This window comes from Phytobacter sp. SCO41, assembly GCF_003073275.1.
GTDB classification, from domain to species: domain Bacteria; phylum Pseudomonadota; class Gammaproteobacteria; order Enterobacterales; family Enterobacteriaceae; genus Phytobacter; species Phytobacter diazotrophicus.
This window is the reverse complement of record NZ_CP027225.1, coordinates 3504837-3735522: the sequence shown is the minus strand read 5'-3', so window position 1 is coordinate 3735522 and position 230686 is coordinate 3504837. Positions and strand designations below refer to the sequence as shown.

Below are 230686 nucleotides of genomic sequence, written 5' to 3'. Positions count from 1 at the left end.
GTACTGGTGGTATTTGTTACTCTGGCCGTACTGTACCGCTTAGTAATGTGGTTCATGACGCACAGCGAGAAACTCGAGGATCTGCTGGAAGGTAAGCCTGCCATCATTATCCACGAAGGGGAATTTGTCTGGGAGAAATTAGATAAGCAGAACATGACGGAATTTGAATTCTTTATGGAACTACGCATCCGTGGCGTCGATCATCTTGGGCAAGTGAGGCTGGCTATCCTGGAGACCAATGGTCAACTGAGTGTCTTTTACTATACGGATGAGGATGTAAAACCGGGTCTGTGCATTTTGCCTAAGGCATTTTCTGAACGTTTCACTACCATACCGGAAGCGGGAGACTACGCCTGCGTTCAATGCAGTAAAATCATTGCCATGCCTGCGGGCTGCCATCAATTATGCCCGCGTTGTGCAAATCCAGAATGGTCGAAGGCAAGCCGGGGAATTCGGGTAACCTGATAGCCATTATGTCGGTTTTATGACGATTCAGCGGAAGAATGTTTTGTGTGACAGCGACCGCATATTTGGGGTCATAAGTTTTAGACATTGCGGCGCGTGTCACTGAATGATAAAACCGATATCCACTGTTATAACTTATTGCTTTTAGCGTGGTGAGGGGAAATGGCTCAGGTCTTTAATTTCAGTTCAGGTCCGGCAATGTTACCGGCGGATGTGCTTAAACAGGCTCAACAGGAGCTTTGTGACTGGCATGGTCTTGGTACATCGGTGATGGAAATCAGCCACCGTGGTAAAGAATTTATTCAGGTGGCTGAGGAAGCAGAAAAGGATTTTCGCGATCTGCTGAATATTCCCTCGAACTACAAAGTTTTGTTCTGCCATGGCGGCGGCCGTGGTCAGTTTGCCGGTATTCCGTTGAACATCCTCGGTGATAAAACCACTGCAGATTATGTTGACGCAGGTTACTGGGCGGCGAGTGCAATCAAAGAAGCAAAAAAATACTGCTCCCCGAATGTTATCGACGCAAAAATCTCTGTTGAGGGTCAGCGTGGTGTGAAGCCAATGAGCGAGTGGCAACTGAGCGATAACAGCGCCTATTTGCACTTCTGCCCGAACGAAACCATTGACGGTATTGCCATCAATGAAACGCCGAACTTTGCGTCCGATGTGGTTGTCACGGCGGATCTCTCTTCCACTATTCTGTCAACTCCGCTGGATGTCTCCCGCTACGGTGTGATTTATGCCGGTGCGCAGAAAAATATCGGCCCGGCAGGCTTAACGCTGGTGATCGTTCGTGAGGATTTGCTGGGTAAAGCGCATCAATCTTGCCCTTCAATTCTGGATTACACCATCCTGGCGGAAAACGACTCCATGTTTAACACGCCGCCGACGTTTGCCTGGTATCTTGCTGGCCTCGTCTTCAAATGGCTGAAAAACAACGGCGGCGTTGCAGCCATGGACCGTATTAATCAGCAAAAAGCTGATCTGCTCTATGGTGTCATTGATAAAAGCGATTTCTACCGTAACGATGTTGCCAAAGCGAACCGTTCTCGCATGAACGTTCCGTTCCAGTTGGCTGACAACGCGCTCGACAAAGTTTTTCTGGAAGAGTCGCTGGCGGCAGGGCTACATGCACTGAAAGGCCACCGTGTGGTTGGGGGTATGCGTGCCTCTATCTATAATGCGATGCCGCTGGAAGGCGTAAAAGCGCTGACCGACTTTATGGCTGACTTCGAACGTCGCCACGGCTAAATTTGGCTTGCCCCGTACCCCCGTAGCCTGGCTGCGGGGGTTTTTATTCTGTTTGTTGAGAGTTGAGTTTCATGGAATCCCTGACGTTACAACCCATCGCGCGGGTAGATGGCACCATTAATCTGCCTGGTTCAAAAAGTGTTTCCAACCGCGCCTTGTTGCTGGCCGCCTTCGCACAGGGCACCACCGTTCTGACCAATCTTCTGGACAGCGACGATGTGCGCCATATGCTCAATGCGCTCAGTGCGTTGGGAGTTTCCTTCACGCTGTCTGCGGATCGTACCCGCTGTGAAGTAACCGGCGTCGGTGGACCGTTAACGGCAGAAAAACCGCTGGAATTATTCCTGGGTAATGCAGGTACGGCAATGCGACCATTGGCAGCAGCGCTGTGCCTTGGCAGCAATGACATTGTCCTGACCGGCGAACCGCGTATGAAAGAACGTCCGATTGGCCATCTGGTGGATGCGCTACGGCAGGGCGGCGCGCAGATTGATTATCTGGAACAGGAAAATTATCCGCCTCTGCGTCTGCGCGGCGGGTTCAGCGGCGGCGGCGTCGAGGTTGACGGCAGTGTATCGAGCCAGTTTTTGACTGCATTGCTGATGACCGCTCCGCTTGCAACGCAGGATACCGTTATCTCCATTAAAGGAGACCTGGTTTCCAAGCCCTATATCGACATTACGTTGCATCTGATGAACACTTTCGGTGTCGAGGTTGAAAATCAGCAGTATCAGCGCTTTGTCGTGCGTGGTAAGCAGCAGTACATCTCTCCGGGGCACTATCTGGTAGAAGGTGATGCTTCCTCTGCCTCCTATTTCCTGGCGGCCGGCGCAATTAAAGGCGGCACGGTGAAAGTCACCGGTATTGGGCGCAACAGCGTGCAGGGCGATATTCGTTTTGCCGACGTACTGGAAAAAATGGGTGCGCAGGTTGTCTGGGGTGATGATTTTATTTCTTGTACGCACGGTGAACTGAACGCCATTGATATGGATATGAATCATATTCCTGATGCGGCGATGACCATTGCGACGGCGGCGTTATTTGCCCGCGGTACTACCACGATGCGTAACATCTATAACTGGCGCGTTAAAGAAACCGACCGTCTTTTTGCCATGGCGACAGAACTGCGTAAAGTCGGCGCCGAGGTGGAGGAGGGTGAAGATTATATTCGCGTAACCCCACCTGCCCACATTCAGTATGCGGAAATAGGCACCTATAATGACCACCGTATGGCAATGTGCTTCTCGCTGGTGGCGTTGTCGGATACACCTGTCACGATCCTCGATCCGAAATGTACCGCCAAAACATTCCCTGACTATTTCGAGCAACTGGCGCGGATCAGTACGCTTGCCTGATTCTGTTCCTGTTGCTTTGCTTCTGACGCCGACTTCTGTCGGCGTTGTTGTTTTCTCCGCCTTGCTGCCTTCCCCATTGAATGCTATTTTTGCGCATCATCTTAATATAAGGTGATGATTTATATATATTTTATATGTTTAATCAACGGATGATTCACATGACAAATACAAAGAAACTTCTGGCATTAGCCGTGGCAGCGGTAGTGCTGGTAGGTTGCAAAAATATGAATGCTAATATGCTTGCCAGCTCGGGTGTCTCTGCCTTCAAAGCGGCAACATTATCGGATGCTGATGTCAAAGCGCTGTCGAACGATGCCTGTAAGCAGATGGATGCCACCAACAAAGTGGCGGGCGCATCAAGTAAATATACAAAACGCCTGAATACAATAGCGAAAGCATTGGGCAACAATGCCGACGGTACGCCTGTTAATTATAAAGTCTATTTAACGTCGGATGTGAATGCCTGGGCAATGGCGAACGGCTGCGTTCGTGTTTACAGTGGCCTGATGGACATGATGACAGATAACGAAGTCGAGGCGGTTCTGGGTCATGAGCTTGGGCATGTGGCGCTGGGCCATTCGAAGAAAGCCATGCAGGCTGAATACGCGACGATTGCCGCCCGTGATGCGATTTCTGCGACCAGCGGCGTTGCGGCGCAGCTGTCCCGCTCACAGCTGGGGGATTTGGCAAATGGCGTTATCAATTCCGCATTTTCTCGCAGTCAGGAGTCGGATTCGGATGATTTTTCCTATGATTTGCTGAAAAAACGCGGCATTAAAACACAAGGGCTGGTGACCAGTTTTGAAAAACTGGCGAAAATGGACTCCGGCCACGCGAAGTCACTGTTCGATTCTCACCCGCCATCAGCGGAGCGCGCGCAGCACATTCGTGATCGTATCGCCGCAGATAAAAAGTAAATAATTGTCACTTTCGGGCTGGTAATCCTCCAGCCCCTCTATAATTGCGCAAACCTTCTTCACTCAGCACGATTCATCCCGTTATTTATACCTGGTAGTAACGGTCATTGACGTTGCAGCGTATAATGCGCGGCGTTTACGTTAACGGTATGCCTTTATGAAGGAGAAAAAGATGGCGGCAATTGCCCCGGTAATCACCATTGATGGGCCTAGCGGTGCGGGGAAAGGCACTCTGTGCAAGGCAATGGCGGAAGCGTTGCAATGGCATCTACTGGATTCAGGCGCAATCTATCGTGTGCTGGCGCTGGCGGCGCTGCACCACCATGTTGATGTCACCTCAGAAGACGTACTGGTTCCGCTGGCAGCGCATCTCGACGTACGTTTTGTCTCGACTGACGGCAACCTTGAAGTGATTCTTGAAGGTGAGGACGTGAGCGGTGAGATTCGTACGCAGGAAGTCGCTAATGCAGCATCGCAGGTTGCGGCTTTTCCACGCGTGCGTGAGGCTCTGTTACGTCGTCAGCGCGCTTTTCGTGAAGCGCCGGGCCTTATCGCCGACGGGCGCGATATGGGAACCGTCGTATTCCCCGATGCGCCAGTGAAAATTTTTCTTGACGCCTCCTCCGAAGAGCGTGCGCACCGCCGCATGCTACAGTTGCAGGAAAAGGGGTTTAGTGTTAATTTTGATCGCCTTTTATCCGAGATAAAAGAGCGCGATGACCGCGATCGTAACCGCGCCGTCGCCCCACTTGTTCCTGCAGAAGATGCTTTAGTGCTGGATTCCACCAGTTTAACTATTGAGCAAGTGATTGAAAAAGCGCTACAATATGCGCGCCAAAAACTGGCGCTCGCGTAATCGCGACAGAATTAGTAGTACCCCCGCTGCAAAGGATTGACGGCGGGTATGTGAAACAACCCCATCCGGCACGGAGCCAGGTGGACGTTAATATTAACCTGAAGATTAAACATGACTGAATCTTTTGCTCAACTGTTTGAAGAATCCTTAAAAGAAATCGAAACCCGCCCGGGTTCCATCGTTCGTGGTGTTGTTGTTGCTATCGACAAAGACGTAGTACTGGTTGACGCCGGTCTGAAATCTGAGTCTGCCATTCCGGCTGAGCAGTTCAAAAACGCCCAGGGCGAACTGGAAATCCAGGTTGGCGACGAAGTTGACGTTGCTCTGGATGCAGTAGAAGACGGCTTCGGTGAAACCCTGCTGTCCCGTGAGAAAGCTAAACGTCACGAAGCTTGGATCACGCTGGAAAAAGCGTACGAAGAAGCTGAAACTGTTACCGGTGTTATCAACGGCAAAGTCAAAGGCGGCTTCACTGTTGAGCTGAACGGTATTCGCGCGTTCCTGCCAGGTTCTCTGGTAGACGTTCGTCCGGTTCGCGACACGCTGCACCTGGAAGGCAAAGAGCTTGAATTCAAAGTCATCAAGCTGGACCAGAAGCGTAACAACGTTGTTGTTTCTCGTCGTGCCGTTATCGAATCCGAGAACAGCGCTGAACGTGATCAACTGCTGGAAAACCTGCAAGAAGGCATGGAAGTTAAAGGTATCGTTAAGAACCTCACTGACTACGGTGCATTCGTTGATCTGGGTGGCGTTGACGGCCTGCTGCACATCACTGACATGGCCTGGAAACGCGTTAAGCATCCGAGCGAAATCGTCAACGTGGGCGACGAAATCACTGTTAAAGTGCTGAAGTTCGACCGCGAGCGTACCCGTGTATCTCTGGGCCTGAAACAGCTGGGCGAAGATCCGTGGGTTGCTATCGCTAAACGTTACCCGGAAGGTACTAAACTGACCGGTCGCGTAACCAACCTGACTGACTACGGCTGCTTCGTTGAAATCGAAGAAGGCGTTGAAGGCCTGGTACACGTTTCCGAAATGGACTGGACCAACAAAAACATCCACCCATCCAAAGTTGTTAACGTTGGTGACGTAGTGGAAGTTATGGTTCTGGATATCGACGAAGAACGTCGTCGTATCTCCCTGGGCCTGAAACAGTGCAAAGCTAACCCGTGGCAGCAGTTCGCGGAAACCCACAACAAGGGTGACCGTGTTGAAGGTAAAATCAAGTCTATCACTGACTTCGGTATCTTCATCGGCCTGGACGGCGGCATCGACGGTCTGGTTCACCTGTCTGACATCTCCTGGAACGTTGCAGGCGAAGAAGCAGTTCGTGAATACAAAAAAGGCGACGAAATCGCAGCTGTTGTTCTGCAGGTTGACGCAGAGCGTGAGCGTATCTCTCTGGGCGTTAAACAGCTCGCAGAAGATCCGTTCAACAACTACGTTGCTCTGAACAAGAAAGGCGCGATCGTAACCGGTAAAGTAACTGCAGTTGACGCGAAAGGCGCAACCGTAGAACTGGCGGACGGTGTTGAAGGTTACCTGCGTGCTTCTGAAGCATCCCGTGACCGCGTTGAAGACGCAACTCTGGTTCTGAACGTAGGCGACGACGTTGAAGCTAAATTCACCGGCGTTGATCGTAAAAACCGTGTAGTTAGCCTGTCTGTTCGTGCTAAAGACGAAGCTGACGAGAAAGATGCTATCGCAACTGTTAACAACAAACAGGAAGACGGCAACTTCTCCAACGCTATGGCAGAAGCCTTCAAAGCAGCTAAAGGCGAGTAATATTTCGCCATACTTTGGACTGCCAGACGGCTGTTAGTACATCGCCTCGGTAAATGACCGGGGCGATATTGCGAAGCAATGGTGTCTGACACGCGAAGTATGATGAGTATACTTGACAGATTACAGATTTCGTCCTGTAATCAAGCACAAAGGGCGGCTACGGCCGCCCTTGTTCAAGCTGTTAAGCTAATTTGCCCTGAAGGAAACCGGAGGAATCATGACCAAGTCAGAATTGATTGAAAGACTTGCCAGCCAGCAATCGCACATTCCCGCGAAAGCGGTGGAAGACGCGGTGAAAGAGATGCTGGAGCATATGGCCTCTACTCTTGCCCAGGGTGAGCGTATTGAGATCCGCGGTTTCGGCAGTTTTTCTCTGCACTATCGTGCACCCCGCACCGGACGTAATCCGAAAACGGGCGATAAAGTGGATCTGGAAGGGAAATACGTTCCGCACTTTAAGCCGGGTAAAGAATTACGTGACCGCGCCAATATTTATGAAGGTTAAGTTTTAATCTGTATTGAAACCTAATCATCGTGAAAAGCACCGACAGGTGCTTTTTTCATTTCTGGTCCTTGCATCCTGGAAAGCTGCTCGCAAAATGCGTGTTTTTAGATGCAAGCGCGTTTAAATCTGCCCACCCTCGCCGCAAAACAAGAAAATCATGCCAGACGGCATACGTAACGCTGGTCACACTTCCCGTAACAAGGAGGTGGGCATGCCATTACCTGCATTAGCACTTTGTGTGAACTTAGGCATATTGCCACTATTATTTCTCCCGACACTGCCTGAAATTGAACATGTCTGGATGATAGCTGTGACAGGATTACTGCTCGCCAGCAGGCATCAGCGCTACATTCGCTATGCAGGTTTTACGGTTCTGTTTTTCGCCTGGGGATTACTGGCGGCATTACAGGTCCTGTGGCCTACACAACATTTGCCGGGTGCGAATCGGCAGGTGAGGGTAGTGATTACCGGCACCGATCATGCAACAACGCACTATGCTGACATCACCCACCTGGATGGTAAACGCCTCATTCCCGCGGCAGGCATTACGCTCTACGGCGAATATTTGCCGCAATCTGTGTGCGTTGGTCAGCAGTGGGATATGACCATAAGAGCACGGCCTATACATGGGCAACTCAATGATGGGGGATTCGATACTCAGCGCCATGCGTTGTCGTCGCATTTACCGCTGACCGGTCGCTTTGTGAAGGCAAATATTGTAAATGGCCAGTGTAGTTGGCGTGGCCGATATCTGAATTCGCTGAGTACGCATCTGGAAGCGTACCCCTGGCGGCAGGTCATCATGGCGCTGGGGCTTGGTGAACGTGCGGCGCTGGATAGTGACGTAAAAGATATCATGCGTCAGACGGGCACAGCCCATCTGATGGCCATATCGGGGCTGCATATCGCACTGACAGCGATGATGGGTGTGCTACTGACCAGAGGCGTGCAGCGCTTTTTCCCCGCAAGACGAATCAACTGGCATTTACCGCTACTGATAGGTGTGGTCTGTGCTATCTGCTATGCCGGCTTAACGGGGATGCAGCCACCCGCCTTTCGAACCAGTCTCTCTATTGGCATATGGGCTGCATTACGTCTCTCCGGGCGCTTGTGGACACCATGGCAGGTCTGGGTGTGCTGCATTGCCGGTATACTGTTTATCGACCCTATTGCTGTGTTGTCGCAAAGTTTATGGCTGTCTGCTTTCGCCGTCGCGGCACTGATTTTTTGGTATCAGTGGCTCCCGTTACGGATTCATAACCTGTGCTGGTGGCGCCGGATCCTCATCGACCTGCTGTATATCCAGGCGGGAATGACATTATTACTGATGCCGCTGCAGGTTTTGTCTTTTCACGGCCTTAGCCTGAGTTCAATGGCGGCGAATTTAATCGCAGTACCGCTGGTTACTTTTGTCACGGTCCCACTTGTCCTCTTCGGTATGCTGCTGCATCTTATCGGCCCGCAAAGTATTGAATCATGTGTCTGGTATCTGGCTGATGGTTCTCTTGCGATTTTATTCTGGTTTCTGCAGAGCTTGCCGCTCGGCTGGATTGATGTCGATGCGCGCTGGCTTGGGCTAGCCTGGCTTCCCTGGTTTTTTCTTATCATGGGAAAATTACGCTGCTGGCGCACCTTTCCTGCTGCCAGTTGTACGGCAGTTCTTCTCCTGCTATTCCCTTTTTGGCAGACCCATCGCGACGGTGACTGGGCGGTACATATGCTTGATGTAGGCCAGGGGCTGGCGATGGTTATTGAACGCAACGGTAAAGCAATTTTGTACGACACCGGGCTTGCCTGGCCGGGTGGGGATAGCGCGCAGCAACTGATTACCCCGTGGTTGCGTTGGCATCATCTGCAACCGGAAGGCATTATTCTCAGCCATGAGCATCTCGATCATCGGGGAGGGCTTAATACTCTTCTCGCCGACTGGCCATCACTGTGGGTTAAAAGCCCGTTGGGCTGGGCCGGCCATCAGCCCTGTTTTCGCGGTGAACGCTGGCAATGGCAGGGGCTTACTTTCACGGCGCACTGGCCACTCAACGGCGTGCAAATGAAGGGAAACAATCGCTCGTGCGTGGTCAAAGTCGATGACGGGCAACAAAGCATACTGCTTACGGGAGATATTGAAAGCGCAGGGGAAATGGCGATGATGAGCCATTACTGGCAGCATCTCCAGGCTACACTTATCCAGGTGCCTCATCATGGCAGCAACACCTCTTCCACGCTCCCTTTTATTCAGAGGGTGAATGGAAAGGTGGCGCTGGCATCGGCATCGCGTTACAACAACTGGCGTTTGCCGTCGGCAAAAGTGCAAAAGCGCTATCGGCAACAGGCTTACCAGTGGTTTGATACGCCGCATCATGGGCAAATAACAGTCTTATTCTCGCGGCAAGGTTGGAAAATCTTAAGCTTACGCGAGCAAATTTTCCCACGTTGGTATCATCAGTGGTTTGGCGTACCTGGAGATAACGGGTAGAATATGCGGCTATTTCAACAAGTGCTGGTTTTTTGAATGCATAACGACAAAGATCTCTCTACATGGCAGACATTCCGCCGACTTTGGCCCATCATTGCGCCGTTTAAAACGGGTTTGATCGTGTCGGGAGTAGCGTTAATCCTCAACGCAGCCAGCGATACATTCATGTTATCGCTCCTCAAACCATTACTGGATGATGGTTTTGGTAAAACGGACCGCTCAGTGTTGCTGTGGATGCCACTGGTGGTTATCGGGCTGATGATTTTACGCGGCGTCACCAGCTATATATCCAGCTACTGTATTTCATGGGTTTCTGGCAAGGTGGTAATGACCATGCGCCGCCGCCTGTTTGGTCATATGATGGGGATGCCCGTATCCTTCTTCGACAAACAATCTACCGGGACGCTCCTGTCCCGCATTACCTATGACTCTGAACAGGTCGCTTCTTCCTCTTCCAGTGCGCTGATCACTGTGGTTCGTGAAGGGGCATCTATCATCGGTCTGTTTGTGATGATGTTCTATTACAGTTGGCAACTGTCGGCAATCCTCATAGTACTTGCGCCGATCGTCTCTTTTGCTATTCGCGTTGTGTCAAAGCGCTTTCGCAATATCAGCAAAAACATGCAGAACACGATGGGGCAGGTAACCACCAGCGCCGAGCAGATGCTGAAAGGGCATAAAGAAGTGCTGATGTTTGGCGGTCAGGAAGTAGAGACCAGCCGCTTTGAGAAAGTCAGTAACAAGATGCGTCTGCAGGGCATGAAAATGGTCTCTGCATCATCCATTTCTGACCCGATCATTCAGCTTATTGCCTCACTGGCGCTGGCATTTGTGCTTTATGCCGCAAGTTTCCCAAGCGTGATGGATACCCTGACGGCAGGGACCATTACCGTGGTGTTCTCGTCAATGATTGCTCTGATGCGCCCGCTTAAATCGCTGACCAACGTCAACGCACAGTTTCAGCGCGGGATGGCTGCCTGCCAGACGCTGTTCGCGATTCTGGATAGCGAGCAGGAAAAAGACGAAGGTACGCTGGTGATTGAACGTGCAAAAGGCGACGTTGAGTTCCGTGATGTGACCTTTACTTATCCGGGGCGCGAGACGCCTGCACTGCGTAATATCAACCTGAGTATTCCTGCAGGAAAAACGGTGGCGCTGGTTGGCCGCTCTGGTTCGGGTAAATCGACCATGGCGAGTCTTATCACGCGCTTCTATGACATTGATAAAGGCCAGATCCTGATGGATGGTCATGATCTGCGTGAATATAAGCTGACGTCATTGCGTAACCAGGTCGCACTGGTCTCGCAAAATGTGCACCTCTTCAACGATACCGTGGCAAATAACATTGCCTATGCCCGTACGGAAGAGTACAGCCGTGAGCAGATCGAACAGGCGGCGAAAATGGCCTATGCCATGGATTTCATCAATAAGATGGACAATGGTCTGGACACCATTATCGGTGAAAACGGTGTACTGCTTTCCGGCGGCCAACGTCAGCGTATTGCGATTGCCCGTGCGCTGTTGCGTGACAGCCCCATCCTTATCCTGGATGAGGCAACATCGGCACTGGATACGGAATCCGAGCGTGCGATTCAGGCGGCGCTTAATGAATTGCAGAAAAACCGTACCTCACTGGTGATTGCACACCGCCTTTCTACGATCGAGCAGGCAGATGAAATCGTGGTGGTAGAAGATGGGCGTATCGTTGAGCGTGGAAGCCATAGCGAGCTTCTGGCGCAACGTGGTGTCTATGCGCAGTTGCATAAAATGCAGTTTGGCGAATGATTGCGCGCATCTGGTCCGGTGAATCACCGCTGTGGCTATTGTTATTACCGCTGTCCTGGCTCTATGGCCTGGTCAGCGGCATTATTCGTTTGTGCTGGCGTCTGGGGTTGAAAAAAGCCTGGCAGGCACCCGTTCCCGTTGTCGTGGTCGGTAATCTGACTGCGGGCGGCAATGGTAAAACGCCGGTAGTTGTCTGGCTGGTTGAACAGTTACAGCAGCGCGGTATCCGGGTAGGTGTGGTTTCCAGAGGGTATGGCGGTAAAGCCGCGCACTACCCGCTGTTGCTTACCCCTGACACTACGACCACCGAGGCGGGTGATGAGCCAGTGCTTATTTTTCAGCGTACGGGCGCGCCTGTCGCTGTGTCTCCCGCCAGAGTCGATGCCGTTAAAGCACTTTTGGCGGACTCACCTGTGCAACTGATCGTCACCGACGACGGCTTGCAGCACTATCGTCTGCACCGCGATAAAGAAATTGTCGTTATTGATGGCGTGCGACGTTTTGGTAACGGCTGGTGGCTACCCGCAGGGCCGATGCGTGAGCGGGCATCGCGTCTTAAAACCGTTGACGCTGTGATCACCAACGGTGGCATTGCGCAGCCTGGCGAAATAGCCATGCGATTGCAGCCAGGGTTGGCCGTGAATTTACTTACCGGTGAGCGCCGTAATGTCAATGCGTTGCAAAATCTGGTTGCAATGGCCGGAATTGGTCATCCTCCGCGTTTTTTTGCTACGCTGCATGAAAGCGGCGCGCGTCCGGTGAAAACCGTTGCGTTGGCCGACCATCAGGCACTTTCCCGGCAGGATGTTGCGGCACTGCTTGAACCAGAGCAGACGCTTATCATGACGGAAAAAGATGCCGTCAAGTGTCGCGCCTTTGCGGAAAATAACTGGTGGTATCTGCCTGTGGATGCGCATCTTGAGGATAAGCAAGCAGAGAAGTTGTTGCAGGAACTCATAAATCTGGTGCGCTGACGCTCTTGTCGTGGCGCGCCGTGTTCTACAACCGGGAAGCCTATGTCTGTGCCACAAATCACGCTGCAAACGGCCCGTCATCTTCATCTTGCCGCTCAGGGCTTACTGAGAAAACCATCCCGTCGCGCCACCCCTGGCGACATCCTGACGACGATTCAACGTATGTCGTTGCTACAAATTGATACCATCAACATTGTGGCGCGTAGTCCCTATCTGGTACTTTTCAGCCGTCTTGGCAAATACCCTACCCAGTGGCTTGATGACGCGCTGAAAAATGGCGAACTGATGGAGTACTGGGCGCACGAAGCCTGCTTTTTACCTCGTAGCGATTTTGCCTTATTCCGCCATCGTATGCTTGCCCCGGATAAGATGGGCTGGAAGTATCGCGAGGCATGGATGCAAGAGCATGCGCAGGAAATTGAGTCGCTCATCGCACACATTCAGCAAAACGGCCCCGTTCGTTCGGCTGATTTTGAACATCCGCGTAAAGGGGCCAGCGGATGGTGGGAATGGAAGCCACATAAGCGCCATCTGGAAGGGTTGTTTACCGCAGGGAAGGTGATGGTTATCGAACGCCGCAATTTCCAGCGCGTTTATGATCTTACTCATCGGGTGATGCCACACTGGAATGACGAGCGTGACTTATTGACGCAGGCTGAGGCCGAACACCTTATGCTTGCGAAGAGTGCGCGCAGCCTGGGCCTCTTTCGTGCTGAATGGCTCGCGGATTATTACCGTCTGCGCCAGCCTGCGTTACCTCTGTTGCTTGAGCGTCTCCAGGAAGAGGGCAACATTGTCCCGGTGGATGTCGAAAAGCTTGGCCCCGCCTGGCTGCATACTGATTTATTGCCGCAGCTTGAACTCGCGGCAGCCGGAAAACTGACGGCAACCCATAGCGCTGTGCTCTCACCTTTCGACCCGGTTGTGTGGGATCGCAAACGGGCGGAACAACTGTTTGATTTTAGCTATCGGCTGGAGTGCTATACGCCTGCGCCAAAACGTCAGTACGGTTATTTTGTGCTGCCGCTACTGCATCGTGGCCGTCTGGTCGGGCGAATGGATGCCAAAATGCATCGCAAAGAAGCGGTGCTGGAGGTCATTGCGCTCTACCTGGAAAACGGGGTAAAACCGGGGCGCATGCTTGAAAATGGGCTTATAACCGCTATCGGTGATTTTGCCCGCTGGCAAGGCGCGCAGCGTGTTACCTTTGGAAAACTGCCGGAAGGGCTTTTTATTGAGCATCGTCAGGGGCTGGAAGTCGACGCAGCCTGACCAATGAATATGGTAAAATTTGCGGATCATGCGTCAGATCCGCCAGGAGGAAATATGGATCATCGGTTACTGGAAATCATCGCCTGCCCGGTTTGTAACGGCAAACTCTATTACAGCCAGGATAAACAAGAACTGATTTGCAAAGTGGATAGCCTCGCTTATCCCGTGCGCGAGGGCATTCCAGTGCTGCTGGAAAACGAAGCGCGCTCATTAACAGAAGAAGAGAGTCGGCCATGAGTTTCGTTGTCATTATTCCAGCGCGTTACGCGTCCACCCGTTTACCGGGCAAACCTTTGGTTGATATCAATGGGAAACCCATGGTGGTGCATGTGCTGGAACGTGCGCGTGAGTCAGGGGCGGCGCGCGTTATTGTTGCGACCGACCATGCTGATGTTGCGCGTGCGGTAGAAGCGGCGGGTGGAGAGGTTTGCATGACCCGCGCCGATCATCAGTCCGGAACGGAGCGTCTGGCCGAAGTTGTCGAAAAATGTGGTTTCAGTGATGACACCGTGATCGTCAATGTGCAAGGCGACGAACCGATGATCCCGCCGGCCATTATTCGTCAGGTGGCAGAAAACCTGGCCGCTCGCGACATTGGCATGGCTACGCTGGCAGTGCCGATTCATCATGCCGATGAAGCATTTAATCCGAACGCGGTGAAAGTGGTAACCGACGCGCAAGGCTATGCGCTCTATTTCTCGCGGGCGACCATTCCGTGGGATCGTGACCGTTTTGCTGTTTCTCGTGAGACAATTGGTGATACCTTCCTGCGTCATATCGGTATTTACGGTTATCGTGCCGGCTTTATCCGCCGTTATGTAAACTGGGAAGCCAGTCCGCTTGAAAATATCGAAATGCTGGAGCAGCTACGCGTACTGTGGTACGGCGAAAAAATTCACGTCGCTGTTGCGACGGAAGTTCCGGGTACAGGGGTTGATACGCAGGAAGATCTGGTGCGCGTGCGCGCTGAAATGCGTTAATTTTCCCTTCTCAATCCCCTCACTCTGAGGGGATTTGCTTTTTTCCAGCAAATTCTCGTATTGATTTGATCTCATCAGGTGACATCCCGTCATCCGGCGCTCATTATAAAAGCAGTAGTCTTCATGAGGGCAATCTGATATGGAACAACTGCGCGCTGAATTAAGCCACCTGCTGGGTGAAAAGCTGAGCCGCATGGAATGTGTCAGCGAGAGACCTGATACGACGTTATGGTCCTTGTATGACAGCCAGGGAAATCCGATGCCGTTACTGGCGAGGAGTTTTTCCACCCCTGGCCTTGCACGTCAACTGGCATGGAAAATCTCAATGCTGGCACGCAGTGGCACGGTACGTATGCCTGTCGTGTATGGCGTAATGACCCATGAAGAACATCCAGGGCCAGATGTCCTGCTTATGGAACGCCTGCGCGGCGTGCCGGTTGAAGCGCCTGCACGTACCCCCGAACGCTGGGAACATCTGAAAGATCAAATCGTGGAAGGGTTATTGTCCTGGCACAGACAGGACAGCCACGGCTGTGTGGGAATGGTGGACAATACTCAGGAGAACATCTGGCCCTCCTGGTATCGCCAGCGGGTAGAAGTACTATGGACCACGCTGAATCAGTACCACAATACGGGGCTCACGATGCAGGATAAACGTATCCTCTTCCGCACCAGGGAGTGCCTGCCGTCGCTGTTCGAAGGGTTCAACGACAATTGTGTACTGGTGCATGGCAATTTCAATTTGCGCAGTATGTTGAAAGATGCCCGGAGCGACCAGCTTCTGGCGATGGTCGGGCCGGGTATTATGCTCTGGGCGCCGCGAGAATATGAGTTGTTCCGCCTGGCGGATGGCCCGCTGGCCGAAGGGCTGTTCTGGCATTATCTCCAGCGCGCACCGGTCGCAGAATCCTTTATGTGGCGGCGCTGGCTCTATTTGCTGTGGGATGAAGTGGCGAAACTGGTGAATACCGGCCACTTCAGTCGCCCCAGTTTTGATTTGGCGTCTAAGTCACTCCTTCCCTGGCTTTCCTGAGTCACCTTTCAACCACTGCCAGATCCGCCCTAGTGTTTCATACCCGACCCGGTCGCTGTGCATAAGCCAGACCGGGGACGGGATGGCGCGTTCCCACGGATTGAGAGGGGAAACGATAGCCATCTGATTCGCGGGAGCGGGCAGGGGATGGAGCCCCGCATTACGGAAGAAAACCATTGCCCTTGGCATATGTGATGCGGACGTCACCAGTAAAAAAGGCACATCGCCAATAGCCTGTTTGACGGCGGCAGCTTCCTCTTCGGTATCTTTCGGTGAATCCAGGGTGATGATATCGCTGCGCGGTATGCCCAGGCTCTCCGCCACTCTGGCTCCGGCTTCTGCTGTGCTGACCGGGTTCGTTTTTGCCGCCGCGCCGGTAAAGATTAATTTCGCACCAGGATTCTGATGTAACAGGCGAATGCCTTCATTCAAACGTGGCAGGCTGTTATTAATGAGATTTGAGCTTGGTGCCCAGGCGTCATTCCAGGTGTAGCCGCCGCCCAGAACCACGATATATTTGACCGTCTCTGCGCCGCGCCAGGTGGGATAGCTGTCCTCGATGGGTTTGAGCATTTTGTCCGCAACGGGTTGCAGACTCAGCAGCAGAAGAATCAACCAGCTTGCGCTAATGATGCCTTTGCCCGTTTTTTGCCAGCGACTGAACCAGACAAGCAACAGCCCAAAACCAATCAATATAAGCAATGCCGGCAGGGGCAGCATCAGGCCGCCAATGTATTTCTTGAGCGTAAAAAGCACGCGTCCGTCTCCTTTTTAACCATACAGCAGGCGTTTTGCGTGGATCTTACACCAGATGGGTTCATTCTGAGCACGGCTGTGACAAAATAGCGGTTTTGTCAGGATCGCGGAGCGGCCATGCAGGATCGTAATTTCGATGACATCGCGGAAAAATTCTCCCGCAATATCTATGGCACGACCAAAGGTCAACTGCGTCAGGCGATCCTCTGGCAGGATTTGGATAGGGTTCTCGCCGAAATGGGCGATCGCACGCTTCGTGTACTGGATGCGGGCGGCGGAGAAGGCCAGACAGCGATTCGTGTGGCAGAACGGGGTCATCATGTGACGCTGTGTGATGTGTCGCAGGAGATGATTGCGCGTGCTACCGCAGCCGCAGAAGAGAAAGGTGTGAGCGGTAACATGCATTTTGTACAATGCCCCGCTCAGGACATTGCGCAACATTTGGAATCGCCCGTCGATCTGATATTGTTCCATGCTGTGCTCGAATGGGTCGCTGAACCGGTGGACGTTTTGCGAACGCTGTGGTCGGTTTTAAAGCCCGCGGGGACATTGTCGTTGATGTTTTACAATGCTAATGGCCTGTTGATGCACAATATGGTGGCAGGTAATTTCGACTATGTGCTGGCGGGTATGCCTAAAAAGAAAAAGCGCACATTGTCCCCGGATTATCCGCGACATCCGGATGAAGTCTATAGCTGGCTGAATGCGATTGGCTGGCAGATCACGGGGAAAACGGGTGTTCGGGTGTTTCACGATTACTTACGCGAAAAACACCAACAACGTGACTGTTTTGACTCCTTGCTTGAACTTGAAACGCAATATTGTCGTCAGGAGCCGTATATCAGCCTGGGGCGTTATATCCATGTGACCGCGCTCAAGCCGCAGAGAGATGAAAGGATGAACGATGAGTGAATTTTCCCAGACAGTTCCCGAACTGGTTGCCTGGGCCAGGAAAAACGATTTCTCTATCACGCTTCCGGTAGACAGACTGTCGTTTTTGCTGGCGGTTGCCACGCTGAACGGTGAACGCCTGGATGGCGAAATGAGCGAGGGAGAGCTTGTTGATGCGTTTCGCCACGTCAGCGAAGCATTTGAACAAAGCGGCGAAACCATTGCTCAGCGTGCGAACAATGCCATAAACGATATGGTGCGTCAGCGCCTGTTAAACCGTTTTACCAGCGAACTGGCTGACGGTAATGCCATCTATCGTCTGACGCCGCTCGGCATTGGCATTACCGATTACTATATCCGCCAGCGTGAGTTTTCTACGCTGCGCCTGTCCATGCAGTTATCTATCGTGGCGGGAGAACTGAAACGCGCTGCTGATGCCGCAGATGAGGGTGGGGATGAATTCCACTGGCATCGCAACGTCTATGCGCCGTTGAAATACTCGGTGGCAGAAATTTTCGACAGCATCGATCTCACCCAGCGCGTGATGGATGAGCAGCAGCAGTTAGTCAAAGATGATATCGCTCAGTTATTGAATAAAGACTGGCGTGCGGCTATTTCAAGCTGTGAGCTGTTACTCTCCGAAACCTCCGGTACGCTGCGTGAATTACAGGATACGCTGGAAGCGGCAGGGGATAAGCTGCAGGCGAACTTATTACGTATCCAGGACGCGACGCTGGCGCATAACGATCTGGAGTTTGTCGACCGGCTGGTTTTTGATTTACAGAGCAAGCTGGACCGTATCGTCAGTTGGGGACAGCAGGCTATCGATTTGTGGATTGGCTATGATCGCCACGTACACAAGTTTATTCGTACCGCTATCGATATGGATAAAAACCGCGTATTTGCCCAGCGTTTGCGCCAGTCGGTACAGGGTTACTTCGATGCTCCCTGGGCATTGACCTATGCGAACGCCGACAGGCTGCTGGATATGCGCGATGAAGAGATTGCGTTGAGCGATGCCGAGGTTACAGGTGAGCTTCCGCCTGACCTGGAATATGAAGAGTTCAACGAAATCCGCGAACAACTTGCGGCGATGATCGAAGAACAACTGGCGATATATAAAACCAGACAAGCTCCACTGGATCTTGGGCTGGTTGTACGCGAATATCTGGCGCGGTACCCGCGCGCGCGGCATTTTGATATCGCGCGGATCGTCATTGATCAGGCGGTACGCCTCGGCGTAGCGCAAGCAGATTTCACCGGCCTGCCAGCAAAATGGCAGCCGATTAATGATTACGGAGCCAAGGTACAGGCGCATGTCATTGACAAATATTGAACAAGTGATGCCGATCAAATTGGCCCAGGCGTTGGCAAACCCACTCTTTCCGGCGCTCGACAGTGCGCTGCGCTCAGGCCGCCATATCGGCCTTGATGAGCTGGATAATCACGCCTTTTTAATGGATTTCCAGGAATTTCTGGAGGAGTTTTACGGGCGTTACAACGTTGAGTTGATCCGTGCGCCAGAAGGTTTTTTCTACCTGCGCCCGCGCTCGACAACGCTGATCCCACGCTCGGTACTGTCTGAACTGGACATGATGGTCGGTAAAATTCTTTGTTACCTCTATCTCAGCCCGGAGCGTCTGGCCAATGAAGGTATCTTCACTCAGCAGGAGCTGTATGACGAGCTGATGGCGCTGGCAGACGAAGCCAAACTGTTGAAGCTGGTGAACAACCGCTCAACCGGTTCTGATTTGGATCGCCAAAAATTACAGGAAAAAGTGCGTTCCTCCCTGAACCGCCTGCGTCGTCTTGGCATGATCTGGTTTATGGGTAACGACAGCAGCAAGTTTCGTATTACCGAGTCTGTGTTCCGCTTCGGCGCGGATGTGCGCTCTGGTGACGATGCACGCGAGGCTCAGCGGCGCTTGATCCGCGACGGTGAAGCCATGCCTGTAGAAAATCACCTGCAGCTCAATGATGAGAACGAAGACAATCAGCCGGATAGTGGAGAGGAAGAATAATGATTGATCGCGGTAAATTTCGCTCACTGACGCTGATTAACTGGAACGGTTTTTTTGCCCGTACGTTTGACCTGGACGAACTGGTGACCACGTTGTCCGGGGGAAACGGTGCCGGTAAATCCACCACCATGGCGGCGTTCGTCACCGCGCTTATCCCGGACTTAACGCTGCTGCACTTCCGTAACACCACCGAGGCAGGCGCGACGTCTGGCTCTCGTGACAAAGGCCTGCACGGTAAACTGAAAGCCGGGGTCTGCTACTCTGTTCTTGATGTGATCAACTCGCGTCATCAGCGCGTGCTGGTGGGGGTTCGCCTGCAACAGGTGGCCGGTCGCGATCGTAAAGTCGATATCAAACCGTTCGCTATTCAGGGGCTGCCAACGGCGGTTCAGCCGACACAACTGCTGACAGAAACGCTTAACGAGCGTCAGGCGCGCGTGCTGCCGTTGCAGGAAGTGAAGGAAAAGCTGGATGCGATGGAAGGGGTGCAGTTTAAGCAGTTCAACTCCATCACCGATTATCATTCTCTGATGTTCGATTTGGGCATCGTCGCACGTCGCTTGCGCTCAGCATCCGATCGCAGCAAATTCTATCGCCTGATCGAAGCATCGCTGTATGGCGGTATCTCCAGTGCGATCACCCGTTCTCTGCGCGACTATCTCTTGCCGGAAAATAGCGGTGTACGTAAAGCCTTCCAGGATATGGAAGCGGCACTGCGCGAAAACCGCATGACGCTGGAAGCGATTCGCGTTACCCAGTCGGATCGCGATCTGTTCAAGCACTTGATCAGTGAAGCGACCAACTATGTGGCGGCGGATTACATGCGCCATGCCAACGAACGACGTATTCACCTCGATCAGGCGCTGACATTCCGTCGCGATCTGTTCAGTTCACGGCAAAAGCTGGCGGCTGAGCAATACAAACATGTCGATATGGCGCGCGAACTGGCAGAACACACCGGGGCAGAAGGGGATCTTGAGGCTGACTATCAGGCCGCCAGCGATCACCTGAACCTGGTGCAGACCGCGCTGCGCCAGCAGGAAAAAATTGAGCGCTACGAGTCGGATCTGGACGAACTGCAAATCCGCCTTGAAGAACAAAATGAAGTGGTGGCCGAAGCTACCGATCATCAGGAAGAGAACGAAGCGCGCGCCGAGGCCGCTGAACTGGAAGTGGATGAGTTGAAAAACCAGCTTGCCGACTACCAACAGGCTCTGGATGTGCAGCAAACCCGCGCGATTCAGTACAATCAGGCACAACAGGCCTTACAGCGTGCAAAAGAACTTTGCCAGCTACCGAACCTGACGGCAGAAACGGCAGACGAATGGCTGGAAACCTTCCAGGCGAAAGAGCAGGAAGCTACAGAGAAACTCCTGTCGCTTGACCAACGTATGAGCGTGGCGCAAACCGCGCACAGCCAGTTTGAACAAGCTTACCAGTTGGTCGTCGCTATCAATGGTCCGCTGGCCCGTGATGAAGCCTGGGATGTCGCACGTGACCTTTTACGAGAAGGGGTAAACCAGCGCCATCTGGCAGAACAGGCGCCATCGCTGCGCGCGCGTCTGAACGAACTGGAACAGCGTCTGCGTGAGCAACAGGATGCTGAACGCATGCTGGCGGAATTCTGCAAACGGCAGAATAAACAGTACGACGCTGACGAACTTGAGGCTCTGCATCATGAGCTGGAGGCGCAAATTGCCGCGCTTTCCGAGAATGTGGCCATGGCCGGTGAGCAGCGTATGGCGTTGCGCCAGGAGCTGGAACAGCTACAGTCACGCATCCAAATATTGACCCAGCGCGCACCGATTTGGCTGGCAGCGCAAAGCAGCCTGACCCAGTTGTGTGAGCAGAGCGGCGAGCAGTTTGAATCCGGCCAGCAAGTGACGGAATACCTGCAACAATTGCTGGAGCGTGAACGCGAAGCTATCGTTGAACGCGATGAAGTCGGGGCACGTAAGCGTGCGGTGGACGAAGAAATCGAACGTCTGAGTCAGCCGGGTGGCTCCGAAGACGGGCGTCTTAACACGCTGGCTGAACGCTTTGGCGGTGTACTGCTCTCTGAAATTTACGATGACGTTAGCCTTGACGATGCGCCCTATTTTTCCGCGTTGTATGGCCCATCACGTCACGCGATCGTGGTCCCGGACCTCTCCCTCATTTCGGAACAGCTTGAAGGGCTCGAGGATTGCCCGGAAGATCTCTATCTGATTGAAGGGGATCCGCAATCTTTCGATGACAGTGTGTTCAGCGTCGATGAGCTGGAAAAAGCGGTGGTGGTTAAGATAGCCGATCGTCAGTGGCGCTACTCCCGTTTCCCGTCGGTGCCGCTGTTTGGTCGTGCCGCACGTGAAAGCCGTATCGAAGGGCTCCACGCCGAGCGTGAAGAGCTTGCCGAGCGTTTTGCCACATTATCCTTCGACGTGCAGAAAACGCAGCGCCTGCATCAGGCCTTCAGCCGTTTTATCGGTAGCCATCTTGCCGTGGCGTTTGATCCAGACCCGGAAGCTGAAATTCGTACGCTCAGTGGCCGCCGTGGTGAACTGGAGCGCGCGCTGAGTAATCATGAGAATGACAACCAGCAGAACCGCATGCAGTTCGAGCAGGCGAAAGAGGGGGTTGCTCAGCTTAACCGCCTGCTGCCACGCCTGAGCTTGCTGGCAGATGAAACCCTGGCCGATCGCGTTGATGAAATTCAGGAGCGGCTGGACGAAGCTCAGGAAGCCGTGCGTTTTATTCAACAGTTTGGCAATCATCTGGCGAAACTGGAGCCCGTTGTTTCTGTGCTGCAAAATGACCCGGAACAGTATGAACAACTGAAAGAAGATTATGCGTATTCCCAGCAAGTGCAGCGTGAAGCACGCCAGCAGGCGTTTGCGCTGATCGAAGTTGTACAGCGCCGGGCGCACTTTAGCTATTCCGATTCTGCGGAAATGCTCAGTGGCAATAACGATCTCAACGAGAAGCTGCGTCAGCGGCTCGAACAGGCAGAACGTGAACGTAGCCGTACACGTGAGGCGCTGCGTAGCCACGCGGCCCAGCTCAGTCAGTACAACCAGGTATTGGCATCGCTGAAAAGCTCGTTCGATACCAAAAAAGAACTGCTCAACGATCTGCAAAAAGAGCTGCAGGAAATTGGTGTCCGTGCCGACAGTGGTGCGGAGGAGCGCGCGCGTATTCGTCGCGACGAGCTGCATGCCCAGTTGTCCGGCAACCGTGCCCGCCGCAATCAACTGGAAAAAGCGCTGACCTTCTGCGAAGCGGAAATGGATAACCTGACCCGTGCGTTGCGTCGCCTTGAACGTGATTATCATGAGATGCGCGAACAGGTCGTCACGGCGAAAGCAGGCTGGTGTGCGGTGATGCGAATGGTGAAAGATAACGGCGTTGAACGTCGCTTGCATCGTCGTGAACTGGCTTACCTTTCTGGTGACGAACTGCGTTCCATGTCGGATAAGGCATTAGGTGCGTTGCGCCTCGCCGTGGCGGACAACGAACATCTGCGTGATGTGCTGCGTATGTCGGAAGATCCGAAACGTCCGGAGCGTAAGATTCAGTTCTTTGTCGCGGTTTACCAGCATCTGCGCGAACGTATCCGCCAGGATATTATTCGTACTGACGATCCGGTTGAAGCTATCGAACAGATGGAGATTGAACTTAGCCGTCTGACGGAAGAGCTAACCTCCCGCGAGCAGAAACTGGCGATCAGCTCTCGTAGCGTAGCGAATATCATTCGCAAAACGATTCAGCGCGAACAGAACCGTATCCGTCAACTTAACCAGGGGCTGCAAAACGTCTCCTTCGGTCAGGTACACAGTGTCCGTTTGAATGTTAACGTCCGCGAGAGTCATGCAATGCTTTTGACGGTGCTTTCCGAGCAGCATGAGCAGCATCAGGACCTGTTTAACAGCAATCGCCTGACCTTCTCCGAAGCACTGGCGAAACTGTATCAACGCCTGAATCCGCAAATCGATCTTGGTCAGCGTACGCCGCAAACCATCGGCGAAGAGTTGCTTGATTACCGCAACTATCTTGAGATGGAAGTGGAGGTCAACCGTGGTTCGGATGGCTGGCTGCGTGCGGAATCCGGGGCCCTGTCGACCGGTGAGGCTATCGGTACCGGGATGTCTATCCTCGTGATGGTTGTTCAGAGCTGGGAAGACGAGGCGCGACGTCTGCGTGGTAAAGATATTTCGCCATGCCGCTTGTTGTTCCTCGACGAGGCAGCACGTCTGGATGCCCGCTCCATCGCAACCTTGTTCGAACTCTGCGAACGCCTTGAAATGCAATTGATTATTGCGGCTCCGGAGAACATCAGTCCAGAAAAAGGCACCACCTATAAACTGGTGCGTAAAGTCTTCCAGAACCACGAGCATGTTCACGTGGTGGGTCTGCGCGGCTTCGCGGCTCAGCTACCGGAGACATTACCTGGTACGGCAGACGCTTCTTAACGGTTCGCTTAAACAATGAGGGTGGCAGAGATGCCGCCCTTTTTCTTTTCTGAAACACTGCACCCGACCACGCGCTCTTCTTTAAACTTCTTTACATTTGGTAAGGCAAATGCTTTTTTGTCTTTATATACTGATAGAAAGAGCATTGTGAGTGTAATGAAGAAACAGGGGGCAAGGGATGTTGCTTAAGAAATCGTATGGTCGTCGGATGTCGACATTGAGTTTATGTCTGGCATTCGCATTTGCTCCGCTGTTTAGCGCTCAGGCCCTGGCCGATGAGCCTGAGGTGGTACCGGTTGACAGTTCCGCGACGCTTGGCGATCAACCCACGGCATTATCGCAGCCGCTGGAACAGTCGCCTGCGACGGCAATGATGGCAGGCTTGCAGCCTTATCCGGCAGCAGATGCGCCTGCTAACGCGCGTAGCGCATTGCAGGCACTCTTGCCTGCTAACTGGACACCGGTCTACATGGATTCGCTTTCCGCGTTGTATGCCGCGCGTGAAATGAAGCCGATGTGGGATAATCGTGATGCCGTTCAGGCTTTCCAGCAACAACTCGCCGAAGTCGCGATTGCCGGTTTCCAGCCGCAATTCACGACCTGGGTTGGGCTGTTGACCGATCCGAATATCTCAGGAATGGCGCGGGATTTGGTCTTATCGGACGCCATGATGGGGTATCTGCATTTCGTCGCCGGTATTCCGGTGAAAGGCAACCGCTGGCTCTACAGCAGTAAACCTTACACGCTGGAAACACCGCCGCTGTCGGTAATCAATCAGTGGCAATTAGCGTTGGATAAAGGCAACCTGCCGCAATTTATCGAAACCCTTGCACCTCATCATCCGCAGTATGCTGCGATGCATCAGTCTTTACTGACGCTGGTGGCAGACAATTCACCGTGGCCGCAGTTGACCAGTACCGTTTCACTGCGTCCCGGACAGAAGAGCAGGGATGTACCCGCGCTGCGTGAAATCCTGCAACGTAGCGGCATGATGGATGATGCACCGAAAATCGCGCTGCCCGGCGATGATGCAACGAGCAGCGTCGTCAGCCCGTCTGCCATCGCGGTTGATACGGCGGGAACAACAACGGCGCAGTTGACCAAAAAAGCGAAACCAGCAAGTACGCTCAGCAGCGACTATGACCGCCAGTTAGTTGCCGCAGTCAAACGCTTCCAGGCCGCTCAGGGGCTGCATGCCGACGGCGTGATTGGGCAGTCGACCCGCGACTGGTTGAATGTAACCCCAGCCCAGCGCGCCGGGGTTCTGGCGCTGAACATTCAGCGTCTGCGTTTGCTGCCGGGTAAACTCTCCACGGGGATTATGGTTAACATCCCGGAATATTCGCTGGTCTATTATCTGAACGGCAACCAGGTGCTGGCCTCCCGCGTGATTGTCGGGCGACCGGATCGCAAAACGCCGATGATGAGCAGTGCGCTGAATAACGTGGTGGTTAACCCGCCGTGGAACGTACCACCGACGCTGGCACGCAAAGACATTCTACCGAAAGTATGGAATGACCCGGGCTATCTGGAACGGCATGGTTATACCGTGCTGCGTGGCTGGAACAGTAAAGAGGCTATTGACCCGACGATGGTGGATTGGGCAACCATCACGCCATCTAATCTGCCTTTCCGCTTCCAGCAGGCGCCGGGCGCGCAAAACTCGCTCGGCCGCTATAAGTTCAATATGCCGAGTTCTGACGCTATCTATCTTCATGACACACCCAACCATAATCTTTTCCAGAAAGATGCGCGAGCGTTGAGCTCAGGCTGTGTGAGGGTGAATAAAGCCTCTGAGCTTGCCAATATGCTATTACAGGATGCGGGATGGAACGACACGCGGATTTCCGATGCATTAAAACAAGGAGATACCCGTTACGTTAATATCCGTCAAAATATACCGGTGAATCTTTATTATTTGACCGCATTTGTTGGCGAAGATGGTCGTACCCAATATCGTACAGATATTTACAATTATGATCTGACGGCGCGATCTGGCGCACAAATCCTGGCGAAAGCCGAACAATTAATCAGGTAAATGAAGCAGTTCGGGAAATAACATTGTCGTAATAATTAGCGAAAACGGGCCGGATCTGCTGTAAGGCCCGTCTTTGCTGGGGTTTGGCTACCTTGACGCAGACGTTTTTGCCCGGTAAGGTGCCTTTCGTGCGCAATAAAAGTGCATAAATTACGATCACTTTGTTATCTTGCAGACCTGATTATCATGGACAAATTTGACGCTAATCGCCGCAAATTGTTGGCGTTAGGTGGTATTGCCCTTGGTGCAGCCATCTTACCTCAACAAGCATTTGCAACCCTTTCCACCCCACGTCCGCGTATTTTAACGCTGAATAATCTCCATACTGGAGAAACAATTAAGGCGCAGTTTTTCGATGGCCGGGGCTATATTCAGGATGAATTAGCAAAGCTCAACCATTTTTTCCGTGATTATCGCGCGAATAAAATTAAAACCATCGATCCACGACTGTTTGATCAACTTTATCGCCTGCAAGGTTTGTTAGGAACAAGCAAACCGGTGCAACTGGTCTCGGGATACCGTTCTGTCGACACGAATAACGAACTCCGGGCTCACAGTTCTGGTGTTGCCAAAAAAAGCTATCACACCAAAGGACAGGCGATGGATTTCCATATCGAAGGGATTTCTCTGAGCAATATTCGCAAAGCTGCGTTATCTATGCGTGCAGGTGGTGTAGGATATTACCCCAGCAGCAACTTTGTGCATATTGATACCGGGCCGCTACGGCACTGGTAAAACTCAGTTAAAAGAGACAGGAGCAGTATGAACTATCGTATTATTCCGGTTACCGCCTTCTCCCAGAACTGCTCGTTAGTCTGGTGTGAGCAAACCCGGCTGGCAGCAATAGTGGATCCCGGTGGCGATGCTGAACGCATCAAACAGGAAGTTGCAGCCTCCGGCGTGACGTTAACGCAAATACTGCTTACCCATGGTCATCTTGATCATGTTGGTGCGGCTGCCGAGCTGGCGCAGCACTATGGCGTGCCAGTGATTGGTCCGGAAAAAGAAGATGAGTTCTGGCTGCAAGGGCTACCCGCCCAAAGTCGTATGTTTGGTCTGGATGACTGCCAGCCGCTGACGCCGGATCGTTGGTTAAACGAAGGCGACACGGTGAGCGTAGGCAATGTGAGACTGGATGTTTTGCATTGCCCTGGGCATACGCCAGGACACGTGGTTTTCTTTGATGCGCAATCCCGGCTGTTGGTGTCCGGCGACGTTATCTTTAAAGGCGGCGTAGGGCGCAGTGATTTCCCGAAAGGCAATCATGGGCAGTTGATTGATGCCATCAAAACCAAACTGTTGCCTCTGGGGGATGATGTGACCTTTATTCCTGGTCACGGCCCGATGTCCACGCTTGGCAACGAGCGGCTACATAACCCTTTCCTGCAGGATGAGCTGCCGGTCTGGTAAAACAAAAAAGGTCGCATTTGCGACCTTTTTTATTATCTATTGTCGTTTATAACACCGCGACGATAGCTTCACACAGCGGCGACATGTTATCCGGTGTCATGCCCGCAACGTTAATACGTCCTGATGCAACCGCGTAGACAGCGAACTCTTCACGCAGACGGAGCACCTGCTCTTTGGTCAGGCCGCTAAAAGAGAACATGCCGTTCTGACGGGTGATAAAGCTGAAATCGCGATCCGCCCCTTTTTCTTGCAGGGTATTTACAAACAGCAGACGCATACGCTGAATGCGCTGGCGCATGTCTGTCAATTCTTGTTCCCAGATGGCACGCAGCGCATCGTTGCTCAGGATCGTTGCCACAACGGAGGCACCATGAGCCGGCGGGTTAGAGTAGTTAGCGCGGATGGTTGACTTCATCTGGCTGAATGCACGGTCTGCTGTCTCCTGGTCCGCGGCCACCAGCGTACAGGCACCGACACGTTCATTGTACAGACCGAAGTTTTTCGAGAAGGAGCTGGCGATGATCAATTCTTTATGCAGCGCGGCAAAGGCGCGCAGACCTTCTGCGTCTTCTTCCAGACCGCGGGCGAAACCCTGATAGGCAAAATCGAACAGCGGCAGCCAGCCTTTTTCAATGGATAATTTGGCCAGTGTCTCCCACTGCTCAAGCGTCGGATCGATACCGGTCGGGTTATGACAGCAACCGTGGAACAGTACGATATCACCCGCTTGCGCGGCTTCGAGACTTGCAACCATGCCGTCGAAATCCAGCGCGTGGTTTTGCGCGTCATAATAGGCGTAATCACACACTTCAAGGCCGGCGGAGTTAAACACGCCTTTATGGTTCGGCCAGCTTGGATTACTTACCCAAATACGTTTTGCTGAGGTGTTTTTCGCCAGGAAATCAGCGGCAACACGCAGGCCACCCGTACCGCCCGGGGTCTGCGCGGTGCGCGCACGTTTGTCATTAATAATCGCGCTGCCTTTGCCGAATAGCAGTTCCTGCGTGCAACGACCAAACTCAGGAATACCGTCGATGCCGAGGTAATTTTTTGTGTTTTCGTTTTCCAGCAGATACTGCTCCGCTTTTTTAACGCTGGTCAGTACCGGCGTTTTCCCGGTTTCGTCTTTATAGACACCAATACCAAGGTTGATTTTGCCAGGACGTTCATCGGCGCGAAACAGATCGGCCAAACCCAGAATAGGGTCAGCAGGGGCAGCGGTAATATTCTCAAACATGACGAGGTTCCATTATGATGACAGAAGGGAGATCCGCTATCAGGTTAACGGTTGATGTGACAATTGCCAACCGTTTGCGATAAAAAGCGTGCGTCTTTTTAGAAGTTAGTCTTTTTGGCGGCGAGACAATAAAAAAACAGGGCCGAAGCCCTGTTTTTCACGCATATAATAACGAGGTGTGCTGATTAGAACTGGTAAGTTACACCAACAGTAGCCTGGTCTGCAGTGCCAACCCAGGAGTAAGTCGTGTCTTCTTTATCCAGCAGGTTGATACGGTAGTCGCCGTATACGTTGAAGTTTTTGTTGAAGTAGTAGTACGCGCCAACAGTAACGTATTTAGCCAGGTCGTTTTTCACGCCAGCGCCCAGCTCTTTGCCTTTGGACTGAACGTAAGAAACGGACGGACGCAGACCGAAGTCGAACTGGTACTGAGCGATAACTTCGAAGTTCTGAGTTTTGTTAGCAACGTTGTAACCGGTAGCGATAGTCGTTGCGTCGCCGTCCAGAATGCTCATGTTACGGGTTTCAGCGTAAACAGTTGCCAGGTAGATGTTGTTTGCATCGTATTTAGCGCCAACTGCCCATGCTTCGGCTTTGTCGCCTTTACCGTCAACTTTTTGACCAACAGTACGGTTTGCGTTGCTGTATGCAGCAGTTGCGCCGAAACCAGAACCGAAGTCGTAACCCAGGGAGTAACCAACACCGTCGCCATTAGCCTGGTTCAGGTTAGTACGATCGTTTTTACCCTGGTATTGAACAGCGAAGCTCAGGCCATCAACCAGACCGAAGAAGTTGCTGTTACGATAGGTCAGCAGGCCAGTAGAACGGCTGGTCATGTAGTTGTCGGTGTAACCACCACCCCAGGTTTCGCCAGAGAAGGACGGAGCCATATCGGTGTAGGATTCTACATCGTAAACCACGCCGTAGTTACGGCCGTAGTCCAGAGAACCAGCGTTAGCAACTTTGATACCAGCGAAAGCCAGACGAGTTACGTTAGTCTGGTTGCCTTCTGCTTCGCCCGCTTTAGCACGGTATTCCCACTGGCCGTAACCGGTAACATCGCTGTTTACCTGAGTCTCGCCTTTGAAGCCGATCTGGCCGTAGGAAGAATCTTTGTTAGAGGTGTTATCGCCAGAAGTGGTGAAGCCGTGCTCACCAACAACTTTACCGTACAGGTCCAGTTTGTTGCCGTTTTTGTTGTAAACTTCTGCAGCGTTAGCTGCACCAGCTACCAGCAGGGCAGGGATAACCACTGCCAGGATATTGCGCTTCATCATTATTTATTACCCTCATTGGTTTTTTTGTACACCTGCCACTGCCGCCAATAAATTCCGTCAATAAAAATTTACGGAACTATTGATGAGAGTTTGGTGTCTTTCTGTGTCTGAGAGGCATCTTTCCATTCATATAATCGTTTCGCTAGCCTGAAAGTGCTACAAATGTCTTAAAGAGGTTACAAAAAGCAATTATGTGTAAGAATTTATGTATTTTAAGGAACTTTGTGAACCACCTCAAAGTTCGGGAGCGATCGTTGTCAAAAACAACTGCCTCATAACTATATATATGAATTGCTTATGTTTAATTGAGATAAGGGTGAATCTTGTACAGGAACCATTGTCATTCTGCTTTTTCTCACCGACCTTTTTAGCCGTCTGGAAAGCTGCGCAATTTTTATCCAGACGTGCTATCAGATGAGATAAAACTAACCCACAATATAAGTGTGCTTTATTTTTTGTTCAGAAGTATTTCACAGATAAAACGCCGATAAAGATAGGGAAGCGTTAACCGGGCCAGGATGCCCCGGTTAGGGTGAAGGAATAATGAAGAGCAAAAAAAGCCAGCATATGCTGGCTTTTATCATTAAAACGTGGCGCTACGAGGTGTGCGGGGGAACGGGATAACATCACGTACGTTTTGCACGCCGGTGACATAAGCGATCAGACGCTCAAAGCCCAGTCCGAAACCTGAGTGAGGTACGGTGCCATAACGGCGCAGATCGCGATACCACCAGTAGTCTTCTTTATTAAGACCCATTTCAGCCATACGCGCATCCAGCACATCCAGACGCTCTTCACGCTGTGAGCCGCCGATGATTTCACCAATGCCCGGCGCCAGAACATCCATCGCTGCTACGGTTTTACCGTCATCGTTAAGGCGCATATAGAAAGCCTTAATGTCTTTCGGGTAGTTTTTCACAACGACCGGTGCTTTAAAGTGTTTCTCGGCCAGGTAGCGTTCATGCTCGGAAGAGAGGTCAACGCCCCAGTAAACCGGGTTTTCAAACTTCTCACCGCAATTTTCAAGAATGGTCACGGCGTCGGTGTAGTCCACTTGCGCGAAATCAGCCGCAACAAAACGCTCCAGACGGGCAATTGCATCTTTATCAACGCGTTCAGCGAAGAACTTCATGTCATCCATACGCTCAGTCAGAACTGCGTTGAAGGCATATTTCAGCATCGCTTCCGCCAGACGGGCGTTATCTTCCAGATCGGCAAATGCCACTTCCGGCTCCAGCATCCAGAATTCCGCCAGGTGACGGCTGGTGTTGGAGTTTTCCGCGCGGAACGTTGGCCCAAAAGTGTAGATTTTGGACAGCGCGCAGGCATAAGTTTCGCCGTTCAACTGGCCCGATACGGTCAGGAAAGACTCTTTACCAAAGAAATCTTTGTCGAAATCGACTTTACCCTGATCGTTACGCGGCAGGTTTTCCAGATCCAGCGTGGAAACGCGGAACATTTCACCCGCACCTTCGGTGTCAGATGCGGTAATCAGCGGCGTGGAAACCCAGAAGAAACCCTGCTCATCAAAGAAGCGGTGCAGCGCCTGCGCCAGCGTATGACGAACACGGGCGACAGCGCCAATCAGGTTGGTACGCGGACGCAGGTGCGCCACTTCACGCAAATACTCGATGCTGTGGCGTTTCGCCGCCATCGGGTAAGTGTCCGGGTCTTCAACCCAGCCGGTGACTTCTACCTGAGTCGCCTGCAGCTCGAAGCTCTGGCCTTCACCAGGGGACTCCACCACTTTGCCAGTGACAACAACGGAGCAGCCGGTGGTCAGATGAAGAACTTCTTCATTGTAATTGGGCAGAGAATTATTAATGACAGCCTGTACAGGATCAAAGCAGGAGCCGTCATAAACGGCGAGGAAGGAGATGCCAGCTTTTGAATCTCGGCGGGTACGTACCCATCCGCGCACGGTGACTTCTTGGTCAACGGTAACGCGGCCCTGGAGTACGTCGGCTACAGGCACAACGCTCATAATATTCTCTCTGTTAATTGTCTGGAAAAGATCATCGTTTGTCCGCCCACAAAGGGGGAATACCTATGTTACCTGGCGAGCGCCATCAGACAAGTAGAATTCGCAGCGAAAAGGGGGATTTCGGAAATTAATCTTTTGCTAACGCTGAGATACTGAGCGGAGAAGAGAAAATAGCGCGCGGTATTGCTTTTTATATTGGCCATATCGCGAATGTTCGCCACGAAAAAAAGCGTCCCGATAAGGACGCTTATTAACAGGGATTAACTGGCCTTTTTAACCTGCGGCAGGTCAAACGCTTTGCGTAACGCACGCACAAACGCTTTGTCGTGACAAATCGTTTTTCCGGGGCTATCAGACAACTTCGCCACCGGTTTGCCGTTACACTCAACCAGCTTGATGACGATATTCAACGGCTTCACATGTGGAATGTCGCAGGTCAGCCGCGTGCCAATACCGAAGCCCAGTTTGATGCGGGAGGCGAAGTGGCGGTAGAGATCCAGTGCTTTATTCAGATCAAGATTGTCTGAGAAAATCAGCGTCTTCGATAACGGGTCGATGCCGAGCTTTTCATAATGGGCGATGGCTTTTTCACCCCATTCCACCGGGTCGCCCGAGTCATGGCGCAGCCCCTGGTAACGTTGTGCAAACACCGGCCCGAAATCACGCAGGAAGGCATCCATGGTAATGCAGTCTGTCAGGGCAATACCAAGTTGCTCCGGGTACTCTTCCAGCCACGCGGCCAGCGCAGCACGCTGACTGGTCGCCAGATCCGGGCTGATTTGCTGATGCGCCTGAAACCATTCGTGCGCCTGAGTTCCCATTGGCGTAAGCGACAGACGGCGCGCCAGATCGTAATTACTGGTGCCAATAAACCACGGTTCTTGTTTGAGACGTTCCACGATAGCGTACTGTACATCGCGCGAGAAACGGCGGCGCGTGCCGAAATCCATCAGACGGAAGCCTGACATATCCAGCTCTGCGGTGCGGGTAGCAAAATCTGCCAGTTTCGTTTCAAGATGTAGCAGGGCCTGCTGAACACCCACTTGTGGAGAGCGGCAGCGATGCACTAGTTCGCTAATTACCGCCAGTAGCGGCACTTCCCACATGATGACTTCACGCCATGGCCCGGACATACGAATGTTCAACTTGCCATTATCATTAATGACAGTCACTTGCGACGGGTCATAACGGAAATTACGTAACCACTGCAGGTAATCCGCTTTGAAGAAGGGGAGGCCGGACAGCCACTGGTATTCGTCTTCCTGCAGGCGCAGATGTTGCATCGCGTCAATTTCTTCGCGAATTGCGCTGGCATAAATGCCCAGAAGGTCGTCGCCTCGGCAGCGAAACTCCGCGGTGACATGCACATCGTAATAGTGATGGAACACCGCCTGTTGCATATGCAATTTGTAGGCATCAGTATCCAGCAGCGTCTGCAGAGCAGGGGTAGCGAGTCGTGTCATGGTACGCCGTAGCATCCTCTCACAGGAGCGTTTAGTACAATAAACAAAGCAGGTGGAAACCGCTGGAGTATACCTTGTTTATTGATTTATTGAACCCCGATCACACCATAAGGCGCAAAACGGGTCGAGGGCATTTCGTGCCGCGTGTTACTAAAATGTATAACATGTCGCGCTAACTACTTGAATTTGAAATACGTTACTAACCGCATACAGCCCCTTGGGGCATGGATGGGGCAAACTCTGACAACTTCTGGTTTAGTATAGACACTTGCTCAGCACTGCTTTCTGACATCCATTTTCCGTAGACCTTAAAGACCATCTGAGCGTTAGCGTGTCCCATTTGGGTTGCTATAAAGCTTGGGTTGGCTCCGGCAGACAACGACCAGCATGCATAGGTATGTCGTGACTGGTATGCATTACGGTAACGGATCCCCGCACGTTTAATGACCGAGGCCCAGATTTTATTAATGGAGTTCACCGCATAGTGATATCCTGTATGAACACCACGCCGGGTACACTGAGGACTGAAAACAAAGGTGCAGGGGTGAATGACTGACCGGCCATATTCCCGTAACTTCACTTCAATCTCATACTGTCTGCCCAGGCGTGTTAGTTCGGCCTGACTTTTAAGGGCTTCGATTGCTGGCTTGATGAGAAAAATCACCCTGTCAGTTCCCGCCTCGGTTTTTGGCAGGGTGAACTCATCAGTTTGGGTGTGATTGCGCTTGACCGTTAACGTACCGGCTTTCAAATCAATGTCCTCCCACGCAAGCCCACACAGCTCCCCATGCCTCATGCCTGTATAAATCGCCAGCGACCATAAATTCTTCAATTGCTGGTGTCGGCATGCCTCTATAAACCTGATAAATTCATCGCGGCTGAGTGGATCTGGATCGGCTTTAGCCTTCTTTAGCCTGTTAATTCCGCTAAACGGGTTTTGCTTTAGATATCCGTTATCCTGCGCAAACTGAAAAATTCCAGACATAAGAGTCATGTAGTTGTTTACGGAAGGCGCTTTTCTTCCCTTAACCGGTGTGCGGTATCCCTTCTTCATGACCTGGTAACCAGTCAGTAGATCTTTCCGAATGAACAGCAAATCTTCGGTTGTTACCGCTGATACAAGTTTTCTTCCCCCCAGGCGGGGGAGCATATTCTTGATAATTGACTCGTAGCGACTCATGGTATTTGTGCTGATCTCCATTCTTTTCAGCTCCACCCACTTATCGGCGAGTTCTTTCACCGTGATTTCCTTTCCGGATTGCCCGAAGCGGGCAAGGTTGGGTGAATCCGGAAACTGCTTTGCATAGTCAAACTTTCCCATGCGAATAGAGAAGCAGACCGACGTTCGCAGATCTCCGGCAACCTTCCGGTTTTTAGCGGTATCAGGAACGCCGAGGTTTTCCCTGACTCGCTTACCATTATATTTGAACCATATGCGGAGCGAACCGCCATGATTCTCAACGCCCGTTGGGTATGATGCTTTACTCATATATCCCTCCCGACGTCCAGGAGCACCTTAAGCTTACCCGTTTCATGTGCTTCGATCACCAGACTGGTTGTTTTTGTGCAGCAATCCATGCATCAACCGCCTTGCGGTTATACATGCATTCGCTGGTGGGTTTCGGTTCACCATCTGGTGAAACGTGCTTGTATTCCCGTCCAAGAAGCCAGGAGTTTTTACGCGCCCGAGCGATAGTGCCTGGCTTCATCCCAGTAACCGCAATCAGCAGTTGCTCGGTAACCCATTCGTTCGGTTCCACCTGAATAATTGTCTGCATAACCACCTCATCCCCCCTTCAATACTGCGGCAACTATGTGACCCCATACCAGGCGTCGCGTTTGACGCACAGGGCAACCAGGTTCATCCCATGTAATTTGAAAAGTTCGTGATATGCTCATGCTGTTTTCTCCCGCCGTGCTGGAATAGCCTTGTATTCTTCGACAATCGCCAGCACCTCTGCCAGCGCGAGACCTTCCAGAGTGACTACACCGTTATCATCAATACCAGCCAGGCTGATCAGTTCGACGAGGCGGCGGGCGCTTTTAACGCTGACCTCCGGGGCGATGAGTTTTTTTGTGATTTTCTTTTTGCCAGCAGCGGCGGCGACAGCGCGATCCTGTTCAAGAACTTTCCCGGCGTTCTCGCCATGCTCCCTAACACGCTCAACCGCAATGCCTACGGAAACTTCGCCATTTTTAACAATCTGCTGAACATCATGGTTAGCAGTGGCGAGGGTCAGTAACTTCTCAACCGTAGGGACCGACTTGTGAACAAGCTTCGCTATTTCATGAGTGGTCAGGTTGAAAGTTGTAGCCAGTTCCTTAATTACCTGCGCCTGTTCCAGCGGGGTGAGGGGCAACTGGTTATTACTGGTCATGACACGAGCCAGGCGCTCAACATCATTGCCCACAAAAGGAACGATATGAATGCGATCAACGGGTTTGCCAGCGGCTTTACAGCGTTCATAGCAGCGACGGCGGCGGTGACCTTCAACAACCCACACACCACCTTCATCACGGGCCGTGACTTCCAGAGGTGGCACCGTGCCACCGTTCATGAGGTACTCATACAGAGCATCATCAGCCAGGCGAGTGCGTTCGTCGTCGTCGCGCTTGTTAAAACCTTCTTTGACGTGAATATCGTTCAGGCTGATAAACATCCCTGTATCAGCACGTTTTATAACGCCAGAACGGGACATGAGTTTGAATGAATTAGCCATTGCTGGTGGCCTCATTCAAGTCTGAATGACATTCGCTGTTGTAGTGCTCGCGCAACGCTCCAGAAGCAACTGAAACCAGCGAAGAAAAATCACAAACAACAGTATCGCCTTCATGCTGCTCAGAATTGGCAATCACAGTTAATGCCTTAGCAAGTTTCTTACACTGCTCCAGCGATTCGCTTAACGCCACGCTGGTGACGTCCAGACGGTTAGCCAGTTCGGTCATAATATCGGCTGACGCCGCAGGGAGATATTTTGCCGCTGTGCGAGCGGCAACCAGCAACTGCTCTTTAGTCATTCTCATCGTTAGTTCTCCATAGTATGTGCACGCTGCACCGCGCTGTTTTTTGGTTGTAAGAAACCCTCGCCAGTGGCGATTAATTAAATTAATTTCGCTTCCATAAATGCCCCCGCAGGGGCATTTGCAGCAGCGTAATTAGGCGTTAAAGACGCCGATATAAGTTTCTACTTTGCTGTCGGTGAATTTCTCAACGAGCAGATCACGGAACTCTACCGCCATTTCTTCTTCATAGGCTTCGAGCTGAGTAATACGGAGAACCAGCAGCGGCTGATTGCTGGCGAGGATGCTCATACGCACTTTAAAGCGGCGCTCGGCCAGACCTTCATACGGCACACACTTGAACTCAAAGGCCACAGGCATAATGTCTTTGGTTCTGGCTTCAACGCTTTCCATAACTGAACGACGACCGCTGAAATCCTGATCTTCGTACTCAGCGCTCTTGATTGCTTCAATGGTGATCTTGCGAATAGCCGCCGCTGCTTTTTTAGCGTCAATTACCGCGCCGTCAGTATCAAAGCCAGTCACAAAATCAGACCAGTCTTCCAGCCATTCAGCCAGGGTTTTCTGGTCGTTACGGTCACCGTTGATAGAAAGAAGCGCAGTGAATGGAGCGGTGCGTTTTAGGGTCAGAACCGCTTTATTATCCGCATGGCCGGGGTTGGTAATGGTGCCCAGGTTAAAGACCGAGGAAGCGCTCATTTTATCGGTGCTGATAAAGCAGCGAGTGCCTTCTGCTGCATAGCCGGTAGAGTAGCGAACGAAGTCATCAATGCTGGAGGTGTCCAGCTTGCCACGGAAACGGAAGCGCTCAGTATGCAGACGTTCAATGGATTCAACTGAAACGTCTTTTGGCAGGACGACTGCGGGGCAATCAGCGCCCGCTAACTTTTCTTCAATGAACTGGCTCAGCACCATATCGCGGATCTGGCTGATGGCTGTGTTGTCTACTTGCTGCGACATAAACTGGTTTCCTTTGCTAAGAGATAAAGTCGAACTTGATGGATTTATTTAGCGAGCTTCGCAGCAGGATCACCGCCCAGCGTGAACAACTGGCCCTGATCTTCCTGCAGCACAGTGAGTTTGCCGCCGCGATTGACGTACATCGGGGTTTCGGTTGTGTCTTCCTCGGAAGACTTACCGCGCGGGGTAGGCTTGGTGAAAGAAAGGCGGTGCTGGATGGTCACGCGCTTCTCTTCCAGTGAATTGCTCAGGCGAGACAGGTCAAAGGTGACCTGCACTTTGCCTTTTTGCCCGTTATTCAAAACACCCAGGGCGACTTCATTCAGTGCTGCGGCAAGTTTGTTTTCAAACACACCGCCGTCCAGTTCCCCGAAGAAATCGGGGATATTGGTCAAACGTTCATTTTCCATCGGTTAACCCTCAGAAGGGCGGCTGCAACCGCCGTTAGTTCTCCACACAACACAAAAGAGCACCTGCGGTGAGTGCCGCCCGTAGCGATTGGGTTATGAGCCGTCGCTGCGGTGATGCTCTTGTGTGTTGTGTAAAAAAAATGCGGCACCCTCACGGGAAAATAAGATCAGATGCCGCTAATGACTACACCGCTATCGCGTTCCAGCGATCTTTTGGCAATAACAAGGTATCTTCGGGCGGGGTGCTGATGACTGGTCAGCGGCCCCTACGTCATTTCTTCCTGATGCCCCGAGGGTTGGTCGGGGGACGTATTCACCAAGTGATCCTTAGTGCCTGGTAGTCAGCCAGTACTTAACCCCTCCCAAAGATACCTGTCAGCGAATCATCCGATTATTCGTACGCCATCGGCGGCTACTTCGTGGGCGTCCAGCCTGTTCGCTGTTGATGAATGAAATCTAACTTAACTTAGTTTTATGGTCAAGTGGAAAAACCAAACTTTTCTTAGTTCAGTGTTTGAATGGGAAGGGATACTTAGATTTCGTACTGAACGCCTTTGACTACACCAATGATTATGCAGTTGCCATTGATTGGAATGTTCGGATAACGCGGATTAAGGGGGACAAGAAATTTCTGATGACCATCAATTACCAGTTTTTTTACCGTGGCTTCGTTTGTACCATCAAGCCTTGCAACCACTATTTTACCATTAATAGGTTCAGCATCAGGATCGACAATTACTGTAGCCCCCTGCGGAATGGTTGGCAGGCCATTGGGATTTGTCATTGAATCTCCCTGGACATCCAGAGCAAATGCATTCTCGCTAACACGCAGCGACGTTTCTACCCAACGTTCGGCTTCGCTGATAATTTCAGATGGCTTTGTTTCTGTGAAATGCCCTGCCTGCACCCACGAGAGTACAGGAACGCGCCTCATGCTTGTTATCAACTTATCTTCGAATTCAGTACCATAAAGTATGTAGTCAATTGATGTATTGAAGAACTTTGCAAGCTTTCCCAAAGCTTCGCCGCCAGGAACGTTAATATCTTTTTCCCAATAGCCGACCGCAACATCACTTACGCCACAGAACTTACCTAGCTCTTTCTGTGATGTTTTTGTGACCTTCCTTAATCCTCTGATTCGCTGACCTACTGTTTCCATTTTTTTATCACTTCTTCGAAATAAAACTAACTAATCTTAGTTTTTATTGACCAAAGAAAGATTGGTATTTAATATCTAATAAAACTTAGTGATGGGGGTGTTATGACAACCGATGACATTGAAAACTACTTTGGTAGCGCTGAAAAAGTTGCCGCCTTTTTCGACATCAGCAGCGAGGCCGTTTACCAATGGCGCAATCGACCGGGTCGATTAATTCCAAAAGGAAGAGCCGCTGAGGCTGCATATCGCACTGATGGAAAACTGCCATTTCATCCTGAGCTTTACGAGAAATCTAGCAATAGGACATCCAGACAGAAACCACAGATTCAAGGAGTTAACCGTGGGTAATCACTGGCAAGTAGATAAACAACCAGCGTGGATGGTGGTTGCAATCAAAAAGACGATCGCCGCGCTACCTGGCGGATACGCAGAAGCCGCTGAATGGCTGGGTGTTACTGAGGATGCGCTTTTTAACCGGCTTCGTGCTGGTGGTGATCAGATATTCCCGATGGGGTGGGCGATGGTCCTTCAACAGGCAAGCGGTACCAAACATATCGCCGATGCCGTTTCTCGCCAGTCAAACAGTGTCAACGTTCCGCTGGTGGCTATTGAGGATGTTGATAACGCGGATATCAATCAGCGCCTGATGGAAACGATTGAATGGATCAGCGAGCACTCTCAGTACGTCCGTATAGCGACGGCTGACGGGGTTATCGATGCTGACGAACGCGAGCGAATTGAAGAGAACAGTTATCAGGTTATGGCGAAGTGGCAGGAGCATTTAACGCTTCTGTACCGGGTTTTTTGCGCGCCTGAAAAGGGTGACGCCAGCGAGTGTGCAGCTCCTGGCGTCGTGGCGCATAGCAATCGTGTGGAGAACTAACGCATGAACAGTGTAACGGTAAAAAACCGTTTACCGCAACTGAGGATGATCCCGACTCCGGGTGTTCCGCTGTTTCGGTATGAGCGCAGAGTATCAAACCGCTGGGTTGCATGTAACCACAGCCGAGCGGCTGGCGTCGTGGGTGTCTACTACCGGAGGGCAAAACGTTTATGCGCGTCCTTAACCGATGGTTCAGAGACAGAAGGGGTATACCCGTCCACGTTATCCGCTGGGAGCCAGAGACCCGGCGAGTTATCTATCTTCGCGAAAACTATGAACACGGCGAATGCTTTAGCCCTATCAAAGAGTTTCGGCGCGATTTCAATGAGATAGAGGCCAGGGATGAGAGCTAATTTAATGAAAAAAAATTCAACTGAGAACTTAGCCTGCCAGAGCATCGATCCTCAATTTAATGGCTTGTTCCTCAGCCTTAAATCTCTTTTTCAGGTCTTCGAGTTCTTTGGCCAGCGCAACGTATTGTTCTGTAACACCATATTGAGAAATGAGTGCAGTTGCCAATTCGGCGTCGGCGTTTTCTGGGTCGTTAATATCGATGATATTCGCATATTTACCGGTAATAACTGCAATACGGTGTTTGCACATCGCACCCATTTCACCAGCCATACAATTGCATTCTATTTCGAGTTTTCCGTTTTGGTCGTTGATGGTTACGTCGTAAAGGACATCTCTGCTGCGACTGGTAGCCAAAAGTTGGTAGATCACTTTGCATCTCCTCATTTTTGCTGTGTTGTTTTAGTTCTTGTTCATTCCACTCTCATACTCCTAGCTATGGGGTTCACTGGCAAGCATCTATTGCAGGGAGGCCGGGATTGAGCACCATAATTCAACTACTTGATCGCCCAATTGCGTATAACCCCGCCTTTGCCAAGCTTAAGGTCGGGAAGGTCAAGGCTGGTCCGGTTGCGGCGGTATTTCTCTCCCAGATGGTTTACTGGCACAACCGTATGGATGGCGGCTGGATGTACAAAACCCAAGCCAATATAACAAGTGAGACCGCTCTGACCCGCGACGAGCAGGAGACTGCGCGTAAGCGTCTTATTGCGCTCGGTGTACTTGAGGAGGACCTTCGCGGTGTGCCTGCAACCATGCATTACCGCATCAACACAGAGCGGCTTGAAGCCCTGCTGGTAGAGACAACAAAGCCCGCGAAGAAGGTTAGCCAGGATAAAACCAGAATGCGGAGTATCCAGAATGTGGAAACACCGCAATCTGGATTGGTGCAATCCCGCAAACAAGAATGTGGCAATACCGCAAACAAGAATGTGGAAGCGCCGCAAACAAGAATGGTGGAACCCCACGAACAAGCCAGTGGGAATCCCACAAACTTTCATACAGGAGATTACACAGAGAATACTCAGGAGATTACACAGGATATAAAACCCTCTTGTCCGGTTGCTGCGCAACCCGACGAGCAGTCCGATCCTGCCGCTCAGGTTCTTGAGCATTTCAATCGGGTAACTAACTCGTCATACGGCAGGGGCGGTCGCACCAAAACTACCCTCGGTTACATCCGTGGTCGTCTGGCCGACAACTACAGCGCCGAAGACCTCATGCTGGTGGTTGATTACCTCACGGCTAAGTGGGCCGATGACTCGAAGATGAGTGACTACCTGCGCCCCAGCACGCTCTTTGGTCCAGAAAACTGCGTCGAGTATTTCGAGAAGGCCAGCAAATGGCACGCCAGCGGCAGGCCGAAATGCGTCAAGGGGCGATGGGTCAAAGACGACGCGGCATTCAAGTCAACCCACAGCCAGGTTGATTACTCACTCCCTGATAACGCGGGGTTCCGCTCATGAGCCTGGTTGCTGAAATTCTGGAATATATCAAAACGGCCCCTGGCTCCAGCGCTGCTGAAATTTGTGACGCGTTTCCCCAGTATCCGCGCCCAGCCGTTCAGCGTGCTGCATATCGCCTGTACGACGCCGGATACACAACACGCAGCGGAGAGAAGAACAAATTTCTATACGCGTTCAATGAGTCCCGTATCGAATCAGACGTTAAGCCGTTGCAGGAGACACGCCACGCTAAAGCGCTAATCAAGCAGGCCGGGGAACTGGAGCAAAAGGGGCTCTACCTGCGTGCCGCAACGGTATGGGCAGAGGCTTTTGATGCGTCACAGAGCATCACCGAGCGGGAGCAGTGTCTACGCCGCAAACGGAAGTGCCTGACCTGGGGCACCAGAGCGAGAAGCTCTGAGCGGTTTTATGATTTGGCTGGCCGATTCAATGGTGACTTATGACTAATAAATACACTCAGGCACTGAATGAACTTCGTGGCAAAGCCTCTCATGAGCTTAAAGAGATTGGCGATCAGTGGTGTACCCCCGACAATATCTTTTGGGGTATTAACGCCATGTTTGGCCCATTAGTGCTTGATCTGTTCACGGATGGGGAGAATTCAAAATGCCCTGATTTCTATACAGCAGAAGACAACGCACTGACGCATGACTGGTCAGAGCGCCTGGCTGAACTGAACGGAGCGGCATTTGCTAACCCACCATACAGCCGCGCAATGCAGCATGACGATGTGTATATCACCGGGATGCGCCACATTGTCGATCACACCATGGCGATGCGGGAAAAGGGCGGACGTTATGTCATCCTGATCAAAGCCGCGACAAGTGAGGTCTGGTGGCCTGAAAACGCTGATCACATCGCATTCATACGCGGTCGCATTGGTTTTGATGTGCCGAAATGGTTTATTCCAAAGGATGAAAAGCAGGTACCAAGCGGCGCGTTCTTTGCAGGTGCTGTCGCTGTGTTCGATAAAAACTGGAATGGCCCCGCAACCAGTTATATCAGCCGTAAGGATCTGGAAGCGCGTGGTGATGCATTCATGGCACAAATTCGCCGTGAAGCATTACGAATGCTACCCCAAATCCAACAACAAAATATTCCAGAAATTATTCCGAAACCAATCGTCAAAGAAGCCTTAGCTGAAAACGTTCCTTTGCCTGTAGCTCGCGTTGAGAGTGAGTTACCACTGACACAAGAAGACATCCTAAGCAGAAGCGGTGTAGAGACATGGGCATGTGTACGCGCTGCGTTCGGGAACAAGGATGAGTATTCATTCAATGAATCAAAGTTCGCGCACACCTGGGCCGCTGACACGGTATCAAAGCCGACAGTTGTGACGGTAACGGCAGATACAATTTTAGTCGCAGAATCATTGATAGCTGCGAAAAGACTTGAGATTGCGGTAAGTGACTGGCTGAACAAACTATCCTTGGCAGACTCATCTGTTCGCGATGATCTGCAAGAACGGTTAGTAAGAGCGGGAATTGAAGCCGTAACGGAACACGGGATGACAACCCCGGCATTCATCAGCGCCCTGGGGTCATTGCCTGAGACGAGCCGCGAAAACATTCGCCTGATCCGCACCCATATTCGTGAGTATGCGTCCACTCTAACTCAGGCTGGCGAGGTACATGCATGAAGCTAACCCTGCCATTCCCACCGAGCGTAAACACCTACTGGCGCGCTCCGAACAAAGGGTCATTGAAAGGCAGGCACATGATCAGTGAAGCAGGTAGGCGTTTCCAGAGTGACGCTTGCGCCGCAATCATTGAGCAACTTCGCCGACTGCCTAAACCGTCCAGCTCATTGTGTGCTGTGGAAATTCTGCTGTACCCGCCAGACAACCGCCGCCGGGACATCGACAACTATACCAAAGGGCTGTTTGATGCGCTGACACATGCCGGAGTTTGGGAAGACGACAGCCAGGTAAAGCGCATGCTCGTGGAGTGGGGGCCGGTAATCAGTGGTGGCAAGGTAGAAATAACAATTTCGGTCTATTCGGGGGTAACTGCGTGAGGGCATTACTCAAGCCGGTAGTCATTCCAGAACTGGGGCTGGTGGCGTTTCGCCCTGGCTCTCAGCTACTGCCTCATTTTCACCGGGGCCGCATGTTGATCGAGAATGAGCCAGAGCGTCTTGCTGATGTGCCCAGCGGAGAAATCCCACCAGCAGAGCAGCCGCTGGCAGAAGACCCGGCATTACATTCGGTATTTGTTAACGAGGCTGTGTTACGTCGTGCTGGTGGCCTTTCTGGGCTTGAGGACTGGTTGCTTCGTGAAAACTCCTGTCAGTGGCCGCATGAATCCTGGCACGCTGAAAACATTACAACCATGCGCCACGCCCCTGGCGTTATTCGTTTGTGCTGGCACTGTGACAACCTGCTACGTAACCAGCATTCCAGCGCCATGGAAGTCATCGCGCTGGCGAACTGTGCCGCATACATCCTCACAGCGGTTCGCCGCGAGCTGGGGTTCGATGACACCCATTCACTGACACTGCCCGAGCTTTGCTGGTGGCTGGCCCGCAATGGCCTGGCTGATGCGATACCGGAAACCGCAGCGCGTCAGGTGCTGCGTTTGCCTAAACCCGTCATTCAGTCAGTAACCAGAGAGGCCGACATTGTGCCAACGCGCGGACCCTCTGAGATTGTGCAGGAAACAGCAAAGCGTGTGCTGGCGCTAAAGGTGGACCCTGAGACGCCGGAATCCTTCATGCTGCGCCCGAAGCGCCGCCGCTGGGAAAACCCCACATACACCCGCTGGGTTAAAGCGCAGCAATGTGCATGCTGCAGTAACCCGGCAGACGACCCACACCACGTTATTGGACATGGACAAGGAGGGATGGGAACCAAAGCCCATGATTTATTCGTGTTGCCGCTGTGCAGAGCGCACCACGACGAACTTCATCGGGACCCTGTGGCTTTCGAAGCCAAATATGGCAGTCAGCTAACGCTGCTGTTTCGTTTTATAGACTACGCATTTGCCATTGGCGCGCTGGCGTAGTGGAGTGGAGACACGTATGGACCTGGATAATGTTGTTAAATTTTTCGCACCAAAGGGCATGCATATTTCCGATAGCGTTCGCGCTACGGCAACTGAGCAATTAACAGTAACTGATGTAATGGCTGCGCTGGGGATGACTCAGGCCGACGCGGGAATTGGTCTGGCAATGTACCTGGGCAAAGCTGGTGTGAGTAAGCAAGACAAAGAGGCGGCGATTGCCTGGCTCTCTGAGTACGCCAAAGAGTGCGCGCCTTTCACCGTTCGGCGGTTGTGCGGTAAAAAATTCCCGTTGTGTATGCTCATACTGGCTAAGTTTGCCTATAACGATTATGCATCCTCTGCTGCTGACTCTTATGACTGCCCGACGTGCCACGGTAAACGCCTGGTGGAAAAGGCCAGTGTGGTTACAAAGAGCCACTACACAATGCGCCTGCCTCAGTGGGCTAAAGACCTTGGGCAATCCCCCTCTGATTTTGTGAAAACCCGCGAAGTCAAAAGCGTTGAGCATGTCCTCTGCAGCAAGTGTCATGGAACCGGGAAGATTAGTAAGCGCTGCCAGTGTGGTGGAACGGGTAAAACCCTTGATCGCAAAGCGACAGAGTTTCAGGGGGTGCCCGTGTACAAAGAATGCAAGCGATGCGAGGGGAGAGGCTACAGCCGCCCGAAATCGTCTGTGGCTTACCGTGGCATTTTCTCTGAGTTGCCAAGCCTCCCTGATCGCACCTGGCGCTATAGCTGGAAACCGTTCTATGAAAAGCTGGTGTCAAAATGCTTTCAGGAAGAGAGCTATTCAAACTCTCAACTTAAGCGCGTTACAGGAAACGATAATTTAATGAATATCGCGTAATTTAGCTGCACGATGCTTGCAATGTTGCCGTTTTTGTGTATATTTGACATCAATGATGGGCATTGTATGTTCAGAGTAAAGAAACCCGCCACCGAGCGGGTTTTTTATTGCCCTCGCAAAGACCTCTTGCTGTCCTGAACAACCAGAGTTATCTCTATGCAACGTTGAGTTGAAGAGGTAAAAAAGGTGCTAAATCAGAAAGATATGACGGTTGATGCGAGGGCGGTATTCAAAGAGTTAGGGGTGAAACCACTGACCGCAGGTGAGATGGCACAAATAACACACCTTAGCCGGGAACGCTGTCAGTTAATTCTCACTCAGTTGGTTTTGGCTGGGCTGTCAGATTATCAATTTGGATGTTACAAACGCCTCCAGTAATGGGGGTATTCCTGCTGTGGAAATGGGCGGCTGGTGGGTGTTGTAGCACCACACCAGCCATTCGCTCATGGTTGAGATCACAAGCGAACCCTGGCCCACTGCTTTAGCGCAAAAGCATAGTGAGCCTACCAGAGTTAAGCTTACTGATCTATGAAAAACACTGTAAATATATCCAGTTCTGTTTTGTATAACGGCGATTGCCTGGACTTTATTGCCACCCTTCCTGACAACTCTGTCGATCTGATCGTCACCGACCCACCTTATTTTAAAGTGAAGCCACAGGGCTGGGACCATCAGTGGTCGGGCGATTCTGACTACTTGGCATGGCTTGATAAGTGTTTGGCTGAGTTCTGGAGGGTGTTGAAACCTGCTGGCAGTATTTATTTGTTTTGCGGCCATCGACTGGCAGCAGACACTGAGTTGTTAATGCGCTCGCGTTTTAACCTTCTCAACCACATTATCTGGGCAAAACCATCTGGCCGCTGGAATGGTTGTAACAAGGAAAGCCTGCGAGCGTACTTTCCTGCCACTGAGAGAATATTATTTGCTGAGCACTTACAGGGGCCATGCAAACCCAAAAGTACGGGTTATGACAAACAGTTAGCAGCCATGAAACAGCAAGTGATGTCACCGCTGATCGAATACTTTCAGCAGGCCCGGCAATCGCTTGGGATAACGGCGCAGCAAATAGCGGAGGCCACTGGAAAGAAAAGCATGGCATCCCACTGGTTTAGTAACAGCCAGTGGCAATTACCCAGTGAATCTGATTATGCAAAACTCCAGGCGCTATTCGCCGAGGTTGCAGAGCAAAAAAATGAGGACGTGAAATTGCCTTCATCACATAGCGCTTTGTCTGCCTCATACGCTGAATTAAGCCGGGAGTACGAAAGTCTCCGTCAGGAGTTTCAAGAGCTGCGCCGCTTCTTTTCCGTCACCGCTTTTGTGCCTTACACGGACGTATGGACTCACAAGCCGGTACAATATTACCCCGGCAAACACCCATGCGAAAAACCCGCTGAAATGCTGGAGCAAATCATCCTCGCCAGCAGCAAACCTGGCGAAGTCGTTGCAGATTTTTTCATGGGTTCAGGTTCAACAATAAAGCAGGCGCTAAAGCACGGGAGAAATGCAATAGGAGTTGAAATCGAAGCCGACAGGTTTAACCAGACTGTGTCAGAAATACGTGCTATTTATGACGAATGAAATTTGATGACATGGAAGGCTTGCTTCCGATGACCTTTTCGTATTCAAGCGGCTCATTACCAAACTAACGTGCGATTGTACAGAGGATGCTTTCTTTGTGCGCCTTGATGTTTCTTTTTCTGGTTTCGTTGTGATGGCTCCGGTGACCGAAACCAAAAGCTTGACGTTATGTGAATGAAAAAATTACATTATTCAAGCGGTGAATCCCCCTGTGCGGCGGGGCATTACTGGTGAGTTTATATATGCATACGCATGCGGAACGTTGTGACCAGTTGACGTTTCACCGGGAGGCACCCGGCACCACATATAAAAATAAGTTGTGCGAAAAGTCGCTTGAGCCTGTACTTCTCCGTGCAGGCTTTTTTTTCAAAGATTCTGCATTCGGGTAAAAATGTAAGTGCCTTCTTTATCTGAATCCGTTACTAAATTTTCACTTTGACAGATTACCAGCCTTAGCGCGCTGGTAAGTTCTTCAAAATCGCTCTCATCCCAACAACCAACGCAATTAAGAGCTACAGTGTCTGTATCTGGTGTATCAGTCCAGATTTCGTAATCCACCTTAAGGCTTTTTAAAAGGTACTCTTTTCTTTGAATTACACCTTTAGGGAAAACAAAAATCACATCCGCCATGACTACCTCCTGTAATATTAACGGATAACTATCGGCGTTTTGTCCATAAACTTTAGAGTAATTAATGAGTTGGGTTCTAACCTCACATGGACACAAGAAGATTCATACGTAGTGAATCGGATTCCACACCAAGCCAATATCATTTATGTTCGCTACCTTCCAGCCAGACATAATTAACCTGAAAATCCCATCAAATACACGGCACTTCCTAAACACGATGGAGTATGTATCGAATGGACAAAATCACCACTTGTGTGAGCTACGGTTTTAACAAAGAGAAGGAATGGGGTTGTGTGCAGGAGTTATTGTAAAAGTCATCATAATGCAAGTGCAAACAGCAAAAACTTGACGTTATGTGACTGAAAAAATTGAATTATCAGCGTGGTGAATCCCCCTGTGCGGCGGGGCGTTACAGGCGGTCCTTGAGTTTATATGCATGCGGAACGTTGCAGCCAGTCGACGTTTCACCGGGAGGCACCCGGCACCGAAAACAAAAATGCTTTACCTGATTCAGGCCTGTTCGTCCGAGCAGGCTTTTTTTTTGCTTTGCTGTGCTGTTTATGAATACGAATCCTTCACTATCCTTAGTGCGGATTCATAGAGCAAAACGTCTTCTACCAACGCACTGTTTTCATAAATATCCAGATACTTCTGGGTCAGACGTTCAATCAGCAATTCTTTGGTTATTTGTTGTTCTGATCCTGACAGGAGGATGTCAAAGACAGCCCTCCCGATAACCCAGTCTTCATCTCTCATGACACACCCGGTTTTTGTTATAAGCATCACATTACTATCCCAAATATCTGACGGAATTGCTTCGATTTAAATCACTTACTCACTTAGAAATTCAGATGAGATGGCTCTGCTGCTCATTTCTGAACCTTCTCTATTATGCACAGCACCCGCTAACCAGCGAGGTGAGAGACCATGAAAATGAATGACCAACCCGGAAATATTGTCACGCAATTTTTCGCGTGGCTGGCAACAATTGCCGCTGGCTTAGGACTGGCGACACAGGATGTTGTGTACATGGCCTTTGGCCTGATTGGTGTTGTTATTTCTCTTGCGTCATACGTGAACGGTCGGATTGATGCGCGCTGCCGACGTAAAGAGGACGAAAAGCGGACCCAGATGCTCAGTAGTTATCTCGATGAGGTGAAAGACAAGCCTCACAGCGAACGTCCGGCGACGGTTCAGGTTGCAGTCTCCGCTCTGGAAAAGGTGGGTGAATAATGGCGATGTCTCCGGTGTTACGAAATAAATTACTGGCAATGGCTGGTGCTGGTTCTCTGGCAATTGCCGGGACGATGATCCCCGATCTGGAGGGGGTGAAATACGCACCTTATTACGATGTTGCTGGCGTACTGACCGTCTGCTACGGGCACACTGGTCCCGATATCAAGCCGGGTAAAAAGTATAGTGATGCTGAATGCCGCGCGCTGTTGCAAAAAGACCTGGTACCTTTTTCTCGTACTGTTGACCGCTCCGTTAAAGTCCCGGCTAGTGAATACCAGAAAGCAGCGCTTATCACGTTTAGCTACAACGTTGGCGTAACGGCGTTTGAGCGTTCCGCTGTTCTGCGTCACCTGAACGCCGGGAACTACCAGGCGGCCTGCGATGGCCTGCGTCAGTGGATTTATGCTGGTGGTCGTAAATGGCAGGGGTTAATCAATCGCCGTGAAGTTGAGCGTGAGGTTTGTACATGGGGCCAGAAATGAGCCGCGTAACCGCCATTATTGCAACTGCCATCATCCTGCTGATTTTCTCGCTGGGATGGGGTGTTAATCATTACCGCGACAATGCACTGAACTACAAAGAGCAGCGCGATAAGGCAACCAGCGCGCTGACTCTGGCGAACGACACCATTAACGATATGACAGCGCGCCAACGTGAAGTTGCCACGCTCGATGCGAAATACACCGGAGAACTCGCAGATGCTAAAAAGCAGCTTGAAGACCTGCAGCGTTGCGTTAGCACTGGTAAGTGTGGGTTGCGCGTCAACGCAACCTGTCCAAAGAACGGAACGGCCAGCGCCCCCGGCATGGATGATGCAACCGGCCCCCGACTTACTGACACCGCTGAACGGGATTATTTCACCCTCAGAGAGCGAATCGAAACAGTCACCAAACAACTGACAGGCCTGCAGGCGTATGTTCGTGAGCAGTGCCTTAGATAACCGGAGAGGAAAGTATGACGGTAGTACTTACAGCGAAACAGATTGAAGAACTGGCAACCTTTGCTAAAGAAGATGGTCAGCCTCAATACACCATCACCACTGCAACAATCCCGGAGTTTGAATCCGATGATGGTGAAATTATCCCGGAATACACAGGTCTGATCGCCTACTCCGATTCATTGGAACATGGTGTACTGCAGCTCGACGATTAGCCATTACAGCAGGCACTCATTGAATACCTGCTGTAAATTCATCATTCCTTCTTGAGGCCTTTTTCAATGGCTAGATGCATAAGGTCGTCATATACACGGTCGAAAAAGGAAATGGCGGCGTTGTAACCGCCAGTTTTGGTAGATAGAGCAGAAATAATTTCTACCGTTTCAGAAAACACAAATTTCTTTAACTCATCTTCATTCATATAGAAATCTCCATTTCAGATATATGGCTTTAGCTTTACCACAATTTTTAAGTTTCATCGATCACATTCATTGCGCCTCGCACGCGCAGCCTAACGATAACTTTCAGTCGTGAGCCTGGGGCATTCCGTTTTATCGGGCGGTCTTCCCTTGCGAAAGGCTCACACCCAAAAGGAAACCATTATGCGTGTAACCGTTCTTGATGATGATCCGGGTGAACGAATCATACCCGGCCGCGAACGTATCACCGTCTATCTCGACGGTGTAATGGTGTCCCGCTGCTTCACTGCTGATGATGTCAAAGGTGAGGTGGTTGTTGCGGAAGCTGACGGCCATGGACGTGTTCTGTCGGTAAACGGTGAAGTTAAGCGGAGAATCCGTCATGGTCAGGTAAGGATTGAACGATGCCCGCGCTAATACCAAGAGCGTGCCGAAAGCGTGGATGTCCAGGTACTACTACTGACCGCTCTGGCTACTGCGAACAACACCGCAACGAAGGCTGGGAACAGCACCAGCAGGGCAAGAGCCGTCATCAGCGCGGATATGGCAATAAGTGGGAGATTCGCCGCGCTCGCATCCTAAGCCGTGATCACCACTTATGCCAGTCATGCCTCAAAGAGGGGCGCGCCGTACCCGCCGTGACCGTCGATCACATCAAGCCTAAGGCTCAAGGGGGTACCGATGATGATGCCAACCTGCAAAGCCTGTGCTGGCCGTGCCACCGACACAAAACAGCGACCGAGTGAGAGCGATTCTCATCAATGCAGGGGGGGGATCAAATCCCTGCAGCCGCGTGGCCTGCGGACCGACGCCTGACCTTTCTTCACATCGCCGCAGGTTACGAAACTTTTTTTGGGGATCCCCAGCCGATCATTAATAGGAGTTTTCGATTATGTCTGGACCACCGAAAACCCCGAGCCATCTGCGTTTGGTGAGGGGTAACCCATCCAAGCGCCCGATCAACAAAGATGAGCCAAAACCCCCAAAAGGGGTTCCCCCAACTCCGAAGCATTTCGATAAACAGGCGAAGTACTGGTTTAAGAGAATGGCTGAGGAACTGGATGCTGTCGGCGTCATTTCTCAACTGGACGCACGGGCGCTTGAACTGCTTGTGGAGGCATACACCGAATACCGCCACCACTGCGACACACTGGAGATCGAGGGATATACGTACCGGACTGAAACGCAAACTGGAGATGTGCTAATTAAGGCTCATCCGGCGGCAATTATGAAAGCGGACGCATGGAAACGGCTCCGCGCCATGCTTGCTGAGTTTGGTATGACCCCCGCCAGCCGTTCAAAAGTCAGCATTAATAAGCCTGATGCGGTTGACCCGCTGGCAGAGTTCATGAAAGCGAGGGATTAATGGCTAAGGTTGCAGAAGGCATACGCTACGCCGAACGGGTTGTAGCGCGGGAAATTGTTGCCTGTGAATATGTGCGCCTGGCCTGCCAGCGTTTTCTTGATGATCTGGCGCACGGTGAGGAGCGGGGCATTTTTTTCAGCGAGGCGCGCGCGCAGCACATCCTCAATTTTTATAAATTTGTGCCTCACGTTAAGGGGGCACTGGCAGGCCAGCCGATAGAATTAATGGACTGGCATGTTTTCATTCTGATTAACATCTTCGGCTTTGTTATTCCCCTGGTGAATGAAGCGACCGGGGAAGTGGTTCTGCGTAACGATGGCAGCGGACGCCCGGTAATGGTTCGCCGCTTCCGGACCGCTTATAACGAAGTGGCCCGAAAAAACGCAAAATCTACGCTTTCCTCTGGTGTTGGCCTCTATATGACCGGGGCTGATGGCGAAGGGGGCGCAGAGGTCTATTCAGCAGCGACCACCCGCGATCAGGCTCGTATTGTTTTCGAAGACGCCAAAAACATGGTGAAAAAGGCGAAAGCGACACTGGGCCGACTGTTCGAATTCAATAAGCTGGCGATTTACCAGGAGCAAAGCTCATCCAAGTTTGAACCGTTATCGTCTGACGCCAACAATCTCGACGGCCTGAATATTCACTGCGGCATTGTCGATGAGTTGCACGCACACAAAACGCGTGATGTGTGGGACGTTCTGGAGACAGCAACAGGTGCGCGCCTGCAGTCGCTTTTGTTTGGCATCACAACCGCCGGATTTAATAAAGAGGGCATCTTTTACGAGCTGCGCGACTACGCCATAAAGGTTCTGCAGGGCTACAACAGCAAGGTTGAAGGTGCTGTTAAAGATGACAGCTTTTTTGCCATCATTTTCACCCTTGATAAAGGCGATGATCCGTTTGATGAAACGGTCTGGCAAAAAGCCAATCCCGGCCTGGGTATCTGTAAACGGTGGGATGATCTGCGCCGCCTGGCGAAAAAAGCGAAAGAGCAGGTTTCCGCGCGCGTTAATTTCTTCACAAAGCATATGAATATCTGGGTGACCGCTGAATCAGCCTGGATGGACATGATGAAGTGGGAGGCTTGTGAAGACATCGCGCCCGTGCATGAGCTGAAAACGTACCCGATGTGGGTTGGCGTGGATTTGGCCCATAAGATCGATATCTGCGCAGCCGCGAAGATATGGCGGGCCGATAACGGCCACCTGCATGCGGACTTTAAATTCTGGCTACCCGAAGGGCGTTTAGAAAAATGCTCTGAACAAATGGCGCAGATGTACCGGGGATGGGCCATGCTCGGAAAGTTAGAACTGACCGACGGTGACGTAATCGACCACCATCAGATTAAAGCTGATTTGCTTGACTGGATCGGTGGGCAAAGCCTGAAAGAGGTCGGTTTTGACCCCTGGAGTGCCACACAGTTCAGCCTGGCGCTGGCCGAAGAAGGGATCCCGCTGGTGGAGGTGCCTCAGACGGTTCGCAACTTCTCGGAAGCCATGAAAGAGGTGGAAGCGCTGGTGTACGGGGGAAGATTCCACCATTCCAATCATCCGGTGATGAACTGGATGATGTCGAACGTGACCGTTAAGCCTGACAAAAACGACAACATTTTCCCTAACAAGTCCACTCCGGAAGCAAAAATCGATGGCCCTGCAGCGCTGTTTACCGGGATGAGCCGCGTGCTTGTGAACGGCGGCGATGCTCCCGACTTCCTTTCCACTCTCGACCCGGATGACGACCTGCTAATCCTATGAAATCTCTGATTATCGATATTATCGGGCTGTCCGGTTTCGGGCTGCTCACGGGCGGGGTTTACCTGCAATTTGGGCTGGCCCCTGCGTTGATGTTTTCTGGTGGGTTGCTGCTTACAGGGGCGCTGCTGACAGCAAAAGGGGGCAAGCGTGTTACTTGATGCCATTTTCCGCAGTGAACCGCTCGAAAATCCCGCCACGCCGCTGACAGGTGAGACCGCTGACGCTGACAACAGCCTGGGGCGTGATATTTACGTCAGCCCGGTGACCGCCATGAAGCTGGCGGCGGTGTATTCCTGTATTTATGTGATCGCGTCCAATCTTGCGCAAATGCCGTTACACGTCATGCGAAAGAACGGAAATGCGGTTGCTCCGGCGCGCGACCATCCGGTGTTTTACCTGCTGCACGATGAGCCAAACATCTGGCAGACCAGCTATAAATGGCGCGAACTCACTCAGCGGCATGTGCTGGGCTGGGGGAATGGTTATGGCTGGGTGAAGCGCTCCCGTCGCGGGGAGGTTCAGTCGATTGAAAACCCGATGCCCTGGGAAACCACCTTACTGAATACCGGCGGTCGCTACACCTACGGGGTTTATAACGACGAGGGATCCTTTGCTATCAGTCCCGACGACATGATTCATGTTCGCGCACTGGGTAACAACCAGAAAATGGGCCTGTCACCGATCATGCAACACGCAGAAACCATCGGTATGGGGATGAGTGGTCAGCAGTACACCAGTTCATTTTTTAACGGCAACGCACGACCTGCCGGGATTATTTCCGTCAGAAACGACCTGAATGAAGAAAGCTGGTCGCGGCTGAAAAAGGTGTGGCAAAAAGCGGTAGCGGCTTTACGCAGCCAGGAAAACAAAACGATGTTGCTCCCGGCGCAACTGGATTACAAAGCGCTGACGGTTTCCCCGGTCGATGCACAGATCATCGACATGTCAAAGCTCAACCGCTCGCAGATTGCCGGGATCTTCAACGTCCCGGCGCACATGATTAACGACCTGGAAAAGGCCACGTTCAGCAACATCACCCAGCAGGCCATTCAGTTTGTCCGCTATACGATGATGCCGTGGGTGACTAACTGGGAGCAGGAGTTAAACCGACGCCTTTTTACCCGCGCCGAACGTGCCGCCGGGTATTACGTCCGCTTCAATCTTACGGGGCTGTTGCGCGGTACGCCGCAGGAGCGAGCCCAGTTCTACCACTTTGCCATCACCGATGGCTGGATGAGCCGTAATGAGGCGCGCGCCTTTGAGGATATGAACCCGGTTAACGGGCTGGATGAAATGCTGGTCAGCGTGAATGCCGCGAATCCTGCCAGCGATTTTAAACCCGATAAAACAACAGAGGATAAAACCGATGAATGACCGTGAATTACGGTGTTACAGCGGCGAGGTTCGGGCAGAACAGCAGAGCGATCAGCCCACGCGGATCATCGGTTACGGTTCCGTGTTCAATTCCCGTTCCGAGCCACTCTGGGGCTTTCGCGAAATCATCAAGCCCGGTGCGTTTGATGACGTTCTGACAAACGACGTACGCGGACTGTTTAACCATGACCCGAATTTCATTCTTGGGCGCAGCGCGGCGGGTACGCTATCGCTGAGCGTGGATGAGCGCGGCTTGCAATACAACATTCTGGCACCGGATACGCAAACCATTCGCGATCTGGTCATTGCGCCGATGGTACGGGGTGATATCAGCCAGTCTTCGTTTGCGTTCCAGGTGGCCCGTGATGGTGACGACTGGTACGAGGATGACGAAGGCATTGTTATCCGTGAAATCAGCAAGTTTTCCCGTCTGTACGATGTCTCGCCGGTGACGTATCCGGCCTATCAGGATGCTGATTCCGGCGTCCGCTCTATGAAAGCCTGGCAGGAGGCGCGCAACAGCGGTGCGCTAAAGAACGCCATTAACCAACGAATGGCGCGCGAGCGCCTGCTGACCCTTCTTAACGCGTAAGGAAATTATTCTATGGCACTTCATGAACTTAAACAGAAACGTAACACTATCGCAGCCGATATGCGCGCGCTCCACGAAAAGATTGGCGATACCGCCTGGACTGACGAGCAGCGCACGCAGTGGGGCGCGATGAAATCGGAGCTTGACGCGCTGGACGCCCAGATTGCTCGCGAAGAAGAACTTCGCCGCCAGGATCAGACTTATATTGAAGATCAGGAAGGAGAGCAGCGCCAGCAGCAGGGTAACCATGGCGATCCACAGCAACAGGCCAGTGAACGCCGGGCCGCCGCATTTAATGGCTTCCTGCGCCGTGGCGTGGCTGAACTGAGCGCAGAAGAACGTCAGGCATTGCGTGAACTGCGTGCGCAGGGCACCAGTCCTGATGAGCAGGGTGGTTATACCGTTCCGACCCAGTTCCAGAACCGTATTGTTGAATCCATGCGGGCCTATGGTGGCATTGCCAGTATTTCGCAAATCCTCACGACGGCCACCGGGCAGGATATCGCCTGGTCAACGTCCGACGGTACGACAGAAGAAGGTGAACTTCTTGCTGAAAATACCGCAGCCAGTGAGGGTGATACCACGTTCGGTACCGCCATTCTGGGTGCAAAAAAACTCTCCTCCAAAATTATCCGTGTTTCCAATGAACTGCTGCAGGATAGTGGCGTGGATATTGAAGCATTTCTTGCTTCACGCATTGCGTCCCGTATCGGACGCGGTGAGGCGAAATACCTTGTGCTGGGTACGGGGGCCGGTACGCCACTGCAGCCGAAGGGGCTGGCAGCATCAGTGACCAATACGGTCAGCACAGCAGCAGCCGCAACCTTTAAATGGACTGAGCTGAACTCCCTGAAACACGCCGTTGATCCGGCATATCGTAATGGTCCTAATGTGCGCTTCGCCTTTAATGACGCGACGCTGCAGGTGATTGAAGAAATGGTGGACGCGCAGAACCGTCCGCTGTGGTTGCCCAGCATCATCGGCGGCGCACCGGCTACGGTTCTCCAGACGCCATATGTTATCGACCCGGCCATTCCGAATGTTGCAGCGGGCGCCAAGTTCGCTTATTTCGGTGATTTTAACCGCTTCATCATTCGCCGCGTGTCGTATATGACCCTCAAACGCCTGGTGGAGCGTTACGCTGAGTATGACCAGACCGCATTCCTGGCCTTCCATCGCTTTGACTGTGTGCTGGAAGATACCGCAGCGATTAAAGCGCTTGCGGGTAAAGCCGCGTAATCGAACCCCGGTAAGACCTCCACCGCTTCGGCGGTTTTTTTATGCCCGCAGTTCGCTGCGGGCTAAGGGAAATCATCATGGTTCCTTCACTCGAACAACTGCGGATGCAGTGCCGCATTGATGACGACGACACATCAGGCGATGCCCTTTTAACGCTGATGGCTGCGGCGGCACGAAAGCGAGCGGAAAATTTTATCAACCGTAAGCTGTATGACGAGACATTACCTGAAACAGATCCTGACGGTCTGGTTATCAGCGAGGACATTTGCCTCGCGCTGATGCTGCTGGTGGGCCACTGGAATGAGAGCCGGGAAGAAGCTACCGAAGTGGCAAAGATGAGCATTCCCTACGGGTTCGCTTCGCTACTTGAGCCATATCGTTACATTCCGCTTTAAGGGGGCGACATGCAGGCAGGTCGAAACCGTCACCGTGTCACCATACAGAATTCAGTAACAGTCAGATCACCTTCGGGTCAGCCAAAACAGGACTGGCAGGACGGGAAAACCGTGTGGGCCGAGGTTAAGGGCATCAGCGGGCGCGAGCTGATGGCCTCCGGTGCGGAAAAAGCCGAAGCCACTGTGCGTGTGTGGATGCGGTATCGTCAGGATATTTCTGCAGCGTCTCGCCTCAAAGTGCTGACTGGTCCGTTTCGTGGGCAGTTACTTGAAGTATCTGGTCCGCCTGTCCCTGATGAACGAGCCACACGGCTGGAAATTCTCTGTAAGCAGGGGGTAAAAGCGTGATTGACCATAAACTGGATTTTTCTGGCCTGCTGGATATCTCCCACGATATGGAGTTGCTCAGCAAGGCGGAGAACAAAAAGGTTTTGCGTGACGGCACACGCGCAGCCGCAGAAGTGCTGAAAACGGCAATTGTTGAGCGTGCACCTGAACATACCGGGAAACTGAAACGGAACGTGGTCGTGGTCACGATGCGCGGTCGCCGGAATGCGATCACGTCTGGTGTCCATATCCGTGGCGTTAACCCCGAAACAGGAAACAGCGACAACACCATGAAAGCCAGCAACCGGCGCAACGTGTTTTACTGGCGTTTCGTTGAGTTAGGCACGTCGAACATGCCTGCACATCCATTTGTTCGGCCTGCGTTTGATACACGTCAGGAAGAGGCGACACTAGCGGCGATCGCCAGGATGAATAAGGCGATAGATGAGGTGTTGTCAAAATGACTGAGGCGACGATTTATGCGCTGATCGGTGCACTGGCAGACGGTCAGGTTTATCCGTACGTGGTTCCGCTGAATGCACAGGGGGAGCCTGCCGTCAGTCCACCCTGGGTTGTCTTCTCGCTGCCGACTGATGCAATGGCCGATGTGCTCTGCGGGCAGGCTGAATCCACTGTTTCGGTTCAGGTGGATGTGTATTCGCCCGATCTGGATGAGGCCCGCGAAATTCGTGATCAGGCACTTGCCAGCCTGTCCGTACTGGGGCTGGAAAACATCAATAAGTTTCCACTGTATGAACCGGAGACCCGTCTTCACCGCGCCTCGCTTGAGGCATCTGTGATTGTCTGACCCGTCACGCATCATCAATCCAATAACCCGCTCTGGCGGGTTTTTTTACATCTGGAGCAAACATGACCAGTAAGTATGAAAAAACAAAGGGCACGCAGATCGGTATCTCGACTTCGCCCGTCACAGAAGACGATTTTAAGGCCGCAGGTTTCCCGACGGCAGGCGTGACGTTCCTTGAAGCTGAATGTGCCACGAAGGAGATAAGCTACACAGGCGGCCAGAAAAGTGACATCGATGTCACCACGCTTTGCTCCACCGAACAGGAGCAGACCAACGGCCTCGCGGCTCCGGCAGAAATGTCTATTTCCCGTAACTGGGTGGGTGATGAAGCCGCGCAACTGGCGCTGCAGACGGCATATGAAAATGACGAGCTGCGGGCGCTGAAAGTCGTTTTCCCCTCCGGTAACGGTTTTTATGTGCTGGTGGAAGTTCGTCAGAGTAGCTGGTCGGCAGCAACATCTCAGGTCGTTGGCGCAACCTATTCGCTTCGCGTGAAAGGCAAGCCGAAACGCATTGTAGCCTCCGGTTCTTAAGCGCCTGCGGGCGCTTTTTCCCCTCCATTTGATAACACAGAGAGTATAAATATGTCCTTACGTGAACTGGCTCTGACACCTAATCTGGCATTCCGTACAAAAAGCATCACCGTTCCTGAATGGAATAACGCAAAAGTCATTCTTCGTGAGCCGTCAGGTGATGCCTGGGTTAAGTTTCGTGAATTTATCACCCCGCCGGAACTGGGGGAGGGTGAGGAAGCTCCGAAGCTGACTGCTGCGCAGGAATTTATCCGCAATAAAAAAGCGGACACGATCCTCTTCGTTGATGTTCTTCGCGATGAAGCAGGCGAGCGTGTTTTTTCTGATGATGATATCGCTACCGTCGCAGAAGTTTATGGCCAGGTGCACAAACGTCTACTGAATATGGCGCTGGCGCTCGGCGTGGATCAGGATCAGGCCGAAAAAAAGTAAAGCAACCCCTTACATTCTTTCTCATGACGCTGGCGCTCCGACTCGGGCGCACACTCCACGAACTGCGCAGCACCCTGACGGCCAGTGAGCTGAAAATGTGGATTGCGTATGACCGGATAAGTCCTGTTGGTGACTGGCGCGGCGATGTCCAGGCAGCACAGATATCGGCGGCAGCATTCAATGCCCAGGGCGGCAAAGCGAATATGGCTGACCTGCTGCTTAAATGGGGTGCTGAGGAAGAGGGGGGTGAAGAAGTTTCTGAGCTTGAAAAATGGATGTCTGATCTCTGATGCCCGCGCTGCGGGCTTTTTTATGGGTGAAATATGGCTACGCTGCGCGAACTGATCATTAAAGTCTCCGCTGACTCCGGCTCGTTCCAGCGGGAAATTGCCCGCGCCTCACGGATGGGTCAGGACTATTACAAAACAATGGAGCAGGGCGGTAAGCAGGCGGCAGCCGTCACCCGTGAAACACAGCGCTCGATTGCTGCGCTGAATGCCGAGCTGGTCAGCGTTAAATCTACCGCCACGGGCCTGGCTGGCGCGTTTGCAGGTGCGTTTGCCACGCATCAGCTTATCCAGTATGCCGATACCTGGAACCAGTTAAGCGGGCGTCTGCGCCTGGCTTCCACTGGTGCGGAGGATTTTGCAGCAGCGCAACGCTCGTTACTGGCAATCAGCCAGCGCACAGGCACCTCCTTTGAGGCCAACGCAACGCTGTATGCCCGTATAGCATCTTCCCTGCGTGAGGCTGGCTACGCGTCAGCCGATGTGGCAAAAGTCACGGAAACGGTCGCCACGTCTCTGAAATTGTCTGGTGCGAGCACGGAGGAAGCCAGCTCCGTTATCACGCAACTTAGCCAGGCGCTTGGCTCCGGTGTTCTGCGCGGCGAAGAATTCAATGCAATTATGGAGAACGGCGGCCGCCTGGCGAAACTGCTGGCCGATGGCATGAAAACAACGGTGGGCGGGCTGCGTAATATGGCGCAGAACGGTGAACTCACTACAGATAAAATTGTTCCCCTCCTGACCAATGTCGAATTGCTGCGCAAAGAGTTCGAAACGCTGCCAGCCTCCATCAGTGGCTCAGCACAGAAAGTCCAGAACAGCTTTATGGCCTGGGTTGGTGGCGCAAATGATGCACTTGGCGCATCCACGGCGCTGGCGGGTGCTCTTGATGGTCTGGCAACCAATCTCAATACGGTTGCGGTTGGTGCTGCTGTGCTGGCCGCCGTTGGCGGTTCACGTCTGTTAGGCAGCATGGTATCCGGTGTGACCTCATCCGCCGCAGACCTCCTTAACGCAAGAAAAGCACAAATTGCTCTGGCTGATGCGCAGGCTTACGCGGCAGCACAGGCACAACGTAAAGCTCTGGCTAATGCCAGCGCCGCCACGTCTGCCTATAACCTTGCAATCGCCGAGGCGAATGTAGCCAAAGGCTCTAATGCGTCAGTACTGGCGGCTGATAACGTCATCAAAAAACGCAGCGAAATGATCGCCGCGAATGCTGAGCTTGTTCTCTCAAACCGTGCGGTTACCGCGTCTCAGGAGTCCTTAAACCGCGCGACGTCCGCTGTGGGCTTACTGCGCAGTGGTGCCAGTGGCTTATTGTCACTGGTCGGTGGCATTCCCGGCGCGTTATTGCTCGGGGCTGGTGCCTGGTACACCATGTACCAGCAGCAGGAACAGGCCCGCCAGTCTGCGCAGGATTATGCGCAGCAAATTGACCTGATTCGACAAAAAACGACCTCAATGTCGCTGGGCGATGCAGACAGTAACAGGGGAAAAACTGTCGATGCGCTGGTTGAGCAAAACCGGCTGATTGATGAGCAGGCCGGGAAAGTGACCGCACTGAAAACGCAGATCGATGATCTGAATTCAGCGCGGAACAAACCAGGCATTACCAGCGAAAATGATGCAAATATCGTTAAGTCGCTCGGCATTCTGACTGACCAGCTAACGGTTGAAGAAAACAAGCTGAACCAGATGCGCGAACGGTCACGCACCATTCAGCAGGCGCTCAATGAGATTGATGTCCGGCGCAATGATCTGATCCGCGAGCAGGCCTGGCGCCAGAACGAGGCGTATCAGTCCCTTATAAGGATGAACGGGGAGCATTCTGAATTTAACCGCCTGCTGAGTCTCGGTAATACCCTGTTGTCTGCCCGTAACGGTCTTGTTCAGGTGCCTCTGGCATTACCGCAGGCGCCTGTATCCGATAAGGATGCGAAAGCCCTTCTGAATAAACAGCGTCAGGCTGAACTGGCCGGGTTGACGGGCATTGCTAAGGTCAATCGGCAGGTTGATTTTGATCTGCAGGATATGGGGAAAACCGGCCCGAATAACTCGACTTTTGCGTCTCAATATCGGGCTGCGGCAGAAAAAGACTATAACAACGCGCAAAGCGTGGCGGCGGCACAGAAAGCGAAAGCAGATGCCACGCGTGAAGCGGAAAAAGCCGACCGTGCTGCGGCGTCTCAGGCTGAACAGTACAGCCGAAAAATGGCTGATCTTTCCGTGGCTATCGAGGTGCAGAAAGTCCGCGCGACTGATGGCGAGAAAGCGGCAGATCTCTACGCCGCCGCGAATCAGGCAGGTACGAAATGGACGGATGAACAGCGCAAAGCGATCCGTGAGTCCTCTGCAGAGTTAGCCCGCTGGACACAGCGAGCAGAAGAGAACGTGAAGAAACAGCGCGATCAGGCAGAGGCGCTGAAACAACTCACCGAAGCGGCGCGGAAATTTAAGGATGAGGCAACGGCGGCGACGGATACCGCCGGACTGAGCGACAGGCAGCGGCAACGTTTCGACGAAACCCAGCAGGTTGAGCGACAATTCGAAAAAACCGATAAGGGCACCGCCGCTATCGCTGCGCGGAACGCTGCGCTTACGGAACTGAATAACAAATATAAGGCGATTGCCGAATCTGAGTCTGACTGGCGTAACGGCGCTTCTAAGGGGTATGCGAACTGGCTGGAGGAAATGTCGAACATTTCCGGGACCGTTTCGGATGGCGTGAAATCATCGCTGGATAGTGCATTCAGCAACGTCACGTCGATGCTGGAAGGGAATAAAGTCTCCTGGAAATCCTGGGGGATTTCGGTTCTGCAAATCCTTGAAAAAGTCGCGCTACAGATGGCAGTTGTGAATGCTCTTGGCGGTTCGTCATCGTCTTCTTCTGGTGGCTTGCTGGGCACAATTGCAGGGGGGATTGCTGGCTATTTTACAGGAGGTTCAGGCGGCGCAGAGCATGTTAGTTCCGGCACTGCTTTGCAGGAATATGCCTCTAACTTTAAGTTTAACGCCATCGGCGGCGTGTACGACTCACCGTCACTTAGCGCATACAGCAATGGTGTTTACAGCACCCCGAAAACATTCGCATTTGCTAAAGGCGCGGGAATTTTCGGAGAGGCAGGCCCAGAAGCGATTATGCCGCTGACTCGTGCTGCTGATGGTTCACTGGGGGTTCGTGCTGTCAATTCAGGTGTAAATAACGTTCAGACAGCCAGCGGTTCGCCGCAGGTTTATATCACCATCGAAGGTAATGGCAATACCAGCGTTCAGACGGATGGCGGTATGACAGAACAATTCGGCAAGGAGATTGGGAGCTATGTTGAGCGCCGTTATCGCGAACTGATGGCGCGTGATATTGCCCCAGGCGGTGCCGTATGGAATCTGGCTAAAGGAGGTCGTTAATGGCTATCGAAACATTTACCTGGTGCCCGCGCATCAACCCGGAGCAGGAAGTCAGTTTCCGAACACGCAAAGCACAGTTTGGCGATGGTTATGCGCAGGTTTCCGGCGATGGGCTCAATCCGCGCTCGCAAAAGTGGACTCTGGAGTTTACGGGGAACGAAACCTATATCACTGCGATAAAAGCCTTTCTGGACAGGCATGGTGGGGTGAAAGCATTTCAGTGGACGCCGCCGCTTGAACCGCTGGGCTTATACCGTTGTGCAGGCTATAAACCCACGCCGCTGGGCAATAAAAAATACAACCTTTCCGTGACTTTTGAACAGGCGTTTGCATCATGAGTTTAAACAACGATTATCAGAAACTGGAACCGGGTAACACCGTTCGGTTGTTTGAGGTGGATGGTACCGCATTTGGCATTGGCGAGGTTTTGAGGTTTCATAACCACAATATTCCCCATACAGAAGCGGAACTATCGGCTGCTGGTGGGGATGAGTCAAAACTTCCGGCTAAATCCATCTGGTGGCAGGGCGTCGAGTATTCGGCGTGGCCCTGCCAGATTGACGGCCTGGAAAAATCGACAACCGGTAGTGGCGCCACGCCAAAACTGACAGTGGCTAATCTTGACGGCTCCATCACTGCGCTTTGCCTTGCATATGACGACCTGTTGAAAGCGACGGTCACGATACACGACACGCTGGCGCAGTATCTGGATGCGCGTAATTTCCCATCAGGTAATCCAACTGCAGATCCCACCCAGGAAAAGTTGCAGGTCTGGTATATCGACGGGAAAAATACAGAAACATCAGAGGCTATCGAGTTTCGGCTGAGCAGCCCGATGGATTTACAGGGATTGATGATTCCGACGCGGCAGCTTCATTCTCTCTGTTCCTGGTGTATTCGTGGTAAGTACCGCAGCGGTGATGGCTGTGACTATGCAGGCACGAACTACTTCGACAAAAACAACAACCCGGTGGCAGATCCTTCAATGGACCAGTGCAACGGTACTCTGACCGCCTGCAAACTTCGGTTCGGAGAAAATAACGAACTTTCCTTTGGTGGATTCCCCGGCACATCACTCATCAGGAGCTGATATGCGTCAGAAAACTATAGATGCCATCATGGCGCATGCCGCTAATGAATATCCTCGTGAATGCTGCGGCGTGGTGGCGCAAAAAAGCCGTGTCGAGCGTTACTTTCCATGTCGCAACCAGGCTAACGAACCCACTGAACATTTTGTTCTGTCACCGGAGGATTATGCTGCCGCTGAGGACTGGGGGACGGTGATCGCTATTGTGCATAGTCACCCTGATGCGACAACACAGCCCAGCGAACTGGATAAAGCGCAGTGCGATGCAATGCTTTTACCCTGGCACATCGTGAGCTGGCCGGAGGGGGATTTGCGCACTATTCAGCCTCGCGGAGAACTGCCGTTGCTGGAGCGGCCTTTTGTGCTGGGGATTTACGACTGCTGGGGGCTGGTAATGTCCTATTATCGGCAAACGTACGATATTGAACTGCCGGATTACCGTGTTGATTATCCGTGGTGGGAGGACCAGTACCCCGACAATTTATATCAGGATAACTGGCATGAATGCGGGTTCAGGGAAGTGACTGACTCCCCACAGCCGGGTGATGTTGTGATCATGCAGGTGCAGGCTAATAAATGGAATCATGCCGCTATCCTGCTGGAGGGCAACATGATATTACATCATATGTACGGAATGCTGAGTAATCGAGTTCCGTACGGCGGTTACTGGCAGGAAAGGACAATGAAAGTGCTCCGCTATAATGGGATGTGTTAATCTTCATAAAAAATGAAGGGGAACAGTTGATGAAAAAGCTATTATTGTTATCCATTGCATTAATTGCCTGGAACTCTTCTGCAAGGCCTTTGAAAGAGGTAGAAAGACTGGCAGTAGAGAAAACTATTAGTAAAGAAATGAAAGAGCCAGAGACTGCAAAATTTTACCATCAGGATTTTCCATATCCGGACTCTACTTATATGTATTGTGGATATGTTGATGGAAAAAATTCATCCGGTGTCTACCAAGGTAAGCAATTGTTTGCTGCATTCATTATTAAATCTGGCAAGCAAGGCGTAACCGTAGCGTCTTTAGATTTTAATTCGACGACGGGGAAACATGTCGATCCTGCCGTTCTTACTTCTATGTGTGCTGGTGCCGGTTATGATTTACCTGTGAAGGAAGTTTTTTTCAAAGGTGTCAATGACGCCCGTAAAAAGAAGAAAATACCGCCGCTTGAAAAAAAATATATTAAAGATTAATCAAACTCGCGCTGGCGGGTTTTTTATTGAGGCTGCCATGAAAGAAATAATGACCCGAATTGAGCTTGGCGGTGTATTAGGAAAATCCTTCGGTAAAATTCATCACCGCCTGATAAGCACCACTCACGAAGCTACGCGGGCCTTAGCTGCGACAATTCCCGGTTTTGAAAAATTCATGATAACCAGCCAACGGCGTGGGCTTACCTACGCGGTTTTCAAAGGCAAAAAAAATATTGGAATCGATGATTTAGGATTTCCGGTTACCGGAGAAGTCATCCGGGTCGTACCGGTTGTCATGGGCAGTAAGCGTGGTGGTATCCTTCAAACAATTCTTGGCGCTGTTTTGGTTGTCGTTGGTGTAATTACATATGCGTATGGCGGTGCAGCTCTCGTTGCGGGTGGTGTGGGAATGATGGCCGGAGGGATCGTCCAGATGTTATCTCCGCAGCCTGCAGGACTGGCCAGCAAACAGGACGCCGATAATAAGCCGTCTTATGCATTCGGGAGCGTAACGAATACTGCCGCTCAGGGTTATCCGGTACCCCTGATGTATGGAAAGCGCCGTATCGGCGGCGCAATTATTTCCGCAGGAATTTACGTTGAAGACCAGCAATAATAACACCTCAATTTAATGACCGCTTCCGGGCGGTTTTTTTATGGGCGAAATATGGCAAATAAGAAAATTCAGGGTCGCAAGGGCGGTAGCTCCAGTTCCCGCACGCCAACCGAGCAACCCGATGACCTCCAGTCGGTTGCAAAGGCAAAAATCCTTCTGGCGCTTGGCGAGGGTGAATTTTCCGGCGGCCTCACCGGGCAGTCTATTTTTCTGGATGGTACGCCACTGTTGAATGCTGATGGTTCGTCAAATTTCAGCGGTGTAACCTGGGAGTTTCGCGCGGGCACACAAGCGCAAACATACATTCAGGGGATGCCGGGCAGTGAAAATGAGATCGGCGCAGGCGGTATTACTGTTTCCAGTGCAACTCCCTGGGCCCGCACATTTACGAATACACAACTTTCAGCCGTTCGCCTGCGCATCAAATGGCCGTCTATTTTCCGTCAGGAAGATGATGGCGACCTGGTAGGATACACCATCAACTATGCGATAGACCTGCAGACGAACGGCGGTACGTTTCAGACGGTAATTGACACATCTGTAACGGGTAAGACGACCAGCGGTTACGAGCGTAGCCACCGCATCAATCTGCCAGCCGGTGCCACAACGTGGACGGTTCGCCTGCGCAAAATTACGGCAGATGCAAACAGCGCGAAAATCGGCGACACGATGACGCTCCAGAGTTACACGGAGGTTATCGATGCCAAGCTTCGCTATCCCAACACAGCACTGCTCTATATCGAATTCGACTCCAGCCAGTTTAACGGCTCCATTCCGCAGATATCCTGCGAGCCCCGCGGGCGTGTTATCCGCGTCCCTGATACCTACGACCCTGAAACACGCACCTACAGCGGTACATGGTCAGGGGCGTTTAAGTGGGCGTGGACTGATAACCCGGCGTGGATATTTTATGATCTGGTGGTAACCGATCGTTTTGGGTTGGGCGACAGGCTGACGGCAGCTAACATCGATAAGTGGATGCTGTACCAGGTTGCACAGTACTGCGATCAGCTTGTCCCTGACGGGAAGGGCGGTGATGGTCTGGAGCCCCGCTACACCTGCAATGTTTATGTGCAGGACCGTAACGATGCATACACAGTCATGAGGGATTTTGCGGCCATTTTCCGGGGTATGACGTACTGGGGTGGCAATCAGATTGTTGCTCTGGCTGATATGCCGCGTGATGTCGATTACAGCTACACCAACGCAAATACCCTTGACGGTAAATTCACATACAGCAGCAGCACTTCAAAAACCCGGTATACCACTGCGCTTGTTTCATACTCCGACCCGGCGAACGGCTACGCCGACGCAATGGAACCTGTCTTCGAGCAGGATTTGGTCAGACGCTTTGGCTTTAACCAGCTTGAACTGACGGCTATCGGCTGCACCAGACAATCGGAGGCAAACCGTAAGGGGCGCTGGGGTATTCTGACCAATAACAAAGACCGCGTGGTCACCTTCTCTGTTGGTCTTGACGGGAATATCCCACAGCCGGGATACATCATTGCAGTCAGCGACAGGGACCTGGCCGGAAAAGTGACAGGCGGCCGCATCAGCGCGGTAAGCGGTCGGGTACTGACACTCGACCGCGTGCCCGATGCCGTGGCGGGTGATCGCATTATGGTGAACCTTCCGACAGGCGCATCACAGAGCCGTACCATTCAGGCTGTCAGCGGTAATAAAGTCACCGTTTCGACGGTGTTCACTACAACGCCAGAAGCCCCGGCGGTGTGGGTGGTTGAGTCAGATTCGCTTTATGCCCAGCAATACCGCGTCGTCAGTGTTACGGAAAATGACGACGGCACATTCACCATCGTGGGTGCCGCACATGACCCGGATAAATATGCCCGCATTGATACAGGCGCGATTATCGATCAGCGCCCGGTAAGCGTTATCCCGCCGGGTAATCAGTCTGCACCTTCGAATATCGTCATTTCCAGTTACGCCGTTGTGAATCAGGGAATCAGCCTGGAGACGATGCGCGTCAGTTGGGACCAGGCACCTAATGCCATTTCTTACGAGGCCCAGTGGCGGCGTAACGATGGCGACTGGGTGAACGTACCCCGCAACTCTACCGCGTCGTTTGAGGTGCCAGCCATCTATACCGGACGTTATCTTGCACGTGTACGGGCTATTAACGCGGCTGAAATTTCCTCCGGCTGGGGATATTCAACCGAAACAACACTGACCGGGAAAACGGGAAATCCGCCTAAACCTGTCGGTTTCACGGCATCGGACAATGTGGTTTTCGGCATTGAACTGAACTGGGGATTCCCTGCGAACACGGACGACACGCTGAAAACGGAAATTCAGTACAGCGCCACGGGGACGACTGATGATGCGGTTTTGCTGGCGGATGTGCCGTATCCGCTGCGCAAATATCAGCAGATGGGCCTCAAGGCGGGGCAGGTCTTCTGGTACCGCGCACAACTGGTGGACAGGACCGGAAACGAGTCGGGTTACACCGGATGGGTGAGGGGGCAGGCCAGTGTTGATGTATCTGATATCACTGATGCCGTGCTTGAGCAGATCAAGGATACCGAACTGTTCAAGGATCTGATTGAAAATGCCGTGGAGAAAAGTGAAAAGGTTGCTGAACTGGCAGAGGCGGTAAGTCAAAACGCCGACCAACTGGCGGCGGCAGTGGGTGCGAACCGGCAGACGGCAGAAGCCATCATTGGTAATGCCCTGGCCATCGCTGACATAGTTGTCAGGCAATCTGCACAGAACGGGGCGAACAGTGCAACGTTCACCCAGTTGCGGGAGGTCATCGCCACCGAAACACAGGCCCGCGTTACGGACGTGACGCGCCTGGAGGCGAAAACCGACCAGAACTCGGCACAGGTAACGCAACTCACGCAGGCGCTTTCTGACGAGACGCAGGCCCGCGCCACGGCGGTTGATACACTGACGGCACAGACTGAAGACAATACCGCTAACGTAACCCAGCTTACACAGGCGGTGTCCACCCTCGACAGTGCGACTGCATCCCGGTTCGACGAACTGTCAGGGAAAACGGCTAACGCGGCTGGTGGGGTGCAAAACACGGCGGTGGCGTTGATTCAGGAGACACTGGCGCAGGTCAACACCCGAATGACGCTCAGTGCTCAGTACGGCGCAAACAGTGCAGGCATCCAGCGCGTTGATAACGTGATGATGGACGCGAGCAAAGCTGTCGCGGAGTCGCTGAAAACCCTGGATGCCACGGCTGGCGGAAATGCCAATATCACTGATTTTGCGAAAACGATGTCTGATTTTACGCAGACCTCTGCAACGAAAATCAACTCACTGAGCGTCACGGTAAACGGCCAGGCTGCGGCAATTACCACGAACGCCCAGGCAGTAGCAGATATCAACGGCAACCTGAACGCGCTGTATTCGATAAAGGTCGGTGTGGATGTCAACGGTGTGCAATACGCGGCAGGGATGGGGCTGGGTGTTCAGAACACTCCTTCTGGCATGCAGTCACAGGTTATTTTCCTTGCTGACCGTTTCGCTGTTATGAGCCAGGCTGGCGCAGCGGTATCGCTGCCGTTTGTTATTCAGAACGGTCAGACTTTCATTAACGATGCGTTTTTCCGTGATGCCAGTATTCAGTTCGCGAAAATCACCGATTCATTGAAGTCGAATAATTTCGTTTCTGGTCCGAATGGTGTCGGGTGGAATTTGCCAAAAAGTGGCAATGCTGAACTCAACAACGTAACGGTTCGTGGGACTGTTTATGCGACGGACGGGGAGTTTACCGGGAAAATCAATGCGACCAGCGGATCGTTTAAGGGCACCGTTCAGGCCGACGCATTTGTTGGCGATGTGGCTAACGCTCAGGTATTCGCCGATACATCACAGGACAGCAGTTCGGTATCACGCACTTTCACTTACACGGACAGCACCAACAGTAATCTTGATAAGCACGTCACACTGATGGCTGTTTTTCGGGTGACAGGTTCGTCAGGCTCCGCGACGGCGACATTTAACATTGCAGGCCAGACTAAATCGTATGCCGTGTTATCAACCAACACTACCACGGTGTGTTTGATGTTTTCCGCGCGGGTTACAAGCCGTGTCGTTAACTGCTCGATCTCGTTAACTGCGCAGGTGGGTGTTACGTCCACGGTGACTATTTTCTCTCCTACCATGCTTATTGCTCGCGGCGGCGGCGCGTTCGTACAGACTAACTAACCCCAACTCATATAAATATGAAACCCGCTCCGGCGGGTTTTTTTATGCCTGGAGAAAACATGATTTACACAACTGGCACCATAGCCATCAACGGCAATACGCTGACGGGTACTGGCACGAATTTTACAGCCGCAGGGTCACTGATCCGCGTTGGATGCACTCTGGTCACTCTGGCGAACCCGGTACAGGTATTCCAGATAACGGCAATCAACAGCGCCACCCAGCTCACTGTAACGCCAGCGGCAAACCCGGCAATTGCAGCCGGTACCGCTTATGCCATCCTGCTGAGTGATTCGCTGAGCGTTGACGGACTGGCGCAGAATATTGCTGAAACGCTGACGCTGTATCAGCGAAACATGTCGGGATTTGCCGACGTGATGAACGCGTCCAGTGATGTCACTATCACGACTAACGGTGTACCAGTAACAGTTCCCGGCCAGAAATCGCTGGCAAAAAAAGGCGCAAACTCAGATATCACAAGTCTGTCGGGGCTAACTACCGCATTGTCGCTTTCACAGGGAGGGACCGGGGCGACAAACAGAGACGCCGCGCTGTCAAATCTGGGTATCACCTATGTCGGCTCAGGAACAAACGCCAGCGTGATAAAAATTGGCAATATTTATCAAATGGATTTCCTCATAAGTGGCGGGGCACCAGTAGGAGCATATAACCCATCAGTGGTGGGAGGTCTGACTTATTATACTCACTACTATAAATTAGCCCTGCCGATGGCATTACCAAACGGCATTATGGTCGCTCTGGCAAATATCATAGGTGACAGGTTTGGTAATCAAAACCCCGGATACAATGCAGACGTAAAAACATGCAGAGACAACGATAACGGCACCGGGCTATTGACAACATATTTAACTGTCAGCGTTAAGGCAGTTCAGACAGGCTGGATCCCGTATTTTAATGTAAGAGTGGTGGGGTATTGATATGAAATATTTTTACAGCATCAGCACGCAGGGATTTTACCTCGATAACGGTATGCTGGATGCGTATAAAGCGGCTGGCTCACTACCTGCGGACTTGCAAGAAATGAGCGAGGCTGACTATCTGGCGTTTTTTAATCCTCCCGATGGATTCGCGGGCATATTTGATGAGAACGGCCCACGCGTTTCGCGACTGCCAGAACTGGACCCGGTCGCGATAGCAGAAAATCAACGGCGGCTGTTGCTGTCAGAAATCGCCCCGACCATTTCTGTATGGCAGACAAAAATCCTGGTGGGTCTAAAACTCAGCGATTCAGAAACCGCAGCCCTGCATGCCTGGTTGAGTTACAGTGATGCGCTGAATGCGCTGGATATCACCGTGCCAGATATTCAGTGGCCTGAAAAACCCGACCCAACCGCCTGAACTGCAATGGAGCCAAAAAAATCTGAGAAACCAGCGACAGAGTAATCAAAGCGTTATTCAGTGCTGAAAATTGATAGTCAGGAATGACATTGATCTGCCCGCTTATATAATCTCTATCGCTATAGTCGGTTTAATTTTAGGGAAGGAAAAAGAAAAGTTTTCGTATAGTTCGCTTCTGATTGTTGAAGGGTATTCAAACACGCAGCATAAAAAATCCCGCCGTTGTTTTAATGGCGGGCTGGAAAGAAAAAATCCCAAACGTAGATAAGCGTGTTGCTGCATAAACAGTTTTTGAATGTTAGTATATTCGAAGAGGTTTTAAATTTGCGGTTCATATCGTATCAATGATTCTTTTTAAAAAGCAGACAGAAAGTGGAAGTTCGTTTTACAACCATAAACCTTCCTTTAAATATATAATAAAAAGTAACTCATTGTTTTCACTAGCAGTGATTTATTATTCTATGCAGCTTTATGTATTATATTTTGTACTCTTCGCGCACTGTTACTGCTGATGTTTTTATCGGTGACATACTTGGCACTATCACGCAACGCTTGGTTAAATGCAACCACTGTCACCGGTTTCGCTATGGATTTGACTCTATTAGAATGGCTTTGAAATATAAATTCGTCATTAGGGTATAATGAACGGCGTTTCTGGATAATATGCCTTACAGGATTCGCAGCCAGTAAGTGAATAATTTCATTTTTTTTTAATGGTAAGTCTGACTCCGTAACATCTTCAAATCGTAATACCAGCAATTTCCCAACATTTATCTTAGTGTAGTAGATAGTAACCCACAAATCAGCCCAAGTGTCGCTAACTTGCCTAAGCCTGCTGTTGATCGATGAAAACTCCGTAAAGGTTAACTCATCAGCTTTAGCCATAAGATAACTACCCCTTATCCCAACACTAATACCGCTCTCCATGACGATAAAATACACAAAAGAAATAAAGAGGTAAACCTGCGACTTATAAAAAATCCTTTACTAACTCGCGAATCAGATAACAGATTTCCATGTGGAGGTTCATTGAGATTTCTATTGTCAGCGAAATAACCAGTCATCCGCCGATTCACACGTTTCCAGTAATACACCCTGCACCTATTTGTTATCGCCTTCCTTGTTCTTCAAACGAGCCACCAGCAAAGCAGATAACCCGACCATCCTGCCATAGTGGTTAAAATGTTCTGCTGGTGGCTGCTGTCTTGACGCGAGCATAAATCAACGGGGCTTTATCCCACCAACAGGGAGAGTAACCCCAGATTACAGGATCAAGATGCAGTTGCTTATCGCGTTTACTGGACAGGAGAACTTGAAACGGCTATATCGTCGTCAAGGCCAACCCCGGCAAACTGGAGCAGGGATGCACTGTCGCTCTGTCTCTGTATGGACGTCAGCAGTTCGCGAAACTGACGAGGCAGTCCTTCATTACGGAAGGAGGGAAAGCGATCGAGAGTGATGGTGTTGAAGGAGTTGAGGCGATTGGACGGGTGCAGTACTTCATCAATAGCAAAGTTGCGCCCCTTTTTCTGATTTAACATGACTTTAACTGAAAAGTTCGAAACATATATCTTCAAAGCTGAAACTGAATGATGATATTGTGAATAAGATATTTTCGACAATGTTATCAGCGGACTCACGAGACTTAATCCAAATTAAAGAGTGCCAATGTTGTATATGGCCGCACTAACATATAGGCGATCATTGATTGCACAGCAATTCTCTGAGGGTTATTTTAGAAATGGAAGAACTTAAATCAAATTCAGCTTCTGACCGCGGTTTTAATCCGGTCTATGCATCTGCCTGTTCGGGCGATATTGATGCCCAAATTAAACTCGGAAAGATGTACCGTGATGGTGACGGGATTGAGAAAGACGGTAATAAAGCCGTCGAGTGGCTGACCAAGGCAGCTAACCAGGGAAGCACTATAGCCAAATTTATTCTGGGCTATATGTACAAGGATGGCGACAGTGTCCCATTAAATTATTCGAAGGCCATTGAGTGGTTTACGTTAGCGTCAGAAGAAGGAGATCTTGATTCCCTGGTTTGGCTTGGGCTTCTTCACGAACGAGGCCACGGGTTTCCAAAAGACCCCTCTAGGGCTGTTGAGTATTACTCAATCGCCGCAGCCAAGGGAGACAGCTACGGACAAAATAATCTCGGAAACTCATATCGATATGGAAAGGGTGTGCCTAAAGATGAAAAAAAAGCCATCGAATGGTTATCAAAGTCTGCAGCACAGGGAAATGAGATAGCTCTGATGTCACTGGGCGAGATGTGCATTGAACAGGGTGACTATGAAAAGGGGAAGGAGTATCTTCGTCGGGCGGGTGAAGAGGGCAACGAAAGGGCCCTTGAAAAGCTGAGCAAGATTGAAGCAGTTCAAGAAAAACACAGAATCGAAGACAGTGTTAAAAAAATCACCTGTCCCTTCTGCGGCAAGCAAAGCGTTTGGAAGTCAAAATTTTGCCACGGCTGCACAGCTCGGATTACGTACGAACCTATAAGAGAATATGAATGGATAGGTATAGGTCTCGGTATTATTTTCGCTGTAGTTGGTGTTGCAAATGATCCGAATAATATCGGTAGGATACTATTTTTTTCCTTCATTATATGGTGTCTATCCATCGTCCTCGGTAAATTGTTCGGTAAACAAAGAGCTATGTTCAGCAGAGTCTAAGTCTTCATCCTCAGAAATCGATTTTATTTTACTCTGATTTGGGCAGTGAGTTGCCGGATGGCAAAAATTCCGAAGTAAAGTTTGTCGATATAAGATAATAAGTAAAAACTTACTGAGCGTAGACGTACGCCACGTTTTTCGTCGTCACTGTCCCGGCGAGAAATTATCACAGCCGTGAAGATTCCCCCTTCACGGCTTCTTTTCAGGAAAATATCGTGACGCCCGAACGATGAAAATTTTTGAATAGTCGCTCGCGCTCATGGCCAAAAATGGAACGAGACAAACCTTTTCTTGCTGACGTGTATCTTGCGTCTATGTGACACCAAACGTCCTACCGTAAGCGCTACAGTTAAATCAACTTTTAAATGTTTAATCCGAAACGAGCCACATATCTGCTTCTTCAAACATCTCCTCGATCATGCGGTTGAGTCGCTCCTTCTCCGTTTTCGTGCAATCACTGTTCAGCGCGTTTGCCTGCATAGGTTTCACTCTCACCTCTGCACTTGGGAAAATCCTGTGAACTCTCTTTGTCAGTTCAGCCAGAATGATGTTTTTGGCGCCGGGTAAATCCTCAACATTTCTTTTGTCGTAAACGAGTTCCACGAACATAGCTACCTCAGCTAAATTACTGGTTGGATATACAGTTATTATTGTCTGGGTATTTATACAGTGTCAAGTAATCGCTCATCTAGCAGCGAATCTGTGGGGCATTTACGACCGGAGGTATAGCGCGAAACCTTTATCCGTCTGGGCTACAGAGAATTATCTATGGGGCACCAATGGGGCATTTACCATCGGTGAAAATCGCTAAAGTTCGCAAATATGAAATTCGTTTAATCAGTCCAACCGTGATTTACGGCGCTCCTGGACGATATTGGTCGATTTTTAAAATTACTGTTTCATGTTACTAAAATGTAGCATAGTGAGCTTTTCTCCCTGAAAAGATGAACATTCTGCGTGGCGGGATTTACGCAACAGGAATAGACTGGAGACGTAACCAAACAGAAGATGCTAAAGGTTTTTTATGACACAACAGCCACAAGCCAAATACCGCCACGACTACCGTGCGCCGGATTACCTGATTAGCGATATTGACTTGACCTTTGACCTGGATGCCGCAAAAACCGTTGTCACTGCGCTGAGCACTATTTCGCGTCATAGCGCCTCTCCAGTGCCTTTGCGTCTGAATGGCGAAGACCTGACGTTAGTGTCAATCCATGTTAACGACCAGCCATGGACACAATATAAAGAAGAAGACAATCACCTGGTCATTGACGGCCTGCCTGAACGATTCACATTGCGTATCGTGAATGAAATCAGCCCGGCTGCGAATACTGCGCTTGAAGGCCTCTATCAGTCTGGCGAAGCGCTCTGTACCCAATGCGAGGCAGAAGGTTTCCGCCATATTACCTGGTACCTGGATCGCCCTGATGTTCTGGCGCGGTTTACCACTAAAATCATCGCCGACAAAGCTGCCTATCCTTACCTGCTCTCTAACGGTAACCGCGTGGACCAGGGCGAGCTGGATAATGGCCGTCACTGGGTGCAATGGCAGGATCCATTCCCGAAACCGTGTTACCTGTTTGCGCTGGTGGCGGGTGATTTTGATGTGCTGCGCGATACCTTTACAACCCGCTCCGGGCGTGAAGTTGCACTGGAACTCTTCGTTGACCGTGGCAACCTTGACCGCGCGCCGTGGGCAATGACCTCGCTCAAGAACTCCATGAAATGGGACGAGACCCGTTTTGGCCTCGAATATGACCTCGACATCTATATGATTGTCGCCGTGGACTTCTTTAATATGGGCGCGATGGAGAATAAAGGCCTCAACGTCTTTAACTCCAAATATGTGCTCGCCCGTACCGATACCGCGACCGACAAAGACTATCTTGATATCGAACGGGTGATTGGTCATGAATATTTCCACAACTGGACCGGTAACCGCGTGACCTGTCGCGACTGGTTCCAGCTCAGCCTGAAAGAAGGGCTGACTGTGTTTCGCGACCAGGAGTTTAGCTCGGACCTGGGTTCCCGTGCGGTAAACCGTATCAATAATGTCCGTACCATGCGCGGGCTGCAATTCGCCGAAGACGCCAGCCCGATGGCGCATCCTATTCGCCCGGATAAAGTGATTGAAATGAACAACTTCTACACCCTGACGGTGTATGAGAAAGGTTCAGAAATCATCCGCATGATCCACACCCTGCTGGGTGAAGAGAATTTCCAGAAAGGGATGCAGCTCTATTTTGAGCGTCACGATGGCAGCGCCGCAACCTGTGATGATTTCGTCCAGGCAATGGAAGATGCCTCAAATATCGATTTGTCGCATTTCCGTCGCTGGTATAGCCAGGCGGGGACGCCGATTGTCACGGTACACGACGATTACAACCCGGCGACCGAGCAGTACACGCTCACCATCAGCCAGCGTACGCCGCCTACAGCGGAACAGCAGGAGAAACACCCGCTACACATCCCGTTTGATATTGAACTTTATGATAATGAAGGCAAGGTCATCCCACTGCAGAAAGACGGTCACCCGGTGCACCATGTGCTGAATGTCACCCAGCCAGAACAGACTTTTGTCTTTGATAACGTCTACTTCCAGCCTGTGCCGTCGCTGCTGCGTGAGTTTTCCGCGCCGGTGAAACTGGAATATAAATGGAGCGATCAGCAACTGACGTTCCTGATGCGCCACGCCAGCAATGATTTCTCTCGCTGGGATGCCGCACAGAGTCTGCTGGCGACGCACATTAAGCTCAACGTTGCCCGCCATCAGCAGGGGCAGGCGCTGTCTTTGCCACTGCACGTTGCCGATGCGTTCCGCGCGATCCTGCTGGACGAACACATCGATCCGGCGCTGGCTGCGGAAATTCTGACGCTGCCGTCGGCAAATGAGATTGCCGAATTGTTTGACGTTATCGATCCGGTAGCCATCGTGGCGGTACGTGAAGCGCTGACCCGCACCCTGGCCACCGAACTGGCAGATGAAGTGCTGGCCGTTTATAACGCCAATAAGCTTGATACCTACCGCGTGGAACATGCGGATATCGGTAAGCGTGCCTTACGTAATACCTGTCTGCGTTATCTGGCCTTCGGCGACGCGCAACTGGCCGATAAGCTGGTAAGCGAGCAGTATCACAATGCTGATAACATGACGGATGCGCTTGCGGCGCTGTCTGCCGCGGTTGCCGCCCAACTGCCGTGCCGTGATGCGCTGATGCAGGAATACGATGACAAATGGCATCAGGATGGTCTGGTGATGGACAAGTGGCTAATTCTGCAGGCCACCAGCCCGGCACAAAATGTGCTGGAAACCGTGCGCGGTCTGCTTAAACACCGTTCGTTTACGATGAGCAACCCGAACCGTGTGCGTTCACTGATTGGCGCGTTTGCCAGCAGCAACCCGGCAGCATTCCATGCGCAAGACGGTAGCGGCTATCAGTTCATGGTCGAAATGCTGACAGAACTGAACAGCCGTAACCCGCAGGTGGCTTCCCGCCTGATTGAACCGCTGATTCGTTTAAAACGTTACGATGCGAAACGTCAGGAAAAAATGCGTGCGGCGCTTGAGCAACTCAAAGCATTGCCGAATCTGTCAGGCGATCTGTTTGAGAAAATCAGCAAAGCGCTGGCATAACATTCAGCGGGCAGGCCCTGTGTGATAACAAGCCGGGTTAGCGTCTACAGCGCGACCCGGTTTTTTTATTACGATGCTCTGGCAACACCCGGTATATGAGCACCGAAGGTGGGGACTTGCGTGTCACGGCGGTGTAAGGCCTGCCAGAATGTTTCCAGGGCACTGTCCAGACGCGTCTGCAAATTCGCGGTGAAGCGGGGCTTATGCTGATAATCCTCCACCTGGCTGTCATCGGCGAAGACGCCATGCAACACTTCCTGGGCTTTCAATGCGCTCAGAACTGGCTTGAGCGCATAATCCACGGCCAGCATATGTGCAATGGTACCGCCAGTGGCGACCGGAAGGACCACTTTGCCTTCCAGCGCTCGTTCGGGGAACAGATCAAGCAGGGTTTTTAGCGCGCCGGAAAAGGAGGCCTTGTACACCGGGGTAGCGATGATCAGCCCATCGGCCTCATGTAATTGTTCGAGCAGTGTTTGCAGCGCCGGGCTGTCGAAGCGGGCGTAGAGCAAATCTTCCGGGACAAAGTTATGCAAATGCCAGTGACACACTTCAACATCAAGGGCCGTCAGGCGTTCGCGCGCGTATTCCAGCAGGGCGCTTGAGCGGGAAGGGTAACGCGGGCTTCCCGCCAGGGTAACAACTCGCATATTCACTCCTTATAACCATTTTCTTCGTTTTATCAAACATCGATAACTATTTTCTCAGTGTCGCAGAGGTTTTATATTCCGCTAAATGATTTTTTTAGTGAAAACACGTTAAAAAACGAATATGCAGAAAAGGATAAGGAAACGATTGCGTTCAGTTCACCTTTTTTTGCCCAAGGTCAATTCCATTTCTTCGGCTAATCAAAGATAATACGCCCCCGGTTTGCACACCGGGAATCCAGGAGAGTTCATGTACTACCCCTTCGTTCGTAAAGCCCTTTTCCAGCTCGACCCCGAGCGCGCTCATGAATTTACTTTTCAACAATTACGCCGCATTACGGGTACGCCGCTAGAGGCACTGGTGCGTCAGCGTGTGCCGGAAAAACCGGTACAGTGCATGGGGCTAACGTTTAAAAACCCACTGGGACTTGCCGCTGGCCTCGATAAGAATGGTGAATGTATCGATGCGCTGGGTGCTATGGGGTTTGGCGCGATCGAGATCGGTACGGTGACGCCGCGCCCGCAGCCGGGCAATGACAAGCCGCGCCTCTTCCGCCTGGTCGACGCAGAAGGGTTGATCAACCGTATGGGCTTCAACAATCTGGGCGTTGATAACCTGGTTGAGAATGTGAAAAAAGCGCATTTTGACGGCGTGCTGGGTATTAATATTGGCAAAAATAAAGATACGCCTGTTGAAAACGGCAAAGATGACTATCTGATTTGTATGGAAAAAATCTATGCCTATGCCGGTTATATTGCGATTAATATTTCCTCGCCAAACACGCCGGGCCTGCGAACATTACAATATGGCGAAGCGCTGGATGACCTTCTGGGTGCCATTAAAAATAAGCAGAATGAGCTTCATCAGACCCACCATAAATATGTTCCTGTTGCTGTGAAGATCGCCCCGGATCTTTCCGAGGATGAATTGATCCAGGTGGCCGACAGTTTAGTTCGCCATAATATTGATGGCGTCATTGCCACCAATACAACGCTGGACAGAAAACTGGTTCGCGGAATGAAAAATTGTGATGAAGCGGGTGGGTTAAGTGGCCGTCCGCTGCAATTAAAAAGCACCGAAATTATTCGTCGCCTGTCCCTGGAATTAAATGGCCGCTTACCGATTATCGGCGTGGGTGGCATCGACTCCGTGATTGCCGCGCGCGAGAAGATGGACGCGGGAGCATCACTGGTACAAATTTATTCCGGCTTTATATTTAAAGGACCGCAACTGATTAAAGAAATCGTTACCCATATCTAATCTTTTGCTCACTATCGGACAACCAGGGCTTTATTTCCGGCCCTGGTTGTTTTATATTCCGTGATTGTTGCTAATTTGTACATTTTAGTCTTTGCTTATTTAGCGTAATAAGCGAAACGGCAAAGGATGAAAAAGGCAAAGGGATGTTTACGGAGAGAGGGGAACGAAATGCGAATTAAACCTGACGATAATTGGCGCTGGTATTTTGATGACGAGCACGATCGTATGATGCTCGATCTGGCCAATGGCATGTTATTTCGCTCACGTTTTGCCCGTAAAATGCTTACCCCGGATGCGTTTTCCCCCTGCGGATTTTGCGTAGACGATGCCGCCTTATACTTCTCCTTTGATGAAAAATGCCGCGATCTGATGCTCTCTAACGAACAACGTGCCGAGCTGGTGCTTAACGCACTGGTGGCCATTCGTTTTTTGAAGCCGCAAATGCCAAAAAGCTGGCACTTTACCAGCTACAATCAGCCGTGGTCTCCCTGTGCGGGAGAAGCTGCGAGCGTCGTGATGAGCGACAGCGGCGAAGAGGTGAGTTTACTGGTCGTCGAACCGGGTGAAAATGCCGCACTTTGTCTGCTGGCCCAGCCGGGTGTGGTTATCGCCGGGCGCACGATGCAATTAGGCGATCCCATTAAGATCATGAATGACAGGCTGAAACCGCAGCTCAGTGCTGCCAGTTTCAGCTTTGAACAGGCCGTTTAACTTTCCAGGCGAACGGAGGTTTTTGGTACACAGCTACAACTCAGGATAGAACCATCTTGCGGAATAGCTGATTTTTTCAACGGGCTGACCTCACCCTCAATCAGGCGAATGCGACAGCAGCCGCAAATGCCCGCCCGACAGGAATAGGGCACGCGTATCCCCTGGTTTTCCAGTTGCTCAAGCAAGATTTGCTGATTGTTACCGCGAAAGCTTTTCCCCTGCCAGACAATATCTACCACGTCCTCTGTTTTCTGTTCTTGTTCTACAGACTCAACAGCCTGTCCTGCGCCATAGGGTTTAGCGGGTGCACTGGAAAGGACCACGACCTCATCACCTACCCGGACGACCCCACTATTGCGGGCAATTAAGTTCTGGCCGAAATCAACATTGCCATTATCTTGCGCAGTGCGAAAACGGGTGAGGGTTGCCAGGGGTTCGCCAGCGGGATGTTTTTGCCCGCGTTCGGGACTGACGGTGGTAAAAACGCAACGGCTGCACGGCTTCACCACGTCAAAGACGACATCACCGATGCGTATTACTTTCCACGTGTCCTCTTCCCATGCACTGGCACCGGTGACCACCAGGTTAGGGCGGAACTGCTCCATTTGTACACTTGCCGGGCAGCGGTTTTGTAAATCACGTAATGAGGCTTCGTTGGTCAATAAAAACGGAAAGCCATCAGCAAATGAGAGCGGAACATCCTCGTAACGTTTTACCCGGCGCGTGGTTTGCGGCCCCACCCAGCGAAGCTGAACATCTCGAGCAAAAAAAACGCTGAGCCACTGGTTGATGTGTTCGGGTGCAACCCGGGCAGTAAAATGATTACCCCACACTTCCGTTGGCTCGCTCTGAGGCGCAAAATCATTAAAGCGCACCACGGCGCTGCTGCCATCAGGTGCGGTTAAATGCAGGCCATCCGTCAGGGGAGAAGGAATAAAACGGACCATCTGGGGGAACTGTCGTGCAGTAATAAAGGTGCCATCCGCTTCGGTCACCATAAAAATGCGATCAAAGGATAACCCGCTGGTGTCTGCCAGGGCATGCGTCAGGCCAATACCACGCATGGATTTCACTGGATGGATAAAAAGACGCGAAAGGGTAGCCACGTCATTTCCTCTGTGAACGAAAATAAGCCCTCAACTTTATGACATGAACGCCAGATTGGCTATAATGCGCAACAATTTTCTTCATCGATAAGTGATTTTATGATTTCTCTGTTTGCCAGTACGGCCCGTGGGCTGGAAGAGCTATTAAAAACTGAACTGGAAAACCTGGGCGGGCAAGAGTGCCGGGTGGTTCAGGGGGGCGTCCATTTCCATGGTGACACACGGCTGATTTACCAAAGCCTGATGTGGAGTCGTCTGGCCTCGCGCATCATGATGCCGCTCAGTGAGTGTAAGGTTTACAGCGATCTGGACCTTTATCTCGGCGTGCAGGCGATTCCGTGGACGGAGATTTTCAGCCCGAACGCCACCTTTGCGGTGCATTTTAGTGGCCTGAATGAAGAAATTCGTAACAGTCAGTATGGCGCGCTGAAAGTAAAAGACGCCATTGTCGATAGCTTTACGCGCAAAAATCTGCCGCGTCCGAATGTTGATCGTGAATCGCCGGATTTACGCATCAACGTCTGGCTGAACAAAGAGACAGCCAGCATTGCGCTCGACCTGAGTGGTGAAGGGCTGCATTTGCGTGGCTACCGTGATGGCACCGGTATGGCGCCAATCAAAGAAAACCTCGCCTCGGCGATTGTGATGCGCTCTGGCTGGCAGCCGGGCACGCCGCTGCTTGATCCGATGTGTGGTTCCGGCACTTTGTTGATCGAAGCGGCCATGTGGGCTACCGACCGTGCACCAGGTTTACACCGCGGCCGCTGGGGCTTTGGCGGCTGGGCTCAACATGATGAGGCAATCTGGCAGGAAGTGAAAGCCGAGGCGCAGACCCGCGCGCGGGCTGGGCTGGCTAATTACACATCGCATTTTTATGGCTCCGATAACGATCCTCGCGTCATTGAGCGCGCGCAGCGTAACGCCCGCCGTGCTGGCGTTGGCGAGCTGGTCACTTTCGACGTAAAAGACGTGGCGCAGTTAAGCAACCCGCTGCCAAAAGGGCCGTATGGCACGGTTATCAGCAACCCCCCGTACGGTGAGCGTCTGGAGAGCGAACCGGCGCTGATTGCCCTGCATAGCCTGCTTGGTCGGACGTTAAAATCGCAGTTTGGCGGCTGGAATCTGTCGTTGTTCAGCGCCTCTGTCGATTTGCTTAACTGCCTGCAATTGCGCGCTGACCGTCAGTTCAAGGCTAAAAATGGCCCGCTGGATTGCGTGCAGAAAAACTACCACCTGGCGGAAAACACCGGCGAAGCAAAAGCGCCGGTAATGGCTGAGGATTATGCCAACCGTCTGCGTAAGAATCTTAAGAAACTGGAAAAATGGGCGCGTCAGGAAGGCATCGAATGCTACCGCCTGTACGATGCCGATTTGCCGGATTATAACGTGGCTATCGATCGCTACGGTGACTGGGTGGTAGTGCAGGAGTATGCGCCGCCCAAAACCATTGATGCGCAAAAAGCGCGTCAGCGTCTGTTTGACATCATTGCCGCTACCATCGCCGTGCTGGGTATCGCGCCGAACAAGCTGGTGCTGAAAACCCGTGAGCGGCAGAAAGGCAATAACCAGTATCAGAAGATGAATGAAAAGGGTGAATTTATCCAGGTTAGCGAATACAACGCCAAACTGTGGGTGAACCTGACGGACTATCTTGATACGGGCCTGTTCCTCGACCACCGTATCGCACGCCGTATGCTGGGCCAGATGAGTAAGGGGAAAGACTTCCTGAATCTCTTCTCTTACACCGGCAGCGCGAGTGTACACGCGGGGCTTGGCGGCGCGCGCAGCACCACGACCGTGGATATGTCGCGTACCTATCTGGAGTGGGCGGAGCGCAATTTGCGTCTCAACGGCCTGACCGGTCGTCCGCACCGCCTGTTACAGGCCGATGTACTGGCATGGTTACGCGAAAGTGACGAGCAGTTCGATCTGATTTTTATCGATCCCCCTACATTCTCAAACTCAAAACGTATGGAAGACTCTTTCGATGTCCAGCGCGATCACCTGGCACTGATGAAAGATCTTAAACGTTTGCTGCGTAAAGGCGGCACGATCATGTTTTCAAACAACAAACGCGGTTTCCGTATGGATACTGAAGGGCTGGCTACGCTTGGGCTCAAAGCACAAGAAATTACCCAAAAAACGCAGTCGCAAGATTTCGCCCGTAACCGTCAGATCCACAACTGCTGGCTGATTACCGCAGCCTGAAAGGATAAATAGATGTCATTAATTAGTATGCATGGCGCCTGGCTGTCGTTTAGCGATGCGCCCCTCCTCGATAATGCCGAACTGCATATCGAGGATAACGAACGTGTCTGTCTGGTAGGACGTAACGGCGCGGGCAAATCGACGCTGATGAAAATCCTCAACCGCGAACAGGGGCTGGATGATGGCCGCATCGTGTACGAACAGGATTTGATCGTGGCACGTTTGCAACAGGATCCGCCGCGTAATGTCGCGGGCAGCGTCTACGACTTTGTGGCCGAAGGGATTGAAGAGCAGGCGGAGTACCTCAAGCGTTATCACGAAATTTCGCATCTGGTGATGACCGATCCAAGCGATAAAAACCTGAACGAGATGGCGCGCTTACAGGAACTGCTGGACCACCACGGTCTCTGGCAGCTCGAAAACCGTATCAATGAAGTGCTGGCACAACTGGGTCTGGAAGCCGACATGCCGCTGGCGTCGCTCTCGGGCGGCTGGTTGCGTAAGGCGGCGCTGGGCCGTGCGCTGGTCAGCGGACCGAAAGTACTGCTGCTCGATGAACCAACAAACCACCTTGATATCGAAACCATCGACTGGCTGGAAGGGTTCCTGAAAACCTTCAGCGGTACCATTATTTTTATCTCGCATGACCGTTCCTTTATCCGCAATATGGCGACCCGTATTGTCGATCTGGATCGTGGCAAGCTGGTGACCTATCCCGGCGATTACGACACTTATTTGCTGGAAAAAGAAGAAAACCTGCGCGTTGAAGAACTGCAAAATGCGGAGTTTGACCGCAAGCTGGCGCAGGAAGAAGTCTGGATCCGCCAGGGCATCAAGGCTCGCCGTACCCGTAATGAAGGCCGTGTGCGCGCATTGAAAGCCATGCGTCGCGAACGCAGTGAACGCCGCGAGGTGATGGGCAGCGCGAAGATGCAGGTGGAAGAGGCAAGCCGCTCGGGCAAAATCGTCTTTGAGATGGAAAATGTCGACTATCAGGTGGACGGCAAAGTGCTGGTCAAAGACTTCTCTGCTCAGGTTCAGCGCGGCGACAAGATTGCCCTGATCGGACCGAATGGCTGTGGTAAAACCACGCTGCTAAAATTGATGCTGGGTCAGTTGCAGGCCGACAGCGGGCGCATCCATTGCGGTACCAAGCTGGAAGTGGCTTACTTTGACCAGCACCGCGCGGAGCTCGATCCGGACAGAACGGTGATGGATAACCTGGCGGAAGGCAAACAGGAAGTGTTGGTAAACGGTAAGCCACGCCATGTGCTGGGCTACCTGCAGGACTTTCTCTTCCATCCGAAACGGGCGATGACACCGGTTCGCGCGCTCTCTGGCGGTGAACGTAACCGACTTTTGTTGGCACGTTTGTTCCTGAAACCCAGTAACTTATTGATTCTCGACGAACCTACCAACGATTTGGATGTCGAAACGCTGGAGCTGCTTGAAGAGCTTATCGACAGCTACCAGGGCACTGTTATGCTGGTCAGCCACGACCGTCAGTTTGTCGATAACACCGTTACAGAGTGCTGGATCTTCGAAGGCGCGGGACGGATTGGTCAATACGTTGGCGGTTATCATGATGCGCGTGGTCAGCAAGCGGCATCGCAGGCCTACAAAGCCGCATCCGAGAAGAAAGTTGCCGAAGCTTCGGTTAACAAAACAGAAAGTGTTAAACGAACCAGTAACAAACTAAGCTATAACCTGCAACGTGAGTTGGAACAACTGCCGCAAAAGCTGGAAAAGCTGGAGGCGGAACTGGAAACATTGCAGGCGCAGGTGGCAGATGCCAGCTTTTTCAGCCAGCCTCACGACCACACGCAGAAAGTATTAGCCGAACTGGCTTCGGCGGAACAGGCGCTGGAAGAAGCGTTTGAACGCTGGGAGTATCTGGAGGCTCTAAAAAACGGCGCATAACTCAGGAAGTCAGTATGTGTGAACATCACCACGCCACACGGCATATTTTATGTACCCAGTGCGATTTACTGGTGGCTTTGCCCCCATTACAGCATGGTCATAAAGCGGCTTGCCCTCGCTGTGGCGCCACATTAACCACGCAATGGGATGAACCCAGACAACGGCCCACCGCGTATGCGCTGGTGGCGCTGTTCATGCTACTGCTTTCCAATCTGTTCCCCTTTGTGAATATGAAAGTAGCAGGCGTCACCAGTGAGGTGACGCTACTGGAGATTCCAGGCGTGATGTTCTCGGAAGATTACGCCAGTCTTGGGACGCTCTTTTTACTTTTCGTTCAGATGGTCCCGGCATTTTGCCTGGTGACCATACTGCTGCTGGTCAATCGCGTGCCGATGTCGCAGCAGACCAAAACGTTTCTGGCGCGTATCCTTTTCCAGCTTAAAACCTGGGGTATGGCAGAGATTTTTCTGGCCGGCGTGCTGGTGAGCTTTGTCAAACTGATGGCCTATGGTGATGTGGGCATCGGCAGCAGCTTTATTCCATGGTGTCTGTTTTGCCTGCTACAACTGCGTACCATGCAGTGTGTGGATCGTCACTGGCTGTGGGATGATATCGCCCCTGCGCCAGTGCCGGTCGCGCCGTTGCGCGTTGGTGTGCCGGGCATTCATCAGGGATTACGCAGTTGCCCATGTTGCACCGCCATTGTGGCGGCGGATGAACCCGTCTGCCCGCGTTGTCATACCAAAGGCTATGTCAGGCGCAGAAACAGTCTGCAGTGGACGATGGCGTTACTGGTGACGTCGATCTTGCTGTATCTGCCCGCCAATATTTTGCCGATCATGATTACCGATCTATTGGGCGATCAGATGCCATCGACGATCCTTGCCGGGGTGATTTTACTCTGGAGCGAGGGGTCGTATCCGGTTGCGCTGGTGATTTTCATCGCCAGTATCATGGTGCCCACCTTGAAAATGATCGCCATCGCCTGGTTATGCTGGGATGCGAAAGGCCACGGCCGACGAGACAGTGAACGTATGCACTTTATTTATGAAATCGTTGAGTTTGTTGGGCGCTGGTCGATGATTGATGTGTTTGTCATCGCCGTGCTCTCCGCGTTGGTGCGCATGGGAGGATTAATGAATATTTATCCGGCCATGGGGGCGCTGATGTTTGCGCTGGTCGTCATCATCACAATGTTTGCGGCAATGACGTTCGATCCCCGCCTGAGTTGGGATCGCGAGCCTGAATCGAGCCATGAGGAGTCGTAAGAACATGGAGAAAACCAGTGGGGAGGCGAAAGTGCAGAAAGTTAAAAACTGGTCGCCGGTATGGATATTCCCGATCGTCACGGCCCTCATCGGTGCGTGGATCCTCTTTTACCATTACAGCCACCAGGGGCCGGAAGTCACCCTCATTACCACCAATGCTGAAGGCATCATCGGGGGTAAAACGACCATCAAAAGCCGTAGCGTGGATGTCGGCGTGGTAGAGAGCACGACGCTGACGGACGATCTCACCCACGTTGAGATTAAAGCGCGCCTGAATACCGGGATGGAAAAGTTGCTCTACAACGACTCCGTTTTTTGGGTGGTTAAACCGCAGGTTGGCCGTGAAGGGATCAGCGGGCTCGGGACATTACTTTCTGGCGCCTACATCGAGCTCCAGCCAGGGAAAAAGGGCAATCAACCGGAGAGATATAACCTCCTTGATTCGCCGCCGCTGGCACCGCCTGATGCAAAAGGGATTCGGATTATCCTGGACAGCAAAAAAGCGGGGCAACTCTCTCCGGGCGATCCGGTACTTTTCCGTGGTTACCGCGTCGGCTCTGTCGAGACAAGTACTTTCGACACGCAGAAACGTACGATCACCTATCAGCTTTTTATTAATGCGCCAAACGATCGTCTGGTCACCAGCAACGTGCGTTTCTGGAAAGACAGCGGTATCGCCGTTGATTTAACCTCTGCCGGAATGCGGGTTGAAATGGGATCGCTCAGTACCCTGTTTGGTGGTGGCGTGAGCTTTGACGTGCCGGAAGGGAATGAACTGGGCGAGCCTGTTGCAGAAAAAACGGCGTTTATGCTGTATGACGACCAGCGCAGTATTCAGGAGTCGCTGTATACCGAACATATCGATTATCTGATGTTCTTCAAAGATTCGATTCGCGGTCTGCAACCCGGTGCGCCGGTCGAGTTTCGCGGTATTCGCCTGGGGACCGTGGCGAAAGTCCCGTTCTTCACGCCAGAAATGCGTCAGAAATTGAATGATGATTACCGGATACCTATTCTGATTCGTATTGAGCCTCAGCGTCTGATTAGCCAGTTTGGCGGCGATCCTAACGTGGATGAGCATATTACCGAGTTAATGAAACGTGGCCTGCGTGCGGCGCTGAAAACCGGCAATATTGTGACGGGCGCCCTGTATGTCGACCTGGATTTTTATCCTAAGGCACCACCTGTCACCGATATGCCGGAATTTGGTGGTTATCGCATCATCCCGACGGTCAGCGGCGGTCTGGCGCAGATTCAGCAAAAACTGATGGATACACTGGATAAAATTAACAATCTGCCACTTAACCCAATGATCGAGCAGGCGACCAATACATTAACGGCGAGCCAGCAGACGATGCGCCGTCTGCAGACGACACTCGATAATCTGAACAAGCTGACAGCCAGTCAGTCTATGCAGCAGTTGCCAGCAGATATGCAAAATACGCTGCGTGAGCTCAATCGCAGTATGCAGGGCTTCCAGCCGGGGTCGGCCGCGTACAACAAGATGGTGGCGGATATGCAGCGTCTTGATCAGGTGTTGCGTGAGCTACAGCCGGTGCTCAAAACGCTGAACGATAAGAGTAATGCGCTCGTATTTGAAGCGAAGGGTAAAGACGATCCGCAGCCGAAGAGGGCGAAAGAATGAAAAAAGGAATGATAGCGCTTCTGGCCATGCTTCTGACGGCGTGCAGCGCGAGCGGTGATAAGAAGAGCTATTATCAGCTACCATCACCGCCGCAATCAACGGTGACGCAAAGTGATGCGCGTGGGCAACACCTGCTGTGGGTCGAGCAGGTGACGGTGCCGGATTATCTCGCAGGAAATGGCGTGGTCTATCAGACAACCGATGTGCAATACGTTATTGCCACCAATAACCTGTGGGCGAGCCCGCTGGACCAACAGCTTCGCACGACGCTGGTGGCGAATTTAAGTAACGCTCTTCCCGGCTGGGTTGTGGCTTCGCAACCGCTTGGCAGTGAGCAGGACACGCTCAACATCACCGTGACCGGCTTTCATGGTCGTTATGACGGGCGGGTTATCGTGAGCGGCGAATGGCTGGTTAATCATCGTGGGCAACTGATTAAGCGTCCTTTCCACATTGAGCTTAAGCAGCAGCAAGACGGCTATGACGAGATGGTGAAAATGTTGGCCCAGGCCTGGCAACAGGAATCGGCAAGTATCGCCAGCGAGCTTAAACGTCTGCCATAGTAAAATTGACTGCATTATCTACGCCGTCAGGTCATTTTTGTCTGACGGCTTTTTTTATTTTGTGCTCAATTCATTACCTGTGCTGGTTCACAGTTTTTGTACAAATGAACTTCTGTTTAGGTCACATTTATGACACTGGCGTGAATTTTGCGCATTGACGACAAACCGTATCCAGGGTATTCGTAGCCTGTGGTTGCATACTTAGTAACCACTGTTTTCTTTTCCACCAGACCAAAAAATGAGGGAAACGAGGCATGAAGAGACAAAAGCGAGATCGCCTGGAACGGGCACATCAACGTGGGTATCAGGCCGGAATCACCGGACGGCCAAAAGAAATGTGTCCTTATCAGACGCTGAATCAGAGATCCGAATGGATGGGAGGCTGGCGAGAAGCCATGGAGGACAGGGCCGTCATTGCCTGATTCTGTCTCTTTAACAAGAAACCTCCGCATTGCGGAGGTTTCGCCTTTTTTGCCCTACGCCATTTTGTGGCGCGTTACACGGCAATCAGCATCAGAATGCAGAGGTGTCCTGGAACAGGCCCACTTTCAGGTCGGTCGCAGTGTAGATAACACGGCCATCAACCAGCACTTCACCATCGGCCAGGCCCATCACCAGACGACGGTTGATGACGCGTTTGAAGTGGATACGGTAGGTGACTTTTTTCGCGGTCGGCAGAATCTGACCGGTGAATTTCACTTCGCCTACGCCCAGCGCACGGCCTTTGCCTTCGCCACCGAGCCAGCCCAGGTAGAAACCAACGAGCTGCCACATAGCGTCCAGACCGAGGCACCCTGGCATTACCGGGTCGCCGATAAAGTGGCAACCAAAGAACCACAGATCCGGATTAATATCTAATTCAGCTTCAACATATCCTTTGTCGAAATTCCCACCGTTTTCGGTCATTGACACCACACGGTCCATCATCAGCATGCTTGGAGCTGGTAATTGTGGGCCTTTTTCGCCAAACAGCTCTCCGCGACCAGAGGCAAGAAGATCTTCTTTTGTATAGGATTCGCGTTTATCTACCATGTTCTATGTAAGCCTTATTGTGAGTTTCGGACGCAGGATAGCTAACACGTGTACGCTGAACAAGTCCGATCAGTTGGGACTGAACCAGCTAAGCCAACGAAGCGGCCACGGATAACGGTGACGAGCGTCTTGTTGCGTCGCCTGGGCGATACGCTCCAGGATGGTCTGCTTCAGTGTAGTTTGTCCTTCTGCATCCCAGACCAGTCTGGTCAATAAGGGGAGTGCATCCATGACATCTTCTATGGCCCAGATAGAGAATTGACCTGCCTTGACGGCATCCAGCAACTCCTGGCGCAGACAAAGATGGCGCACATTGGCAACGGGTATGATCACCCCCTGGTTGCCGTCCAGACCACGAGTCTGACAGATAGCAAAGAATCCTTCGATCTTTTCATTGAGCCCACCCACAGGCTGGGCGCGACCAAACTGATCCACCGAACCGGTGATAGCGATACTCTGGCTGACAGGGACATCCGCCAGGGCGCTGATCAAGGCACACAGTTCAGCCATCGAGGCGCTGTCACCGTCCACTTCACTGTAAGATTGCTCAAAGGTCAGCGATGCGGAGAACGGGATCTGTTGCTCAAGTTCCAGTTCAGCCATCAGGAAAGACTGCATAATCATCATGCCTTTCGCATGAATGTTGCCGCCGAGTTCCGCTTTACGTTCAATGTCGTTAAATTCGCCATCGCCGATGTGCACGACGCAGCTTATACGTGAAGGTTCGCCAAATGCACGTGGATGTCCCGGAAACTCAACCACTGACAGGGCATTGATTTGACCGACCTGTTCACCTTCAGTCTCAATGAGGATCTGCTCTAACAGAATTTCATCTTGCATGCGCTCCGCCAGATAGCCTTCTCGCCATTCACGCTGAGTAAGCATGGTGGTAAGCTGCTCAGCATCAAATGTCCGGGCGTCGGTCATAGCGGACACTTCGCCTAACTGGCGGGTTAACCATAGCGGGCAGAGCGGGAGCGTCTCTTGATCGCCGGTATAACGAACGGCTTCCCGAATCAGTACCGGCCACGCATCTGCAGACGGTGAAGGCAATTCTGCCTCCCGGGCGACCAGTTGAACCCACTGACACCATTGCGCCAGTGTTTCCGCATCGCTAATCTGCAGGTTGTCTTCGTATTCGCTATAGATAGCTTGTTCGGCAAGCTCTGGTTCCATCTCCTGGAAATCAGCCAGCGAATCGCGTTCACCCACGAGGATAACCCGAAGATCGAGCGGCAATGACGGAACTGACACGGGCAGGGGACGAGACTCATCAAATGCAACCCAGTCAAAACGACGGCGCGTCACCATGGTTTTTAAACGCATCCACAGTAAAGGTTGCGCCAGAAGGGTGCGCAGAGAGATAACCAGCGTGCCACCATTGGCCTGATGTACCAGCCCGGGCTGCAGGGTAATCTCGTTATTGAACTGGCGCAGGCAACCAAACAACTGCTCAGCTTCAACCCAATCGGCAATAACTACCTGGTTTTTACCGGCAAAATTGGCTTCTGCGTTTTGTGCGGGGGTAAGCGTAACTGTCGCACCATTAACCTGATAGTCGCCACCTACAACGTCGATCTCCTCGGACTGCAGCGCTGACACAGCCCCGGCGAGGATCGTCAGGTACTCTTCTTCTTCTGGCGCTTTGGCAAGCATAAAGCGTGACGTCGCCGCAGGATGAAGCAACTGTTCCAGCGCATAGTGTAATCGGGGTTGGGTATCGCCCAGGAAGAAGACCGTCTCGTCAGTGAGTGCGGACTGCTTAAACACATCCTGATAGCTCTCGGTATCCGGAGTCAGTTCATTCCATTCAAGTTTTGTAATGGTCAAAGTCGTTTTTTTAGTCTGATGTAAAAGGCGGGATTATACCGTAAACGCATGGGCAGCACACAGGGAATACACGTTTTCCCGTTGCAGATATGTTGTTGGGATAGACAGAATGTGATTTCTTTTCAGCAGAGCAGAAAAAAACTGATATTCTGAACAGAGTTACACGGTAACGTTGAGATCGCAATGAAATATCAACAACTGGAAAATCTTGAAAGCGGCTGGAAATGGAAGTATCTGGTGAAAAAGCACCGGGAAGGTGAGCTTATTACAAGATATATTGAAGCCAGCGCGGCCAAAGAGGCCGTCGATTTATTGCTAACCCTCGAAAATGAACCCGTGCAGGTGAATGCCTGGATTGAGCAGCATATTAATCCGTCTCTTATGAACCGCATGAAACAGACCATTCGGGCGCGGCGCAAACGCCATTTTAATGCCGAGCATCAGCATACGCGCAAGAAATCAATCGACCTGGAGTTTGTTGTCTGGCAACGTTTGGCCGCTCTGGCACAGCGTCGGGGCAAAACCCTTTCGGAGACCATTGTGCAGTTAATTGAAGATGCCGAGCATAAAGAAAAATACGCCACCACCATGTCGTCACTGAAACAGGATTTGCAGGCGCTATTAGGCAAAGAGTGATTTTTTGTACAATAGGTTTTGTTCAGGCAATAAAAAACCCCGCATCGCGGGGTTTTTTTACAGCACGTGAACTTAAGCCTGAGGCTGAGTTACAACGTCTTTGCTGCCACGAACTTCGATTTCTACACGACGGTCCGGCGCCAGGCAATCGATCAGCGCAGGGCGCGCTTTCACGTTGTCACAGGTGCTGCCAGTAACCGGCTGGGATTTGCCCATGCCACGTGCAGAGATTTTGTTCGCCGGGATACCTTTAGAAACCAGGTAATCAACAACGGACTGAGCACGTTTCTCAGACAGACCCTGGTTGTAAGCGTCAGAACCGATACGGTCGGTGAAGCCCAGAACTACTACGGAACCGTCTTTCGGATCCAGGTTGCTCAGCTGACCATACAGCTGATCCAGTGCCTGCTGACCTTCCGGTTTCAGAGTCGCTTTGTTGAAGTTGAACAGGACGTCAGACTTCAGAGTGAAGTGTTTGGTCTGTACTTCCGGAGCCGGAGCCGGAGCAGGCGCAACTACTGGTGCTGCTTCTTCCTGCTGGCCGAAACGGTAGGAAACACCTACGCTCAGCATGCCGTTGTCCGGACGGGTACCAACGGTGTTTGCATCACCGATGTTGTTAACCCACTGGTATTCCAGACGGGTAGCGATATCACGGGTAACTGCCCACTCAACACCACCAGCGAATACCGGGGAAACACCGGTGTCGTGGTCTTTTGCGTGGAAGTCTGCGCCCGGGACGTTAGCTTTAGCGTCTGCACGCCATACCATGCCGCCCAGACGGGTGTAGATATCCAGATCGTCAGTGATCGGGTAACCCAGTTTTGCGGTCAGCTGTACGCCTTGAGCTTTGAACGCACCGTTTACGGTGTCGCCTTTGTACGGCATACGACCTAACCAGTCGTAACCCATCTCAAAACCAACGTACGGGTTAACCTGATAGCCACCGAACGCACCTGCACCAAGCTGGCTTGAATGGGTCGGGCCGTCGTTCGGAATGAAGCCGGTGTCGTGGAACTGAGACCAGCCCAGTTTGCCACCTGCATACCAGGTATTATCTTTCGGAGCGGCCTGCGCTACGGTAGCGAAACCAGCCAGTGCCACTGCAATCGCGATAGCTGTCTTTTTCATTTTTTGCGCCTCGTTATCATCCAAAAATCGCCATGAAAATCTCGATGAGAAGTCACGGTTAAATCCTTCACCGGGGGCGTTGCTCATCAGTCCCTATAGAGATATCTTCACGATATCTTTGGCTTATGCCGAGCACCCCTGGCGATGTAAAGTCTACAACGTAGTTGAAAACTTACAAGTGTGAAGTCCGTCAGGCATATGAAAAAAAAGGCTTTGTATACACAATATTTAACACTTTTGCGGAACTATTCGCCAGTTCAGTTGCCTTGCAAGTCGCCTGAATCGGGCGCTGGCGGCGTATTTCGCTGATTACACGGTAAACCTTGTCAGACAGAAAAATAATGCCAGGATTTATCCTAATTTTACTCAATGATACAAATTCGAGTGAATTTTTATCCCGGAATGCTGTCTCGCAGCGAGAGGATTACATTGTACTGGACGCATAACGAAGCCTATAGCGTTCCCTTCTTCGGCTGCAATCGCCAGACGGCGGTGTTCTTCTTCGGTCAATTCTTCGGCATGCCAGCCAATCACAACGCTATAGTTGCCGGTACGTAACGCACGAATCATCGATTCCAGCGTAAGGCAGGGGGAGAGCTGACTGATCTGCATAACTTTAGTCAGCGGCAGGCCTGCCGACAATACCCATTCACGGCTTAATTTTTGTTGCGGCGTTAACCAGAGCTGCCAGCGCGATTGTTGACCCAGTTGCTGTAATAACGGCAACAGCAGCAATTGTGTCATGCCGGGCTGATCTTCGCGATAAACAACCTCACTGATCAGACCCGTAGAAGCCTCAATGGCCTCTGCGCTGTGTGCGGAAAGAAATTGTGTTGAACGATTTGCACGGCTTAATGAATGGTACATGATCAACCCAGCCCTGTTAGTTACTGTATAAACATACAGTAACCCCTGGACGTTCAAAGATCAACCTCATTTTCTGAAAGCATCTCGCAATTTTGTCTTGTATTGCGATGAAGGCGCAAAATTTTCTTGCTGAGTTGCGCGCACTTGCCTATGTTCCTCAGTAGCGGATCGGTTAACAGAATTAATGTTTTTACTCCATGATTTACAAGGGAATAATCATGAAAAACATATCCTATCAAAGGATCTATCAGTCCCGGGAATACCTCGCACCTTTGGGGAAAATTCGCTTTCGCGCGCATTTTGGTGGCTACAGCTTATCGATAGACAACACCGTGTTTGCGATGATTTCAGAAGGAGAGTTATACCTGCGTGCCTGTGAGGAGAGCGCGCAATATCGGGTAACGCGAAGTTCACCTCTTCTGACAATCCAGAAGCGTGGCCGCGCTGTTTCACTTAACTACTACTTTGTTGATGAGCATCTCTGGCGTGACTTGCCAACATTGTTGCGGCTTTCATCACAATCGCTCGCGGCGGCCCGGGAGGAAAAAGCGGCGCGAGATACGCCTCATCGCCTTAAGGACCTTCCAAACATAAGCTTTCAACTTGAGATGATGCTTTTTGACGCAGGTATACCAGACGAACGTATGCTGCGGCATCTGGGCGCCAAAGCGTGTTGGTTGCGTTTGAAGGCGTTGAACAAACACATGGGCATCAAGGTGCTGCTGGGTCTGGAAGGCGCGATCATTGGGCTGCATGAAGCCGCGCTCCCGGCGTTGAGACGCCAGGAGTTAATCGACTGGTACCACGAGGTGGGTCAGAAAAAAAACCAGGATCATTAAGTCATGATCTGCCGCTGTAAACGGCACATTTCTGGCAAAAGGGCGATAAGCAGACCTATTTGTTGCAATACAAGGGGTTCTTTGCTGTCAGGTCGCGGCTCAAGATGCTTAATTCGTCGCGACAAATCTGCCAGTGTCAACTGTACGCGCTCTTCATCAGCAGGCTGGTGATGAAGGGCGTCATCAACATAACAGACTGCATCATCCAGTAAGCGAAGAATGGCCGGATGAGTAAGCTGTTCGCGATGTGCGCCAAGAGCAGAGATATAGCTGGTACAGGTATGATTCAGGCAAAGTAATCGAAATGCCACTTCACGCAGTTCAGGTGTCGCACCTGGTTCCGATGCCATATTCGAGACCACCGACGCCAGTTCGGCATCTCTGTTATAGGCGTTTCTGCGGGCAATACGGTAGGCCAGACGGTTATCACGACCCTGATGATATTGTTCGAGAATTGCGTCCAGATAACGGCAGTTGGCATTAAATGCCTGCTCGGTCACACGTGCCAAATTGCGAAAACGCCAGTCTGGCCAGATAAAACTTACCGCGGCCCAGGCGATGGCGCATCCGATGATTGTGTCAATAACTCGCGGCATGGCGACTTCAAAACCTTCGCCGAGCAAATTAAAGCAGAGCAGCACCAGTAAGGTGATGAACATGGTGGCCTGCGCGTATTGTACAAGACGAAAGGCGAAAAAAAGCACACCGGTAACAACAATCAGTATCAGTTGCCCCTCCTGGGAGGGAACAAAATAAAGGACGGGGAGGCCGAGGGCGATACCTGCAATAGTTCCAACGATACGCAGCGTGAGACGGTGGCGCGTAGCGTTGTAGTTAGGCTGGCAGACAAACAGGCTGGTGAGCAGTATCCAGTATCCGTGGTGCAGACCAGTAATTCGGATGATGGCGTAGCCCGCACACAGCACAACAGACATCCGCACGGCATGGCGAAACAGTGCTGATTCCGGTGTAAGGTTGTTGCGTAAACGCAGCCAGATATCGCTTAATCCATGCAGGCTGTCATCTGCCAGTAAGTTTTCCGTTTCGTTTTTCTGCGCAGTTTGCGGTTGTCCGGACTCGATACTCGCCAGTTGTGCGTCGATGGCGCGGAGATTATCGAGTAAGAAACCCAACGCTTTCAGTTGATCAGACGACGTTGTACCACTGGCTCGAATGCGATCTAGCGCAGCATCAAGATGTATAAATGCGCGTTCGAAGCGGTGATCATGCTGGTAAGGTGTGCGAAGCAGGATGGCGTTAGCGAGCCTGGAGCAGGCCTGGGATTGCAGAGTAATCAACCGCTGAAAACGGAACATCACGTCGCTGTAGCGAAAATGTTCCCGCAGTGTCTGGTACTGTATATGCGAAGAGCTGGCACGTTCATGAATATCCTGTGCGGCAAAATAGTAGTGCAGCGTACGCCGCGTTCCTCGCTGTCCGCGATCGCCCCGCAGGCGGGTCAATAATGACGCCTTGGTCTGGTTTAGTGTTGACACCAACTGCCCGTTGGCCAGCGCCAGCTCATAAAGCGGGGCCTGGCTTTCCTCCTCAATATCCGGATCGAACAGTCGCGCTTTGAGCTCCAGATATTGGGATAACTGCTCGTAGCAGCGCGCCAGATTATCCTGCAGCGGGCGGATGGGGAAAACGAGGTGCCCGACCAGCGTCAGCACGTTAAACCAGATGGCGCCTGCCAGCAGTAAAAGTGGCTGCTGATACCATGCGGTATATAACGTGGTGCCAAGCATGGTGTAGATGGCGATAAGCAATGCGCCGAACGCAATGGTGGCGTAGCGTTGCCCCAGCCCTCCCAACAAAATAAACCCAATGGTCGACGTGATAAGCCCAATGGCAAATAACCAGGGCCAGGGAAACAGAAGCTCGACCGATGCCGAGGCGATAAAAAAAGAAATCAGGGTAATGATTAAATTACGCAGACGGCCGGTCAGACGATCATCGAGATCCGCCAGCGCTGCGGCAACAACGCCCAGTGTTAAAGGGATCGTTAGTTTCGCGTCGCCAAGCAGCCACGGCAATGCCGCCGTTCCGCTTAGCGCAAGAAAGATACGGATGTTATAAAGCCAGGCACTATTCCAGGTGTACCGGCGAAGGAGGGGGCTTAGCATAGTATTCGTGACTCGTTTACGGGAAACGACGGCGAGCATTGGCTTCGCGCGCGGCACGGGCCACTTCAACCGACACAACACGGCGGCCAACCGGCCACAAGGCGATTGCCGCAATTTTAAAATTGGCGATACCGACCGGGATGCCGATGATGGTCATGCACTGGGCAATACCGGCCATAATGTGCATCACGCAGAGCCACCAGCCAAACAGCACGAACCAGAGAACGTTGAGCACGGTCCCACCAGCATTCATGAGGGTATTTTTACTGTCAGGGTTCAGCTCATCGACATGCACAGCTTCGTTGCCCCAGGGGATCAGCGACAATTTAGTGATTTCCCAACAGGAGCGCGTAAGCGGCAGGGTAATAACCAATGCAACACTCAAAACCGTTGTTAATAGCCAGCCGAGTGTGGTGGCAAAACCGCCAAGGACAAAGTTCAATATATTCAGAACGGTACGCATATTACCTCAATGCTATTCTGTCAGGGAATTGACCTGACAATTGTAACGATTTTTTTGGCTGGAGCACGTATTCTCTGGCGGTTAAACTGGCAATCACAGTCATAAGCTGAAAAAGGATGTGTGATGGAACTAAAAGCGACTTCATTGGGAAAGCGGCTGGCGCAGCATCCATATGATCGAGTAGTCATCCTCAATGCGGGCGTGAAGGTTTCAGGTGATCGACATGAATACCTTATTCCTTTTAATCAGTTGCTGGCAATCGAGTGCAAACGTGGCCTGGTATGGGGCGAGCTGGAATTTGTTCTGGCAGATAATAAAGTCGTTCGTTTGCACGGGACTGAATGGAATGAAACACAGCGCTTTTATCAGCATCTGAATGAACGCTGGGTGGCGTGGAGCACCGAGATGAGCGAGGTGGCAGCGGGGGTACTCTCCGAACAACTCGCGGACATTTCCGGACGTATGGATCAGGAAAAATGGCTCACTCGCGCGCAGCTTAAAGGTGTTCAGCAACAGCTTCACAAGGCGTTCGATGCGTTGCCTGTTCCCACCAGCCGCCTTGAATCTTTTGCTAACTGTCGGGACCTGTGGCGGCAATGTCAGGCCTGGTTAAAAGATACAGAGGCTGGACGCGCCAAACACAATCAGGACTGGACCGACAAAATGCTGGTCCAGTACGAGGCCTTTTTTAAAAACATCGAAAGTTCTCCGCTCAACCCGGCGCAGGCAAGGGCGGTGGTCAATGGTGAAAACGCGCTGCTGGTGCTCGCCGGGGCAGGCAGTGGAAAAACCTCGGTGTTGGTGGCTCGCGCAGGCTGGCTGCTGCTGCGCGGCGAAGCATCAGCGGATCAGATCCTGCTGTTGGCCTTTGGTCGAAAAGCCGCGCAAGAGATGGATGAGCGCATTCGTGAGCGGTTGCATACGGATGACATCACTGCACGTACGTTTCATGCGCTGGCGTTATACATCATCCAGCAGGGTGGAAAAAAAGCGCCGGAAATTAGCAAACTTGAGAGCGACACCAGCGCACGACAAACACTATTGCTTAAAGCCTGGCAAGCTCAGTGCGCAGAGAAAAAGGCACAGGCCAAAGGCTGGCGACAGTGGCTGGAAGAGGAGCTGCAGTGGCAGGTTCCGGAAGGCAACTTCTGGGACGATGAGAAACTGCGGCGTCGGATGGGACCCCGGTTGGATCGCTGGGTCAGCCTGATGCGTATGCATGGTGGCAGTCAGACTGAAATGATTGATGCGGCGCCGGAAGAGGTACGCACGCTGTTCAGCAAGCGGGTCAAACTGATGGCACCCCTGCTGAAAGCCTGGAAAACCGCGCTCAAAGCGGAAAACGCCGTCGATTTTTCCGGATTGATTCATCAGGCGATTAACGTGCTGGATAAAGGACGTTTTGTTAGCCCCTGGAAGCATATCCTGGTAGATGAGTTTCAGGACATCTCGCCGCAACGCGCCGCGCTGCTGGCTGCATTACGGCGGCAGAATTCACAAACCACTTTGTTTGCGGTGGGTGATGACTGGCAGGCCATTTACCGTTTCAGCGGCGCGCAACTCTCGCTGACCACGGCGTTTCATGACTATTTTGGCGAAGGCGATCTGTGCGCGCTGGATACGACCTATCGTTTCAACACGCGCATTGGTGAAGTCGCCAATGGATTTATCCAGCAGAATCCGCACCAGCTCAATAAACCTCTTAACAGCCTGAGCGCCGGCGATAAAAACGCGGTGACATTATTGGCGGCGGACCAACTGGATGCGCTTCTCGATAAGCTCAGCGGTTATGCCACCCAGGAGGATCGTATTCTGGTGCTGGCGCGTTATCACCATGGTAAGCCCGCCAGTCTTGATAAAGCCGCCACGCGCTGGCCAAAACTGCAGCTCGATTTTATGACCATTCATGCCAGTAAAGGTCAGCAGGCGGAATATGTCATTGTGCTGGGGTTACACGAAGGGCAGGACGGTTTCCCGGCCCCCGCCCGTGAGTCCATTATGGAGGAGGCGCTGTTGCCGGTACCGGAAGATTTTCCTGATGCCGAAGAGCGCCGCTTGTTGTATGTCGCTATCACTCGAGCACGTAAACGCGTCTGGCTGCTGTTTGATAAAGACAACCCGTCGCGATTCGTTGATGCGCTCAGGCAGCTTAATGTGCCGGTGGCGAGGAAACCCTGAGAGCAGGCGGCATCAGCCGCCCGCACAGACTATTTCAGACGTTCAGCGAGGTAGCGCTGGTAATCCGGGATCAGGATTTCGACACTTTCTGCGAAACCGGGAGACTGGATGATGAAATCAGCGGTGGAAAGGTTGGTGGCGACCGGAATATTCCACACGGTCGCCAGACGCAGCAACGCCTTAACATCCGGGTCGTGCGGCACTGCGTTCAGCGGATCCCAAAAGAAAATCAGCACATCAATTTTGCCTTCCGAAATGAGCGCCCCAACCTGCTGATCACCCCCCATCGGGCCGCTCAGCATGGCATTCACTTCAAGACCGGTAGCCCGCTGAATCAGGTTCCCGGTTGTCCCGGTGGCATAGAGAACGTGGTTAGCCAGTTTTGGCTGATGGCGTTCAACCCATGTCATCAGCATCTGCTTGCAATGGTCATGCGCAACCAGTGCGATGTGCTTACGCACGGGTAAGGAGCGTGTTGTGAGTTCCATAATCCGATTCCGTCAAAGTATTTTCGCTACAGATTACTGGAAGCGCCTGATGCTGCAAGAGAATGGCGTAAAAAATTATGCGCGAATGCGCGTAATGTTAACTCGCGCGGATCATGACGGGGGTTGTTGCTTAATCCATTGCATAAAACGGTCACGGGTTTGCGGGTCGGCCTGTTGGTACCAGAACCTCAGGCGCTGTTCTGTGAGGGTTTGCGATTGTGTCTGTGGGGTATCCAGTTCTGAAACACCGGAGAGTAAGGTGCTGTCATCGGCCATCATCGTTGCAAATTTGGGTAGCGAAGCATATTTCCCCGCTTTGTTGTAATGCTCTGTTTCACGTTCATAGTCAATGACTTTCCCGTTTGCACTGATCTCAAGGATGTCGAGTTTTACCGGAATCGGTGTGGCGTTGCCATCCAGCAAAGCCAGATGAGGCGTGGTGTTAAATGCCTCGGCTGCCTTTTGCGTGTCGATAGGGGGAAGGTTGAAGTTGACCTGGCTGATGCGCTGCGTATCGAAGGTGGCAATCAGCGGTACGGAAATAAACAGCCGGGATTCGTGGTTGCCGGGCTCCATATTTTTTTCAACCCGGAAAACCACCTGATGAACGCCGTTTTCCAGTTCTATACTTTCCGCGCCGCGAAGCAGTGAGCTGGACACCTTTTTGCCATCAAGAACCAACAGGTCGATATCGCCGGACAGGCGAAGCGACGTAGCCAGTACATTAACCGGTATCAAACACGTGATAATGAATACTGTCCACCCGCACTTCATTGCGCGCTCCTGGGGGTTCATTGCCAATTCACATTTCAATTTATTTATTAACTTATAGACATATAACCTGTTCTCGCACTCATACTTCTGTATGGGATGCATGGTTGTAGCGCAATGTTTGACATACACTTTGGAAAACCGCTGGAGGAAACCATGAAAGAGACCGATATCGCCGAGATCCTGAAATCGACACGTACCATCGCGTTGGTGGGGGCGAGTGACAAACCTGACCGGCCGAGTTACCGGGTCATGAAGTATTTGCTTGACCAGGGTTACCACGTTATTCCGGTATCACCGAAAGTTGCCGGTGCAACGCTTCTGGGGCAGCAAGGATATGCCACGCTGGCTGATGTGCCGGAAAAAGTGGATATGGTTGACGTATTTCGTAATTCCGAAGCGGCATGGGGCGTTGCCCAGGAAGCTATTGCCATCGGCGCGAAAACATTATGGATGCAGCTTGGCGTAATCAACGAACAGGCCGCCGTGCTGGCCAGTGAGGCGGGATTGAAGGTCGTGATGGACAGATGTCCGGCTATTGAAATCCCGCGGTTAGGACTCGCAAAATAAAAACACCCCGCATTGCGGGGTGTTGTCAGTTACGCAGGCGGGGTGCCTGCAGTTGCCTGCGGATCGTCCGCGCCAGCTCATCCATCGAAGGTTGTTCAGGATGTTCTTGCTGAATCTCACTGGTCAGTTGTGCTTCGGCCAGATAGGTATGCACTGGCTGACCGTCATCATCTTCCATCACCACGTGGTACCAGGGCGCAGCCCGGAGTTCATCGTTAACCGCCAGCTCGTCGACTGACGGCTCGTCGAGTGAATACTCAGGGTCAATATCCACCACTACGCCAAGATAGCCCAGCAGCGAGTGGCGAACCTGCTGACCAATACCGTATTTGCTGGCAATCATTGTCACCTCCCGGGAACCTGTACATGACCCAGATATGCGGGCAAGGCTCCAAAAATCAAGTTACATGACGCGACAGGCAAACCCTTTAAGGTACAGTCCTTCCGGGTAGGGAGCGATCACCGGGTGATCGGCGGCCTGACGGAACTGCTCTATAAATTGTACATCACGGCCAGCATCTATTGCGGCGTCGGCGATGATTTTCTGAAATAAATCTGTGGTCATCAGGCCGGAGCAGGAGAAAGTCAGTAACACGCCGCCGGGGTTCAACAGTTGGATAGCGAGCATGTTGATATCCTTATAGCCACGACATGCGCCCAGAAGCTGACTCTTATTTTCTACGAATTTTGGCGGATCCATGACGATGACATCAAATGTCTCGCCCTGATCGCGATATTTGCGTAACAGTTTGAAGACGTCATCACGAATGAACTCAGTCTTGCTGAGGTCAAGCTTGTTTAACTCAACGTTCTTTTTGGCAACGTCCAGCGCTTCCTGGGAGGTATCCACACTCACCACCTGACGGCAATTGCCCATCAGAGCGGACACGGCGAAACCACCCGTATAAGAGAAACAGTTAAGGACGCGTTTGTCGGCAACGTAACGGCGGGTTGCCAGGCGGCTGTCGCGTTGATCGAGGTAATAGCCGGTTTTGTGGCCGGCCTTAATATCGACATACAGCTTCATGCCATTTTCCTGGATTGGCAGCAGATCAGGCGGCAACTCACCCACAACCGGACCCTGCGCGAGCGCCAGCCCCTCTTTTTTACGTACCGCAACATCGCTGCGATCGTAGATGGAGCATTGCGGGTAGAGTGTCTGCAGCGCAGAGATAATGGCAGCGCGCTGATATTCAGCACCAGCGCTAAGCAATTGCAGTACCAGGAAATTACCGAAGCGGTCAATGGTAACGCCCGGTAAACCATCGGATTCACCTGCAATCAGACGGTAACTGTCCAGCCCGTCGCGCTCTGCCAGCCAGTCACGCCATTGCTGTGCCTGCTGCAGGCGGCGGGTAAAAAACGCGATGTCGATGAGCTCGTCTTTGTCGAAAGTCCAGACGCGAGCGCGAATTTGCGATTCCGGCGAAAAGGCGCCGCGCGCCAGCCATTTACCCTGCGCATCGACGATGTCGATAGTCTCACCGAGACGGGCTTTTCCTTCCATACGGCTTACGGCGCCGGAGAACACCCAGGGATGGCGGCGCAGCAAGGACTTCTCGCGCCCTTTGGCTAACACTAAACGGGGAAACCTTGCACTTGTAGATTCGGTCATACCGGGGAACCTCTGACGAACGTCAATATTAACCGGGGGATATCGGCCCGGCTCTTGATAATTAAACGGCGCGTAGGGTAGCACACATGCCCGGGCCAGGCACCCGCCTGATGGGGTGAGCGTTTCGGCACAAAAACAAAACGTTCAGGCACAACGTCTGCGCACGCTAAATCTTAAATTGTATTTCTCAACATCAACGAGGAAATACAATGAAAAAAATCACCTTCACCATCTTAATTTTTTTGGCCGCCGGGAGCGTTAATGCCTTCGCGGCTGAGACGTTTAGCCTCAGCAGTGCGGATATTCAGAACCATCGTTTAACAGAACAACAGGTTTTTGCGGGATTTGGTTGTCATGGCGGCAATACATCTCCGCAACTGGGCTGGCATAATCCACCAGCAGGAACCAAAAGTTTTGCGATAACCGTTTATGATCCCTCAGCCCCGACGGGAAGCGGCTGGTGGCACTGGACGGTGGTGAACATACCGGTGAAAACACAAACACTCCCAACGGGCGCGGGAGATGAAAAGAGCCCTACGTTGCCTGACGGGGCAGTTCAGGGGCGAAACGATTATGGCTATGCGGGCTTTGGGGGGGCGTGTCCTCCCGTCGGCGATAAACCGCATCCGTATCAATTCACCGTATGGGCGCTGAGTACTGATAAACTGCCCATTGATAGCAACGCAAGTGGTGCTCTGGTTGGCTATATGCTCAACAGTAATGTCATTGCAAAAGCGAGTTTCACAGCAACCTACGGAAGATAAAGGTGACACGGTGCAGAAAGTCCAGTTTCAGCATAAAACGTTAACGGCGGCAGAAGTCCGTTCGAACCATCTGCATCGTCTGCATCGTGTAAAGCTTTTCAGTGCTGCCATTTGCCATATTACGCAGGGAAGCAAGGTTATTATTCAGGAAGAGAATCGGGTTGTCGCGACACCTGATGAGCTTATTATCGTTCCGGCAAATACCTCTCTCGAAATCATTAATCAGCCAGTACATGGCCAGTTTCGCTCCGATTTATTAGTATTATCGCCCGATCTGCTCACAGAGTTTAAGTCACAATATGTACGGGATTTTCCAGCCGCCAGGCCTGCGTCCGTATGCGCCCCTCTAAGTCACGATCTGGCCTTTATGTGGGACAATTTATTACATGCGGTTCGCCATGATTTACCGGAAAAATTGCAAAAACATCAGGCGATGGGGCTTTTGTTAGCACTGCTTGAAGAGGGGGTTGCGGGTCCGCTTCTGATTGAGCGTCGTTATAGTCTGACCGAGCAGGTGCGACAAATTGTCATGTTGTCTCCCGCAAAAAACTGGAGTGTGCAAGAGATAGCAGGGCAACTTGCTATTGGCGAATCCACTTTACGCAGACGGCTTAAAGATGAGTCTCAAAGTTACCGACTAATTGTCGAGGAGGTTCGCATGTCGCTTGCATTGTCACAGCTACAATCCACTACCTTGCCTATTGGCGAAATAGCTTCTCGCTGCGGGTATCTCTCGGGTTCGCGTTTCACTGCCAGGTTCCGTGAGCATTATGGATGTTTACCTAAAACTGTACGCTGATGATTAACGTTTCTACTATTAACAGAGAGACTGATTCTGCGTGAGAGGAGGTGGTTATGGCGAACGAGACAACATCGAATTGCGTAATATGCTGGGTTCATGGCATGGTCCAGGGCGTCGGGTTTCGTTATAGCACGCAACGTGAGGCGCAGCGTCTGGGGTTAACCGGTTACGCGCGCAATATGGACGACGGCAGTGTAGAGGTTGTCGCTTGTGGCGATAACGAGAAAGTGGAGCAACTCATTACCTGGCTGAAAGCCGGTGGACCGCGCAGCGCCAGGGTTGAAAAGGTCTTAACAGAGCCTCATCAACCCGGCAGAGAATGGACGAATTTTGGGATTCGCTATTAAATGCACTTTACCGGTTTTGGCAGGCCGGCAATTTTTGTTGCCTGCTTTGCCGGTCCTTTCGGGAAGAGGCGATACAGATAACGACTGTTGCCTTTTTCTTCACCAAATTTGTTAGCCATCGCTTTTACCAGCATGCGAATGGCGGGCGACGTATTGAATTCCAGATAAAACTCGCGCACAAAGCGCACCACTTCCCAGTGTTCTTCTGCGAGGGTGATACCTTCATTTTCGGCAATCGCCGATGCCAGTGCTTCATTCCACAGAGTCGTGTCTTTCAGATAGCCTTCGCTATCGGTTTCAATTTCTTTACCGTCAAAGATCATGGTCGTTCGCAAGGTGAGTCAATAACGCGGGGAGTGTAGCAAAAAACAAAGCCCCGCATAAGCGGGGCCCTGGTAATGCACGGTGACGCGATTAGTCGCGGCTGGCGAAGCCCAGAATGCTCAGCAGGCTTACAAAGATGTTGTACAGCGACACATACAGGCTCACGGTTGCGCGAATATAGTTGGTTTCGCCGCCGTGAATGATGTTGCTGGTTTCAAACAGGATTGCGCCTGAGGAAATCAGAATGAACACTGCGCTAATAGCTAAATGCAGCGCCGGAAGCTGCAGGAAGATATTGGCAACCATCCCGACCAGCACAATCACAATACCTGCCATCAGCATACCGCCGAGGAAGGACATGTCTTTGCGCGTTGTCAGCACATACGCTGAGCAGCAGAAGAACACCAGTGCGGTACCCCCGAGCGCCAGGCCGATGATATCGCCCATGCCCGCAGACAGGTAAGCGTTCAGGATTGGGCCCAGGATGTAACCCAGGAAGCCGGTAAAAGCGAAGGCCGAAAAAATACCCGCCGGTGAGTTCGCCGTTTTATAGGTCAGGAACATCAGGCCGTACATCCCAACCAGCGTCAGAATCAAACCCGGAGAGGGCAGCATCAGCACGGTGCTTGCGGTTGCCGTGATGGCGGAAAAGGCCAGCGTCAGGCTCAGTAAGAAATAGGTATTGCGCAGCACCTTATGGGTGCTAAGCAACGATGAACGGTCGCGCGAGGAGGTAATAATACGATCCATGAGGCACTCTCTTTTAACATAACAGATGTCATTAAATGTCGAGGATAGGAAATCCCCGTTTCCTTACAAAGTTGTTTTACCCATCTTTACTCAAAAAGCAAGCAAATCCATTTGGTTAAATATGCTTCAAATGCTCAAAAATTAAGCATAAGTGCGCATTTGAAGAAAATAACCATACCAGTGTCTTATATGTCACTGAAAAATATTGCCCTGATGACTTGAGCGCGCTAAGAAAGAAGTCGCGTCGTCATCAGGAATATAATCAGGGCGAAAAAGATGAAATCACGATATTTTACCCGTATTACCCTAAGCGCCTTAGCGTTAGGCATTATGAGCGCCTCCGCGTCGTTAAACGCGGCGACAGTTCCCGCAGGAACTGAGCTGGCGGCCCAGCAGGAGCTGGTGCGTAACAATGGCAGCGAACCTGCGTCTCTCGATCCGCATAAAGTAGAAAGCGATGTCGAATTCGGGATTATCAGAGATTTATTCGATGGACTTGTTGCGGTAAAAAAAGATGGCACTGTTGAGCCTCGTCTCGCGCAATCATGGGAAAACAAAGACAACACGGTATGGGTGTTTCATTTGCGCCCTAACGTGACGTGGTCTGATGGCACGGCCATTACGGCAAAAGATTTCGTCTGGAGCTGGCAGCGACTCGTCGATCCGAAAACCGTGTCACCCTATGCCAGCTACCCCGGCAACATGCATATAGAAAATGCCGCCGACATTGCTCTTGGAAAAAAAGCGCCCGAGACACTGGGTGTTAAGGCGCTGGATGATAATACCCTTGAGGTTCGCCTGACGCAGCCGACGGCGGCTTTCCTCGCTATGCTGGGGCATCCGGCAATGGTGCCGGTCGATAAGATTCTCATCAACCGCTTTGGCGAAAAATGGACCAAGCCTGAGCATATTGTTACCAGCGGCGCCTACAAACTTAGCGACTGGGTAGTCAATGAGCGTATCGTCGCGGTACGCAATACGCGCTACTGGGATAATAGCGCGACGGTCGTCAATAAAGTGACGTACCTGCCCATCTCTTCTGAAACCGCCGATGTAAACCGCTATAAAGCCGGTGAGATAGATATCACCTATACCGTGCCGGTAAATCAGTTTGCCCAGTTGAAAAAGACGCTCGGCGATCAGGTCAACGTTTCGCCGCTGCTGGCGACCTATTACTACGAATTCAATACCACTAAAGCACCGTTCAACGATCCGCGCGTACGTCGGGCGCTCAATATGGCGCTGGATAAAGATATTATTGCCGATAAGGTGATGGGGCAGGGGCAGCGTCCAGCCTGGTTAATCAGCCAGCCAGAAATCGGCGGAGTAACCTTGTCCGCACCGGATTACGCCGCCTGGCCACAGGAAAAACGGATTGCAGAAGCGAAACGATTGCTTAATGAAGCCGGGTTTAATGAGGCGCATCCACTGTCGTTTAATCTGCTTTATAACACCATGGAGACCCATCAGCGCATCGCGATTGCCGTTAGTTCTATGTGGAAGAAAAACCTGGGAGTAGAGGCAAAGCTGCAAAACCAGGAGTGGAAAACGATGCTTGATGCCATGCATACCGGTCACTTCGATCTGGTTCGCTATGCCTGGAATGCCGACTATGATGATGCCGCAACCTTTTTGAACAACTTCCGTACGGGCGATAGCGAGAATACCTCGCAGTACAGTAATCCGGCTTACGATGACGCATTACGAAATGCTGCCAAAGCAAGCAATCTCGCCGAGCGAAGCAAATATTACCAGCAGGCGGAAGATTTACTGGGGCAAGATGTCCCGGCGATCCCTGTTTACCATTATGTCCGCGTGCATCTTGTGAAGCCGTGGGTCGGCGGGTTTGACCCGGACAGGCTCGGGTATTATTTAACGAAGGATATGTACATCAAAAAACATTGAGGTGCTGTCGCCATAAAAAAACGGCTGTAAAATGGTCAGTGTGTTGTTATTTCAGGCGATTAACACACATTTGGCTGTTTTTCAGGCATATGAACATTTCAGGGCTTTACAGATGCATCGGGGATGTTTATAGTGCGCCTCATTCCGGAAGTGTGGCCGAGCGGTTGAAGGCACCGGTCTTGAAAACCGGCGACCCGAAAGGGTTCCAGAGTTCGAATCTCTGCGCTTCCGCCAGATTAAACAAGGGCTTACCATTAGGTAAGCCCTTTGTTTTTGGCTCTTAGAAATCTCATAGAATTTGAACACTTCAACGTTGGCAGTTCGCTCGTCGGCGCGACCTGAATTTTTCGGTCATACACCCCACATGCCTCTCAGTTTTAAATCCGCTGGACAGTTCCTTTCCGGCTTCCCGCTTTGTTCTGTTCCAGCAATGGGTTAGCGTTTTGGCGTTGCGCTTTCCTCTCTCAGATCTGCCCGTTTTGCAGGCTCAGTTTGGGAAATGAGTTACACGGTAAATCACACCTGAGCAAATTTGTGAATCTGCTCAGGCATGTGTCGGCTACCATGATTCTCAATGCCATCGATACATCGCCTGGAATATAAGCAGGCTTTCCTGCGCGACGGACACACAAGTGGTCTTTGCCGCAGGGTTAAAGCCCTGCGAGAGCGATAAACAAAAGATCTCAGTAAATGCTCAAATCAAGGTTATTTACGGAGGGATTTAATCGCTTGTTCCACCAGCGCGGCATGTCTTTTCATATCCGCTACCATTTTTTTATCCCTATCCCCGGTAGACTTCGATGGGTTGGTGATTTTGCAGATTATTTCTGCTCTCCTGACGATTTCATCGCTGATCTGAATCAATCTTTCGGACTCGGTAATTGCCATGACTTCTCCCTGTTTGAATTAAACATTTAACAACGGCAGTTTCAGAAAAGTCTTAAATTTATTCTTCTCTCTCTTCCAGTGCAAGTGGGATTTTCTTTCTGAAGTCAGAGAGCAGCATCTGGTTTTGCCGTCTGACACAGGTCTTTCGCAAATCTACGGTAATAAGCTCAGGTTTTGCAGGAGCAAAATGAGAACTCCGGATGCCCCGGCTACTGGATAAAGGCTACATCTATGAGCAGGTTAGGTTAGTTGCTATTCCAGGTAACGAGCGAGCTGGCGTTAGCAAATAACACCCACTAAAAATGGTAGGGCTGACGATAACGGGCGTCATGATGAATAAACGAAATATTTGAGGATATATATTATATCGTCAACGCTACTGAAGGCTATTTCGTCACCGTCATTCCAGCTAAGTGATATAATCTATACCCATACAGATTTTCCACTTATTAAACACTATGCCGCTTTGATAGTTCTGTATTTTTTAACGTCTATGTAGTACGGCTTTATTTTCTAAAAATTGGCACGGAGGCAAGGGGAATGTCAGGAAAACAGCGCTCTTTTTTTTCTACAGTCTTACATACTTCATTGGGAAGAAGTATGGCTTTGTTTCTTTTTATCATCAGCGTAGCCGTCGCAGCGATAAACAGTTGGACTATGTGGCAGTCCTGGCAAAATGAACTCGCGGAAAGTGAAAACGATGCACGAAACCTTTCTGTGTCGCTGGCTCGCCAGGCAGAAGATACCTTTTTACAGGTGGATATCACGCTTTCTGAGGTGGTGCGGCAATTAAATTTTTATGGTATAGACTACGCAAATACGCCCCCCTTTGCCCGGCACCTGAAAGAACTACACGATAAACTTACACAACTGCATGGCCTGTTTATATACGACGCCAGGGGGAATTGGGTCGTCACCACAGGGAATTATATACCCGCAAAAGCTAACAATGCCGATCGTGAATATTTTATATGGCATCAGCAGCATACTGAGCAGGGCATTCATATTGGTCACGTGATACGAAGTCGTTCCACTGGCGATCTGGTGATTCCGGTGTCAATGCGACTGAATGATACGAATGGTGATTTTGCGGGGGTAGCGCTGGCTACAATCAAAGTAGATTATTTCAGACACTTCTATAGTTATTTTATTATCGGTCCAAAAGATGCCCTCGGGCTTATTCTGGCTGATAGTTCTACTCTCTATGTTCGCCCTTTACCGGACTCGGCTATCAATAAGAATTTGTCTAACAGTCCTCTTTTTACTTTCGCACTTAAAGCGTCTGAAAGTGGAAGTGCCACCTGGGTTTCATTACTCGACGGCGTGGAGCGGATTTTTGGATATGCTCGCCTGGAACGGTATCCATTAATTGTGACCGCCGGTTATGACAAGGACCGAATTCGTACGAACTGGCTGCAAGAAAACATAGCCGATGCACTGCTTAATATCGCCATGCTCTTCATGATGCTTATTCTTGGCTTGTTTGTGCTGCGTCAGATTAACACAAATGCGCGAAATCAGGCTGAGCTGGCCTTAGTGCGGGACGAACTGACGACCATTAATCATACCCTCCAGTTGCTGGCACTGCTTGATGGGCTGACTGGCCTTGCCAATCGCAGACAATTTGATGAGTTTCTGGAAAGAAGCCTGATTCACTCGCAAAAAAGCAGGCTGCCTGTTTCTCTTATCATGATAGATATCGATTTTTTTAAACGTTATAACGACACCTATGGTCATGTGGCAGGTGATGCTTGCCTCAAAAAAGTCGGCAGCATACTGGGTTCTCTCGTTCATCGGCAGGGTGATCTGGTTGCCCGCTACGGTGGTGAGGAATTTGCCATCATTTTGTCTGAGGCTGATGCCTCGCAAGTAAAACAATTTGCTGATCATGTGGTTGTGAGTATCAGAGCGGCGGCAATTGCGCACATCTCGACAGACCTCCCGGAAAAAGTCGTCACCATCAGCGCAGGTTGTGTAACCATCGTCTCTGATGGTCAGAAGTGGGAAGCCGAAATGCTTAAAAAAAGTGCCGACAAAGCACTGTATGAAGCGAAGTTAGCAGGACGAAACTGTGCGCAAGCAGAAGAGAGTTAATTGCCGAATTGCGGGGGCGGGAATACCCTGGATTGCAGAAATTTCATTTTCACTATGATGATATTGCCCTCATGTCAGGGCTTACTGAGTGGTTTTACACTTTTCGAAAATTAAACATGTTGCTCGTTACGGGCGTATCACCTGCCGTCGATCCGCAAGGGATCAGCGTTTGAATCTCTGCGCTTTCGCCGGAAAACGCCTGCTCATATACCCCACTTCCTCTTCGTCTCCTTTCCCCTGAATCTCCGCTTCTGTTTACAGCTCTCCGCGTAATCCAAATTACCTGCCTCATGTGCTTTCGCCAGTCAAACCCAATCCCGGTCTCCTATAGAAAAAGTCTGCATTAGGCTAGCAATATTAAATCGTAGTTCCCCTGGTATCGAAGTGCTATCACTCAGCAAATGACTGAATGCATTGACACAAAAGGATAACGATGATGTCACTTTCTTCGATTTCGCCCATTACACCATCCGAAAGGGCAGAGCAGGGGCTTGCCGCGCTGGAAGCCCGAATCAAACAGGATTTGGAATGGCTGGCGTTGCCTGCAAAACGCTGGTTGCCACAACAATCTGACGCACAGGCGCAGAACGTGGTGATCATTGGCGCAGGCATGGCGGGCCTGGCGGCGGCGTTCGCACTGCGCCTGCAGGGTATTGACGCCGTGCTGTATGACAAAGCGCCCAAAGATTTTGAAGGTCCCTGGGCAACAACCGCGCGCATGGAAACGCTGCGCTCGCCTAAACACCTTACCGGGCCGGCGCTTGATATTCCCTCTCTGACCTTTCGCGCCTGGTATGAAGCACAATTTGGCCTTGAGGCCTGGAATACGCTGGACAAGATCCCCCGTCTGCAATGGGCCGCGTATCTGCGCTGGTACCGCCAGGTGCTGGCGCTGGATGTGCGTAACGATCACGCCCTGACAGGTCTGAATCTGCACGACCCACAGCGTGTAGAACTGACCTTTTCGCACCAGGGTGAGATCCGGCGGGTGAGCGCGCGCAAAGTGGTCCTGGCCATCGGAATGGATGCGTTTGGCGGACCTGCTATTCCGGATTTTGTCAGTGATGTACCAAAGCAGTATTGGGCACACTCAGAAGAGGCGATTGATTTTGCCGCTCTTGCAGGTCGTCGGGTTGCGGTGGTTGGCGGTAGCGCCACCGCGATGGATGTTTCGGCCACGGCGCTGGAAGCGGGTGCTGCGGGGGTTGAACTGCTGATCCGTCGTCCTGATTTTCCCCGCGTGAACCTGTCAAAAGGGGCAGGCAACCCGGGTTTTGAATCAGGCTATTTTAACCTGCCGGATGAGTGGAAATGGCGGCTGGCCCAGCATATCGCGACCGTCCAGACGCCGCCGCCGCACGGCAGCACGCTGCGCGTGTCGCGTCATCCCAACGCCTGGTTCAATTTTAACGCCCCGGTTGAGCGGGTCGAAACCCGCCAGGAGGGCATCGTTGTTCATACCCCGCAGGGCGAAGTGCCGGTAGATTTCCTGATCCTTGCCACCGGGTATGCTCTGGACTGGCATGCCCGTCCGGAATTTCATGCGCTGGTGGATCAGGTCAAAACCTGGGGCGATGCCTGGCAGCCTCCTGCTGATAAGCAGAACGCGCAACTGGCGAGTTATCCCTATCTGGGGGCTGATTTCGCGTTTCAGGCAAAACACAGTGACAGCCCCTCTTCGCTGGCGAGGGTGCACTGTTTTAGCCACCCGGCGCTGTTAAGCAACGGTCATGTCGTCGGACTTATTCCTGGAATCAGCCAGGGCGCACGTACCCTGGCACAACATATTTCCGGGCAGCTTTATTTTGAAGATCGTGAACACCATTATCAGGCCATTATCCATTACGATGATCCCGAACTGCTGGGTGATGAGTGGCAGCCTGCCGTGCCCTATGCCTGGCGAGAACGCTAATTTCCTTGAGGCGCAGGTTGGGGCACTGTTGGCATTTCCCCGCCACCAGATTGCCCCAACCTGCGCCTTGCCGCCTGATAGCGATTACCCTTTATTTGCTGAACCCAGTCTGGCCTGGACTCTGCGCTGCTGCCGATTTGGTGTCACATCTCGCTAACAAATTTACGCATATTCATTATCAGTATTGTTCTTTGCGGTTTACCCATCGCTGTGAAAATATCAAATCAGGTTTCGGACGGCTAGCCGCCTGTATGGGGGCATCCGGCCGCGCTCAGCACGACGCTTAAACGATAACTACAGGAAAAATAACAATGTCGATTTTGCTCTCCACATACCGATTTCGCCTTTTTGCCACGATGGCCCTGGCAGGGATCAGCGCCGCTTCAGTGGCCGCAGAAAACGCGCCCAAAAACGGCGGCACGCTAATCTATCTGGAACAACAGGCGCACACTAACCTCTATCCGCCTGCGGGCGGGTTTTACCCTAACGGCGGAATCCTCAACCAGATAACCGACAAGCTGACCTGGCAAAACCCGAAAACCCTGCAAATTGAGCCGTGGATTGCGCAATCCTGGACCACCAACGCGGATTACACCGAGTACACCTTTAAACTTCGTCCTGGCGTCACCTTTTCGGACGGCACTCCGCTTGATGCCAACGCCGTAGCGAAAAATTTCGATACCTATGGTCTGGGCAATAAAGCCCTCAACCAGCCGGTGTCCGAGGTCATCAACAACTACCTGAAAAGCGAAGTGATCGATCCGCTAACGGTGAAGTTCTTTTTCAAATCTCCGTCGCCGGGTTTCCTGCAGGGCACCTCCGCCATTGGCTCCGGACTGGTCTCGCTCTCGACCCTGGAGAAAAACTTTAACCAGCTCGGGAGCGCGCGCAGCATTATTGGATCCGGTCCGTTTGTGGTGGAGAGCGACCGTCCGGGCCGCGAAGTGAAACTGGTGGCGCGTAAGGACTATAACTGGGCGCCGCCGAGTTTTGCCCATCAGGGGCGTCCTTATCTGGACGGCATTAACGTGCTGGTGACGCCAGAAGATAGCGTCCGTATTGGCGCGTTACTCTCCGGCCAGGCTGATGCGATTCGCCAGATTCAGGCCTACGACGAGAAGCGCGTCTCCGACAAAGGCTTTGCCGTTTATGCCTCCCCGACGCGTGGGGTGAACAACAGTGTTAACTTCCGCCCTGATAACCCGCTGGTGGCGGATCAAAAGGTGCGTGAGGCGCTGCTGCATGCCACCAATACCAAAGAGATTGTCCAGACGCTCTTCTCCGCAAATTACCCGCAGGCCACATCAGTATTAGCCAAAACGGCGGTGGGCTATGTGGATCTTTCCGACAAGCTGAAATTTGACCCGGCCCATGCGGCGCGTCTGCTCGATGAGGCAGGCTGGAAAAGCGGCCCGGACGGCGTGCGACAGAAAGACGGGCAATCCCTGACGCTGACGGCGTACGAATCGCCGCCACAGCCGCAGAACAAAGAGACACTGCAACTGGTGGCGCAGCAGTGGGCCAAAGTGGGCGTCAAACTCAACGTCCTGGCGGGGGATGCGGGCAGTAAAACCCTCGATAATCTTGACCCGGCTAAAACGGGCGTATATCCGAGCATGGTGGGCCGCGCGGATCCGGATGTCCTGAAAAGCCAGTACTTCCCGACGCTGCGCAATGTGCTGCTGCAAAAAGGGGGGGCCAGCGACAAGGTTAAACAGTTTGAGGACGGCCATCTGAACGCATTGCTCAGTGGTATCGCCTCCGCCACCTCACAGGATAAGCGTATTGCGCTGGTCAATGAGGTGCAGCAATACCTCATCGATAAAGCCTACGTCATCCCCATCTTTGAAGAGCCGCAGGTCTATGCCGGTGCGCCGTCCACCAAAGGGCTGAGCTTCGAAGCCGTAGGGCGCCCGAGTTTTTACAACACCTGGTTAGATAAATAACGCACGGGTTTCCCCTCGTCAGCGGGCGAGGGGCACCGTGAAAGAGGACAAGCCATGGACAGATATCTGACGGTACGTTTTGGTCAGGCGCTGATAGTGTTATGGGCCGCCTTTACGCTCTCATTTGTGCTGTTACAGGCACTCCCGGGCGACGCAATATTGATCAAGTTCCAGAATCCGGATCTCGGGCTGAGCGCCGATCAAATTGCCCAGTTGCGCCTGAGCTATGGTGCTGACACACCGGTGCTGACGCAATATGTCCACGCGGTGGTCAGCCTGTTACATGGGGATTTCGGCCTTTCCGTCCAGACCGGCCTACCGGTCAGTGATTTACTAAGTGAGAATCTTCCTTCCACGCTCCTGCTGGCGCTGTTAGGGCTGATCGTCGCCACGATCCTGGCCTTTGTGCTGGCGGCACTCTCATTTCTGTCGCCGTTTAGCGGGCTGCGTGCGGCGCTGCAATCGCTGCCATCACTGTTTATTTCGGTGCCGACTTTCTGGCTCGGTATCGTGTTAATCCAGATTTTTTCTTTCCAGTTGGGGTGGATCCCGGTTATTAACCCAGGCCCATGGCAGGGCCTGATCCTGCCCACATTGACGCTGGCGTTACCGATTTCCGCGCCGCTGGCGCAAATTTTGATGCGCAGTATTGACCAGGTACAAACCCAGCCGTTTGTCGCCGTGGCACGCGCGAAAGGGGCCAGCCGGGCGGGGGTATTGTGGCGCCATGTGTTGGGCAATGCGCTGTTGCCCACGCTGACCGTGGCGGGGCTGTTATTGGGCGAACTTATCGCCGGCGCGTTGATAACCGAAACCGTATTTGGTCGCAGTGGCCTGGGGCAACTCACCCAGGAAGCGGTCAACACCCAGGACAGTAGCGTGTTACAGGCCATCGTGGTGATTTCCGCCAGCGCTTTTGTGGTGATTAACCTCGCCATCGATCTGCTGTATCCCTTGCTCGATCCCCGCCTGAAAAACAGTACAGGAGTCACCTCATGACGGTCGTTCCTCAGGGGAAGCTCAGCTTCCCGTCATTATACAAACGCGCTCGCGTGCCCCGTATGACGCTGCGTCCGGGCTTGCTTGCCGCCTGGTTGGTTTTGCTGACGGTTGTGCTCTGGGCGCTGTTTCCCGCCTGGTTTACCCATTTCAACCCGACAGACGGCGTGGCGGGCGCACAGCGTCTTGCCCCCGGCAACGGCTATCTGCTTGGCACCGACCAGTTGGGCCGCGACCTGTATACCCGCATTGTCTATGGTGCCGTGCATTCACTTTCCGGCGCGCTTATTGCTGTTGGTCTTGGGCTGGCGCTCGGTAGCCTGCTGGGGTTATTGGCCGGGGCGATTGGGGGCTGGTTCGATAGCCTGATCATGCGCGTTATCGATATTCTGCTCGCTATTCCCGGGCTGCTGCTGGCGCTGAGCGTCATCATTCTGCTGGGCTTCGGCACGGTGAACGCCGCCATCGCGGTGGGGATCACCTCGATTGCCAGTTTTACGCGGCTGGTGCGGGGTGAAACTCTGCGCGTGCGCCACAGCGATTTCGTCGAAGCGGCATGGGGCAGCGGCGGCACTTTTTTCAGTGTTCTATTACGCCATATCGTGCCTAACGCCCTGAGTACCGTCTTTGCCTTTGCCGCCCTGCAATTCGGCAGCGCGATTCTGGCTATTTCCACCCTCAGTTTCCTGGGGTATGGCGCACCGCCGCCCACGCCAGAGTGGGGATTGCTGATCGCCGAAGGCCGGAATTACCTTTCAACGGCCTGGTGGCTGACTGCCTTCCCGGGGATTGTCGTCGTGCTGGTGGTGCTGGCGGCCAACCGTGTCAGCCAGTCATTACGCAGGGGGCAATCATGAGCCTGAACCTGAGCCTGCAACAGAGCAGCGCCACCGTACCGGTACTGGAGCTGGAGGATGTCACCATCCGTTACCGCACCGCCGAAGGCGATCGCACGGTGGTTGAAGGGGTGTCATTTCAGATCAATCCCGGTGAAGTGGTGGCGCTGGTCGGGGAGTCCGGTTCCGGCAAGACCACCACGGCACAGGCGGTCATTGGCTTGCTCAGTGAAAACGGTCGTCTGACCCGGGGGGCGATTCGCCTGAACGGCACCGATATCAGCCGCTGGTCGCAAAAGCAACTGGACGGCATTCGCGGTGCGCGTATCAGTCTGATTCCCCAGGATCCCACCAGCTCGCTCAATCCGGTCAAAACCATCGGCGCGCAGGTTGATGAGATCCTGCGTTTGCACCAGCGCGCGCCCCGTCAGGTGATTCGCCAGCAAACTCTGGCGCTACTGGCCCGCGTTGGGCTGACGCAACCCGAGCTACGTGCGCAGCAATATCCGTATCAGCTTTCGGGCGGTATGAAGCAGCGGGTCTTGATTGCGATTGCCATTGCATTGAAACCTGCGCTGATTGTTGCCGATGAGCCGACCAGCGCACTGGACGTGACGGTACAAAAGCGCGTGCTCGATTTACTGGATGAACTGCGGCGTGAAAGTGGCACGGCTGTGCTGTTTGTGACCCATGATTTAGGCGTGGCGGCAGAACGCGCCGACAGGCTGGTGGTCTTCCAGCGTGGACATGTGCAGGAGCAAGGCCCCATTCAGGCGGTGTTGCAGGCACCCCGCAGCCAGTACGCGAGAGCGCTGCTGGCGGATGTGCCGTCGCTCAATCCCACGCCGCGCGCGCCATGGACAAGCGGCGGTGACACAGTGATTCGGGTGGATAATCTGGTCCAGACCTATCCGCTCTCCACCGACAACAAAACGCTGTTCCGTGCGGTGGATAATTTGTCGTTTAGCGTTGAACGCGGCACCACACATGCCATCGTGGGGGAGTCGGGGTCGGGGAAAACCACAACGGCGCGCAGCCTGCTTGGCTTTCATCGCCCCACCAGCGGACAGATTCTGATCGAGGGGACAGACATCACCCACCTGAAAGGAGAGCCGCTGCGTCAGTTCCGGCAAAAAATTCAACTGGTCTATCAGAACCCGTTCAGTTCACTCGATCCAGCGCAGCGTCTGTTCGACATTGTGGAGGAGCCTCTGCGCAACTTTGGCCGCTTCGATCGGGCAACGCGCGCGCAGAAAGTCCATGAGATGTTTGAACGCGTGGCGCTACCGCACGAGCTACTGACCCGTAAACCGCATGAACTCTCCGGTGGCCAGCGCCAGCGCGTGGCCATTGCGCGAGCGCTCATTCTGCAACCCCAGGTGCTGGTACTCGACGAAGCGGTTTCCGCCCTTGATGTGACGGTACAGGCGCAAATCCTGCGCCTGCTCGATACGCTTCAGCGCGAGCTCGGCCTGACCTATCTGTTTATCTCCCACGACCTCTCCGTGGTGCGGCAAATTGCCGACACCGTGAGCGTGCTCCACCGCGGAAAGCAGGTGGAGTCCGGCCCGGTAGAACACATTTTTAGCCACTCCCGTGATCCTTACACGCGGGAGCTGATCGACGCCATTCCCGGCATGACGCACCGTACTCAACAACAGGAGATTTTATGACGTTGCATGACCCTTTTATTCCGGAAAAAGAGACGGCGTTACACGCTCACGACCTGCTCGACAGCCTGGCCGGGATTGCGCCGGACAGTGAACTGGCCGCCGCTCGCCAGACGCGGGAAGCGGCAACGCGCCATACTCAGGGCAGCTATGAGGCGCTTTTTTCCGCCCGGGCTGTACAGGGAAAGCTGTCGCTCGCCGTGCGATTCTGGCTGGCGGCGCAGATTAGCAACTGGCTGCGGGACAGCGTACTGCGCCGCTATTACGAGCAACGCGGCAAAGACGTTACTGTCCCGAACGTGACCCCGGCGCTGAACGCGGCGCTGGCCCATGCCAGGACACTCACGCTACATCCCGTAAGCGCGCAGGCGGCTGACTTACAGACCTTGCTGAACGCCGGATGGTCAGAGGACGATATTGTTACCCTGTCGCAATTAACCGCCTTTATCAGTTTCCAGAGCCGCTTATTGTGCGGCTATCGTCTACTGGCAGGCCATGAGGTGGACATCCCACAGCCACATGCCGTAACGGCAGGGGAGTGGCATACGCAGCCACAGACGCTTACGGGCAAACGGGCGCCGGTTGCCTTTACCCAGGCGGAGCTCGGCTGGGAGCCGTGGATTGCGGCAAAAGCGCTGCCTGATTTTAACGCCGACGAGCAGGCGACCCTGGCCCGTTTCGGCCATAGCGAGTCGGACTATTTCCGTCTGCTGGGGCGTAATCTTCCCGTGCTTGAGCAGCGCACGCTGACGGATAAAGGGATTTTCTATACCGCGTCGGGATTGCCGCGCGCCGAGCGCGAACTGGCGGCAACTGTCGCCAGTAAGGTCAACGGCTGCATTTATTGCGCCTCGGTACATGCCCGTAAAGCAAGCCAGCTTTCTAAACAGCAGGAGGCGGTGCAACGTCTGTTGGATATCGCCCCCGGTGGCGATTTGGCACAAGGGCAGTCTCCACGCTGGCAGGCGCAGATCAATTTCGTTGCACGTCTCTCCAGCACGCCCGCACAGGCCAGCGCGCAGGATGTGGCGCAACTGCGTGAACAGGGGCTGAGTACCCTGGAGATTGTGGATCTTGTGCAATCAGCCGCGTTTTTCGCATGGGCCAATCGCCTGATGCTGACGCTTGGCGAACCTTACTGGCCGCAGGCGTGAGCCGTTAAAGAGAATATAAAGGATGATCCGCGACGATAAAGAGCGGATCATCCTTTCCCCCACCTTTATTTCCCGTTAATAGTTTAAATAGGTCAATTTCCGCAAATACTCCCATTTCGGAAATGTGTTTTTCAACTTTGCATATGTATTTTTCTTGTTTGTCTTTATAGACCCACCGGCAATATAGTTTTTGTAAAGAAATAGATGCCGCCGTTGTGCATTTATCAGGGATAGCCCGCTGCGAAAATATAATGATGATTGCCATTGAGAAAATCAGTAAAAGTTTTACTGGCGAAAAAATACTAAAAGAGGTTTCGCTTTCCATTAACGCAGGGGAAATTATCTGCATTATTGGCCCAAGCGGCTCGGGTAAAACGACACTGTTGCGCACGCTGAATTTTCTGGAACCCGCCGACAGCGGACAAATAAAAATTGACGACGCCATTGTTGATTGCGCCAAAGCAGGAAAAAAAGAGATTGAAAAAATACGCGCGAAAACTGCGATGGTCTTTCAATCCTGGAATCTGTTTCATAATCTCACCGCCTTGCAAAATATTACCGAAGGCTTGATCTATGCGCAAAAGCGCCCGCGTCAGGAGGCGGTCGCGACGGCTGAACGCCTGCTAAAACAGGTCGGATTGTTACATAAAAAAGAGCACTATCCGAACAGCCTTTCTGGCGGGCAAAAACAACGTATTGGCATTGCCCGTGCGCTGGCGATTAACCCGGCGGTGCTGTTGCTGGATGAACCCACATCGGCGCTGGATCCGGAGAAAGTCGGCGAGGTTCTGACACTCATTCAGGAGATTGCCGCGAACGGGCAAACGATGATTATCGTGACTCATGAAATGGAATTCGCCCGCCAGGTCGCTTCCAGAGTGGTGTTTATGGAAAACGGCGAAATCGTGGAGCAGGGGCCGCCGGAGCAGATTTTTGGCGCGGCGTTACACACGCGCACACAGGCGTTTCTTGCCCGACTCCGTTTCCACGCCTGAGGCTAATGTAATGAATCCACAACCGTTGTTGCGTTCCGACGATCTGCTATTGATTGTGCCAAAATTACTGGAAAACCTGCCGATCACCCTGGGGATCACGCTGGCCTCTTTGTTGCTCGGTCTGGCACTTGGTCTGGTCGCTACTGTCTTGCAGTTTAGTCGCTCATCGTTATTGAGATGGCTGGCAAAAGCATACACCGATGTGCTGCGCGGTGCGCCGCTGGCGCTGTTAATCCTGCTCTTTTTCTTCGGCGGGAAACTGATTCTCTCAGCGCTGGAACTTCCTGCGCTACTGATTAGCGATACGACTTTTGCCATCTTGTCTATTTCCGTCGGCATCAGCCCTTATTTTGCCGAAATGATGCGCTCGGCATGGAATGCCGTGGATATCGGACAAAAAGAGGCGATACGCAGTTTGAATATTCCCTGGCACATGGGTATTGCGCGCGTTATTTTTCCGCAGGGGCTCATTATCGCTATTCCCAATTTCGGCAACCTTTTAATCAATCTGGTGAAGATGACGTCACTGGTAAACATTATTGGTATTGTCGATATTTTTGGTCGAGCACAAAAAATCTCGCAAAACAGTTATGGTGCAAAGCAGGTCGCGGCGTTTATTAGCGTCATTCTCATCTACTGGTTGCTTAACATGATTATCTTTTATCTCACAAATCGTATTGAGAAAAAGTATCAATATTTACTGGAGTAAAAGACGACTATGTTTAGCCTCGATTTTATGCGGGATAATTTCACGTTTATATTAAGCGCGCTACCGGTCACGTTACTGATCACTTTTTTATCGTTACTATTTTCAACGTTATTAGGCGGTGTTTTTGCCTGGGTGATGATTGGTAATGTGCCGTACGTGAAATATCTGGTGCAGGTGTTTATCTCTTTCGGGCGCTCTATTCCCATGCTGGTAATGCTCTATTTTGTCTTTTATGTCTGGCCGTGGATTGCCAGCGGGCTTTGGGGCGGGCCGCAGGATACGCCGTTTAGTTACAAACTCTCACCGCTGGTGGCCGCCGTAACTGCTTTTTCCGTGGTGTTTAGCGCTTACTTTGCCGAGACTTTTCGCTCCGCGTGGAATGCCGTGGAAAAAGGGCAACGCGAGGCCGCATGGTCGATAGGGCTGAGCGGCTTTACCCAGTTTCGACGCATCATTTTTCCGCAAGCGGCGGTATCCGCGCTACCCAACTACACCAGCGTCCTGATTGATCTGATCAAGGATACGTCACTGGTTTACACCATTACGGTGGTGGATGTGATGGCTAAGGCGAATATCGCCGCAGCGCGCGGTTTTCATTATGTGGAGGCCTATTGCATCGTTCTGCTTATCTATATTGCGCTCTGTCTGGTCCTTACCTGGGTGTTGCGACATATCGAGGTGTATCTCAGTAACCGGTGGAAAAGCCATGCACGTAAAGTGGTTCCATCTCACTCATTTTGGGGAAAGAAATATGTTCAAAAATAAGCTGTTGTTGGTAAGTTCACTGCTCCTGGCAATGAATATAACGGTGGCGCAAGCGGTCGAAAAAAGCCCTGATGCGCAAACTGTTGAAGTGGTGGTGAATGCCAACGGGTTCCCGTTTAGCTTTATAGACGATAACAATAATATTACCGGTTACGACGGTGAGTTATTAAAAATCATTGATCAGAAGCTCACCAACTATAAGTTCCATTTTAATGCGGTCTCCCGCGATGCGATGATTGTCGGTCTGTCCACCGGCGCATACACCCTTGCTGCTGACCATTTTTATCTGACAAAAGAGCGTGCGGCGCAATACGCTTACTCCGGCCAGCCTTCGGGCATCAGCGACCTGCGTTTAATTGTGCGTAACAATGAAAACGACATTCATACGCTGGCCGATCTGGCGAGCGGCAAGAAGAAACTGGTACCGATTCATACATCCGATGCGCGTTATACCGTGATTGATAACTACAACAAAAAGCACCCTGGCCAGCAAATCAATCTACAGCCGAACGGTGAGCAGTCTGCGGCGGACATTTTCAAAGCCGTTGCTTCTGGTGAATATGATGCGGCTATCTATCCGATTGGCGCCTTACTGGCGTTAAACAAAGCGCTGAATCTGAACCTGAAAGCCTCCGAGTCTGTCGGCCTGTTCCCTAACGTCTATCTCTACAAAAAGAGTGCTGACCCGAAACTGATCAAAGCCATCGACACTGAGCTGGAAGCCCTCAAAAAAGATGGCACGCTCGCCGCGTTGTCTCGCAAGTGGTATGACGAAGACGTTTACGGCCTGCCGGGTGCAGAGAACGTCAAAGTGAACACCGACTGGGAATAATCATTCAAGGGGAGTGCTGTCTGATGCGTACAAAACAGCCCGCTTCGGCGCATAACGCGCCGACCCTGGACGATGAGGTTACTCTGGCATTGCGTGCCATCACCGAAAAGCGCGCTGCCACGCTGGGTTATCTGCTTGATGAATCCCGACAACGCAGTCAACCCGATGATTATGCGCGTGACGCAATCCGCCGTTATGGGCGTGATATCGGGCATTCCGTGCGTGCGAAGATGCGTCATGGCAATGACTTGCAAGAATTTGCCACGGTATTTACCGGTGGGCTGGAATCGCAGGTTTACGAAATGGAGACCATTTCGGCTAGCCCGTCAGAGTTTATTGTTCTGTTCCACTATTGCCCTTACGTCAATTGCTGGCGTCAGCAGGGGCGAGATGCCCGGCAGATTGAGACGCTGTGTGATATCTGCATGGAAGGGGATCATGCGTTAACCGATGCGTTCGAGGGCATACAGTTAACGGTTGAAGCCGCGCTGGCGCGGGGTGATGCTGCCTGCCGCCTGCGTTTCTACCAGACTCAGGAGGCGTAATGACCACATTAAAATGGGACCATGCCGTGCAGTTTGTTAACCAGCCGCAAGAGGCCATCGCCATCTTTACGGGGCAGAGGCTCAACGCGCTTGCCGGTGGGCGTCACCCTGGCTGGGGAACCTGGAATGCACTCAGCTATTTTGGGCTGACCTATATTGAATTTCTCGCCATCGTTGATCAGGCTGAGCTGGCGTCGGCACAGACCGATTTTTTGCTCTCCCGCGATGCGGCGCACCTGTTGCCGGAAAACCAGGCGCTGCATCGGGTGGCGCTGCGCACGGATGATATTGACCAGACGCATGCGCAATTGCGCAGCAAAGGATTACAGGTCTCGCCGATAGTCGATGGCCAGCGTAACGACCCGCAGGGCAATGTGATTAGCTGGCGCATCTTCACCATCGATGGGGATTTTAACGGCCTGCCTTATCCTTTTATTTTGCAATGGGGTGAGGACGATAATGCCCGGCTGGCGCGACTACGTGCTCAGGGGCTCGACAGACCACATCCCGCAGGCGAAGTGACATTACAGAGTGCCATTTTTGACGTGCAGGATCCGCAGGCTGTGCGAGCACACTGGCATAAGTTGTTTGGTTTCAACGAATCGCCGGAGGGGCTGGCGGTGGGCGAACAGCGCTTTATCTTTCGCCAGAGTGCGGCTAATCGGTTAGTTGAACTGGTCTTTAACGTCTCTGACCCGGCGCTGAAAGGCCACCGTTTTCATGTAGGTAACGGCGAATATCGCTTTCAATAAGGAGAGGCGGCTCATGGCAAAAGTCCATTTTATTGGTGCCGGGCAAATGGCGGAGGCGATTATTCGTGCCTCTCTGGCGGCGGGAACACTCCGTTCGCAGGATATTTCGCTGGAGGATATCGACCCAAACCGTATTGCACTGCTCACTGAACGTTATGGTCTGGCGCCGGAGCGGCAGAACGGGCAACGGCTACACGAGGCTGCGCTGGTGGTTTTGGGGATCCGTCCGCAGGATGATTTAGCAAGTGTCGCTGCGCGTATTCAGCCTCATCTTTCTGCCACAACGACGGTGGTCTCTCTGATTGCCGGGGTGACATTGCGCCAACTGGAAGCGGCGTTGGGGACGGGAAAACCCATTGCCCGCGTTATCCCCAATACGCTTACTGACACCGGGTTTGGCTACAGCGGGGTGGTTCTGAATGCGCTGGCGAGCGCCGAACAGGTGGAACCTTTTCTCAACGGCTTTGGCAAAGTGCTCTATCTGCCGGAACGGCTTATCGACATCTTTACCGGCTTCGGTGTTGCCGGGCCGAACTACATTTATTACTTTATCGAGTCGTTTACCGACGCGGGCGTTCTGGCCGGTCTGTCGCGTGCGCAGGCAAGCGAAGTGGTGCTCGAAAATCTGCAGGGAGCGGTAGAGATGCTGCGCCGAAGCCAGAAACATCCAAGACAGCTTCTGGATATTAACAATTCGCCGGCAGGCGTCGGGATCCATGGGTTGTATGAGCTTAACAACAGCGATTTTGCCGCAGGCCTGCAACGCAGCGTGCTGGCGGCGGTGAAACGTACCCGAGAGCTGGGTGAGGCACATTAAACGTAATCAGGAGCGATCGCTATGAAGAAAAACAAAACATTAATCCTCGCCGGGCTGCTCTGCGTGATGGGGGCATTGAGCACATCTGCGACCTGGGCTGTTACGCCTAAGTCCCCGATTGCCTGGGAGGAGCGCTGGAAAAAATTACCGCGAACGCCTGCTCCTGTTGCCGCGCTGAAACCGGCGTATGCCAGCGTCAACGGTATACAACTCTATTACGCAACGACCGGAGAGGGGAAGCCGGTGGTATTACTCCACGGCGGTCTGGCTAATTCCGATTACTGGGGCCTGCAAGTCGCCGCGCTGGCAAAAGATCATAAGGTTATCGTGGTCGACAGTCGGGGACATGGGCGCAGTACGCGCGACGAACGGCCTTACAGCTACGACTTAATGAGTGATGATGTGGTGGCGTTGCTCGATCACCTGAATATTCAGAAAGCGGATATTGTCGGCTGGAGCGACGGGGGGATTATTGGTATCGATCTGGCGATTCGCCACCCCACACGAGTGAACCGTATTTTTTCCTTTGCCCCTAACACCAAAACCAGCGGTGTGAAACCGGATACCGAGAAGAACCCGGTCTTTGCCAGCTATATCGAGCGGGCGGGCAATGAGTATCGCAAGCTTTCCAAAACCCCGGACCAGTATGATGCCTTTGTCGATCAGATAAGCCATATGTGGGCAACGCAGCCCAACTGGAGCGATGAGGATCTTAAGAAAATCTCCAACCGGGTACTGATTGTCGACGGCGATCATGACGAAGCCATTGTGCGTGAGCACCTGGAATATATCGCCAATACGATCCCGAAAGCCGGATTGCTGATATTGCCGAACACCAGCCACTTCGCCTTTATTCAGGCACCGAAGGAGTTCAACGAGGCCATCCTGAACTTTATTGATTACAAGTGATATTCAGGCCGGGTAACCGGCCTTATTTTTTTCCCTTCTGAGTATGACCTTCCACTGAGGCCTGTTGAGCCCACTGAACAAAAAACTATGGTTTAACAAACCGTTGCCGATAACAGTTTCACTGAAACTCTATCAACAGGGAAAAGGTATAAATGAATCTGGCAACCTTTCTTGGTAAACAGGTGCTCGGCATATTGGCGGGTTACCAGCAGGACAACGTGGTTATTCATGTTTGTGGTGTTTTTATTCAGTCGGATAACAGCCTGCGGGTTTACTTCCCAAAAGGACATACGTTTTCGGTAGGGGATTTCGTTACCCTGCATCTGGATAACCGTTCGGGCGTTGATGAGTTCGATGCGGAAATCAGTGTATATCGCGCCTCGTATAAAGGCCGCGTTATCAGTCAGGAAGAAGACTGGGTGGTTGTCGCGCCACGGGAATGTCAGTTGATTCACGGAATGAGCGTCGTGCTTGAGATCCGGGAAGAGGGATATCAATTCCCGGTGGACAACAGGCCTGAACTGCCTGTGCCATTCACCAAGCTGCGCAATATGCCTGAACCTGAATCAAAAGATGCGGTGAATAAAGTTGGCGTATTGATTACCATGGCCAACGAGCAGCCGCACACCACGGTGCTGGCGTTTTTATCGTCCGTCGATGATGATATTTTCCTCATTACCTTCCCGCAGATGTTCAAATCCAGGCTGCTAAAACGTAATCCACATTGTTTTTTTGCCATGGATGAACGTGCTCACTATACGTTTGAGCGGGCGATTGAATGGAACTACACCATTGTGGAAGGCGAGGCCTCTCTGGTGCCACCAGATAGCCCACTTTATGAGACCATTCGGGAAGCATTTATCCGCAAAAATCCCTGGGAAATGGGCTTCTTCCTGCAATCGGATGTTGAGATGTACCACATCAAACGTCGACAACTGGTGTGCTCAGGTTCAAGAGGAACGTTGCGCTAGTTTTGCGATGTTGTCATCGGGGTCTGAAAGCGCGAACACTTTCAGGCCTGTCCGGGGAAGAGATGGACTTTTACGTTATGTGCTAAGGGCATTCTGCGGTACAAAAAACGACAGTATACTCACCGGACGCGTCGATATTCCCTTCTGATAGCAGGGTGCCATGACCCCGATAAAAACGCTTTGTTTGTGTATTCTTTGCATCATTCTGCTCTCTCTTATTGCCAGTCTCGTTCAGGCGATGCACCAACGTGAATCGCGGGTGCAGGAAGGGTGGTGGGCCGCCAGGCGTGATTCTTCTGGCATGGCACCCGATGCCCGGCAAAATGCCCAACTGGCGATTGTTCAGGTTTATGCCGCGCCGACATGGGGCTGGAAAGGTGTGGTGGCCGTGCATCCATGGATTGTGTTTAAGCGTGCGGGTGACACGGAATACAACCGCTACGAGGTTGTCAGTTGGGGTGGCGGCGAAAAAGTGCGACGTAACCGCAATGCGCCGGATGGCTACTGGTACGGGGCGGAACCCCGTCTGCTTGTTGAACACCGTGGCGCGCAAGCCGAGGCGATGATCCCGCAGATTGAGGCGGCCATCGCCTCATACCCGTGGCCGGATACCTATCACGCCTGGCCCGGACCAAACAGCAATACGTTTGTTGCTCATATCGGACGTGCCGTGCCTGCTCTGAAACTGGATATGCCTGCTAATGCGGTGGGCAAAGATTTTCGCTCGCTGCGTAACCCCATCGGTTTACCCCCGTCCGGGCGCGGTATACAGGTGTCGCTGCTGGGTGTCGCGGGCATCACCCTGGGTGCCGAAGAGGGATTTGAGCTTAACGTCCTTGGCCTGAGCATGGGGCTGGATTTCACGCCGTTGCGGTTGCGGCTACCGTTTATTGGCGGGGTGGGGCGCGATAATCTGCAAAACAGTGAGCCGTGAGGCGCCAGGGACGCCAACAAACGTTGCCTGTCTCCAGCCTATCGCCAATTTTTACAGATCGACTTTAGAGTCATTTTCAAAGTGCTTCCTCCCGATAACCATTTGGGATTTTACAGTATTGATGTTTCCGAACGCGGCAATGATACAAGCCTCAAACAACAATCAATGGCAGAGGCTGCTCCGTTGTTTAATCATTAAGTAAAAACCAGAGAAAGTATCTACATCGGCATCATGTCGTCATGTTTTCCGTAAGTACTGTTAATGGCATGCCTTCCCTGTTTGAACGACTCGCAACAGCGCGGCGCCATCAATTACATGGAAATGGTATTGGACCTGGAAAGCAAGCGTGGACTAAGCCTTAGAGTAATAAGCGTTATGGATTTCACAGTGGAAAGCAGGGAAAAGAACCTTAATGCGGGTCTGGTAGAATTGATGGACTCTGATAAATGATTTTTTCAAGGACTCATAAAAACTGAGGTCCTCACACCAATCGTTTTCCTGCTTGCTAGTATCAAAATATCGAGAGGTTCTTCATACCGAAAGTCATTACAAGCACCAGACAATGCACGGAACAACTTGGCATATAGTAAATCCACTCGGTTTTTTAAATATTTATTGGGGGTGCAATATAGCATGTTTCTATTTGGGATAATTACGCATAAAACTATATCATAGCGTAACATATTGAGTATTGTGTGACATTTAAGTTAAGGTGAATCAAAGTTAAAGCTATAATATACAGTTTGGCTAATATTTATTTAAGGCATACTGTAAGAGCGCTTAAGTTATTTATTTTAAATACATTAAGATAAGACCTTTCTTAAAGTGGTGTTTTTTCTTTTTTGATTCAGTGGTTTTTTAGTTCTTTTTTAGCTTTTATAGGCATTATAATTCCTGGCCACGGATCATGGTTTTATTATATCGCGGAGGGTGTATGGAGATCACCGGTTCTGTAGGCATGGGTTGTGTGAATAATAGAAATGATGTTTTGGTAGTACAGGATGCATTAAAGAAAAAAGCATTTCCGGAGTTGGCTGTTGATGGAATCATAGGCCCGCAAACAATCTCGGCTATCAGAACGTTTCAACGCAAATTTTTGCGCCAGCCGGATGGAATCATTTCGGTTGGCGGAACTACTGCGCAGCATCTATTTTCTGGTACAGCTGATTCTGTGAATCTTCTTCCTGTAGATATGTCAGGTGGGCTGATTGTTAGTCAAGGGCAAGTCACTTTTGATGCCGAAGGTAATGATAACCCAGCAAGTATCTATTTTAGTCGTGTGCTACACTGGCCTGGTGGATTGTCAGGCGTTACAATTGGTAGAGGCTATGATATGAAAACCCGCAGTGAAGGGATTGTTTATGCCGATCTCATTCAGGCAGGTGTGGATAGACAGATGGCAACATTGATGTCAAAAGGTAGTACCCTGTCGGGAAACAATGCACGAAAATTCGTCCATGAAAATAAGACAATCTGTGGGGCGATAACCCGAAATATGCAAGTTAATTTATTTAATAATATTTACCCACAATACGTCAGCAGTGCACAGAGTTATTATAATAAGTATAAAGATGATACCTGTGTCTCGTGGAACGATATGAAAGACATTTTAAAAGAAATCATCATTGATATGCGTTTTCAGGGTGCATTGCGAGACGATGATATCGCCTTTTTTGGTCAAAATGATATTGATGTTGTTATCCAGCTTATTGAGTTGACGCCACGGATCCGTAAGTATGAGAATGGTCGTCATCGCGCAGATTATTTACGTAAAGGAATGTAGCATGAAGATGTTGTTTTTGTTCGTGGGTATTGCGTTCAGTTTTCCGGTCTTAGCCAATACAACTGCAACCAGACAGGATGCGCCTGTCATCGCTAAAGATATTGCGGCCTGCTACGGTACGCAGGGAGCAGGTATCTGCCTGCAATCTCTGGTGGATAAAGAAAAAATAAAATATAACTCGGCATGGCAGAGTCTCACGGACAGCTTAACCAATGTCGAGAATAAACAGCTATTGCTTAAAGAATTGACCGAAGGCAAACAGGCTTGGGAATCGGCATTACCGCATGACTGTCAGGCAAAAGGTTTGCTTAATGACAAAGATAGCCCGGCATTTAACGATGCTCTGTCCGAATGCCTGGCAATCGGTTATGCAGCTCGTACGGATTTCTATAACGGCTTTAATATTCTGGATGAGAGATCTCAGCAGAAAAAACTGCTGGAAAAAATTCTAAAAGAGAAACAAGAGAAGAAAGAGAATAAATAATAGAGAAACCGAAATGTGCGAGTATGCAGGCAATGAAAAAACTCGATCTTGCTATGTTAAGCTTAGTCCGACGGATTTTTCATTTCGTGCTTGAACTTGCCGAAGCGTTAGACGGATGCCACGCTTTTTCACTTATGAGAGTGATGGCACCGTTTAAACAGGAGTTAAATGAATTATTTGTTATCGATATGAACAGTCGAGTAATATGATGATTAATATTCTGCATTGTTCTTAATAATAGTGCTTCGTTTTCCTTTCTATATCTCAAACACTCATGATATAGCCTCATTTTAGAGGGCGCTTCCTGTTGATTAACACAATTGTTAGACAGGGGCTTCGTCTTATGCGTTATTTTTTTATCTTTATCAATGAGATTTATACATATGTTTCCTCTGTGATGCGTAGTAGTATTGAATACGATTAAATAAAAGTATTTGGCAACGGGGCTGTGATGCTAAGAGATAATTTTAACGATCTGTTCTACTTTATCGTCGTTGCCCGTGAACGCAGTTTTACTCGAGCAGCAGCAAAATTGGGATTATCTCAATCGGCATTGAGCCATTCAATTCGTGGGCTTGAAGAGCGTCTGAAAATACGTCTGTTAACCCGTACTACCCGCAGCGTCGCGCCTACGCAAGCCGGTGAGTTTTTAATTAATAGTATTGCGCCACGCTTTGCGGATATAGAAAACGAATTGATCATGTTGAGCAACATGAGTGAGAACATTGCCGGGAATATCCGCATTACGCTCGGTGAGCATGCGCTGCAATCTACCGTCTGGCCCGCGCTGAAACCCTTTCTGCAGACCTATCCGGATGTGCATGTGGAACTGGTAATTGATAACACGCTGACCGACATCGTCAGCGGGCGTTTCGATGCGGGGGTACGTCTGGGCGAGCAGGTGGCCAGAGATATGGTCGCGGTGCGTATCGGGCCGGACTGGCGGATGGTGGTGGTGGGGTCGCCCGACTATTTTTCTCGCTACGGTAAGCCGCAAACGCCTCATGATTTGCAGAACCACAACTGCATCAATCTGCGCCTGCCGACTCTGGGAGGCTTATATGCCTGGGAGTTTTCAAAAAACGGTCAGCAACTCCGCGTCAAAGTCGAAGGGCAGCTTACGTTTACTAACCTGTCCTCCCGTCTTGATGCCGCTTTGTCTGGTATGGGGTTAGCCTTTGTCCCGGAAGATTGCGTCAAACAAGATATCGCTGATGGGAAGTTACTCACTGCCCTGGACGAATGGTGCGAACCCTTTCCGGGATATTACCTTTACTATCCCAGCCGCAGGCAGCATACCCCAGCCTTTGCCCGGTTAATTGAAACCTTGCGCTATCACCCGTAACCGGTGCGATGGGGGAGACGCTTGCCGTCTGCGGGAGTCGACCGTAATTCCCGCTCTCAATATTGCATTGCCGCTTACACGCCGTTTAAAAATAGTTACAACATACTATCGTTTCGGGTTACCTCGCCATCCGTTGACCCCTTATCCGGGAAATGCCGTTTCTGCAGGCGATTGCCGTCACGTTTGTTTAGAGATTACTACGCTTATTAAGAGTGATCTGCTTCTCAGGAAAGCTTCAAAAATTTATGTTTTGTTTAATGTGGGGACAGTAGCGTTTACCACCATTAAATAAAGACCTGACAGTAGACAGTGACGTTTATTTCAGTATGGCAAATGTATTATGAGGTGGTAGATGTTAAGGCTATTCATTGTGTGCTGGGCTATTGGGTGGGCAGCTTTCGTCCCGACTGATGCAGAGGCGGCCATTTACGGCGAACAGCGGATAGCGCAATGGTGGGACGGGTTTAAACAAGATGTGACCGAAACCTGGGACCATCCACAGAGTTATGATCTCTATTTACCTTTTTTCACCTGGCATAACCGCTTCACCTACGACAAAGAAAAAACGGACCGCTATAACGAGAGGCCGTGGGGCGGCGGTTTCGGTGTATCCCGCTATAACGCCGATGGAAACTGGAACTCATTGTATGCCATGGCGTTTAAGGACTCCCACAACAAATGGGAACCCATTATCGGCTACGGCTGGGAAAAGGGCTGGTATCTGGACCAAAACCGTGATTTTCGTCTGGGGCTTGGTTTGACGGCAGCGGTGACCGCGCGACAAGATTTCGCCAATTATGTTCCTTTGCCTGTCGTGCTGCCGCTGCTTTCTGCAAGTTATAAACAGGCCAGCGTACAATTTACCTATATTCCAGGCACTTATAATAATGGCAATGTCCTCTTCGCCTGGTTCCGCTACGGTTTTTAACCGCAGGCAGATTACGCAAAAGGATGAGAGTCGTGTATGTGAGCACTGCGACTCGTGGGAGAAAGCGCCGGTGTTTATCGGTATGGCGATAAACACGGGCTTTGACGCATAACCGATTGCTGCGCAAATTTCGACACATTGTTGACGTTGCATTGCGCTATGGAATGTTATTTTATAACAGTTAATGGCGGTTGCGGGCTGCCCGTATGTAGCGACTTATCAAAATGACGTCTTCCTTTTGAGGGCAATACCCTATGAAAATCAGTCAGATTTTAGCGATTTCGTTGTCGGTTGTTTCTGGCAGTGCGATGGCGTTTCAGGCGAAAGATAAAGATCCCGCTGAATTTTCCCGCCAGCAGATCCGTGGGGCAGAATTTGCTATCTATGATCAGGCCATCACTACGCAGGGAATGCCTGGCTTAAGCCTGGGGAGTTGCGCTGCCACACCGGTGAGCGGCTGTAATTGCCCATTTTGCACCATGTTACGCAGCCAGCAGGTATAAATCACGCGATTCGACTTATGATAAACGGGAGGACGCATATGTCATCTCGTTTTTATTTGTCTACTGCCCGCCATTGAAAATTATCCAGCCGTTTCAGCGGAAAATGCAGAGAAGGATTCTGCCTGAATGCCGCCAGTAAATGTAAATACTCCACCGTTGCCGTCACGCGCGGGCCGCGCTAACAGGATGAGGTAATGATATTTACAGGTAAACAGACGTTGCTACGGTATACCTTTGGCCGTTCAGCGGTATCACAGTTGGTCTTTCCTCCGCACGGGATTGGTCTTAGGTGCGGTTTGGTCACTTCCTGATAACAGAACCCACTTTGGGTGATTTTTTTACGTCTGCTACCTGGCATAGCCTGCGGGTCTTAACTGGTGTAAAACCACTGTCCGTCTTTCCGGACTGTCAGAACGTTTTCTGAGCAACTGCCGCAAGGTTGTGCATCGTTGAGGAAAAAAATCTTAACTAATAGTAAGTTTAAAGGCAATAATTTCCTTTTCAAAAGTTAAGTTAAGTTTCGCTAAAAACTAACTAATTGAATTTCTTTTCTATTTTTTTTGCTTATTTTTTCTTGCTGCCAGTAACTCGGCGAAAAGATTCTCGAATCCACGTACTTTTTCTGCAAGATCGGCGAGATGGCGCTCTTTTTCCGACTCGGGCAGGGAATCGAACAGTTCTAAAAGTTTTAACTGTCTATCGTCCAGTTCGGTTGGCAGCTCTTCTGCGGGAACAGGCGACATGTCTTCATCGCCGTAGAGCAGCCAGGTTGGAGAGCATTTGAGGACTTTGCTCAATTTAAAGAGATTCTGACCTCGCGGTTCAGTCTCGCCGGTTTCCCATTTAAAAATCGTGACGTGAGAAACCTTCACAGCATCGGCCAGGCGTTGCTGTGACATATCAAGTTCATTTCTTCTCCGCCGAATGCGGTCACAGAGCTCTGCGTTCTTCATAGGGTTACTGTAAATTAATTTGACTTACCTTTTGTTAAGTTATAGGTTTATAACAAATATTAACCAGACGATGGAGCTGTGTTTGTAAAACTGGCTTCGTGAAGCAGACCAGAAATACTGCGCTTGACCTACGCAGGTTAACCTTAGAGGAAAGACCAAATGACCGAATGGATTTATGTGGATCGCACAAAATATGCCGATGATGGTTGCGATTGGACTCCGGCTATCCTGTGGCAAATGAATGCTAGTGCGCGAGCCAGAAGTCGTGCTGTCTATATTCCCGCTCCCCGCCCGGTGCAGGTCGCTAAACCGAGTGCGCCCATGATCAGGCGTACGCCAGTGGCAGCGACACCAGGTGATAAAAACCAGGAAAAGGTCACGAAAACACATATTGGCATCGTCATTCATTCGCGAGGCGAAAAAATCGTACGTCTGCATGAAACGGCGACGGCCTGGTCAGTGAGCGGCCAGGAAAACTATGACAAAAGAAACGGTACGCGCATCGGCGCATCGGGTGCGAGCTGCCTGATGCTGGAAACCATCAAACCTGCCGAAAGCAAGGTGGTCACGCAAGAATCAACGGCGGGTAGCGAACTGTCAGCACAGGCGCTGGTGACCATCATGCAAGACAAAACATTGTCGTATCAGGCCATTCTTACCACCATCAAACTCAGCCACCCTGAGGTCAGGATGTCGATGTCGCAATTGCAAAACCGGATTAAAGGCATGATGCAGTCAAAACTGGTGGCTTTGACCCGACATGATGATTTGCCAGTGACGCATTTCACTCTTGGCCATGTAGATCCCGGCTTTTATGCTCTATCGAGTAAAAATCTAAAGGGATAGACCCTTTTTCCAGGGCAAAGTTTCCAGGCAGAGCATGAGTTATATCAACCCCGTTACCGATGTGTAATCGGAGAGGTATAACCGTGTTTATTTTTTATTAACAATTGCTTATGTTAAATCCTCGTTTTTGATCTTGCCCGAACTGTGCGTTTAAAAGTTTGCACAACTTATAATTGGAGAGTATAAATACTGGTATTATATACAGTACAATTGAGGGGGGCACGTGATTCACAAAGAGACGGCGGTGCTAAATCTCCCCGACGATGGGCGTGTCCTGATCACGTGTAAAGATGGCGCTATCTCAAGTGTTCGCGTTGTCCAGGATAATGAGCATATGGCTTCACTTAAAGCGTTGCTTGAGCTGGCCAGGTTGGCTGGCTATACCGTTACGAAGAATGACGGTGCCGAGAGGTAAAAGCGCAGCAGGCCTGAACAACCTGTCCGCGTTATTTCTGAACAATTGCTGCGTTAACGGGAGGACCCATGACGCAGTTCAATACAAGTCATTTGGCGAGTGGATATACCCATTCTGCTGTAGCAGGATTTCAGCACCATCAGTTGTGGCAGTCTGAAACTTTTTTTAATCTGTCTTTGTTCTGGGTTTTTAATGATGAACCTGCGGCATACGTATGCCCCAACCAATGTAATTCAACCGAGGTGGCGATATGATTTATCCAACAGCAACGGGAAAACTGGACGAATCGGGACGTCTTTTAACGCTCGAGTCGGTATGGATCCAAGGGAAATTACGTATGTGGGGCCGCTGGTCCTTTATCGGGAACGGACGTATGGGCAGTATGTTTACTGCGTTGCTGGCGTCGCAAACTATCTCTAAATCTGCCATTCAGCAGATATTATCGCACCTCAAAGAATCCGGAATGAACGATGAAGAATTACACCAGTACTTTGTCGACTTGATGAGTGAAAAACAGCAAACTAATCTTGTCTTCTGTACGGACAGTGAAGGATTGATGATGGATGAAGTTATCGCGACTGTACTGATTCAAAAAGACAATGTCGCACTGTTCAATATTATCAGCGACCGTTATCGACATCGGATGAGTAAGAAATCCATGGCGCGAAAATTAAATGAAAAACATCCGGAATGGAGCCTGCGCACCTGCGAAAGTCGCATCAGCGTTTATTTGCAAGTGGCTGAATCTATGTTGTATATTCCCATGTGTGAAAAGTTTGATCGAAATCCGCAGCGATTTCGCTTGCAAGGTTGCGCGCGGACTGCTTGAATTCATATAAGCTTGATAAGTAGTATAAGGAAATAGTGAGTAAAGGCCGCCTTGCGCGGCTTTTTTATTGCTTTTTATTTATGTGAAAATAAATGTAGAAGTCACTTGCAACATTGCGCGCTGACTGCTTGAATTCATATATGCTTGTGAGGTTATATACGTAAGTAATTAAAAAAGCCGCCTTGCGCGGCTTTTTTAATTGTCGTTTATGCGTCTGAAAATAAATATAAAAATTACTTGCAGGGTTGCGCGCGGACTGCTTGGATTCATATAAGCTTGTGAAACAACACACTGCGAATTAATAGCCTATTTGATGCATTTTGTTTTTGGTATTACTCGATTTTCTTCATCAAAAAGTGAACTAACTATCGAATAAAAACGGCCGAAAGTACGGTTGTTCATTTTTTCTGGTCTCGGGAATCATTGGGCTGTCTATATTTAACAGAAGCGCCTGAGGGCAGGAATATTATTTCTATAAATCAAGAATCACCCATGTAAGGTGTTTTGAAAGCACTAATACTTCGGAAGTAATGTCATGAAAATACGTGCAATGTTTCGCGGCAATATAGCCCTGAACGAAAAAATAAAACAAATCAAGAACCGGTTGACTACGCGGTACCCGGTCTTTGTCGGATTGCCTGCAGGTTCGGGCAACGATGAACAGGGGACGTCTCTGGTTGCCATCGGGGCCATGCTGGAATTTGGGTCGACAGAAAATAATATTCCACAGTACTCCTTTCTGCGCCTTCCGCTACGCCAAAACATCGGCAACATACAGGCACACTTCCGGTCTCTTTCACCCAAGGTCAGCCGTGGCGAAATAACGGCCTCCGCGATGTTCAGACAAATCGGGCAGGAGGTGGCGGGTTACTGCAAGGCGGCGGTGCCGTCTGACATTGTGCCAACCAATACATCGCCGTTTACTGTCTCCCGGATTGGCATTGGCGTTTTAAAACAGGCCATCACTTACGTTCTGGAGGATTGAACATGGCATTGAGTAAAAGGCTTAACGTGCATGATAAGGGGGGCGGTTGATGGAAAATATGGCCGATCTCAACGCGACATTTCGGCAACTGATCATGCTGGCATCGGGACTGGAAAATGTCATCCTGGCCGGGCAGACGGGGGAAATCCCAAGCGATTGTTATGCCACATACAAGCCAATTCCGGTGCGGGTATATGGACATTCCGAGCATAGCATGACGGAGATTGTCCCCCAAGAAGCCTTCGCGGACTCACTCGGTACAGAATGGACTGATTTGCAGGACACCGTTTTTAGCAGCATGGAGTTTACCTTGTCCGTAAATATTTTCAATGAGGGGGCGGACAACGCCACTGTGCGTCTGCATAACGCAAATCTTCGCAACCCGGTTAGCGCGTTTCTTTTTCGAAACGGTATTGCATGGCGCAGCACCAGCGCGTCTCGCGATCTCACCGCGTTGTCGACATCCAGCCAGAAAGCGAACTGGCAGACGGATATCCACCTCTTTATCAAAAAGACCCTTTCCTACCCGGTGCTCCGTGCAGCGGGATTCACGATCGACGTTCAAAAACAATGAGGGCAATAATGACCTACTCCGTTGATAACATTATCCCGGTCAATCTCTATCTGACCGCCGCCGGCCTGGGATACGGCGACTTTTCCTCTGCGCTGATTTTTGCAGGTTCCACCGATCTCAAAAGCGGAGTGACTTTCGCCGTTGACACCTGGCGGGATTACAGCTCGTTGAATGAAATTGCTGAGGATTTCTCAGCCTCCAGCGATATTTATCTGATCGCCACACGTTATTTCACTCAGATCCCCAAGCCGAAGTCGGTCACCATCTGGATGAAAAATGCGGCGGATGCATCGTTACTGGATACCGTTAATAAAGCGGAAGATGAGGTATGGCGTTACCACTTTTTCTTCAAAAACAGCGATCTGACCAAAGCGAATCTGTTGCAATTAGCTGACTGGTCTGATGCGGAAAGCCACCCTATCTGGGTGACCACCAGCGAAGCCGGGGCGACCTCTGCGTCCTCAACCACGGACATTGCGGCGGTAATGGCGGCAAAAGGCAATCGCCATATTTTCATGGGCTATCGCTTACCTGCTGCTATTGTTGCGGATTCGTCACAGGCCTACACCATGGTTCAGCTGGCGGCGACGTTCAACAAGTTTAAGCCGAATGCGAAAAACTCCGCAATCACCGCCGAATACCAGGTACTGACCGGTATTGCTGGCGATGATCTGAAAACAAGCAGCTACAGCGCATTGAAATCCAAAAATTGCGCGTTCTTTACCGAGATCGAACTATCGGGCGAGACGGATAGTTTACGGGCGATTAACACCAGATCCATGTCGTCTTATAACGAATTTATTGACGATGTGATCAACCTAGACGTGCTGAAAAACCATCTGCAGGTGGATGGTTACAACTACATCACCGGTACTAGCACCAAACGTGCCCTGACGCCGGCTGGATATGCGGGCTTGCTTACTGCGCTGACTACAACCTGTAAACGTTTTTACGACAATGGCGTACTCGGTAAAGGCACTTATGTCGATCCGAAAACAGGTGAAGTGGCGACGGCGGAAAATGGTTTCGTCATTCTGGGCAAACCGGAAGACGTATTCAATTTAACAGACGCGCAGCGCAAAGCCCGTGAATACCCGGCAACCACTATTTACGCCATTTTGGCACGCGCAGGCCATGTGGCTGAGATCAACGTTTATATTGAGTAACATCTGGAGCAACTCTAATGGCAATGAACACCTATGGCACTGATGGTGCCAAACTGACAGTTTTCGGTATTCCGCTGGATGAGTTTGGCGAAACCGATCCACCAATTACGATTGAAGGCCTTGAGGATCGTTCGACCCTGAAACGGGGTCTTGGCGGCACGTCTGTGCGTCTGGACAATAAAACGCGTCCAGTAAAACTAACGGTTAACCTGATGCCGGGTTCGGAGCAGGCTCGTCAGATTATTGCGGCAGCGAAAAGTGGTATCGATGCCACCTTTACCTTCTACCAGTCCGGCACGGCGGAATATTTTGCCGGGTTTGATGGTGTGCTGACAAAACGCGGTAACGTAGAACGTGGTGGCAAAACCAAAGTGTCGGATGAGCAGTTTGTTTTTGAGTTTTCTGACAGTGAGGAGACCTAATCGATGGGGCGCAAAATTACGCTGATTATGGGTGAGAACGAGTACAGCGGTATGACAGCATCGGCCAAAGAACAGGTCGAAATGCTGCAGATTGCCGCGCAGAATAGTTTGCTGCCCGCGCTGAGTGAGGGGGGCACTGATATGGGTGTCGTGGCGGTCATGGCATCGTTAGATGGCATGCAGCTTACTCGCCTTAAGAACCTCTGTATCGGAGGAGGGAATATCATTCGCGTCAGTGATGGTGTGCCGGTAGCTGAAAACTTGTTTCAGGACAAAATCCATTACTGGCTGTTGCTCCTGGGGCGGGTATTGCAAGAGAACATCGGCCCTTTCTGGCAGCTCAGCGTACAGAGCGAAAACGGCGCAAACGCGGTGAAAATGGAGACCGCAGCGCTATAGACTGGCTCCTGTGGCGGCCCTGTGTTGGGGCTGGCCAACTTTGCCCACCTTTAGCGCGTTGGTCTGAGATGCTTGATGGCACCTACTGCCTGGAAGATGTCCATGCCATGCATCAGGTACTGGATGACATTACCGAGCAAGCTGAAAAAGCAAGAAGCGCCAAAACCTGAAAGCCCGCCAAAGGCGGGCTTTTTGCCGCCTGGAGAAATTAGAATGGCAGAAACCATAGACTCGCTGCTGGTCTCTATTGGTCTTGAAACAGACGCAAACTCCTTTAAGAAGGCGAGTAATGCGATAAAAGATGTCACTGACGGCATGATACAGCTTGCTGCGGTGGCGGGTGTTAAAGTCGATTTTAATGCGCTAACTGCAGGCGTAGCAAAATCCTGGTCTGAATTAAAACGTCTCGCCGATATCACTGGCTTTACGGTTAATCAAATCCGTGGACTTGAATTTGCTATGCGTAGAATAGGCGCTGCTAATCCGATTGCCTCCGGGCAGCAATTTGCACAAATGGTTCCTGAGTTGGCTCGCAAAGTGCGAAACGGCGAGTTTGACGCACGAGCCTATAAGGGAACAGCATTCAATCCTGAGCAGTTCGCCCAAATAGAATCTGTGGATCGCGTGGCGGCAACGGGATATCTATTAAATGCCTATCAATCCATGAGTCAGCAGCAGCAGCAACAGTTCCGCCCGATTATGGGTTGGCAGGAAAATGACGATGTGACGCGGTTGGCCGAACGTGGCAGTGGTTTTTTTCAGCAAAGCATGAGCATGTCTTCTGATTACGATCGGTCTTTTGATCCAGAGTTAAATCAAAATGTTCAGGTATTCAACGATGAAATGGCGAAGTTGTCGCGCAATTTCGAGAACCTTGCCTATGCGCTTGGTGAAGATCTTCTGCCCATTGTGAATAGTGTGCTGGAAGCGATAAACAGCTTTATTAGGGCCAATCCAGTTGTTTCGGAGATCATACTGGGTGCCGGTAGTGCGCTTGCCAGCGGCAGTATGCTCAACAAACTCATGGGACCATTGTCTGTAGCAGGAGAGGGCGGCTGGCTTTCGGGACTGTTATTTAATCCTATGACGGTTGGTGCGGCGGCGGCATTGACACCGGGTAACATGTCCTATTCCCGTGATGATATTCAAGAGATGAGTGATCCACAGTTTTACTGGAAGCGTCGCCATCCAGGAGAATCTCCCCAGCAGGAAGGGGAAGGAATCACACCTTATGAGGCGTTCCTTCGTCAGCGCTCATCGACAGTAAAAAGTGCATTATATAATCAAAATGCGCGCCAGTATCTTGATTCGCTTGCCTACGGGGTGGCGGCGATGGATAACACGCAAAACAGTTCCGCCTTCGGTCGGTATCGATTTGCGTCCAATGCCTGGGGAGATGCAGCGGCGGCTATGGGGCTGAAAGATTTTTCGCACCAAAGCCAGGATTTGGCCGCGTTGTGGTTGATCCAGCGTGCCGGGCAACTGGATAACGTCATGAAGGGAAATTTCCTGCAAGCGACAAACGGTCTTGGCGATGTTTGGGCTGCTTTACCCTCGTCACCTTATGCTCAGCCGACGCGTAGCGTTGATGAGATGAATATGCTGTACGGCTATCAGAACACCCCTCCGTACTCTGCTTCTTACAGTTTCCTTCCTCCCGCCTCGCCCGTTAGTTTTAACCAGTATGTTGATCTGAGCATTTCTGGTGTGGGGATGAACGAACAGCAGATTCAGGACTCGGTGCAACGGGCGCTTACAGAAACAGGAAACAACCTCGAGCGCTCATATGACAACGGAGGGTGGTAAGAATGTCACTTGTCGGAGTATTTACAAAATTTCGTCCTGAGATTGGTGGCATTTTTTTTGATGCGACCCTGGACGAAACCAGTACGTTAATGACCATAGTGAGCAGTTATCCGTTAGAAGATGCCAGCACGGCTAATGACAATGCCGTCACGAAGCCGCTGGAACTGACGATGACCGTGGCGATTTCTGATAACCCGATTAAGGCTATGACGGCCGGAGAAGACAACCTCTCTGGTCTCACCAGTATGGGGGGCAGTCTCGTGGGCGGAACAGCTTTATCGATGCTGTCAGGTGGCGCGGCGGCCTTGGGTGGTCTTGCTGCGACGGCAGGCATGACGTATGCCAATTCCGGGCAATCACGTTCGGAGTCGGCATTGCTCTCGTTACGCAATTTGCAACGTAATAAAACGTTGCTGAAAATCGTGGGTGTAGGGTCGTCTTACGACAATATGCTCATTACAAAAACGCAAGTGAAGAAAGTAAAGGGGGGTGAAGGCGCGCAGGAGATCATTGTGGAAATGCAACAAATAACTATCGTCACACGTGATGACAGTGCCATCACCACTAACAGCAATCTTCCCAAAAATGATCCTGTCGCAACGCAGGGGCAAAAATCGGTAAATCTGGGACAGGTGCCTGTGAAATGAAAACAATACCTCTTAGCGCGGGATTGGCAAATTTCTCATTTACCACCCGGCTTAATGACACGCAGTTGAAATTCACTTTCCGATGGCTTACTCGCTACGGTTATTTCAGCGTCGATATTTTTAATAGCGATGGCAGTGCGCTGACCCTTGGGCGGGCTTTACACGTTGGTGTTAATTTGCTGGACGGATTAAATACCCAAATCGGAAATATTGTGCTGGAGGGGGGCAAAGCTACAATCGCCAACCTCGGTATAGACAATAAACTGAACTGGTATCCCCATGACTAAATTATTTGGCCGAAAATATAGCCTGACGGTGACATCCGTCGATGGGGAGGAACTGGTAATCGTACCGCCTATGCAGGTCCAGTTTCAGGTGACGAATATGCCCCAGGATCAGGTATCGACAGCAACTATTACCGTCTTCGGTGTTTCCGCAAAATATCGCCAGCTGATTCAGCACTATGATACTTCGGAGAAGCATTATGGTTCGGTGAGACTGGAGGCTGGTTATGATGAATCCGTCGGCGAAGTGTTTTCCGGGCAGATACAAAGCGTTGAAGTGGGCCGCGAAGGGGTCAATGTTTATCTCCGCCTGAAATGCTTATTGGCTATCTGGTCGGACGCGACCATCGGTAAAACATGGGGAAATAAAACGCAGGCGAGTGAAATATTACACGATGTCGCCCGCTCTTTTTATTACCCCGTGGAGATGGTCGGTGATTTTTCTGATTTACCTACCTTTAATTATGGCCATACGCTTGCACATAGCTCTAGCCGTGACTTTCTCAACAAAATGAAAGCGGCATGGGGCTATGAGTGGCTGCTCGATCATAATCGTGTTGTGATCATTCGCAACGGTGCCTCCCGTCCCATCACGCACCAACTCAGTGCCAGTAACGGTATGGAAGGGGTGCCGAAGTGGAATCAGCAGGATATGGAAGTCGATGTTCGCTTGAACACTATTATCCAGCCAGGCGATCGGGTGCATATTACCTCCGATTTCTGGACCATTAATTACACTGGGACACAACAAAAGGAATTTCAGGCCCTGGCGATGGCGCATACCACGTCGGGCAGTTTCCGCGTGTTATCGACCTCGCATCAAGGGGATTATTGGAATAACGACTGGAAAACGACAATTCGCTGCCAATGGAGGAGTACATGATGAACAGTTCTAATCCTCTGTTTGCAGCATTACAGGCGGCAGGTCGAGACGCCATTGGCGGATTAATGGTGGGGATGCCGGGTCACATTGTGGTCTTTGACAACCAGACGCAGCGCGCACAGGTTCAATGCGGTATCCAGCGGCGGTTGAGTGATGGCACGCATCAGACGATCCCCGTTTTAATTAATGTCCCAGTGAAATTTTCCGGTTCATCGGAATGGGCTGTTTTCCATGAATTGCCCGCTGGCACTGAAGGATATATCCATTTTAGCCAGCGCTCCGTGGATGCCTGGCTTGATATGGGGGGACCCGCGCCTCCTGTCAGCCCCTCGATGTTTAATGCGAGTGATGCCTTTTTTTCGCCCGGTTATCGTTCGGCAAAAACGGCAATACCCAATCTACCAGCCAGTGGGGTAGGAATGAGCAATCTCGACGGTTCTGTGCGCATTCATTTGACCCATGACGGTATTGTGTTATCTGTCGGCAATTCGACCCTGTCATTGACCGAATCGGGTATGACTTACAGTGGCCCCCGTTTTACCAATACTGGCGAAACAACGCTGAATGCACGTACGCACATCACGCAAGGGGGGCTCGCAGTAGGCAATATTGAGTTCGCCTCCCACACGCATGGTGGTGTTGAACGCGGCAACGCCAAAAGCGATGGCCCTCAGTAATGAGGAAGATAAAAGACTCAGCCCTGGCATTAGCCGGGGCTTTTTTATGGGAGTGGCTTCGTGATCCGACATTTTACAGAGGGTGACATTGTGACCAGCGGCGACCATTTCCTGACCGGAAAAGAGGCTACCGCTCAGGCGATTACCCGCAGACTGAAATTATTCCTTGGTGAGTATTTTCTGAATATTTCCGAAGGTACACCCTGGTTTCAGGAGATCCTTGGAAAAAGTTCCCGCGACATGGCGGCAGCCAATATTAAGAGCCGTATTCTCGATACGGATGGTGTCGTGGCTCTGGGGGCATTTTCATTCGATTTTGATGCTAAAACACGCATGATTACCGTTAATGCATCAGTCATCGATAAGAACAATGAGGCGCTGGAATACGCTTTCAACGAAGAGGTGATTTAATGGCCGATATTAACAGAGACGGGGCGACCGGCACCACGCTGGCAGAATATAAAGAACGCGTTGAGGCGGCCTACCTTGATATAGACGCGGGCTGGAATATCGACCCTTCGACGCCGGATGGGCTGGCGATTGCTATCTGGGCTGAAATGCTGGCTAACCTCGACGAAGAAGTGATCAATAGCTACCAGTCTGTTGATCCCGATTCCGCGATTGGTGTGCAGCTTAATCGTATTGCGGCCATTTCTGGCAATGTGCGTAAAGTCGCAACCTTCTCAACAGCCCGCGTCACCTTTACGGGTGTTCCGCTGACAGTCATCCCGGCCGTGACCCTGGTTCGTCATCGATTGACCAGTACGCTATGGAAAACGGATGCCGATGTCGTCACCAATACCGACGGTCTGGCAACGGTTGGCGTGACCTGCATGCTGACCGGTGAACAAAATGCCAATGCGGGTACGCTAACTATCATTGCCACGCCAATTGGAGGCATTACCGCAGTAGACAACGCCGCGGCGGCTTCTCTGGGTACCGATGAAGAGAGTGATGATGCCTTTCGCGTACGGCGCAATGAGTCGGTGGCACTGCCCGGTAATAACCAGCGCGACAATATTTATGCGGCTTTGATCAATGTGCCCGGCGTTAAGCAAGTCAAAATCTATGAAAATCCTGACTCCGTGTCCGATAGCAATGGCATCCTGGCGCACTCGATGGCCATTTTTATTGATGGCGGCGAGCAACTGGACATTGTTGCCGCGATGGCGGCTAACAAGAATCCAGGATGTGGCCTGAATCGTTATAACACGTTTATTCCCAATAAAATCAGTGTAGATACCACCACGCCGCTGACGGCTCAGCCATTTAACGCCACGTTTTTCCGCCCGGAAAATGTCACTGTCTACGTCAAGGTAACGATTGTGTCCGACACGCTATCGGCCACGGATAATGCCCGTATCAAAGCGGCGATCGTAAACGATTCCGTCTATGGCTTTCTTGAAACCAACGGCTTTGCCAAAACCGGGTTCAGGATCGGTGAAGCGATCGCCTCCGGGCGTTTGTATACGCCTGTTAATAAAATTGTGGGCAACGACGATTATGTCGCCAGCATACTGATTGGCACGCGTGCTGATGATGTGACGCACTCGCTGTTAAATTTGGCGTTCTATCAATTGGGGGTCTTTGATGTCGGCAATATTGAGGTGACATATGCAGCACCATGATAAAGCCCGCACACGCATATACTGGCAATATAAAAATTCGCCGAAGCTGATTGCCTGGTTACTGGCATTACCGGACATCGCACAGGCGCAGCTTGAAGATCAACTGGCGAAAATCAAAGCCATTCTGGATATTGATAACGCCGAAGGTGAGCAGCTCGACATCTGCGGACGTATTGTCGGTTATCACAAACGCCCTGTCGGGACATTCTATCCCGCCTGTGCTCCGGCGAAGGTCAGCGACATGTTATTTCGTCGCATGATCAAAGCCAAAATCCATAAAAACAACAGTGCGGCGACCATCGATGAGATCACAGCCGCAACCAACTATATTCTGGACACCGAAGCGCGACTGCTTGATGGCCAGGATATGACCATGCGCCCGATCTTTTACGACTATCTCGATCCCGGGTCGCAGCAACTGGTCAGAGATTATGATCTGATTCCTCGCCCACAGGGGGTTGGGATCAGATCCCCGCGCATACTGACCTACACCCCTTTTGGTTTTGGCAAGTATTACAGCAATTTTCGTGTGCCTTTCTGGCATGGTGATGGGATTCACTTCTACTCTAACTTGCAACTAGCCCTGGTATATGACAGTGCAAACCGCAAAATATCGGGCGCGCTCACTGCGAATCGTGGTGTCACCGTCTCCAGTGTGGATGTGACACTTTTCTACACCTCTAATGGTACGACGGTCACGCAAACTGCCGTGACCGACACGGCGGGGCGGTTTTTTGTCACGGTTCCCGTCGCCGCTCCTTTCTATGCCGTCGCTCGTGCTCAGGTCTGGACACCACTGTGTCAGTGGGAAAACGTCGAGGGCAAGATGGATGCGAACATTTTCTATAACGGATCCGTGAAATACGACGGAACACATACTTATCGAGGTTAAAAAATGGCGAATTTGACCGAAACATCCGAGTTTACGGCGGATGTGCTACGTCTTGATACTGACACCCCGGTAAAAGGCTTTGATGGCACCGATCTCGGCCCTGCGAATGCGCAGGCCCAGGCACTGGCCAACCGTACGCAGTGGCTGAAAGATCAAATCGACGGTGAAGGGGTCGCGAATGCGGCGAAAGAGGCGGCGGAACTGGCAGCATCCGATGTGATCTCTCAACTGAGCGCCTACGTCAATGCCGCGCAAACGTCCTATACGTCAGCGGCGAAAGCGGCATCGACAGCCTCATCTGCCCGTAACGATGCACAGACCTACGCATCCAACGCCGAAACGGCAGTCAAAAATGCGGTGGCGGATGTGGTTAACCTGGTGGCAGATTATTCGACCACCGCCAGTACCTATGCAGCGGCATCGTCGGCGAGCGCAGCAGCGGCACAGAAGGCAGCAGGCACGGCAGCCGCAGAGGCGGTTTCGACTGTCTCCACGCAGCTGACACAGTATGTCTCTGACGCCCAAATAGCACAGACGAATGCCCAGTCCGCCGCGAATACAGCGCAGACAGCAGCGAGCACGGCGGCCAATAACGCGGCGGCTAATGTGCAGTCACAGCTTAATTCACTGGTGACTCAGGCAAGCAGTTCGGCCAGCAATGCTGCAGTTTATGCACAGGGGGCGAAAGATTCTGAGACGGCGGCTCAGGCCGCCGTGGTACAAGCACAATCTGTCGTACAGGGTGCCGCAGATGCCGCGGCGACTTCGGCCGCACAGAGCGCTGCTAAGGAAGTTGAGACTCATCTGGCGGGCTACGTTAACGATGCCCGTACCGCTGCCAGCGATGCCCTGTCATCTGCGGCAACGGCTCAGGATGCGGAAAATAGAGCGACCACGGCTGCGGATTCGGCAAAAACAGATGCGGATACTGCTCATACCGCCGCCGAGACGGCGACAGTTGCGGCACAAACGGCGGCTGCCTCTGCCGCTCAGGCTGCGGCGGCAGAGGCAGTATCTGGCGTAGTCAGTCAGATGTCTGACTACACCCAAACGGCGAGCACGGCGGCTGTGAATGCCGCTGCCAGTGCGACGGAGGCGAAAAATGCCGCGAAAACGGCGGCGACCGACGCGGCAAATGCCGCCGCCGCGCAGGTGGCTCAGACCGCTGCCACTCAGGCGGCCGCCAGCGTAACCTCGCAACTTGCGGGATATGTGTCTGATGCCAGAACCGCGGAGACCAATGCGAAAAACAGTGCCGATGCCGCTCAGGCTGCCGCTGATACTGCCGCATCAGCGGCGGCGACCGGTGCGGCACAGCAGGCGGCAGAGAATGTTGTAAGCCAGTTATCCGCCTATGTCGCCAGTGCACAGGGAGAGGTCGAGGCAGCGGCGGCTTCTGCTTCGGCAGCAGCCACTTCTGCAACAGCAGCAGAAGCATCGGCTCAGAGCGCCAATGCTTCTGCACAGGCAGCGGAAAGCGCGGCAGCCGTTGCCGAGTCGGCGGCGCAAACGGCGGCCGGTTCGGCGTCTCAGCAGGCCGCAGCCGATACCATCGCCAGTGTTCAGTCTCAAATGGCGAGCTCACTCAGTGATGCTCAGCATGCCGCTGATGTAGCAACCGCGCAGGCATCTACGGCTAAAAATAGTGCAATTGAGGCCGATGGCTCAGCTTCTGCTGCTGCGTCTTCCGCTCGGGATGCTGCCTCCGCATTGAATAACGTTAACGCTGCTATCGGCGATGCTGCAGCGACAGCGGCGACCCAGGCGGCCGCCACCGTCAGTGACGCCGTCAAAGGCTATGTTACGCAGGCGCAGACTGCACAATCGAATGCGGAACAAAGCGCAACCTCGGCACAGTCTGCACTAAGCGGCGTGAATCAGGCGATTGGTAATGCCGCTCACACGGCGGCTACGGAAGCCGCGCAGAAAACGGCGGATAACCTGGCGACGCTGATTAATACCGCGGTTGATACCGCCACGGCTGACCGTGCTAACGAACTGGGCACATATGCGACAAAGGCTAGTAACAGCGCGACGGCGGCGGCAAACAGTGCGACCGCTGCGGCAATCTCTGCGCAGAATGCCGCCAACAGCGCACTCACCGTGCAAACGCAGGCAACTGCGGCTGCGGATGCGGCCACCCGAGCGACGGCAGCAGCAACAACGGCAACCAACGCTGCCGCAAGTGCTGCGACTGATGCTGCCAGCCAGGCGCTGGTGGGCGTACAAAGCCAGCTTGATGCCTATACCTCTTCCGCCAGCACTTCGGAAAAAAACGCGAAAGACAGCGCCAGTTCGGCGGCAACGTCCGCTACGACGGCGTCTGCCATGCTTAAGTCAATCAATGACCTTCTCGGGGACTACCTCTATCCCGGTGGTAGTGAATCTGCACCACTGAAGACTACCGGTGCGTTTGAACTCGCCTATGCCATTAGTTATGACATCAGTGAAGACGCAAGCTATATGCCACAGGTACAGGTATTACGTAACGATGGATCGTCGGCATGGGTGGACTATCCTGCCACTGTTGTTACGGACAATAGCGGTGCGCTTAAAGCAGCCGGTATTGATGTGCGGACGGCTAGCAACGGTTATCTTTATCTCCGGGCTAAAGGGGGCGGGATTATTCCTGCTAACGTGGCACTTTCAGAATTATTTAACGGACTGGATGTGAGCAGTTCGGTGAGTGCAGCAGGCTATGCCTTCCCGTTCCGGTTGCGTGTGATCAAGCAGAAAGTGTCGGTCTATGATAACTGGAAAGACTGGACCTCTGCTCCGTTTTTACCTTCGGCATTTACCAATTTTGATTTCGCGCACGGGCTGAGCCTCGACGTCAAATCTGCCTACGCGAGCATTCTGACTGAATTTACGGCAAATTACTCGGTGTATTCCGCCGGCGATATTGTGACGGGTTTGGATAACTGTAACTCCAGTGGTACATCTATTGGGCCAATAGCGATTAAGGTCACTCCAACCAACGTCAAAATGGTTATTGGTAATTACATGAACCTGTATTACTCAAACAATATATCATCTTCTTTTTACAAGATTTTTACTGATGCCGCGACATGGGCTAAATACACCCGATTATATATCCGCATTCTGTATAAAAAGATTTAACCCTATTAACGCATAATTTCATCAACAGGATGGAAAATGATATACGCATATTACATCAGAGATAACGACTATTTTTACTATGGTTCTCCATATCCCGATGCGCGGGAAGCCACTCAAGAGGAGATTGCCGCGCATTACGCAGAAATTGAAGAGCAGGTAGAAGTAGAGAAACAAAACGAGGTTAATTAACCCTCCAGATTTCTACCTGACCTTATATTTTCCTCCATCCACCTTAAGGTGGCTTTTTCAGTTCTGGAGTTCCCAACGATGGATCAGAAATTTTTCCGCGTGCCTTTCGCACAAAGCGGCGATACTCAGTCTATTCCCGATTCAGCCGACAGCAACGGGTTCGTAAGTTATGCAAAGGGTTGGGGTGTTGATTACGCAAAAGACCCAAACGCAGACATCAATGCCAAACCGGTGGAACGTGAAGCGATGAACTCGGTACTCAATGCGATCACCACCGCAGTGCGTCAATATCAAACAAACGGCTATCCGGAGTGGATCTCCACTGCCAACAACAATGGCGCGGCATACGGCTATGATGCTGGCGTCGTGGTTGAATACAACGGTGCGTTATATTTGTCGCTGTCAGGCAATAACACCGCTACGCCAGGCGCTAATGTGGCGAAGTGGCAATCCTACATTCAGCGCGAAGCAACTGCCGAAGAGGCGCTGGCCGGTGATGGCGCCACGCAAGTTATGACGCCGCGCAGAACAAAAGCGCTGGCATCCTATCTTGACGAACAGTTAAAAACGACCATCACCACTGCCCTGAGCCCCTTTATTTTACCGGTGGGTGCTATTGTGCTGTGGGGCAATGCGATGCCGCCAAGCGGCTGGCTGGAGCTTAACGGTCAGGCATTTAATACGGGGGAAAACCCGGAACTGGCCGCACTATATCCATCGGGGCGTGTGCCTGACTGGCGAGGTCGCTTCGTGCGTGCATGGGCGCATGGTTCTACAATTGATCCGGATTCTGGCCGGGTGATCGGCAGTACACAGGAAGATGCGATACGAAATATCACTGGCAGATTCTCCAATGAAGCGCTGTTCACAGCTGGTGCAACCGGTGTATCCGGTCCGAAGGGTGTATTTACTCTCGAAGCCGAGGCCGGAAAACATATCAGTTCAAACATCGGCAATGGCGCACAAGCGATTTCATTTGATGCATCGCGTGTGGTTCCTACAGCAAATGAAAATCGCCCGAAAAACGTCGCGGCGATGTATATCATCAAAACTGATAAAGCTGAGGCAGAGACGGGGGCAAAAACCCCTTCTGCCGTGGTTATCAGCCCAGCAGCGGTTACAATAAACAGCGGAACCAGCCGTCAATTTTCGGGTACCGTGCTTCCGGCTCTTTTGGCGGGGGGTTATCCCGTATCCTGGTCTGTGTCGGATGGCGCATTAGGGAGCATCGATAGCAATGGCTTGTATACTTCGTTGGCAGGAAAAAGCGGTACACAGACAATTATTGCCAGCATTTCTACCGGGCTGACAGCAACGGCTACCGTTACCCAGCAGGTTTATCTTACTAACATTACTATCGGTACAGCACCGTCGGCATTGCTGGCGGGAAACAGCTATTCACTGCCAGTGACCTATTCTCCAGCCACGTATACCGAAATGGTCAATGCGGCATCGTCAGACGCATCTGTTGCAGCTCTGGCGGCGGATGGTTCGCTCACCATCACAGGGGCTGGGACGACTACCCTGACCCTGACGGGGGCCAGTAGCGGTGTTACAGCATCGATTACGATCACTGCAACCGAGGTTGCGGCGAAAGAAATCTATTTGCAAATTGCCGATAATCTCTCAGAAATCAGCAGTGCAGGGGCATCTGCTATGCAGGCGGCACGAGGTAACCTGGGGCTCAAAACGCTGGCGACCAAAGACGCTTTAAGCGCCGGTGATGTGGGGGCAGTGCCACAGGCCAGTACGACGCTGGGGACAGAGGATCTGAACACCATTACGTCACCGGGGCGTAAGTTCCAGTCTCTTACCAGCAATGCCACAACCGCCAGACATTATCCGGTGGTGCTGCCGGGGATGCTGGATGTGATCAAAACGGCGGATAATAGTCTCCGTCAAATCTACTATCCGTATAACTCCACCGATGTTTACCACCGATTCTGCGTCAATGTGGTGGCGACCACGCTGGTATTTAGCGAATGGGCCAGCAGCGGTAATTTCCTCTCGGCGGCCAGCAATCTGGCCGACGTCGCCGATAAAGCCACAGCACGTAGCAATTTGGGGGTGGGGTATACGGTTTCCACGCAAGCCGCACCCATCAATGCCAGTGGTTATGCTGATGGCTACATGTGGTACCAGGTGGAGGAATAATTATGCCGATGTTTCGCAAGATTCCAGGGGGTAATTTCGCCCCCGTGATTGCGCTGAATATTAAAAGTGCTGACGAGCTGAAATCGGTGGACGCGGCGTGGGTGTGTAATGGCGGGGTGTTTATAAAGGTTTTTCCGGACAGGGAATATCAGGATCCCTCGGCCTATTACAATATGCAATACGCCACCAACCCAACGCTGACATTATCAAACACATCAGAAAGTGCGGTACGGGATTCGTTTGTTATCTCCCCTGTAATTATCCCTTTGTTGCAACCTTTGCCGCAACAGGGCATGGATATTGACTGGTCAACGATAGATATTATTACGCTCGATACTGAGGAGCAGTTGCCTTTTGCCCCGTGGTGGAACTACGGAACAGATACCATGACTGTACAAACGGAGTTTGATGGCACAAAGCAAACTGCAACGTTTATTACGGGTAAGAAGGTCATATTCACTGAAAGTTATTTCCCACCACCTCAAGATCAGTTACGTCTGCTGGGGGCTGGAAAATCGGCTGGTGAAGGTGCAACTATTTTTCTGAAATATCACTGGTTTGACTATTCCCCTTTTTATGGCAGACAGTTTGGCGTTCGTTGGCGTTGGCACAGTCGACTTAATAAACAATACTTTGAGCACATTTTCACCAACCAGAACATGGTGCTAAATTCGCTGAACTAACCCATCGGAATAGGAGTGATAGCCGAGAGGTTATTTTAAACAAATCGCTTGCAGGGTTGCGCGCGGGTTGCTTGAATCCATATAAGCTCGAGAAACTACAGACGCAGCAAGAAATAAACATAACCCGCCCAGCGTGGGTTTTTGTTTTTATACGGTTGAAATGATTTTGTTCCAGCCGTTGTGAATGATTGCATTGAAATACAGACCTCTTAATAGAGGCCTTTCCTTTTTCTGGCCTCGGGAATCATTTATCTGACTTTTTTAATAAAAGAACCCGAAGGCCAGATTTTCCTTTCTATTCCACCTCGAAAATTCGCAGGTGAGAGACCATGAAAATGAACGATCAACCCGGAAATATTGTTACGCAATTCTTTGCGTGGCTTGGCGTTATTGCATCGGGTCTTGGACTGAGTACGCAGGATGTCGTGTACATGCTATTCGGCCTGATTGGGGTCGCTATCTCTGTCGCGTCTTTTTGTTATGGGCGTCTTGATGCGCGACGTAAACGCAAAGAAGACGAAAAGCGTACCGAAATGATCAGTCATTACCTGAGTGATATTCAGGATAAACCCCATGTTGAACGCCCGGCGGCTATGCAGGTCGCGGTCGACGCGCTTGAAAGGGTAGGTGAATAATGGCGATGTCTACAGGCCTTAGAAACAAATTGTTAGCGATGGCAGGGGCCGGATCTCTGGCTATTGCTGGCACGATGATCCCTCAACTTGAAGGGGTTCGCTATGCACCTTATCAGGATGTCGGTGGGGTTTGGACGGTCTGTTACGGCCATACGGGAAGTGACATTCACCCCGGGAAAAAATACACAGAAAATGAATGTCAGTCGCTATTACAGAAAGATTTAGCTCCCTTTGCCCGTACGGTGGAACTCGCTGTGAAAGTCCCGGCATCTGAATACCAGAAAGCCGCACTTATCACCTTTAGTTACAACGTGGGCGCTAATGCCTTTGAGCGCTCCGCGCTGCTACGACAGTTGAATGCCGGGCATTATCAGGCCGCCTGCGATAGTCTGCGTCAGTGGATTTATGCGGGCGGACGGCAATGGAAAGGCCTGGTGAACCGACGTGAAGTAGAGCGTGAAGTATGCCAATGGGGGCAGAAATGAACCGCTTACTGCTTGCGGCAATGGGCGCGCTGATTGTCATACTCGCAGCCCTTAGCTGGACCGTGAACCATTATCGCGACAACGCGCAGTTATACAAAGCACAGCGCGACCAGGCGACCAGCTCGCTGACTTTGGCAAATAACACCCTTACAGATATGCAGGCACGCCAGCATGATGTGTCCGCTCTTGATGCGCAATACACTGGAGAATTAGCCAATGCTAAAGCTGAACTGGAAAAACTACATGCTGATGTCGCTATTGGTCGTAAGCGGTTGCAGCTCAACGCCACCTGTCAGGCGGCTCGTTCCGCCAGCTCCCCCCGCGTGGATGATGGCTCCAGTGCCCGACTTACTGACACCGCTGAACGGGATTATTTCACCCTCAGAGAGCGTATCGATACGGTTACGCATCAGCTGGCAGGGTTGCAGCAGTATGTTCGCAAGCAGTGTATCTACTAACGTACTGCATATCGCCGTGTAAGCGTATTTCCTTTCACATCATCTGGTACAGCGTAAAACCTATATCAGCGAGACCGCCTGCTGATATCCCTTTCACGCTGCACATCAGACATTCACAAAGGGTAAAAAATGGTTATCGAAAACTGGAAACAATCCTGGAAGCTGTTCTCTGTTCAGGCGCTAGCTGTCGCAGGCGTTATTCCTGCTATATGGGCTGGGCTGCCTGACGATATCAAAGCCATCATTCCTGCTAGCTGGATGGGAAGTATCACCGCACTAGTGGCAGTATGCGGGATTATTGGTCGCCTGGTGAAACAGCCAGCAGCGACGAATTCCAAGACACAATGATGATTTACCTTTCGTTTTAATGATCAGCAAATCATACCTGCCATACCTCTCTTTTCAAAATGCGACTGGATCCACGCAAACTGAGGTGTCTTACTCGTTACCTCATAAAAGGGAATATCATGAAAAAATTCATTATTGCGCTTGTACGCCTTATGTCGGCCTGCGCGTATGTCGAATAATTTATGGACTGTGCTAACTCACCGGGTACGTCAACCGGTATCTGCAATACAGGTTATTGCAAACAACCCGGCGCCGAACGGTATTTAACACCACCATGATACATATATTTCCCAAGGGATTTAAAAGCTGAAGTATGTGCGGAAAAGTTTATTTTTTCTTTTGGGAGATATTTCTCGCGACCCGGTTTGTTGAAGTAATATTTAAGACATCCCCTGTTCAATACGCTAAAAGGGAATGCCCGAAATGCTCACGGACGCCGGAATGAATATGGAGTGGTTGAACAGCCTGCTTGCCCATTTTGCATCACACCCGATGCAGATGTTCGTGTTGCTGTTTATGGTGGCGTTTAGCAAATCCACGGTGCTCATCTCCACCGTGCTTCCCCCGGCGTCGGTGATGCTGGTCGCGGCGCTCTCCGCAAGTCACTTAAGCCTGCCGCCGATCATGGCGTGGCTGGCGGTCACCGCAGGGGCAACGCTCGGTTCGTTGGTGAGTTACCATCTGGGCTTACTGATGACCCATAGCGACCATTTTCATCGCGTGATGTCCCGGCATGAGGAGACATTGCTGCGCGTTCGCAGCAAGTTACAGCGCAATGGCGCCGTGGTGCTGTTTACGTCCCGTTTTATCGCCTTGCTGCGCTATCTCGTTCCGCTTGCGGCAGGAATGCTGCGCCTGAATCCGGGCAAAGTTTATGGCATCTGTCTGCTTTCGTCTGCCATATGGGCCGCGCTGTTTGTTGGGGTAAGTGCAGGCGTTAGTCTGTTTCTGCCGCTACTGTTTTGATGCGACGCGAAAGAGGTTCTGCTCCGTTCAGATTTATAAAATCCCGGTGCCGCCATTCCCACCGTTCTGTGCTGAGGGTATCGCTGTATTCATCGGCTGACAGATACAATGCGGCTTTCGCCAGTTCCGTTACCGTTCCCATTCTCCCCCGCGGGACCAGACTGGCAACGTCACTTTTCAGCGCTCGTTGTGCTTCATGGCTGAGCCCCCGTTTCTTAAATGCGGACATTAGCTAAAACGCTGATTCGTGAACGCAGGACCGCCCATAAACGCCATCAATCATTTTTATCTTTATGCATCGTTCGATCAATACGTTACGCTTTGCTTCGATTAGACTGCTGTCAGCATTCATAAGGATACGATGATGAAAAAAATAACGTTGATGATCATGGCAGTCGCTCTTGCAGCATGCACTACACAAACCTCTCCCGAACGTCATGCGCGACATTTTGCTTACAATGCATCGGAAACGATGAATGGCAATATGGTAACCGATAGGGGGGGCATGGTTGCTCTCAACTTACCGAAGTTTCAGGATATTTATGCCCGGGGTGTGGCAGACAGGCAAAAAGGGGTAACCCCGGCGCAGGCTAATGCGGTTGCCGAGGCAACGCGTAAGCTTGGTCAGCAGCAAAATAAAGTGGAAAACCATTACACTCCGAATAAGCAGGATAAATGGACTGAAGATGCCGAGAGCAAAGAAGCTGTGCTTTGGTATAACGAACTGGCTGGCGCCTACCTTGATGGATACAACGGCGTGAAGTAGCGTGAAGCGTTCGCCAGTGGCGGTTGCAACTGGCGATCCGGATATCAAACTATCGGGTAGCGAGAGGCGGGCGTACCGTTACGTGATGCGCTGAACAGCGCCAGACGCGCCTCTTCCCAACGCTGCCACAACTCAAGGTCTTCTACGGGGGGAATGGTCACCAGTTCCCCCTGCTCCAGGCCTGCCAGCGCCGCGTCCACCAGATTTTCGGTGGTCATTACCGACCCCGCGGGCAATGAGTCCAGCGTCACGCCGGAGTGTCCCCAAATTTCTGTCGCCGTCGCGGCAGGCAAAACTGCCTGAATACGCACTGCGCTTTCGGCAAACTCCTCCTGCAAGCCACGGGTGAAATTCAGCACCCAGGCTTTGGTGGCGCTGTATACGGCGCTACCTGCCCGGGCGTGAAAGGCCAGTACAGACGCGATGTTGATGATGGTCCCGCGGTTTTGTTCAACAAAGCGTGGCAGGGCCGCCAGCGTCAGGCGCATCAGCGCCGTGGTGTTGAGTGTATTGAGCGCTTCATGTGAATCGGCATCTGAGGAGAGAAACGGCGCGAGATTGGCGGCCCCGGCATTGTTCACCAGCAGCTCGATGGCACTGTTTTGCCGTAACGTCTCTTCAACACGCTCAATGCCCTCTGTTTTGCTAAGGTCGGCAACCAGTGTCGTCACGCTGACGCCGTAGCGTTTTTCCAGCGCACTGGACAGCGCCTCCAGGCGGTCAGTGCGTCGTGCCACCAGCACCAAATCGTAATTGCGGGCCGCCAGTCTGTCGGCATAAACCGCACCAATGCCTGATGATGCGCCAGTGATAAGCGCGCTAATGCGTTGCGTAGCCATTCTCATACCTCGTTAAAACGAAAGGGGGATAAAAGGTTTTATAATGAAACCAAATTCAGCATGAGATATTTGGTTTTATAATGCAACCATTTGGCGTGGCAAAATGTGCGATCCGGCGACGTGGGTTATTAACGCGTTGATTTATCGATATCAGGATAGCGGGGCGCGATCTCGTCGGGTTGCAGGACGCGGCCATCTTCTGCCAGCAGTTGTAATTTTTGCAACGGCTGGCGGTGCCGGGCATCAACGAGCACCGTACCCTGCTCATCCCCGGCAAAAAGATGCTCATTGCCCCATTGCGACAGGGCAACCAGCACGGTTTGCAGAGCGCGGCCTTTTGCGGTCAACACATATTCCTGCCACGCGCTGCCATCGGAGGCGGGCTGCAATTGCAGGATATCTTCATCGACCAGCAACTTAAGGCGCGTGGTGAGCATATTTTTGGCGATACCCAGACTTTTTTGAAATTCACCGAAGCGTGTCATGCCACGCAGCGCATCACGCACGATCAATAACGACCACCAGTCCCCAACCACATCCAGGGAACGGGCGACGGGGCAGGTGCTGGCTTCAAGACGGGTACGTTTCATATTCACTCTCCGGTTAATGGTTTTATTATAAAACTACTGAGCCCCGCGGGAAAGCGATGTTGTGGCAGGCCACTTCTGTGCCCTAATTCACTGCAAAGCGTTACAAATGTGTCACACTTTCTGTTCACCACTATCAGGATGAGGAAGTCAGGATGAAACAGTCTCTATGGACACTCGCGCTTGCCGCGCTGTTTCCGTTCACCACAACCGCGCAGGCAGACACTGTTCCGCAGGGTTATCAGCTTGAACAAGTGCTGATTATGAGCCGCCATAACTTACGTGCGCCGTTAGCGAACAACGGTAGCGTGTTGGAACAATCCACCCCCAACAAGTGGCCGGAATGGGAAGTTCCGGGCGGGCAATTGACTACCAAAGGTGGCGTGCTTGAGGTCTATATGGGCCACTACATGCGTGAGTGGCTGGCCGGGCAAAAACTGGTGACCTCTGGCGAATGCCCGGCGCCGGGAACCGTTTATGCCTATGCAAACAGCCTGCAACGTACGGTCGCGACCGCGCAATTCTTTATCACCGGCGCGTTTCCAGGGTGCGATATTCCTGTCCACCATCAGGAAAAAATGGGGGCGATGGACCCGACATTTAACCCGGTTATAACGGATGGATCCGCCGAGTTTGGCGAGCAGGCGATTAAAGCGATGGAGGCGCAACATCAGCGCGATGCGCTGGGTGAAAGCTATAAATTGCTGGAAAAAATTGTCCGCTATGACCAGTCACCTTCTTGTAAAGAGAAGCAGAACTGTTCACTGGCGACGGCCACCGATACCTTTAGCGCGTCGGTACAACAGGAGCCTGGGGTTTCCGGGCCGCTGAAAATCGGCAATTCGCTGGTAGATGCTTTCACGTTGCAGTATTACGAAGGCTTTCCGTTGGATCAGGTCGCGTGGGGCGAGATCAAAACCGAGCAGCAATGGCGTTTGCTCTCGAAGATCAAAAATAGCTATCAGGATGCCCTGTTTACGTCACCTGATGTGGCGCGCAATGTGGCGAAACCACTGGTGAAATACATCGATAAAGCGCTAGTGACCGATGCGGCAAACACGCCGAAAGTGACCGTGCTGGTAGGCCATGATTCCAACATCGCATCGCTGCTGACCGCGCTTGATTTTGCGCCATATCAGCTTCATGACCAGTATGAACGCACACCGATTGGCGGCAAGATCGTCTTCCAGCGCTGGTATGACAGCGAGCGCAAACGCGAGTTGATGAAAATCGAGTATGTCTACCAGAGCAGCATCCAGTTGCGTAATGCGGAGGTGCTGACCCTGAAAGCCCCGGCGCAACGCGTGACGCTATCGCTGAAAGGCTGTCCGATTGACCGTGAGGGATTTTGTCCGCTGGAGAAATTCAATGCGGTTGTGAGCGCGGCGGCGAAATAAAAGAATCCCCCGCGCAGGCGGGGGAGAGTCTTATCAAACGTTTTGACGCTCAATCGTTTGTTCACCCCAGAAGAGCGAATTTTTGTCGGTTTTTTCGAAGGCGCGAATCAGAACCTCATCGCTGCCTTCTTCCCAAATTTTTTCGGCCAGCGCCTCGTCGTAACCTGCAACCTCGAAGATCGCTTCGGCAATTTCCGGTGAGGTGTTGCGTAAGCTGGCCCATTCCCCAACGTGATGGGCTTTTGTATCTTGATTAGGCATTCATCTCCTCCTGTGGAAGCTTAGCCGTTCAGTTTGACTGCCAGACCGGCAACATATTCACCCTGGTAACGGGCAATCGCCAGTTCTTCGGGGCTTGGCTGACGCGAACCGTCGCCCCCGGCGATGGTCGTTGCGCCGTAGGGAGTGCCACCGTGTACCTGAGAAACATCAAATAGCTCTTGCGTAGCGTAACCGATGGGCACAATGACCATGCCATGATGTGCAAGCGTAGTCCATGTGGAGGAAATGGTGTGCTCCTGGCCGCCGCCGGTTCCCGTAGAACTAAAGACGCTGGCCAGTTTGCCGTAAAGCGCGCCGGAGGCCCACAGCCCGCCCGTCTGGTCAAGGAAAGTGCGCATCTGGCCGGACATATTGCCAAAGCGGGTCGGGGTACCAAAGATAATGGCGTCGTACTCGGCCAGCTCCTGCGGTGTGGCGACTGGCGCATTCTGTGTTTTCCCGCCGGCTTTCAAAAACAGTTCTGCGGGCATGGTTTCGGGTACACGCTTGATAACCACCTCTGCGCCTGACACTTTCTCTGCACCTTCTGCTATTGCATGGGCCATGGTTTCGATGTGTCCATACATGGAATAATAAAGCACCAGCACTTTAGCCATTTTCATCACTCCTCGTTTCGATGTTACCAGACGGCATTTTGCCGCGTTCTCTTAAGCGTATGCCCTGGTGGGCAGAGTGCAAATTTGAACGTCATTTCCTTGATTGATAACAATTTGCCCATGGGCGGGTAGCGGTTGCGGTTAACGGCATTTAAAACGCTGCCTAATTCTTTGCCGATGCTGCTCCCGGAAATAAAAAAGCCCCAACACCGGGGGATGAAGGGGCGAACACAATGTCAAGTTAGTTTACTTACCGCCACCGCGCAGGTTTCCCACCTTTGCGGTTTCGATGTGTTAATTCTACTTAAAGTGTTTATCAAGTCAATTAGCTATCATTTATTTGTCATTGTAAAGTCATGGATGGAATCTTTTTGATGACTTTTTTACTGCTTAGGCATCTGAAATTCGAACTTGTCTAAGGTGAGATCGCCTGCTTTCTGAATCGCTTGTGAAAGCTCGGCATAGAATTTTTCGAGACCGTACTCTTTGATTTGCAATAAGGTGGTTTGAATGGGTGCGCAAAAAACGTCAGCGTGACCAGCCGCAACTTTTTTATTGTTCGGCGGTAACTCACCCGTAATCGCTTTAAACCAGGTTCTTGTTGCCCCTTTAAGCGGCGTCGGTGCTTTACTGATGTCATCCTGGCCGATTAACACTTGCATGGTCGGGAATTGATTAGCGAGGACGGCATCCGAGAGATGTGAAAAGAACTGGCTGAACATTTCAAAAGAATTAAGGTCATGCACTTTTGGCTGAGTCGATAACCTGTTTTTATTGCCGATTCTACTTGCGGGGGGTTGAGTGTTAACGGCCGGCGTTGTGGTGTTAATGGTACCCAGTTGGAGATTAAACAGCAGGTCACAGTGAACTCTTCGCTCGTTGACATCGGTAAATCTTTCGAGGAACTCTTTAATAAACTGCACAATCGTCTGGTCGTGCATTTCTTTGTTTTTAAGCCATGTTTCACGCATAAACTCACCTGGCTCCGGGTACCAGTCAGGCGTCTTCGTGAGAGGGGGCTTAATCTTGCCTTTGCCATCAAATTCGATGAACTCTTTACCATCACCAAACGCAAAACAGCAGTTTTTGAAATCGGGCATTAACTGACCATCGCGAAAAGCAATGGCGCCTTTAATCCAGTGAACCAACTCAGGGGTGATTGAGTAGGTTGTCTCTTTTGAATCACGCAAAACATGACTAAGATCGGCTGGCGTTTTTAAGCCTGGGTCAATACCCGAAATTTCAAGAAAGATATGTGCCATTTTATAAGTTCCTTGTAGGTTTACCAGGCCACTATAACAAAGATGTTACTTTTCGACCAGTGAAGGGTAAGCCTGGAAATTGTGAAAAAAGATTACGTCTCGTTTTCCACAAAAAAGTGATGAGCCAAGATTAAAGAAAGTCACCACAATGGAACTCAAACAAACGTCTTTTCATTACACATTTTTACTGCCACTTTTGGCTGGCAGCTTCGTTGTAAGCGCTGGCTGCTTCCTCAATGGTGTCAAAGGTGCCCAGCGCTTTTAATTTGCCATTAACCTGAATATGCGCCCGAAAACGAGAACCTCGCTGAGTTACCCCTTTCACACCTAATTTGTTTCTTTTTCGATGCTGGCGGTAAGCCTGACTGGCTGCGCCAGTAGACTCGCGCAGATTGGCTATCCGGTTATCTCTTTCGCCACGCTCATTTAATATTGCACAACAGTGGTCAATCAAATCAGGTAATACGCCTTTCTCCAGCCACCATATCAGGCGATGCGTGCGATATAGGTTCTTCTGGAATCGAAAGCGTCGATAGCCGTTATGTACCAATACGCCTATTTCATCGCCGATTTTTACGCGTTTACCCGGGCTGACGGCCCAAAATACGCGGCCTTGTTCAGCATCGTATCGGATTAGCGGTTTGAGTTTAATGAAGGCTGCAATCTCATTCGCGATTTTCTGTTTCACACATTCATCCCTGTTAGCAGACATCTATAAAGTCAGGATAACCAGCTCAGAACAACCAATATGGCGATGATGACGCAAAAGGCTTTAAATGTCTTACGTGACTCGGCGTAAGCGGGATTCGTCACTGTGGTTCTGGTTTTGCCGCGCATTCTTCAATACTCTGAATGGATAAATGCCGGTAAATTTTTTTGCGCATTCCGACAAATAAAAAGGCTGCAAAAAAGCAGCCTCCTGGTACAGGGAACGATTTAATGCAAATATCCCTGAACCACACGATTTTTCAGAAGGGCAACCTTACCCGATTTGTACAACACCACCTGATAAAACCCCTGAGAATAAACATCACTTGTTTCGCCATGTTCATCCCGCGCTGCGGGTTTATCATCAATATAAACTTGCTGACCATCGATCCTGACGGTGACGCCATATCCTTTAACGGTCCGAGTCGCAGGTGCGGTATTGATATGGCAGTTGGGGATCTGTTTTTGCTGACCGGGGGTGAGGGCTATGCCTGCGTCGATAAAACGCCGCAGATCGTCGCAGGAAATAGTGTCCCGGTTTTTATGTGCCGCCTGGGCGAATTGCGTTGAATCATGATGATGTTTATATCCCGCCGCCGGTTCGACAGGGTAGAGCGCCTGAGCATTACGCATCGCCTGCGCTTGCGCCTGGGCGTTGATGCCGTTTTGACGGTTCTGTTCAGCGACATAGCATGCATCGCGTGAAATGCCCTGGGCCTCGCAATCATTCATACGTTGCGCAGCGCTTGTGCATCCTGCCAGAAAGGCCACCGGAACAAGTAAAAATAACTTTTTATTCATTATAATCAATAACCTTGCTAATCATATTAAAGGGTGGCGGTGTTCATTTTTGTGTTGCGATATCCGCCAGGGCTTTGTCGCAGCACTATTACGGAGTGCCTGCGTCTGTAGTCGTTCAGCATGCGCTACGTTCAGTACTGGCGCCGCGAAGAAAGTCAGCGAAATGGCGCTTATCGGTAGTTGAATGTTTGCTCATGAGAAAGCAGTTTTACGTTTTTAAAGTCATTAGTATGTCTTTTTATGTCGTGCATTTTAGGCTTGTCTTTTATTTGGTCAAGTCTTTTTGGTGCTTATTTTATTGTCATTTAAAGTCTTGATTAAGTCATTGAGTTGAAAGGGTGTGCTTAGTCTGCGGTATCACCTGAACGTTTGCTGTCTGTACCACGCTCTGGATGGCTGAACAGTATCGGTTGGCGTGGCATTGCGTTTATATCTGCGGGAGACAGTGGAGGGGATGTATATCGTTGGTTATTGTCACATTAATTAAAGATACTTTGCCTGTTGCAATTTGACACATTTTAAACGCAGCCGTTTTTTTAAAGCATAAGAGCGGCTTATCATTATGCTGCTTAAAAAATCAACGATTTGCCCGATTTCCTGTTGCAGGATATTACGATTCACTGGCTGATTAACCTTGCTCTACTAAGCTTAGTTTCACGTGGCGAAGACATCGGTACATTGGTGTCGCCGCGCGGTGAAAGAATCCTCTTTTACTGAATGCAGTATGATGTCTAATGTTTCACACAACCGGAGGTCAGAAATGGCAAACCATCGTGGTGGTTCAGGTAATTTCGCTGAAGACCGTGAAAGAGCATCAGAAGCAGGTCGTAAAGGTGGCCAGCATAGTGGGGGTAATTTTAAAAATGACCCACAACGTGCCTCGGAAGCTGGTAAGAAAGGGGGCAAAAGCAGTCACGGTAGCCGCAGCAGCTAGTACTCAGGTGTTGTGGTAACGGTTAATCCTTTTGACTGTTGCCGTCTGCTCGCCGCCGGGTTTTGCCCGGCGGTTTTTTTTGAGTTGAAGAAACTGGCCGCAGGTCGCAAACTAGGCGGTTTCCGTTAACCGGTTTGTAACATGCGTACCTCGCGATTCCAGTTCTCCGTTAAACCCCAGGAAGCGCTCCTGATCCTCATCACCATGTTCTGGGGTGGGACATTCCTTGCTGTGCAATATGCGGTCACAATGAGCGGCCCGTTCTTTTTTGTCGGCCTGCGTTTCGCGACGGCCGCGCTGGCGGTGGCGTTACTCTCCTTTAATGTCCTCAAAGGTATCACCTGGCTTGAAGTTAAGGCCGGTGTCGCCATCGGTGTGGCGATTGCGCTGGGCTATAGCCTGCAAACCTGGGGGCTACAGTCTATTCCCAGCAGTAAATCGGCGTTTATTACTGCCATGTACGTCCCGCTGGTGCCGCTGTTGCAGTGGTTATGTCTGGGACGTATACCGGGGCTGATGTCCTGCATTGGCATTCTGCTCGCTTTTATTGGTCTGATTTTGTTGGCCGGGCCGGACGGCAACATGCTGGCGTTGGGGAAAGGCGAAATCATTACGCTGGTGGGCGCGGTGGCGATTGCCGCTGAGATCATTTTGATTAGCGCCTGGGCCGGGAAAGTGGATGTGCGTCGCGTCACCGTTGTGCAACTGCTGACAGCTTCGCTGGTGGCGTTCGCGGCCATGGCGCCGGCCGGAGAATCCCTTCCGGATATCTCGCCTGCGCTACTGGGGCTGGCAGCGGGGCTGGGCATTTTCAGCGCGATTATTCAGGTCACCATGAACTGGGCACAGCGCAGCGTCTCGCCAACCCGCGCTACGGTTATTTATACCGGGGAACCGGTGTGGGCGGGTATATTTGGCCGTATGGCGGGAGAACGCTTGCCGCTTCTGGCTATTCTGGGTGGCGTGTTTATTGTCGTCGGCGTGTTAGTCAGCGAACTGAAATTAAAAAAGAAAACGGCGCCGATGAAAGCGCCGGAAACGACGGCTGAACCGGAGTCCTGATCAGCAGGCCGGGCGCATCAGCGTATGGTAATGACGATTAAACCACACCAGGCCCTCCGGGGCAGGGTGGTGGATGATAGCTTTAATCTCGCAAAAAAGAATATCGTGCGTCCCCACACTCACCACCTGATTGATATGGCAGTCAAATGAGGCCAGCGCCCCCTCCAGCCGTGGGCAGCCGGTTTCACCGGTTTGCCATTGCGCTGCGGCAAAGCGCTCCGCCATCGCCGTCTTCCCACCAAATAAGTTCGACAGTCCCTCCTGACCTGCTGCCAGCGTATTTACGCACAGCGCCCGGTTATGATTAAACACCGGCCAGACCGATGCCGCGCGATTCAGGCAGACCAGAAGCGTAGGCGGTGAATCGGTGACGCTGCACACGGCACTGGCGGTAAACCCCGCCTGGCCGGCTTCGCCATCGGTGGTGATAATATTGACCGCTGCCCCTACACAGGCCATGGCGTCGCGGAATGTCTGTTGATTAATCGCCATCATCACCTCTCAAATAAGCTGGCAAGCGTCGTTGAACGCCAGTCGCGGCAGGCGGCCATACAGCTTGCTGGCATCGCCATAACCAATATTGACCAGTAGATTACTGCGCCAGGGGGTATCGCTGAAAAATGTCTTATCCACCAGCGCGCGGTCGAAGCCGGACATCGGTCCGGTATCCAGCCCTAAGGCCCGACAGGCAGCGATAAGATAAGCGGCCTGCATGCTGCTGTTACGAAACGCGGTCTCTTCTGCCAGTTGCGGGCTTGACGTAAACCAGCTTCGCGCGTCGCCATGAGGAAAGAGTTCCGGCAGTCGCTCATAGAATTCGGCGTCCCAGGCGACAATTGCGGTCACGGGCGCGCTGAGCGTTTTGGCCAGATTCCCACTCGATAATGCCGGACGCAGCCGCTCTTTGCCTTCCTCGCTGCGGATAAACACAAAACGTGCCGGGCTACAGTTGGCTGACGTCGGTCCCATTTTGACCAGTTCATAAATTTCGGCGAGTGTCGCATCGCTTACCGGTCTGTCCTGCCAGCCGTTGTGGGTGCGGGCGTCATAAAACAGGGTATTCAGCGCGCTTTGGCTCAAGGCTTCACTCATAACAACTCCTTTTCGGCAATGGGCAGTAAGGTTTCCAGCCCGCTGAGTAACAGGGTATTAAAGGCGTCACTGTCGGTGACATTACAGGCGTGCCCACCGCGTTCCATCAGCCGGATTTCACTATGGGGTAACGCGTCGTGTAGCGTTTGCGAACAGGTCCAGGGCACCAGCAGATCGTCCCGTGAACAGATAATCAATACAGGGCAGCGGATCTGCGCTGCCGTGGCGCTAAAATCGGCGCGTTTCAGGGCGTTCAGGCGCCGCAGCAGGTTATGCTCGCCCTGAAAATGGGCCAGGGCGAGGGCTTCCTCCGCCTCCATGCGCGGCGCGTGCTCCTCCAGCCAGTCAGCGGGGTAAAGAAACAGCGGCTGCGCCTCAATCCATGCCTGTGCGCCGCCGGCCTGCAATAAGCGCTCGCGGACGTGAAAACAGCGGCGGGTGTGATCGCTCAGTTGTAGCCAGCCATTGACCAGGACCAGCGCGCTGATGCTATGCGGGTAATCCTGCGCCATTTGTAACCCGACCAGTGCTCCCAGCGCGTGGCCAACCACGCAAAAACGGTCAATGCCCGCCTGTTGCAGGGCGCTCAGCAGTTCTGCGGCCATATCGGCGATACGGTAGCCATCCGGCAGTGTCGCCGGGTTATTGCCGGTGCCGCATTGATCGTAGCTGACCACCTGATACCGGGTTTGCAGGGCCGCCGTTTGCGCCAGCCAGTAGCTGGCATTGCCGCCAAGTCCGGCAATCAACACCACCACGGGTGCGCCCGCAAAGGGCGGTTCACTGAGGATCAGTTTCATGCAAACCTCACTTTGCGATATGCGCGACGGTGGCGATTTCGACCAGTGCCTCCGGCTTGACCAACCCGCACTGGATACAAAAACGGGCGGGTTTATCGCCGGGGAAGAACTCCGCATAAACTTCATTAATCGCGGCGTAATTTTTCCAGTCGGTGATAAAAATACTGTTGAACGTCACGTCCTCCATCGAGCCGCCCGCCGTTTCGATAACGGTGCGGATCGTCTCCAGCACGTGACGGGTTTGCGCCTTTGGGTCGCCGGGGTAGACCACATTATTTTGCTTATCAAAGGGTAGCGTCCCGGAGACATAGACCACGCCATCTGCCAGCGTACCTGGCACAAACGGCGCAATCGGGGTGGTGGTTCCGGGAGGAATAATGACCTGTTTTGGCATGGTGTTCTCCTTATGCAATTTTGACCCGAGGCTGAGGGGAAAGGGCGTTGCAGAATGTCCCGACATCGCTGACCCAGCCAAAGAACGTTTCGATGTTAAAAAGCGCGGCCTGTTGTGCGAAAGCGGGGCCAGCCTGGTGGGTGGCGTCTTCCAGAACCACGCCGAAATATTCGAGGAAAAAGCCGTCGCGCAGTGTCGACTCCACGCAAACATTGGTGGCTATACCGGTAAACACCAGATGGCGGATGCCACGGCTGCGCAAAATGCTGTCCAGCGGGGTGTTGAAAAAGCCGCTGTAGCGGGGCTTCGGCAGCACAATATCGCCGTCCTGCGGCACCAGCTCATCCACTAACTGGTAATCCCAACCGCCTTTCGCCAGCAGTTTGCCCTGTAACTCAGGACGTTTGCGCATGGTCTTAAGCGCGTTGGACTTGTGCCAGTTCGGCGAGCCCGGACCGCCGGCTTCCACATACTGCTCATCCCAGCCATTCTGAAACCAGATAATGAGCATGCCCGCTTCGCGCGCGGCGGCAACGGCGGTCTGAATCTTCTCTATCACCGGCGCGGTGGCGGAGACATCAAACCCCGCCAGGTCGAGGTATCCCCCTTTTGTGGCATAGGCGTTTTGCATATCTACCACAATCAGCGCGCTCTGCGCCGGGTCGAAGCGCAGCGAATCGGGACGGGCGTCAAGCGTTATCATCAGGCGACCTCACGGGTAGGGGCAGGGATCTGGCTGCGGCAGTTCATCAGTGGCTGGATACGCTCACCGAAGGCCTCAATGCCAGTCAGAAAATCATCAAATGTCAGCAGCACGCCATCGGTACCGGGAACAGTTGCCACCTCATCAAGCAGACGCGCGACGGTGGCATACGAGCCAACCAGCGTCCCCATATTGATATTGACGGCGGAGGTGGGGTCAGCCATCTGGCGCACGTTGGTATCGCTGCCGGAGCGGGTATCTTTCTGGCTTTGCTCGGTCAGCCACGCCAGCGCTTCGTCATCCGCGCCTGCCTTGTAGTGTTCCCATTTAGCGCGTGCGGCTTCATCGGTTTCATCGGTGATAACCATAAACAGCACGTACGAGCCCACGTCGCGCCCGGTTTTTTGTGCCGCCTCGCGCATCCTTTCAGCGGTAGGCGCAAATGCCGTTGGGGTGTTGACTCCTTTGCCGAAGCAGAAGTTGTAATCAGCGTATTGCGCTGAAAACGCCATCCCGGCATCGCTTTGCCCGGCGCAAATCACTTTCATGGGCTGCGACGGCTGCGGGCTGACGCGACAGTCATTCATGGTGAAAAACTCACCTTTGAAATCGCTTTTCCCGGTGCCCCATAAATCGCGCAGTACCTGGACATATTCGGTCAGGTAGTCATAACGGCGTGAAAAGTACTCATCGCCGGGCCAGATGCCCATCTGGTCGTATTCCGGCTTTTGCCAGCCGGTGACCAGGTTGACGCCGAAACGACCGCCGGAAATGGAGTCGATGGTGGAGGCCATGCGCGCCACGATGGCGGGCGGCAGCGTTAAGGTAGCGGCGGTGGCGTAGATCTGAATCCGCGATGTCACCGCAGCCAGTCCGGCCATCAGGGTGAAGGATTCCAGATTGTGATCCCAGAATTCTGTTTTGCCGCCAAAACCCCGCAGCTTGATCATCGACAGAGCAAAGTCGAAGTGATAATGCTCGGCCTTTTGCACAATTGCCTTATTGAGTTCAAAGGTCGGTTTGTATTGCGGCGCATGGGTGGAAATCAGCCAGCCGTTGTTGCCAATCGGAACGAAAACACCAATTTTCATCTCGTACCTCGCGTTGTCGGTTGAACGTCGGGCGTGGCGTTGCATCCTGCACTCTCCTGTGAGCCTCGCATCAACGATTTAGCAAAGGAGATGCCAGTTTTGAAAACTGCATTGTTATTAGTGTGTTAAACAAAAGTTGACGAAATGCAGATTAAAAAAGTGGACTAAATGGTCAAAAACAGTGCACAAAAAACAGGCGCTCTTGCGCCATGGCTGTGCAGGGGTCGAGTCGGCTCGCGCCATTTGATATGCTGAGAAAAATCAATAAGGAGAAAAAGATGGCGCAGGATACGGCGAAAAAAGCGGGCAAGCGGACGCAGGCGGTGAACGAGAAAAAAGAGGCCATTCTGGCTGCGGCGCTTGAGACCTTTTCCCTGTATGGCATTCACGGTACGCGCATTGAAAAGGTGGCGGAGCGAGCGGGGGTGTCAAAAACCAATCTTCTCTACTATTACCCTTCCAAAGAAGCGCTCTACCTTGCCGTGTTGCGCCACATCCTTGCTATCTGGCTGGCGCCGTTAAAAGCGTTTCGTGAGGACCTGACCCCGCTGGTGGCGATTGGGGAGTACATCCGCTTAAAGCTTGAAGTTTCGCGTGATAATCCGCAGGCGTCACGGTTGTTCTGCATGGAGATGCTGCAAGGCGCGCCGGTGCTGAAAGAAGAGCTGGAAGGATCGCTGAAAGCGCTGGTGGAAGAGAAATCGGCCATTATTGCCGGTTGGGTAGCCAGCGGCAAACTGGCACCGGTCGACCCGCATCATCTTATTTTTATGATTTGGGCCTCAACCCAGCATTATGCCGATTTCGCCACTCAGGTAGAGGCGGTGACCGGCACAACGTTACAGGATGAGGCCTTTTTTCAGCGCACGGTAGAAAACGTGCAGCGGATGGTGACCGAAGGCATCCGCGTGCGTTAGTTGGCGGTCGGGAAAGGGCAGCTCAGATCACCCTCACCGCACTGCAGGAGAGATGAAAGCCAGGCTTCGCGCTCGTTCGTTTTATCGGTCATGCACTGGTTGATGACCATAGGCTGCGCGCTGCCTTGTTCTGAGCCGGAGCCGATAAACGCACAGTCGGCATCGCGCAGGGCAATCCAGTTTTTCTGCGCTTTTTTCAGTAAGTCACGCTGTTGTGGCGTGGCGCGTTTGAGTGCCGTCTGCCAGGTCTGGTTGAGCTTTTTGTCCGCCTTGTCGTATTGATCGGCGCTACACATGTTCATTTCTGTCTGCGAGATAGCGTTGTCGCAGTCCTCCGCCAGTGCGCTGGCGCTGACCAGCAAAACCACCCCTGCAATCAATAAACGTTTCATATTTTCTCCGTATAAAAAAATGCCGGATAGCATTGTGCATATCCGGCATACGGTACTACGGCTTCGCGCTGAATTGTAGCCCCGACATTCAGTACATTATCAGCGAGTTTTGCGCCCTTAGCCGATGGTCATCAGGCTGGCATTGCCGCCTGCGGCCGCGGTGTTGATACTCAGCGAACGCTCCAGCCATAAACGCTCCAGCAAAATGTTGCTCTCACCACGGGCAAAACCCTGTACCGAGATGATGGCACCATCGCGCGTCGCGATATGTCCGCACAGTTCGCGTAGCTGATCGGAGTCACCGTGATAGATAACCGCATCAAATGGCTGTGAAAGCAGGTTATCGAGCGCGGCCAGCGTGATCCTTGCGCTGACACTCTCTGGTAACGCGTTATGCAGGGTGCGGTGAAGCTCATCATCTGGCCACAATACCCGACAGCCGCTGGCGAGGGCTGCCGCAAGCTGTGTCAGGCTATCTTCTGCGTTGTCGGCCATGCAAAGAACCGACTCGCGGGGCAGCAGCGTCCAGGTATTGCGTTCACCGGTAGGGCCGGGGAGTACGCGCTGGATCCCGGTCTGGGCCAGTTCGCCAAACCGCTGGCAAATAGCCTGCAATGCCGGTTTATCCTCTGCCCATTGTGTCAGCGCATCCAGCGGATGGATCAGGCTCGGTTTAAGCTGTGCATCAAGCGGGAAGCGGGCATCGTGACGCGACAGCGTCTGCTTGATGGCCGTTTCCGGGCGGCTGGCGAGCAGGCGATAAAGGTACAGCGGTCCGCCAGCTTTAGGCCCGGTGCCAGATAGCCCCTCGCCGCCGAAGGGCTGTACGCCCACGACCGCGCCGACCATGTTGCGGTTTACGTACAGGTTGCCGACATGCGCGCTGCCGGTCACCTGAGCGATAGTCTCATCAATGCGGGTGTGAACACCCAGCGTCAGGCCATAACCTGCGGCATTAATCTGACTTACCAGTTTGTCGAGATCGTTGCGGCGGTAGCGCACCACATGCAGCACCGGACCAAAGACCTCTTTTTTCAGCTCGTCCACACTCTCCAGCTCAATCAGCGTTGGCATTACAAAGGTGCCGGTTCGCCATTCACGGGCATCAAGGGTGTTTTCATGGGCCGTCTGGAACACCGGGCGACCTTTCTCGCGCATTGCCTGAATATGTTTCTCAATATTCTCTTTGGCTTCGCGGTCAATCACCGGACCGATATCCGTTGTCAGGCGTCCTGGATTCCCCATGCGACATTCCGCCATCGCGCCGCGCAGCATGGTGAGGGTATGTTCGGCAATCTCTTCCTGCAGGCAGAGTACGCGCAGTGCCGAACAGCGCTGTCCGGCGCTATCAAAGGCCGAGGCGAGCACATCGACCACCACCTGCTCGGTCAACGCAGAAGAGTCGACAATCATTGCATTCAGCCCGCCTGTTTCGGCGATAAGCGGCGTCGGACGCCCTTGTGCATCCAGTCTTGTGGCAATATTGCGTTGCAACAGGCTTGCCACTTCCGTAGAACCGGTGAACATCACGCCGCGTACGCGGTTATCTGACGTCAACTGCGCGCCTACGGTTTCGCCCCGGCCTGGTAGCAGTTGCAGCACGCCCGGCGGGACGCCCGCTTCTCGCAGAATAGCGACGCCCTGTGCGGCAATCAGCGGTGTCTGCTCTGCCGGTTTTGCCAGCACGGTGTTACCGGCCGCCAGCGCCGCCGCGATTTGCCCGGTGAAAATCGCCAGTGGGAAGTTCCACGGGCTGATACAGACCACCGGACCCAGCGGGCGGTGGGTTTCGTTAGCAAAATCTTCCCGTACCTGGCCTGCGTAATAGCGCAGGAAATCGACCGCTTCACGGACTTCGGCAATCGCATTGCTGAATGTTTTGCCTGCTTCGCGTACCAGGATGCCGAGCAGTGTCTGCATCTGATCTTCCATCAGTACCGCCGCACGTTCGAGGATCGCCGCGCGCTCCTGGGGCGGTGTGGCAAACCAGATAGGCGCGTTATTCACCGCACTTTCCAGCGCGCGCGCCACTTCACTGCCGGAGGCTTCCCGAACATAGCCAACAACATCTTTCGGCTCTGCCGGGTTGAGCACGGGCTCCATTTCACCTTCCGCTACCGGGGTTTCCAGTAACGGTTTGGCCTGCCATTTCTGTGTCGTGCTGTTGAGCAGGGAAGAGGAGAGGGAGGCCAGTCGATGTTCATTGGCCAGATCCAGCCCTGCTGAGTTGATACGCCCCTGTCCGTACAGCCAGCGTGGCAGCGGGATTTTCGGATGCGGCAGGCCAACATGGCCTTCTTGTGTCGCCAGTTTCTCTACCGCCAGCACCGGGTCGGCCACCAGTTCATCGAGCGGCAGCGATGTATCGGCAATACGGTTCACAAAGGAGGTATTGGCGCCGTTTTCCAGCAGGCGACGCACCAGATAAGCCAGCAAGGTTTCGTGGGTGCCCACCGGAGCGTAGATGCGGCAAGGGCGGTTCAGCTTGCCGTCAGAGATTTTACCGACCACCTGCTCGTAGAGCGGCTCGCCCATGCCGTGCAGACACTGGAACTCGTATTGACCCGGATAGTAGTTTTGCCCCGCCAGTTGATAGATAGCGGCCAGAGTATGGGCGTTGTGGGTGGCGAACTGCGGGTAAATCAAATTCGGCACGGCGAGCAATTTTTTCGCGCAGGCCAGGTAGGAGACGTCGGTATAGACTTTGCGCGTATAGACCGGATACCCCTCCAGCCCTTCCATCTGCGCGCGTTTGATCTCGCTATCCCAGTACGCGCCTTTCACCAGACGGATCATCAGACGACGGCGACTACGTGAGGCCAGATCCGTCAGGTAATCAATGACGAACGGACAGCGTTTCTGGTAGGCCTGAATCACAAAACCGATGCCGTTCCAGCCCGCCAGTTCTGGTTCGAAACAGAGCTTTTCCAGTAGATCGAGAGAGATTTCCAGCCGGTCGGCCTCTTCGGCGTCGATATTGATGCCGATGTCATACTGGCAGGCAAGCAGCGCCAGTGATTTCAGGCGCGGGTAGAGCTCGTCCATCATTCTGTCGTACTGGGCGCGGTTGTAGCGCGGGTGCAGCGCAGAGAGCTTAATGGAGATCCCCGGCCCTTCATAAATGCCGCGGCCATTAGAGGCTTTCCCAATCGCGTGGATCGCCTGCTGGTAAGAGACCATGTAGGCCTCTGCATCGGCAGCGGTCAGCGCGGCCTCACCCAGCATATCGTAGGAGTAGCGGAACCCTTTTTCTTCCAGTTTGCGGGCGTTAGCCAGCGCTTCGGCAATGGTTTCCCCGGTGACGAACTGCTCGCCCATCAGGCGCATCGCCATGTCCACCCCTTTGCGGATCAGCGGTTCGCCGCTCTTGCCGATAATGCGGTTAAGCGAGTGCGACAGGCTGGCTTCGTTGTGGGTAGAGACCAGTTTGCCGGTAAAGAGCAGGCCCCAGGTGGCGGCATTGACGAACAGCGAGGCGCTGCGGCCAATATGCGATTGCCAGTTACCATTGCTGATTTTGTCGCGGATCAGCGCATCGCGGGTGGCCTTATCAGGAATGCGCAACAGCGCCTCTGCCAGGCACATCAGGGCCACCCCTTCTTGCGAAGAAAGTGAAAATTCTTGCAACAAACTCTGTACCATACCCGCCCGGCCGGACGCGGTCTTTTGGTTACGCAGCTTCGCCGCCAGTTGGCTGGCTAACTGCTGGGTATTTTCGGCAATCGGCGGCGCAAGACGCGCCTGCTCAAGCAGCATGGGAACCGCATCCGTTTCCGGGCGACGCCAGGCGGCGGTGATAGCGGCACGTGAAACCGACTGCGGCAAAATGTTTTCGGCGAATTCGAGGAAAGGCTGGGTACTTTCATCAGCGCTGCTATCGGCTTCATCGCTTTCGGTGTACTGACCCGCATGGGTCGCAGGCAATTCTGGAATTATTTCGTTATTTTCGAGTTTTTCCAGGTAGCTAAAGATGGCCTGCTTAATCAGCCAGTGTGGTGTGCGGTCAATCGATGCAGCAGCGGCTTTCAGTCGCTCACGCGTCGCATCATCAAGTTTAACGCCCATGGTGGTGGTACCCATGTTTTTCTCCTGCAATTTTTGTTGTGTGCAGACTATCCGTCATGTTGCAACTTTGTGCAACCTTGTTAAATGTGACTGGGTTAACAAGGTCAATATTGAACGATAAGTTAATTGTATGTAACTGGAATTGGCATACTGAATTACGGTTAAAGGCGAGTGAATTTGCGGTAGATAACACTTTTTTAAGGTGCAACCTTTGAAAGTGTGACATGGTGCAACCTGGTGGAAAATAATGACGGTTTCGGGATGAAATTAATGTAAATGCTGTGTTAAATCATTTGTGAATAACCGGGGCTTCCGGCAGGATACGGTCGCTTCATAACAACAATCACATCGCTACCCCGTTCCGGTGGTGAAGATAACGGGTAAATCCTGGAGACTTTTATTGATGGCAATTAGCACACCGCTGCTGGTGACCTTTTTCATTTATATCTTTGGCATGATTCTCATCGGGTTCTTTGCCTGGCGTTCAACGAAAAACTTTGATGACTATATCTTAGGTGGTCGTAGTCTGGGCCCGTTAGTGACTGCGTTATCCGCAGGGGCATCGGACATGAGCGGCTGGTTGCTGATGGGGCTGCCCGGCGCCATTTTTATCTCGGGTATTTCAGAAAGCTGGATCGCCATTGGCCTGACGCTTGGCGCGTGGGTCAACTGGAAGCTGGTCGCAGGTCGTCTGCGCGTGCATACCGAGGTCAATAATAATGCCCTGACGCTGCCGGACTATTTTACCGGCCGTTTTGAAGATAAAAGCCGCCTGCTGCGTATTATCTCGGCGGTCGTCATTCTGGTGTTCTTCACTATTTACTGTGCCTCCGGCATCGTGGCGGGCGCGCGTCTGTTTGAAAGTACCTTCGGCATGACATACGAGCACGCGCTATGGGCGGGTGCGGCGGCAACCATCATCTATACCTTTATCGGCGGTTTCCTGGCGGTAAGCTGGACCGATACCGTACAGGCGAGCCTGATGATTTTCGCCCTGATCCTGACCCCGGTGATTGTGATCCTCTCCGTAGGTGGCCTTGCGGACTCGCTGGAAGTTATCAAGCAGAAAAGCATCGAAAATATCGACATGCTGAAAGGGCTGAACTTCGTTGCCATTATTTCGTTGATGGGCTGGGGACTGGGATATTTCGGTCAGCCGCATATCCTGGCGCGCTTTATGGCGGCGGATTCTCACCACAGCATCGTCCATGCCCGCCGTATCAGCATGACCTGGATGGTCCTGTGCCTTGCCGGGGCCGTTGCCGTGGGCTTCTTCGGGATTGCCTATTTTAATAACCACCCTGAACAGGCTGGCGCGGTCAATCAGAACGCAGAACGCGTGTTCATTGAACTGGCACAGATTCTGTTTAATCCGTGGATTGCCGGGGTGCTGCTGTCAGCGATTCTGGCGGCGGTAATGTCCACCCTGAGCTGTCAGTTGCTGGTGTGCTCCAGCGCACTGACAGAAGATTTCTACAAAGCGTTCCTGCGTAAAAATGCCGGGCAGACCGAGCTGGTCTGGGTTGGCCGCGTGATGGTGCTGCTGGTGGCGCTGGTATCCATTGCGCTGGCGGCGAACCCGGAAAACCGCGTGCTGGGCCTGGTCAGCTACGCATGGGCAGGCTTTGGCGCGGCGTTTGGCCCGGTGGTGCTGTTCTCGGTCATGTGGTCAAAAATGACCCGCAACGGCGCGCTGGCCGGGATGGTTATCGGTGCGGTCACCGTTATCGTCTGGAAGCAGTTCGCCTGGCTGGGGCTGTATGAAATCATTCCGGGCTTTGTGTTCGGTAGTCTTGGCATTGTGGTGTTCAGCCTGCTGGGTAAAGCACCGTCTCGCGCGATGCAAGACCGCTTCGCCGAAGCAGACGCACATTATCACTCTGCGCCACCGACACGCTTGCAGGCCGACTGATCCCTCTTGCTAAACCCGCTTCGGCGGGTTTTTTCTTGATATAACAGTGCATTTACGCTCTTATCACATTGCTTATAACAATGAGGATAGCAAGATGAAGATAAAGACAGGGGTTACTGCACTGGCGTTCGCGGGTTTACTGGCAGGCTGCGTCGCACAGCCGGCAAAACAGGCGCAGCAGCCCGCCCAGAGCTGCAAAGCCGACAATCAGATGCAACAAACCACGCTCTATTTCGGCTTAAGCCGCCCGGCAGGGAAAGATGTCACCGCACAGGAGTGGCAGCAGTTTGTCGATACGGACGTGACGCCGCGCTTTCGTGATGGCCTGACGGTGTTTGACGCGCGCGGACAATGGCTGGGTAACGACGGCAAAGTGGCGAAGGAAGCGAGCAAAGCGTTAATGCTGATCCACGGGAAAGATGCCGGAAGTGAAAGCAATATCGAAACGCTGCGCACGCTCTACAAAACCCGTTTCGGGCAGGAGTCTGTGATGCGGGTTGATCAGCCGGTTTGCGTACAGTTCTGATAAAAAAAACGGCGGGTGTGAAGCCCGCCGTGAGAATTAAAGCACAACGCCTGCAAAAGCGGCGGAAAGCAGACTCACCAGCGTTGCACCATAGACCAGGCGCAAACCAAAGCGTGAGACGACATTCCCCTGCTGCTCGTTAAGCCCTTTAATGGCGCCCGCCACGATGCCGATAGAGGCGAAGTTGGCGAACGACACCAGGAAGACGGAGAGGATCCCAAGCCCGCGCGGCGTCATTTCAGCGGCAACTTTCTGCAGTTCGATCATCGCCACAAACTCGTTAGCCACCAGTTTGGTCGCCATAATGCTGCCCGCATGCAGGGCATCGGAAAGCGGAATGCCGACCAGCCACGCCAGCGGGTAGAACACATAGCCAAGAATTTGCTGGAAGCTGATGCCAAACAGGGTAGAGAAGAGGGCATTGACCGCGCTAATCAGGGCAATAAAGCCAATCAGCATGGCCAGGATAATCATCGCCACTTTGAAACCGGCCAGAATATATTCCCCCATCATCTCAAAGAAACTTTGTGATTCGTGGAGTTTTTCCAGCTTAATTTCCGGTTCGGCTTCCGGGCGCGTCGGGTTAATGACTGACAGGATAATAAAGGTGCTGAACATATTAAGGATTAACGCCGCCACCACATATTTGGCATCCAGCATCGTCATATAGGCGCCGACAATCGACAGCGATACCGTCGACATCGCGGTTGCGGCCATGGTGAACAGACGACGTGAGGACAGGTCGGCCAGAATCCCTTTGTAGGCAATGAAGTTTTCCGACTGGCCAAGGATCAGCGAGCTGACCGCGTTAAACGACTCCAGCTTGCCCATGCCGTTGAGTTTTGACAGCAGCGTGCCGATAAGACGAATAAAAATCGGCAGAATACGCCAGTGCTGCAAAATACCGATCAGCGCGGAAATAAAGACGATAGGGCACAGAACGCCGAGGAAAATAAATGCCAACCCTTTTTCACTCATCCCGCCAAAGACAAAGTTGGTGCCTTCACCTGCAAATTTGAGCAGTGTTTCAAAAAAGCCAGAGACATATTTAATTAGCGTCAGTCCGCTTTGCGCATGCAAAAAGAACCATGCCAGCGCCAGTTCAATAACCACTAATTGCAGAATAAAGCGCACGCGAACTTTGCGGCGGTCAAAGCTGGTGAGCCATGCCAGAGCCAGAATGACGACCAGCGCCAGCAGAAAATGTAGGAAGTTGATCATGTCGAAAATTGTGCAGGTAATTGGGGCGCTCATTTAGCCACAGCCCGTATACTCAGTAAACAAAAAGTTAATGATTTGTAAGCTAACTTTTTGCCATATACCTTCTGATTCTGCATAACAGCCGTTTCGATCAGTCTTAGTTTGCGACCCGGTTACATCCTTTCATTATTCATATTAATTTTCGCTTGAGTTTCTTTTTTCCGTAATGATAATCACTATCAAAGAAATTTACTTTTCTTTTCAGCAATTGACCATTGATGACAGCAGAGGCGTCCGCATGTTTGTTCCATTTCTCATTATGTTACGTGAAGGCCTCGAAGCGGCACTGATCGTAAGTTTGATTGCCAGTTACCTCAAGCGCACTCAGCGCGGACGCTGGATTGGCGTGATGTGGATTGGTGTATTCCTCGCCGCGGCGCTATGTCTGGCGCTCGGCATCATCATTAACGAAACCACCGGTGAGTTCCCGCAGAAAGAGCAGGAGCTGTTTGAAGGTATTGTCGCGGTGATTGCCGTGGTGATCCTGACATGGATGGTCTTCTGGATGCGCAAAGTCTCCCGCAACGTCAAAGTGCAACTGGAGCAGGCGGTAGATAACGCCCTCGCCAGCCGAAACAACCATGGCTGGGCGCTGATCATGATGGTCTTCTTCGCGGTGGCGCGCGAAGGGCTGGAATCGGTCTTCTTTCTGCTGGCGGCATTCCAGCAAGATGTGGGGATCTGGCCGCCTGTGGGCGCGGTGCTTGGGCTGGTTGCGGCCGTGGTACTCGGCTTCCTGCTCTACTGGGGCGGCATTCGTCTGAACCTCGGTGCGTTCTTCAAATGGACCAGCCTGTTTATTTTGCTGGTTGCGGCAGGTCTGGCGGCAGGGGCGATTCGCGCCTTTCATGAGGCCGGACTGTGGAACCACTTCCAGGATGTGGCGTTCGATCTGAGCAACGTGCTGACTACGCACTCTCTGACGGGCACGCTGCTGGAAGGCATTTTCGGCTATCAGGAGACACCGAGCGTCAGCGAAGTTGGCGTCTGGTTCCTCTACTTAATTCCTGCGCTGGTGCTGTATGTCATGCCATCGCGCTCAGGCTCGCAGCCTTCCAGAGCTGCACAATAATCGCTGTACCGGGTGAATTATAGTTACAACATACTTTAAGAAGGGAAGGGGTCATGGCAATTCATTTTCGTCGTAGTGCGTTACAGGCAGGGATCGCAACGCTGCTTTCTTGCGCGTTTGCTGCCCATGCAGCGGATGTCCCTCAGGTAAAAGTGACCGTCACGGACAAGCAGTGTGAGCCGATGAATCTGACGGTAAACTCGGGTAAAACGCAGTTCCTCATCGTCAACCAGAGTCAGAAGGCGCTGGAGTGGGAAATCCTCAAAGGGGTGCTGGTGGTTGAAGAGCGCGAAAACATTGCGCCGGGCTTTAGCCAGAAGCTGACCGCTAACCTGCAGCCGGGTGAATATGACATGACCTGCGGCCTGCTTACCAACCCGAAAGGCAAACTCATCGTTAAAGGCCAGGCGACGGCGGATGCGGCAAAAAGCGAAGCGCTGCTGAGCCTTGGCACTGCTATCACCGACTATAAAGCCTACGTGACAGCCGAGACAGCCGAACTGGTAAAAGGGACAAAAGCCTTTACCGATGCGGTGAAAGCGGGCGATATCGAAAAAGCGAAATCGCTGTATGCGCCGACGCGCCAGCACTATGAGCGTATTGAACCGATCGCTGAGCTGTTCTCCGACCTGGACGGCAGTATTGATGCCCGCGAAGATGACTACGAGAAGAAGGCAGACGATCCGAAATTCACCGGTTTCCACCGTCTGGAAAAAGCCCTGTTTGGCGACAACTCGGTGAAAGGCATGGACACCTATGCTGACCAGCTCTACACCGACGTGCAGGAGCTGCAAAAACGCATCAGCGAGCTGGCATTCCCGCCGTCAAAAGTGGTGGGGGGCGCTGCGGGTCTGATTGAAGAGGTCGCGGCGACCAAAATCAGCGGTGAAGAAGACCGCTACAGCCATACCGATCTGTGGGATTTCCAGGCTAACGTCGATGGCGCGCAGAAAATCGTCAATCTGCTGCGTCCGCAGTTGCAGAAAAACAACGCCGAACTGCTCGGTAAAGTGGATGCGAACTTTAAGAAAGTCGACGCTATTCTGGCGAAATACCGTACCAAAGACGGCTATGAGACCTATGACAAGCTGACGGATGCTGACCGTAACGCGCTTAAAGGGCCGATCACGACGCTGGCGGAAGATCTCGCTCAACTGCGCGGTGTGCTCGGTCTGGACTAACTATCATGAATGACAAAGAAGAGTACGGCGTTAGCGAGCCTTCGCGTCGCCGTTTATTAAAAGGTATGGGCGCGCTGGGAGGCGCCCTTGCCCTGGCCGGAGGATGTCCGGTGGCGCATGCGGCCAAACCGCAAAGTGCGCCAGGCACACTCTCCCCGAATGCGCGCATGGAAAAGCAGCCCTTTTATGGTGAGCATCAGGCCGGGATTTTGACGCCGCAACAGGCGTCGATGATGCTGGTGGCGTTTGATGTGCTGGCGTCCGACAAAGCCGATTTGCAGCGTCTGTTTCGTCTGTTAACGCAACGTATCGCTTTTCTGACCGAAGGGGGGCCGGCGCCGGAAACCCCTAATCCGCGCCTGCCGCCGATGGATTCCGGTATTCTCGGGCCGTTTATCGCACCGGATAATCTGACCATCACGGTTTCGTTGGGTGATTCTCTGTTCGATGACCGCTTTGGCCTGCGTGCGCAAAAGCCGAAAAAATTGCAAAAGATGGAGCGCTTTCCCAACGATGCGCTGGTCTCTTCATTAAGCCATGGTGACCTGCTGGTGCAAATCTGCGCCAATACCCAGGACACGGTGATTCATGCCCTGCGCGATTTGATTAAACACACGCCTGATTTACTGAGCGTTCGCTGGAAGCGAGAAGGGTTTATCTCCGACCACGCCGCGCGCAGTAAAGGAAAGGAGACGCCGGTAAACCTGCTGGGCTTTAAGGATGGTACGGCAAACCCGGACAGCAGTGATAACGCGCTGATGGACAAGGTTGTGTGGGTAACAAGCGATCAGGCGGAGCCTGCGTGGGCCGTGGGCGGTAGCTATCAGGCCGTGCGTATCATTCAGTTTCACGTGGAGTTCTGGGATCGTACGCCACTCAAAGAGCAGCAGACTATCTTTGGTCGCGACAAGCAAACCGGCGCGCCGCTGGGGATGCACAACGAGCATGATGTCCCCGATTACGCCAGCGACCCCGGTGGCGATGTGATTGCCCTGGACAGCCATATTCGTCTGGCAAATCCACGTACGCCAGAGACGCAGTCGAGCCTGATGATGCGCCGGGGTTATAGCTATTCCCTGGGTGTCACCAATGCCGGGCAGCTTGATATGGGACTCCTGTTTGTCTGCTATCAGCACGACCTGGAGAAGGGGTTTCTGACCGTGCAAAAACGTCTCAATGGCGAAGCGCTGGAGGAGTATATTAAGCCCATCGGCGGCGGCTACTTCTTCGTGCTGCCAGGGGTTAAAGACCAAAACCAGTATCTCGGGCAAGCACTGCTCGAAGCCTGAAAAAGAATCCTGCCTGAAGCCAGGCAGGATAATCTCTTATCTGTAGCATCCGTTCACACTTTTTCTGCCATCAAACTATCGATTTTTCGTATGAGAAAGTATCTGTTATTTTTCTGTAATATTCTTCGTAGACACTCTTTTCCATAGCGCAGGGTAAACGCTCGTTACCTTTCGGTGAAAATAATGTTGCGTTTATGCTAATTCCTGATGTACTTATTACATAGAATTACTGCCCTGCGGTGATGTCGTCACCTGGAGATCGCGGATGGTAAAGTCCACAACTGGACGTAACACCAACAAACAGCGCAACACCCGGCTCGGGGATGCACACTCCGGCAGTAAACGCTTCACCTCTGAATTTCTCTCCTTCATTCCTGTTTCTGATTTAACCGACATGGCAAGCGCTGATGACGGCTGCTTTGTTATGTCAATTTCAAAGGCAAGACATGGCTTAAAAGGAAGCCAAACCTCAGACGTTCGTGCGCATAATCGTGCCGATTTTGGTGCGTGTGATGTAAACCAACAACTCAAGGTGCTATCCATGGGAAGACAGAAAGCAGTGATCAAAGCTCGTCGTGAAGCTAAACGTGTGCTGAGACGCGATTCGCGCAGTCACAAACAGCGTGAAGAAGAGTCGGTCACCTCGCTTGTGCAGATGAGTGGCGTTGAAGCAATTGGAATGGCAAGGGATAGCCGTGATAATTCACCGATTGTTGCGCGTAATGAAGCTCAGGCGCAGTACCTGAATGCTATCGAGAGTAAACAACTGATATTCGCGACCGGGGAAGCTGGCTGCGGTAAAACATGGATCAGCGCGGCGAAAGCGGCGGAAGCCCTGATTCATAAGGATGTGGACAGGATTATTGTAACCCGACCGGTTCTGCAGGCCGACGAAGATCTCGGCTTCTTACCTGGTGATATTTCGGAGAAGTTCGCCCCTTATTTCCGGCCCGTCTATGATGTGCTGGTGAAAAGGTTGGGTGCGTCCTTCATGCAATACTGCCTGCGACCAGAGATTGGTAAGGTAGAGATCGCGCCGTTCGCCTATATGCGCGGACGTACCTTTGAAAATGCGGTTGTCATTCTTGACGAGGCTCAGAATGTGACCGCTGCGCAAATGAAAATGTTCTTAACGCGCCTCGGGGAAAATGTGACGGTAATCGTCAACGGTGATGTGACTCAGTGTGATTTGCCCCGCGGGGTGCAGTCCGGTCTGAGCGATGCGCTGTCGCGTTTTGAGGAAGATGAGATGGTAGGGGTGGTGCGTTTCACCACAGACGATTGCGTCCGCTCCGCACTCTGCCAGAGAACGCTGAAAGCCTACTACTAAGCTTTTTAGCGCATGATAAGAGCCCGGGAAACCGGGCTTTTTTTTGCTTTAAATAAAATCACTCACAGGTTTTTCATGTACTAAAACAGGTGGGTACATGTCGTCTGATAATCCTGCTAGTGTTATGCGCCGCTTTTTAATTATCAACATTGCCGTTGGCTATTTCGCCTTAGCTGTATGTGACAACTTCTACGGATCGGGCGCTGCCACTGATTGTTTTTAGGTGATGCTGGTAAATGCGGAACATTAAGTAAAAGTGTCATTATTTAAGAGGGAATTATGCGCGGGATTGTATGTATTTTAGGGCTGTCAGTCGTATTGGTTGGCTGCGATAAAGCGGTTGAAGATAAAAAGATTTCTGAACTGACAAGCGAAGAAGCTCAGACTTTATGTAAGTCGCCGCAGGCAATTGAGCAATTAACAAACAACTTCAAAGCGGGCACCAGTGAGTTTTTAACCCAACATCCCTTTAACTATTATCCTTTTAGCGATCGTAACGTTGACTCGACCAAAAGCATTACTGATTCGGAGCTGAGAAGAAAAAGTCGTATTGATGACAGTTTTCTCTATTCCGCTGATACCTTTAACAAAGGCTTTGGCCAGACTGACGTTCTGAAAATAAGTAACCCGACGCTTTCTGCAACAGGCCAGGACAGCCTGACCTGTAGTGCCCAGGCTGATTTCAGCAGTGATGAGATTTACGGTAAAGTCTTCTCAACGCCGATCTCCTATACCATCACTAAGGCTGATAAGAAAATTATCACCGAAGGGAAATTCGCGCTGGCCGACATGAAGCAAAGCAAAGTCGAGCCGACGGCGGGCCAAAAGGCGTGGCGTGATAAATATGAAGCAGAATTAAATGCAAAAGATCAGGCGCTGAAAAACGTTGCCGACAGCGAATACCAGCCGATTTCTACAAAAGATCTCTTTTATATCTATTTTGCCCAGACTCCGCGCCAGTTTAACGATGATGAACTGATGGGACTCTTTAGCAACAAATGGAACAACACCAGTGATTCATTTGCGAAAGAAGACATCAAAAAAGAAGAACTGCCGCAAATTAAAGCAAAAATTGCGCAATATAAAGACATCAAAAATATCGTCATTTATTCCACCAGCGATGGTTCTTATCATGATGAGGACTTCCTGAAGCTGAAAACAGCGTCGGGTGAAAACGCTATCAAAATTAACGATATGGGGATCTTTACCCTTACCGATAGCAGCTATGACTTTGCAAAGAAAGGCTATGAATATCATAACTTCCTTTGCAACATGAACGGGGGCATTACCGTCAACGAACGGGGTGTATCGTTATCTGTCGATAAGACCGTCCGTGGCTGCACAGTGCTGGTTCCTGACGATCAGGCCCGTGAGATCTCTGCGAAGTTCGCCGATTTCAAAGGCAAAGGCAAAAATGTCAGCACCTCAGCGAAATATTTCATCCATATCGACAGCATTAATGGCGATCGTAATACCATTGAGGCAACGCTGGTAAAAGATGATGTACAGCTTATCGACCCTGACACTAAAGCGGTGATTTTGCATACGGTCATTAATTAAAAGGCCGTTTAGCGCAACGAAAAATTGACGCCAGAATCCTGATTATAAATAGCCGGGCTTGTCCCGGCTTTTTTACGCTTATCGTTTCTGTGATACCCTTCTTTTTTATCCCTTATGCCATCAGGAGAGTCGTAAATGACCGAAGGCCCGTTAAATGAAAATGAATTGCAGTGGCTGGAAGAGACATTGGTCGCTTATGGCCACAGCGATGAGTCCGTACTCGATGTGGCGGAGCTGGATGGTATGTTGACCGCCGTATTGTCCGGCCCGGTGGTTGTCGAGCCGGATCGCTGGCTGGTTGCTGTATGGGGCGGCGAAAAGAACATTCCGCGCTGGAAAAACGATCGTGAAATGAATCGTTTTATCGATCTCTGCTTTAAGCATTTGAACGATATTGCCGAGCGCCTGAGTGATTACCCGGATCAGTTTGAACCCGTCTTTGGTTACAACGAAGTGGACGGTAAGAGCTACACGGTGGTTGAAGAGTGGTGTTTTGGCTATATGCGCGGCGTGGCGCTAACCGACTGGTCAGGCTTGCCGGAGGAGCGTAAGGCCGATCTGGATATTATTGCCTTGCACGGGCTGGAAGAAAACTTTGAGCGTCTGGATGAATTCACCGAAGAGGAATTCAATGAAAGCGTAGAGGCTATCAGGCCTGCCGCTCTGCGTCTGTATGAGTACTGGTCGGCGAATCCACAACAGCCTGTTGCTCAGAAACCGCAGGTGAATGGTGTAAAAGTCGGGCGTAACGATCCTTGCCCGTGTGGCAGCGGTAAGAAATTCAAAAGCTGCTGCCTGCACTAAAAAAACCGGGCTCCTGATGAGCCCGATTTATTATCCCACTTCCGGCAGCAAGCCTGCTGAAATCGCAAATTGTACGGCAATAATAGTTACGCCGCAGGCCATCACCAGGCAGAGCATAGGTCTCCCGCCCAGAACACGATATTGCGCTTGTCCATGCGCCTTACGGCTTTGCCATGCGAGCAGGGCGGGGATCAGCAGGGCCAGCACCGCAAGCGCCACGCCAGCATAACCGAGCGCCATCACAAAACCGCGCGGATAGAAGAGGGCGAAGGCCAGCGGGGGCAAAAAGGTTATCGCGCCGGTTTGCAGACGCCCGACAGCCGTGTTGCGGCGCTGGAACAGGTCGGCCAGATAATCAAATAGACCAAGCGACACACCTAAAAATGAGGTCGCCAGCGCCAGGTCGGCAAACAGATGAACAGCCAGTTCCACATGCGCGGAGGCAACCACTTCGCGCAGCGCCTCAAGAAGTCCATTCAGCCCGGCATGGTTAGCCAGCATCCCCATAAAGGTTGAAGACTCAATACTGCCAAGGGTCGCCAGTTGCCAGAAAATATAGGCGACCAGCGGGATCGCGCTGCCGGTGATAAATATCCCGCGCAGCTTGCGAACGTTACCGCCCATATAACTGACAATGCTCGGCACGCTGCCATGAAAGCCAAAAGAGGTAAAAATCACCGGCATGGCGGAGAGGGCCATCCCTTTTTCCAGCGGCAGGGTGAGTAAATTCACCTGATGAACATGTGGCAGGAGCAGCGCGAGCATTACCACCAGGAAAATAATCTTGGCGCTAAACAGGAAACGGTTGAATAAATCGACCAGTGATGTGCCAATACAGACCACGCCACCGGCGACAAAGGTAAACAAAAATACCCCGCCTGATGACGATACATTGATGCCAGTCCATGCGCTGAGGCTGGACGCCAGCAGCTCACCGGCGCCGCTGATATAAGCCGCCGTCAGGGCATACATCAAAAACATCATGCTAAAACCGGTGATCCACTGCCCGTAACGCCCCAGGTAACGTCGCGCCAGACTACCGAGCCCTGTATCGGCGGGCACGTGCTGATAGACTTCGAGCAATAACAGCGCGGTATAACACATCAGTCCCCACAGGGCGAAGAGTAAAACCAGCGTTACACTAAATCCGACCCCGGCGGCGGCCAGCGGCATCGCCAGCATCCCTGCGCCAATAGTGGTACCAGCCACAATAAAAACACTGCCAAGTGCTCGATTCTTCACACTTTCCTCTGGATTCAAACCGCATTCTTTATCAAATATGCGGCGCAGAGTATGTGAAAAACCGATCTGCGTCAAACCGGGCTTACAAACAGTGTAAATAAATAATTACATGAAAAGAGGCGCTTACCTTTGGTCGTTTGGCTGGTGCTCTACAGGCGGCGCGCAATGCAGGTAAACCTGTCTCAGCGCAATAAACCCTTATAAAGATGTGTCTATGATGCATCTTTTAAGCGGAGGGTGTATGGCGTCAATTCATGGTCATGAAGTACTTAATATGATGCTGGAGTCAGGGGAGCGTTATTCAGAGCAAAGCCTGGAGGCGGCAATCTGTATGCGCTTTGGTAAGGATGCCCGTTTTCATACCTGCTCAGCAGAGGATATGACGGCAGCGGAGCTGGTGGCGTTTCTGGCATCGCGTGGGAAATTCATTCCTGCGGAAAATGGGTTTTCTACCCACGAAAGTAAAATCTGCCAGCACTAAAAAATAATGCGGTAATGTAGAGTCATTACCGCATTTTGCTTAATTTGCGGTGTCGAGAGTAGACAGTTCTTTATCGATAAAATAAAGACCTTCGCCGCTTTTACCCGCCAGCGTCAGTTTATCAATAACGGATTTAAACAGTTTTTCTTCTTCATGTTGTTCCGCTACATACCACTGCAGGAAATTAAACGTCGGATAATCCTGCGAGGTCATTGCGACGTGCGCCAGTTCGTTAATTTTCTGGGTGATCAACTGCTCGTGTTCGTAAGTCGCACGGAACAATTCATCCAGCGAAGCGTATTCGGCAAACGGCGACTGAATAGTATTAATGCGCGGTAAGCTGCCGGTATCTGCCAGATAATCAAACAGACGCTGCATGTGCGTCATCTCTTCCTGCGCATGGCGGCGCAGAAATGCGGCGGCACCTTCAAAGCTGTTATAGCTGCACCAGGCGCTCATTTGTTGATAAAGCAGCGACGAAAAAAGTTCGAGGTTCATCTGCTCATTGAGTTTTTCAATCATTTCAGCTTTAAGCATGGCGCCACTCCGAAAAATAATAAAAGAGGTAAAGAGCGGCCACTATAATTTGTTATTTAATTATTTGCAAAAGGTAAAATAAAAAATAATTTTTATTAAAAATGAGAATGGGAATAACACGCATTGCAGGAAAATAAGCGGGGAAATGATAATTATTCTTTTATTTAAATAAAGAGTAATGCCAGCGGTGGAGCACTGGCATTAATTGTTACCAGGCTCTGGCGGCCGGCACGTTGTTGAGCGCCATACCACGGCACTGGTACTGAATGGTGATGGTCGTGTTCATACAGACGGAACCACTGATCAGGCTACAGGTCGAAATGGGCTGACCATAGGCCACTGCGGTCGCATAGCCCATTTGTTGACACTGCTTGTTGGCGGTTCCCTGCGTGGTGTATTCGTCATAGTGTGCGTTTTGCATCATCGCCTGATTAAAGCTAAGACGGATCAGACCATTGGTCGTATCAACATTGCTGACTTTGGGTTCTTTGGTTATTGAGCACCCGGCGAGCAGTAGCAGCGAGGCGGCAACAAGGATTTTGTTCATGAAAGCGCTCTGATTCATATGGGCATTGTTGCATCTTACCGACTTATTACGCGGGCAATCGGCAGAATAGCCTGCTTAACTGACCTTTTTACGTGCAACGACGGGGCAATCAGGTCCATTTCAGGCAAAACTGTGAACGCAATTTGCTTTTTTAAAACTATTTTTCATTAAATTTGAAAGTCTGTTTATCAGGTAGTAAGGTTAATCCAATTTGACCACTTAATGCATTAACCAGGAGATGAAGATGAAGATTGCACTGATGATGGAAAACAGCCAGGCAGCGAAAAACGCCGTCATCCTTAAAGAACTGAAAGCGGTTGCGGATGAAAAAGATTTTCCGGTCTTCAATGTGGGTATGAGTGACGAAAACGATCATCACCTGACCTATATCCACCTTGGTATTATGGCCAGTATTCTGCTGAATGCTAAAGCGGTCGACTTTGTAGTGACGGGTTGCGGTACAGGGCAGGGGGCGCTGATGTCCCTGAATATTCATCCTGGCGTTATTTGTGGTTACTGTATTGATCCGGCTGACGCTTTCCTGTTTGCCCAGATTAACAACGGCAACGCGCTCTCATTGCCGTTCGCCAAAGGGTTTGGCTGGGGCGCGGAGCTGAATGTGCGCTTTATCTTTGAAAAAGCGTTCACGGGCCGTAAAGGTGAAGGCTACCCGCCGGAACGTAAAGAGCCGCAGGTGCGTAATGCCGGTATCCTCAACCAGGTAAAAGCGGCGGTAGTCAAAGAGAACTACCTTGATACCTTACGCGCCATCGATCCGGAACTGGTGAAAACCGCCGTTTCCGGCCCGCGTTTCCAGCAGTGCTTCTTTGAAAACTGCCAGGATAAAGCCATCGAAGCTTTCGTGCGTGAGATCCTCGCCTGATACCCCTGAGGTCAGCACACGCTGGCCTCTGCTTTCCCTTCCGTGTTCACCCGCCACTGTTTCCTTAACTTATCCAATTATTTTTTAAAAATACAAAAAAATTTTAGAGTGTAAGCCGCAGATTCTACACGAATTTTTAACAAAAACTGTTTTTCTTTAAAAATAAAACGTGATTTCTATCACGTAAATATTGCTTTTTGTGACGGAGGTCATATTATATGCACATCAACCGATAACACCTGCATAACAATCGCCGGAGCAAAACATGAAACTGCGCAAAATCCTGAAAAGCATTTTTGAAACCTACTGCAAAACCTTCAAAGATGTCCCCCCGGGTGCCATGTTCTGATGATAAAAAAACCTGCCGAGGCAGGTTTTTTTATGTCCGCAACAAAAGGCGGAAGGGTGATAAAAGCGGCGATCTTCGCCGCTTTTTGCTATCAGAAGAAAGCCGAGACCAACATGTAGCTGGCAGCACAGGCGCAACTCACGCCAATCAGACCCGGAATGATAAAGCTGTGGTTAATGATAAATTTGCCGATACGCGTGGTGCCTGAGCGGTCAAAGCCGATACAGGCCAGGTCACTCGGGTAGGTCGGCAGAACAAAATAGCCGTACGAGGCCGGGAAGAATGCGATCAACATTTTGGGTTCAACGCCCAGCATCAGACCCATTGGCGCAACGGCGGTCAGTGCGGCGGCCTGGCTGTTTACCAGTTTCGAGACGAGGAACAGCACGATAGCGTAGGTCCACGGATGGCTTTTCACGACCCCTTCCAGCGCCATTTTCAGTTCGTTCAGATGTGCCTGGAAAAAAGTATCACTCATCCATGCAACACCAAACACCGAGAAAATAGCCACCATTCCCGCTTTGAATACCGCACCGCCTGATATAGCAGAAGCGTTGACCTTACAGACCATCAGCATCACGGCACCGGCAATCAGCATCATCATCTGAATGACCAGGTTCATAGAGAGGGGTGAAAGTTTACCTTTTACGTCGAAAGCCGGGCGCAATTGCGGGAGTGCGCCGAGTAATACCACGACCAGGATACCGGCAAAAAAGATCCACGTTGACCAGTAGGCCTCTTTGGGGAAGCGCTGGTTCATCAGTGTTTCGCTACTGCCATAAATGAATTCACGCTGTTTCGGATCTTTTAATTTTTCCTGGAATTCTTTGTCGTCTGCCAGATCTTTACCACGGCGCAGGCTCCACAGCGCGGCGATAGCGACCCCGAACAGCGAGGCCGGAACAGAGACGGCCAGTATTTCAAGGATACTCCAGGCATGACCAATGCCGTGTTGCGCGGCAAGAATGGAGACCAGCGACACGACGGCAACGGAGACCGGCGATGCGGTAATCGCCATCTGCGAGGCAATAGAAGCCACGGCCATCGGACGTTCCGGGCGGATATTTTTCTTAAGCGCAATGTCGGCGATGATAGGAAACATGGTGTAGACCACATGCCCGGTACCGCAGAGAAACGTCAATGTCCATGTGGTGAACGGTGCCAGCAACGTAATATGTTGGGGATGGCGACGTAATAACCGCTCCGCAAATTGCATCATCACGTTCAGACCGCCTGCGGTTTGCAGCGTAGCCGCGCAACCAATAACGGCAAGAATCGTGAGCATAACATCAACCGGCGGCTTGCCCGGCTCCAGACCAAATACAAAACTCAGGAGAAAAAGGCCGATACCGCTGATTAAACCCAGCCCCATCCCGCCAAAACGTGTCCCTATTAATAAACAGAGAATTATAATGATAAATTCAATGGTAATCATGACTCACCTTGTCCTGGACATTAATACATTGAATAGATCATTACATTTTGTAACGTCTCTCAATGAGAGCCAGATCCAATTTGAGCAAAATTAATAAAAGCAATAACTTATATACTTTTTATTAACAAATAATTCATACCCTGGCAAAGTAATGGGTCAGTCGGTGGGGGGATTAAACATCGACTGACGACAGGAAGGGGTAACGCGGAAAAATTAACAGGCAAGGGAAGCGGAATACTGAATAGTGAGAATGTTTTTTAATTCTTCGTGATTGTTTTGATATTCTGCGCGAATGTTGTTTATGAGTTCGAGAGTGGCCATATTAGTGTCCAATGCGATCTCTTCGGCCAGACATTCCAGTGCACAGATACGCAGGGCCTGGTTTTCCATGAGTTGCTTTAGAACATCCTCAACAGAGACAAAATTATTGTCCACCATATCAACCGCCTTAATAACCGGCCAGGTCCCTGACGCCTTAATATATTCGAACAGTTGCATCATTCGCGTCACACTTTTTTGCGCCTGAATGCGCAGAAACACCCCCATAGCAGGAAGGTTACGCGTCATACACCCGTTGCCAAGAGAGATATAAAGATGTGACGCATGAAACTCAAGATTCATCTGGGTATTCAATTTCTGCGTCATTACAGAGGTCATCATAATAATATCCTTATTACAGAGTAAGTTTTTGCACGTGTTAAATTAAAACGGCAAACCATTCAGGTATTCATCTGCCTCAACGTGAGTTGCATAAGGATTACAGAGGAAGAAGCGTATCCTAAGTTATATTACGTTATTGTTCATTTCGCCCATATGACATGTGGATGATAGTTTTATTCAGTCATAAATATTCGTTTTCTCTTACAGAGGGTGCACTTATTCCGACAGGCAAATAAACCTATCTTTCAAAAGCCTGCGGTTTCTCTGGTTACCTGAAAAGTGACGGCTTGCGCTCGCCTGGCGGCAAGAATGTGACTTAAGAACGTTTTTGAAACACCGTTTTGATTTAATGTATGGACAATTGACGACAACAACAGGGTAAGGAGTAGGCAATGAAAAAAGTGGCGGTGTTGTTAGCGCCAGGGTTTGAAGAGGCAGAGGCGATTATTACCATCGACATTCTGCGTCGCCTGAATATCGAGGTTGAAACGCTGGCCTGCGCGCAATCACGTGCGGTAGTGAGCTATCACAATATTCCGATGGTGGCAGACAGCACGCTGAGCGAGCGTGCTGACACACTTTACGACGCCGTGGTGCTTCCGGGTGGCCCGCAGGGCAGTGTTAACCTTGCCGCGAACACAGAAGTTATCGCATTTGTTAAGCATCACGATGCGCAGAACAGGCTGATTTGCCCGATTTGCTCCGCGGCCGCAAGAGTGCTCGGCGGCAATGACCTGCTGGATGGCCGCCGCTACGTCTGCTCCGGCGATTTGTGGCAAGGGGTTCGAAACGGCGAGTACGTTGATGCCCCGGTGGTGGAAGACCGCAATCTGTTAAGCGGCAAAGGTCTTGGCCACGCGTTTGATTTTGCGTTTGCCCTGTCGGCACGCTTGCTGGGCGATGAAACCCCCGTGCGCGATCACGCAGATCATATTTATTACCATTGGTAACTTGTACACCCCGATACACCTTGTATCGGGGGACAAGGATAACCGAGCTGGAGCTATGGATTATCCTGCTAATACCCTTCTGATTTGTACGACAAATACGCCCATTTTTATGTCTTAATCCGCTGAATTTATGTACGGAATTACTGTAATTCTGCGGTGTGATATTGCTCTCCTATGGAGAATCAATTTCCCGCTAAAACTACTGCCAGCACAGGTATCCAGGGAAGCACGGATCCTAATGCCTTGTTTTATGACCTTTTAAGTTAACCGGTAGTTATTTTTCCCTACGTAAAAGAAAGTCAAAGCTGGAGTTAACCATGCACAAATTCACTAAAGCGTTAGCAGCCATTGGCCTTGCCGCCGTTATGTCACAATCCGCTATTGCTGAAACAATGAAACTGGGTTTTTTGGTAAAACAACCTGAAGAACCCTGGTTCCAGACTGAATGGAAATTCGCCGATAAGGCGGGCAAGGATTTAGGGTTTGAGGTGATTAAAATCGCCGTTCCGGATGGCGAAAAAACACTGAATGCTATCGACAGTCTGGCAGCGAGCGGCGCAAAAGGCTTCGTTATCTGTACGCCGGACCCGAAATTAGGTTCCGCGATTGTTGCTAAAGCGCGCGGTTATGACATGAAAGTCATTACCGTGGATGATCAGTTCGTTAATGCCAAAGGCGAACCGATGACCTCCGTTCCTCTGGTCATGATGGCTGCCAGCGAAATCGGCGCGCGTCAGGGTCAGGAATTGTACAAAGAGATGCAAAAACGCGGCTGGGATGTGAAAACGACCGGCGTTATGGCGATCACGGCCAATGAACTGGATACCGCACGTCGCCGTACCACCGGTTCAATGGATGCGCTGAAAGCCGCGGGCTTCCCGGAAAAACAAATTTACCAGGTACCGACAAAATCAAACGATATCCCCGGTGCGTTTGATGCCGGTAACTCTCTGCTGGTGCAACATCCGGAAGTGAAACACTGGCTGGTGCTGGGTATGAACGATAACACCGTCCTGGGCGGCGTGCGTGCAACCGAAGGCCAGGGCTTTAAAGCTGCGGATGTGATTGGCATTGGTATTAACGGTGTGGACGCGGTGAGCGAGCTGTCGAAAGCGCAGGCGACCGGCTTCTACGGTTCTCTGCTGCCAAGCCCGGATGTGCATGGCTATAAAACCAGCGAGCTGCTCTACAACTGGGTGACCAAAGGTGTTGAGCCGCCGAAATTCACTGCGGTTACCGATGTGGTGCTGATCACTCGCGATAACTTCAAAGAAGAGCTGGCGAAAAAAGGGTTAGGCGTGAAGTAAATCTCTGATGGTTGTGCCCTCCCTTATCAGGGAGGGCCAGAAGTACACTGAACTGATTCACGGAGACGTTATGCAAGACTCTACTCCTTATCTTTCCTTCCGCGGCATCGGCAAGACGTTCCCCGGCGTCAAGGCCCTGAGCGATATCAGCTTTGACTGTCATGCCGGTCAGGTCCACGCGTTGATGGGGGAGAATGGCGCGGGTAAGTCGACCCTGTTGAAAATTCTCAGCGGTAATTACGCACCGACGACCGGTACGCTGGCAATTAAAGGACAGGAAGTTAGCTTCGCGGATACTACGGCGGCGCTCAATGCCGGTGTGGCTATCATCTACCAGGAACTGCATCTGGTACCGGAAATGACGGTGGCGGAGAATATCTATCTCGGCCAGTTACCCCATAAAAGCGGGATCGTTAACCGCTCACTCCTTAATTATGAAGCGGGTCTGCAACTCAAGCATCTGGGGCTGGATATTGATCCACAGACGCCGCTCAAATATCTCTCCATCGGCCAGTGGCAGATGGTCGAAATCGCGAAGGCGCTGGCACGTAACGCCAAAGTTATTGCCTTTGATGAACCGACAAGCTCACTGTCGGCGCGCGAAATCGAAAACCTGTTCAGGGTTATTCGTGAGCTGCGTAAAGAAGGGCGCGTCATTTTGTATGTTTCGCACCGCATGGAAGAGATCTTCGCCCTCAGCGATGCCATTACCGTGTTTAAAGATGGACGTTATGTCCGTACGTTCACGGACATGCAGCAGGTTAACCATGACCAGCTAGTACAGGCGATGGTTGGCCGTGACCTGGGCGACATCTACGGCTGGCAGCCGCGCGACTATGGCGATGAACGGCTACGCCTCGATCAGGTTAAAGCGCCCGGTGTTCGCACACCGATTAGCCTGACGGTACGCAGCGGCGAGATTGTTGGTCTATTCGGTCTGGTAGGGGCAGGGCGCAGCGAGTTAATGAAAGGTTTGTTCGGCGGTACGCGAATTACCGAAGGGAAAGTCTTTATTGACGGTGCTGAGGTTAATATCCAGAAACCATCCCATGCCATTCGCGCCGGTATGATGCTCTGCCCGGAAGACCGTAAAGCAGAAGGGATTATTCCCGTCCACTCCGTACAGGAGAATATCAATATCAGCGCCCGGCGTAAGTTTACCCATGCAGGGTGTTTGATCAATAACGGCTGGGAGGCGCAGAACGCCGAGCATCATATTCGTAGCCTGAATATCAAAACGCCCAGTGCCGACCAGTTAATTATGAATCTTTCCGGTGGTAATCAGCAAAAGGCCATTCTGGGACGTTGGTTATCGGAAGAGATGAAGGTCATTTTGCTCGATGAACCCACTCGCGGGATTGATGTGGGGGCCAAGCATGAAATCTATAACGTTATCTATGCGCTGGCAGCCCGTGGTGTAGCGGTGTTGTTTGCCTCAAGCGACCTGCCGGAAGTCCTTGGCGTCGCCGACCGCATCGTGGTGATGCGCGAAGGCGAAATTGCCGGTGAATTGCTTCATGGTCAGGCCGATGAACAGCGAGCGCTCAGCCTCGCGATGCCTAAAGTTAGCCAGGCTGTCGCCTGAGCAAGGAGAATATGATGTCATCTGTAACTTCTTCTGGCGCACCGAAGTCGCCATCGGCCTTTAGCCTGGGCCGCATCTGGGATCAGTTCGGTATGCTGGTGGTGTTTGCCGCACTGTTTATCGGCTGCGCCGTTTTTGTGCCGAACTTCGCCTCGTTTGTGAACATGAAAGGGCTGGGGCTTGCAATCTCCATGTCCGGTATGGTGGCCTGCGGGATGTTGTTCTGTCTGGCCTCCGGTGACTTCGACCTTTCGGTTGCATCCGTCATCGCCTGTGCTGGTGTTACCACCGCTGTGGTGATCAACATGTCAGGTAGCCTGTGGCTGGGCGTATTTGCTGGCCTGATGCTGGGCGTGGTGAGCGGGTTTATTAACGGTTTCGTGATTGCCCGGCTGAAAATTAACGCCCTGATCACGACCCTTGCCACGATGCAAATTGTGCGCGGGCTGGCTTATATCATTTCTGATGGTAAAGCGGTCGGTATTGAAGACGAGAGCTTCTTTACGCTTGGTTATGCCAACTGGCTGGGGCTGCCTGCGCCAATCTGGCTGACTGTCGCCTGCCTTATCGTGTTTGGCTTCCTGCTAAACAAAACGACGTTCGGTCGAAACACGCTGGCCATTGGCGGCAATGAAGAAGCGGCGCGTCTGGCGGGCGTACCCGTGGTGCGCACGAAAATCATTATCTTTGTTCTGTCCGGGCTGGTATCCGCGGCGGCAGGGATTATCCTGGCCTCGCGTATGACAAGCGGTCAGCCGATGACCTCTATCGGTTATGAGCTGATTGTGATTTCGGCCTGCGTGCTGGGTGGGGTTTCGCTGAAAGGCGGTATCGGTAAAATCTCTTACGTGGTCGCCGGGATCCTGATTCTGGGGACGGTAGAGAATGCGATGAACCTGCTGAACATCTCGCCGTTTGCCCAGTATGTGGTGCGTGGTTTGATCTTGCTGGCTGCGGTAATTTTTGACCGCTACAAACAGAAGGCTAAAAGAACTGTTTAATCCTCCTGTCATCGCTATGATGATTGATCTTTAAGCATACCTCCAGTAACCCATCAACCGCCAGAATGGTTGATGGGTTATGCATAAAATGGCGAGCAGCGTCACACTGTCTATACTTACATGGCTAATGATAATGAAAGGTTATCGTATGAGACCTTTCACCGTTGACCATTAAGGAGGAAACCAGGGTGGCTGACCTGTTATCTGAACCGCCTGTCTTTTCCGGAAATTTTGCTTTTTTCTTCGATCTTGACGGAACCCTCGCTGAAATCAAACCTCACCCTGACCAGGTTTTTGTTCCGCCGGATGTTCTCAAGCGGCTCGCACGCCTTGCTGAAATGAATGATGGCGCGGTGGCATTGATCTCAGGGCGCTCAATGGCAGAGCTGGACAAGCTTGCCAGGCCTTACCGTTTTCCCCTTGCCGGGGTTCATGGGGCAGAGCGCCGCGATATCAACGGTCAAACTCACCGGGTCACGTTGCCAGATGAGATCATCCAGCCGCTGGAACAGGCACTGACTACGGGAATGGCCGCACTTAAGGGTGCCGAGCTTGAAAGCAAGGGGATGGCGTTCGCTCTGCATTATCGGCAGGCACCGGAGCATGAAGAGGCAATCTTCGCTCTGGCACGCAAAATGGTGGAGACCTGGGGCCAACTGGCGATGCAGCCAGGCAAATGTGTGATCGAACTTAAACCGTCTGGCATCAACAAGGGTGCCGCTATAGACGCGTTTTTACAGGAGTCGCCGTTTAGGGGCAGAAAACCGGTATTTATCGGCGATGATCTGACGGATGAGCACGGCTTTGAGGTCGTGAACGCGAAATCAGGTATTTCGGTGAAAGTAGGGGCTGGTGCAACTCACGCGCAATGGCGTTTGGGTTGTGTGAATGACGTCCATCAGTGGCTTAAACGTATAACTGACCATCAAGAACAAGAAAAAAAGGCGCTAACAAACAGGAGAGATGGCTATGAGTCGCTTAGTCGTAGTATCTAATCGCATTGCTCCGCCTGACGATAAAAAGTCCAGCGCAGGTGGGCTGGCCGTAGGGATTCTGGGAGCATTAAAAGCCACGGGCGGATTATGGTTCGGCTGGAGTGGTGAAATCGGTGATGAAGATGCACCGCTGAAAAAGGTCTCGCGTGGAAATATCACATGGGCTTCCTTTAACCTCAGCGAAGAGAATTACGAGCAATATTATTCTCAATTTTCCAACGCCGTGTTATGGCCAGCTTTCCATTATCGCCTGGACCTGGTGAAGTTCCAGCGTGAGGCATGGGAGGGCTATCAGCGGGTAAATTCCCTGTTGGCGGATAAGTTATTACCGCTGGTAGAAGATGATGACAATCTGTGGATCCACGATTACCATCTGCTGCCTTTTGCCAGTGAATTGCGCAAGCGTGGGGTGAATAACCGTATTGGTTTCTTCCTGCATATTCCTTTCCCGACCCCGGAAATCTTCAACGCGCTGCCGCCGAATGCCGAACTGCTTGAGCAGTTGTGTGACTATGACCTGCTGGGTTTCCAGACCGAGAGCGATCGTCTGGCGTTCCTTGACTGTCTGTCTACCCAAACGCGTCTGACAACACGTGGCGGTACGCACCATACCGCATGGGGCAAAACGTTCCAGACCGAGGTTTACCCTATCGGTATCGAACCGAAAGAGATTGCCCAGCAGGCTTCGGGGCCGTTGCCACCCAAACTGGCGCAACTTAAAAACGAGCTGAAAAACGTCAAGAATATCTTCTCCGTTGAGCGTCTGGATTACTCCAAGGGGTTGCCGGAGCGTTTTCTCGCCTATGAAACGCTGCTGGAGAAGTATCCGCAGCATCACGGTAAGATTCGCTATACGCAAATCGCACCGACCTCGCGTGGCGAAGTACAGGCCTATCAGGACATTCGTCATCAACTGGAAACGGAAGCGGGGCGCATTAACGGGAAATATGGTCAGCTTGGCTGGACGCCGCTCTATTATCTGAACCAGCACTTTGATCGCAAAGTGCTAATGAAAGTGTTTAGATACGCGGAAGTCGGGCTGGTCACACCACTGCGAGACGGGATGAACCTGGTCGCGAAAGAGTATGTTGCCGCGCAGGATCCTGCGAACCCGGGCGTACTGGTGCTGTCGCAATTTGCCGGTGCGGCAAACGAGCTAACCTCGGCGCTGATTGTTAACCCTTACGACCGGGATGATGTAGCTGCCGCGATGGACAGGGCGCTGACGATGCCGCTGGCTGAGCGTATCGCGCGCCATGCTGAAATGCTTAAGGTGATTGAGCAAAATGATATCAACCACTGGCAAGAACGGTTTATAAGCGATTTAAAGCGCATCACGCCACGTAGTGCTCACAGTAGCCTGCAAAACAAAGTGGCGACCTTCCCGAAAATGGCCTGACAAGAGCCCCTTCCGTTACGCGGGAGGGGTTATTCGCTTAATGGCACCAGCAAGACATCCACTTTACACGAACCGACTATCGCTTTAGCGGAGCAGGCCGCTCGCGCAAAAAAACTCTGATTGTGATTCCCACAGATAACCAGGTCGACGCCCTGTGTACGACAGGTATGCAGCACGTGCTCACTGAGCTCACCAGAGGTAATAATCACCTGTTCAATGGGGTAATCAGCGCGGCTGACCAGGTCATTCATAAACTGTTGCGTCTCTTCCTGCAGAATCTCGCGCACATTCTCCATCATCGGTGCCGCAAGCTGGTTATACATTTCGGGATCGGACGTTAGTGTGATGAGGGTTAAGCGGGAGTGAAACGGACGTGCTATTGACACCGCTTTTGCCACCAGGGCGTGGCTTTCCGGCGAGGCCGATACCGCAACCAACAGATGCGTGTAGCCCATGACTGGCTCCTTATCTATGAGGTTCACATATCACCATTACTCCGTTTGCGCCAACGTAGCAATAGACCAATATGACAAACTTGTGAAGAAAGTCATAAATATTCATTAATTAATCTTATGAAATGGACAGCCTGATGTTTAATCATCTTAATTAGAATTAGGTGCTTAAGCGAAATTTTAAGAATTTAAAGTTAAATCCCTAAATTATTAATCGTCCTGATTAACAAATTTAAAATGATCCCGGGCGGCAATTAATAAGCTTGGCTGTATTTCTAATTTCTTGTTTTATAAAGGTATTTATTATTGTTTCTTTATTAGAGACGAATTGCGTATTTTAAACGCCTAAAGATAGTACACATCTGACCACTGCGCCGTATTTCGATATGTCATATGAATGAGTATTCGCATTAAAAGAATAGAAAAATGGATTGTTAGAACAAAAAATAATCAATTCAGAAGCAGGACTGATAGATTTCTTACCAGGAAATGCGTAAATTATGTGACGTGGATCACATTTTTTCCAAAATTTCACTCTGGTCACATTGTATGTCTCAGCACCTACGAGTACAGTTGCGTCGAATTAGGAAAAATCTTAGTTCTTTGTAAGAAATGATTAAGAGTGTGGCAAGGTAAAAACATTTGAGCGAGAGACCTGCCGCACGAGATCCTAAGTCTGTTATGCATTTAGCCTTTCTTTTTATACCGGGTTTTTTCCCGGCGACATCACGGGGTGCGGTTTGTCCGCATAAGATACAAGTTGGTTATTCGGGATGGGAAAAATGCATACATCCGAGTTGCTGAAACACATTTATGACATCAATCTGTCATATCTGCTCCTTGCTCAGCGTTTAATTAGTCAGGACAAAGCGTCCGCCATGTTCCGCTTAGGTGTTAACGAAGAAATGGCGAATACGCTGGGAGAGTTAACTCTTCCACAGATGGTTAAGCTCGCTGAAACAAATCAAGTTATTTGTCAGTTCCGCTTTGACAACCATCAGACCATTACGCGTCTGACTCAGGAATCCCGTGTGGATGATTTACAGCAAATCCATACCGGCATTCTGCTCTCTACTCGTCTGCTGAATGAATCTACCCAAGCAGGTGAACCAGCCCGGAAGAAAAGGGCGTAATCATGAGCGAGAAAAGTATTGTTCAAGAAGCCCGCGACATTCAGTTAGCAATGGAACTGATCACGCTGGGCGCACGTTTGCAAATGTTGGAGAGTGAGACGCAACTGAGCCGTGGTCGTCTCATCAAGCTTTATAAAGAGCTGCGTGGTAGCCCGCCGCCGAAAGGTATGCTGCCATTCTCCACCGACTGGTTTATGACGTGGGAGCAAAATATTCATGCTTCAATGTTCTGTAATGCCTGGCAATTCTTACTAAAAACCGGGTTATGCAGCGGCGTTGATGCGGTAATTAAAGCCTATCGACTCTATCTCGAACAATGCCCTCAGCCTGAGGAAGGGCCACTGCTGGCTCTGACCCGTGCCTGGACTTTGGTACGTTTCGTGGAAAGCGGAATGCTGGAGTTGTCTCGCTGTAACTGCTGTGGTGGTAACTTTATCACCCACGCGCATCAGCCTGTTGGCAGTTTCGCCTGTAGTTTATGCCAGCCGCCTTCTCGTGCGGTAAAAAGACGTAAACTTTCCCGGGATGCTGCCGATATTATTCCACAACTGCTGGAAGAACAGATCGATCAGGCTGTTTGACCGAACAAGGTGTGGGACAAACTCCAGCAGCGGTGAAGTTATACCGCTGCTTTTTTTTTCCCTGCCTTTCGTGAAAACCCTGCGATTTGTCTTCCTTGCCATAGTCATTAGCGGAAGGATGATGTCGTGCTTATCGTATTAGGTTACATAGTGGTTGTGGGTGCTGTCCTTGGCGGGTATATGATGACCGGCGGGCACCTTGGCGCACTTTATCAACCGTCCGAGCTTATCATCATTGGCGGCGCTGGCATCGGTGCGTTTATCGTCGGCAACAATGGTAAAGCCATCAAGGGCACCATCAAGGCGTTACCTTTGCTGTTTCGCCGCTCCAAATACACAAAAAGTATGTACATGGATTTGCTGGCGCTGCTCTACCGGCTGATGGCGAAGTCTCGCCAGCAGGGGATGTTCTCCCTTGAACGGGATATCGAAAACCCGAAAGAGAGCGAGATTTTTGCCAGCTATCCGCGCATCCTTGCCGATGCCACCATGCTCGAATTTATTGTTGATTATCTGCGTCTTATCATCAGCGGCAATATGAACACCTTCGAAATTGAAGCGCTGATGGACGAAGAGATCGAAACCCACGAAAGTGAAGCGGAAGTCCCGGCCAACGCCCTGGCGGCGGTAGGGGATTCGTTGCCCGCATTTGGTATCGTTGCGGCGGTTATGGGCGTGGTTCACGCACTGGCCTCGGCGGACCGTCCGGCGGCGGAGCTTGGTGCGCTCATTGCTCACGCGATGGTGGGAACCTTCCTTGGTATTTTGTTGGCGTACGGCTTTATTTCTCCGCTGGCCAGCGTGTTGCGTCAGAAAAGCGCCGAAACCACCAAAATGATGCAGTGCGTCAAGATCACACTGTTGTCGAATCTGAACGGCTACGCGCCGCCAATTGCCGTCGAGTTTGGGCGTAAAACGCTGTACTCAACCGAACGTCCGTCGTTTGTCGAACTGGATGAACACGTGCGCGCGGTAAGAAATCCTAACCAACAGACAACGACTGAGGACGCATGAAAAATCAGTCCCATCCTATCGTCGTCGTAAGACGCAAGAAACATAAAGGACATGGCGGGGGAGCGCACGGCTCCTGGAAGATAGCCTATGCCGACTTTATGACGGCGATGATGGCTTTTTTCCTGGTTATGTGGCTTATCTCAATTTCTAGCCCTAAAGAACTGATTCAGATTGCCGAATACTTTCGTACACCCCTTGCAACAGCGGTAACGGGTGGACCAAGAATTTCGAATAGCGACAGTCCGATTCCGGGCGGTGGCGATGACTACACACAGCAGCAGGGTGAAGTTAAAAAACAGCCGAACATTGATGATCTCAAGCAACGCATGGAGCAAGCAAGGCTGAAAAAATTGCGCGGCGATCTGGACCAACTGATCGAAGCCGATCCGAAATTGCGTGCTTTACGCCCGCACCTCAAGATCGATCTTGTTCAGGAAGGTTTGCGTATTCAGATTATCGATAGCCAGAACCGCCCGATGTTTAAAACCGGCCGGGCAGAAGTGGAGCCCTATATGCGTGACATTTTGCGGGCTATAGCACCGGTACTGAATGGTATTCCGAACAAAATTAGCATTTCCGGACACACCGATGACTATCCCTACGCCAACGGTGAGAAAGGATACAGCAACTGGGAGCTTTCAGCGGATCGTGCAAACGCCTCGCGACGAGAACTGGTTGTTGGGGGTCTCGACGATGGAAAAATGCTTCGAGTCATTGGCATGGCAGCCACAATGAGGCTGGCAGAGCGCGGACCGAATGAGGCGATCAACCGCCGTATCAGCCTGTTGGTGCTAAACAAACAAGCAGAAGAAGCCATTCTGCATGAGAACGCCGAAAGCCAGAATGTGCCAATAAGCGTCATTACACAGCCGGAGGCAGAAGCGGCGCCAGCGCCAGCATCCGCGCCTGCGGCGGCAGTTACAACATCGCCACAACCCGAGTCGAGGTGATTGCGTGAGCATGGATATTAGCGATTTTTATCAGACGTTCTTTGATGAAGCTGACGAGTTGTTGGCCGACATGGAGCAGCATTTGTTAGATCTGGTGCCAGAAGCGCCGGACTCTGAACAACTCAATGCCATCTTTCGTGCCGCCCACTCTATTAAAGGCGGTGCGGGCACGTTTGGCTTCACCATTTTGCAGGAAACCACGCACCTGATGGAAAACCTGCTTGATGAAGCCCGCCGTGGGGAAATGCAGCTCAACACTGACATCATTAACCTGTTTTTGGAAACCAAAGATATTATGCAGGAACAGCTCGATGCCTATAAAAGCTCTACGGAGCCAGATGCCGCCAGCTTTGAATATATCTGCAATGCGTTGCGTCAATTAGCGTTGGAAGCCAAAGGGCAAGCTGTTCCGGCTGCAGCCAATAGCGCCAAATTGTCCGTTGTTGAAAGCGCCGCACAGGACGCTGAGGCTGCCGCTCCGGCGAGCCCAGCCGATGACGGAAAGCTGCGTATTGTGCTGTCGCGTCTAAAAGAAAACGAAGTCAGCCTTCTGGAAGAAGAGTTGGGTAACCTCGGTACGCTCACCGACGTTGTAAAAGGGACGGATACCTTGCGCGTCACGCTGGATGGCGGTGTAAGCCAGGATGATATCATTGCGGTGCTGTGCTTCGTTATAGAAGCAGACCAGATCGCCTTTGAAAACGCCAGCGTACCTGCGGAAACCGCGTCTGCGGAAGCTGCAACGGTTGAAGCCGTTGAAGAGGCCGCACCAGAAGCAGCTGCGGTCCCGGTTTCAGCCCCGGCCCCGGTTGTCCAGGCTGCACCTGTCGCGGCGCTGAAAGCGGTCGCCAAAGAGCAACCCGCAGGTCGTGAAAAACCGGCCCGCGCCAGTGAGTCAACCAGTATCCGTGTTGCGGTAGAGAAAGTTGACCAGTTGATTAACCTCGTCGGCGAGCTTGTTATTACGCAGTCGATGCTGGCTCAGCGCTCGAACGAACTTGACCCGGTCACCCACGGCGACCTGATTACCAGCATGACGCAGTTGCAGCGTAACGCACGCGATTTGCAAGAATCGGTCATGTCTATCCGTATGATGCCGATGGAATATGTATTCAGCCGCTTCCCGCGTCTGGTGCGTGACCTCGCGAGCAAGTTGGATAAACAGGTTGAACTGACCCTGCAAGGTAGCTCGACGGAACTGGATAAGAGCCTGATTGAACGCATCATTGACCCGTTAACGCACCTGGTGCGTAACAGCCTTGACCACGGGATTGAAGTTCCGGAAAAACGCGTTGCAGCGGGTAAATCACCGATTGGCAACCTGACCCTTTCCGCAGAACATCAGGGCGGCAATATCTGCATCGAAGTCACCGACGATGGTGCAGGCCTGAACCGTGAACGTATCCTGGCAAAAGCCATATCGCAGGGTATGCCAGTGCACGAAAACATGAGCGACGAAGAAGTCGGCATGCTGATCTTCGCACCGGGCTTCTCTACCGCTGAGCAGGTGACCGATGTCTCCGGGCGTGGCGTGGGCATGGACGTGGTGAAACGTAATATCCAGGAGATGGGCGGCCACGTTGAGATCAAATCACGTCAGGGCGCAGGTACCACAATCCGCATTCTGCTGCCGTTGACCCTGGCAATCCTTGACGGCATGTCCGTTAAAGTGAGCGATGAAGTGTTCATTCTGCCGCTGAACGCGGTGATGGAATCGCTGCAGCCGCGCGAAGAAGATTTGCACCCACTGGCCGGTGGCGAGCGCGTACTCGAAGTGCGTGGCGAGTACCTGCCGCTGGTAGAGTTGTGGAAAGTATTTGATGTTAATGGCGCGAAAACCGAAGCTACGCAGGGGATTGTCGTTATCCTGCAAAGTGCCGGTCGTCGCTATGCATTGCTGGTTGATCAATTGATTGGTCAGCATCAGGTAGTAGTGAAAAACCTTGAAAGCAATTACCGCAAAGTGCCGGGAATTTCTGCGGCAACCATCCTTGGTGATGGTAGCGTTGCGCTGATTGTTGATGTTTCGGCACTACAGGGATTAAACCGTGAACAACGTGTGGCGCACACTGCCGCCTGACTGAGTTAAAAGAAGGTAAAAACATGACCGGTATGAGCAATGTAACAAAACTGGCTGGCGAGCCATCGGGCCAGGAATTCCTGGTATTTACCCTGGGCGATGAAGAATACGGTATCGATATTCTGAAAGTGCAGGAGATTCGTGGCTATGACCAGGTCACCCGTATCGCCAACACGCCTGACTTTATCAAGGGTGTCACTAACTTACGTGGTGTCATCGTGCCCATCGTCGACCTGCGCGTGAAGTTCTGCCAGGTTGACGTTGAATACAACGATAACACGGTGGTCATCGTCCTGAACTTTGGTCAGCGCGTGGTTGGGATTGTTGTCGATGGCGTATCTGACGTGCTGTCGCTGGCTGCGGATCAAATCCGCCCGGCACCGGAATTCGCGGTTACCCTGTCCACCGAGTACCTGACAGGTCTTGGCGCGCTGGGTGAGCGTATGCTGATTCTGGTCAACATCGAAAAACTGCTGAACAGCGACGAGATGGCACTGCTTGATATCGCAGCTACCCACGTCGCCTAATCGCGCGTCCTTAAACCCCTGCGCCATCGCGTGGGGGTTTCTTTCCTTTCCTGCCATTCACTCGCGCTTTTTGTTTTTTATTCATCTGTCCTGATTCCTGTATTTATCACCGTAGATATAGCGACGCAAAGAAATACCTGACGATAAATGATGTGAATGTCCGTTATGTTGCGTGTTAATACACACGGCACATTGTATTTACTGAGTAATGACGCATTACGTATATGGGGTTTCTTTAAAAGAGACAGATAGCAGCATAGCGTTGAATTTGTTTTAGTGTGCGTAAATAATGTTTTCTTTCGGCTTAACTTCCTATATTATAGAATCTGTTACGCAACTGAATTATTTGAATTCTAACTTACGTCAAATTGTTAGAAACTTTCATTAATTTGTTGAATAACATAGATATTTATAATTTTTATTTGTCAGTGACATGCAATTTTAGGAATGCCCGATGTTATGCAGCGATGGAAGTGCAATTTTTTAATTGTTACTGCGTGATGAATAAACTGCGCTTTTTCCGGAACTGTACTATGAAAAAATATCTGTTTCTGTTGGCCTGCATATTGCCGCTGGCGTTACCGGTTAAGGTTTCGGCAAGCAGCAGTGGCACCCTTGGCGTATCCCTGACGCTGACGAACGGCTGCCTGGTTAATGGTTCCGCCAGCCAGAATGGTATTTCCTTCGGTACGCTCAATTTTGGCGACCATTCCGCCACCTTTTCCGAACTCTCTACGCAACTGTCGAACAGCGGGCCAGGTGGGAATGCATTTGGGATCCAGTGCACCACCAATAGCTACAGTGTACAGATAACCGGTAATACCAACACCACGGCGCCCACGTCGCTTGTTGGTATACCCGGAACTACGGCACGCTATCTGCGAAGCGCCAGTAATAGCACCCAGGGCGTTGCCTACAGTCTCTATAGTGACAGTAGTTTTAATAACGAGATTGCCAATAACACAGCGCTTCCTCGTCTGTCGACAGTTGACGGTGTGGATTATTATACGCTGTATGGCCGCATTCGCGGCGGTGGTAAAAATACTGCGATTGCACCGGGTAACTATTCAGATACTATTTATGTCAGTGTGAATTATTAACTTTAACTGGTTGAAGTCATTTTTTAAGGCCTGCATTTGTTATGGGCTTTTTATTTTAAAAAATGGTCGATCATCATAATAAAGTTAATAAAGAATAAACTTATTTTTTAAAGTTTAAGCGCTGCTTAATTTCAGTGGTTTCACCAGTGCGAATAAGCATTTTAAATATGCTAATGGTGAATTTACGTTATACCATATATTGTGATATACATCACATTATTGCTAATATATCCTTTTCATATATCTTTCTTGTTACGCTTCATTATAATTAACTTCTTGAAAAACAATCAAAATATATACTAACGCACCCTTTAAGGGCGGTGGTCATATTCAGTGGTCGAAGCGTTGGACATCAACTAAATTTTTCTTATTACTCCTATTGAGTTACGCAGATCCGTTTTTAATGACGTTGCTCTTTTATATTGGATGAACGCTCGCCTTTCCCGGAGATATAATATGAAGAAAATACGCCTTATCCTGTTAACTGGATTGGTGACGCTGTCGGTAAATAATGCCGATGCGGTTACCAGTAACGGTATTATTGGGGCGACGTTGACATTATCAAACGGATGTTTAATTAATGGTTCTCCCTCTCAAAGCGGTATCAACTTCGGTACACTGGACTTCGGTACAAATCCCGCCACATTTTCTCAATTGACCACTCAACTTTCTAACACGGGCGCTGGCGGCAGTTCGTTCACTATCCAATGCACGACCGCCAGCTATACCGTCCAGATAACCGGCAACACCAATACTGCAACACCAGGCACCACAGTGGGAACGCCGGGTACAGTGGCACGGTATTTGCGTTCCGCAACGCCAACGAACACGCAAGGGGTGGCGTACAGCGTTTTTAGCGACAGCGCGTTCAGTAATGAGATCGTTAACGGTGCCGCCATCCCGCGAACTACCACCAGCGGTGGAGTGGATTCTTACACGTTGTATGGGCGCATTACTGGCGGGGGTAACAGCGTAACGGTATTGCCCGGGACCTATACGGACACCCTAAACGTGAGCGTGACCTACTAGCGTCAATATGATGCAACCAGAAGGAAAGTGCGCTTCTCTCGCGAGAAGTCACGGGGTGTTGCGCGCCATTTTTGGGCTATCGCTGAGCATGAGTGTACTGCCAGGGCCTGCGGTTGCCGTCACGGTGACGCAACAAACTTTTACCGTTGGCGCGACCATTACACCCGGATGTTCTGTAACGAGAGGCGTCGGTGGGGTTTTGGGCGCACTTGATTTTGGTACTCATACGGGGGTGGAGAGCGGCCAGATCTCCACCAGCTTTGTACCGAATGCCGGAATGTCACTCGCCTGCACGCCGGGTGTTGCCTTAACCATGAGCATCAATGGTGGGATGTATTACTCAACGGTACGCAATATGCAGCTAAACGGTGGAACACAGCGGGTTCCATATCGCATTTACCGCAGTAGCTCGTTGGCGGCAAACACAGAAATTGGTGTTAATCAGTCGGTGTCAGTCACCTATAGCGATGCCAATAATATCGCGCTCAGCATCTTTGGCGCCGCGCAACTGTCCCCGTTCGGCACAGCGGGGACATATTCTGATCAATTGACTGTGACATTGACATGGTAAAGGGAGAAGGGAAATGAGCGTCACCTCCGGCGCCGCAAGGGCGGCAGGTTTAATGATGATGCTGTGTACTGCGATGGGAGACGCCAATGCGGCAGCCACAATCTTACTCTGGCCGATTGATCCCTGGTTAGGATCAGAGAATAAAGCCACAGAGTTGTGGATCCAGAACCAGGGCAACACGCCAGCAACCATGCAGGTGCGTATCGTCCGTTGGCGCCAGGAGCGTGGCGATGAGCGCTATCAACCGCAGACGGATGTGGTCGCCAGCCCGCCAATTGTCACCATACAAAAAGGGACTAAGCAGCTTATCCGCCTGATAAAACAGACGGAGATACCCGCAGGCACAGAACAGGCATACCGAATCATTGTTGATGAAATTCCTCCAGCCGGCTCATCTCAGGGACAGATGGGTATCAAATTGCAAATGCGTTACTCCATCCCGCTCTTTATTTATGGCAAGGGGATTACTACTTATCCTGAGAGTGCAAACCATGCGCTGGTGGATCCGCGCGAACTCAGTTGGCAAGTCGTACGAGAAAATGGAAAACCTGCGCTGCAGATACGTAACCAGGGTGATGTGCATGTTCGATTGACGGCTGTCTCCGCCCGACAAGGTGGGCAAACACGGGTCATTGCTGACGGACTGCTGGGGTATGTCCTGCCTGGGGAAACGCGTTCCTGGCCGCTCCCTGCCGGGGTGCCTGCCCCTGTAGAGCTTAAAGCGACAATCAATGCCAGAGAAAGTGAATGGCAGTCTCCCGCCAGGTAATTTTCCCGGCGATGATCATGCTGCTAGGCAATTCGGCTAATGTCAGAGCACAGCAGGGCGATGACACACTTCCGCCGCCGCCGGATGCACAAGTAGTGAATGAACAGGTGGTGTTTCATCTAAACCTGGTCATAAATCATTATGATACGCAACAGGTTGTACCGGTGACGCGACGTGGCAGTGCTTATTTTGTCGCCAGCGCCGATCTGCAGCGTTGCGGAATATCCGCAGATTATATTCCTCAGGGAGAGGTAAACGTGTCAGCGTTACCCAACGTGCGCACTGACTACGATAGCGAACGTCAGCGGCTATTGCTGTTTGTTCCTGATGGGTGGTTGCCAGAGCGGTTTACCGCGTTCAATGGCGGACAGCAGCGTAGCCCCTTACCCGATGGGCGTGGCGCGCTGCTGAATTATGATGTCTACACCAATAACACGGAAAATATCGGTACGCGTGCTTCTCTTTGGCATGAGTTTCGCTATTTCTCCGGAAATATGACGTTTTCCTCGACCGGGACAGCCATCTCCCGCCTTTCGGGTCAACCTGCGCAACAGGATGGTTATACCCGTTATGACACCACCCTTCATTTGACTGATGAAGACAATGCTATCCAGTGGAGTGTGGGGGATGTGATTTCCGACTCGTTAAGTTGGAGTAACAGCGTACGCGTAGGGGGGATCAGTTATGGGCGTGACTTTTCACTGCGTCCTGATCTGGTGACCTGGCCCATTCCGTCATTTTCCGGCGAGGCGGCGGTTCCGACCTCGGTTGATGTATTCATTAATGGCTACCGCGCCGGGTCGAAACAAATTGAGCCAGGCCCTTTTACCCTGACCAATTTGCCTTATATAAACGGTGCAGGGAATGCAGTACTGGTCACCACCGATGCGTTAGGGCGCAAGGTCAGTACCACCATGCCGTTTTATGTGGCCAGCGAGTTGCTTAAAGAGGGGCTCAGTGATGGTGCGACAACGCTGGGGGGGCTGCGGCGTAATTACGGTATCGACAGTTTCGACTATGGCTCCATGGTGGGAAGTGCGTCTTATCGCTACGGCCTGACAGATTATTTGACGCTGGAGGCTCATGGGGAAGGGGCGCAGAAACTGGCGCTGGGCGGCGTGGGTGCTGTCGCGAAGTTATGGCGTCTTGGGGTGGTGAATTCGTCATGGACGCAAAGTCAGATGCGGGGCGACAGTGGTAGTCAATTGAACTGGGGATATCAGTACAGTACCGGTATGTTCAGCATTGCCACACAGCATATCCGTCGCGATCGCGGTTTCGGCAACCTGGCGCTGTATGAACAAAACTACTATTACGACCATCCCAATGACAATAACACGCCGCCAATAGCCAGTTTGAGTCGTAAAACGGACCAATACTCACTCTCTTTTAATCTCGGCGATTTTGGCAATATTGGCGCGGCATGGATTGGCGTTCGCAATTTTGACAACAGCAAGACTGAATTGCTTAACCTCTCATGGAGCCGCAATCTGTGGGGAGACAGCAATATTTATGTTTCGGCAAGCCGTGACAATGGGCGCGGTGACTGGAACGCCGCAGTCTCGGTACAAATTCCGCTCGGCGATCGGGACAGCGTGTCTCTGAGCGTGGATAACACTGCGGATACGGGCACGGCGCAGCGGATTAACTACGGACATTCGATGCCCTCTTACGGTGGTTTGAGCTGGAGTATGGCGCTGGCGCGACAGACCAAAGGCGACAGTTATCAACAAGGAACGCTCGGCTGGCGCAATAACAACGTTGAATTGCAGGGGGGTATGTACGGCTACAGCGACATGCGGACATGGTGGGGGGAGGCGATGGGATCCCTGGTACTGATGGATAACGAATTCTTCTTCGCCAAAAGAATCAATGATGCCTTTGTGGTCGTGAGTACGGGGGGAGAGCCGGAAATTCCGGTAAATTATGAAAATCAACTCATTGGAAAAACGAATAAAAATGGCTACCTGCTCATAAGCGGCGTGTCCTCGTATTATCCGGCCAATTACAGCATTGACACCCTGAATTTACCCGCCGACACGCAGATCATTGAGACCGAGCGGCGGCTTGCTCTGCGTCGTTACTCAGGCTATCTGGTGGAATTTCCGATGGTGCGCGAGCGGGTGGCGAGTGTGATCCTGCATGATGAGCAAAACAATCCGTTACCGCTCACCAGTGAAGTGAGTCGCCAGGGCAAACCGACGGCTATTGTGGGTTATGACGGTATTGCCTGGCTGGAAAATCTGGATGAAGTCAGTGTGCTTAATGTCCGGTTACCCGATGACACACGCTGCACCGCTAACCTGACCCTGAATGCCAACCCAGAGCATAAGCTGGAAACGTACGGCCCGCTTATGTGTAAGAGGAGCAACTGATGCGTCGTATCCTGTTAATGCTGTTATTACTGTCGGGAACGAGCGCACAGGTTTGGGCTGCCTGTACCGCCAGTTTATCCAATAACAGCCCGTCATTTGGCACGTCAGTGACATCTTTTACCCTCAATAGCGCCGAGCAACCGGTGTCTACCAATATCTATCTTGATTGCGACTCCGCGCTGTCGCTTCTGACAAATGACTACGCAACACTCACTATGACAGGTGCCTCAACGCTGGTTGCCAGTCGTGGGGCGATGAAGCGTACCGATGATTTAACAGTGACGGATTCCATCCCGGTGAAATTATGCGGTGTGTCTGGCTGTTCGTCGGGCGAAGTCACGAACGGTGGGGCTGGCTATACCTGGAATGGCACTTTTCTTTTGACGGTACTGGGATCGAAGCGCTATACGCTGCCACTCTTTTTACGCACTGTGACCGGTCAAAGCGTTTCGGCTGGCCCCTATGCGGGGACGTTAAACCTGAATCTCTACTACAACATATGCGCGGTGGGGACCATTTTAACCGGTTGTACGCAGTTGCAAAGCGGTAACCTGGCGCTGAATCTTACGGTAAGCATGACAGTGACCAACGATTGCACTGCGATTTCAGCACCTAATGTCAATTTCGGCAGTGCGCCAATCGCGAAGGCGTTCCCCGCCATTTCACAATCGATTAGCGTGACCTGCACTAAAGGGTATGCCTATACCATTGGTATCAATAATGGCAACAATGCCAATGGGACGGTACGGCAGATGGCAAACGGTTCAAATCGGCTGAGTTATGAAATCTATAAAGGCAGCACATCATCCCGTTGGGGGGCTGCGGGGGCGGAGCGCTGGTCCAGTGGGACGTCTTCATCGATCAGCACCGATGGCACGTTACGCACCTATAACTATACGGCGCAGGTCATGCCGAATCAGACGACCCCACCGGGAGGAACATACAGTGACACATTACTTATCGATCTCGCTTTTTAGTTGAGTTATCGCTTTTTAACATTCCAGACGAAGGAGATTTCTACGGTTAATATTGAGACGGTTTAATTCCCTTTCGCAAATGTAAAGTTCTATAGCCCCTTGCCGATAACACCGTTAACAAGTTTTCAGGAAGGTGTAGCATGTTGAACCGTATTCGCGTTGTCACAATGCTGATGAGTGTACTGGTAGTGTTTGCGCTGCTGCAGTTGCTCTCGGGCGGGCTTTTATTCTCTTCTCTTAATCAAAATCAGCAAAGCTTTGCGGTTTCCAACGATCTGCGCATGCAACAGACCGAACTGACGAAAACCTGGGAACTGATGCTGCAAACACGTATCAACCTGAGCCGTTCATCTGCCCGAATGATGATGGACCCGAACAACCAACAAAGTAGCGCTAAAACTGATTTATTAAAAAGCGCGAAATCCAGCCTGGCTGATGCGGCAAAACACTACGATGCCTTCCGTGCCATGCCATCGGTACCCGCGATGGAAGAGGCGCGTCAGGTGCTGGATGAAAAGTATAAAACCTATGCGGCCGGACTGACGGAGCTGGTGCAGTTTCTGGAAGGCGGCAACATGGATGGCTACTTTGCGCAGCCAACGCAGGGTATGCAAAACGGTCTCGGTGATGCGATGGGCAAATATGCCCAGTTAAGCGAATCGCTGTATCGCAAAGCCTATGACGAAAGCGTGAGTGATTATAACTTTGCAAAATGGCAGATGGCGGCCCTCGCGCTGGCCCTGGTCGTTGTGCTGGCGTTGGTCTGGTACGGCATTCGCCGCATTCTGCTGGCGCCGTTGACCGCGGTCATTAAACACATTCGTGAAATCGCCAGCGGCAATTTGACCGATTCGCTGGTGGTTGAAGGGCGCAGTGAGATTACCGATCTGGCCCAAAGCGTTGACCATATGCAGCGCTCGTTGATTGATACGGTAACCAATGTGCGTGCCGGTTCTGATGCTATTCATTCTGGCACCAGCGAAATCGCCGCGGGTAACAATGACCTGTCATCCCGTACCGAAGAACAAGCCTCGGCGCTGGAAGAGACGGCGGCCAGTATGGAAGAGCTGACCGCAACGGTGAAACAGAACGCCGAAAACGCCCGTCAGGCATCGCTACTGGCGAAAAGCGCCTCCGAAACCGCTGAACGCGGCGGTAAAGTGGTGGATGGCGTGGTGAAAACCATGCATGACATTGCCGCCAGTTCGCAAAAAATTGCCGATATTACCGGCGTCATCGACGGTATTGCCTTCCAGACCAATATCCTTGCCCTCAACGCGGCGGTTGAAGCCGCCCGCGCCGGTGAGCAGGGCCGTGGCTTTGCGGTGGTTGCTGGCGAAGTGCGTAACCTTGCCAGCCGCAGCGCCCAGGCGGCAAAAGAAATCAAAGCGCTGATTGAAGACTCTGTCTCTCGCGTGGATACCGGTTCGGTACTGGTTGAAAGCGCCGGTGAGACGATGGGTGATATCGTCAGTGCAGTAACCCGTGTAAACGACATTATGGGTGAGATTGCTTCGGCCTCTGATGAACAGAGCCGTGGCATCGACCAGGTTGCGCTGGCGGTATCCGAAATGGATCGCGTCACGCAGCAAAACGCCTCGCTGGTACAACAATCTGCCGCCGCTGCGGCTGCATTAGAAGAACAAGCCAGCAGGTTGACGCAAGCGGTTTCTACTTTCCGTCTCTCTTCTGTCCCTACAAAAACCGCGCAAGGAGCGCTTAATCCGGCGGCAGCCATTACTTCGGCTCCTTCCAGAGCCCGTCAGCTAACGACCGGACAAAACGATAACTGGGAAACTTTTTAACTGCTTTAACCCGCGGCACTTTGCCGCCTGATGGGAGCGTTGATGTTAAACCGTATTCGAATTTCTACGACACTTTTTTTGATCTTGATCGTTTGTGGCATTTTGCAGGTAGGGAGCAACGGATTGTCGTTTTGGGCGTTTCGTCAAAGCACCGCCCATTTATCAGAAGTTGAAAAAAGTAACATCCAGCGCAACGCATTGATGCAAACCCGCGCCTGGTTATTACAAGCCAGTACATCATTGAATAAAGCCGGTACGTTAACGGCGCTGAGTTATCCGCCGGACGATATCAAAGCGCTAATGAAACAGGCGAAAGATAATCTGAAAGATGCCGATAACAGTATTAATGAGTTTCTGAGTATCCCGGCGCTGACCGATGAAGGTAAGCGTCTGCAGGACGGAACGAAAGTGGCTTATACGGCATGGCATGGCGATCTGGAACACCAGGCCGCGTGGCTTGAAAGCAACCAGCTATCCGACTTTATGTCGGCGCCGATTCAGCAGTCGCAGGATGTATTTGATAAAAACTTTACGGCCTGGCAGCAGCATATCAACCACTTTGTGGAGACCGCTAAGGCAGAGGGGCAAAGCAATTACCAGCGCTCAGCGGTGATTTTCGCCGTGGTGGTCGTTCTGGCGGCGTTGCTGACGTCGGCGGCGCTGTGGTGGTCGCGCAAGATGATTGTTCAGCCGCTGGCCATTGTCAGTAGTCACTTTGACAGTATTTCCGAGGGCAATCTGGCTCGACCGATTGCGGTAGTGGGTAAAAATGAAATTTCGGCCATTTTTGCCAGCCTCAAAAAGATGCAGACCGCGCTGCGTTCTACCGTGACCGAGGTGCGTCACGGCAGCTACGCGATGCATACCGGTATCTCGGAGATTGCCGAAGGCAACAACGACCTGTCGGCGCGTACTGAACAACAGGCGGCGTCGCTGGCGCAAACGGCGGCCAGCATGGAACAGTTAACGGCGACCGTGGGACAAAACGCCGATAACGCCCGTCAGGCATCTGGTCTGGCACAGAGCGCGGCGGAAACGGCGCGTAAAGGCGGGCAGCAGGCGTCGAATGTGGCAAGCACTATGCATGAGATCGCCGCCAGTTCGCAAAAGATTGGCGATATTATCAGCGTGATTGACGGTATCGCTTTCCAGACCAATATTCTGGCCTTGAACGCGGCGGTAGAAGCGGCGCGGGCAGGTGAGCAGGGACGTGGTTTCGCTGTGGTGGCCGGGGAGGTGCGTAACCTCGCCAGCCGAAGCGCGCAGGCTGCCAAAGAGATCAAAGGCCTAATCGAAGAGTCAGTTTCACGCGTTGAGCAGGGATCTGTGCTGGTGGATACCTCTGCGAAAACCATGATGGAGATCGTCCACTCTGTCACCCAGGTGAACGATATTATGGGCGAAATTGCCTCTGCTTCGGATGAACAGCGCCGGGGTATTGAGCAGGTCGCACTGGCAGTAAGCCAGATGGATCAGGTGACCCAACAGAATGCTGCGCTCGTTGAAGAAGCCGCCGCGGGAACCGATCAGTTAGCGCATCAGGCAGATCATCTGACCTCCCTGGTGGCTGTGTTTAAGTTAGAAGAACATGTCGTTACATCAGACGCGGTACTCCCCAAAGGAGTGCCGGTTGTATCCTAAATCAGAATGAGAAGGCGCTATGACATCATCAATGCCTACTGGGCAAACGTCATCACTCATGCAACAGATGACTCAGCGTCTTGCGCTGTCTGACGCGCATTTTCGTCGAATATGTCAGTTGATTTATCAACGCGCAGGGATCGTGCTCGCCGACCACAAGCGGGACATGGTCTATAACCGCCTTGTTCGTCGTTTACGCACCCTTGGGCTGGATGATTTTGGTCGCTACCTGAGCATGCTGGAAGCGAACCAAAATAGCGCCGAGTGGCAGGCTTTTATAAACTCGCTGACCACTAACCTCACGGCATTTTTCCGGGAAGCTCACCACTTCCCGGTCCTTGCGGAGCATGCCCGTAAGCGTACCGGCGAGTATCGCGTCTGGAGTGCCGCGGCGTCGACTGGTGAAGAGCCGTATTCCATTGCGATTACGTTGGCAGATGCACTCGGTATGGCGCCGGGTCGTTTCAAGGTAATTGCCAGCGATATTGATACCGAAGTGCTGGAAAAAGCCCGTAACGGTGTCTATCGCCAGGATGAATTGAAAACGCTGTCGCCGCAACAGCTACAGCGTTACTTCATGCGCGGAACCGGGCCCCATGCCGGTCTGGTGCGCGTGCGTCAGGAATTGTCGAATTATGTGGATTTCACCTCGGTGAATTTGCTCGATAAACAATATAACGTCCCTGGACCGTTTGACGCGATTTTTTGCCGTAACGTAATGATTTATTTTGATAAAACGACGCAGCAGGATATCTTGCATCGTTTTGCACCATTGCTTAAGCCTGACGGACTACTTTTTGCCGGGCATTCGGAGAATTTCAGCAACCTTGTGCGTGAGTTTAGCCTGCGTGGTCAAACCGTTTACGCGCTGAGTAAGGATAAAGCATGAGTAAAATCAGGGTAATGTCCGTCGATGATTCTGCATTGATGCGCCAAATCATGACCGAAATTATCAATAGCCACAGCGATATGGAAATGGTGGCGACGGCGCCGGATCCGTTGGTTGCACGGGATTTAATTAAAAAATTTAACCCTGATGTGCTGACGCTTGATGTGGAAATGCCGCGGATGGACGGTCTGGATTTCCTGGAAAAACTGATGCGCCTGCGTCCGATGCCGGTCGTGATGGTTTCTTCTCTGACGGGAAAAGGCTCAGAAGTGACGCTGCGTGCGCTGGAGTTAGGGGCGATTGATTTCGTCACTAAACCCCAGCTCGGTATTCGCGAAGGGATGCTGGCCTACAGCGAAATGATCGCCGAAAAAGTGCGTACCGCCTCGCGCGCGCGCCTTGCGGCACATAAACCCATGTCGGCAGCCCCGGCAGCGTTGAAGTCTGGTCCGTTGTTAAGTTCGGAAAAATTGCTGGCCATTGGCGCTTCAACCGGAGGAACAGAGGCAATTCGTCATGTACTCCAGCCATTGCCGCTGTCAAGTCCGGGTATTCTTATTACTCAGCACATGCCGCCAGGGTTCACCCGTTCGTTTGCCGAACGCCTGAATAAGCTGTGCCAGATTACCGTGAAAGAGGCGGAAGATGGTGAGCGTGTCCTGCCAGGACATGCGTATATTGCGCCGGGCGACAAGCATATGGAGCTGGCGCGTAGCGGGGCAAACTATCAGATTAAGATCCACGATGGGCCGCCGGTGAACCGTCACCGTCCTGCTGTGGATGTACTGTTTCATTCGGTCGCGAAATACGCCGGGCGCAATGCCGTGGGGGTTATCCTCACCGGTATGGGCAATGACGGTGCGGCCGGAATGTTAGCGATGCACCAGGCTGGAGCCTGGACCATTGCACAAAATGAGGCAAGTTGTGTGGTGTTCGGCATGCCGCGCGAAGCTATCAATATGGGTGGCGTCAGCGAAGTGGTCGATCTTAGCCAGGTAAGCCAGCAGATGTTGGCAAAAATTAGTGCCGGACAGGCAATACGTATTTAACGAGGAGTGATGTTTTATGGCGGATAAAGAGCTCAAATTTCTGGTTGTCGACGACTTTTCCACGATGCGTCGTATCGTGCGCAACCTGTTAAAAGAGCTGGGGTTCAACAACGTCGAGGAAGCCGAAGACGGCGTTGACGCGCTGAACAAACTCCAGACCGGTGGTTTTGGTTTCGTCATTTCCGACTGGAACATGCCGAACATGGACGGACTGGAACTGCTTAAGACGATTCGTGCTGACGGCAACATGTCTTCGCTGCCGGTACTGATGGTCACGGCAGAAGCGAAAAAAGAAAACATTATCGCGGCGGCTCAGGCTGGCGCGAGCGGCTATGTAGTGAAACCTTTCACTGCTGCAACCCTGGAAGAGAAACTCGGTAAGATTTTCGAGAAACTCGGCATGTGAGGACTGGACGATGATTCAACCTTCAATTAAACCTACGGAAGAACATTCAGCCAGCGATATCATTGCCCGTATCGGTAGCCTGACACGTATGCTGCGTGACAGTTTACGTGAATTGGGATTGGATCAGGCGATTGCTGAAGCGGCGGAAGCCATTCCTGATGCCCGTGATCGTCTTGATTACGTGGTGCAGATGACCGCGCAGGCAGCTGAACGCGCACTCAATAGCGTCGAGGCGTCGCAACCGCATCAGGATGCGATGGAAAAAGGGGCCAAATCCCTGTCCAAGCGTTGGGATGAGTGGTTTGAAAATCCTATCGAGCTGAAAGATGCCCGTGAACTGGTGACCGACACCCGTAAATTCCTCGGGGATGTGCCGGGCCACACCAGCTTCACCAACGCGCAACTGTTAGACATCATGATGGCGCAGGATTTCCAGGACCTTACCGGTCAGGTTATCAAGCGTATGATGGATGTGATTCAGGAAATTGAACGACAGCTTCTGATGGTGCTGATCGAAAACATTCCCGATCAGTCTGCGCGTCCGAAACGTGAAAACGAAAGTCTGCTCAATGGGCCGCAGCTTGATGCGACGAAAGCGGGCGTGGTGGCAAGCCAGGATCAGGTTGACGATCTGCTCGACAGTCTCGGTTTCTGATGCTCTTGCACTGAGCCATACTGATAAAACGGGAAGCAGCAATGCTTCCCGTTTTTTTAGCTCATCGTGGACAAGGAAAATGAGGCGGTGTTATTGAGCATATGTAGCAGCATTGGCAGCAGTAGCCCACCGGATGACATTCTTACCACGCAAAGCAGAGCCGAAAAAGTAAACAGCCAGATAAAGGTGGCTGGCGCGTGGTATTGCGTATGCATAAGCGCAAAGGCTACCGAAGTCACCACGATGCTCTGCTGCCTGGCAAAGCGTCCCCAGCGCAGAAAGGCGTTGAGTAAGAAGCCGCGAAAAATCACCTCTTCACAAAACGGGGCAATAAAACAAATGGCGAACGCCAGACCCCAACGCGCAGAAACCGAGTAGCTCTTTAGCGATGCCACCCACTCTTCTTCGATCCCCAAAAACTGCCAGACAATATTGAGTGCGATAATAGCCAGTAAGCCCAATGCGAAATAACCGGGGTTAAATTGCCCCAACGGCATAAAAGGGTAGTGATGGTTGTAGTATCGCCAGAGCAGGAGTGTGCACGGCAAGCTCACGGCCAGGCCGACAAATAGCGCAGCAAAACCTGAATGATAGAGCGCGGCATAATTGGGCAGCAGTGCCACAATAAAGAAAAAACAATGATAAATCAGTACTGCTGCGAGACACATCATTGTGTGATGACGTCTCTGCTCCTGATTGAACAGCATGGTTATCATCCCTGTGTTAATTACGTTTTATATCTTTTTTATAGGCATACGCTGCAAAAGCAGCTTTTCTGACCCACGCGGTAGTATATCGTTGGCGGATAAGTACATGCACTTTTCCTTTTCTCAAATCGCGAAAACCCCGTGTTTTTATGCCTTACTCTGCCCATTAGACCGACTTGACTCTGGCATTATGTCATCAAACATCTACCCGTGGATTTGAGCCGTGGCAGACGATAGCGACGACAAAACAGAAGCCCCCACACCCCACCGAAAAGAGAAGGCCCGTGAGGAAGGGCAAGTTCCCCGATCGAAAGAGCTGACATCAATATTGATGCTCTTTGTTGGGGTGGGCGTGCTCTGGATGGGTGGGGACGCGTTTGCCCGCAAACTGTCGGGCATCATGTCGTCGGGTTTACGTTTTGATCATGGCATTATCAATGACCAAAAAATGATCCTTGGGCATCTCATCGAGTTGCTCAAAAATGCCGTGCTGGCGCTATTGCCGCTGGTGACTGGTGTGGTGCTGGTGGCGCTTGCTGCTCCCCCGGTGCTGGGTGGACTGGTATTAAGCGGAAAATCGGTACAGTTTAATTTTTCCAAAATTAACCCGTTGAGTGGTATTAAGCGCCTGTTTTCAGCGCAGGTGGTGGCAGAGCTGGTCAAGGCCATCATGAAAACGGCCCTGATGGGCAGCGTGGCCGCCTTTTATCTGTGGCATAAATGGCCGGAAATCATGCGTTTGATGATGGAAGCGCCGGTCACTGCGATGGCCAGCGCGCTGAATCTGGCCGGGATGTGTTGCCTGTTGGTCGTGTTGTCGATAATCCCGATGGTGGGGTTCGACGTCTTCTGGCAGATCTACAGCCACCTGAAAAAATTGCGCATGTCCAAACAGGATATCCGTGATGAATTTAAACAGCAGGAGGGTGACCCGCATGTTAAGGGGCGTATCCGCCAGCTACAACGTGCCGCGGCACGCCGTCGTATGATGGCAGATGTGCCGAAAGCCGATGTGATTGTAACGAACCCGACGCACTACTCCGTCGCACTGCAATATGACGAGAATAAAATGAGTGCGCCAAAAGTGATTGCGAAGGGTTCTGGTTTGATTGCGCTGCGTATTCGTGAAATTGGCAGCGAAAACCGTATTCCGATCCTTGAGGCGCCGCCGCTGGCGCGCGCCCTGTACCGCCATGCTGAAATCGGTCAGCAGATCCCAGGCCAGCTTTACTCGGCCGTGGCTGAGGTTTTAGCCTGGGTATGGCAATTGAAACGCTGGAATTTGGCCGGGGGCAAACGCCCGGCCAGACCTGAAAATCTCCCAGTGCCAGAGTCGCTGGATTTTATGAACGAGAAGGACACTGATGGCTAATCTGGTGGCAATGTTGCGTCTGCCTGGCAACCTGAAATCAACACAATGGCAAATTCTGGCGGGGCCCCTGCTGATTTTGTTGATTCTGTCGATGATGGTTTTGCCGTTGCCGGCATTCGTGCTCGACCTGCTTTTTACCTTCAACATTGCGCTCTCGATTATGGTGCTTCTGGTGGCGATGTTCACCCAGAAAACCCTCGAGTTCGCGGCATTTCCCACCGTATTGCTGTTTACCACGTTGCTGCGCCTGGCGCTGAACGTTGCCTCTACCCGTATCATTCTGTTGGAAGGCCATACCGGCACGGCGGCGGCGGGTAGGGTGGTTGAAGCCTTTGGTCACTTCCTTGTTGGCGGTAACTTTGCCATCGGTATCGTGGTGTTCATCATCCTCGTTATCATCAACTTTATGGTTATCACCAAAGGTGCGGGGCGTATCGCGGAAGTGGGCGCACGTTTCGTACTGGACGGGATGCCGGGTAAACAGATGGCGATCGACGCCGACCTTAACGCCGGGCTTATCGGTGAAGATGAGGCGAAACGTCGTCGTTCCGATGTGACCCAGGAAGCTGACTTCTACGGCTCTATGGACGGTGCGAGTAAGTTCGTGCGCGGTGACGCCGTCGCGGGCATCCTGATCATGGTTATCAACGTCATCGGCGGTCTGCTGGTGGGCGTGTTGCAGCATGGCCTGTCGATGGGCGATGCGGCGCAGAGTTACACCCTGTTGACCATCGGTGATGGTCTGGTGGCACAGATCCCGGCGCTGGTTATCTCCACCGCAGCGGGTGTTATCGTGACCCGCGTGGCAAACGATGAAGACGTTGGCCAGCAGATGGTTAGCCAGTTGTTTACTAACCCACGCGTAATGATGCTCAGTGCCGCGGTACTGGGTCTGTTTGGCCTGGTCCCAGGTATGCCGAACTTTGTCTTCCTGCTTTTCACCGTGGGTCTGCTGGCGCTGGCCTGGTGGCTGCGCGGTAAAGAAGAGAAGGCGCCGGCGGAAGCGACGCCAATCAAGATGCCGGAAAATAACCAGGCGGTGGAAGCCACCTGGAATGATGTGCAACTTGAAGATTCACTGGGCATGGAAGTGGGCTATCGCCTGATTCCGATGGTGGATTTCCAGCAGGATGGCGAACTGTTGGGACGTATCCGCAGTATTCGTAAAAAATTCGCCCAGGACATGGGGTTCCTGCCGCCGGTGGTGCATATTCGTGACAACATGGACTTGCCCCCAGCCCGTTACCGCATCCTGATGAAAGGGGTGGAAGTGGGGAGCGGTGATGCTTATCCGGGGCGCTGGCTGGCGATTAACCCGGGGACCGCAGCGGGTTCGTTACCAGGGGAACAGACTGTCGATCCGGCCTTTGGCCTGGCGGCTATCTGGATTGAGAGCGCCCTCAAAGAGCAGGCGCAGATCCAGGGCTTCACCGTGGTGGAGGCCAGTACGGTTGTCGCAACGCACCTGAACCACGTGATCGGCCAGTTTGCGCCGGAGCTGTTTGGGCGTCAGGAAGCGCAACAACTGCTTGACCGCGTGACTCAGGAAATGCCGAAACTCACCGAAGATCTGGTGCCGGGAGTTGTTACGCTGACAACGCTGCATAAAGTGCTGCAAAACCTGCTGGCAGAAAAAGTGCCGATCCGCGATATGCGCACCATTCTGGAGACGCTGGCAGAACACGCTCCGCTGCAAACCGATCCCTACGAACTGACCACGGTTGTTCGCGTGGCGCTGGGCCGTGCGATTACCCAGCAATGGTTCCCTGGCAGTGGCGAAGTGCAGGTTATTGGCCTTGATACGCCGCTCGAACGCCTGCTGTTGCAAGCATTGCAAGGCGGCGGTGGGCTGGAGCCGGGCCTTGCCGATCGTTTACTTGAGCAAACCCAGGAAGCATTGCAGCGTCAGGAGATGCTTGGCGCGCCGCCGGTACTGCTGGTCAACCATGCGTTGCGTCCGTTGCTGTCTCGCTTCTTGCGTCGCAGCCTGCCGCAACTGGTGGTGTTGTCGAACATGGAAATGTCAGATAACCGTCCGATTCGGATGACGGCGACCATAGGAGGCAAATAATGCGTAAGCTTGCCGGGTTACTTCTTGCGTTGCCTTTGTTTGTCCATGCCGCCGGAAACGGCGCATGGCAGGCAAGCAATATCGGGGTCATTCTCAGCAATCGTGGGCAGGCCATGTCATCGCGTGTTCTTGCCCCTTCGCAGCCGGTCAATGGCCTGATGACGGTAGTTTCGTGGCGTTATGAGCTAATCGGCCCGACGCCTGCGGGGTTAAATACACGTTTGTGTAGCCAGACACGCTGTGTGCAACTGGACGCCCAGAGCGGAACCACTGTCGCCTTCGCCGATGTGCCCGCGATTGAGCCGTTACGCTTTATCTGGGAAGTCCCCGGCGGCGGAAGATTGATTCCCGCCCTCAATGTTAGCAGTATCCAGGTTATCGTTAACTACCGTTAGCCGCTCGTCTTTTCACCAGCCATCATCGTTCTTCTCAGGAATCTGATGGCTGGCTCGCAAATTATGACCCTGCCTTTTGAACCAAAAGAAACACTGTTTTATAAATCAGTGAAGCGCGTTGCGGCACTCTTTGTATTTTTGCCATTTGCCTTTCAGTCGTGGCAGAAACAGAAAGGTATCCCAAAGCACATACTCTTACTTTAGCCGTGTAAGCATTACCTTTGGCGAAGCCGGATTGCCAGAGGTCCCTCACTAATAAACAGGGTTAACGGCAATGAAAACACGTAAAATTGGATTGGTTAACTACCTCGCCTATGGTTCGGGCGACTTCCTGGGGGCGGGCACGACAGCACTTACCGCCGCATGGCTACTCTATTTCTACACCACGTTCTGTGGCCTGACGCCTATCGAAGCGACGTTTATTTTTGCGGCTGCCAGGGTACTGGATGCGGTGGTAAGTCCATTGATGGGCTTTTTAACCGATAACTTCGGCTCGACCTGGCTGGGTAAACGCTTTGGTCGCCGTAAGTTCTTTATCCTGTTAGGTATCCCCTGTGTGTTCAGCTACTCCATTATGTGGGTAGGGGACATGAGCTTCTGGTATTACCTGCTGACATATCTGCTGTTTGATGTGGTCTATACCATGATCCTGGTGCCGTACGAAACGCTGGTGCCGGAAATGACCGATGATTTCAAACAGAAAACCAAATTCTCCGGCGCGCGTATCTCGATGGCGCAGATGTCCGCTATTCTCGCATCGTTCCTGCCGGGTCTGCTGCTGGCCCACTTCGGTAAAGACAACCCAATCTCTTTCTTCTACGCAAGCCTGGTGTTCTCTGTACTGTGCGCGCTGATGCTGACTTTTGTCTGGTGCTTTACCTGGGAGCGTCCGCGTGAAGCGTGGACCGAAGCGGCGCTGCGCGCCGAAGCTGAGAAAAAACACCTGACGCTGGGGCAGAGCCTGCGTCGCCTGTTTGTTGAACTGAGCTCAACGCTGCGCATCAAGATTTTCCGCCAGCACCTGGGGATGTACCTGGGCGGCTATATCGCACAGGACGTCTTTAACGCCGTCTTTACCTACTATGTTGTTTTCGTTCTGATGCAGGAAGCGTCTGTCGCGTCTAACTTGCTGGGCACCATGGCTATCTTCCAGTTTATCGCCGTTATCGCCATGATCCCGCTGTGCATCCGTTTTGGACCGGCGCCGTCTTATCGCATGGTGGTGGTGCTGTTTGGTCTGAGCGCGGCATCTTTCGCCATCCTCTACTGGGCGGGCCTGAGCGACATCTATGCCTTGCTGCTGTTGGTGTCTGCCGTTGCCGGTCTGGGCCGTGGGGGTATCAACTACGTACCGTGGAACACCTATACCTATATCGCGGATATCGATGAAGTGGTTACCGGCCAGCGTCGTGAAGGGATCTTCGCGGGCATCATGACCCTGACCCGGAAAGCCTCTCAGGCCGGTGCGGTCATGCTGGTGGGGATTGTGATGCAGGCATCCGGGTTTGTCTCCGGCCAGAAAACGCAGGTGCCGGAAGTGAGCCATACCATCCTGATGATCATGTGCTTCGGTACGTTGCTGGTGCTGGCCTGCGGTTTCCTGGTCTCTCTGCGTTTCAAACTGAACCTGAAAACCCACAGCATTCTGCGTGAAGAGACGGCCAAAATGCGTGAGTCCGGTCGTGTTATTCCGGAAAGCGCAACGCCGCAAGCGCGCGCCACCGTTGAGATGCTGGCCGGCATGCCGTTTGAGTCCCTGTGGGGCAACAACAATATCGGCTATCTGAATCGTAATAAACCTGCCGCGCCTTCCCTGAAAGAAAACGCGTCACTGAAATCGACTTACAACTGAGGTTAAGAATATGAAGGTTTGGCCTGTCAAACATAGCCCGTTACTTTGTCAGCCAGAGCGTTTTATCGCCCGCGACGAGCTGAAATCATTGATTCAGAAGATCACGCATAATCTGGTCAATATTCACGACACCACCGGCGAGTTTTTACTGCGGCTTGACGACGGGCGTGTGATTGACACCAAAGGTTGGGCGGGCTGGGAATGGACCCACGGCGTCGGTCTGTACGGTATGTATCAGTATTACCAGCAGACGGGTGACCAGACGGTGCGTGACGTGATTGATAGCTGGTTCGCTGACCGTTTTGCCGAAGGCGCGACGACCAAGAACGTAAACACCATGGCACCGTTTCTGACGCTGGCGTATCGCTATGAAGAGACCCGGAATCCAGCTTTCCTGCCATGGCTGGAGACCTGGGCTGAGTGGGCGATGAATGAGATGCCACGTACGGATCACGGCGGTATGCAACACATCACTCTGGCAGAAGAGAACCATCAGCAGATGTGGGATGACACCCTGATGATGACTGTTCTGCCGCTGGCGAAAATCGGTAAACTGCTTAACCGTCCTGAGTATGTGGAAGAGGCGACCTATCAGTTCCTGCTGCATGTGCAGAACCTGATGGACAGGGAGACAGGCCTGTGGTTCCACGGCTGGAACTACGAAGGTTGCCATAACTTCGCGCATGCCCGTTGGGCGCGCGGCAATAGCTGGCTGACCATCGTCATCCCGGATTTCCTGGAGCTGGTGGATTTACCGGCAAACAATGCGGTACGCCGTTATCTGGTACAGGTGTTGAACGCACAAATCGCTGCGCTGGCGAAATGCCAGGACGACAGCGGGCTGTGGCATACGCTGCTCGACGATCCGACATCCTATCTTGAGGCGTCGGCAACCGCCGGTTTTGCCTACGGTATTCTGAAAGCGGTACGTAAGCGTTATGTTGGCCAGGAATATGCGCAGGTTGCTGAGAAAGCGATCAAAGCGGTGGTGAAGAATATCTCACCTGAAGGCGAATTGCTGCAGGTCTCATTCGGTACCGGTATGGGCAGCAATCTCGATTTCTACCGCCAGATCCCGCTGACGTCTATGCCGTATGGTCAGGCCATGGCGATGCTGTGCCTGACCGAGTATCTGCGTAAGTATTTCTAAGCTTCCCCGGCGGCGCGAAGCTTGCCGGGGCTACCTTTGGCGCGGTCGGTAGTGCTGTGAACGTTTTCGACCTTTTTAGCCAGGGCTGACCCTTTTTCCCGACCGCAGGCAGCGGGGCGGGAGGCGAACACAGTGCGAAGCACCGCTTTCTTTGCGGGGCCGTGGGGATTATAAAGGGGAACGCGGTGTTCCCCTTTACCCGTTCACGGGTTCTGTCGCGACAGAAAAGCAAGGAACATAAGGTGAACGGAATGACCATCAGAGCCGCATTTTCCCCTCACCCTGGCCCTCTCCCCAAAGAGGAGAGGGGACCGTTCGTGCTCGCATTTTTGTGGCGATTCCTCAGCCCAGGGGGCTTAGGGCATCTTTATCATGCATGGCGATATAAAAACAAAACCCGGCATTTGCCGGGTTTTTTTACAGACCGTCGATTTACATACGTTCGATGGTTTCGATACCGAGCGTATCCAGACCCAGTTTCAGCGTCTTCGCAGTCAGCAGCGCCAGTTTCAGGCGGCTATTGCGGACTTCTTCATTCCCGGCGCTCAGAATCGGACAATGTTCATAGAAGCCAGAGAACAGGCCCGCCAGATCGTACAGATAGGCACACATCACGTGCGGTGTCCCTTCACGGGCAACCACATTCAGCGTCTCTTCAAACTGCATCAGGCGTGCGGCCAACTGGGCTTCGCGATCTTCGCTGATCACCACCTTCGCGGCGAGAAGGGCGCTTTCGTCGACCTCTGCTTTACGGAACACCGACAGCACGCGGGTATAGGCGTATTGCATATACGGCGCAGTGTTACCTTCAAACGCCAGCATATTGTCCCAGTCGAAGACATAATCGGTGGTACGGCTTTTGGAAAGATCCGCGTATTTCACCGCGCCGATACCTACGGCATTAGCCAGTTTTTCCAGCTCGTCTGCTGGCATATCCGGGTTCTTCTCAGCCACCAGACGACGGGCACGCTCCAGCGCCTCATCAAGCAGATCAGCCAGTTTCACCGTGCCGCCCGCACGGGTTTTGAACGGCTTGCCATCTTTACCCAGCATCATGCCGAACATATGGTGTTCGAGAGACACAGACTCCGGTATATAACCGGCCTTACGCACGATAGTCCAGGCCTGCATCAGGTGCTGATGCTGGCGGGAGTCGATGTAGTACAGCACACGGTCTGCATGCAGCGTTTCATAACGGTATTTGGCACAGGCAATGTCGGTGGTGGTATAGAGGTAGCCGCCATCTTTCTTCTGGATGATCACACCCATCGGCTCGCCTTCTTTGTTCTTGAACTCGTCCAGGAACACCACGGTTGCGCCTTCGCTCTCCACTGCCAGCCCTTTGGCTTTCAGATCGGCCACGATCCCCGGCAGCATTGAGTTATAGAGGCTTTCGCCCATCACGTCTTTACGCGTCAGGGTAACGTTCAGGCGGTCATAGGTCATCTGGTTCTGGGTCATGGTAATGTCGACCAGTTTGCGCCACATCTGCAGGAAATATTCATCGCCACCTTGCAGTTTCACGACGTAGCTACGGGCGCGCTCGGCGAAAGCTTCATCTTCGTCGTAATGCTTTTTGGCTTCGCGGTAGAAACCTTCAAGATCCGCCAGCGCCATTTCACCCGCGTTTTGCTGCTGTTGCAGCTCCAGCCAGGCAATCAGCATACCGAACTGGGTACCCCAGTCACCCACGTGGTTCGCGCGGATCACGTTATGACCGAGGAACTCCAGGGTTCGCACGGATGCATCCCCGATGATGGTTGAACGCAGGTGTCCAACGTGCATCTCTTTCGCCACGTTCGGCGCTGAATAATCGACAACGATGGTTTGTGCCTGCGGCTTCGTGATGCCCAGACGGTCGGACTGCAACGCCAGGCTTACCTGGTCTGCCAGAAACTCCGGGGCCAGGAAGATATTGATAAAACCAGGCCCGGCGATTTCCACTTTGCTGGCGATCCCGCTGAGATCGAGATGAGTCAGTACCTTCTCGGCCAGTTGTCGCGGTGCCATGCCCAATTTTTTGGCAATTGCCATCACGCCATTAGCCTGATAATCGCCGAACTGGACTTTTGCAGACTGGCGGACCTGCGGTTCGCAATCCGCATCCGCACCTGCGGCAATGAGCGCCTGACCGACTTTTTCTGAGAGTAGAGCCTGAATATTCACCGGGATACCTTACATTGATGACGCGGCACATAAGGGCAGGCCGCGTCCGGGTGTTGATTATGAAAGGCGGGAGTATACTGCAAATGCCCGCAGGCGTCAGCACCGTAACCCGGTGGTTCACGTCAAAAAGCGTGGCCTGTTAGCGCCCGGATGAACGCTTAACACATTCGATCATGGACGTGTTTTCATCCCCCTCATCCGAAACGCCAGGCGCCTGATCTTACTCGCTATCCTGCGAGGGGGATTTATCCGTAGTATAGTAAGAAGAGTTTATTTCTTTGAGCGTACTATGACTTATTCCATTGGCGAATTTGCCCGGCTTTGCGGGATAACGGCGACCACACTACGCGCCTGGCAGCGCCGCTACGGTCTGCTCAAACCGATGCGCACGGAAGGTGGGCATCGGCTTTACAATGATGACGACGTGCAACAGGCGCTTAAAATTCTCGACTGGGTGAAAAAAGGGGTGCCTGTTAGCCAGGTTAAACCGCTGCTGGCAAGGCCAGAGATGCGGCGAACGAACAACTGGGTCACCCTGCAAGAGAACATGCTTTCACGGCTGAAAGAGGGGAAGATTGACTCTCTGCGGCAGCTTATTTATGACTCCGGACGCGAATATCCTCGCCCGGAACTGGTCACGGAAGTGTTGCGCCCGTTGCGCAGTAAAATGTCCGCCAATATTGCGGCAATGATTACGCTACGTGAAATCCTCGACGGCATTATTATCTCCTACACCTCGTTTTGCCTTGAAGGGGATAAGCGCGCGCCAGGCGATAATTATCTTATCACCGGCTGGCATCTGACCGACCCTTGTGAAATCTGGCTTGAAGCGCTTCGGCTGACCGGGCAGGGGCATCGCATCGATATCCTTCCGGTTCCGCCAGCCATGCTGGCGCCGGAGATTTTGCCGACAAGAAAATGGTTGCTGGTCACCAGCGGTAAGTTATCGGCCGCGCGTAAAAAACAGATTGAACTGTGGCAATCGCAGGTCAATTCTCTCGACGTTATTACCCTCTAGATCCTCTCTTCTGCTTGTGTTCATGGTCGCTGCATAGCGACCTGGACGCTTACGCCTTTTTCTCAAATTAAGCATAAAAATTAATCACATTTAATCTATTGATATTTAAGGCTTATAAAATATTTACGCAACAAAACTTGGACAAATATAATTAATTGTGTAAGTTTTAGATCAAGCGATAGCCGCGTTTTGTCAACGGAAAGGGTAAGACCCATGAGCACCATGCAGTCCGTCATTGATCGGTTTGTTCATTACTACGCTGAACTGGACAGCCAGCCGCCTTCGGCGCTGAGCGCGCTCTATCATCCCGATGCTGTGTTGCAGGATCCGTTTGGCGAGCATCACGGATTCGTTGCTATCCATCGTTACTTCACCCATCTACTGGCAAATGTTGAACAGTGCCGTTTCGCTATTGATCCCCCGCTTTGTGATGGTCAGCGGTTTGCGGTGACCTGGACCATGCACTGGTCGCATCCGCATATCCGTGGCAACGACCCCCTCACGCTGCCAGGCTGCTCGGTCGTAGAAGTGCAGGGGGAGCATGTCTTACATCAGCGTGATTATTACGACGCCGGGGAGATGCTGTATGAGCATCTTCCCGTACTGGGCTGGGCGGTCCGCGGTGTGAAAAAGAGGGTTCGCGCATGAAAACGGTGCTTATCACGGGTGCCAGTTCGGGTATTGGCGAGGGGCTTGCTAAATCCTTCGCCGCCGATGGCTACCTCGTCATTGCCTGCGGGCGCGATCCATCGCGTCTTGAGGCATTACAACAATTCAGCCCCAACATTAGCGTGCGTCTTTTCGATATGACAGACAGGGACGCCTGTCGCCAGGCGCTGGAAGGGTGTTCTGCCGATCTGGTTATTCTTTGTGCGGGCACCTGCGAATATCTGGATCACGGGGTGGTGGATGCCGCTCTTGTCGAACGGGTGATGAGCACCAATTTTCTTGGCCCGGTGAACTGTCTTGCCGCGCTCCAGACACAGCTTAAACCCGGAAGTCGCGTTGTGCTGGTCAGTTCGATGGCGCACTGGCTGCCATTTCCCCGCGCCGAAGCCTATGGCGCGTCAAAAGCTGCGCTCAGTTGGTTTGCTGACAGTTTGCGTCTGGACTGGGAGCCGAAAGGGATCGCTGTCACCGTGGTTTCGCCGGGCTTTGTCGACACCCCGCTGACCCGTAAAAACGACTTTTCTATGCCTGGTCAGGTGAGTGTCGGGCAGGCGGTAACGGCGATTCGTCGCGGTCTCGCAAAGGGCAAAACACATATCGTATTTCCAGGCGCTTTTGGGTTGCTGTTGCGCTCGCTCTCCTCTCTTCCAGCCGTTGTGCAGCGGGCATTCTTACGCAGGATGGTACGGCCATGAACATTGCAATTATTGGTAGCGGCATTGCCGGGCTGACCTGTGCATGGCGGCTGGCCGGTCATCACAAGGTGACACTATTTGAAGCACAAGCCACGCCCGGCGGGCATACGGCTACAGTGGATGTCGCCACCCCACAGGGGAGATGGGCCATTGATACCGGTTTTATCGTCTACAACGATCGCACCTACCCGCGTTTTATGGGGCTGCTCAGCGAACTGGGTATCGCCGGGCAGAAGACGCAAATGAGTTTTTCCGT

Annotated in this window: 234 protein-coding genes, 1 tRNA gene and 1 pseudogene (2 of these 236 only partly in view); 176 read left to right on the top strand and 60 right to left on the bottom strand. The window is 51.9% G+C overall.

Annotation, left to right across the window (positions count from 1 at the left end; all coding sequences use genetic code 11):
* From C5523_RS18305 to C5523_RS18235, 14 genes are all read left to right on the top strand, one after another.
* Positions 1 to 465 carry the 3' portion of a DUF421 domain-containing protein gene (locus tag C5523_RS18305; RefSeq protein ID WP_039078543.1) on the top strand. Its footprint begins 228 nt before the window's first position, so 465 of the gene's 693 nt are visible here — the last part of the coding sequence; its start codon lies off the left edge, out of view; its stop codon occupies positions 463 to 465.
* A 162-nt stretch (positions 466 to 627) separates the two neighbouring features.
* Positions 628 to 1716 carry a 3-phosphoserine/phosphohydroxythreonine transaminase gene (serC, locus tag C5523_RS18295; RefSeq protein ID WP_071194692.1) on the top strand — a complete coding sequence of 363 codons (1089 nt, stop codon included), beginning with the start codon at positions 628 to 630 and terminating at the stop codon, positions 1714 to 1716.
* A gap of 71 nt (positions 1717 to 1787) precedes the next feature.
* A complete protein-coding gene (gene aroA, locus C5523_RS18290; RefSeq protein ID WP_039078545.1) occupies positions 1788 to 3071 on the top strand; it encodes a 3-phosphoshikimate 1-carboxyvinyltransferase in 1284 nt (427 codons plus the stop codon).
* A gap of 158 nt (positions 3072 to 3229) precedes the next feature.
* A complete protein-coding gene (locus C5523_RS18285) occupies positions 3230 to 3988 on the top strand; it encodes a M48 family metallopeptidase (protein WP_039078546.1) in 759 nt (252 codons plus the stop codon).
* A 172-nt stretch (positions 3989 to 4160) separates the two neighbouring features.
* Positions 4161 to 4844, top strand: coding sequence for a (d)CMP kinase (gene cmk, locus C5523_RS18280; RefSeq protein ID WP_039078547.1), 684 nt, complete (start codon positions 4161 to 4163; stop codon positions 4842 to 4844).
* 111 nt (positions 4845 to 4955) lie between these two features.
* On the top strand, positions 4956 to 6629 hold the full coding sequence (gene rpsA, locus C5523_RS18275) for a 30S ribosomal protein S1 (RefSeq protein ID WP_039078548.1): 1674 nt from the start codon (positions 4956 to 4958) through the stop codon (positions 6627 to 6629).
* Between the two features lie 217 nt (positions 6630 to 6846).
* Positions 6847 to 7134 (top strand): integration host factor subunit beta, encoded by a 288-nt coding sequence (gene ihfB, locus C5523_RS18270; protein ID WP_039078549.1) that lies wholly within the window; start codon positions 6847 to 6849, stop codon positions 7132 to 7134.
* 211 nt (positions 7135 to 7345) lie between these two features.
* Positions 7346 to 9610, top strand: a complete 2265-nt coding sequence (locus C5523_RS18265; RefSeq protein ID WP_108701730.1) for a ComEC family protein — start codon at positions 7346 to 7348, stop codon at positions 9608 to 9610.
* Positions 9611 to 9646: 36 nt separating this feature from the next.
* Positions 9647 to 11395: a lipid A ABC transporter ATP-binding protein/permease MsbA gene (gene msbA / locus C5523_RS18260; protein WP_039078551.1), complete on the top strand. Its 1749-nt coding sequence runs from the start codon at positions 9647 to 9649 to the stop codon at positions 11393 to 11395.
* A complete protein-coding gene (gene lpxK, locus C5523_RS18255; RefSeq protein ID WP_071194688.1) occupies positions 11392 to 12369 on the top strand; it encodes a tetraacyldisaccharide 4'-kinase in 978 nt (325 codons plus the stop codon). The genes msbA and lpxK overlap by 4 nt, the downstream gene beginning before the upstream one ends.
* A 42-nt stretch (positions 12370 to 12411) precedes the next feature.
* Complete coding sequence (locus C5523_RS18250; RefSeq protein WP_079496815.1) at positions 12412 to 13641, top strand: winged helix-turn-helix domain-containing protein; 1230 nt, start codon at positions 12412 to 12414, stop codon at positions 13639 to 13641.
* 54 nt (positions 13642 to 13695) lie between these two features.
* A complete protein-coding gene (locus C5523_RS18245) occupies positions 13696 to 13878 on the top strand; it encodes a Trm112 family protein (RefSeq protein WP_039078554.1) in 183 nt (60 codons plus the stop codon).
* Positions 13875 to 14621, top strand: coding sequence for a 3-deoxy-manno-octulosonate cytidylyltransferase (gene kdsB, locus C5523_RS18240; RefSeq protein WP_071194686.1), 747 nt, complete (start codon positions 13875 to 13877; stop codon positions 14619 to 14621). Before C5523_RS18245 ends, kdsB begins: the two co-directional genes overlap by 4 nt.
* 139 nt (positions 14622 to 14760) lie before the next feature.
* The gene (locus C5523_RS18235; RefSeq protein ID WP_039078556.1) at positions 14761 to 15654 is read left to right on the top strand and encodes a YcbJ family phosphotransferase; all 894 of its coding nucleotides are present in this window, start codon (positions 14761 to 14763) and stop codon (positions 15652 to 15654) included.
* On the opposite strand, the gene elyC is transcribed toward C5523_RS18235, so the two are convergent.
* On the bottom strand, positions 15631 to 16410 hold the full coding sequence (elyC, locus tag C5523_RS18230; RefSeq protein WP_108701729.1) for an envelope biogenesis factor ElyC: 780 nt from the start codon (positions 16408 to 16410) through the stop codon (positions 15631 to 15633). The two genes, C5523_RS18235 and elyC, sit on opposite strands and share 24 nt — an antisense overlap.
* Positions 16411 to 16527: 117 nt before the next feature.
* Between elyC and cmoM the strand changes: the two genes are divergently transcribed.
* The 7 genes from cmoM (at position 16528) to C5523_RS18190 (ending at position 27218) form a co-directional block, all read left to right on the top strand.
* The gene (gene cmoM, locus C5523_RS18225; protein WP_039078558.1) at positions 16528 to 17322 is read left to right on the top strand and encodes a tRNA uridine 5-oxyacetic acid(34) methyltransferase CmoM; all 795 of its coding nucleotides are present in this window, start codon (positions 16528 to 16530) and stop codon (positions 17320 to 17322) included.
* Positions 17315 to 18637: a chromosome partition protein MukF gene (gene mukF, locus C5523_RS18220; RefSeq protein WP_039078559.1), complete on the top strand. Its 1323-nt coding sequence runs from the start codon at positions 17315 to 17317 to the stop codon at positions 18635 to 18637. Before cmoM ends, mukF begins: the two co-directional genes overlap by 8 nt.
* Entirely contained in the window at positions 18618 to 19322 is a 705-nt protein-coding gene (gene mukE / locus C5523_RS18215) for a chromosome partition protein MukE (protein ID WP_039078560.1), read from the top strand. Before mukF ends, mukE begins: the two co-directional genes overlap by 20 nt.
* Positions 19322 to 23770 (top strand): chromosome partition protein MukB, encoded by a 4449-nt coding sequence (mukB, locus tag C5523_RS18210; RefSeq protein ID WP_039078561.1) that lies wholly within the window; start codon positions 19322 to 19324, stop codon positions 23768 to 23770. Before mukE ends, mukB begins: the two co-directional genes overlap by 1 nt.
* A gap of 178 nt (positions 23771 to 23948) precedes the next feature.
* The gene (gene ldtD / locus C5523_RS18205; protein WP_108701728.1) at positions 23949 to 25808 is read left to right on the top strand and encodes a L,D-transpeptidase; all 1860 of its coding nucleotides are present in this window, start codon (positions 23949 to 23951) and stop codon (positions 25806 to 25808) included.
* A 186-nt stretch (positions 25809 to 25994) separates the two neighbouring features.
* Positions 25995 to 26543: a YcbK family protein gene (locus C5523_RS18195; RefSeq protein ID WP_039078563.1), complete on the top strand. Its 549-nt coding sequence runs from the start codon at positions 25995 to 25997 to the stop codon at positions 26541 to 26543.
* Between the two features lie 27 nt (positions 26544 to 26570).
* Positions 26571 to 27218, top strand: a complete 648-nt coding sequence (locus C5523_RS18190; protein WP_039078564.1) for an MBL fold metallo-hydrolase — start codon at positions 26571 to 26573, stop codon at positions 27216 to 27218.
* 46 nt (positions 27219 to 27264) lie between these two features.
* On the opposite strand, the gene C5523_RS18185 is transcribed toward C5523_RS18190, so the two are convergent.
* From C5523_RS18185 to C5523_RS18130, 11 genes are all read right to left on the bottom strand, one after another.
* Positions 27265 to 28455 (bottom strand): amino acid aminotransferase, encoded by a 1191-nt coding sequence (locus C5523_RS18185; RefSeq protein ID WP_039078565.1) that lies wholly within the window; start codon positions 28453 to 28455, stop codon positions 27265 to 27267.
* A 185-nt stretch (positions 28456 to 28640) separates the two neighbouring features.
* The gene (locus C5523_RS18175) at positions 28641 to 29732 is read right to left on the bottom strand and encodes a porin (protein WP_079496811.1); all 1092 of its coding nucleotides are present in this window, start codon (positions 29730 to 29732) and stop codon (positions 28641 to 28643) included.
* Positions 29733 to 30315: 583 nt separating this feature from the next.
* The gene (gene asnS / locus C5523_RS18170; protein ID WP_039078567.1) at positions 30316 to 31716 is read right to left on the bottom strand and encodes an asparagine--tRNA ligase; all 1401 of its coding nucleotides are present in this window, start codon (positions 31714 to 31716) and stop codon (positions 30316 to 30318) included.
* Positions 31717 to 31976: 260 nt separating this feature from the next.
* Positions 31977 to 33179: a nicotinate phosphoribosyltransferase gene (pncB, locus tag C5523_RS18165; protein ID WP_108701727.1), complete on the bottom strand. Its 1203-nt coding sequence runs from the start codon at positions 33177 to 33179 to the stop codon at positions 31977 to 31979.
* A 199-nt stretch (positions 33180 to 33378) separates the two neighbouring features.
* Positions 33379 to 34668, bottom strand: a complete 1290-nt coding sequence (locus C5523_RS18160; protein ID WP_108701726.1) for a site-specific integrase — start codon at positions 34666 to 34668, stop codon at positions 33379 to 33381.
* A gap of 55 nt (positions 34669 to 34723) precedes the next feature.
* Entirely contained in the window at positions 34724 to 34957 is a 234-nt protein-coding gene (locus tag C5523_RS18155; RefSeq protein ID WP_108701725.1) for an excisionase family protein, read from the bottom strand.
* Between the two features lie 117 nt (positions 34958 to 35074).
* A complete protein-coding gene (locus C5523_RS18150) occupies positions 35075 to 35899 on the bottom strand; it encodes a chromosome partitioning protein ParB (protein WP_108701724.1) in 825 nt (274 codons plus the stop codon).
* A complete protein-coding gene (locus tag C5523_RS18145) occupies positions 35892 to 36203 on the bottom strand; it encodes a hypothetical protein (RefSeq protein ID WP_108701723.1) in 312 nt (103 codons plus the stop codon). Before C5523_RS18145 ends, C5523_RS18150 begins: the two co-directional genes overlap by 8 nt.
* A gap of 132 nt (positions 36204 to 36335) precedes the next feature.
* Positions 36336 to 37160: a YfdQ family protein gene (locus tag C5523_RS18140; RefSeq protein WP_108701722.1), complete on the bottom strand. Its 825-nt coding sequence runs from the start codon at positions 37158 to 37160 to the stop codon at positions 36336 to 36338.
* A gap of 44 nt (positions 37161 to 37204) precedes the next feature.
* Entirely contained in the window at positions 37205 to 37570 is a 366-nt protein-coding gene (locus tag C5523_RS18135; RefSeq protein ID WP_079497841.1) for a hypothetical protein, read from the bottom strand.
* A gap of 532 nt (positions 37571 to 38102) precedes the next feature.
* A complete protein-coding gene (locus C5523_RS18130) occupies positions 38103 to 38729 on the bottom strand; it encodes a LexA family transcriptional regulator (protein ID WP_108701721.1) in 627 nt (208 codons plus the stop codon).
* Between the two features lie 102 nt (positions 38730 to 38831).
* Between C5523_RS18130 and C5523_RS18125 the strand changes: the two genes are divergently transcribed.
* The 3 genes from C5523_RS18125 to C5523_RS18115 all read left to right on the top strand — a co-directional run bounded on the left by C5523_RS18125 (position 38832) and on the right by C5523_RS18115 (position 39965).
* On the top strand, positions 38832 to 39077 hold the full coding sequence (locus C5523_RS18125; RefSeq protein ID WP_090089211.1) for a Cro/CI family transcriptional regulator: 246 nt from the start codon (positions 38832 to 38834) through the stop codon (positions 39075 to 39077).
* The gene (locus tag C5523_RS18120) at positions 39070 to 39612 is read left to right on the top strand and encodes a YmfL family putative regulatory protein (protein WP_079498681.1); all 543 of its coding nucleotides are present in this window, start codon (positions 39070 to 39072) and stop codon (positions 39610 to 39612) included. The genes C5523_RS18125 and C5523_RS18120 overlap by 8 nt, the downstream gene beginning before the upstream one ends.
* Positions 39613 to 39782: 170 nt before the next feature.
* Entirely contained in the window at positions 39783 to 39965 is a 183-nt protein-coding gene (locus tag C5523_RS18115; RefSeq protein ID WP_108701720.1) for a DUF4222 domain-containing protein, read from the top strand.
* A 28-nt stretch (positions 39966 to 39993) separates the two neighbouring features.
* Here C5523_RS18115 and C5523_RS18110 read toward each other — a convergent pair whose 3' ends face one another.
* Positions 39994 to 40335: an SWIM zinc finger family protein gene (locus tag C5523_RS18110; protein ID WP_085007676.1), complete on the bottom strand. Its 342-nt coding sequence runs from the start codon at positions 40333 to 40335 to the stop codon at positions 39994 to 39996.
* A 107-nt stretch (positions 40336 to 40442) separates the two neighbouring features.
* On the opposite strand from C5523_RS18110, the gene C5523_RS18105 reads away from it, so the two are divergent.
* From C5523_RS18105 to C5523_RS18070, 8 genes are all read left to right on the top strand, one after another.
* Entirely contained in the window at positions 40443 to 41429 is a 987-nt protein-coding gene (locus tag C5523_RS18105) for a conserved phage C-terminal domain-containing protein (RefSeq protein WP_223878725.1), read from the top strand.
* The gene (locus C5523_RS18100) at positions 41426 to 41872 is read left to right on the top strand and encodes an ANR family transcriptional regulator (protein WP_108701719.1); all 447 of its coding nucleotides are present in this window, start codon (positions 41426 to 41428) and stop codon (positions 41870 to 41872) included. Before C5523_RS18105 ends, C5523_RS18100 begins: the two co-directional genes overlap by 4 nt.
* Positions 41869 to 43068 carry a phage N-6-adenine-methyltransferase gene (locus C5523_RS18095; protein ID WP_108701718.1) on the top strand — a complete coding sequence of 400 codons (1200 nt, stop codon included), beginning with the start codon at positions 41869 to 41871 and terminating at the stop codon, positions 43066 to 43068. The genes C5523_RS18100 and C5523_RS18095 overlap by 4 nt, the downstream gene beginning before the upstream one ends.
* On the top strand, positions 43065 to 43445 hold the full coding sequence (locus C5523_RS18090; protein ID WP_108701717.1) for a RusA family crossover junction endodeoxyribonuclease: 381 nt from the start codon (positions 43065 to 43067) through the stop codon (positions 43443 to 43445). Before C5523_RS18095 ends, C5523_RS18090 begins: the two co-directional genes overlap by 4 nt.
* The gene (locus C5523_RS18085; RefSeq protein WP_108701716.1) at positions 43442 to 44431 is read left to right on the top strand and encodes a DUF968 domain-containing protein; all 990 of its coding nucleotides are present in this window, start codon (positions 43442 to 43444) and stop codon (positions 44429 to 44431) included. The genes C5523_RS18090 and C5523_RS18085 overlap by 4 nt, the downstream gene beginning before the upstream one ends.
* Before the next feature lie 16 nt (positions 44432 to 44447).
* Entirely contained in the window at positions 44448 to 45278 is an 831-nt protein-coding gene (locus tag C5523_RS18080) for an antitermination protein (RefSeq protein WP_108701715.1), read from the top strand.
* A 186-nt stretch (positions 45279 to 45464) separates the two neighbouring features.
* On the top strand, positions 45465 to 45656 hold the full coding sequence (locus tag C5523_RS27800) for a TrmB family transcriptional regulator (RefSeq protein ID WP_108701714.1): 192 nt from the start codon (positions 45465 to 45467) through the stop codon (positions 45654 to 45656).
* Between the two features lie 150 nt (positions 45657 to 45806).
* The gene (locus C5523_RS18070; RefSeq protein WP_108701713.1) at positions 45807 to 46859 is read left to right on the top strand and encodes a site-specific DNA-methyltransferase; all 1053 of its coding nucleotides are present in this window, start codon (positions 45807 to 45809) and stop codon (positions 46857 to 46859) included.
* A 366-nt stretch (positions 46860 to 47225) separates the two neighbouring features.
* Here C5523_RS18070 and C5523_RS18065 read toward each other — a convergent pair whose 3' ends face one another.
* Positions 47226 to 47489 carry a hypothetical protein gene (locus C5523_RS18065; protein ID WP_108701712.1) on the bottom strand — a complete coding sequence of 88 codons (264 nt, stop codon included), beginning with the start codon at positions 47487 to 47489 and terminating at the stop codon, positions 47226 to 47228.
* Between the two features lie 558 nt (positions 47490 to 48047).
* Positions 48048 to 48245 (bottom strand): hypothetical protein, encoded by a 198-nt coding sequence (locus C5523_RS18060; RefSeq protein WP_108701711.1) that lies wholly within the window; start codon positions 48243 to 48245, stop codon positions 48048 to 48050.
* Positions 48246 to 48416: 171 nt separating this feature from the next.
* Between C5523_RS18060 and C5523_RS18055 the strand changes: the two genes are divergently transcribed.
* The 4 genes from C5523_RS18055 to C5523_RS18040 are packed head-to-tail and all read left to right on the top strand — an operon-like array spanning position 48417 to position 49877.
* Positions 48417 to 48722, top strand: a complete 306-nt coding sequence (locus C5523_RS18055; RefSeq protein WP_108701710.1) for a hypothetical protein — start codon at positions 48417 to 48419, stop codon at positions 48720 to 48722.
* Positions 48723 to 48727: 5 nt separating this feature from the next.
* A complete protein-coding gene (locus C5523_RS18050; protein ID WP_108702354.1) occupies positions 48728 to 49207 on the top strand; it encodes a lysozyme in 480 nt (159 codons plus the stop codon).
* Positions 49204 to 49665, top strand: a complete 462-nt coding sequence (locus C5523_RS27915; RefSeq protein ID WP_108701709.1) for a lysis protein — start codon at positions 49204 to 49206, stop codon at positions 49663 to 49665. Before C5523_RS18050 ends, C5523_RS27915 begins: the two co-directional genes overlap by 4 nt.
* A 14-nt stretch (positions 49666 to 49679) precedes the next feature.
* The gene (locus tag C5523_RS18040; protein ID WP_108701708.1) at positions 49680 to 49877 is read left to right on the top strand and encodes a hypothetical protein; all 198 of its coding nucleotides are present in this window, start codon (positions 49680 to 49682) and stop codon (positions 49875 to 49877) included.
* 41 nt (positions 49878 to 49918) lie between these two features.
* Here the strand turns inward: C5523_RS18040 and C5523_RS27495 are convergent, their stop codons facing one another.
* A complete protein-coding gene (locus tag C5523_RS27495) occupies positions 49919 to 50083 on the bottom strand; it encodes a hypothetical protein (RefSeq protein WP_172960906.1) in 165 nt (54 codons plus the stop codon).
* 181 nt (positions 50084 to 50264) lie between these two features.
* Here C5523_RS27495 and C5523_RS18035 point away from each other — a divergent pair, with 181 nt between their 5' ends.
* The 24 genes from C5523_RS18035 (at position 50265) to C5523_RS17925 (ending at position 71040) form a co-directional block, all read left to right on the top strand.
* Positions 50265 to 50498: a hypothetical protein gene (locus C5523_RS18035; RefSeq protein ID WP_108701707.1), complete on the top strand. Its 234-nt coding sequence runs from the start codon at positions 50265 to 50267 to the stop codon at positions 50496 to 50498.
* Entirely contained in the window at positions 50486 to 50827 is a 342-nt protein-coding gene (locus C5523_RS18030) for an HNH endonuclease (RefSeq protein ID WP_108701706.1), read from the top strand. Before C5523_RS18035 ends, C5523_RS18030 begins: the two co-directional genes overlap by 13 nt.
* 146 nt (positions 50828 to 50973) lie before the next feature.
* Complete coding sequence (locus C5523_RS18025; protein WP_108701705.1) at positions 50974 to 51447, top strand: phage terminase small subunit P27 family; 474 nt, start codon at positions 50974 to 50976, stop codon at positions 51445 to 51447.
* Positions 51447 to 53204, top strand: coding sequence for a terminase large subunit (locus tag C5523_RS18020; RefSeq protein WP_108701704.1), 1758 nt, complete (start codon positions 51447 to 51449; stop codon positions 53202 to 53204). Before C5523_RS18025 ends, C5523_RS18020 begins: the two co-directional genes overlap by 1 nt.
* A complete protein-coding gene (locus tag C5523_RS27490) occupies positions 53201 to 53362 on the top strand; it encodes a hypothetical protein (protein WP_165158537.1) in 162 nt (53 codons plus the stop codon). Before C5523_RS18020 ends, C5523_RS27490 begins: the two co-directional genes overlap by 4 nt.
* Positions 53352 to 54578, top strand: coding sequence for a phage portal protein (locus C5523_RS18015; protein ID WP_108701703.1), 1227 nt, complete (start codon positions 53352 to 53354; stop codon positions 54576 to 54578). Before C5523_RS27490 ends, C5523_RS18015 begins: the two co-directional genes overlap by 11 nt.
* Positions 54571 to 55170 (top strand): HK97 family phage prohead protease, encoded by a 600-nt coding sequence (locus C5523_RS18010; RefSeq protein WP_071196294.1) that lies wholly within the window; start codon positions 54571 to 54573, stop codon positions 55168 to 55170. The genes C5523_RS18015 and C5523_RS18010 overlap by 8 nt, the downstream gene beginning before the upstream one ends.
* A gap of 12 nt (positions 55171 to 55182) precedes the next feature.
* Positions 55183 to 56409 (top strand): phage major capsid protein, encoded by a 1227-nt coding sequence (locus C5523_RS18005; RefSeq protein WP_107224318.1) that lies wholly within the window; start codon positions 55183 to 55185, stop codon positions 56407 to 56409.
* A 77-nt stretch (positions 56410 to 56486) separates the two neighbouring features.
* Entirely contained in the window at positions 56487 to 56804 is a 318-nt protein-coding gene (locus tag C5523_RS18000; RefSeq protein ID WP_108701702.1) for a head-tail connector protein, read from the top strand.
* 9 nt (positions 56805 to 56813) lie between these two features.
* Positions 56814 to 57152 (top strand): phage head closure protein, encoded by a 339-nt coding sequence (locus C5523_RS17995; protein WP_108701701.1) that lies wholly within the window; start codon positions 56814 to 56816, stop codon positions 57150 to 57152.
* A complete protein-coding gene (locus C5523_RS17990; RefSeq protein WP_108701700.1) occupies positions 57149 to 57595 on the top strand; it encodes an HK97-gp10 family putative phage morphogenesis protein in 447 nt (148 codons plus the stop codon). Before C5523_RS17995 ends, C5523_RS17990 begins: the two co-directional genes overlap by 4 nt.
* Positions 57592 to 57939: a DUF3168 domain-containing protein gene (locus tag C5523_RS17985; protein ID WP_108701699.1), complete on the top strand. Its 348-nt coding sequence runs from the start codon at positions 57592 to 57594 to the stop codon at positions 57937 to 57939. Before C5523_RS17990 ends, C5523_RS17985 begins: the two co-directional genes overlap by 4 nt.
* Before the next feature lie 62 nt (positions 57940 to 58001).
* On the top strand, positions 58002 to 58472 hold the full coding sequence (locus C5523_RS17980; protein WP_108701698.1) for a phage tail tube protein: 471 nt from the start codon (positions 58002 to 58004) through the stop codon (positions 58470 to 58472).
* A gap of 51 nt (positions 58473 to 58523) precedes the next feature.
* The gene (locus tag C5523_RS17975; protein ID WP_108701697.1) at positions 58524 to 58904 is read left to right on the top strand and encodes a phage tail assembly chaperone; all 381 of its coding nucleotides are present in this window, start codon (positions 58524 to 58526) and stop codon (positions 58902 to 58904) included.
* Positions 58905 to 58927: 23 nt separating this feature from the next.
* The gene (locus C5523_RS17970; RefSeq protein ID WP_108701696.1) at positions 58928 to 59194 is read left to right on the top strand and encodes a DUF4035 domain-containing protein; all 267 of its coding nucleotides are present in this window, start codon (positions 58928 to 58930) and stop codon (positions 59192 to 59194) included.
* A 33-nt stretch (positions 59195 to 59227) separates the two neighbouring features.
* Positions 59228 to 62599, top strand: a complete 3372-nt coding sequence (locus tag C5523_RS17965; RefSeq protein ID WP_108701695.1) for a phage tail tape measure protein — start codon at positions 59228 to 59230, stop codon at positions 62597 to 62599.
* Positions 62599 to 62937, top strand: coding sequence for a phage tail protein (locus tag C5523_RS17960; RefSeq protein WP_108701694.1), 339 nt, complete (start codon positions 62599 to 62601; stop codon positions 62935 to 62937). The genes C5523_RS17965 and C5523_RS17960 overlap by 1 nt, the downstream gene beginning before the upstream one ends.
* The gene (locus tag C5523_RS17955) at positions 62934 to 63689 is read left to right on the top strand and encodes a phage minor tail protein L (protein ID WP_108701693.1); all 756 of its coding nucleotides are present in this window, start codon (positions 62934 to 62936) and stop codon (positions 63687 to 63689) included. The genes C5523_RS17960 and C5523_RS17955 overlap by 4 nt, the downstream gene beginning before the upstream one ends.
* Position 63690: 1 nt before the next feature.
* Positions 63691 to 64401 (top strand): C40 family peptidase, encoded by a 711-nt coding sequence (locus tag C5523_RS17950; protein ID WP_108701692.1) that lies wholly within the window; start codon positions 63691 to 63693, stop codon positions 64399 to 64401.
* Positions 64402 to 64430: 29 nt separating this feature from the next.
* Positions 64431 to 64883: a hypothetical protein gene (locus C5523_RS17945; RefSeq protein ID WP_155525414.1), complete on the top strand. Its 453-nt coding sequence runs from the start codon at positions 64431 to 64433 to the stop codon at positions 64881 to 64883.
* Positions 64884 to 64920: 37 nt separating this feature from the next.
* Positions 64921 to 65499 (top strand): tail assembly protein, encoded by a 579-nt coding sequence (locus tag C5523_RS17940; protein ID WP_108701690.1) that lies wholly within the window; start codon positions 64921 to 64923, stop codon positions 65497 to 65499.
* 51 nt (positions 65500 to 65550) lie between these two features.
* Positions 65551 to 69681, top strand: a complete 4131-nt coding sequence (locus C5523_RS17935; protein WP_155525413.1) for a DUF1983 domain-containing protein — start codon at positions 65551 to 65553, stop codon at positions 69679 to 69681.
* Between the two features lie 44 nt (positions 69682 to 69725).
* A complete protein-coding gene (locus tag C5523_RS17930; RefSeq protein WP_223878722.1) occupies positions 69726 to 70619 on the top strand; it encodes a hypothetical protein in 894 nt (297 codons plus the stop codon).
* A gap of 1 nt (position 70620) precedes the next feature.
* Entirely contained in the window at positions 70621 to 71040 is a 420-nt protein-coding gene (locus C5523_RS17925) for a tail fiber assembly protein (protein ID WP_108701687.1), read from the top strand.
* A 459-nt stretch (positions 71041 to 71499) separates the two neighbouring features.
* On the opposite strand, the gene C5523_RS17920 is transcribed toward C5523_RS17925, so the two are convergent.
* Entirely contained in the window at positions 71500 to 71925 is a 426-nt protein-coding gene (locus C5523_RS17920) for a hypothetical protein (RefSeq protein ID WP_108701686.1), read from the bottom strand.
* Positions 71926 to 72335: 410 nt separating this feature from the next.
* The gene (locus C5523_RS17910) at positions 72336 to 72581 is read right to left on the bottom strand and encodes a hypothetical protein (RefSeq protein ID WP_108701685.1); all 246 of its coding nucleotides are present in this window, start codon (positions 72579 to 72581) and stop codon (positions 72336 to 72338) included.
* Positions 72582 to 72781: 200 nt separating this feature from the next.
* Here C5523_RS17910 and C5523_RS17905 point away from each other — a divergent pair, with 200 nt between their 5' ends.
* Positions 72782 to 73720: a tetratricopeptide repeat protein gene (locus C5523_RS17905; protein ID WP_108701684.1), complete on the top strand. Its 939-nt coding sequence runs from the start codon at positions 72782 to 72784 to the stop codon at positions 73718 to 73720.
* A gap of 369 nt (positions 73721 to 74089) precedes the next feature.
* Here C5523_RS17905 and C5523_RS17900 read toward each other — a convergent pair whose 3' ends face one another.
* Positions 74090 to 74329, bottom strand: a complete 240-nt coding sequence (locus C5523_RS17900; RefSeq protein ID WP_108701683.1) for a DinI family protein — start codon at positions 74327 to 74329, stop codon at positions 74090 to 74092.
* A 415-nt stretch (positions 74330 to 74744) separates the two neighbouring features.
* Here C5523_RS17900 and pepN point away from each other — a divergent pair, with 415 nt between their 5' ends.
* Positions 74745 to 77357, top strand: a complete 2613-nt coding sequence (gene pepN / locus C5523_RS17895) for an aminopeptidase N (RefSeq protein ID WP_039078572.1) — start codon at positions 74745 to 74747, stop codon at positions 77355 to 77357.
* Positions 77358 to 77425: 68 nt separating this feature from the next.
* Here the strand turns inward: pepN and ssuE are convergent, their stop codons facing one another.
* Positions 77426 to 78007, bottom strand: a complete 582-nt coding sequence (gene ssuE / locus C5523_RS17890) for an NADPH-dependent FMN reductase (protein WP_039078573.1) — start codon at positions 78005 to 78007, stop codon at positions 77426 to 77428.
* Between the two features lie 247 nt (positions 78008 to 78254).
* Between ssuE and pyrD the strand changes: the two genes are divergently transcribed.
* Positions 78255 to 79265, top strand: a complete 1011-nt coding sequence (gene pyrD, locus C5523_RS17885; protein WP_108701682.1) for a quinone-dependent dihydroorotate dehydrogenase — start codon at positions 78255 to 78257, stop codon at positions 79263 to 79265.
* A 168-nt stretch (positions 79266 to 79433) separates the two neighbouring features.
* Positions 79434 to 79976, top strand: coding sequence for a cell division protein ZapC (zapC, locus tag C5523_RS17880; protein ID WP_039078575.1), 543 nt, complete (start codon positions 79434 to 79436; stop codon positions 79974 to 79976).
* On the opposite strand, the gene C5523_RS17875 is transcribed toward zapC, so the two are convergent.
* Complete coding sequence (locus tag C5523_RS17875; RefSeq protein ID WP_108701681.1) at positions 79973 to 81082, bottom strand: YcbX family protein; 1110 nt, start codon at positions 81080 to 81082, stop codon at positions 79973 to 79975. The genes zapC and C5523_RS17875 overlap by 4 nt on opposite strands.
* Positions 81083 to 81181: 99 nt before the next feature.
* Between C5523_RS17875 and rlmKL the strand changes: the two genes are divergently transcribed.
* The 6 genes from rlmKL to rmf all read left to right on the top strand — a co-directional run bounded on the left by rlmKL (position 81182) and on the right by rmf (position 89108).
* Positions 81182 to 83290: a bifunctional 23S rRNA (guanine(2069)-N(7))-methyltransferase RlmK/23S rRNA (guanine(2445)-N(2))-methyltransferase RlmL gene (gene rlmKL / locus C5523_RS17870; protein ID WP_108701680.1), complete on the top strand. Its 2109-nt coding sequence runs from the start codon at positions 81182 to 81184 to the stop codon at positions 83288 to 83290.
* A 12-nt stretch (positions 83291 to 83302) separates the two neighbouring features.
* Positions 83303 to 85210, top strand: coding sequence for an ABC transporter ATP-binding protein (locus tag C5523_RS17865; RefSeq protein WP_039078578.1), 1908 nt, complete (start codon positions 83303 to 83305; stop codon positions 85208 to 85210).
* A gap of 14 nt (positions 85211 to 85224) precedes the next feature.
* The gene (gene pqiA / locus C5523_RS17860; RefSeq protein WP_039078579.1) at positions 85225 to 86478 is read left to right on the top strand and encodes a membrane integrity-associated transporter subunit PqiA; all 1254 of its coding nucleotides are present in this window, start codon (positions 85225 to 85227) and stop codon (positions 86476 to 86478) included.
* 4 nt (positions 86479 to 86482) lie between these two features.
* Positions 86483 to 88123, top strand: a complete 1641-nt coding sequence (pqiB, locus tag C5523_RS17855) for an intermembrane transport protein PqiB (RefSeq protein WP_039078580.1) — start codon at positions 86483 to 86485, stop codon at positions 88121 to 88123.
* Positions 88120 to 88686, top strand: a complete 567-nt coding sequence (pqiC, locus tag C5523_RS17850) for a membrane integrity-associated transporter subunit PqiC (RefSeq protein WP_079496802.1) — start codon at positions 88120 to 88122, stop codon at positions 88684 to 88686. Before pqiB ends, pqiC begins: the two co-directional genes overlap by 4 nt.
* 254 nt (positions 88687 to 88940) lie before the next feature.
* Positions 88941 to 89108 (top strand): ribosome modulation factor, encoded by a 168-nt coding sequence (gene rmf / locus C5523_RS17845; RefSeq protein ID WP_039078582.1) that lies wholly within the window; start codon positions 88941 to 88943, stop codon positions 89106 to 89108.
* Positions 89109 to 89199: 91 nt separating this feature from the next.
* On the opposite strand, the gene fabA is transcribed toward rmf, so the two are convergent.
* Both fabA and C5523_RS17835 read right to left on the bottom strand, forming a co-directional pair.
* Positions 89200 to 89718, bottom strand: a complete 519-nt coding sequence (gene fabA, locus C5523_RS17840) for a bifunctional 3-hydroxydecanoyl-ACP dehydratase/trans-2-decenoyl-ACP isomerase (RefSeq protein ID WP_071194677.1) — start codon at positions 89716 to 89718, stop codon at positions 89200 to 89202.
* A 69-nt stretch (positions 89719 to 89787) separates the two neighbouring features.
* Positions 89788 to 91548, bottom strand: coding sequence for a Lon protease family protein (locus C5523_RS17835; protein ID WP_108701679.1), 1761 nt, complete (start codon positions 91546 to 91548; stop codon positions 89788 to 89790).
* Positions 91549 to 91731: 183 nt separating this feature from the next.
* Between C5523_RS17835 and matP the strand changes: the two genes are divergently transcribed.
* Positions 91732 to 92184 (top strand): macrodomain Ter protein MatP, encoded by a 453-nt coding sequence (gene matP, locus C5523_RS17830; RefSeq protein WP_039078585.1) that lies wholly within the window; start codon positions 91732 to 91734, stop codon positions 92182 to 92184.
* A 72-nt stretch (positions 92185 to 92256) separates the two neighbouring features.
* On the opposite strand, the gene ompA is transcribed toward matP, so the two are convergent.
* Both ompA and sulA read right to left on the bottom strand, forming a co-directional pair.
* Positions 92257 to 93315, bottom strand: coding sequence for a porin OmpA (ompA, locus tag C5523_RS17825; RefSeq protein ID WP_071194674.1), 1059 nt, complete (start codon positions 93313 to 93315; stop codon positions 92257 to 92259).
* Positions 93316 to 93681: 366 nt separating this feature from the next.
* On the bottom strand, positions 93682 to 94182 hold the full coding sequence (gene sulA / locus C5523_RS17815; RefSeq protein WP_039078587.1) for an SOS-induced cell division inhibitor SulA: 501 nt from the start codon (positions 94180 to 94182) through the stop codon (positions 93682 to 93684).
* 218 nt (positions 94183 to 94400) lie between these two features.
* Here sulA and C5523_RS17810 point away from each other — a divergent pair, with 218 nt between their 5' ends.
* Entirely contained in the window at positions 94401 to 95021 is a 621-nt protein-coding gene (locus C5523_RS17810; RefSeq protein ID WP_039078588.1) for a TfoX/Sxy family DNA transformation protein, read from the top strand.
* Here the strand turns inward: C5523_RS17810 and yccS are convergent.
* Together yccS and C5523_RS17800 are read right to left on the bottom strand one after the other, a co-directional pair.
* Complete coding sequence (gene yccS / locus C5523_RS17805; protein ID WP_108701678.1) at positions 95018 to 97147, bottom strand: YccS family putative transporter; 2130 nt, start codon at positions 97145 to 97147, stop codon at positions 95018 to 95020. The genes C5523_RS17810 and yccS overlap by 4 nt on opposite strands.
* A gap of 16 nt (positions 97148 to 97163) precedes the next feature.
* Positions 97164 to 97610, bottom strand: coding sequence for a YccF domain-containing protein (locus C5523_RS17800; RefSeq protein ID WP_039078590.1), 447 nt, complete (start codon positions 97608 to 97610; stop codon positions 97164 to 97166).
* A gap of 123 nt (positions 97611 to 97733) precedes the next feature.
* Between C5523_RS17800 and helD the strand changes: the two genes are divergently transcribed.
* The gene (gene helD / locus C5523_RS17795; RefSeq protein ID WP_108701677.1) at positions 97734 to 99788 is read left to right on the top strand and encodes a DNA helicase IV; all 2055 of its coding nucleotides are present in this window, start codon (positions 97734 to 97736) and stop codon (positions 99786 to 99788) included.
* 29 nt (positions 99789 to 99817) lie between these two features.
* Here the strand turns inward: helD and mgsA are convergent, their stop codons facing one another.
* Together mgsA and C5523_RS17785 are read right to left on the bottom strand one after the other, a co-directional pair.
* The gene (mgsA, locus tag C5523_RS17790) at positions 99818 to 100276 is read right to left on the bottom strand and encodes a methylglyoxal synthase (RefSeq protein WP_039078592.1); all 459 of its coding nucleotides are present in this window, start codon (positions 100274 to 100276) and stop codon (positions 99818 to 99820) included.
* Between the two features lie 111 nt (positions 100277 to 100387).
* Entirely contained in the window at positions 100388 to 101050 is a 663-nt protein-coding gene (locus C5523_RS17785; RefSeq protein WP_146214918.1) for a DUF2057 family protein, read from the bottom strand.
* Positions 101051 to 101203: 153 nt separating this feature from the next.
* On the opposite strand from C5523_RS17785, the gene C5523_RS17780 reads away from it, so the two are divergent.
* The gene (locus C5523_RS17780; protein ID WP_039078761.1) at positions 101204 to 101617 is read left to right on the top strand and encodes a CoA-binding protein; all 414 of its coding nucleotides are present in this window, start codon (positions 101204 to 101206) and stop codon (positions 101615 to 101617) included.
* 25 nt (positions 101618 to 101642) lie between these two features.
* On the opposite strand, the gene hspQ is transcribed toward C5523_RS17780, so the two are convergent.
* Positions 101643 to 101960, bottom strand: a complete 318-nt coding sequence (gene hspQ, locus C5523_RS17775) for a heat shock protein HspQ (protein ID WP_039078594.1) — start codon at positions 101958 to 101960, stop codon at positions 101643 to 101645.
* Positions 101961 to 102020: 60 nt separating this feature from the next.
* Positions 102021 to 103232: a 23S rRNA (cytosine(1962)-C(5))-methyltransferase RlmI gene (rlmI, locus tag C5523_RS17770; protein ID WP_108701675.1), complete on the bottom strand. Its 1212-nt coding sequence runs from the start codon at positions 103230 to 103232 to the stop codon at positions 102021 to 102023.
* Between the two features lie 209 nt (positions 103233 to 103441).
* Here rlmI and C5523_RS17765 point away from each other — a divergent pair, with 209 nt between their 5' ends.
* Genes C5523_RS17765 through yccX form a run of 3 tightly spaced genes read left to right on the top strand, consistent with a single transcriptional unit; the run spans position 103442 to position 105145 of the window.
* Entirely contained in the window at positions 103442 to 103996 is a 555-nt protein-coding gene (locus C5523_RS17765) for a kinase inhibitor (RefSeq protein WP_108701674.1), read from the top strand.
* Positions 103997 to 104006: 10 nt separating this feature from the next.
* A complete protein-coding gene (locus C5523_RS17760) occupies positions 104007 to 104795 on the top strand; it encodes an AraC family transcriptional regulator (protein ID WP_039078596.1) in 789 nt (262 codons plus the stop codon).
* A 56-nt stretch (positions 104796 to 104851) separates the two neighbouring features.
* On the top strand, positions 104852 to 105145 hold the full coding sequence (gene yccX, locus C5523_RS17755; protein ID WP_039078597.1) for an acylphosphatase: 294 nt from the start codon (positions 104852 to 104854) through the stop codon (positions 105143 to 105145).
* Here yccX and tusE read toward each other — a convergent pair.
* A complete protein-coding gene (gene tusE / locus C5523_RS17750; protein WP_039078598.1) occupies positions 105142 to 105468 on the bottom strand; it encodes a sulfurtransferase TusE in 327 nt (108 codons plus the stop codon). The two genes, yccX and tusE, sit on opposite strands and share 4 nt — an antisense overlap.
* A gap of 91 nt (positions 105469 to 105559) precedes the next feature.
* A complete protein-coding gene (gene yccA, locus C5523_RS17745; RefSeq protein ID WP_039078599.1) occupies positions 105560 to 106219 on the bottom strand; it encodes an FtsH protease modulator YccA in 660 nt (219 codons plus the stop codon).
* Between the two features lie 330 nt (positions 106220 to 106549).
* Between yccA and C5523_RS17740 the strand changes: the two genes are divergently transcribed.
* Together C5523_RS17740 and C5523_RS17735 are read left to right on the top strand one after the other, a co-directional pair.
* Positions 106550 to 108124 (top strand): ABC transporter substrate-binding protein, encoded by a 1575-nt coding sequence (locus tag C5523_RS17740; RefSeq protein WP_369944953.1) that lies wholly within the window; start codon positions 106550 to 106552, stop codon positions 108122 to 108124.
* Positions 108125 to 108270: 146 nt separating this feature from the next.
* Positions 108271 to 108358 (top strand) — tRNA-Ser (locus tag C5523_RS17735).
* 471 nt (positions 108359 to 108829) lie between these two features.
* Here C5523_RS17735 and C5523_RS17730 read toward each other — a convergent pair.
* Positions 108830 to 109012 carry a hypothetical protein gene (locus C5523_RS17730; protein WP_039078626.1) on the bottom strand — a complete coding sequence of 61 codons (183 nt, stop codon included), beginning with the start codon at positions 109010 to 109012 and terminating at the stop codon, positions 108830 to 108832.
* Between the two features lie 540 nt (positions 109013 to 109552).
* Here C5523_RS17730 and C5523_RS17725 point away from each other — a divergent pair.
* The 7 genes from C5523_RS17725 to C5523_RS17695 all read left to right on the top strand — a co-directional run bounded on the left by C5523_RS17725 (position 109553) and on the right by C5523_RS17695 (position 119623).
* On the top strand, positions 109553 to 111106 hold the full coding sequence (locus C5523_RS17725) for a sensor domain-containing diguanylate cyclase (protein ID WP_108701672.1): 1554 nt from the start codon (positions 109553 to 109555) through the stop codon (positions 111104 to 111106).
* A 433-nt stretch (positions 111107 to 111539) separates the two neighbouring features.
* Positions 111540 to 113018, top strand: a complete 1479-nt coding sequence (locus C5523_RS17720; protein ID WP_223878721.1) for an NAD(P)-binding domain-containing protein — start codon at positions 111540 to 111542, stop codon at positions 113016 to 113018.
* A 311-nt stretch (positions 113019 to 113329) separates the two neighbouring features.
* Positions 113330 to 114964: a TIGR04028 family ABC transporter substrate-binding protein gene (locus C5523_RS17715; RefSeq protein WP_108701670.1), complete on the top strand. Its 1635-nt coding sequence runs from the start codon at positions 113330 to 113332 to the stop codon at positions 114962 to 114964.
* A gap of 54 nt (positions 114965 to 115018) precedes the next feature.
* Positions 115019 to 115963, top strand: a complete 945-nt coding sequence (locus tag C5523_RS17710) for an ABC transporter permease (RefSeq protein ID WP_108701669.1) — start codon at positions 115019 to 115021, stop codon at positions 115961 to 115963.
* Positions 115960 to 116820, top strand: a complete 861-nt coding sequence (locus C5523_RS17705) for an ABC transporter permease (protein ID WP_108701668.1) — start codon at positions 115960 to 115962, stop codon at positions 116818 to 116820. The genes C5523_RS17710 and C5523_RS17705 overlap by 4 nt, the downstream gene beginning before the upstream one ends.
* Positions 116817 to 118472, top strand: a complete 1656-nt coding sequence (locus tag C5523_RS17700) for an ABC transporter ATP-binding protein (protein WP_108701667.1) — start codon at positions 116817 to 116819, stop codon at positions 118470 to 118472. Before C5523_RS17705 ends, C5523_RS17700 begins: the two co-directional genes overlap by 4 nt.
* Positions 118469 to 119623: an alkylhydroperoxidase domain protein gene (locus tag C5523_RS17695; RefSeq protein WP_108701666.1), complete on the top strand. Its 1155-nt coding sequence runs from the start codon at positions 118469 to 118471 to the stop codon at positions 119621 to 119623. The genes C5523_RS17700 and C5523_RS17695 overlap by 4 nt, the downstream gene beginning before the upstream one ends.
* Positions 119624 to 119627: 4 nt before the next feature.
* Here C5523_RS17695 and C5523_RS17690 read toward each other — a convergent pair whose 3' ends face one another.
* On the bottom strand, positions 119628 to 119888 hold the full coding sequence (locus C5523_RS17690) for a hypothetical protein (protein WP_103245720.1): 261 nt from the start codon (positions 119886 to 119888) through the stop codon (positions 119628 to 119630).
* Here C5523_RS17690 and C5523_RS17685 point away from each other — a divergent pair.
* The 15 genes from C5523_RS17685 to C5523_RS17610 all read left to right on the top strand — a co-directional run bounded on the left by C5523_RS17685 (position 119878) and on the right by C5523_RS17610 (position 132895).
* Positions 119878 to 120618 carry an amino acid ABC transporter ATP-binding protein gene (locus C5523_RS17685; RefSeq protein WP_108701665.1) on the top strand — a complete coding sequence of 247 codons (741 nt, stop codon included), beginning with the start codon at positions 119878 to 119880 and terminating at the stop codon, positions 120616 to 120618. The genes C5523_RS17690 and C5523_RS17685 overlap by 11 nt on opposite strands.
* Before the next feature lie 10 nt (positions 120619 to 120628).
* Positions 120629 to 121327, top strand: a complete 699-nt coding sequence (locus C5523_RS17680) for an ABC transporter permease subunit (protein ID WP_107223027.1) — start codon at positions 120629 to 120631, stop codon at positions 121325 to 121327.
* Positions 121328 to 121336: 9 nt separating this feature from the next.
* Complete coding sequence (locus tag C5523_RS17675) at positions 121337 to 122092, top strand: amino acid ABC transporter permease (RefSeq protein ID WP_108701664.1); 756 nt, start codon at positions 121337 to 121339, stop codon at positions 122090 to 122092.
* Positions 122079 to 122924: a transporter substrate-binding domain-containing protein gene (locus C5523_RS17670; RefSeq protein ID WP_108701663.1), complete on the top strand. Its 846-nt coding sequence runs from the start codon at positions 122079 to 122081 to the stop codon at positions 122922 to 122924. The genes C5523_RS17675 and C5523_RS17670 overlap by 14 nt, the downstream gene beginning before the upstream one ends.
* 23 nt (positions 122925 to 122947) lie before the next feature.
* Positions 122948 to 123469 (top strand): L-2-amino-thiazoline-4-carboxylic acid hydrolase, encoded by a 522-nt coding sequence (locus C5523_RS17665; protein ID WP_071194655.1) that lies wholly within the window; start codon positions 122948 to 122950, stop codon positions 123467 to 123469.
* Positions 123469 to 124221, top strand: coding sequence for a VOC family protein (locus tag C5523_RS17660; RefSeq protein WP_108701662.1), 753 nt, complete (start codon positions 123469 to 123471; stop codon positions 124219 to 124221). The genes C5523_RS17665 and C5523_RS17660 overlap by 1 nt, the downstream gene beginning before the upstream one ends.
* Positions 124222 to 124234: 13 nt before the next feature.
* Positions 124235 to 125038: a pyrroline-5-carboxylate reductase gene (locus C5523_RS17655; protein WP_108701661.1), complete on the top strand. Its 804-nt coding sequence runs from the start codon at positions 124235 to 124237 to the stop codon at positions 125036 to 125038.
* 21 nt (positions 125039 to 125059) lie between these two features.
* Positions 125060 to 125947 carry an alpha/beta fold hydrolase gene (locus C5523_RS17650; RefSeq protein ID WP_107223024.1) on the top strand — a complete coding sequence of 296 codons (888 nt, stop codon included), beginning with the start codon at positions 125060 to 125062 and terminating at the stop codon, positions 125945 to 125947.
* A 152-nt stretch (positions 125948 to 126099) separates the two neighbouring features.
* Complete coding sequence (locus tag C5523_RS17645; protein ID WP_108701660.1) at positions 126100 to 126918, top strand: hypothetical protein; 819 nt, start codon at positions 126100 to 126102, stop codon at positions 126916 to 126918.
* Positions 126919 to 127078: 160 nt separating this feature from the next.
* Complete coding sequence (locus tag C5523_RS17640) at positions 127079 to 127852, top strand: DUF3750 domain-containing protein (RefSeq protein ID WP_108701659.1); 774 nt, start codon at positions 127079 to 127081, stop codon at positions 127850 to 127852.
* 934 nt (positions 127853 to 128786) lie between these two features.
* On the top strand, positions 128787 to 129635 hold the full coding sequence (locus C5523_RS17635) for a peptidoglycan-binding protein (RefSeq protein WP_172960905.1): 849 nt from the start codon (positions 128787 to 128789) through the stop codon (positions 129633 to 129635).
* A 1-nt stretch (position 129636) separates the two neighbouring features.
* On the top strand, positions 129637 to 130119 hold the full coding sequence (locus tag C5523_RS17630; protein ID WP_107223020.1) for a hypothetical protein: 483 nt from the start codon (positions 129637 to 129639) through the stop codon (positions 130117 to 130119).
* Positions 130120 to 130570: 451 nt separating this feature from the next.
* Entirely contained in the window at positions 130571 to 131464 is an 894-nt protein-coding gene (locus tag C5523_RS17620; RefSeq protein WP_108701657.1) for a LysR family transcriptional regulator, read from the top strand.
* Between the two features lie 352 nt (positions 131465 to 131816).
* Positions 131817 to 132392, top strand: a complete 576-nt coding sequence (gene pagP, locus C5523_RS17615; RefSeq protein WP_108701656.1) for a lipid IV(A) palmitoyltransferase PagP — start codon at positions 131817 to 131819, stop codon at positions 132390 to 132392.
* A gap of 254 nt (positions 132393 to 132646) precedes the next feature.
* Positions 132647 to 132895: a hypothetical protein gene (locus C5523_RS17610; protein ID WP_108701655.1), complete on the top strand. Its 249-nt coding sequence runs from the start codon at positions 132647 to 132649 to the stop codon at positions 132893 to 132895.
* A 551-nt stretch (positions 132896 to 133446) separates the two neighbouring features.
* Here C5523_RS17610 and C5523_RS17605 read toward each other — a convergent pair.
* Positions 133447 to 133848 (bottom strand): helix-turn-helix domain-containing protein, encoded by a 402-nt coding sequence (locus C5523_RS17605; RefSeq protein WP_108701654.1) that lies wholly within the window; start codon positions 133846 to 133848, stop codon positions 133447 to 133449.
* A 159-nt stretch (positions 133849 to 134007) separates the two neighbouring features.
* Between C5523_RS17605 and C5523_RS17600 the strand changes: the two genes are divergently transcribed.
* From C5523_RS17600 to C5523_RS17480, 26 genes and pseudogenes are all read left to right on the top strand, one after another.
* Positions 134008 to 134694 (top strand): hypothetical protein, encoded by a 687-nt coding sequence (locus C5523_RS17600; protein WP_108701653.1) that lies wholly within the window; start codon positions 134008 to 134010, stop codon positions 134692 to 134694.
* Positions 134695 to 135359: 665 nt separating this feature from the next.
* Complete coding sequence (locus C5523_RS17590) at positions 135360 to 135938, top strand: DUF1133 family protein (RefSeq protein ID WP_108701652.1); 579 nt, start codon at positions 135360 to 135362, stop codon at positions 135936 to 135938.
* 535 nt (positions 135939 to 136473) lie between these two features.
* On the top strand, positions 136474 to 136923 hold the full coding sequence (locus C5523_RS17585) for a hypothetical protein (RefSeq protein ID WP_108701651.1): 450 nt from the start codon (positions 136474 to 136476) through the stop codon (positions 136921 to 136923).
* A 49-nt stretch (positions 136924 to 136972) separates the two neighbouring features.
* Positions 136973 to 137497, top strand: coding sequence for a hypothetical protein (locus C5523_RS17580; protein ID WP_108701650.1), 525 nt, complete (start codon positions 136973 to 136975; stop codon positions 137495 to 137497).
* A gap of 8 nt (positions 137498 to 137505) precedes the next feature.
* Complete coding sequence (locus C5523_RS17575) at positions 137506 to 138663, top strand: DUF3383 family protein (RefSeq protein WP_108701649.1); 1158 nt, start codon at positions 137506 to 137508, stop codon at positions 138661 to 138663.
* Between the two features lie 17 nt (positions 138664 to 138680).
* Positions 138681 to 139085 (top strand): hypothetical protein, encoded by a 405-nt coding sequence (locus tag C5523_RS17570; RefSeq protein ID WP_108701648.1) that lies wholly within the window; start codon positions 138681 to 138683, stop codon positions 139083 to 139085.
* 3 nt (positions 139086 to 139088) lie between these two features.
* Positions 139089 to 139484: a phage tail assembly chaperone gene (locus tag C5523_RS17565; protein WP_108701647.1), complete on the top strand. Its 396-nt coding sequence runs from the start codon at positions 139089 to 139091 to the stop codon at positions 139482 to 139484.
* A 123-nt stretch (positions 139485 to 139607) separates the two neighbouring features.
* Positions 139608 to 141290 (top strand): lysozyme, encoded by a 1683-nt coding sequence (locus C5523_RS17560; RefSeq protein WP_223878720.1) that lies wholly within the window; start codon positions 139608 to 139610, stop codon positions 141288 to 141290.
* 2 nt (positions 141291 to 141292) lie between these two features.
* Positions 141293 to 141937, top strand: coding sequence for a phage baseplate protein (locus C5523_RS17555; protein ID WP_108701645.1), 645 nt, complete (start codon positions 141293 to 141295; stop codon positions 141935 to 141937).
* Complete coding sequence (locus C5523_RS17550) at positions 141934 to 142224, top strand: hypothetical protein (RefSeq protein WP_108701644.1); 291 nt, start codon at positions 141934 to 141936, stop codon at positions 142222 to 142224. The genes C5523_RS17555 and C5523_RS17550 overlap by 4 nt, the downstream gene beginning before the upstream one ends.
* A complete protein-coding gene (locus C5523_RS17545) occupies positions 142217 to 143104 on the top strand; it encodes a hypothetical protein (RefSeq protein ID WP_108701643.1) in 888 nt (295 codons plus the stop codon). The genes C5523_RS17550 and C5523_RS17545 overlap by 8 nt, the downstream gene beginning before the upstream one ends.
* On the top strand, positions 143101 to 143781 hold the full coding sequence (locus tag C5523_RS17540) for a Gp138 family membrane-puncturing spike protein (RefSeq protein WP_223878719.1): 681 nt from the start codon (positions 143101 to 143103) through the stop codon (positions 143779 to 143781). The genes C5523_RS17545 and C5523_RS17540 overlap by 4 nt, the downstream gene beginning before the upstream one ends.
* Before the next feature lie 60 nt (positions 143782 to 143841).
* Positions 143842 to 144192 (top strand): hypothetical protein, encoded by a 351-nt coding sequence (locus C5523_RS17535; RefSeq protein ID WP_108701641.1) that lies wholly within the window; start codon positions 143842 to 143844, stop codon positions 144190 to 144192.
* Positions 144192 to 145409, top strand: a complete 1218-nt coding sequence (locus tag C5523_RS17530; protein WP_108701640.1) for a baseplate J/gp47 family protein — start codon at positions 144192 to 144194, stop codon at positions 145407 to 145409. Before C5523_RS17535 ends, C5523_RS17530 begins: the two co-directional genes overlap by 1 nt.
* Positions 145396 to 146301 carry a DUF2612 domain-containing protein gene (locus C5523_RS17525; RefSeq protein ID WP_108701639.1) on the top strand — a complete coding sequence of 302 codons (906 nt, stop codon included), beginning with the start codon at positions 145396 to 145398 and terminating at the stop codon, positions 146299 to 146301. Before C5523_RS17530 ends, C5523_RS17525 begins: the two co-directional genes overlap by 14 nt.
* Before the next feature lie 3 nt (positions 146302 to 146304).
* A complete protein-coding gene (locus tag C5523_RS17520; protein WP_108701638.1) occupies positions 146305 to 149421 on the top strand; it encodes a hypothetical protein in 3117 nt (1038 codons plus the stop codon).
* 36 nt (positions 149422 to 149457) lie between these two features.
* Positions 149458 to 149610, top strand: coding sequence for a hypothetical protein (locus tag C5523_RS27485; protein ID WP_165158878.1), 153 nt, complete (start codon positions 149458 to 149460; stop codon positions 149608 to 149610).
* A gap of 78 nt (positions 149611 to 149688) precedes the next feature.
* A complete protein-coding gene (locus C5523_RS17515; RefSeq protein ID WP_108701637.1) occupies positions 149689 to 151764 on the top strand; it encodes a tail fiber protein in 2076 nt (691 codons plus the stop codon).
* 2 nt (positions 151765 to 151766) lie between these two features.
* Complete coding sequence (locus C5523_RS17510) at positions 151767 to 152447, top strand: hypothetical protein (protein ID WP_108701636.1); 681 nt, start codon at positions 151767 to 151769, stop codon at positions 152445 to 152447.
* Between the two features lie 329 nt (positions 152448 to 152776).
* Positions 152777 to 153082, top strand: a complete 306-nt coding sequence (locus tag C5523_RS17505) for a hypothetical protein (RefSeq protein WP_108701635.1) — start codon at positions 152777 to 152779, stop codon at positions 153080 to 153082.
* Complete coding sequence (locus tag C5523_RS17500; RefSeq protein WP_108701634.1) at positions 153082 to 153567, top strand: lysozyme; 486 nt, start codon at positions 153082 to 153084, stop codon at positions 153565 to 153567. Before C5523_RS17505 ends, C5523_RS17500 begins: the two co-directional genes overlap by 1 nt.
* Positions 153546 to 153956 (top strand): annotated as a pseudogene (locus C5523_RS27910) (lysis protein); the annotation flags it as partial. The gene C5523_RS17500 and the pseudogene C5523_RS27910, both read left to right, overlap by 22 nt.
* Positions 153895 to 154047, top strand: a complete 153-nt coding sequence (locus C5523_RS27770; protein WP_232034349.1) for an Rz1 family lipoprotein — start codon at positions 153895 to 153897, stop codon at positions 154045 to 154047. The pseudogene C5523_RS27910 and the gene C5523_RS27770, both read left to right, overlap by 62 nt.
* Before the next feature lie 107 nt (positions 154048 to 154154).
* A complete protein-coding gene (locus C5523_RS17490) occupies positions 154155 to 154373 on the top strand; it encodes a hypothetical protein (protein ID WP_108701632.1) in 219 nt (72 codons plus the stop codon).
* Positions 154374 to 154820: 447 nt separating this feature from the next.
* Complete coding sequence (locus C5523_RS17485; RefSeq protein ID WP_108702352.1) at positions 154821 to 155339, top strand: DedA family protein; 519 nt, start codon at positions 154821 to 154823, stop codon at positions 155337 to 155339.
* Positions 155340 to 155700: 361 nt separating this feature from the next.
* Positions 155701 to 156105 carry an Exc2 family lipoprotein gene (locus C5523_RS17480; protein ID WP_132441308.1) on the top strand — a complete coding sequence of 135 codons (405 nt, stop codon included), beginning with the start codon at positions 155701 to 155703 and terminating at the stop codon, positions 156103 to 156105.
* A 44-nt stretch (positions 156106 to 156149) separates the two neighbouring features.
* Here the strand turns inward: C5523_RS17480 and C5523_RS17475 are convergent, their stop codons facing one another.
* Together C5523_RS17475 and C5523_RS17470 are read right to left on the bottom strand one after the other, a co-directional pair.
* Positions 156150 to 156944, bottom strand: a complete 795-nt coding sequence (locus C5523_RS17475) for an SDR family oxidoreductase (RefSeq protein ID WP_108701631.1) — start codon at positions 156942 to 156944, stop codon at positions 156150 to 156152.
* A gap of 128 nt (positions 156945 to 157072) precedes the next feature.
* On the bottom strand, positions 157073 to 157534 hold the full coding sequence (locus tag C5523_RS17470; RefSeq protein ID WP_039078643.1) for a helix-turn-helix domain-containing protein: 462 nt from the start codon (positions 157532 to 157534) through the stop codon (positions 157073 to 157075).
* A 152-nt stretch (positions 157535 to 157686) separates the two neighbouring features.
* Between C5523_RS17470 and agp the strand changes: the two genes are divergently transcribed.
* Positions 157687 to 158928 carry a bifunctional glucose-1-phosphatase/inositol phosphatase gene (gene agp, locus C5523_RS17465; RefSeq protein ID WP_108701630.1) on the top strand — a complete coding sequence of 414 codons (1242 nt, stop codon included), beginning with the start codon at positions 157687 to 157689 and terminating at the stop codon, positions 158926 to 158928.
* A 33-nt stretch (positions 158929 to 158961) separates the two neighbouring features.
* On the opposite strand, the gene C5523_RS17460 is transcribed toward agp, so the two are convergent.
* The 5 genes from C5523_RS17460 to C5523_RS28025 all read right to left on the bottom strand — a co-directional run bounded on the left by C5523_RS17460 (position 158962) and on the right by C5523_RS28025 (position 162577).
* Positions 158962 to 159189: a YccJ family protein gene (locus C5523_RS17460; protein WP_108701629.1), complete on the bottom strand. Its 228-nt coding sequence runs from the start codon at positions 159187 to 159189 to the stop codon at positions 158962 to 158964.
* 20 nt (positions 159190 to 159209) lie between these two features.
* A complete protein-coding gene (wrbA, locus tag C5523_RS17455; protein ID WP_108701628.1) occupies positions 159210 to 159806 on the bottom strand; it encodes an NAD(P)H:quinone oxidoreductase in 597 nt (198 codons plus the stop codon).
* 383 nt (positions 159807 to 160189) lie between these two features.
* Complete coding sequence (locus C5523_RS17450) at positions 160190 to 161068, bottom strand: hypothetical protein (RefSeq protein ID WP_108701627.1); 879 nt, start codon at positions 161066 to 161068, stop codon at positions 160190 to 160192.
* A 184-nt stretch (positions 161069 to 161252) separates the two neighbouring features.
* Positions 161253 to 161756, bottom strand: a complete 504-nt coding sequence (locus C5523_RS17445; protein WP_052249232.1) for an AP2 domain-containing protein — start codon at positions 161754 to 161756, stop codon at positions 161253 to 161255.
* A gap of 248 nt (positions 161757 to 162004) precedes the next feature.
* Positions 162005 to 162577, bottom strand: a complete 573-nt coding sequence (locus tag C5523_RS28025) for a hypothetical protein (protein WP_039078648.1) — start codon at positions 162575 to 162577, stop codon at positions 162005 to 162007.
* 760 nt (positions 162578 to 163337) lie between these two features.
* Between C5523_RS28025 and C5523_RS17435 the strand changes: the two genes are divergently transcribed.
* Complete coding sequence (locus C5523_RS17435; RefSeq protein ID WP_071845896.1) at positions 163338 to 163511, top strand: general stress protein; 174 nt, start codon at positions 163338 to 163340, stop codon at positions 163509 to 163511.
* A 141-nt stretch (positions 163512 to 163652) separates the two neighbouring features.
* Positions 163653 to 164573, top strand: coding sequence for a DMT family transporter (locus C5523_RS17430; RefSeq protein ID WP_039078649.1), 921 nt, complete (start codon positions 163653 to 163655; stop codon positions 164571 to 164573).
* Here the strand turns inward: C5523_RS17430 and rutF are convergent, their stop codons facing one another.
* The 6 genes from rutF to rutA are packed head-to-tail and all read right to left on the bottom strand — an operon-like array spanning position 164574 to position 168653.
* A complete protein-coding gene (gene rutF, locus C5523_RS17425; RefSeq protein WP_369944952.1) occupies positions 164574 to 165065 on the bottom strand; it encodes an NADH-dependent FMN reductase RutF in 492 nt (163 codons plus the stop codon). It abuts the gene before it with no gap.
* Between the two features lie 9 nt (positions 165066 to 165074).
* The gene (locus C5523_RS17420) at positions 165075 to 165665 is read right to left on the bottom strand and encodes a malonic semialdehyde reductase (RefSeq protein ID WP_108701626.1); all 591 of its coding nucleotides are present in this window, start codon (positions 165663 to 165665) and stop codon (positions 165075 to 165077) included.
* On the bottom strand, positions 165662 to 166465 hold the full coding sequence (gene rutD, locus C5523_RS17415; protein ID WP_071194646.1) for a pyrimidine utilization protein D: 804 nt from the start codon (positions 166463 to 166465) through the stop codon (positions 165662 to 165664). Before rutD ends, C5523_RS17420 begins: the two co-directional genes overlap by 4 nt.
* A gap of 7 nt (positions 166466 to 166472) precedes the next feature.
* Positions 166473 to 166859, bottom strand: coding sequence for a pyrimidine utilization protein C (rutC, locus tag C5523_RS17410; RefSeq protein WP_039078653.1), 387 nt, complete (start codon positions 166857 to 166859; stop codon positions 166473 to 166475).
* Positions 166860 to 166869: 10 nt separating this feature from the next.
* Positions 166870 to 167562, bottom strand: coding sequence for a pyrimidine utilization protein B (gene rutB / locus C5523_RS17405; RefSeq protein ID WP_071194645.1), 693 nt, complete (start codon positions 167560 to 167562; stop codon positions 166870 to 166872).
* A complete protein-coding gene (rutA, locus tag C5523_RS17400) occupies positions 167562 to 168653 on the bottom strand; it encodes a pyrimidine utilization protein A (RefSeq protein WP_108702351.1) in 1092 nt (363 codons plus the stop codon). Before rutA ends, rutB begins: the two co-directional genes overlap by 1 nt.
* A gap of 278 nt (positions 168654 to 168931) precedes the next feature.
* On the opposite strand from rutA, the gene rutR reads away from it, so the two are divergent.
* Positions 168932 to 169570: an HTH-type transcriptional regulator RutR gene (gene rutR / locus C5523_RS17395; protein ID WP_071194644.1), complete on the top strand. Its 639-nt coding sequence runs from the start codon at positions 168932 to 168934 to the stop codon at positions 169568 to 169570.
* Here the strand turns inward: rutR and C5523_RS17390 are convergent.
* Positions 169567 to 169962, bottom strand: coding sequence for a lysozyme inhibitor LprI family protein (locus C5523_RS17390; protein ID WP_039078656.1), 396 nt, complete (start codon positions 169960 to 169962; stop codon positions 169567 to 169569). The genes rutR and C5523_RS17390 overlap by 4 nt on opposite strands.
* A gap of 117 nt (positions 169963 to 170079) precedes the next feature.
* Positions 170080 to 174042, bottom strand: coding sequence for a trifunctional transcriptional regulator/proline dehydrogenase/L-glutamate gamma-semialdehyde dehydrogenase (gene putA / locus C5523_RS17385; protein ID WP_108701625.1), 3963 nt, complete (start codon positions 174040 to 174042; stop codon positions 170080 to 170082).
* Between the two features lie 388 nt (positions 174043 to 174430).
* Between putA and putP the strand changes: the two genes are divergently transcribed.
* The gene (gene putP / locus C5523_RS17375) at positions 174431 to 175939 is read left to right on the top strand and encodes a sodium/proline symporter PutP (RefSeq protein WP_039078658.1); all 1509 of its coding nucleotides are present in this window, start codon (positions 174431 to 174433) and stop codon (positions 175937 to 175939) included.
* Between the two features lie 94 nt (positions 175940 to 176033).
* Positions 176034 to 176465 (top strand): DUF3574 domain-containing protein, encoded by a 432-nt coding sequence (locus C5523_RS17370; protein WP_108701624.1) that lies wholly within the window; start codon positions 176034 to 176036, stop codon positions 176463 to 176465.
* Positions 176466 to 176501: 36 nt separating this feature from the next.
* On the opposite strand, the gene C5523_RS17365 is transcribed toward C5523_RS17370, so the two are convergent.
* Complete coding sequence (locus tag C5523_RS17365; RefSeq protein ID WP_108701623.1) at positions 176502 to 177686, bottom strand: NupC/NupG family nucleoside CNT transporter; 1185 nt, start codon at positions 177684 to 177686, stop codon at positions 176502 to 176504.
* 277 nt (positions 177687 to 177963) lie between these two features.
* On the opposite strand from C5523_RS17365, the gene efeU reads away from it, so the two are divergent.
* From efeU to C5523_RS17335, 6 genes are all read left to right on the top strand, one after another.
* Positions 177964 to 178797, top strand: a complete 834-nt coding sequence (gene efeU, locus C5523_RS17360) for an iron uptake transporter permease EfeU (protein ID WP_039078776.1) — start codon at positions 177964 to 177966, stop codon at positions 178795 to 178797.
* Between the two features lie 53 nt (positions 178798 to 178850).
* Positions 178851 to 179978 carry an iron uptake system protein EfeO gene (gene efeO, locus C5523_RS17355; RefSeq protein ID WP_108701622.1) on the top strand — a complete coding sequence of 376 codons (1128 nt, stop codon included), beginning with the start codon at positions 178851 to 178853 and terminating at the stop codon, positions 179976 to 179978.
* Positions 179979 to 179983: 5 nt separating this feature from the next.
* The gene (gene efeB, locus C5523_RS17350; protein WP_039078662.1) at positions 179984 to 181267 is read left to right on the top strand and encodes an iron uptake transporter deferrochelatase/peroxidase subunit; all 1284 of its coding nucleotides are present in this window, start codon (positions 179984 to 179986) and stop codon (positions 181265 to 181267) included.
* A gap of 541 nt (positions 181268 to 181808) precedes the next feature.
* Positions 181809 to 182597, top strand: coding sequence for a phosphate starvation-inducible protein PhoH (phoH, locus tag C5523_RS17345; RefSeq protein WP_039078777.1), 789 nt, complete (start codon positions 181809 to 181811; stop codon positions 182595 to 182597).
* Positions 182598 to 182876: 279 nt separating this feature from the next.
* On the top strand, positions 182877 to 184157 hold the full coding sequence (locus C5523_RS17340) for a hypothetical protein (RefSeq protein WP_108701621.1): 1281 nt from the start codon (positions 182877 to 182879) through the stop codon (positions 184155 to 184157).
* A 135-nt stretch (positions 184158 to 184292) separates the two neighbouring features.
* Positions 184293 to 184961 (top strand): YecA family protein, encoded by a 669-nt coding sequence (locus C5523_RS17335; protein WP_079496748.1) that lies wholly within the window; start codon positions 184293 to 184295, stop codon positions 184959 to 184961.
* A gap of 30 nt (positions 184962 to 184991) precedes the next feature.
* On the opposite strand, the gene tyrP is transcribed toward C5523_RS17335, so the two are convergent.
* Positions 184992 to 186203, bottom strand: a complete 1212-nt coding sequence (gene tyrP / locus C5523_RS17330; RefSeq protein WP_108701620.1) for a tyrosine transporter TyrP — start codon at positions 186201 to 186203, stop codon at positions 184992 to 184994.
* A gap of 241 nt (positions 186204 to 186444) precedes the next feature.
* On the opposite strand from tyrP, the gene C5523_RS17325 reads away from it, so the two are divergent.
* Positions 186445 to 186684: a YecH family metal-binding protein gene (locus C5523_RS17325; protein ID WP_039078666.1), complete on the top strand. Its 240-nt coding sequence runs from the start codon at positions 186445 to 186447 to the stop codon at positions 186682 to 186684.
* A 39-nt stretch (positions 186685 to 186723) separates the two neighbouring features.
* Here C5523_RS17325 and ftnA read toward each other — a convergent pair whose 3' ends face one another.
* Positions 186724 to 187221 carry a non-heme ferritin gene (ftnA, locus tag C5523_RS17320; protein WP_039078667.1) on the bottom strand — a complete coding sequence of 166 codons (498 nt, stop codon included), beginning with the start codon at positions 187219 to 187221 and terminating at the stop codon, positions 186724 to 186726.
* 208 nt (positions 187222 to 187429) lie between these two features.
* Positions 187430 to 187768 carry a YecR family lipoprotein gene (gene yecR / locus C5523_RS17315; RefSeq protein WP_039078778.1) on the bottom strand — a complete coding sequence of 113 codons (339 nt, stop codon included), beginning with the start codon at positions 187766 to 187768 and terminating at the stop codon, positions 187430 to 187432.
* Positions 187769 to 188012: 244 nt separating this feature from the next.
* Between yecR and C5523_RS17310 the strand changes: the two genes are divergently transcribed.
* Together C5523_RS17310 and azuC are read left to right on the top strand one after the other, a co-directional pair.
* Positions 188013 to 188651, top strand: coding sequence for an RpiB/LacA/LacB family sugar-phosphate isomerase (locus C5523_RS17310; protein WP_071194634.1), 639 nt, complete (start codon positions 188013 to 188015; stop codon positions 188649 to 188651).
* 265 nt (positions 188652 to 188916) lie between these two features.
* Entirely contained in the window at positions 188917 to 189000 is an 84-nt protein-coding gene (gene azuC / locus C5523_RS17305) for a stress response protein AzuC (RefSeq protein ID WP_088218881.1), read from the top strand.
* A 91-nt stretch (positions 189001 to 189091) separates the two neighbouring features.
* Here the strand turns inward: azuC and C5523_RS17300 are convergent, their stop codons facing one another.
* Together C5523_RS17300 and C5523_RS17295 are read right to left on the bottom strand one after the other, a co-directional pair.
* Positions 189092 to 190435 (bottom strand): anaerobic C4-dicarboxylate transporter, encoded by a 1344-nt coding sequence (locus C5523_RS17300; protein ID WP_039078669.1) that lies wholly within the window; start codon positions 190433 to 190435, stop codon positions 189092 to 189094.
* A gap of 213 nt (positions 190436 to 190648) precedes the next feature.
* Complete coding sequence (locus C5523_RS17295) at positions 190649 to 191095, bottom strand: ferritin-like domain-containing protein (RefSeq protein ID WP_108701619.1); 447 nt, start codon at positions 191093 to 191095, stop codon at positions 190649 to 190651.
* A gap of 392 nt (positions 191096 to 191487) precedes the next feature.
* On the opposite strand from C5523_RS17295, the gene C5523_RS17290 reads away from it, so the two are divergent.
* From C5523_RS17290 to otsA, 6 genes are all read left to right on the top strand, one after another.
* Positions 191488 to 192045, top strand: a complete 558-nt coding sequence (locus tag C5523_RS17290) for a DJ-1/PfpI family protein (protein WP_071194632.1) — start codon at positions 191488 to 191490, stop codon at positions 192043 to 192045.
* Positions 192046 to 192362: 317 nt separating this feature from the next.
* Entirely contained in the window at positions 192363 to 193352 is a 990-nt protein-coding gene (locus tag C5523_RS17280; RefSeq protein ID WP_039078671.1) for an arabinose ABC transporter substrate-binding protein, read from the top strand.
* Between the two features lie 70 nt (positions 193353 to 193422).
* Positions 193423 to 194937 (top strand): L-arabinose ABC transporter ATP-binding protein AraG, encoded by a 1515-nt coding sequence (araG, locus tag C5523_RS17275; RefSeq protein ID WP_108701618.1) that lies wholly within the window; start codon positions 193423 to 193425, stop codon positions 194935 to 194937.
* Positions 194938 to 194948: 11 nt separating this feature from the next.
* Positions 194949 to 195938, top strand: a complete 990-nt coding sequence (gene araH, locus C5523_RS17270) for an L-arabinose ABC transporter permease AraH (RefSeq protein WP_162303309.1) — start codon at positions 194949 to 194951, stop codon at positions 195936 to 195938.
* A 188-nt stretch (positions 195939 to 196126) separates the two neighbouring features.
* Complete coding sequence (otsB, locus tag C5523_RS17265; protein WP_039078674.1) at positions 196127 to 196933, top strand: trehalose-phosphatase; 807 nt, start codon at positions 196127 to 196129, stop codon at positions 196931 to 196933.
* Positions 196908 to 198332 (top strand): alpha,alpha-trehalose-phosphate synthase, encoded by a 1425-nt coding sequence (otsA, locus tag C5523_RS17260; RefSeq protein WP_071194629.1) that lies wholly within the window; start codon positions 196908 to 196910, stop codon positions 198330 to 198332. The genes otsB and otsA overlap by 26 nt, the downstream gene beginning before the upstream one ends.
* Before the next feature lie 29 nt (positions 198333 to 198361).
* On the opposite strand, the gene uspC is transcribed toward otsA, so the two are convergent.
* Positions 198362 to 198787 carry a universal stress protein UspC gene (uspC, locus tag C5523_RS17255; protein ID WP_039078676.1) on the bottom strand — a complete coding sequence of 142 codons (426 nt, stop codon included), beginning with the start codon at positions 198785 to 198787 and terminating at the stop codon, positions 198362 to 198364.
* A gap of 779 nt (positions 198788 to 199566) precedes the next feature.
* On the opposite strand from uspC, the gene flhD reads away from it, so the two are divergent.
* The 18 genes from flhD to cheZ all read left to right on the top strand — a co-directional run bounded on the left by flhD (position 199567) and on the right by cheZ (position 218335).
* Positions 199567 to 199917, top strand: coding sequence for a flagellar transcriptional regulator FlhD (flhD, locus tag C5523_RS17250; protein WP_039078677.1), 351 nt, complete (start codon positions 199567 to 199569; stop codon positions 199915 to 199917).
* A gap of 2 nt (positions 199918 to 199919) precedes the next feature.
* Positions 199920 to 200498 (top strand): flagellar transcriptional regulator FlhC, encoded by a 579-nt coding sequence (gene flhC / locus C5523_RS17245; protein WP_039078678.1) that lies wholly within the window; start codon positions 199920 to 199922, stop codon positions 200496 to 200498.
* A 126-nt stretch (positions 200499 to 200624) separates the two neighbouring features.
* Positions 200625 to 201512, top strand: a complete 888-nt coding sequence (gene motA, locus C5523_RS17235; RefSeq protein WP_039078679.1) for a flagellar motor stator protein MotA — start codon at positions 200625 to 200627, stop codon at positions 201510 to 201512.
* Positions 201509 to 202462 carry a flagellar motor protein MotB gene (motB, locus tag C5523_RS17230; protein WP_039078680.1) on the top strand — a complete coding sequence of 318 codons (954 nt, stop codon included), beginning with the start codon at positions 201509 to 201511 and terminating at the stop codon, positions 202460 to 202462. Before motA ends, motB begins: the two co-directional genes overlap by 4 nt.
* A gap of 4 nt (positions 202463 to 202466) precedes the next feature.
* Positions 202467 to 204542 carry a chemotaxis protein CheA gene (gene cheA / locus C5523_RS17225; protein WP_039078681.1) on the top strand — a complete coding sequence of 692 codons (2076 nt, stop codon included), beginning with the start codon at positions 202467 to 202469 and terminating at the stop codon, positions 204540 to 204542.
* A gap of 23 nt (positions 204543 to 204565) precedes the next feature.
* Positions 204566 to 205069: a chemotaxis protein CheW gene (gene cheW, locus C5523_RS17220; protein ID WP_039078682.1), complete on the top strand. Its 504-nt coding sequence runs from the start codon at positions 204566 to 204568 to the stop codon at positions 205067 to 205069.
* Positions 205070 to 205602: 533 nt separating this feature from the next.
* Positions 205603 to 206169: a spore coat protein U domain-containing protein gene (locus C5523_RS17215; protein WP_071194627.1), complete on the top strand. Its 567-nt coding sequence runs from the start codon at positions 205603 to 205605 to the stop codon at positions 206167 to 206169.
* Positions 206170 to 206625: 456 nt separating this feature from the next.
* Positions 206626 to 207198, top strand: a complete 573-nt coding sequence (locus C5523_RS17210; RefSeq protein WP_039078684.1) for a spore coat protein U domain-containing protein — start codon at positions 206626 to 206628, stop codon at positions 207196 to 207198.
* A gap of 88 nt (positions 207199 to 207286) precedes the next feature.
* Positions 207287 to 207769, top strand: coding sequence for a spore coat protein U domain-containing protein (locus C5523_RS17205; protein ID WP_223878805.1), 483 nt, complete (start codon positions 207287 to 207289; stop codon positions 207767 to 207769).
* A gap of 13 nt (positions 207770 to 207782) precedes the next feature.
* A complete protein-coding gene (locus tag C5523_RS17200) occupies positions 207783 to 208538 on the top strand; it encodes a molecular chaperone (RefSeq protein WP_039078686.1) in 756 nt (251 codons plus the stop codon).
* On the top strand, positions 208517 to 210913 hold the full coding sequence (locus C5523_RS17195) for a fimbria/pilus outer membrane usher protein (RefSeq protein ID WP_079496740.1): 2397 nt from the start codon (positions 208517 to 208519) through the stop codon (positions 210911 to 210913). Before C5523_RS17200 ends, C5523_RS17195 begins: the two co-directional genes overlap by 22 nt.
* Positions 210913 to 211890 (top strand): spore coat U domain-containing protein, encoded by a 978-nt coding sequence (locus C5523_RS17190; RefSeq protein ID WP_039078688.1) that lies wholly within the window; start codon positions 210913 to 210915, stop codon positions 211888 to 211890. Before C5523_RS17195 ends, C5523_RS17190 begins: the two co-directional genes overlap by 1 nt.
* Before the next feature lie 140 nt (positions 211891 to 212030).
* Complete coding sequence (tar, locus tag C5523_RS17185; protein ID WP_108701617.1) at positions 212031 to 213695, top strand: methyl-accepting chemotaxis protein II; 1665 nt, start codon at positions 212031 to 212033, stop codon at positions 213693 to 213695.
* A 42-nt stretch (positions 213696 to 213737) separates the two neighbouring features.
* On the top strand, positions 213738 to 215336 hold the full coding sequence (gene tap, locus C5523_RS17180; protein ID WP_039078690.1) for a methyl-accepting chemotaxis protein IV: 1599 nt from the start codon (positions 213738 to 213740) through the stop codon (positions 215334 to 215336).
* Positions 215337 to 215355: 19 nt separating this feature from the next.
* The gene (gene cheR, locus C5523_RS17175) at positions 215356 to 216225 is read left to right on the top strand and encodes a protein-glutamate O-methyltransferase CheR (protein ID WP_039078691.1); all 870 of its coding nucleotides are present in this window, start codon (positions 215356 to 215358) and stop codon (positions 216223 to 216225) included.
* The gene (locus C5523_RS17170; protein ID WP_039078692.1) at positions 216222 to 217274 is read left to right on the top strand and encodes a chemotaxis response regulator protein-glutamate methylesterase; all 1053 of its coding nucleotides are present in this window, start codon (positions 216222 to 216224) and stop codon (positions 217272 to 217274) included. Before cheR ends, C5523_RS17170 begins: the two co-directional genes overlap by 4 nt.
* A gap of 16 nt (positions 217275 to 217290) precedes the next feature.
* Positions 217291 to 217680 (top strand): chemotaxis response regulator CheY, encoded by a 390-nt coding sequence (cheY, locus tag C5523_RS17165; RefSeq protein ID WP_039078693.1) that lies wholly within the window; start codon positions 217291 to 217293, stop codon positions 217678 to 217680.
* 10 nt (positions 217681 to 217690) lie between these two features.
* Complete coding sequence (gene cheZ / locus C5523_RS17160; protein WP_039078694.1) at positions 217691 to 218335, top strand: protein phosphatase CheZ; 645 nt, start codon at positions 217691 to 217693, stop codon at positions 218333 to 218335.
* Between the two features lie 56 nt (positions 218336 to 218391).
* On the opposite strand, the gene C5523_RS17155 is transcribed toward cheZ, so the two are convergent.
* The gene (locus C5523_RS17155; RefSeq protein WP_039078695.1) at positions 218392 to 219042 is read right to left on the bottom strand and encodes a type II CAAX endopeptidase family protein; all 651 of its coding nucleotides are present in this window, start codon (positions 219040 to 219042) and stop codon (positions 218392 to 218394) included.
* Between the two features lie 223 nt (positions 219043 to 219265).
* Here C5523_RS17155 and flhB point away from each other — a divergent pair, with 223 nt between their 5' ends.
* The 6 genes from flhB (at position 219266) to C5523_RS17130 (ending at position 225882) form a co-directional block, all read left to right on the top strand.
* Positions 219266 to 220414, top strand: coding sequence for a flagellar biosynthesis protein FlhB (flhB, locus tag C5523_RS17150; protein WP_039078696.1), 1149 nt, complete (start codon positions 219266 to 219268; stop codon positions 220412 to 220414).
* Positions 220407 to 222485, top strand: coding sequence for a flagellar biosynthesis protein FlhA (gene flhA / locus C5523_RS17145; RefSeq protein WP_108701616.1), 2079 nt, complete (start codon positions 220407 to 220409; stop codon positions 222483 to 222485). The genes flhB and flhA overlap by 8 nt, the downstream gene beginning before the upstream one ends.
* Positions 222485 to 222880: a flagellar protein FlhE gene (locus tag C5523_RS17140; RefSeq protein ID WP_039078698.1), complete on the top strand. Its 396-nt coding sequence runs from the start codon at positions 222485 to 222487 to the stop codon at positions 222878 to 222880. Before flhA ends, C5523_RS17140 begins: the two co-directional genes overlap by 1 nt.
* 45 nt (positions 222881 to 222925) lie before the next feature.
* A complete protein-coding gene (locus C5523_RS27480) occupies positions 222926 to 223084 on the top strand; it encodes a hypothetical protein (RefSeq protein WP_172960863.1) in 159 nt (52 codons plus the stop codon).
* 70 nt (positions 223085 to 223154) lie between these two features.
* Positions 223155 to 224732 carry an MFS transporter gene (locus C5523_RS17135; RefSeq protein ID WP_039078699.1) on the top strand — a complete coding sequence of 526 codons (1578 nt, stop codon included), beginning with the start codon at positions 223155 to 223157 and terminating at the stop codon, positions 224730 to 224732.
* A 10-nt stretch (positions 224733 to 224742) separates the two neighbouring features.
* On the top strand, positions 224743 to 225882 hold the full coding sequence (locus C5523_RS17130; protein WP_079496736.1) for a glycoside hydrolase family 105 protein: 1140 nt from the start codon (positions 224743 to 224745) through the stop codon (positions 225880 to 225882).
* A gap of 432 nt (positions 225883 to 226314) precedes the next feature.
* On the opposite strand, the gene argS is transcribed toward C5523_RS17130, so the two are convergent.
* Positions 226315 to 228048 carry an arginine--tRNA ligase gene (argS, locus tag C5523_RS17125; RefSeq protein WP_039078701.1) on the bottom strand — a complete coding sequence of 578 codons (1734 nt, stop codon included), beginning with the start codon at positions 228046 to 228048 and terminating at the stop codon, positions 226315 to 226317.
* A 289-nt stretch (positions 228049 to 228337) separates the two neighbouring features.
* Between argS and C5523_RS17120 the strand changes: the two genes are divergently transcribed.
* The 4 genes from C5523_RS17120 to C5523_RS17105 all read left to right on the top strand — a co-directional run.
* Positions 228338 to 229066 (top strand): MerR family transcriptional regulator, encoded by a 729-nt coding sequence (locus C5523_RS17120; RefSeq protein WP_108701615.1) that lies wholly within the window; start codon positions 228338 to 228340, stop codon positions 229064 to 229066.
* A gap of 213 nt (positions 229067 to 229279) precedes the next feature.
* The gene (locus C5523_RS17115) at positions 229280 to 229714 is read left to right on the top strand and encodes a nuclear transport factor 2 family protein (protein WP_108701614.1); all 435 of its coding nucleotides are present in this window, start codon (positions 229280 to 229282) and stop codon (positions 229712 to 229714) included.
* The gene (locus tag C5523_RS17110; protein WP_108701613.1) at positions 229711 to 230430 is read left to right on the top strand and encodes an SDR family NAD(P)-dependent oxidoreductase; all 720 of its coding nucleotides are present in this window, start codon (positions 229711 to 229713) and stop codon (positions 230428 to 230430) included. Before C5523_RS17115 ends, C5523_RS17110 begins: the two co-directional genes overlap by 4 nt.
* On the top strand, positions 230427 to 230686 hold the start of the coding sequence (locus C5523_RS17105; protein ID WP_108701612.1) for an NAD(P)/FAD-dependent oxidoreductase. 1000 nt of this gene lie beyond the right edge of the window; only the first 260 of its 1260 coding nucleotides appear in the window; the start codon lies at positions 230427 to 230429; its stop codon lies off the right edge, out of view. The genes C5523_RS17110 and C5523_RS17105 overlap by 4 nt, the downstream gene beginning before the upstream one ends.

Coding starts and splice junctions, on each gene's coding strand:
- C5523_RS17715 (WP_108701670.1), top strand. CDS start 113,330: ATGTCGATTTTGCTCTCCACATACCGATTTCGCCTTTTTGCCACGATG.
- C5523_RS17280 (WP_039078671.1), top strand. CDS start 192,363: ATGCACAAATTCACTAAAGCGTTAGCAGCCATTGGCCTTGCCGCCGTT.
- C5523_RS27915 (WP_108701709.1), top strand. CDS start 49,204: ATGAGCCGCGTAACCGCCATTATTGCAACTGCCATCATCCTGCTGATT.
- C5523_RS17935 (WP_155525413.1), top strand. CDS start 65,551: ATGGCAAATAAGAAAATTCAGGGTCGCAAGGGCGGTAGCTCCAGTTCC.
- C5523_RS17945 (WP_155525414.1), top strand. CDS start 64,431: ATGAAAAAGCTATTATTGTTATCCATTGCATTAATTGCCTGGAACTCT.
- C5523_RS17545 (WP_108701643.1), top strand. CDS start 142,217: ATGACTAAATTATTTGGCCGAAAATATAGCCTGACGGTGACATCCGTC.
- C5523_RS17550 (WP_108701644.1), top strand. CDS start 141,934: ATGAAAACAATACCTCTTAGCGCGGGATTGGCAAATTTCTCATTTACC.
- C5523_RS17190 (WP_039078688.1), top strand. CDS start 210,913: ATGCGTCGTATCCTGTTAATGCTGTTATTACTGTCGGGAACGAGCGCA.
- C5523_RS17515 (WP_108701637.1), top strand. CDS start 149,689: ATGGATCAGAAATTTTTCCGCGTGCCTTTCGCACAAAGCGGCGATACT.
- C5523_RS18005 (WP_107224318.1), top strand. CDS start 55,183: ATGGCACTTCATGAACTTAAACAGAAACGTAACACTATCGCAGCCGAT.
- C5523_RS18030 (WP_108701706.1), top strand. CDS start 50,486: ATGCCCGCGCTAATACCAAGAGCGTGCCGAAAGCGTGGATGTCCAGGT.
- cheW (WP_039078682.1), top strand. CDS start 204,566: ATGACCGGTATGAGCAATGTAACAAAACTGGCTGGCGAGCCATCGGGC.
- C5523_RS17695 (WP_108701666.1), top strand. CDS start 118,469: ATGACGTTGCATGACCCTTTTATTCCGGAAAAAGAGACGGCGTTACAC.
- mukF (WP_039078559.1), top strand. CDS start 17,315: ATGAGTGAATTTTCCCAGACAGTTCCCGAACTGGTTGCCTGGGCCAGG.
- C5523_RS17965 (WP_108701695.1), top strand. CDS start 59,228: ATGGCTACGCTGCGCGAACTGATCATTAAAGTCTCCGCTGACTCCGGC.
- C5523_RS17450 (WP_108701627.1), bottom strand. CDS start 161,068: ATGGCACATATCTTTCTTGAAATTTCGGGTATTGACCCAGGCTTAAAA.
- C5523_RS18195 (WP_039078563.1), top strand. CDS start 25,995: ATGGACAAATTTGACGCTAATCGCCGCAAATTGTTGGCGTTAGGTGGT.
- C5523_RS17675 (WP_108701664.1), top strand. CDS start 121,337: ATGTTTAGCCTCGATTTTATGCGGGATAATTTCACGTTTATATTAAGC.
- sulA (WP_039078587.1), bottom strand. CDS start 94,182: ATGTACCATTCATTAAGCCGTGCAAATCGTTCAACACAATTTCTTTCC.
- C5523_RS17800 (WP_039078590.1), bottom strand. CDS start 97,610: ATGCGTACCGTTCTGAATATATTGAACTTTGTCCTTGGCGGTTTTGCC.
- C5523_RS17585 (WP_108701651.1), top strand. CDS start 136,474: ATGAAAATACGTGCAATGTTTCGCGGCAATATAGCCCTGAACGAAAAA.
- C5523_RS17740 (WP_369944953.1), top strand. CDS start 106,550: ATGAGCGCCTCCGCGTCGTTAAACGCGGCGACAGTTCCCGCAGGAACT.
- C5523_RS17670 (WP_108701663.1), top strand. CDS start 122,079: ATGTTCAAAAATAAGCTGTTGTTGGTAAGTTCACTGCTCCTGGCAATG.
- C5523_RS17700 (WP_108701667.1), top strand. CDS start 116,817: ATGAGCCTGAACCTGAGCCTGCAACAGAGCAGCGCCACCGTACCGGTA.
- C5523_RS17620 (WP_108701657.1), top strand. CDS start 130,571: ATGCTAAGAGATAATTTTAACGATCTGTTCTACTTTATCGTCGTTGCC.
- C5523_RS18090 (WP_108701717.1), top strand. CDS start 43,065: ATGAAGCTAACCCTGCCATTCCCACCGAGCGTAAACACCTACTGGCGC.
- efeU (WP_039078776.1), top strand. CDS start 177,964: ATGTTTGTTCCATTTCTCATTATGTTACGTGAAGGCCTCGAAGCGGCA.
- C5523_RS17785 (WP_146214918.1), bottom strand. CDS start 101,050: ATGAAGTGCGGGTGGACAGTATTCATTATCACGTGTTTGATACCGGTT.
- C5523_RS17910 (WP_108701685.1), bottom strand. CDS start 72,581: ATGTTAAATCAGAAAAAGGGGCGCAACTTTGCTATTGATGAAGTACTG.
- rlmI (WP_108701675.1), bottom strand. CDS start 103,232: ATGACCGAATCTACAAGTGCAAGGTTTCCCCGTTTAGTGTTAGCCAAA.
- C5523_RS17730 (WP_039078626.1), bottom strand. CDS start 109,012: ATGGCAATTACCGAGTCCGAAAGATTGATTCAGATCAGCGATGAAATC.
- C5523_RS18095 (WP_108701718.1), top strand. CDS start 41,869: ATGACTAATAAATACACTCAGGCACTGAATGAACTTCGTGGCAAAGCC.
- mukB (WP_039078561.1), top strand. CDS start 19,322: ATGATTGATCGCGGTAAATTTCGCTCACTGACGCTGATTAACTGGAAC.
- C5523_RS17645 (WP_108701660.1), top strand. CDS start 126,100: ATGAATCTGGCAACCTTTCTTGGTAAACAGGTGCTCGGCATATTGGCG.
- C5523_RS17335 (WP_079496748.1), top strand. CDS start 184,293: ATGACCGAAGGCCCGTTAAATGAAAATGAATTGCAGTGGCTGGAAGAG.
- C5523_RS17780 (WP_039078761.1), top strand. CDS start 101,204: ATGAAAGAGACCGATATCGCCGAGATCCTGAAATCGACACGTACCATC.
- matP (WP_039078585.1), top strand. CDS start 91,732: ATGAAATATCAACAACTGGAAAATCTTGAAAGCGGCTGGAAATGGAAG.
- C5523_RS18235 (WP_039078556.1), top strand. CDS start 14,761: ATGGAACAACTGCGCGCTGAATTAAGCCACCTGCTGGGTGAAAAGCTG.
- C5523_RS18010 (WP_071196294.1), top strand. CDS start 54,571: ATGAATGACCGTGAATTACGGTGTTACAGCGGCGAGGTTCGGGCAGAA.
- C5523_RS17930 (WP_223878722.1), top strand. CDS start 69,726: ATGCCTGGAGAAAACATGATTTACACAACTGGCACCATAGCCATCAAC.
- C5523_RS17975 (WP_108701697.1), top strand. CDS start 58,524: ATGTCCTTACGTGAACTGGCTCTGACACCTAATCTGGCATTCCGTACA.
- C5523_RS18130 (WP_108701721.1), bottom strand. CDS start 38,729: ATGGAAACAGTAGGTCAGCGAATCAGAGGATTAAGGAAGGTCACAAAA.
- wrbA (WP_108701628.1), bottom strand. CDS start 159,806: ATGGCTAAAGTGCTGGTGCTTTATTATTCCATGTATGGACACATCGAA.
- C5523_RS17980 (WP_108701698.1), top strand. CDS start 58,002: ATGACCAGTAAGTATGAAAAAACAAAGGGCACGCAGATCGGTATCTCG.
- C5523_RS17195 (WP_079496740.1), top strand. CDS start 208,517: ATGGCAGTCTCCCGCCAGGTAATTTTCCCGGCGATGATCATGCTGCTA.
- C5523_RS17510 (WP_108701636.1), top strand. CDS start 151,767: ATGCCGATGTTTCGCAAGATTCCAGGGGGTAATTTCGCCCCCGTGATT.
- C5523_RS17555 (WP_108701645.1), top strand. CDS start 141,293: ATGTCACTTGTCGGAGTATTTACAAAATTTCGTCCTGAGATTGGTGGC.
- tusE (WP_039078598.1), bottom strand. CDS start 105,468: ATGATCTTTGACGGTAAAGAAATTGAAACCGATAGCGAAGGCTATCTG.
- araG (WP_108701618.1), top strand. CDS start 193,423: ATGCAAGACTCTACTCCTTATCTTTCCTTCCGCGGCATCGGCAAGACG.
- pqiC (WP_079496802.1), top strand. CDS start 88,120: ATGAAAAAAGGAATGATAGCGCTTCTGGCCATGCTTCTGACGGCGTGC.
- C5523_RS17365 (WP_108701623.1), bottom strand. CDS start 177,686: ATGATCAACTTCCTACATTTTCTGCTGGCGCTGGTCGTCATTCTGGCT.
- C5523_RS17200 (WP_039078686.1), top strand. CDS start 207,783: ATGAGCGTCACCTCCGGCGCCGCAAGGGCGGCAGGTTTAATGATGATG.
- ompA (WP_071194674.1), bottom strand. CDS start 93,315: ATGAAAAAGACAGCTATCGCGATTGCAGTGGCACTGGCTGGTTTCGCT.
- C5523_RS17580 (WP_108701650.1), top strand. CDS start 136,973: ATGGAAAATATGGCCGATCTCAACGCGACATTTCGGCAACTGATCATG.
- yecR (WP_039078778.1), bottom strand. CDS start 187,768: ATGAACAAAATCCTTGTTGCCGCCTCGCTGCTACTGCTCGCCGGGTGC.
- ftnA (WP_039078667.1), bottom strand. CDS start 187,221: ATGCTTAAAGCTGAAATGATTGAAAAACTCAATGAGCAGATGAACCTC.
- C5523_RS17570 (WP_108701648.1), top strand. CDS start 138,681: ATGGCAATGAACACCTATGGCACTGATGGTGCCAAACTGACAGTTTTC.
- C5523_RS18100 (WP_108701719.1), top strand. CDS start 41,426: ATGAGCCTGGTTGCTGAAATTCTGGAATATATCAAAACGGCCCCTGGC.
- C5523_RS17575 (WP_108701649.1), top strand. CDS start 137,506: ATGACCTACTCCGTTGATAACATTATCCCGGTCAATCTCTATCTGACC.
- C5523_RS17475 (WP_108701631.1), bottom strand. CDS start 156,944: ATGGCTACGCAACGCATTAGCGCGCTTATCACTGGCGCATCATCAGGC.
- aroA (WP_039078545.1), top strand. CDS start 1,788: ATGGAATCCCTGACGTTACAACCCATCGCGCGGGTAGATGGCACCATT.
- msbA (WP_039078551.1), top strand. CDS start 9,647: ATGCATAACGACAAAGATCTCTCTACATGGCAGACATTCCGCCGACTT.
- C5523_RS17215 (WP_071194627.1), top strand. CDS start 205,603: ATGAAAAAATATCTGTTTCTGTTGGCCTGCATATTGCCGCTGGCGTTA.
- asnS (WP_039078567.1), bottom strand. CDS start 31,716: ATGAGCGTTGTGCCTGTAGCCGACGTACTCCAGGGCCGCGTTACCGTT.
- C5523_RS17490 (WP_108701632.1), top strand. CDS start 154,155: ATGGTTATCGAAAACTGGAAACAATCCTGGAAGCTGTTCTCTGTTCAG.
- C5523_RS28025 (WP_039078648.1), bottom strand. CDS start 162,577: ATGAATAAAAAGTTATTTTTACTTGTTCCGGTGGCCTTTCTGGCAGGA.
- C5523_RS17955 (WP_108701693.1), top strand. CDS start 62,934: ATGAGTTTAAACAACGATTATCAGAAACTGGAACCGGGTAACACCGTT.
- C5523_RS27480 (WP_172960863.1), top strand. CDS start 222,926: ATGGCTGGCTCGCAAATTATGACCCTGCCTTTTGAACCAAAAGAAACA.
- C5523_RS17590 (WP_108701652.1), top strand. CDS start 135,360: ATGATTTATCCAACAGCAACGGGAAAACTGGACGAATCGGGACGTCTT.
- C5523_RS18050 (WP_108702354.1), top strand. CDS start 48,728: ATGTCTCCGGTGTTACGAAATAAATTACTGGCAATGGCTGGTGCTGGT.
- uspC (WP_039078676.1), bottom strand. CDS start 198,787: ATGGGCTACACGCATCTGTTGGTTGCGGTATCGGCCTCGCCGGAAAGC.
- C5523_RS18055 (WP_108701710.1), top strand. CDS start 48,417: ATGAAAATGAATGACCAACCCGGAAATATTGTCACGCAATTTTTCGCG.
- C5523_RS18060 (WP_108701711.1), bottom strand. CDS start 48,245: ATGAGAGATGAAGACTGGGTTATCGGGAGGGCTGTCTTTGACATCCTC.
- C5523_RS18145 (WP_108701723.1), bottom strand. CDS start 36,203: ATGAGAATGACTAAAGAGCAGTTGCTGGTTGCCGCTCGCACAGCGGCA.
- C5523_RS17340 (WP_108701621.1), top strand. CDS start 182,877: ATGCGCGGGATTGTATGTATTTTAGGGCTGTCAGTCGTATTGGTTGGC.
- hspQ (WP_039078594.1), bottom strand. CDS start 101,960: ATGATTGCCAGCAAATACGGTATTGGTCAGCAGGTTCGCCACTCGCTG.
- C5523_RS17685 (WP_108701665.1), top strand. CDS start 119,878: ATGATTGCCATTGAGAAAATCAGTAAAAGTTTTACTGGCGAAAAAATA.
- C5523_RS17170 (WP_039078692.1), top strand. CDS start 216,222: ATGAGTAAAATCAGGGTAATGTCCGTCGATGATTCTGCATTGATGCGC.
- cmoM (WP_039078558.1), top strand. CDS start 16,528: ATGCAGGATCGTAATTTCGATGACATCGCGGAAAAATTCTCCCGCAAT.
- rpsA (WP_039078548.1), top strand. CDS start 4,956: ATGACTGAATCTTTTGCTCAACTGTTTGAAGAATCCTTAAAAGAAATC.
- C5523_RS17640 (WP_108701659.1), top strand. CDS start 127,079: ATGACCCCGATAAAAACGCTTTGTTTGTGTATTCTTTGCATCATTCTG.
- C5523_RS17680 (WP_107223027.1), top strand. CDS start 120,629: ATGAATCCACAACCGTTGTTGCGTTCCGACGATCTGCTATTGATTGTG.
- C5523_RS17480 (WP_132441308.1), top strand. CDS start 155,701: ATGATGAAAAAAATAACGTTGATGATCATGGCAGTCGCTCTTGCAGCA.
- cheR (WP_039078691.1), top strand. CDS start 215,356: ATGACATCATCAATGCCTACTGGGCAAACGTCATCACTCATGCAACAG.
- cheZ (WP_039078694.1), top strand. CDS start 217,691: ATGATTCAACCTTCAATTAAACCTACGGAAGAACATTCAGCCAGCGAT.
- C5523_RS18070 (WP_108701713.1), top strand. CDS start 45,807: ATGAAAAACACTGTAAATATATCCAGTTCTGTTTTGTATAACGGCGAT.
- C5523_RS27490 (WP_165158537.1), top strand. CDS start 53,201: ATGAAATCTCTGATTATCGATATTATCGGGCTGTCCGGTTTCGGGCTG.
- C5523_RS18155 (WP_108701725.1), bottom strand. CDS start 34,957: ATGCAGACAATTATTCAGGTGGAACCGAACGAATGGGTTACCGAGCAA.
- C5523_RS18285 (WP_039078546.1), top strand. CDS start 3,230: ATGACAAATACAAAGAAACTTCTGGCATTAGCCGTGGCAGCGGTAGTG.
- pepN (WP_039078572.1), top strand. CDS start 74,745: ATGACACAACAGCCACAAGCCAAATACCGCCACGACTACCGTGCGCCG.
- C5523_RS17710 (WP_108701669.1), top strand. CDS start 115,019: ATGGACAGATATCTGACGGTACGTTTTGGTCAGGCGCTGATAGTGTTA.
- C5523_RS17905 (WP_108701684.1), top strand. CDS start 72,782: ATGGAAGAACTTAAATCAAATTCAGCTTCTGACCGCGGTTTTAATCCG.
- mukE (WP_039078560.1), top strand. CDS start 18,618: ATGTCATTGACAAATATTGAACAAGTGATGCCGATCAAATTGGCCCAG.
- cmk (WP_039078547.1), top strand. CDS start 4,161: ATGGCGGCAATTGCCCCGGTAATCACCATTGATGGGCCTAGCGGTGCG.
- pqiA (WP_039078579.1), top strand. CDS start 85,225: ATGTGTGAACATCACCACGCCACACGGCATATTTTATGTACCCAGTGC.
- C5523_RS17565 (WP_108701647.1), top strand. CDS start 139,089: ATGGGGCGCAAAATTACGCTGATTATGGGTGAGAACGAGTACAGCGGT.
- phoH (WP_039078777.1), top strand. CDS start 181,809: ATGGGAAGACAGAAAGCAGTGATCAAAGCTCGTCGTGAAGCTAAACGT.
- azuC (WP_088218881.1), top strand. CDS start 188,917: ATGAAACTGCGCAAAATCCTGAAAAGCATTTTTGAAACCTACTGCAAA.
- yccA (WP_039078599.1), bottom strand. CDS start 106,219: ATGGATCGTATTATTACCTCCTCGCGCGACCGTTCATCGTTGCTTAGC.
- rutC (WP_039078653.1), bottom strand. CDS start 166,859: ATGCCAAAACAGGTCATTATTCCTCCCGGAACCACCACCCCGATTGCG.
- C5523_RS17605 (WP_108701654.1), bottom strand. CDS start 133,848: ATGAAGAACGCAGAGCTCTGTGACCGCATTCGGCGGAGAAGAAATGAA.
- C5523_RS17110 (WP_108701613.1), top strand. CDS start 229,711: ATGAAAACGGTGCTTATCACGGGTGCCAGTTCGGGTATTGGCGAGGGG.
- C5523_RS18040 (WP_108701708.1), top strand. CDS start 49,680: ATGACGGTAGTACTTACAGCGAAACAGATTGAAGAACTGGCAACCTTT.
- C5523_RS17995 (WP_108701701.1), top strand. CDS start 56,814: ATGCAGGCAGGTCGAAACCGTCACCGTGTCACCATACAGAATTCAGTA.
- C5523_RS17925 (WP_108701687.1), top strand. CDS start 70,621: ATGAAATATTTTTACAGCATCAGCACGCAGGGATTTTACCTCGATAAC.
- serC (WP_071194692.1), top strand. CDS start 628: ATGGCTCAGGTCTTTAATTTCAGTTCAGGTCCGGCAATGTTACCGGCG.
- C5523_RS17920 (WP_108701686.1), bottom strand. CDS start 71,925: ATGGCTAAAGCTGATGAGTTAACCTTTACGGAGTTTTCATCGATCAAC.
- C5523_RS18140 (WP_108701722.1), bottom strand. CDS start 37,160: ATGTCGCAGCAAGTAGACAACACAGCCATCAGCCAGATCCGCGATATG.
- C5523_RS17140 (WP_039078698.1), top strand. CDS start 222,485: ATGCGTAAGCTTGCCGGGTTACTTCTTGCGTTGCCTTTGTTTGTCCAT.
- C5523_RS17205 (WP_223878805.1), top strand. CDS start 207,287: ATGAGTGTACTGCCAGGGCCTGCGGTTGCCGTCACGGTGACGCAACAA.
- C5523_RS18135 (WP_079497841.1), bottom strand. CDS start 37,570: ATGGAAAATGAACGTTTGACCAATATCCCCGATTTCTTCGGGGAACTG.
- C5523_RS17500 (WP_108701634.1), top strand. CDS start 153,082: ATGGCGATGTCTACAGGCCTTAGAAACAAATTGTTAGCGATGGCAGGG.
- C5523_RS18000 (WP_108701702.1), top strand. CDS start 56,487: ATGGTTCCTTCACTCGAACAACTGCGGATGCAGTGCCGCATTGATGAC.
- C5523_RS17865 (WP_039078578.1), top strand. CDS start 83,303: ATGTCATTAATTAGTATGCATGGCGCCTGGCTGTCGTTTAGCGATGCG.
- C5523_RS17960 (WP_108701694.1), top strand. CDS start 62,599: ATGGCTATCGAAACATTTACCTGGTGCCCGCGCATCAACCCGGAGCAG.
- C5523_RS17530 (WP_108701640.1), top strand. CDS start 144,192: ATGGCCGATATTAACAGAGACGGGGCGACCGGCACCACGCTGGCAGAA.
- C5523_RS18160 (WP_108701726.1), bottom strand. CDS start 34,668: ATGAGTAAAGCATCATACCCAACGGGCGTTGAGAATCATGGCGGTTCG.
- ldtD (WP_108701728.1), top strand. CDS start 23,949: ATGTTGCTTAAGAAATCGTATGGTCGTCGGATGTCGACATTGAGTTTA.
- pncB (WP_108701727.1), bottom strand. CDS start 33,179: ATGACACGACTCGCTACCCCTGCTCTGCAGACGCTGCTGGATACTGAT.
- otsA (WP_071194629.1), top strand. CDS start 196,908: ATGAGTCGCTTAGTCGTAGTATCTAATCGCATTGCTCCGCCTGACGAT.
- C5523_RS17430 (WP_039078649.1), top strand. CDS start 163,653: ATGCGTACCTCGCGATTCCAGTTCTCCGTTAAACCCCAGGAAGCGCTC.
- C5523_RS17120 (WP_108701615.1), top strand. CDS start 228,338: ATGACTTATTCCATTGGCGAATTTGCCCGGCTTTGCGGGATAACGGCG.
- putP (WP_039078658.1), top strand. CDS start 174,431: ATGGCAATTAGCACACCGCTGCTGGTGACCTTTTTCATTTATATCTTT.
- C5523_RS18020 (WP_108701704.1), top strand. CDS start 51,447: ATGGCTAAGGTTGCAGAAGGCATACGCTACGCCGAACGGGTTGTAGCG.
- C5523_RS18025 (WP_108701705.1), top strand. CDS start 50,974: ATGTCTGGACCACCGAAAACCCCGAGCCATCTGCGTTTGGTGAGGGGT.
- tar (WP_108701617.1), top strand. CDS start 212,031: ATGTTGAACCGTATTCGCGTTGTCACAATGCTGATGAGTGTACTGGTA.
- rmf (WP_039078582.1), top strand. CDS start 88,941: ATGAAGAGACAAAAGCGAGATCGCCTGGAACGGGCACATCAACGTGGG.
- C5523_RS17300 (WP_039078669.1), bottom strand. CDS start 190,435: ATGATTACCATTGAATTTATCATTATAATTCTCTGTTTATTAATAGGG.
- C5523_RS17155 (WP_039078695.1), bottom strand. CDS start 219,042: ATGCTGTTCAATCAGGAGCAGAGACGTCATCACACAATGATGTGTCTC.
- C5523_RS17295 (WP_108701619.1), bottom strand. CDS start 191,095: ATGATGACCTCTGTAATGACGCAGAAATTGAATACCCAGATGAATCTT.
- C5523_RS17985 (WP_108701699.1), top strand. CDS start 57,592: ATGACTGAGGCGACGATTTATGCGCTGATCGGTGCACTGGCAGACGGT.
- C5523_RS18035 (WP_108701707.1), top strand. CDS start 50,265: ATGCGTGTAACCGTTCTTGATGATGATCCGGGTGAACGAATCATACCC.
- efeO (WP_108701622.1), top strand. CDS start 178,851: ATGGCAATTCATTTTCGTCGTAGTGCGTTACAGGCAGGGATCGCAACG.
- flhA (WP_108701616.1), top strand. CDS start 220,407: ATGGCTAATCTGGTGGCAATGTTGCGTCTGCCTGGCAACCTGAAATCA.
- C5523_RS27770 (WP_232034349.1), top strand. CDS start 153,895: ATGATGGCTCCAGTGCCCGACTTACTGACACCGCTGAACGGGATTATT.
- C5523_RS17940 (WP_108701690.1), top strand. CDS start 64,921: ATGAAAGAAATAATGACCCGAATTGAGCTTGGCGGTGTATTAGGAAAA.
- mgsA (WP_039078592.1), bottom strand. CDS start 100,276: ATGGAACTCACAACACGCTCCTTACCCGTGCGTAAGCACATCGCACTG.
- kdsB (WP_071194686.1), top strand. CDS start 13,875: ATGAGTTTCGTTGTCATTATTCCAGCGCGTTACGCGTCCACCCGTTTA.
- yccX (WP_039078597.1), top strand. CDS start 104,852: ATGGCGAACGAGACAACATCGAATTGCGTAATATGCTGGGTTCATGGC.
- C5523_RS17435 (WP_071845896.1), top strand. CDS start 163,338: ATGGCAAACCATCGTGGTGGTTCAGGTAATTTCGCTGAAGACCGTGAA.
- rutA (WP_108702351.1), bottom strand. CDS start 168,653: ATGAAAATTGGTGTTTTCGTTCCGATTGGCAACAACGGCTGGCTGATT.
- C5523_RS17610 (WP_108701655.1), top strand. CDS start 132,647: ATGAAAATCAGTCAGATTTTAGCGATTTCGTTGTCGGTTGTTTCTGGC.
- C5523_RS17900 (WP_108701683.1), bottom strand. CDS start 74,329: ATGTTCGTGGAACTCGTTTACGACAAAAGAAATGTTGAGGATTTACCC.
- C5523_RS17525 (WP_108701639.1), top strand. CDS start 145,396: ATGCAGCACCATGATAAAGCCCGCACACGCATATACTGGCAATATAAA.
- C5523_RS17135 (WP_039078699.1), top strand. CDS start 223,155: ATGAAAACACGTAAAATTGGATTGGTTAACTACCTCGCCTATGGTTCG.
- C5523_RS17290 (WP_071194632.1), top strand. CDS start 191,488: ATGAAAAAAGTGGCGGTGTTGTTAGCGCCAGGGTTTGAAGAGGCAGAG.
- C5523_RS17665 (WP_071194655.1), top strand. CDS start 122,948: ATGCGTACAAAACAGCCCGCTTCGGCGCATAACGCGCCGACCCTGGAC.
- C5523_RS18125 (WP_090089211.1), top strand. CDS start 38,832: ATGACAACCGATGACATTGAAAACTACTTTGGTAGCGCTGAAAAAGTT.
- tap (WP_039078690.1), top strand. CDS start 213,738: ATGTTAAACCGTATTCGAATTTCTACGACACTTTTTTTGATCTTGATC.
- C5523_RS27495 (WP_172960906.1), bottom strand. CDS start 50,083: ATGAATGAAGATGAGTTAAAGAAATTTGTGTTTTCTGAAACGGTAGAA.
- C5523_RS17810 (WP_039078588.1), top strand. CDS start 94,401: ATGAAAAACATATCCTATCAAAGGATCTATCAGTCCCGGGAATACCTC.
- rutF (WP_369944952.1), bottom strand. CDS start 165,065: ATGGCGATTAATCAACAGACATTCCGCGACGCCATGGCCTGTGTAGGG.
- C5523_RS18265 (WP_108701730.1), top strand. CDS start 7,346: ATGCCATTACCTGCATTAGCACTTTGTGTGAACTTAGGCATATTGCCA.
- yccS (WP_108701678.1), bottom strand. CDS start 97,147: ATGCTAAGCCCCCTCCTTCGCCGGTACACCTGGAATAGTGCCTGGCTT.
- helD (WP_108701677.1), top strand. CDS start 97,734: ATGGAACTAAAAGCGACTTCATTGGGAAAGCGGCTGGCGCAGCATCCA.
- efeB (WP_039078662.1), top strand. CDS start 179,984: ATGAATGACAAAGAAGAGTACGGCGTTAGCGAGCCTTCGCGTCGCCGT.
- pyrD (WP_108701682.1), top strand. CDS start 78,255: ATGTACTACCCCTTCGTTCGTAAAGCCCTTTTCCAGCTCGACCCCGAG.
- C5523_RS17310 (WP_071194634.1), top strand. CDS start 188,013: ATGAAGATTGCACTGATGATGGAAAACAGCCAGGCAGCGAAAAACGCC.
- flhD (WP_039078677.1), top strand. CDS start 199,567: ATGCATACATCCGAGTTGCTGAAACACATTTATGACATCAATCTGTCA.
- fabA (WP_071194677.1), bottom strand. CDS start 89,718: ATGGTAGATAAACGCGAATCCTATACAAAAGAAGATCTTCTTGCCTCT.
- rutD (WP_071194646.1), bottom strand. CDS start 166,465: ATGAAACTGATCCTCAGTGAACCGCCCTTTGCGGGCGCACCCGTGGTG.
- C5523_RS17950 (WP_108701692.1), top strand. CDS start 63,691: ATGCGTCAGAAAACTATAGATGCCATCATGGCGCATGCCGCTAATGAA.
- C5523_RS17725 (WP_108701672.1), top strand. CDS start 109,553: ATGTCAGGAAAACAGCGCTCTTTTTTTTCTACAGTCTTACATACTTCA.
- C5523_RS18185 (WP_039078565.1), bottom strand. CDS start 28,455: ATGTTTGAGAATATTACCGCTGCCCCTGCTGACCCTATTCTGGGTTTG.
- C5523_RS17635 (WP_172960905.1), top strand. CDS start 128,787: ATGGAGATCACCGGTTCTGTAGGCATGGGTTGTGTGAATAATAGAAAT.
- pqiB (WP_039078580.1), top strand. CDS start 86,483: ATGGAGAAAACCAGTGGGGAGGCGAAAGTGCAGAAAGTTAAAAACTGG.
- C5523_RS17720 (WP_223878721.1), top strand. CDS start 111,540: ATGATGTCACTTTCTTCGATTTCGCCCATTACACCATCCGAAAGGGCA.
- lpxK (WP_071194688.1), top strand. CDS start 11,392: ATGATTGCGCGCATCTGGTCCGGTGAATCACCGCTGTGGCTATTGTTA.
- C5523_RS18080 (WP_108701715.1), top strand. CDS start 44,448: ATGGACCTGGATAATGTTGTTAAATTTTTCGCACCAAAGGGCATGCAT.
- putA (WP_108701625.1), bottom strand. CDS start 174,042: ATGGGTACCACCACCATGGGCGTTAAACTTGATGATGCGACGCGTGAG.
- C5523_RS17970 (WP_108701696.1), top strand. CDS start 58,928: ATGACGCTGGCGCTCCGACTCGGGCGCACACTCCACGAACTGCGCAGC.
- motB (WP_039078680.1), top strand. CDS start 201,509: ATGAAAAATCAGTCCCATCCTATCGTCGTCGTAAGACGCAAGAAACAT.
- C5523_RS17420 (WP_108701626.1), bottom strand. CDS start 165,665: ATGAGTGAAGCCTTGAGCCAAAGCGCGCTGAATACCCTGTTTTATGAC.
- araH (WP_162303309.1), top strand. CDS start 194,949: ATGATGTCATCTGTAACTTCTTCTGGCGCACCGAAGTCGCCATCGGCC.
- C5523_RS18115 (WP_108701720.1), top strand. CDS start 39,783: ATGCGCGTCCTTAACCGATGGTTCAGAGACAGAAGGGGTATACCCGTC.
- agp (WP_108701630.1), top strand. CDS start 157,687: ATGAAACAGTCTCTATGGACACTCGCGCTTGCCGCGCTGTTTCCGTTC.
- C5523_RS18190 (WP_039078564.1), top strand. CDS start 26,571: ATGAACTATCGTATTATTCCGGTTACCGCCTTCTCCCAGAACTGCTCG.
- C5523_RS17115 (WP_108701614.1), top strand. CDS start 229,280: ATGAGCACCATGCAGTCCGTCATTGATCGGTTTGTTCATTACTACGCT.
- C5523_RS17660 (WP_108701662.1), top strand. CDS start 123,469: ATGACCACATTAAAATGGGACCATGCCGTGCAGTTTGTTAACCAGCCG.
- rutB (WP_071194645.1), bottom strand. CDS start 167,562: ATGATAACGCTTGACGCCCGTCCCGATTCGCTGCGCTTCGACCCGGCG.
- C5523_RS17470 (WP_039078643.1), bottom strand. CDS start 157,534: ATGAAACGTACCCGTCTTGAAGCCAGCACCTGCCCCGTCGCCCGTTCC.
- C5523_RS17325 (WP_039078666.1), top strand. CDS start 186,445: ATGGCGTCAATTCATGGTCATGAAGTACTTAATATGATGCTGGAGTCA.
- C5523_RS17460 (WP_108701629.1), bottom strand. CDS start 159,189: ATGCCTAATCAAGATACAAAAGCCCATCACGTTGGGGAATGGGCCAGC.
- C5523_RS18245 (WP_039078554.1), top strand. CDS start 13,696: ATGGATCATCGGTTACTGGAAATCATCGCCTGCCCGGTTTGTAACGGC.
- C5523_RS17130 (WP_079496736.1), top strand. CDS start 224,743: ATGAAGGTTTGGCCTGTCAAACATAGCCCGTTACTTTGTCAGCCAGAG.
- rlmKL (WP_108701680.1), top strand. CDS start 81,182: ATGATTTCTCTGTTTGCCAGTACGGCCCGTGGGCTGGAAGAGCTATTA.
- C5523_RS17655 (WP_108701661.1), top strand. CDS start 124,235: ATGGCAAAAGTCCATTTTATTGGTGCCGGGCAAATGGCGGAGGCGATT.
- C5523_RS27485 (WP_165158878.1), top strand. CDS start 149,458: ATGATATACGCATATTACATCAGAGATAACGACTATTTTTACTATGGT.
- pagP (WP_108701656.1), top strand. CDS start 131,817: ATGTTAAGGCTATTCATTGTGTGCTGGGCTATTGGGTGGGCAGCTTTC.
- C5523_RS17630 (WP_107223020.1), top strand. CDS start 129,637: ATGAAGATGTTGTTTTTGTTCGTGGGTATTGCGTTCAGTTTTCCGGTC.
- C5523_RS17540 (WP_223878719.1), top strand. CDS start 143,101: ATGATGAACAGTTCTAATCCTCTGTTTGCAGCATTACAGGCGGCAGGT.
- C5523_RS17520 (WP_108701638.1), top strand. CDS start 146,305: ATGGCGAATTTGACCGAAACATCCGAGTTTACGGCGGATGTGCTACGT.
- C5523_RS17705 (WP_108701668.1), top strand. CDS start 115,960: ATGACGGTCGTTCCTCAGGGGAAGCTCAGCTTCCCGTCATTATACAAA.
- C5523_RS17600 (WP_108701653.1), top strand. CDS start 134,008: ATGACCGAATGGATTTATGTGGATCGCACAAAATATGCCGATGATGGT.
- C5523_RS17505 (WP_108701635.1), top strand. CDS start 152,777: ATGAAAATGAACGATCAACCCGGAAATATTGTTACGCAATTCTTTGCG.
- C5523_RS18150 (WP_108701724.1), bottom strand. CDS start 35,899: ATGGCTAATTCATTCAAACTCATGTCCCGTTCTGGCGTTATAAAACGT.
- C5523_RS18065 (WP_108701712.1), bottom strand. CDS start 47,489: ATGGCGGATGTGATTTTTGTTTTCCCTAAAGGTGTAATTCAAAGAAAA.
- flhC (WP_039078678.1), top strand. CDS start 199,920: ATGAGCGAGAAAAGTATTGTTCAAGAAGCCCGCGACATTCAGTTAGCA.
- C5523_RS17650 (WP_107223024.1), top strand. CDS start 125,060: ATGAAGAAAAACAAAACATTAATCCTCGCCGGGCTGCTCTGCGTGATG.
- C5523_RS17560 (WP_223878720.1), top strand. CDS start 139,608: ATGACATTACCGAGCAAGCTGAAAAAGCAAGAAGCGCCAAAACCTGAA.
- C5523_RS18250 (WP_079496815.1), top strand. CDS start 12,412: ATGTCTGTGCCACAAATCACGCTGCAAACGGCCCGTCATCTTCATCTT.
- cheY (WP_039078693.1), top strand. CDS start 217,291: ATGGCGGATAAAGAGCTCAAATTTCTGGTTGTCGACGACTTTTCCACG.
- C5523_RS17765 (WP_108701674.1), top strand. CDS start 103,442: ATGAAAAAAATCACCTTCACCATCTTAATTTTTTTGGCCGCCGGGAGC.
- ssuE (WP_039078573.1), bottom strand. CDS start 78,007: ATGCGAGTTGTTACCCTGGCGGGAAGCCCGCGTTACCCTTCCCGCTCA.
- C5523_RS17210 (WP_039078684.1), top strand. CDS start 206,626: ATGAAGAAAATACGCCTTATCCTGTTAACTGGATTGGTGACGCTGTCG.
- zapC (WP_039078575.1), top strand. CDS start 79,434: ATGCGAATTAAACCTGACGATAATTGGCGCTGGTATTTTGATGACGAG.
- ihfB (WP_039078549.1), top strand. CDS start 6,847: ATGACCAAGTCAGAATTGATTGAAAGACTTGCCAGCCAGCAATCGCAC.
- rutR (WP_071194644.1), top strand. CDS start 168,932: ATGGCGCAGGATACGGCGAAAAAAGCGGGCAAGCGGACGCAGGCGGTG.
- C5523_RS17690 (WP_103245720.1), bottom strand. CDS start 119,888: ATGGCAATCATCATTATATTTTCGCAGCGGGCTATCCCTGATAAATGC.
- C5523_RS17485 (WP_108702352.1), top strand. CDS start 154,821: ATGGAGTGGTTGAACAGCCTGCTTGCCCATTTTGCATCACACCCGATG.
- C5523_RS18175 (WP_079496811.1), bottom strand. CDS start 29,732: ATGATGAAGCGCAATATCCTGGCAGTGGTTATCCCTGCCCTGCTGGTA.
- C5523_RS17390 (WP_039078656.1), bottom strand. CDS start 169,962: ATGAAACGTTTATTGATTGCAGGGGTGGTTTTGCTGGTCAGCGCCAGC.
- C5523_RS17370 (WP_108701624.1), top strand. CDS start 176,034: ATGAAGATAAAGACAGGGGTTACTGCACTGGCGTTCGCGGGTTTACTG.